Consider the following 226,036-nt stretch of genomic DNA (forward strand, 5'->3'; position numbering starts at 1 on the left):
CGATCAGGCACACCCCCGCCACCTGCCCATGGGCCGGGAGCGGCAGCACGGCCAGCCCCCCGGGGCCGATGCCCGCGAGCCCCGGCTCCAGCTCCGCCCCCGCGGGCCACAGCCGCGGTCGGCCCTCGAGCAGGGCGGCCCGCAGGCTCGGCAGGGCGTGGATGGACACGTCGGGCCACTCGGAGTGCCACTCCGAACGCCACAGCTCCGGCCATGCGTCGGCCCGCGACGGATCGAGCCCCACCACCACCAGCTGGTCCGCCTGTAGCTCGGCGAGTGCCACCCGGTCCGCTCCCAGCGGCTCGCCCAGGGCGGCGATCACCACCCGGCTCACGTCCCGGACCGTCATGGCGTCGTCCAGCGCCGTCGTCAGCCACTGCACCCTGGACACGTCGTCGGCGCGGGAGCGCAGCGCGGCGGCACTGGTGACCACGCCCACGACGCGTTCCGGGCGGCCCGCCGCATCGGTCCCCACCCGGCAGCTCAGCCGGAGCCAGCGCACCTCGCCGGTCGAACGGCGGATCCGGAACTCCAGCTCGCGGTCCCCGGCCACCTGCGCGGTGGGCTCGACGACCGACAGCAGCGCGGGCACATCCTCCGGCACGGTGCACGCGAGCAGCGTGTCCACCCTGCCGTCGAAGTCGTCCGGGGCGATACCGACCAGGTCGAGCAGGGTCGCGTCCGCCTCGATCCGGCCGGTGCCGGGCAGCAGCACGAACGACCCGACGCGCAGACTCCGCAGCGCGGGACCCAGCAGCCTGGACGCTCCGGCGCCGTTCGCCGGGCGGGACGCACCGGCCGACCGGAGCCGGGTGGCGATGGCGTCGGCGTAGCGCAGCAGAAAGCCCCGCTGCTCCGCCTCGAAGCCGTCCGCGGCGCTGCCCACGATGAGCAGACAGCCCACCCGGCTGCCCTCGCCCCCGAGCGGCAGCGCGCCCAGCGAGGCACCCGGCCACCGCCCCGCCGACCCGTCCTGCTGGTACGCGGCCACGCCCTCGGAGTCCAGCCACACGGGGCGGCCGGTGCACAGGGCGTCGGCGGCGGGGGAGCGGTCGGACAGCGCATAGTGTTCCGGCAGCGCATGCGGAGCCGCGGTGGTCCCGGACGCCCTCGCCGTCTCGACCAGCCGCAGGCCGTCGCTCCCCTCGCCCAGCACATAGACGGCCGCCAGCGAGACCCCGGCGAACGCCAGAACCCGCTCCCTCCCGGTGGGTTCCGGCGCCGGGGACATCGGACCGGCACCATGGGGCATGTTCCCGTCTGCCTCCCCTCCGTGCCGCAGGTACGGGCAGGTGGAAGTCCCGGAACACGGGCGGCGGGGGCAGGGGTGCCGCATCCGGCGAGGCCGGACCGCGCCGCCCAGGAGTGGCAGGGCACCCACCCACCAGAATGTCACAGCTCAGGGAAGCCGCAGGGCGGGCCGGGGCCGGGGATGCGTCGACTACAGGTCGACTACAGCATGTCGACGATGCTGGGCGGGGCGAAGAGATGCCGGGCGCGGTGCTCCAGGGCGAGCACGGCCGGAAGGTTCCCGGAGGCGTCCGACACGCACCGCTCGCACTCCTCGTCGGCCTCGGGCAGCTCCGAGACATGACGGGTGGCGATGTGCCGGGCCAGCCGGATCTGGGTCGACACGATGGAGTCATGGGGGTCGCAGTCCACCCCCGGCCCCAGCTCCTCCAGCGCGGCGTCCACCAGCTTGGGGGCCTGCTTCATCGCCCGGTACAGCTCGGTGCACTTGCCGCACCCCCACATCCAGGGCGGAGGCAGCGGCCACTCGTCGGCGGGGTCCACGTTCCTGGCGCTCATGCCGTCACAGTAGCGAACCGGGAAGGCACGCACAGTGACTTGGCGTAAATCCCCTCAAGAGAGGGGCAACGAGACAGGAACGCGGAACCGTCCGCCCGACCATCACCTAGGGCTTACGGGCGACGCCCGCCCAGAAGGACACCTCTTCGTCGGTCACGTCGCCGGTCTCCACCCCCGGGCCCCCGGTGGCCAGGTCGGTGCGCCAGCGGTGCGGCACCACCAGGCCGGGCTCGACCAGCTCCAGGCCGGTGAAGAACCGCTCCACCTCGTCCCGGGTGCGGATTTTCCCCTGGATGCCCCCGCTGTGGTAGATCTGCACGGTCCGCTGGGTGGCCTCGGGATCGAAGTCCGGGGTGATGTGGCTGAGGATGAGATACGAACCGGGCGCGAGCGGTTCGACCAGCTTCCGCACGATTTCGTGCGGCTCCCAGTCGTCGGGCACGAAGTGCAGCAGCGCGCACAGGCTCAGGGCCACGGGCCGGGACAGGTCCAGCACCTCGGTGACGCCGGGGGAGGAGAGGATCGCGTCGGGCTCGGCGACATTCGCGTCGACGTACGCCGTGCGCCCCTCGGGATGGCTGCTGAGCAGCGTCTGCGCGTGGGCCAGCACGATCGGGTCGTTGTCGGCGTAGACGATCCGGCTCTCCGGGGCCACCCCCTGGGCGACCTCGTGCAGGTTGGGCCGGGTGGGAATGCCGGTGCCGATGTCGAGGAACTGGCGGATTCCCCGCTCGGCGGCGAGGAACCGGACCGCGCGCTGCATGAACGCGCGGTTGGTGCGCGCCGCGACCATCACGCCCGGCCACAGCGTGAGCACCTTGGCGGCGGCCTGGCGGTCGGCGACGTAGTTGTCCTTGCCGCCCAGGAAGTAGTCGTACATCCGGGCGCTGTGTGGTCGTCCCTGGTTGAGCGGGGTGTTGGGGGGCTCCGGCCCACTCCCGGTCTGGGGTGCTACCCCTTGCGCGGTCATGGCGTTCTCCTCCGTTTCCGGGCGCGATCCGTGGCGATCGCGGCGCCTCTTTGCAAGGATCGTAGGCCGCCCGGCGCGGCCGGTTACTCGCGGGTCCGGATAACTGGGCGCAAGGGAGCGGTCGTTGACGGCGCGATCGGACACCAGGTCAGTCACCCGCCGGATCCTTCCGGCAGACGGTGTCCCGCGCGGGCAGCTTCCCGGTCCGCAGATAGTCGTTGACCTGCTCGTCCACACAGCGGTTCGGATACGTGCCGTACACCCCGTGCACCCGTGCCTCCAGGGTGATCAGACGGGAGTGCGGCATCCGCCGGTGCAGCCCCTGCCCGTTGGCGTAGCTGGTCCGCGTATCGCCGGTGGCCTGGACGATCAGACCGGGCGCGGCGTTGCCGCTCCGCACCGGCGGCTCGACCGGCGCGTTCGGCCAGAACGCGCACGGGCTGACGCTGTTGAACAGCGGGCCGTACACCGGCGCTTCGGCCCGGCTGCGCTCGACGTTGCGCCGGTACCAGGAGAGCTCGCGCGGCACCGCAGTGTCTCCGCACAACAGGGCCAGCTGGAGCGAGTTCTGCGCCTCCGTCTCGTCGTCCGGCGGGCCGAGCGCCGCGGCCAGCGCCTCGGTCGGCTCCACGGCGCGCCCGGCGGCCGCGTCGGACAGCAGCCGGATGTTCTGCGCCGCCTCGGCGAACTTCCGGTCGTCGACCAGCAGCATGCTCAGCAGCTGCGGCACCTGCTGGCCGTCGGCCGTGTAGCGGCCCACCTCCAGGGGCGTGCGGGCGGCCTGCCGGGCGATCCGCTCGACGGTCGCGCGGACCTCCGCGGTGGTGGCCCCCAGACCGTAGGTGCCGTTCCGGCGGGCCGCCCACGCCGCCCAGGCGTCCAGGAACTCCTCGTTGGCCGCGGTCGCGTCGTGCAACGCCCCCACGATGTAGCGCGCCGGGTCCATCGCGCTGTCCAGCAGCAGCCGGTCGGTGCGGCCCGGGAACATCTTCGCGTACACCGCTCCCAGGTAGGTGCCGTACGAGACGCCGAAGTACGACGTCCTCGGCTCACCCAGCACCGCGCGCAGCACATCCATGTCGCGGGCGGTGTTCCGGGTCGTGAAGTGGCGCAGATACGACACGTCCTTGCCGTACGTCCGCTGACAGCTGCGCACCAGGCCGGCCTCGTACCGGGCCTGCGCCCGGAACCCCGCGGCGTCGTACCCGGCGGAGCGCAGCCAGTGCCCGGAGGTACCGCAGTGCAGCGGGCTGCTGCGGCCGACTCCGCGCGGATCCATGCCGATCAGGTCGTACCGGGCGGCCAGCTCCTTGCCCATGGCGGGCGCGTCGAGCAGCGGCATGTCGAGCGAAGTGCCTCCGGGGCCACCGGAGTTGTGCATCAGCAGACCGATGCGGTGCGCCGTGTCGGTGGCCTTGATACGGGAGAAACCGAGGGTCAGGGTGCGCCCGCCCGGTTTCCGGTAGTCCAGTGGCACCCGGATCGTGGCACAGCGGGCCCCGGCCCGGTCCAGCTCTTGGTGGTCGCATGCCGTCCAGTGCGGACGCTGGGTGGTGAACGGGCGCAGGGGGTCGGCGGATGCGGCCTGCGGGGCGGCGAGTTGCCCGGCGAACGCGACCGCGGCGGCGAGCGAGCCGACGACGGCGGTGCGTACGGTACGTAAGCTCATGGTGAGCAGGCTCCCGCTCACCGCACCCCATCCACCATGGAGTCCGCACCCCGCGAAGACGGGGGAGAGCCGGATGGTGTCAGCGCACGCGCACGCGTCCGCCCGAGAAGTGGCCGAGCGCCTGGTCGATCTCGCTCTCGCTGACCGGCTGGCGCGGGGAGAAGACGGGCACGCGGAGTCGGGATACGCCCTTCCAGTTCCGCCGTGTCCGGCGCCGGACCTCGGGCTGGTCCAGCCCGCTGACCCCGGGGGCGGTGGTGGCGCCGGGGGCGAGCGCCACCAGCAGCGCGCTGATGCGGCCACGGACCTTCACCTGGACGTTCGTGACCGCGGCCCAGGGGAGGAAAACGTCCTCGGGCGCAGCGTCGATGGCACACCACAGACCCTCGTCGGTCACCCGCATCGCGACCGGGGAGATCTCCTTGACCGCCCAGGTCTGCTTGAGCCGCCGTATCACGGTGAACTGGCGCTTGGAGTCATACAGGTAGACCGGCACCGGCCACGCAAAGAGCAGGAACCACAGCTCGGTGCCCCCGAGATCCAGGGCGAAGACCATCGCGGCTATGGCGGCGCCGAGCAACACGGAGATGATGGCCGTGCCCCACGCGGACCACGGCATGGTGCGCAGCAACGAGGCCCGCATCCGGGCCACCGTCCCCGGGTCGGTCTTGACGACGTACTCCTGGCCCGCCCCGTCCATGTGCATGACCACAGTCTCGATCACTCGGACACGGAAAGCCAAGTCCCGACCTGGAAGGATGCATCCGTACGACACGCGGAGGACACTGGTCGTAACGGTCACCGTGACAGGGAGCCCTTTCATGACCACACCGCGGGACCTGATGATCGTCACCATGGACGCGGAGCCCAGCCGCCTGGTGGAGCGGGGCGATCTGTCGCTCGCGCTCGCCGGAGCCGAGCTGATCGACCTCCTGGGCGCCGAGGAAGTCGGGCTGGACGGCGAGCGCATCGTGCCGGGCCCCACGGGCGCGCCCGCCGACCCGCTGCTGCGCCAGGCCACCTCGTCGCTCGTCCGCGAGGAGCCGTACGAGTCCGTCGGCGACTGGCTGTGGCGTCGGGGCCGCGGGCTGTCCGCCGCCTATCTGTCCGCGCTGGAGGCGGACGGGCAGCTCGTCCGGCAGCGCAACCGCCGCTGGAAGGTGTTCTGGACCCGCGAACTGGCCCTGGTCGACACCGAAGCCCGCCACCGGGCGGCGAACCGGCAGCGGTCGGACGAACCCGTCCTGGCCGCCCTGACGGAGGCCATCGGCATCCGCGATCAGGGCGGCGAGGGGGCCGGGGAGCCCCCGAAGGTGTCCGACGACGCGGTGGCGCGCGTGCTCACCACCCTCGACGACGCGCTCGCCGAGCTGGCGGCCGAACGGCAGCGGCGGGACCGGCGCCGCGACGAGGCGGCCGTGGACAACGTCCGCCGCGGCTACTGAGCCACGGCGGCCATGTCCCGGCCAACCGAACCGGTGCGTCGGTCAACCGAACCGGTGCGTCGGCCAATCGAACCGGTGCCCCGGGCTAACCGAATCGGTGCGTCCCCGACCAGCCGGGATCCCCGGTGGTGGCGAAGCGCACCCACGCGCCGTGCATCTCCACGGCGAGCGACGGCGGTAGGTCCGGCCCGAGCAGCCCGTCCGGCGTACGGAGGGCGGGCAGGCCGGTGTTGTCGAACACGAACGGGAGTTCCGCGGTGTGGCAGGCGCCGAACGGGCCGTCCCGCCAGTCGAAGTCGTACGTAAATGCCTTGCCGTGCAGGGACACCAGCCGCTGACTGCCGCCCCGGAACATCGCGTCGATGGCCACATTGAGCTCCGGCCGCTGGTAGAGCCGCGATTCCTGGGTGTTCGTGCCCACCATCAGGTCAACCGGGTGCGCCTCGGGCACGTCGTCCAGCACCACCCCGAACGGGGTCACCCGTGCCCCGGGATCGGGCAGTTCGTCCACCGCGGCCACCAGCTGTTCGTCGGGGATCCCGGCGAACCCCGCCACCGTCGCCGGAACGCCCAGCCGGTCGGCCAGCGCCCGGGTCGTCTCCGCCGCCTGCGCGCCGGTCACGGTGTGCAGTCCGCCGCTCTGGCTGATGGCGCGCCGGAACAGCCCGGCCGCCTCGGGCGTCACCAGCAGCGCGCTGACGATCATCGCGCCCGCCGACTGCCCGAACACCGTGACCCGGTCCGGGTCCCCGCCGAACTCCGCGATGTGCTCGCGCACCCACCGCAGCGCGGCGACCACGTCCAGCAGGCCGCGGTTGCGCGGTGCGTCCGGCAGATCGAGCCAGCCGGGCGCACCGAGCCGGTAGTTGAGCGTGACCAGGACGACGCCGTCGCGGGCGAAGGACGTCCCGTCGAACAGCGGTGCCTGGCCGGTGCCGGACAGGAAGCCGCCGCCGTGCACGAAGACCATCACGGGGGCGTTTCCGCCGCCCCCTTCCTCCGGTTCCTCCGGGGCCCAGACGTTGACCGTCAGATAGTCGTCGCCGCGCACCCAGCCCGGACCCATCACCGGGCTCAGGTCCAGCGGGAACCGCCGTGCCGGGGCGGGCGCGGTCGGCCCCGGCACGGCGACATCGCGCACGCCGTCCACCGGTGTCGGCGCCTCCGCCGGTGCCTCTGCCGGTGTCGGCGCCGCGAACCGCGCGGCACCGGTCGGGGCGGCTGCGTACGGGATGTTACGGAAGACCCTCACCGCCATGCCGCCCACTCCTTCACCGCGAACCGGTCGCCGTCGCGCCGCACTTCGGCCGCGCCCGCACCGGGGAAGTGCGCGGGGAACAGCAGGGCGCCTTCGTCCGCGGCCGACTCCAGCACGCGGCGCCGGGCGATCCGGGCCCGGCCCTCGTCCTCGTCGAAGCAGGGGCTGTCATGCGGCTCGGCGAACTGGAGCGGGCTGTGCAGCAGGTCGCCCGCGAACAGCGCCCGGTCCGTGCCCGAGCGCAGCCGTACGACGGTGGAGCCGGGCGTGTGGCCGGGGGCGGGTTCGAGGCGCAGGTGGGCGTCGATGTCGTAGTGGTCGCCCTCCCACAGCACGGTCTGCCCCGCCCGGTGGACCGGGGCCACGCTGTCCTCGAAGACGTTCGCCATCTTCGGGCCCGAGCGGGTCCGGTGGCCGTTCTCCGGGTTCCAGTAGTCGAAGTCGGCGCGTGAGATCACGTACTGCGCGTTGGGGAAGGTCGGCCGCCACTCGCCGTCGACCAGCGTGGTGTTCCAGCCGACGTGGTCGCCGTGTACATGCGTGCAGATCACCGTGTCGACGTCCTCCGGCCGCACCCCCGCCGCGGCCAGCTCGCCGAGGTAGTCGGTGTCCAGGTGATGGAAGAACGGCATGTGCGGCCGCTCGCGGCCGTTGCCGATGCCGGTGTCGATGAGGATGGTCCGGCCCTCGCTGCGCAGCACCCAGGTCTGGATCATCGTGCGCACCTCGTCGGCGGCCAGGTCCACGAAGTCGGGGGCCAGCCAGCTCTCGTGCGCGCGCCAGTGCTCCATGGGCACATCGGGAAAGATGATGTCGCGGGGGAGGCCCGTCGGGGGCAGCTCGACCACGCGGCTGATGTCGACGTTGCCAAGTGTCATGGTGTCCATGCGTCCAGCCTGCTCGCGGGCCCGGGCCCGGCGGTATCCGTCACATGACTGCACCGGCGGATACAGTCGGGTGATGACCATCGTCGGGAGGGAGCGCGAGAGCGCGGCCGTGCTCGGTGTGACCAGCGGCGTGCTGATCGTGACGGGAGAACCGGGCGCGGGCAAGAGCACCCTGCTTGCGCTGGCGGCGGACCGGCACCAGGGCCGGGTGCTGCGGATGACGGGCAGCGAGAGCGAGGCGAACCTGCCGTTCGCCGGGCTGCACCAGCTGCTGCGGCCGATCCTCGACGACGCCGCCCGGCTGCCCGCCCGCCAGCGGTCGGCCCTGCTCGGCGCGATCGGCGCGGAGGACGACGACGCCACCGGGCCGCCCGACCGGCTGCTGCTCGGCGTCGCGCTGCTCGCCCTGCTGTCCGATCTCGCCCAGCGGTCGCCCCTGCTCGTGCTGGTGGACGATCTGCACTGGATCGACACCGGTTCGCTGGAGGCGCTGGCCTTCGCCGCCCGGCGCATCGACGGCGAACCCCTCGCCGTCCTCGCGGGGACCCGGGACACGACGGGCGCGGCGGCCCCGGCGGCGTTCTCCGGATTTCCCACGCTCGCGCTGGGCCCGCTGGACGCCGCCGCCGCGGTTCAACTGCTGGACCGGCAGCCGTATCCGCCCACCGGCGGCCGCCGGATGCGCGTCCTCGACCAGGCCGCCGGAAATCCGCTGGCCCTGGTCGAACTGGCCCGCGCGTGCGGGACGAACGGCACGGCCCCCGCAGGGCTCACGCACTCCCCGGACCCCACAGGGCTCACGCACCCCACCGACTCCACCGCCGAAGACCTCCTGCCACCCACCGACCGCCTGATGCGGCTCTACGCCGCCGACCTCGACGCCCTGCCCGACGCCACCCGCCGCGCCCTGCTCCTGGTCGCCGCCGACGAACGGGCCGTGGCGGGCCGGATCGAGGCGCTGGCCCCGGCCGAGGCCGCCGGACTGCTCCGCATCACCGGCGGCGGCGACGCCCGGCGGGCCCGCTTCCGGCATCCGCTGATCCGGTCCGCGATCTACCACTCCGTACCGCTCGCCGACCGGCGCCGAGCGCACCGCGACCTCGCCGCGTCGCTCACCGGGGAACCCGACCGCCGCGCCTGGCACCTGGCCGCCGCCGCGGAGGGCCCGGACGAGGCGATCGCCGCCGCACTGGAGGAGTCCGCGGGCCGGGCCCGGACCCGCGGCGGGTACACCGCCGCCGTCACCGCGCTGGAACGCGCCGCCGAGCTGAGCCCCGCACCCCACGACCGCGCCCGCCGCCTGGTGGCGGCCGCCCGCGAGGCCGTCGCCACCGGTCAGCCGCACTGGGTCCGCGAACTCGCCGCGCGGGCCCGCGCGCTCACCGACGACCCGGCGCTGGTGGCCGAGGCGTCGCTGCGGGTCGGGCAGGTGCTCACCCTGAGCGCCGAGCACGACACCGCGCTGACCTTGCTGACGCGGGCGGCGGCGGACCCCCGGCTGCGCCGGACGGCCGTCGGCCTGGCGTCCGTGGCCGGTTTCTACTCCGGCGACGAGGACCACCGGCTCGCCATCCGCGAACGGGCGCAGGGCGACCCCTGGACGCTCACCGTGACCGACCCCACCGAAGCCCGCTCCGAACGGGTGGCGGCGCTCCCGGCGTTGGTGGAGCGGGCCGACGGCGACCCCGCCCTGCTCAACTCGCTCGGCGCGATGGCGTGGCTGCTCGACGAGACGGCCCTCGCGGTACGGATCTTCGACGACGCCCTCGACCGCTGGCGCCTGCGCGGCACCCTGCCCACCGGTCTGGGCTGCACCGCGGGATGGGCGTACCTGGACCACGGACTCTGGGCACAGGCCCGGATCGCCGCCGCGAACACCGCCTCCTCCGTCGCCGGGATGCCCCACCTCGAAGCCGCCGTACGGTCCCTCGAAGCCGCCCCGCTGGCCCTGACCGGACGGACCGCCGAGGCCCGCACCGCCGCGTCGGCGGCCCTGTCCCTGGTCGACCCGCACCGCAGCCGCGCGGTCGCCGTCCGCGCCCGCTGGGCCCTGGGCATGGCCGCCGTCGCCGAGGGCGACCAGACGACCGCGTACGAACAGTTCCGGCTGCTGTTCACCCCCGACGGCGACCCCGTCCACTACGCCTGCTCCCACGCCGGAGTCGCCGAACTCGCCGCCGCGGCCGTACGCACGGGCCACCACGCGGAGGCCGCCGCCATCGTGGAACGCACCGAAAAGCGGCTCGCCGACGACCCCTCACCCCGGATGCGCGCCCTGATCCACCGCGCCCACGCCCTGCTCGACCCGTCCCGGGCGGAACCGCACTTCACCTCGGCCCTCGCCGACCCGGCGGGCCGTCAATGGCCCTTCGAACGCGCCCAGATCCTCCTGGACCACGCCGAATGGCTGCGCCGTGCCCACCGCATCACCGACGCCCGCCCCCTCCTGCACACCGCGCTGGAGACGTTCCGCCGCCTCGGCGCCCACCCCTGGACCGACCGCGCCCAGGCCGAACTCCGCGCCGCCGGCGTCGACCCGGCCCCCACCACCCCCGACGCCCTCACTTCCCTCACGCCCCAGCAGCAGCACATCATCCGCCTCGCCGCGAAGGGCCTGAGCAACCGCGAGATCGGCGAACGCCTCTTCCTCTCCCCCCGAACCGTGGGCTCCCACCTCTACCGCAGCTTCCCCAAACTCGGCGTCACGGCCCGCGCCCAACTCCGCGACGTCCTCGAGGCTTCCGGTCAGTCCTAGACCCCGGCGTGCCTGCGATGGTCAAAACCGATCGCATGCGAAGCTTGAGGCGCACACGCAATCGCTGAACGCATGTGCGTTGGCAGGGGGGATGGGGAACGTGGCCGTCACGGTGCCGGATTGGGCCGACACGCTGCTGGATGTGATCGGCGTCTCGTGGCCGAACATCGATGAGGATGCTTATCGCGATATGGCGGACTCCTTGCGGGAGTTCGCCGACGACTTGGAGGACGACGGGCAGCTCGCCAACGGGCATGTGGAGCGGCTGCTGTCGTCGGGGTACGGCGAGGCGATGGACGCCCTCAACCTGCACTGGGGCAAGGTCAAGGGCACCCACATCAGGGACATCGCCTCCGCCGCGCGCACCATCGCCGGGGCAATGGACACCGCGGCCACCGCGGTCGAGGGGATGAAGGGCGCCGCGCTGGTCCAGCTCGGCTATCTGGCCAGTGAGGCCGGTATCGCACTGTCGCTGATCCCGGTGACCGGTGGGCTGTCGGCGCTACTGGGCGCGGGGGCGATACGGGCGACGCAGGAGGCGGTCCGGCGGCTGATCAAGGAGTGCGCCGAGGAGGCGGTCGGTTACATCGTCGCGGCCCTGACCGAACCGGCCGTCGCCGCCCTGGAGAACCTGGCCGCCGACCTCGTCGTCCAAGTCGGCGCCACTGCCATGGGGTTGCAGGACGGGGTGGATCTGGGCCAGGCGCAGCAGGCGGGCAAGGAGGGGTTCAAGGACGGTGTGCAGGGCGCGAAGGAGGGCATGCACCTGGCCTCCGCGGACGGCCGCGGTGGTGGCGGTGGCGGCAAGTCCAAGGGCCTGCGCATCGACCACAGCGAGCATGACCACGCCTCCACTCAGCTCAGCGGCCTGAGCGTCAACTTCCGTACCAAGACCGCCGGAAAGCTGGGCAAGGCGAAGTCACATCACAGCCGCACCCGTGGGCGGGACAGCATCGCGGAGGCCATTGACCCGGTCGCGGACAAGGCCGTGGGCGCCCTGGAGAAGGCGCTCAAGACCATGGACGACCACGTCACCACCAAACTGCCCAAGGCTGTCAAGCAGATCTCCACCGACAACAAGCACAACGACATCGACATCGGCGCGACCTTCCGCAGGAAAGACCGCAACAACGATGGCTGGAAAGCCCCCAACGGCAGCAAGGGCGGCGCCTCCCACCTCAAGCCGAACTCGATGCGCGACGTCAAGGACGATCCTCGCGGCAAGGGCATCCCGCTGAACAAGCGGCGCTGTGCGACCGACCCGGTCGACATGGCCAGCGGGGAGATGGTGATGTCCCAGACGGACCTCTCCCTCCCCGGCGTACTGCCCCTCATCCTCTGCCGCACGCACATATCCGGCTATCGCTACGGCCATTGCTTCGGCGTGAGCTGGGCCTCGACGCTCGACGAGCGGCTGGAGGTGATCCCCGAGGGCGCCGTGTGGGCCCGCGAGGACGGCTCGCTGCTCCTCTACCCGAGCCTGCCCCGCGACGAGGAGGAACAGGTATGGCCGCTCGAAGGCGACCGTTTACCGCTCATCTACGTCGGCCGGACGGAGCTGGGCGACGTCACCTATGCCGTGAGTGACCCGCGTTCCGGCCTGGTCCGGCGCTTCACCGGCAACGCCTACCATTCGAGCGAGCTGTACTGGCTCCGTGAGATCGAGGACCGCAACGGCAACGCCATTCAGATCAGCCGCGACCAGGACGGCCTGCCCACCACGGTCCTCCACGAGGCCGGATACCGCGTCCTGGTGACCACCGACGCGGAGCTGGGCCGGGTCACCGCACTGGCCCTGCACACCCCGGAGGGGCCCGTCCGGTTCACGTCCTTCGGCTACGACGATCGCCGCAACCTCGACGCGATCACCAACTCCTCCGGCGCGCCCCTGCGGTTCACGTACGACGACGCGCAACGCGTGACCTCCTGGACCGACCGCAACGACTTCACGTACAGGTACGTGTACGACGCGGCGGGCCGCGTTGTGGAGACCATCGGCCCGGACGGCGCGCTCTCCTCCCGCTTCTCCTACGACCCGGCCAACCGCATCACCCGGTTCACCGACTCCACGGGCGCGGTCACGGTGACCCGATTCAACGGTCTCGGCCAGGTCATAGCCGAGACCGATCCGCTGGGCCACACCGTCCACTTCGCATGGGACCGCTGGGACAATCTGCTCTCCCGCACCGACCAGCTCGGCAACACCGCCCACTTCACCTGGGACGACAACGGCAATCTCACCGCGGTCCAGTTCCCCGACGGACGGCAGTCGACGGCCTCCTACAACGCACACCACCTGCCGGAGGCGCTCACCGGCCCCGACGGCACGACCTGGCGGCAGACCTTCGACGAGCGCGGCAACCGGACCGCCATCATCGCGCCCGACGGCACCTCCACCCGCTTCACGCACGACATGACGGGCGCGCTGGCCACCGTGACTTACCCCACCGGTGACACGGAACGGCGCACCAACGACCAGGCCGGTGTCACCCTGTCCGTCACCGACGCTCTCGGTGGCACCTACGCGGTCAAGCGTGACGCGTTCGGCCGGCCGGTCGAGAGCATCGACCCCACGGGAGCGGTCACCCGGCTGGAATGGACACCGGAAGGATGGCTGTCGCGCCGTGTGACACCGGACGGCGCGACCGACTCGTGGACTTGGGACGACGAGGGCAACTGCCTGTCGTACACCAACGCCCTCGGCGCGGTCGCCCGCTTCGAGTACACGCGGTTCGACCGGCTGGCGGCCCGCACCGGCGCCGACGGGGCGCGGTACGAGTTCACCTACGACACCGAACTGCGCCTCACCGAGGTGCGCAATCCGCAAGGGATGTCCTGGACGTACACCTACGGACCGTCCGGCCTGCTGATCTCGGAGACCGACTTCGACGGCCGCACCTCCACCTACGCGTATGACGCGATGGGGCGGCTCACCACCCGCGTCACCCCGCTCGGCCAGCACATCTCCATGACGTTCGACCCCCTGGGCAACGTGCTGGCGAAAGACGCGGACGGTGTCGTCACCCACTACACGTACGACGCCGGAGACCGGCTGACCCAGGCCGTATCGCCCACCTCGGCCGTCGCCCTCGAACGGGATGCGATGGGCCGGCTCGTGTCGGAAACCGTCGACGGCCGCACCATGCGATACGGCTACGACACCGCGGGCCAACTCATCTCGCGCACCACCCCCACCGGGGCGGTCACGGACTTCGCCTACGACGCCGGAGGCAACCGGGTCCGCGTCTCCACAGCCGGCCACACCCTGGACTTCACCCACGATGTGCTGGGCCATGAACTCCTGCGCACCTTCGGGCCCGCCGACGCGCCCATCACTCTCGCATCGGGCTGGGACGAGATCGGCCGCCTGACCTCCCAGTCGGTGTCCAGCGGCACGCGTACGCTGCGCTCACGCACCTACGGCTACCGAACCGACGGTTTCCTCACCTCCAGGACCGACGAACTGACCGGCCGCAGCACGCGCTTCGACCTCGACCCGGTGGGACGCCCGCTGAGTGTCACCGCCGAGAACTGGTCCGAGAGCTACGCGTACGACGCCGCGGGGAACCAGACCCGGGCCGAGTGGCCCGACAGGGCCCGCCGCGCCGAGAGCCGCGGCGAGCGCACCTACGAGGGAACCCGGGTGCTCACGGCGGGCAAGGTGCGGTACGAGTACGACGCCGCGGGGAGGGTCGTCCTGCGGCAGAAGACACGGCTGTCGAGGAAGCCCGACACCTGGCGTTATGAGTGGGACGCCGAGGACCGGCTGGTCTCCTGCACCACCCCGGACGGCGCGATATGGCGGTATACGTACGACCCGCTCGGCCGCCGCACCGGAAAGCACCGAATGGCGGACGACGGCCGCACCGTGCTCGAATCCCTCCACTTCAGCTGGGACGGCAGCACTCTGGCCGAACAGACGGACCCGGCCACCGGCCTCACCCTCACCTGGGACTACGAGGGCTACCAGCCGCTTGCCCAGCTCGAACGCCGACTGGACCCCGAGTCCGCGCAGTCGGAGGTGGACAGCCGCTTCTTCGCCATCGTCACCGACCTCATCGGCGCGCCTACGGAGCTGATCGACGAGTCCGGTGAGATCGCCTGGCGCGGGCGGTCCACCTTGTGGGGCGCCACGTCCTGGAGCCGCGGCGCCGCCGCGTACACCCCGCTGCGGTTCCCGGGCCAGTACGACGACCCGGAAACCGGCCTCCACTACAACTACTTCCGCCACTACGACCCCGAGACGGCGCGCTACACCTCACCCGACCCCCTCGGCCTGGGTCCGTCACCGAATCCGGTGGCGTACGTCACCAACCCGCATACGCGGATGGACCCCGAGGGACTGATCGCCAAGGGGTGTACGGATGACGGTGGCTGGTACTACGGGCTCCAGCCGTCCAATCTGGTGGACAGCAACGGGAACCGCCTCTCGCCCATCGACATGGAGCGCAATCACATCCCGTCCAAGGCGGCTTGGAAGGACATCACCGATCCGGGCTTCTACCGGGCAGGCAAGCACCATAAGAAACAGAAGGTCAATTACGGCCCGGCCATCCGCATGGAGTTGGGGGACCACAAACAACTACGCAGTACCGATTACGACCCGCAAGCACAGGCTTGGCAGATGTGGCAGCGGGAACTGGTCAACCAGGGGAAGATTACCGAGGCCATGAAGATGGACATCGATGACATCAAGCACAAGTTCCCCGGCAAGTACGATCAGCACATCGAAGATATGGTGGCCAGCCTGAAGGACAACAAACCTCTACAGGACATGCTCGCAAAGCGCGGCTGGACGATCGATGAAGCCGCCCTGTTGCAGTGACCCGACAACGAAGGATTAAGGATGGATGTCGAACTTTTGCCGCATGTCGGTGTCGCGTCGTTTCGGATCGGCATGCACTTTGACGAGGCGATGGCGGCAGCCCGGGAGTGGGGTACGGTCGCGAATAGCCCGGATGAGCGACCGCCCGGCAAGTTCGTCGTCTCTCACGAGGAATTCCGGTTCACCTTCGTGCTCATCTTCCGCCAGGACGAGTTTCTGAACTCCATCGAGGTGTCGCGCTTCCGCAATGAGAATGCGGACGTCCGCGTCTTGCTTGAGGGGCTGGATGTCTTCCGCACACCGCATGAGGAGTTGCAGCAGCAGCTTGAGCAGCGGGGCCATCCGGTGGAAGAGAACGATCTCGGCTTCGACGGACTGCCGGACCTCAACATCATCCTTGCCAACACCAGCAGCTACGAATATCCCATGGACGAGGAGGGGGACCCCCTGTACTACGACTACGTCCTGGTCTCGGACCGGATCACGCCCTGAACACCGTCACGCGCGGGGCCGTAGCGCGCGGTCGACCAGGGGGCCCGCGGCGCCGGTGTAGTGGGTCGGGTCGCACAGGGCCGTCAGTTCCGTGGCGTCGAGAGCCACCTCGGGCAGGTCGGTGAGGACCTTGGCGAGTGGCCGGCCGGTTCGTTCGGCCTCGGCCGTGGCCGTGTCGAGCAGTCGTCGGGCCGCCGCCTTGCCCAGGCGGGGGGCGAGGACGGCGGCGATGCGTTCGGAGACGATGCGGGAGCCGGTCAGCTCCAGGTTCTCGGTCATCCGCGCGGGCCGGATGCGGAGGCCCTCGGTCAGTTCGACCGCGGTGTGGGCGGCGCCGCCGGTGAGGCGGAGGCATTCGCGCAGCAGTTGCCACTCGGCGTGCCAGCCGCCCGCCGAGCGTTCGTCCTCGGAGAGCAGGCACTGGGTCAGGCCCGTGGCCAGTGGGGGCACCTGGAGGGCGGCGCTGCGGAGGAGGGTGGCCAGGACCGGGTTGCGTTTGTGGGGCATGGCCGAGGAGCTGCCGCGGCCGGGGGCGGTGGGCTCTTCGACCTCGCCCACCTCGGTGCGGGCCAGCGACTGCACATCGACGGCGATCTTGCCGAGGGCTCCGGCGGTGAACGACAGGGCCGAGGCGAGGTCGGCGATCGGGGTGCGCAGGGTGTGCCACGGCAGCGCCGGGCGGGCGAGGCCGGTTTCGGTGGCGAACGCGGCCACCAGATCGTCGAGGTAGGCGCCGGGCTCGACGGGTCCGGCGTACTCCAGGTAGCCCGCCAGGGTCCCCGCGGCTCCGCCGAGGGACACCGGCAGGCCGGTGTCCGCGACGGTGCCGATCCGGTGGCCCGCCTCCCGCAGCAACTCGCGCCAGCCCGCCGCCTTGAGCCCGAAGGTGGTGGGGACCGCGTGCAGCGCCAGGGTGCGGCCCGCCATCGCGGTGTCGCGGTGTTCGGCCGCGAGCCGGGCCAGGGCGCGGGCGGCGGTGTCCAGGTCGGCCCGGATCAGCCGGAGCGCGGTGCGGGCGACCAGCATGGCGCCGGTGTCGAACACGTCCTGGCTGGTGGACCCGCGGTGGACGTATTCGGCGGCGGCCGCGTCCTCCGCCGCCACCACGTCGGTGAGCGCCCGTACGAGGCCCACCACCGGATTGGCGGTCTCGCGCGCTCCGACGGCGATCGCGCGCAGGTCGAGCCGTTCGGCGCGGGCCGCGCGGGTGATGGTGTCGGCCGCGGACACCGGCAGGGTGCCCAGCCGGGCCTGGGCGCGGGCCAGCGCGGCTTCGGCGTCGAGCATGGCCTGGAGCCAGGCCGTGTCGCACACCGCCGCCTCGGCGGGGGTGCCCGCGCGCACCGGCGAGAGCAGGCCCGCGTCGGTCAGGGGGTCGCTCACACGATCACTCCCGTGAGGTGGGTGCCCCCGCCCGCGGTGAGCCGCGCGGGCGTCCGCGGGGCGGGGGACAGGGACAGGATGGTGCGGGCGATCGCGTCGGCGTCGCCGAGGCTCACCGAGTCCACGCCGGGGCGTATCCCGGCGGCGGTCACCCAGTGCACGGACTCGGTCGGGACGCCGTAGGCGAACCGGCGCGGATGGGCCCGCCCCTGCGCGTCGACGACATGGCACGGCCGCTCGGTGACGGCGAGCCCGCCCGTCTCGTAACTGATGCCGCGTTCCCCCTCGATCCGGTACGGGCGGCACTGCTCGGTGAGCAGCAGATGGCGCAGCAGCGGATCGGCGGCGCGGCGTACGTCGGGCACCGGCAGCCTGGCCTCGATCAGATGCCGCGACCGCACCTGCTCCCCGGGCACCAGGGCGGACTGCGCGACGAAGGCGGGCCGTTCGGTGTCGATGCACACCTGGGTGCCGGGGCCGGTGACCTCCAGGATCCCGGCCTCGATGAGCGCGATCATCTCCTCGATGCGGGAGGCCGGCGGGCCGATGGACAGGAACGCGTTGAGCGGGGTGTACCAGCCGTCCAGCTCGTCCAGATGGGATCCGCCGTCCAGGCCCCCGTGGTCGACGACCAGGCGCACTTCGTTCCGCAGGTCCCTCAGCACGTCCAGCGCCGCCTTGAGCGGGCCGTCGACGTTGCCCGCCTTCGCCTCCGCCACGTCCCGGGCCAGGTGGTCCAGCAGCCAGGCCCGGTACTCCGCCCGGTCGGCGAACTCGCGCCCGGCGCAGGGTTGTTGGAGTCGCTCCCAGTCCCAGCGGTCACCGGGGGCGATGCCGTACGCGTCCAGGAGCGCGGCCCGCTCCTGGTGCGACGCGGTCAGGAAGCGGTCGGTGAACGGCCCGGGGTCGGCGCCGCGGGAGGCCAGCAGCGCGGCGTAGTAGACGCTCTCCACCTCCGCCGCGATCAGCGGCCACACATCGGCGCGGAACCGCACCCGCTGGCCCGCCGCGGCGCGGCGGCGCAGCCCGGTGATGGTCTCGGGGGTGAGCAGCCGCGGAACGTGGCGGCCGGAGGCGCCCTTCTGGTTCTCCCCGCGCGCGTGGTACGGCACCCCGCGGCGCGAGCTGGCGAACATCTTCGGCTCGCGCCCCGAGGGCCGGTACACCAGGCGGTCCCCGACGCGGTCGAACACCCCGCCGCGGCCGCTGGTGAACAGCGCCATGTGGTCGAAGAAGGTGAGGCCGAGCCCGCGCAGCAGCACCGGCTCCCCGGCCCCGATGAAACCGGTGTCCACATCGGCCGGGTTGGCCGGGGTGAGATAGCTGAGGTGGTGGATGCGGGCCAGGCTGGCGGTGCGCTCCTCGCGCGGGGTGAGGTGGGCGGGGAGGTGGCCCAGGGCCAGGACCACGGCGTCCAGCTGGTGGATCCTGGTGCCGTCCGCCAGCCGGATGCCCTGCGGCCCGCCCGGCACCCCGCTGGTGTCGGCCATCGCCACCGCGCGCGAGCGGTGCACCCTGAGGGTGATGTGTTCCGGGGCGCGCGCGGCCACCCGCTGGAAGCTGTCCAGCAGATAGCGGCCGTAGAAGGCGCGGGTGGGGTACGAGTCGGGGCCGAGCGCCCGGGCCTCGGCGAGCGTGGGCGTGTCGTACTCGCCCGGCTCGCCGAACCGGGCGAGGCTCCGCGCCCACTCGTACAGGCTCGGGCCGGGCTCGATCGGGCCCTCGATGCGCACGCTGTCGTCGGTGTACACGGTGATCTGGGACGCCACGGTGTTGGTGAGCAGATGGCGGGACTGGCCGGGGCGCCACACCGCGCCCGCGCCGGGCGCCGCCGGGTCGACGACGTGCACGGTGATGGTCTCGTACGACCGTGTCGCGCGCTCGTTGGCGCACAGCCGCTCCACCACGCACAGCCCCCGGGGCCCGGCGCCGACGACGCACACCTCCAGGTGGCCGCCGCTCATCGCCGCGCTCCCTCGCCGCCGAACGCGACCGGTCCGTGCGCCATGGGGTCGTGCGGTTCCGTGGCGGGCATCGCGGACAACATCTCGATCCTCGCTCTCGCTTCGGCTCCGAGCGGGTGCCTCGGTCGGGTGCTCTCCCGCGCGAGCAGCGTAATCCGGGAGGTGGGTTTCCGGCGTTCCTCTGGAATGTCCCCAGTTGCCCGGCCGCCGCGTCCCGGTGGCCGGTGCGGAGATCGCCGGGCGGCGCGCTGTGCGCAAGGCCCTGGCAGGCGCCCTGCGCGGCGTGGTGGAGCAAGGGGCGCGGCGGCGTGGCCGGGCGGGGGCGCCCGGCGGCGACCCAGTTGCCCACCGGGGCGGCGTGGTGTCCGGGTGTCAGGGGCGGGGCGCCAGCAGTTCGCGGGCCAGGGCCTCGCCCCACCACCGCTCGACGGCGTCGGGCAGCCAGCCGCGTTCGACGGTGAGCGTGGTGTAGACGTCGATAGTGCACAGGGCGGCGTAGACATCGACCGCGGCCGCGATGTCCAGGCCGCTGCGCAGCGTGCCGGCCGGCCAGGACGAGAACACCCGCACCCGGGTCTCGTCACCCCGGCTCCGGCCGTCGCGGTACGCCGTGGCCAACTCGGGCTCGGTGCGCGCCGCTTCCCGCATCAGCGTGATCACGTCGCCCGCGCGCTCGAACAGCCGCCGGTCGTATCCGGCCATCGCGGCGAGCTGCCGGGCGGGCTCCGTCCCCGGGGCCTCCAACTCGGTGAGCATGCGCGACGCGTCGGCGGAGAGGTCGGCCGCGTCCGCCACCGCCCGCATCAGGCCCGTCTTGTTCCCGTACGCCGCGTACACCGTCGGCACCGAGACGCCCGCCTCGCGGGCCACCTCGCGCACGGTCGTCCCGGACCAGCCCTGGGCGACGAAGCAGGTGCGCGCGGCACGGGCGATCTCCGCCCGGGTCTGCTGCGCCTGCGCCGTACGGCGGATCGACTCGTAGGGGCGTCGGCCCGGCTCCGAACTCACGGTCTCCCCTTCGGTGTTGCCATTCGCTTGTCGCTGTCTATAGTGAATATATGTTGCGTAAAGTCAATGAGGCAACCGCCCTGGGCTTCCCCCGGATCTGCGGTTTCGCCGCCCTCGGTTTCGCCGCGATGATCACCCTGAGCAATGCGATCCAGGTGCCCGCCGGGCTGCCGGCCGCCGGTGCGGGGCTGGGCGAGGTCGTCGCGTTCTTCGGCGCCGAGAGCCACGTCGTCGGCATCGGATCGGCCCTGACCCCCGCCGCCTGGGTGCTGGCCACGATGTTCGGCGCGGGGGTGGTGTCCGTGCTGTGGGGGTCCGAACGGCGCAGGGGAGAGGCGTGGTCCCTGATCGGCCTGGCCGGTCTGGTCCTCCAGAACGCCGCGTTCGCGGGTGTCATCGCGATCCGCCTGGCGCTCGCGTCCACGGTCAGGGACCACAGGGGCGCGACCGCCGGGCTCTGGGCGCTGCACGATGCCCTGTTCGCCCTCAACGCGACCTTCCTGGCGCTCGCCCTCGTCGGGCTGTCCGTCGGCGGGCTGCGCGCCGGGCTCATACGGCGCTGGCACGGCCGCCTCGGGCTGGTGTCGGCCGCGCTGCTCTTCGCGTCGGCCACCCTCACCACGTGGTTCTTCGGCCGGAGCGAGGCCTTCGGGCTGCTCGGGCTCGCCGGGTGGCTGCTGTGGGTGGTGTGGATCGTCGTCTACGGCGTCACTCTGATCCGGCTGAACCGGGAGCTGAACCGGGAATGTGCGCCGTAGCGCATTAACGCGAGGAAGGGGAAAAGAAAAAACCCCGGCTGCCTTGAGTCCGGGGAGTTCCGCTGCGTATATTGGGGATTTGTGTGCCTGTACGCACTCCAGGCACATTGAAACTCGATGAAGTCATCATATCCAGCGGGAGTTGAATTGTCAAACGCGGAATGGCGCCAGGAACAGGAATTCATCGACCTGCTCCATGCGCGTCTCGCCGAGCTGCGGGCCGGGGCCGAGGAGGCGGTGAGTGACGCCCTGTCGATGGAGGGGCGGAACTTCCAGGCGCGGCTGGAGCGCGATGTGCTCGTGGCCGAGCGGTCCGGGCTGCTCGCCGCGTTCGACGCGGGGGAGCGGGGGCTGTGCTTCGGGCGGCTCAAGTTCCGTGACGGCCGCGACCACCACATCGGGCGCATCGGCATCCGGCGCGACGACGCGGAACGCACCCCGCTGGTCATCGACTGGCGGGCCGATGTGGCGCGACCGTTCTACCTGGCGACGGGGCACACCCCGATGGGGCTGCGCCGCCGGCGCCACATCACCACCGAGCGCGGGCAGGTCACGGCCCTGCACGACGAGATCCTGGACCTGTCCGACACCGTACGGACCGGGCACGAGAACAGCGACGCGGACGCCGTGCTGCTCGCCGCGCTCGACTCGGCCCGCACCGGCCGGATGCACGACATCGTGCAGACCATCCAGGCCGAGCAGGACCGGATCATCCGCGCCCCGCACCACGGCGTCCTCGTCGTCGAGGGCGGTCCCGGCACCGGGAAGACCGTGGTCGCGCTCCACCGCGCCGCCCATCTGCTGTACGCGCAGCGCGAGCTGCTGGCCCGCCGCGCGGTGCTGGTCCTGGGGCCCAACCCGGCGTTCCTCGGCTACATCGGCGAGGTGCTGCCCGCGCTCGGCGAGACCGGTGTGCTGCTCGCCACGCTCGGCGAGCTGTACCCCGGGGTCACGGCCACCGGCACCGACACCCCGGAGGCCGCCGAGGCCAAGGGCCGCGCCACCATGGCGGACGCCCTGGCCCGCTTCGTACGGGACCGGCAGGCGCTGCCCGACCCGGCGATCGTGATCGACCACGACGACGGTGACCTGGTCCTGGACGCGGACATCGCGAGCGACGCGCGGTGGCGCGCACGCGAGACCCGGCTGCCGCACAACCTGGCCCGCCCGCACTTCGCGTTCAGTGTCATCGACGGGCTGACCGCCCAGCTGACCGACCGGATCGGCGCGGACCCGTACGGCGGCCCGAACCTCCTCGGCCCCGACGACATCGCCCAGCTCGGCAAGGCGATCGCGGCCAGCTCCGAGGTGCACGCCGCCATCGACGAGCTGTGGCCCGAACTCACCCCGGAGCAGCTGGTCGCGGACTTCCTCACCGACCCCGTCCACGTCGCCGACGCCGACGCCGCCGCGATCCGCCGCAGCGGCGGTGCGTGGACCCCGGCGGACGTGCCGCTGCTGGACGAGGCCGCCGAACTGCTCGGCGAGGACGACTCGGCGGCCCGCGCCGCCGCCGAGGGGGCACGGCTGGAGCGCATCGAGTACGCGCAGGGCGTGCTCGACCTCTCCTACGGCTCCCGCACCCAGGAGTTCGAGGACCGTGAGGACGACGACTCGGAGGTGCTGGCCGCCCACGACCTCATCGACGCCGAACGCCTGGCGGACCGGAACGAGGAGGCCGACCACCGCAGCGCCGCCGAACGCGCCGCCGCCGACCGCACCTGGGCCTTCGGCCACATCATCGTGGACGAGGCCCAGGAGCTGTCCCCGATGGCGTGGCGGCTGCTGATGCGCCGCTCCCCGACCCGTTCCATGACGCTCGTCGGCGACCCCGCGCAGACCGCGGAGCCGGGCGGCTGCGGCTCCTGGGCGTCGATCCTCGCCCCGTACGTCGAGGACCGCTGGGAACACACCCGGCTCGGCGTCAACTACCGCACCCCGGCCGAGATCATGGCGGTCGCGGCGGAGGTGGCCCGGACCGCGGACCCCGCCTTCGAACCGCCGCGTTCGGTCCGCGCCACCGGCGTACGCCCCTGGGCGCGGCACACCGACGACCTGCCGGGCGCGGTGGCCGACGCCGTGGCGCGGGAGTCGGGGACGGAGGGCCGCCTCGCGGTGATCGCCCAGCGCGGCCACCACGACGCCCTCGCGGCCGCGCTTCCGGACGCGTCCGCGGGCCGGTCCCCGGACCTGACCAGCCCGGTGGTGCTGCTGGACCCGCGGCAGGCCAAGGGGCTGGAGTTCGACACGGTGATCGTGGCCGAGCCGGCGGAGTTCGGGACGAGCGACCTGTACGTGGCGCTGACCCGGGCGACCCAGCGGCTGGGCGTGGTGCACACCGGGACGCTGCCGGAAGGGCTGGCCGGGCTGGCAGCGCTGTCCGAGCCGCAGGACGCGGCCGCTTCGCCGGAGCGGTGAGCCGGGCCGCGGTGCGGAGGCGTGGAGACACGGCGGCGGGGTGACCCTCGGCGTCGGCGTGCTGAACGGCGGGGGACACGTCCGCGGCGGTCGGACGAACGCCTGATGGGGCCCGTCGCCGATTTGCCCCGGGCCCGGGGCCGTATGCGACAGTGGACCGCCCGCTCGGCCGGGCGCGCCCGCGCGCGCAGCCGCCGACGGGCTCCCCATACCTCAGCAGGACAGTCTCCGGTCGCGCCCGCGCGTGTCCGGGCTGTCGCCGTCCCTCCACTACGTCCTTCCTGAGAGCGATGCTGGCAACGACTCTTCCTCCCCGGACCACGGACCTGTTCGACCAGGGCCTGGAGTTGCGACCCGGTTCCGCGCTGCTGCGTTTCGGCGCCGCTCGGCCGCGCCCGGCCGGCCGGTTCAGCTGGTCGGGCGACGGCGCCGCGGCGTGGCTCGACGACGTCCGCGGCCATGTGTGGACCGTCGGCGGCCCGGAGCCCGCCGCCGGGCTGGTGCTGCGCGCCGCGCAGCGCCGTCCGGAGAAGGTGCGGGAGTTCACCGGGCCGCGTGGCACCGAGGCCCTGGTCGCCCGCCATCTGCCGGTGAACGACGTCGTCGAGTGGGTGTTCCGCTGGACGCTGGAGGAACCACCCGTGCAGCGGGGCGAGGAGCGCGTGGTCGTCCTGGACGAAAGCCACCACGGCGAGCTGCTCGACTTCCTCGGCGAACACAGCCCCGCCTACTCGACCGGCCCCGGCTCCGCGGACGTGAGCCTGTGGTGCGGAATCCGCGGCGACGACGGCCGACTGGTGGCCTGCGGCGCCATGAGCAGCCTGCGGGACAGCGGGGCGCCGCTGATGGCGTCCGTGGCGACGGACGCCGCCCAGCGCGGCCAGGGGCTGGGCGCGGCGCTGACGGCGTGGCTGACCCGGTACGCGGTGCGCCGCCACGGTTTCTGCACCCTGTGGCAGCTCGCCGACAACACTCCCGCCGAGCGGCTCTACACCCGCCTCGGCTACCGCAACGAGGACCCCTGCGTGGCCGCCCGGATCTCCTCGAACTGACGGCTCCCCTCGAACCGATCGTGGCGAACCCATGACAACAGTCACACCGGCCCCCGGAACGAACGGGGCGCAATAGTAGATACCCGCTCGGCGAAATCGGAGACTTTTCGGCCCTTGCCGACATGTCGTATCCGGGTTCGCCGCGGGTCCGGTGTCCCGCTCGGTCACAAGCCCACCAGGCATTCTGACGGCGGGACACCGTCACATCTCCTTCACTGGACCTCCTCAGCACACCCCGGTGTTCCTTCGCAAGCGACGCCCCGCACTACGACCCTCGGTAGTAGCGAACATTTGTTGCATTGCTTTCGGCGCGGCCCTAAGAATGACGGCCCACACAGCGCCTCGGCAGTTCTGGCTTCGCTCCGCCCAGAGTCGGCCGTACACGGGGGAGGGCGTGCCGCGACTACCGAGTGAGGGTCACGCATGAGCAAGCACCGGACCACGAAGACGCACCACCGGAAGATAGCCGTCGCTGCCGTCGCTGCGGCCGCCGTGGGTGTGCCGTCCGTCGCGATGGCGTGTCTGGACGGGCCGGACGACAAGGGCAACCAGGCCCGTGGGGTCGAGGCCCGCGCGACCGCGGAGCAGGAGCAGGGGCAGCGGTGGCACGAGAAGAAGAGCCACCACCGGGACGCGGAGAAGACGGCGCCGACGAAACGGGCGAAGGAAACGGAGCGGGCCTCGCGGTCGGCCTCCGCCGCGCCGAGAACCCGCACGACCTCCGCCCCCGCCACGACCCTGTCCGACACCGCTCCGGCGGCGGCGAAGTCCAAGGCCCCGGCCACCACCGCGCCCGCCACCAAGGCCGCCGCCTCCCCGTCGGCCGCGGCGTCCAGTGCCGAGGCCCAGGTCGTGGAACTCGTCAACGACGAGCGCGCCAAGGTGGGTTGCTCGCCCGTGAAGGTGAACGCGAAGCTCACCGAGGCCGCCGAGGCCCACAGCAAGGACATGGCCGAGCACAGCAACATGTCGCACACCGGGTCCGACGGGTCGCAGCCGGGCGACCGGATCGAGGCGGCGGGCTACACGTGGAGCACCTACGGTGAGAACGTCGCCTACGGCTACGGCTCGGCCAAGAGCGTGATGGAGGGCTGGATGAACAGCTCCGGTCACAAGGCCAACATCCTGAACTGCGACTTCAAGGAGATCGGCGTCGGTCTCTCCGGGTCCGACAACTACTGGACGCAGGACTTCGGCACGGCCCGCTGACCCGCACGCCCGCGCCCACACCTCGCTTTTTGCGGTTCGCGCCGAGTTCGCGTTCCTGAGCACGTTCGCGGAAGCGCACCATTATGGTCGGGTTCCATGCACGTGGCAGGTGTCCTCGACAGGGTGACCCGGGTGGCCGTGGGTCCGGTGGCGCGGGCCGGGGGGTTGCGACGCGGTGGGCCGCGGCCCGGTGAGCCGCGGCGGCCGCGTCGCCGGATGGCCGTGGCCGTCGCTGTCGTCGTGGCCGTGCTGCTCGCGCAGATGGCCGTCGCGATGGTGACCGCGGCCGTGGAGCAGACGCCGACCATCGACGAGCCGGTGTACGTGGGGACGGCGAAGACGTACCTCCAGGAACACAGCCTGCGGTTCAACCCCGAACACCCGCCGCTGGGCAAGCTCCTCATCGCCACCGGACTGCTGTTCGCCCACACCCGCCTCGCCCCCGGCTTCGCCGGGGACCAGGGGGCGCTGGGGCGGCGTCTGCTGTACGAGTCGGGCAACGACCCCTGGCAGGTGATGCTGTGGGCACGGCTGCCGGTGATCGTGCTGACGCTGCTGTTCGGGCTGGTCGTCTTCGCGTTCGCAACGGAGCTGGCCGGTCCCGTGGGCGGAGCGGCGGCGCTCGCCCTGTACGCGTTCTCGCCCGATGTCATCGCACACGGTTCGCTCGCCACGCTCGACGTACCGATGGCCGGTTTCCTGCTGACCTCGGTGTGGCTGCTGTGGCGGGCGCGCCGCCGGCCCCTGGCCCGTCTGCCGCTCGCCGGGGCGGCGCTCGGCGCGGCGGTGGCCACCAAGATGAGCGCGCTGCCCGCCGTTCCGGTGCTGATGCTCCTGGCAGTGCTGTCGTACGCGTACGCCCGCCGGACACCCGGCACCGGTCCGCGCGGGACGGCGCGCACCCTGGCGCTGGGCGCGGCGGGCGCGGTGGGCATGGCGCTGGTCGCGCTGGCCGTGGTGTGGGCCGCGTATCTCGCCGTCGACCCGCGGTTGCGCTGGACCACGCCCGGCCAGGTGCCCGCCGTCCACGGGCTGCGCGGGCTCGCGGTCGACCTGCTGCCGGTCCCCGAGCCGTTCCGCGACGGGATGCGCATCCAGTTCGGGTTCGAGGACCAGCCGTGGCGCGGCTTCCTGTTCGGCCGCCGGTACCACGGCTCGCTCTGGTACTACCTGCCCGCCGCGCTGCTGGTGAAGACGCCACTCGGCATGCTCGCGCTGTGGGCGGCCGGCGCCGTCGCGATGGTGGCGGTGCCCCGGATGCGGCCCGCGGCGCCGTACGTCCTGGTGCCCGCGGCCGTGCTGCTGGCCGTGGCCATGAACGGAGCCCGCGACCTCGGTGTGCGGTACGCGCTCTTCCTGCCCATGTTCCTGGCGGTCGCCGCGGCCGGGGTGGTCACGCTCCGGTGGCGCGGGGCCCGCGGCGTGACGGCCGCACTGGTGGTGTGCGTGGCGGTCAGCTCGCTGCGCGCCTACCCGTACTACCTGCCGTACGCCAATGAGGCGTTCGGCGGTCCGGCCAGGACCCATCTGCACCTGCGCGACTCGAACGTCGACTGGGGCCAGGACCTGGGGCGGCTGGCCGACCGGCTCCGGGAGCGCTACCGGCACGAGCGGGTGTGGCTGGTCTACAAGGGCAGCGGTGTGCCGTCCGCGTACGGCATCCACGCCCCCGACCCGCGACGGGTGCCCCCGGGCCGGGTGCACGGGCTGCTCGTCGTCTCGGACTCCTCGGTCGCCTGGGCGCGGGGGCGGCTGGCGGCCCTGATCGAGCACAGCCGCCCGGTCGACGAGGTCGGCCACTCCCTCACCGTGTACCGCCGGACGTAGGGCTCGGACCTGGGGGAGGTCCCGGGGCCGGTTGCTCCGTGGCCAGCCATGATCTGTAGGGTCACCTCTGCACGTGCGGGGGCGTGTGCCGTAGGAGGTTGGTCTCCTCTGCCGTTCTGCGCCCGCTCATCGGCCGCCGACACCGAGGAGGGGTGCCATGTCGTACCCGAGACCGCCTGAAGGCCCTGGCAGCGCCGGGCCCTACGGATACCCACCCCAGCAGGGCCAGGTGCCCATGCCGCCCCCACCGCCCATGCCACCGTCCCCGCCGCCCGGTGCCCCGCAGGGCTGGCAGGGGACACCGGCGTACGGCGGCCAGGGGTCCCAGGGCGCTCCGTACGGCGGGCAGGGGACGCCGCCGTACGCCGGGCAGGGGCAGCCGTACGGCGGTCAGGGACACCAAGGCGCTCCGTACGGCGCCGGGTCCGCCCCGCAACCGCCGCCGCCCGCGCGGGCGCAGAAGAGCACCGGGCGCAGCTGCCTCGCCGCCTTCCTCGGCATCACCGGCGCCCTCGCGATGCTGGGCGGTGGCGCGCTGACCGCGCACGCCTACTCGAACCACAGCCAGAACATCCCCAACCGCACCGAGTACGGCGCGTCGATGTGGCGCAACGAGCCCGCGGACAAGCTCTTCCCGGACTTCGTCGCGCCCAGGCAGGGCACCGGCCAGGCCCGGACGCCCGACCGCAAGCGCGCCCAGTGGCACCGCATCGGGATATCCGAGAAGACCGGTTGTGACGACGGGCTGAGCGGAGCCACCGCGACCCAGGCGGAGAAGCTCGGCTGCAAGGCCGTCCTGCGCGCCACCTACGTGGACCCGACGGGCAACACCGTCGCGACCGTGGCGCTGATCGTCCTGCCGAAGAGCGACTCCGTGAAGACGGAGATGAGCACGTTCTTCGACGCCGAGAAGGAGAAGGACAACCCGGGACCGGGAGTGAAGGCGTACGCCGTCCCCGGCACCATCGCGGCCAAGTGGAGCGACGCGCGGGCCAACGGCTCGGCGGGGCAGTCGGTCACCGACCTGTACCTCCCGTACGCGCTCATGGCCTCCGCGGGTTCCGTCGACGGCCGCAAGGCGGGCGAGCTGCCGGGCGAGTGGGGCAAGTACAGCATCGACGCCAAGCAGGACCGCGCCCCGTGGCGGGGCGCCGCCGACGGCCTCGTCGACGCCCTGAACGTCCACTACCTCGACCTGCTGACGGAGGGGACCTCATGAGCGTCCGGCGACACACCGGCGCGCGCCTCGGCACGGCCGTGACCGCGGTCGTCCTCAGCTCGGTGCTCGGCGTGGCGGGCGCGCCGCCCGCGGCCGCCGCCAACCCCACGCCCACCAGCTGGGAGGCGAAGGCGCTCGGCCTGGCGTCGGCGCAGCGCACCTCCCAGGGCGAGGGCATCAAGGTCGCGGTCCTGGACAGCGGCGTCATGACCAACCACGTGGCGCTGAACGGCAAGGTGACCACCGGCCCCGACTTCCTCAAGGACGGTCTCCAGCCCGGCGATCCGCGCTGGGGCGGCCACGGCACCGCGATGGCCTCGGACGTCCTCAAGGTGGCCCCGAAGGCGAGCATCCTGTCGGTCCGGGTGATCGACGACAAGGAGGACCACGGCCCCGGGGACATACGCCAGGGAGCCAGCCCGACCAGTCAGGGCATCGACTACGCGGTCGACCACGGCGCCGATGTGATCTCCATGTCGCTCGGTGGCGAGATGTTCGGCGACAGCGTCGACGAGGACGAGGTCGACGCCCTGGCCCGGGCGGCCCAGAAGGGCATTCCGGTCATCGCCTCGGCGGGCAACGAGGGCGACATGTTCAACGACGCCTCGTACCCGGCGGGCTACCCGGGCGTCATCGCGGTGGCCGCCACCCAGCAGGACGGCAGCCGCGCCGAGTTCTCCACGGTACGGACGTACAACTCGGTGGCCGCGCCCGGCGTGGCCATCATGAGCGCGAAGAACACGGGCGGCTACGAGCCGGTCAACGGCACCTCGCCCGCGGCGGCGCTCACCTCGGGCGTGGTGGCCCTGATGTTGTCGCACAACGACAAGCTGACCCCGGCCCAGGTCCGCACCCTGCTGACGAAGACGGCGCACCATCCGGCGGACGGGCGCAACGCGCTGGTCGGGTACGGGCCGATCGACGCCGCGGCCGCCGTCCGGGCCTCCTCGAAGCCGCCCGCTGACGGGACGCTCCCGGTGAAGTACACGGGCAAGGTGCATCTGGCCACCCCGGACGGGACGCCGAAGACCCAGCATCCGCCCCTGGAGACGGACCTGGTGACGATCGGCCTCGGCGCGGCGGGCGTGGGGCTGCTGATGGTCATCGGCGCGGTGCTGATCACCCGCGCGGGCCGCCGCCGCGCGGCGGCCGCGGGCGGTCCGCGGGGCTGAACACCGGCGTGGCGGGTGGCGAGCGCGTCTCGCCACCCGCCACGCGCGTCTCGCCTCCCGCCCCCGGTGCCGGGGGCTCAGCGCCGGGGCGTGAGGAGCGCGGTGAGCATGTCGCGCAGCCAGCTCCGCAGGGCGGTGAGGTCCGGGTCGAGCAGCAGCCGGCCCGCCGCCGCGTCGTGGATCGTGAGGACCGCCGCCGTCAGGGACTCGGGGTCGCGCAGCCCGGGCGGCATGGTGTCGGGGTCGACGTAGGCCGTCACGATCGGCTGGAGCGTGTCGCGCAACGCCTCGCGGTGCCGGATCAGCGCCGCCGCCGTGTCCGGGTTGCGCGCCGCGTACAGCATGAAGTCGGTGCGTACGAGGACCCAGGTGCGGTCGATGAGCAGCGCGCCCACCACCCGGTCCAGCAGGTCGGCCAGCTCCTCGTCGGGAGTGGCGCCGTCCAGCGCGTCCTGCACCTGGGCCGTCACGAGCGCGGCCTGCCGCTCGTAGAGGGCGAAGAACAGCTCGTCGAGGCTGTCGAAGTTGGAGTAGAAGGCGCCGCGCGTGTACCCGGCGGCCTCGCAGATCTCCTCGATTCCCACGCGGCCGAAGCCGCGCTCCGCGAAGACCGTGAGCGCCGCCGCCAGCAGACGTTCCCGGGTCTCGGCCCGGCGCCGGGTGAGGCGCGTGGGTGTGCCGTCCGCGCGTCGTCCGCTGCGCAGCGCCCGGCGGTCGAGTGCGCTGTTACTGGCTTCCGTCATGCGTCACATCCTAGTTCGATACACTCGTGTATCCGATACAGTCATGTATCGAACCCGTCGGTGATTGAGGAAGTGCGGATCAGTGAGTCAGGTGGACACGGACCACGTGGAGACCCCGGCGCGGAGCGTCGAGCCGGACGCCCCGGACCAGCCGAAGGAGGAGGGCGGGCTGTGGGCCCGGCTGCGCGGCGCGGTCCCGCCGCGCATCGCGGCGATGCTCGTCGGCGCGCTGCTGCTGCAACTGGGATTCGTCCTGTCGTACGTCGGGGCCTTCCACCACCCCCAGCCGCACCGCATCCCCATCGCGGTCGCGGCGCCACAGCGGATGGCCCCGGACGCGGTGGAGAAGCTCAACGGGATCCCCGGCCACCCGCTGAAGGCCACCGCCGCCGATGAGGCCACGGCGCGCGAGCGGCTGCGTACGGGGGAGATCAGCGGCGTACTGATCGTGAAGCCCGGATCCCGCACCGACACCCTCCTGACCGCCGGTGCCGGTGGCGCCTCCACGGCGAGCGCCCTGGAGACGGTGATCGAGAAGGCCGAGAAGACCCAGGACCGCACCGCGTCCGTCGTCGACGCCTTTCCCGCGCAGGCGGGTGACGCCCGGGGCTTGAGCAGCTTCTACCTGGTGGTGGGCTGGACGGTGGGCGGCTATCTGTTCGCCGCGCTGCTGGGCGTGTCCCTCGGCGCCCGCCCGGCCACCGCGCGCGGCGCCGGGCGGCGACTGCTGGCGGCCGTGCCGTACGCGGTGCTGTCCGGGCTGGGCGGCGCGGCGATCGTGGGCCCGCTGCTCGGCGCATTGAACGGACACTTCCTCGCCCTGTCGGCGATCGGAGCCCTGGTCGTCTTCGGCGCCGCCGCCATGACGATCGCCTTCCAGGTGCTGTTCGGGGTCCTGGGAATCGGTGTCACGGTGCTGCTGTTCGTGGTCCTCGGCAACCCCAGCGCCGGTGGCGCCTACGGCCCCGAGCTGCTGCCCCCGTTCTGGCGGGCGCTCAGCCCCGCCCTCCCCAACGGCGCCGCCACCCATGCCGTGCGCCACGTCATGTACTTCTCCGGCCACGGCATCGCCGCCAACCTGGCCGTGCTGACCGCCTACGCCCTCGGCGGCGCGCTGGCCGGCGTCCTCGGCGTCAACCTGATCCGGCGGCGGCGCGCAGCCGCGGCCGTGTCCGGCTGAGCCCTACCCGGGCGCGTCGTCCGCGCGCAGCCGCCGCCGCATGGCCAGCCAGCCGCAGCCGAACGCCGGAAGCGCCACCGCCCAGGTCAGCACGGTCGGCGCGGCCCGGCCGGTGGCCGCGTGCACGGCCACCGTGCTGGCCAGCCACCCGGCCGTGGCGCCCACCAGTCCGGCCAGCAGCGAGCCGAGCCGGGCCGGTGCCCGGCTCTCCGGCGGGGTGGCCAGCCACAGCACCAGCGTGGCCAGGAGCAGGGCGAGCGCACCGAGCAGGGCGATGAGGGCGGGCACGGCGGGCGGCGGCAGGAACGGGACCTCGTACGCGAAGCTCTGGATCGCGGCGAGCACCATGAGGACCGCCCCGAGGAACGCGCTCTGGAGCAGATTGACCTTGCTCTGCCGCTGCTGCGCGGCGGCCTCCTGGCGCTGCGTCACCTCCCGGCGCCGCTGGAGGGCGTGTTCCGCCTCGACCGTCAGGGCCGTCAGTGCGTCCCGTGCCCGTTCCCGGTCCGCCTCCAGATAGACCAGGCCGTCGGACAGCCGCTGGACGAACCACGCGGCCAGCGCGAGGTCTTCGGCGAACGGGCCGGGGCCGCCCTCGGGGACGCCCGCGGCATCCCGCTGGGCGCGCATATTGGACTCGGCGATGCGCACGGTGGTGCGCATCTCCCTGAGCCTGGTGATCCACTGGGTGAGCCCCGCGGAGCCCGCGGTGAGCGCCAGCAGTCTGGTGCGCCACCGCGCGAGTTCCGCGCCGCGGTCGTGCGCCTGCCCGTCGTCGGCGGTGTCGTCGTCCGGGGATTGGCCGTCCAGGGCCGCGAGGGCACCGTCCACGACCGCCCCCGCCGGGGACGCGAGATCGCTGTCGTGCGCGGCGTGCACCCGCATCTCGTACCGCAGCTTGGCCGCGTCCGCCAGATAGCGGGCGAACGGCGGCGGCGCGCCACCGCCCTGGCTCCACAGCCAGAGTTCGGTGTCCCGGGGGCCGTCGCCACCGTCGTCCGCCACCGCGACGAAGCGCCGCGACACACGCGTGGCGGAGTCACCGGTGGCCGAGTCGCCCGTGGCCTCCCACAGGGTGACCGCGGGGCGGGCCACCGGGACGCCCGGCCCGAGCGGCAGGGGCAGATCGGCCCGTATCGCCTCCGTCAGCTCCCGCGTGCCCACCGGCGCGGCACCGGCCACCTCGCGATAGGCCACGAACAGCCGCGCCTCGCCGACCACCCACTCCCGCGCCGAGTCCCCGTCCGCCCCGGCGATCCGCGTCCACCGCCGGTCCCAGGCGTCCCAGGACCCTTGTTCACCGGAGGCGGGCGACAGCGCCACCGACAGACACAGCAGATCGTGGTGGCGCCGCAGGACCGCCTGCGCCAGCCCCGCACGGTCGCGCCGCGCCGCCATCGCCCCCGCCGTCGGCAGCTCGCCCAGCTCCTCGGGCAGCGTGTCCGGCAGCCCGGTCGCGGCGACGGAGTGCGTCATGCCGAGATGCAGCCCGCACGCCGCCCACACCTCCCGCAGCCGCCGGTACGACGCGCTCCGGCGCGGCCCGGTCGTGGCCACGAAGAGGTGGACGACGAGCGACTGGTCAGTGAGGGTCACCACCGGCCGACGCGCCCTCCGTGAGGTCGAGGTCGTCGTCATCGGCGCCGCTCCGCAGGGCGTGCACCAAGCGGTTGAGCCGGTCCAGGACTTCGGGCGACGCGGGCTCGCGCCCGTCGCCCTCCTCGCCCGCGCGCAACCGCACCCGCGACGGCCCCACCAGCTCCAACTGCCCCGTGACCGCGCCCAGAGCCCGCTCGTCCCCGGCCCGCACGGCCGTCTCCATCGCCCCCAGCGCGCGCTCCACATGCGCCCAGTCCGCGCGCGGCAGTACGAGCCCGGCGACCCCCGCGAGGGCCGCCACGGCGTCCTCGCGCAACTCCGCCGTGCCCCGGCCCCTCTCCGACACTCCCATGGCCCCAACTTAAGCACATCGGGGCGAAAAGGGATGACGGTGAGTATTTTCCCTGCGTCCGGCAGCCGGGAGGCCGATCGTGCAGCTGATCGATCCGCGGTCGTAGGTTGCCGCGGCTGACCGCCGTGACCGCGGTGGCCGCATGCCCGGTCGGTCATCATCGGAGCGTGAGATCTGAGCTGCTGACGGCGCTGCGAGCCCGGCTGGACCGCTTCGCCGCCACCGCGGACCCGCGGGACGTCCTGGACGCCGACGCCCCGCGCGAGGCCGCCGAACTGATGGCCGCGAGCGACGACCCCGAGCGCGACCTCGAAGTGCGGCGCGCCGTGGGCTGGTTGCACTGGCACCGGTACGGCCTGCTGGGAGACGAGTCGGAGCTGCGGCTGGCGGAGACGCTGCTGCGCCCGGTGTACGAGGCGGACCCGCTGGGCGTGCCGGAGGCCATGCGGTCCGTCTTCGCGCCGGAGCCCGACGACGCCTTCGCACCGGAGCCCGACGACTGGGCCGCGCTCAGCGACACCGAACTCCGCCACTTCCTGGCGCGTCTGGAACCGGGGCGGATCGCACAGGTGCTGAGCGACCTGCGCGACGAGGTCTCCCGGACGCCTCCCCACCACCCCGGCGCCGCGGACACGGTGGTCCTGCTGTGCGTGCTGTTGTCCGCCGTGCTCACCACCGTCGAGGATCCGCACCCGCTGCGGGATTCGGTGGAGGCGGCCCGGCGCGCAGCGGACGCGCTGCCTCCCGGCCACGCCCGGTGGGCGGCCGTACAGTCCCAGCTCGGCGATGTGTTCCGCACCTGGTATCTGCGAACCGGGGAGGTGAGCGCCCTCCACGAGGCGATCGACAGGGGACGCCGGGCGGTCGATGCCGACCCGAGCTCGCCCATGACACTGAGCAACCTCGCCATCGCCCTGCTGGATGCCTACCGGCGCATCGGTGACCTCACGTTCCTCGAAGAGGCCATCGCCACTGGCCGTGGCGCGGTGGACGTGGCAGCAGAGGACGATCCCCAGTTGGTGCTGTATCTGTCCAACCTCGGTGGCGCGCTGCACGAATGGGCCGACCGGACCGGGGATGACGCGGCAGAGGCCGAGGCCCTCCGGACGGCCCGCCGGGCCGTCGCCCTGACCGGGGAGGACCACCCCGCCCGTCCGCTCTACCTGTCGAATCTGGCGTCCTCGCTCAAGACGTCGTATGACCGCACCAAGAACACGGCCCTGCTCGCCGAGGCCGTCGAAGCGGGCCGACGGGCGGTGAGCGCCACCCCGGCCGAGGACCCCAGTCGGCCCCATCGCCTCGGGGTCCTCGGCGGCGCACTCCAGGGGTGGTTCGAGGCCACGGACGAACTGTCCGCGCTCGACGAGGCCGTGGAGGTCTTCCGTGAGGCCCTTCATCGCACCCCCGAAGGCCATCCGCGGAGGGTGCAGCATCTGCACATGCTCAGCTACGCGCTTCTGCTGAGCTACGACCAGTACGGCACCCGGGAGGCCCTGCACGAGGTCATCGCCGTGGGACGCCGGGCGATGACCGAGACCCCGGCCGACCACCCGGACCGGGGGCGACGGGTCGTGCATCTGGTCAACGGGCTGCGCGTCTGGTACGAGCACACGGGCGACCTGGAAACCCTGGACGAGGCGATCACCCTCTGCCGCCACGGACTGGCGACCGGCGGCGACCGGGACCCCGGCCTGCTGTCCGGACTCGTCGTGACGCTGCGCCTGAAGTACGAGAGGACGCGGGACCGGAGCCTCCTCGAGGAGGCGGTCGCCTTCGGCAGGGAGAGCGTGGCCGCCGACCCCCACAGGCGAGGGCTCCTCGTCAATTTCGGCAGCGCGCTGGCCGTATTCGCCGAGCACGAGAACGACGACCTGGCGATCCTGGACGAGGCCATCGACATCGCGCGCAGGGCCGCGGACCTCGCCCCCCATCTGCTGACGGACCTCGTCGGCCCGCTCCTGGTGCGCTACGAGCGCACCGGCGACCCGGCGTCGGCCGAGGAGGCCGTGGCGGTGGCGCGGCGGGCGCTGGCGCTCACCTCACCGGAGCCCGAGCGGGCCAAGAAGCTGTTCATGCTGGGGCAGGCCCTGGCCGCCGTGCACAAGGTGTCGGGTGACCCCGGCACGCTCACCGAAGCCATCGACGCCTACCTGGCGGCGGCCACCGTGCCGAGCGCGGCGGCGACGGTACGCGTCGACGCGGGCTTCAATGCCGGGCGGCTGGCGATGTCGGCGGGGCGTACCGAGCAGGCGCTGAGCGGATACGCCACGGCGGTCGAGCTGCTGCCCCTGCTCGTCACCCAGTTCCTGGACCGCAGCGATGCCGAGCACTGGCTCACCCGCTACAGCGGGCTGGCCGCGAGCGCCGCCGCCTGTGCCCTGGAGGCAGGAGACCCGGAGCGTGCGGTGACCCTGCTGGAACAGGGGCGGGGCGTCCTGCTCGACCGCGCCCTCTCCGCCCGCACCGCCCTGACCGCCCTCCGGGAACGGGCCCCCGAACTCGCCGACCGCTTCCAGTGGCTCAGCGCCGCGCTCGAAACCGAGGACCGGGAGCCGAGCGAGCAGCGGCACGAGCACGCACGCGACCTGGAGGCGGTGGTCGAGAGGATCCGGGCGCTGCCCGACTTCGCCTCGTTCCTGCTGCCTCCGACGCTCCCGCAGCTCATGTCGGAAGTGAGGGACGGCCCGGTCGTCCTCGTCAATGTCAGCCAGTTGCGGTGCGACGCGCTGGCCCTCACCCCGGCGGGGGTGCGGCACATCCCCCTGCCGGATCTCACGCTCCAGGATGTCGTCGAGTGGGTGGACGTCTTCGTGGGCGCGCTGGACGTGGGCCAGAGTGTCGCGAATGAGGTCCTCGAAACGATCCTGGGCCGACTGTGGGACACGATCGCCGAACCGGTGTTGACGACTCTGGAATTCACCCGGTCGCCCGGACGTCATGGCACCTGGCCACGGCTGTGGTGGGCGCCGGTCGGCCCGCTCAGCTACTTGCCGCTGCACGCCGCGGGCCACCATGACACCGAGGGCAGGTCCGTCCTCGACCGGGTCATCTCCCCGTACACCCCCACCCTCCGTGCCCTCACCCACCTCCGCGGCCGCCGCCGCACCGGCGAGCGCGCCGCACGGCACCGCCCGCTCGTCGTGTCGATGCCCCGCACCCCGGGCGCCGCCGACCTGCCCGGCGCCCGCGACGAGGCGGGTCTGCTCGCCGGGCTGCTTCCCGACGCCACCAGCCTGACCGGGCCCGAAGCCACCCGTGACCAGGTCGACGCCGCACTCCGGGAAGCCACCTGGGCCCATTTCGCCTGCCATGCCCAGAGTCGCTTCGACGACCCCTCCAGCAGCCTTCTGCTTCTCCATGACCACCAGGACAAGCCGTTCGACGTCCGCCACCTCTCCGCCCTCCGACTGCCCTTCGCCGAGCTCGCCTACCTCTCCGCATGTGGCACTTCACGGCCGGGTCGCCACATGACCGATGAGGCCGTGCACATCTCGGCCGCGTTCCAGCTCGCCGGATTTCCGCATGTCATCGGCACCCTCTGGACGATCAAAGACCGGGCGGCCCCCAAAATGGCCCGGGCCATCTACACCGACCTGCTGCACCGCCCCCAGCACGACCGTGACATCGCCCAGGTCGTCCACCGGGCCGCCCACCGCATGCGGCAGGCGTATCCCCGGCTCCCTCTGATGTGGGCCGCCCACCTCCACGTCGGCCTGTGACGGACGGCCCGCGGACTCCTCAGCCGCCGTGGGTGACACGGATCTTGGACTGTCCGTGCGGGAGTTCCTCCCAGTCCTCCATGAAGCGGGCCGCCAGACCGTGTTTCCGGGCGAGGTCGATGAGGGTTTCGGTGCGGTAGTAGAAGTCCTCCCTGAGGACTTGGTGCTCCTTGCCCTCTGTGCGGTCGAAGGTGAAGTCGAACCAGCCGCCCGGCGCCAGGACCCGGCCGACGTTGGCCAGGCACTCGTCGATGACCGGCAGCGGGGAGTGGGAGAACACGCTGTGCGCGTGGACGACGTCGAAGTGCGCCTCGGGCAGGAAGCGCAGGGTGAGGTCGCGGACGGGGGTGAGGGTGGGAAGGCGGTCCTGTAGCTCCGTGTGGACCAGGGTGTCCTGCGCGGCGATCAGGATGTCGGGGGAGATGTCGATGCCGTAGTAGTGGCCGGGGTCGAGGTGCCGGATGAAGCGCCAGCCCGCGCGCAGATTGCCGCAGCCGATCTCCAGCATGCGGTGCTCGGGGCGCAGCCCGTGCTTCAGCAGATAGTCGAACTGCATCGCGCCCAGCGCCAGCCACCGCTCCCGGGTACGGCCGCCGACCGCCGCGTCCGGGTTGGCACGGGTGTCGGAACGCATCACGGCGCGGTAGTACGAGACGTGGTCCGGCCAGCGGTAGCGCAGCCAGGCGTCCCGGGTGGCCCGCGCCAGATGGCGCGGTACGCGCTCGGGGTGACGGAGCGCGTAGGAGACGCGGTGACCGAGACTGGCGCGGTTGACGGTGACGTTCTTGGCAGGCATGAATGATCCTTTCGCTGGGGGCGCGGAATGTCTGTCGCGGGCCCTTGACTCAGCATCAGTGCGGGTGACCGCCATCTGCTTCGCCGGACCGGCTAACGGCCGGAGGCGGTTCGGGTGACGGCAGGGTCAGCCGATCGGATGATGCGGAGCGCGGCGCCCCGTAATAGGACTGGCTGGAACGGACGAGGCAGTGAGGGGGACGGCGATGCGGAGAGGCCGGGCGGGGGAGGGCGAGTGGGCCGATCCGGACGCCCGGTGGCTCCGGTCGGTCATGGACGGGGCGTTCCTCCTGCTGCTCGGCTCCTCACTGATCCGCTTCCTGACGCGCGATCACGAAGGGACGCACACCGGATATGCCGTCACCCTGTTCGCCGCCTTCGGGCTGCTGTATGTGCTCGGGCGGCTCCTGGCCCCCGCGCCACGCCCCGGCGCCCGGCCGAGCGCACGGCATCTGGCCTGGTTGGGGGCGGTGTCGGTGGTCTGGGCCGGTCTGCTCGTCCTCGCCCCGAGCGCCACCTGGTGTGCCATGCCGCTGCTGTTCACCGGACTACAGACGCTGCCCGTGCGCACCGCCGTGCCGCTGGCGGCCGTGCTCACCGTGCTGGTCGTCGCCACCGAGCTGCGGCTGTCCCACGAAGGGCTCAACCCGAATGTGGTGGTCGCCCCGCTGGCCATCAGCGCCGTCGCGACCGCCGTCCTGGTCCACCTCCAGCGCCAGGCGGCCCGGCAGCGCGTCCTGATCGAAGACCTGGTCCGCACCCGCCGCGATCTGGCCGCCACCGAGCGGCGGGCGGGCGTCCTCGCGGAACGGCAGCGGCTGGCGAGCGAGATCCACGACACCCTCGCACAGGGCCTGTCCAGCCAGCAGATGCTGCTCCAGGCCGCCGACCGCACCTGGGGGACGGACCCCGACGCGGCCCGCCGCCATATGCGGGACGCGGCCGGGATCGCGTCCCGCAGCCTCGCCGAGGCCCGCCGGTTCGTCCATGATCTGGCCCCCGCCGACCTCGCCGAACGCACCCTCGCCGAGGCGCTGCGCGCACTCGCCGACCGGGAGTGCGGCGACGGGCTGACCGTCGGCTTCCGGCTCGACGGTGTGCCGGGCCCGGTGCCGGAACGGGTCGAGGCCGCGCTGCTGCGCATCGCGCAGGGCGCCCTGGCCAACGTACGGGAACACGCCTGGGCGACCCGGGCCGCACTGACCTTGACGTGGCTGGACGACCAGATCTCGCTGGACATCGCCGACAACGGCCGCGGCTTCGACCCCGAGCGCCCCCGGACCCCGGACACCGGCCCGGAGCGGGGCCACGGGCTGCCCGCCATGCGGGTGCGGGCACGCCAGCTGGGGGGCACGCTCACCGTCGAATCCACCCGGGGGGAGGGCACCGTCGTATCGGCGGCCGTCCCCCTCGCCACCCCCGCCACCTGACCTTCACCGCTACGCGCCCACGCCACCTGCCCACGGAGGACCGACGCACCATGACCGCGACCGACGCCACCCCGCCCATCCGGCTGCTGCTGTGCGACGACCACGCCGTGGTGCGCGCCGGTCTGCTCGCGCTGCTGGCCAGCACCGCGGGCATCGAGGTGGTCGGCGAGGCGGGCAGCGGCGAGGAAGCGCTCGCCATGGCCGCGCGCCTACGGCCCGATGTGGTGCTCATGGATCTCCAGCTCGGGGACGGCATGGACGGCGTGGAAGCCACCCGCCGCCTGGCCTCCGGCACCGGGGCGGCACCGGAGGAACCGGCCCCGCGGGTGCTGGTGCTCACCATGTTCGACACCGACGCGGACATCGCCCGGGCCATCGAGGCGGGCGCCACCGGCTATCTGCTCAAAGCCGAGCGGCCGGAGGAGCTGTTCGCGGCGATACGGAACGCGGCGGCCGGGCGCACCGCGCTGTCGGCGCCGGTCGCCGACCGGCTGATGGCCCAGATGCGCACGCCCCGACCCACCCTCTCCGAGCGGGAGCGGGACATCCTTCAGCAGCTCGCCCGCGGGCTGGGAAACCGGGAGATCGCCCGCGCCCTGTTCATCAGCGAGGCCACGGTGAAGACCCACCTGGGGCGGATCTACGGCAAGCTGGGCGTGGACACCCGGGCGGGCGCGGTCGCCGTCGCCACCGAGCGGCGGCTGCTGGGCTGACCCCTACGACAACACATCGGATGTTCCGCTCACGCCTGGGATGGCTCTCGCCCGGGCCGCCCGGAAGGGGCGCGGCACCCGGCCCCCGGCCCGCCGGAGCGCCCGCGATGGGCGCGAAAAGACATCCCAACTATGGCTGCGAGCCGGGGGGACGATTGTTGGGGAAATAGGGCCGTACGACGCCTTGACACCCCAATACATCGGATGTTCTGATGCCGATGCGTCCTGGTAACAGGGACCGGCCGAAGGAGTCGCCGTGGGTCGGATCAACGCCTTACCCGGCATCTGACGTTCCCCATCTCATCCCGTCACGCCCCGCCCGCCGCCGCGATCGGCGGCTTCTCTCCAGCATCCGCACGTGCGCATTCCGTGCTGCCGGAGTACGTCCATGTGAGCACGACAAATTGAAGTGGGCACTGCTATGAAAAGACGAGTCCTCGTGAGTGCCACCGCGGCCGCCGCCGCACTGGGTCTCACCTTGTCGGGATGCTCCTCCGGCGGTGGCACATCGGGCCAGTCGAAGGACAAGCTCACCTGGTCGATGTGGATATCCGGCTCGGCCGACAAGGCGGCCTGGCAGAAGGTCGCGGACTCGGTGAAGACGGCCGGTGGCGCGAAGGTCACCATCCAGGGCGCTCCGTTCGAGGACTACTTCACCAAGCTCCGCACCCAGCTGAGCACGGGCAGCGCCCCGTGCATCGTCAGCATGCAGAGCCTGCGCGCGGCGAACTACACGGACGTCCTCCTGCCGCTCGACTCCCTCGCGAAGAAACAGGGTGTCGACCTGTCGCAGTTCGACACCACCGCGCTCGACGCCCTGAAGGTCGACGGGAAGATCTACGCCTTGCCCTACGACACCGGCCCCATGCTGCTGTTCTACAACAAGGACCTCTTCAAGCAGGTGGGTGCGAAGGCGCCCGAGCCGGGCTGGACCGTGAAGGAGTTCGAGGCCGCCGCGGCGAAGTTCAAGGCCGCGGGGAAGAAGATGCTCGGCTCGGCGATCGGGGACATGAACATCGAGTCGATGATCCTCGGCTACAACGGGGGCCGCGTCATCAAGGAAGACGGCACGCTCGACCCGTCGGACCCGAAGTTCGCCAAGGGCTTCGACTGGCTCGGATCGCTCGTGAAGAAGGGCTGGGCCACTCAGGCGAGTTCGGACACCTCGACCGCGTCCAACGACTTCGTGGCCAAGAAGGTCGCCATGTACCCCGACGGCCCCTGGTCGCTCCTCGACCGGAAGGGCAAGGCCAAGTTCGACATCGGGATCACGACCATCCCCGTCGGCACGGCAGGTGCCACCCCGTCCACCTACTCGGCGGGCTCCGGCTTCGGTGTCTCCAAGCAGTGCAAGTACCCCGACCAGGCCTTCCAGGCGGTCAAGACGATGACCAGTCAGAAGGTGCTGAAGGGGCTGGCGGAACAGGGACGTGCGTTCCCCGGCCGCACGGCGGCGCAGCAGGCGTGGTATGACAACGCGAACATCGCGGGCGTCGAGACCGTCCTGAAGGCGGCGCAGAAGGCGTCGACCCCGCTGCCCGGGAACAAGCAGAGCGACCAGCTCCAGCAGCTCTTCTTCCAGTACGGGATCCAGGCCGTGAACGGTCAGCAGTCGGGTGCGCAGACGATGAAGTCGATCGCGGGACAGCTCCAGAAGTGAGCCGGTCGACCGGGAGGTGCCGTCCGGTGCGGGTCCCCGCCGCATCGGGAACCGTCGGCACCTCCCGGCCACAGGGAGCGAGAGAGGTCAGGAAATGACGGAATCGGTGTCCCAGCCACCGCCCGCGTCGATGTCCGTTGTTCCTCCCGGGGCGGCGTCGGCGGTGCCGCCGGTGACTGGTACGGGTGCCGCCGACGTGGTGGTCGCGGCACGGGAGGGACCGAAACACAAGAAGGCGGGACGGGCGCCCGGGGAGCGGTCGGGAGGGCGGCAGATCGGGCGGCGCTCGTGGTGGGGCGCCGTGTTCGCCACTCCCCACTCGCTCGGGCTGGCGATCTTCACGGTGATCCCGATCGTCGCCTCCCTCATCGTGAGCTTCATGAACTGGCCGATGCTCGGCGAGCACTCCTGGACCGGCCTCGACAACTACCGCAAGCTCTTCTCGGACCAGACGTTCTGGATCGTGGCGCGGAACACCGTCGAGTACGTGGTCCTCTATGTGCCGCTGAACCTCGTGGTCTCGCTCGGGCTCGCGGCCTGGCTGACGCCGCGGATCCGGCACCGGCACGTGTTCCGGGTGCTGTTCTTCATTCCGACGATCACGCCGCTCGTGGCGAACGTCGTCGTGTGGCGGATGCTCTACCAGCCCGATGGCTTCATCGACGCGACGATGCAGTCGACGATCGGATTGAACGCGCCCAATTTCCTCGCGGACGGCACCTGGGCCATGTTCGCGGTGGTCGCGATGAGCGTCTGGGCGGGTTTCGGCTACAACATGCTGATCTTCTCCGCCGCACTCGACGCGGTGCCGGAGAACCAGCTCGAGGCCGCGCAGATCGACGGCGCGAGCGCGTGGCAGGTCTTCTGGCGCATCAAATTCCCGGCCATTTCCCCGTCGATCTTCTTCGCGACGATGATGACGCTCATCACCTCGTTCCAGGTGTTCACCCAGCCGTTCCTGCTGACCAAGGGCGGCCCGGGGACGGAGACCGAGACGCTCGTGCAGTACATCTACAACACCGGCTTCCAGACCCAGCAGCTCGGGCTCGCCTCGGCGGGCGCCTGGGTGCTCTTTGTGATCATTCTCGGCATCACGGCGGTCCAGTTCCTCGGCCAGAAGCGTTGGGTGCACTATGAGTAGCGACACGCGGCCGATGAAGGCCGCTTCGCGGACACGGCAGGCCATCGGCTACGCGATCCTGTGCCTGATCGCGCTGGCGTTCATGTCGCCGCTCATCTACATGGTGGCCACCAGCCTCAAGCCCGAGGCGGACACCTTCACCACGCCGCCGACGCTCTGGGGCTCGGAGTTCCGCTGGCAGAACTACGCGGACGTCTTCAGCTATCTGCCGTTCCAGCGGTTCATCCTGAACGGTGTGTTCGTCGCCGCCGTCGGCACCGCCATCAACGTCATGGTCGCGGCGTTCAGCGGATACGCCTTCTCCCGCCTTCGCTGGCGCGGCAGGAACGTCGTCTTCATCCTCTTCCTGGCGACGCTGATGATCCCGCAGGACGTTCTCATCATCCCGATGTACGTGATGATGCAGAACTTCGGATGGGTGGACACCTTCCAGGCGCTCATCATCCCGTGGGCGTTCACCGCGCTGGGCGCCTTCCTGCTCCGGCAGTTCTTCCTGACCGTGCCGCAGGAGCTCGACGACGCCGCCCGCGCCGACGGGGCGGGCACGGTGCGGACCTTCATCGCCGTGATGCTGCCGCTGGCCCGCCCGACCCTCGCCGTGCTGGCCGTCTTCACGTTCATCAGCTACTGGAACTCCTTCCTGTGGCCCCTGGTCGTCGTCAATGACGTGAACGCCCGCGCGACCATCCCCCTCGGTCTCCAGGCGTTCTTCGGCCAGCAGGGGACCCAGTGGAGCCTCGTCATGGCGGCATCGGTGATTTCCATGCTGCCGACCGTGATCCTCCTGATACTCCTTCAGAAGCACCTCGTCCGCGGCATCGTCACCAGCGGCCTCGGCGGCCGTTGATCCCCAGTTTTCGGAAAGGAATCCGCTTCGATGTCCATCCCTCCCTGGTTCACCCACGACCGATTCGGCATGTTCATCCACTGGGGGCTCTACGCACTTCCCGCCCGCCACGAGTGGGTGAAGAACCGCGAGCGGATCACGGACGAGGACTACGACCGCTACTTCCGCCACTTCGAACCGGACCTCTACGACCCCCGCGCCTGGGCCCGGGCCGCCAAGCAGGCCGGAATGAAGTACATGGTGCTCACCACCAAGCACCACGACGGCTTCTGCCTGTGGGACTCGAAGCTGACGGACTACACCTCGACGAAGACGCCGATCGGCAAGGACCTCGTCGCCGAGTTCGTCGAGGCCGTACGCGCCGAGGGACTCCGCGTCGGCTTCTACCACTCGCTCATCGACTGGCACCACCCCGACTTCGTCATCGACGGCCTCCACCCGCGCCGCGACGACCCGCCGGAGGAGATCGAGCGGCTCAACGAGGGCCGCGACATCGCCCGCTACCGCGCGTACCTGCACGGCCAGGTGGAGGAGCTGCTGACCCACTACGGCCAGATCGACTACCTGTTCTACGACTTCTCGTACAAGCGGGGCCGGCACAGCGAGGTGTTCAACGCCAAGGGTGCCGACGAGTGGGGCTCCGAGGAACTCCTCGCCCTCACCCGCCGCCTCCAGCCCGAGATCATCGTCAACGACCGGCTCGAAATCCCCGGCGACCTCGTCACGCCGGAGCAGTACCAGCCCGACAAGCCCATGGAGGTCGACGGCGAGCCGGTGGTGTGGGAGGCGTGCCAGACCCTCAACGGCAGCTGGGGCTACGACCGCGACAACCTCAACGTCAAGAGCGTCGAACTCCTGCTCCGGATGCTCATCGACGGCGTCTCGAAGAACGGCAACATGCTGCTGAACGTCGGCCCCACCGGGCGCGGCGAGCTGGACCCGGTCGCCGTCACCACGCTGGAGGGCATCGGGGAGTGGATGTCCCGCCACGCACGCTCGATCTACGGCGCCGGGCCCTCCGCCCACCGCGCCCCGGTCGACGCCCGCTACACCCAGCGCGGGAAACGCCTCTACCTCCACCTCTTCTCCTGGCCCTTCACCCATGTCCACCTCCCCGGCCTGGCGGGCAAGGTCGAGTACGCGCAGTTCCTGCACGACGCGTCCGAGATCCACTACCGCGAGATCGACCCGTCGGCCACGGCCCAGAACACCACGCTCGGCGGTCAGCCCCCGGGGACCCTGACCCTGTCGCTGCCGGTGGTCCGGCCCGATGTCGCGGTGCCGGTCGTGGAACTGTTCTTGCGGGAGGGCGCCTGACGGCTCCTGGGCGAGCCCGTCGCGGGTCCGGCGGCGGGCTCGCCCAAGGGGGCGTGGCCTACAGCACCAGCGCCTACAGCTCCAGCACGGCGTGCACCGGCAGGTGGTCGCTGGGGAACTGGCCGTCCCGGGAGTAGGTGTCGACCGCGGCGTAGCGGGTCCGGACGCCCGGCGAGGTGAGGATCCAGTCGATGCGGTCGCCGTCGGGGACCAGCGGCTTGTAGCCGTGGAAGGTCGCGTACAGCTTGCTGCGCCGGTCGGCGGCGTCCCACGCGTCGGCCAGCGAGCCGCCCTTCAGCAGGGTGTCGTAGACCGGATTGCCGTGGGCGGCCACGTTGAAGTCGCCGGTGACGATGCGGGGGAGGGCCGGGTTCAGCCCGGCGAGCCGGGCGTTGATCAGCCCGGCGGCGCGCTCCCGGGCGTACTGGCTGATGTGGTCGAGATGGGTGTTGAGGGCGTAGAACTGCCGGTCGGTGGCCCGGTCCTGGAAGCGCACCCAGGTGACCATGCGCACCACGGCGCCGCCCCAGGTGTTGGAGCCGATCACAGACGGGGTGTCGGACAGCCAGAAGTGGTCGTACTCCAGCGGCTCCAGCCGTCTGGTGTCGTAGAAGACGGCCATGAACTCGTCGCGGCTGCCCCCCGCCCGCCCGGTGCCGAGCCAGTCGTAGTGCGGGCCGAGATCGGCGGCGATGTCGCGCAGCTGGCCGTACAGCCCCTCCTGGGTGCCCAGCAGATGGGGTTCGGCCCGGCGCAGCAGCTCACGCATGACGGGGCGCCGCTGCGGCCAGGAGTTGGGCGCGATGTCGCTGGCGTAGCGCAGGTTGAAGGTCATGGCGTGCAGCTGTGAGCCGTCCACGGGGACGGCCGAGCCGTCCCCGGTGGTATCGGCGCGGGCCTCCGGCTGGGTGGCGAGCGGGAGCGCGAGGGCCGCGGCGGCCGCGGCGCGCATCCCGTGACGGCGGCTGAACAGAGGTGCGGGCATGGCTCCTCCAAGGGTCCGGCGTTGAGACCAGTATCAGGCCGTCCGGTGGGAATGAAGTGGCCTGCGGGAGCCGCGAGTTGAAACGAACGGAGTCCGTACGCGAAACGGGCGGCTCACACCGGCCCGATGCCGCCGGGAAGTTCCGGCAGCCGGGGGGTGTGGAGCCAGGCGGTGAACAGCGCGTCCAGGGGCTGTGCCGTGTGGCGCTGCGCCAGGGCCGTGAACTCCTCGGTGGTGACGGTGGCGTGGCGGTGGGTGGCCGTCCACTCCCGCAGCACCGCGAAGAAGGCGTCGTCCCCGAGGACCGTACGCAGCGCGTGCAGCGTCAGGGCGCCCCGCTGGTAGACCCGGTCGTCGAACATCCGCGGCATGCCCGGGTCCGCGACCAGCAGATCCTGCGGCTGATCCGCCAGCGCCGCCCTGAACCGAGCGGCGTGGACGGCGGCCGGGGCACCGCCGGAAACCTCCGACCACAGCCACTCGGCGTACTTGGCGAACCCCTCGTTCAGCCAGATGTGCCGCCAGTCGGCGAGGCTCAGGCTGTTGCCGAACCACTGGTGGGCCAGCTCATGGGCCACCAGCCGCTCACAGCCGCGCCGTCCGTCGACATGGTTCGAGCCGAAGACGGACAGCGTCTGCGCCTCGACCGGCACCTCCAGCTCGTCGTCCGTCACCACCACCGCGTACTCGTCGAACGGATACGGGCCGAAGAGGTCCTCGAAGGCGGCCATCATCCGGGGCTGGCGGGCGAAGTCGTGGTCGAAGCGGTCACGCAGCCGCGGCGGCACGGCCGCCCGCTGGGGCACCGCGCTCACCGCGGCGTCGGTCAGCTCGACCCGGTCGTACAGGCCGATCTGGACGGTGGCGAGATACGTGGACATCGGCGCCGGATGTTCGTACACCCAGGTCGTGGTGGAGCCGCCGGAGGTACGCGACTCCAGCGTGCCCGCGGCGACCACCGTGTACGGCGACGGCGCGGTCACCGCGACCCGGTACGACGCCTTCTCGGCCGGGTGGTCGTTGCACGGGAACCAGGACGGCGCGCCGATCGGCTGGCCCGCCACCAGCGCCCCGTCCTCCAGCTGCTCCCAGCCCAGGTCGCCCCAGTGCCGGGTCTTCACCGGCCGCGGCACCCCGACGTACCGCACCTCGACCGTGAACGGCGCCCCGGCGGGCAGCGGGCGCGCCGGGCGGATGCGCAGCTTGTCGGCCCGGTGGGTGTAGCGGGCCGCGCGGGCACCGTCGACCAGCACCGCGTCCACCCGGAACGCGCCGAGGTCCAGGCTGAACCCGGACAGCGGCTCGCCCGCCGAGCCCGCCGCGCCCGGCTCGGCGACCGCGTCCGGCTCGGCGACCGCCGAGATCCGGGCCCGGCCCGAGATCCGCCCCGTGCTCGGACGGCACGTCAGCTCCAGGTCGTAATGGGTCACCCGGTAGCCGCCGTTGCCGTGCCCGGGCAGATACGAGTCCCCGGACCGGTCCGCCCCGACCGAGCCGCCGGGCGCGGCCTGCGCCCGGCCGCCCTTGCCCCTGCCCCTGCTCACTTCGCCGTGTCCTCCGTCTTCCGCATGTCCCGCTCCTTCTCCGGCTGCCACGCCGCGATCGGGTTGCCGAGCCAGCGGGTGCCCGCGGGCAGGGTCTCGCCGCGCATCACCAGCGACGCCGGACCGACCGTGGCACACGCGCCGACCGTGGCGCCCGGCAGCACGATGCCGTGCGGGCCCAGGGTGGCGCCCTCCTCCAGCACCACCTCGTCCATGCGCATGATCCGGTCGTGGAACAGATGGGTCTGCACCACGCACCCCCGGTTCACGCTCGCCCCGGCGCCGATCCGTACCAGATCGGCCTCCGGCAGCCAGTACGTCTCGCACCAGGCCCCGCGCCCGATGCGCGCGCCGAGCCCCCGCAGCCACCAGTTCATCAGCGGCGTCCCGGACACGGCCCCGGCCAGCCACGGTACGGCCAGCACCTCCACGAACGTGTCCGCCAGCTCGGTACGCCACACGAACGAGCTCCACAGCGGCCGTTCGGCCGCCCTGAACCGGCCCACCAGCAGCCACTTGGCCACCACCGCCACGGCGCACGCCACCACACCGCCCGCACCCAGCAGCACCCCGCCGCCCGCGAGGGCCGCCGGGAACCCCCACCGCGCGGCGACCGCCGCGAACGCGGCCAGCACCAGCACCGCGAGCGCCGCACCGCCCATCACCGGCACGATCCGGCACAGTTCGACGGCGCCGCGCGCCCACTTCAGCCGCCGCGCCGGGCGGTACGTACGGCTCTGGTCGCCCTCCTCGGCCGCCCGCGGCAGCCGCATCGGCGGCATCCCCAGCCACGAGCTGCCCGCCTTGGCGCCCTTGGGCGCGGCGGACAGCACACCGACCAGACCGCGCTTGGGGACCGAGCTGCCGCCCGCGGCCATACCGGAGTTGCCGAGGAACGCCATCTTGCCGACCCGTGACTCGGCGATCCGCAGCCGCCCGCCACCCAGTTCGTACGACGCGACCATGGTGTCGTCGGCGAGGAACGCGCCGTCGCCGACGCTCGTCATCGACGGCAGCGCCAGCACGGTGGACGCCTCGACCCCGCGGCCGACCTTCATCCCGAGCGCCCGCAGCCACACCGGGGTGAACAGGCTGGCGTACAGCGGGAACAGATGCACCCGCGCCACGTCCATCAGCCGCTCGGTGGCCCACGCCTGCCAGGCGATCCGCCCGTGCACCGGGTGGTGGCCCGCGCGCAGGCCGGTGCCGAGCGTCCGCACCCCGGCCAGGATGAGCAGCGCGTAGCAGACCATCCCCGCCACGGTCGCCAGCGGCACGGCGGCCAGCGCGTGGAGCAGCGCCGTCCCCGCGTCGCGGGTGCCCCGGACGAACAGCGCGAGGACGGCGAGCGCGGGCAGCAGCGCCAGCGCGGGCAGCAGGGACAGCCCCAGCGAGGTGAGCCCGTACACCACCGCCCAGCGGCGGGTGCGCGGCGGCCGGTCCTCGGGCCGGTGCTGCGCCGCCTTGCCGGACTTGGCGGCCGGTACGCCCGCCCAGCGGCGCCCCGCGGGCACCGCACCCGTCACCCCGGACCCCGGGGCGATCTCGGCGCGCTTGCCGATCCGGGCGCCGGGGAAGAGCGTGCTGCGCGCGCCGACCGTGGCGCCCGCGCCGATCCGGATGCGGCCGATCCGCAGCCGGTCGCCGTCCAGCCAGTGGCCGGACAGATCGACCTCGGGCTCGACCGCGCTGCCCTTGCCGAGCTTGAGCATCCCGGTCACCGGCGGCAGGGCGTGCAGATCGACGTCCGAGCCGACCCGCACGCCCAGCGCCCTGGCGTAGTGGGTGAGCCAGCTGCCCGACAGCCCGGTGGCACCGCTCAGTTCGGCCAGCCGCTCGGCCGTCCACAGCCGCAGATGGACGCCGCCGCCCCGCGGGTACGTCCCCGGCTTCAGACCCCGCAGCAGCAGCCGCGCACCGCCCGCCGCGATCGCGATCCGGCCCGGCGGCGATACGCACAGCAGCCAGCCGAGCGCGATCCACCACCAGGACACGGTGGGCGCCCAGGGCGCGGAACCGACGAGGTGCAGCGCATTGAGGACGGCGGCCGCGGCCACGCCCCAGCGCAGCCCCGCGACCGTCAGCAGCGGCAGCATCAGCAGCGTCTGCGCGAGGCCGGTGCGCCGGGGTACGGGCCGTACGGTGCGCGGGGCCGTCGCCTCGCCGTCCCTCGCGTCCAGCGTCCGGGCGAGCGCGTCCAGCCGCGGGTTCTGGTAGATGTCGCTGACCGACCCGCTGGGGTAGCGGTCCCGGATCCGCGAGACGAGCTGGGCGGCGGCGAGGCTGCCGCCGCCCGCCGCGAAGAAGGAGGCATCCGGACCGCTCGCCGGGGTGCCCAGCACCTCGCCCCACAGCTCGGCAAGCCAGCTCTCGGTTTCGGTCAGCCCGTCCGCCGATCCGGCCGTGCCGACCCCCGGCAGCGGCCAGGGCAGCGCGGCCCGGTCCACCTTGCCGGAGGTACGGGTGGGCAGCGTGCCCACGACCGCGAGCAGCGGCACCAGCGCGGCGGGCAGCACCGCCCGCAGCCGGTCCAGCGCGTCCGCCTGGTCGAAGCCGCCCTCCTCGCCCCCTTCTTCGGGCACGACGTACCCCACCAGCAGCTGGTGGCCCGCCTTCGTCGTGCGCACCGCGGCCGCGGCGCCCGCCACGCCCGGCAGCGCCTGGAGCGCGGCGTCCACCTCGCCCAGCTCGATGCGGCGGCCGCCCAGCTTGACCTGTTCGTCGGCCCGGCCGACGAACAGCAGCCCCTCCTCCTCGGCGCGCACCAGGTCACCGCTGCGGTACGCCCGCTCCCAGCCCAGCGACGGCAGCGGGGCGTACTTCTCTGCGTCCTTCGCCGGGTCGAGATAGCGGGCGAGACCGACCCCGCCGATCACCAGCTCGCCGACCTCGCCCAGGGGCACGACCTCGCCCCGGGAGTCCACGACCGCCAGCTCCCAGCCGTCGAGCGGCAGCCCGATCCGCACCGGGCCCTCGCCCGTCAGCTGCGCGGCGCACGCCACGACGGTGGCCTCGGTCGGACCGTAGGTGTTCCACACCTCACGGTCCTCGACCGCCATCCGCTCGGCCAGCTCCGGCGGGCACGCCTCGCCGCCGAAGATCAGCAGCCGTACGTCGTCCAGCGCCTCCACCGGCCACAGCGCCGCCAGCGTGGGCACCGTGGAGACCACGGTGATCTCCTGCTCGACCAGCCAGGGCCCGAGGTCGACACCGGTGCGCACCAGCGACCGGGGCGCGGGCACCAGACAGGCCCCGCTGCGCCACGCGAGCCACATCTCCTCGCAGGACGCGTCGAAGGCCACCGAGAGACCGGCCAGCACCCGGTCGCCCGGGCCCATCGGCTCGTCGGCCAGGAACAGCCCGGCCTCGGCGTCCACGAACGCGGCCGCGCTGCGATGGGTGACGGCGACGCCCTTGGGCTTGCCGGTCGACCCGGAGGTGAAGATGATCCACGCGTCGTCGCCCGGCCCCGGGCGGCCGGGGGCGCCGTGCGGCTCGGCGCGCAGTGTCATCTCCAGCCCGGTGCCGAGTACGACGCTCACCCCGGCCTCGGAGAAGACCAGTTCGGCCCGCTCGTCCGGGTCCTCCGCGTCCACCGGCACATAGGCCGCGCCGGCGGCCAGCACGGCGAGGATCCCGACGTACAGGTCGGCGGTCCCGGACGGGACGCGGATGCCGACCCGGTCGCCGACGCCGACGCCCGCCCCGGCCAGCCGCCGCCGCACCCGCTCCACCTCGGCCAGCAGCGCCCGGTAGCTCAGCGCGGACCGGCCGTCGTCGACGGCGGGGGCGTTCGGGTGGCGGCGGGCCGTCTCGCCGAGGACGTCCATGAGGGTGCGCTCGGCATGGGTGCCGCGCCCCGGGAAGAGGGCGGGCGGCGCCACGGGCTCCGCGGCGGGTGCGGGCAGCGGGGCGATCAGTGTCTGGGGGTCGTCTACGACAGTCATCCGGCCTCTCCGGAGTCGGTGGACCGAGAGTTCGGCGACACCGTCCGGACCACCGGACCATCGGCCTCCGCCATTCCGGCTCCACACTGAGCCGGGTCCCGAACACCCGCTCGCGGCAGATGACTGCCGCGAGGGCGAACACTCGGCGCGGCTCTCCAGCGGCCGACCCGAATTCGCGGCCGCCGATGGCCGGACGGGCCTGTTCCGCCCCCCAACCGAACCGACGCCGCATAACGCCGAGCAGGCAGTTTACCCAGCGTTAACAGGAGTCCCCGGCCGCACGGGACGCGTGCGGCCCCGGGCGGTGGCCGCGCGCCCCGGCGGCCCGCCGCCCCGTCTGCCCTCGTCCCTCGTACAACATGCCTGGTGGGGGCCTGTTTTCGCGGTGCCGTCCGCGGTTCGCCACAGCGCTTCGGAGGGGCCGGTGATCCTGTGTCCGGACTCACAGCGGCCCCGGCCAGGGCGGATCATCTCCGGCCACCGCGTACCGCGGGTCGTGCTTGGCCGATCGTGCAAACCGGCCCGGGGCATCTTGGCCGATGCGCGCATCCCCGCGCCGCCCCGCTGCCGGATCATCAGGGGCCATGCGGCAGCGGAAGGAGCGGGTCGGTGCACGGTGAGAACAAGCTGACGAGACGCCGGAGCGTGGCGGGGCTGGTCGCCGACGCGAGCGGCGGCCCGCTGCGGCGCACCATGGGGCTGAGCCAGCTCACGCTGCTCAGCGTGGGCGCCACCCTCGGCACCGGGATCTTCGTGGTGCTGGGCGAGGCGGTGCCCGAGGCCGGTCCGGCGGTGGTGGTCTCCTTCGTGCTCGCCGGGGTCACCGCGCTGTTCTCGGCGCTGTCGTACGCCGAGCTGGCGGGCATGATCCCGGGCGCCGGATCCTCGTACAGCTACGCCTACGCCACCCTCGGCGAGCTGGTGGCCTGGGTCTGCGGCTGGTGTCTGATCCTGGAGTACGGCGTGTCGGTGGCCGCGGTCGCGGTCGGCTGGGGCCAGTACGTCAACGAACTGCTCCAGCTCACGATCGGCTGGACGCTGCCCGATACGCTCGCCGCCCCGCCCGGCGACGGCGGGGTGCTCAACGTGCCCGCCGCCGTGATCGTCGTCCTCGCGATGGTGGTGCTGCTGCGCGGGGCACGGGAGAGCGCGGTCGCCAACGCCGTCATGGTGACCGTGAAGGTCGTCGTGCTGGTGATGTTCTGCGCGGTCGCCTTCACCGCCTTCCACGCCGGGAACTTCCGCCCGCTGTTCCCGCTCGGCACCGCCGGGATGACCGCGGGCGCCGCCTCGCTGTTCTTCTCGTACATCGGCTTCGACGCCGCGTCCACGGCCGGGGAGGAGGCGAAGAACCCGCAGCGCGATCTGCCGCGCGCCATCATCCTCTCGCTCGCCCTGGTCACCGCCCTGTACTGCGCGGTCGCGCTGGCGGCGGTCGGAGCGATGCCCTGGCAGCGGTTCGCGGGCACCGAGGCCACGCTGAGCCAGGTGCTGGTGCGCTCGGTCGGCGGCGGCGACCTGTGGCCCGTGCTGCTGTCCATCGGCGCGGTCATCGCCACCACCAGCGTCGTGCTGACCGTGCAGTACGGGCAGATCCGCATCCTCTTCGCGATGTCCCGCGACGGCCTCGTGCCCCCGCTCTTCTCCACCGTCCATCCGCGGACCGGGGTGCCGCGCGCGGGCACCGTCATCGTCACCGCCTTCGTCACGGTCCTCGCCGCGCTCATTCCGCTCGGCGCCCTCGCGGATGCCACCAGCATCGGCACCCTCTTTGCGTTCGCCCTGGTCAACCTGGCGGTGCTGATCCTGCGGCGGCGCAGCCCGGAGGCGCCCCGCGGCTTCCGGGTGCCCTTCGCGCCGGTGACGCCGCTGCTCGGAGTGGCCGCCTGTGTGTACGTCATGTACGGGCTCGGCGCCGACACCTGGATCGCGTTCGGCGCCTGGATGGCGGCGGGGCTCGCGGTCTACGGGCTCTACGGCGTCCGCCACTCCGCGCTGGGCCGGACCCCCACCCCCGAGAAGACCGTTCAGGAGACCGCGAAATGACCACCCCCGCGACCACCTCCGGGGCCACCCCCGCGACCACCCCCGAAACCGCCCTCGATGTGGCCGCCGATGTCGTCGCGCTCACCCGCGCCCTGGTCGACATCCCGTCCGAGAGCGGCGAGGAAGCCGCGCTCGCCGACGCCGTCGAGACCGCGCTGCGCGCCATGCCGCACCTGACGGTCGAGCGGATCGGCGACTCCGTGGTGGCCCGCACCGGGCTGGGCCGCGACCGGCGCGTGATCGTCGCGGGCCATCTGGACACCGTCCCGGCCGCCGGAAACCTGCCCGCCCGCCTCGACCCGGAGCGGCTCCACGGGCTCGGCGCCTGCGACATGAAGGGCGGCGTCGCGGTGGCGCTGCGGCTCGCGGCCACGCTCACCGCCCCGGTCCATGACGTGAGTTACGTCTTCTACGCCTGCGAAGAGGTCTCCGGCGACCGCAACGGCCTCGCCCAGATCGCCACCGAGCACCCCGAACTCCTCCACGCCGACCTCGCGATCCTCATGGAACCCTCCGACGCCGGGGTCGAGGCGGGCTGCCAGGGCATGCTGATGGCCGACATCACCGTGCGCGGCGCCCGCGCGCACACCGCCCGCGCCTGGCAGGGCGTCAACGCCGCCCACCGCGCCGCCGCCGTCCTGAAGCGCCTGGACGACCACACCGCCGAGCGCGTCGTCATCGACGGCCTGGAGTACCGCGAGGGGCTCAGCGCCGTCGCCGTGCGCGCGGGGGTGGCCGAGAACGTCGTCCCCGACAGCTGCGTGATCACGGTCAATCTGCGCTTCGCGCCCAGCCGTTCGCCCGAGCGGGCCGAAGCGTACGTACGGGACCTCTTCCCCGAGTACGAGGTGGAGATCACCGAGGTCACCCCCGGCGCCCTCCCCGGCCTCGACCGCCCCGCCGCCGCCTCGTTCGTCGCCGCGCTGGGCGCGGTGCCCCGCCCCAAGCTGGGCTGGACCGATGTCGCCCGCTTCACCGCGCTCGGCACCCCGGCCCTCAACTACGGCCCGGGCGACCCGTCCCTGGCCCACACCCCGGGCGAGTACGTCCCCCTCGCCCAGCTGCGCGCGTGCGAGACGCGGCTCGCGGACTGGCTCGGCGGCCGCTGACCCTACGTCGCTCCGGCCGACCCTACGTCGCTTTGGCCGACCCTACGTCGCCTCGGCCCCGCGCAGGCCCGCGAGCGTACGCAGCTGAAGCCACAGCACCAGCCGCTCGTCCGGGTCGTCCAGGTCGATGCCCAGCTGGGACCGCACCTGGCGGAGCCGGTAGCGGCAGGTGTTGGGGTGCACGGCGAGCCACTTCGCCGCCCGTGCCATGTCGCAGCCCGCGTCCAGCCAGCACACCAGGGTGCGGGCGTAGTCCGTACCGTGGTCGGCGTCGTACGCGAGGACGTCCCGCCACGCCCCCGCGGCCAGCTCGCGCCGCTCGCCGAGGAGCCCGGCGAGCCGGAACAGGACGGCCCGGGCCCGCACCTCGTACACGGCCGCGACCGGCTCGTCCGGCCCGAGCACCCGCAGCACCAGATCGGCGTCCTCCCGCGAGCCGGGTATCTCCGCCGGGTCCGGCACCACCTCGCCGAGCCCGGCCCGCACCGGCACCCGCAGCGCCTGCCCGGCGCGCCGCACGATGTCCTCCGCGAGCCGCCACTGCCGCTCCCCGGCGGGCCCGCCCCGCTCCCCGGTCACCGGCAGCAGCGCGTACACCACCCCGTCGACCAGGACGCACGCCTGCCGCCCGTAGCGGGCCTCGCACTGGAGCCGTACGAGGTCCAGCAGCCGCAGCGCGGCCTGTTCGCCATCCGGCGCGGACGCCGTCGGATCCAGTGCGAACGCGGCCACCCGCAGCGGGGTGCCCGAGGTGAGGCCCAGGCGCTGGGCGGCGGTGGCGGGTTCCGCGGTGCCGTCCAGCAGCCGTCGCAGCAGATCACCGGTCAGATGCCGGGACAGCTCGGCCGCCGCCCGCGCCCGCAGCAGAAGCAGCGCGGCGGTGGAGGCGCCCTGGGCGAGCTGGGTCTCGGCGTCGGGGGCGAGCGTCCCGTCGTCCACGACCCACAGGGAGCCGAGGGTCTCGCCGCCCGCCCGGACGGCGACGGCCAGCCGCGGCAGCTCGCCCTCGCCGAGGGCGGCGAGCCGGACCGGGCTCGGGGCGGCGAACAGCACCCGGTATTGCTCGGTGTTCTCCGGGCTGTCCGGCACCTGACGGCCGAGGATGCCCTGCCGCCTGGCCTCGTCGACCGGCTGCCCGGGCACGGTGGAGTACGCGAGGACGCTCTGCCGCGGATCCTCGATGACGGTCGCCCCGCCCACCGCCGCGGCCACCGCGCCCGCCAGCGAGAACAGATCCCCGAGCGCGGCCCCGTCGCCCGCCGGGGACGGCCGCGCCCCGATGGCCTGGGCGAGCAGCAGATGGACGTGGTGCCAGGCGGCGTCCTCGTCCACGGTGAGCAGGGCCGTACCGCACTCCTCCGCCTCGGCGACCGGCCCGGCCGCGCCGCGCACCACGACCCCGGCCATACCGGCGGCGGCCGCCTCCCGCACCAGTGGCCCGGCGGCCTCCGCCCGCACCCCGACGGCCAGCAGCAGCGCGCCGGGCGCCCGGGACGGCAGCGGCGCGTGGGCGTCGTACAGGAGCACCTCGGTGACGGGCGCGGTGAGACCGGCCGGGGTGGCGGTGAGGGGGCGCAGGGTGGGTTCGCCGAGAACGGCGAGGAGGTCCCCGAGCGTGCGGGCGTCCATGGGTGCGGTGTCCGGGCCTTCCTGTGGCCATTGGCCGATCGTCACAGGACCCTAGGACGTCTTTGTGCGCCTGGACAAGAGGGGCCGGGGTGTGGCCCGGGAGACTCGGTGCCATGACACCAGCAGTGACGAGGGACGCCGGTGCGCTCGCGTCCGCCGCCGCCCACACCGCCGGGGTCGGCGTCCGCACCGTGGACGATGTGGCCGGTATCCGGGCGGTGGCCGACTTCCTCGCCGACGTGTGGCAGCTGCCGCACACCAATCCGCCCTATCCCAGCGAGGTGCTGCACAGCCTCGTGCACGCGGGCGGCGCGGTGCACGCCGCGTACGGCGCCGGGCCGCGCGGCGAGCGGCTCGCGGGGGCGGCGGTCGCGGTCTTCGGGCCGCCCGCCGACGGATGCGCGTACTCGTTCGTGGCGGCGGCCACCGCATCCGACCGCGGGGTCGGCTTCGCGCTGAAGCAGGCCCAGCGGGTCTGGGCGCTGGAGCGCGGCGCCCGCACCATGCGCTGGACGTTCGACCCGCTGGTGGGCCGCAACGCCCGGTTCAACCTGGTCAAGCTGGGCGCCGTCGGGGCCGAGTACCTGGTCGACCTGTACGGGCCGATGAACGACGGGGTGAACGACGGCGACGAGAGCGACCGCCTCACCGCCGCCTGGACCCTCGACGCCGAGGCGCCGCACAGCGCCGGTGCCGCCGACGAGACCGCAGACGAGACGGCCCGGGCGGCCGCCGCGGAGATCCGCCGCGCCCCGGACGGCGGCCCGCTCGCCGTACGCGACGACCGGCGGCTGTGGTGCCGGATCCCCGAGGACATCGTCGCGCTGCGCGCCGCCGACCCCGCCCGGGCGCTGCGCTGGCGGCACGCCGTACGGGAGGTGTTCACCGACGCGTACGCCGAGGGGCTGCGCGCGACGTCGATGTCCCGCGACGGCTGGTACCTGCTCACCCCGAACCCCCGTGAGGAACCGCGCTCATGAGGCTCCAACGCGTCGAACTGCTCCATGTCGCCCTTCCGCTCGTCACCCCCTTCCGCACCTCCTTCGGAACGATGACCAGCAAGGACACCTTCCTGCTGCGCGTCGTCACGGACGAGGCCGAGGGCTGGTCCGAGTTCGCCGCCGACCCGGAGCCGCTGTACTGCTCCGAATTCGTCGCCGGTGCCGAGAGCGTGATCCGGGACTTCCTGCTGCCCCGCGTCGCCGCCCTCCCCGAGCCGACGACGGCGGCCCTCGCCCCCGCCATGGCCGCCGTCAAGGGGCACGAACTCGCCAAGGCCGCCCTGGAGACGGCCCTGCTGGACGCCGAACTCCGCGCCTACGGCATGCCGATCGCCACCTTCCTCGGCTCGGTCCGCGACCGGGTGCCCGCGGGCGTCTCCGTCGGCATCAAGGACTCCCTCCCCGAGCTTCTCGACGACGTCGGGAAGTACCTGGACGAGGGGTACGTCCGCATCAAGCTCAAGATCGAGCCGGGCTGGGACGTGGAGCCCGTGCGCGCCGTACGCGAACGGTTCGGCGACGCACTGCCCCTCCAGGTCGACGCCAACACCGCGTACACCCTCGCCGACGCGCCCCACCTGCGGAAACTGGATGCCTTCGACCTGCTCCTCATCGAGGAGCCGCTGGCGGAGAACAACCTCCACGCCCACGCCCGGCTCCAGCGGCGGCTCACCACCCCGGTCTGTCTGGACGAGTCCATCCACACCGCGAGCGACGCCGCCTCCGCGATCGCCATGGACGCCTGCCGGGTCATCAACGTCAAACCCGCCCGGGTCGGCGGCTATACGGAGGCCCGCCGCATCCATGACATCGCCACCGCCCACGGCGTCCCGGTGTGGTGCGGCGGCATGCTGGAGACCGGCATCGGCCGCGCCCCCAACCTGGCCCTCGCCGCCCTCCCCGGATTCACCCTGCCCGGCGACACCTCCGCCTCCAAGCGGTACTTCGCCGAGGACATCACCGAGCCGTTCGTCCTGGAGGACGGCCATCTGCCCGTGCCCACGACGCCCGGTATCGGCATCGCCCCGCTGCCGGACGCCCTCGCCCGTTTCACCACGGCCACCCGGGTGCTGTACAGCAGGTGACGAGGCGTCTGCCATGATCGGTGGCATGGACAGCGCAGACGGCGGGGCGGGCAGTCTCGACGAGGATCAGGGCTATCTGCTGGACAACCGGCAGACCGAGGCGGGCATCCGGTTCGGTGCCCTGGCCGAGCTGTTCGACCCGAGCACCTTCCGCCACGTCGACCGGCTCGGCATCGGCCCGGGCATGCGCTGCTGGGAGGTCGGCGCCGGCGGCCCGTCCGTCCCCGAGGGGCTGGCGGAACGGGTCGGGCCCACCGGGCAGGTGATCGCCACCGACATCGACGTGTCCTGGACGCGCACCACGGCCACCGGTCCCGACGGGGTGATCGAGGTGCTGCGTCACGACGTGGCCGTCGACCCGCCGCCGCCCGGCCCCTTCGACCTGGTGCACGCCCGCCTCGTCCTGGTGCACGTCCCCGACCGGGCGGAGGCCCTGCGCCGGATGGTCCAGGCGCTGCGGCCCGGCGGCTGGCTGCTGCTGGAGGACGCCGATCCGGGGCTCCAGCCGCTGCTGTGCCCGGACGAGTCCGGTCCCGAACAGCGCCTCGCCAACCGGCTGCGGTCCGGTTTCCGCGAGCTGATGGCGCAGCGCGGCGCGGACCTCTCGTACGGGCGCACCCTGCCCCGGCTGCTGCGCGAGGCCGGGCTGGACGACGTGTGCGCCGACGCGTACTTCCCCGTGGCCTCCCCGGCCTGCACGGTCCTGGAGGCCGCCACCGTGCGGCAGATCCGCGCCCGGCTGGTGGCCGCGGGCCTGGCCACCGACGAGGAGATCGACCAGCACCTGGGACACGTCGCCACCGGACGCCTCGACCTGGCCACCGCCCCCATGATCTCCGCCTGGGCGCGCCGCCCCTGAGCAGTCACCGAGCAGCCCTCGAGCACCCTCATCTGATCCAGCCGAACGACAGCTCCACCGCCCGCTGCCAGTTCTCGTACTCCGCCTGCCGCCGCCCCGGATCCATCGAGGGCAACCACTGCCCGGCCCGGTGCCAGTTGCGGCGCAGCCCCTCCAGGTCCGGCCAGTAGCCGACGGCCAGCCCCGCGGCGTACGCGGCACCCAGCGACACCGTCTCCGAGACCATGGGCCGCACCACCGGCACGTCGAGCACATCGGCCAGGAACTGCATCAGCAGATTGTTGGCCGTCATCCCGCCGTCGACCTTCAGCGCCTTCAGCGGCTCGGGCGAGTCGGCGTTCATGGCGTCGACGACCTCGCGGGTCTGCCAGCCGGTGGCCTCCAGCACCGCGCGGGCGAGATGGCCCTTGGTGATGTACGAGGTGAGCCCGACGATGACGCCGCGCGCGTCGCTGCGCCAGTGCGGGGCGAACAGGCCCGAGAAGGCGGGCACGATGTAGCAGCCGCCGTTGTCCTCGACGCTGCGGGCCAGGGTCTCGATCTCGGGCGCGCTGTGGATGAGGCCCAGCCGGTCGCGGAACCACTGCACCAGCGAGCCGGTGACGGCGATCGGCCCCTCCAGGGCGTAGACGGGCGGCTCGTCGCCGACCTTGTAGCCCACGGTGGTGAGCAGCCCGTGCCGGGAACGGACGAGGCTGGTGCCGGTGTTGAGCAGCAGGAAGCTGCCGGTGCCATAGGTGCACTTGGCCTCGCCGGGCGCGAAGCACGTCTGCCCGAACAGCGCCGCCTGCTGGTCGCCGAGGGCGGCGCCGATCCGCACGCCCGGCAGCACCGCCCGCGCCACGCCGTAGCCCTCGGCGGAGGGGCGGATGTCGGGCAGCATCGCCCGCGGCACCCCGAAGTACGTCAGCAGCTCGTCGTCCCAGGTGAGGGTGCGGATGTTCATGAGCATGGTGCGGCTGGCGTTGGTGACGTCGGTGATGTGCAGCCCCCCGGACGGCCCGCCGGTGAGGTTCCAGATCAGCCAGCTCTCCATCGTGCCGAACAGCACCTCGCCGCGCTCCGCGCGCTCCCGCAACCCCTCGACGTGGTCGAACAGCCAGCGGATGCGGGGCGCGGAGAAGTAGGTGGCGGGGGAGAGCCCGCAGCGGTCGAGGAAGAAGTCGTCACCGGTGCTGCGCCGCAGCTCCTGGACGAGCGCGTCGGTGCGGGTGTCCTGCCAGATGATCGCGTTGCCCACGGGATGGCCCGTACGGCGGTCCCACACCACCGTGGTCTCGCGCTGATTGGCGATGCCGATCGCCGCGATCTGCTCGGGGCCCGCGCCCGCGTCGCGCAGCGCCCGGGGCACCACGCGCCGCAGATTGGACCAGATCTCGGCGGGGTCGTGCTCCACCCAGCCGGGCTTGGCGTAGTGCTGCCGGTGTTCCCGCTGGGCGACGGACGCCAGCCGCCCCTGGTGGTCGAAGAGGATGCACCGGGTGGACATGGTGCCCTGGTCGATGGACATCACATAGCGTTCAACCATGGCCTTTGCCTGCCTTCGGGCGGGTACGAGCAGGTCAGCGGGTACGGGCGGGACATGGGGTCACCAGCGGGCCGCGCCGAGGTCCCGGGAGATGGCCCGTGCGGCGTCCCGGGTCAGTCCGACCAGTGACGGCTGGGGGCGGCCCTTGCCGTCGCAGATGCGTTCCACGGTGCCGGACACCCCGACGGCGCCCACGACCAGGCCGCCCTGGCCGCGTATCGGTGCCGCGATGTCCGCCTCACCCATGACGGTTTCCTGGACCGCGGACGCCCATCCGGCCTCCCGGATCTCGCCCAGCGCCTGGTTCAGCGCCTGCGGGGAGGCCAGCGTGTGCCGCGTGTAGGTCTCCGGCTCCGCCTCCATGACCGGTTCCACCGGCGTCGCCCCGAACGCCAGCAGGACCTTGCCCAGGGCGCTGGCGTGCAGCGGCAGCAGCGAGCCGACGTCCAGGGTCTGGAAGGTGTCGTCGGGTCGGAAGACATGGTGGACGATGAGCACCTTGCCCTCCAGCGGCACCCCGATGCGGACGGCCTCCCCGCTGCGGGCGGCGAGGGCGTCGGCCCAGTTGAGGGAGCGGGACCGCAGCTCGTTGATGTCGAGGTAGCTGGTCCCCAGGTGCAGCAGCGCCGCGCCGAGCTGGTACTTCCCGGTGGCCCGGTCCTGTTCGACGAAGTCGACGCTCTGGAGGGTGCGCAGAATGCCGTGGGTGGTGCCCTTCGCCAGGCCCAGTGAGGCGGCCACCTCGCCCAGTCCGAGCCGACCGGAGCCCTGGGCGAGCAGCCGCAGAATTGCCGCCGCACGCTCGATGGACTGCACCGGGCCGGCCATGTCGTGATCGTAGCTCTTCGGGCATGTGTTCACCCCCGCACGGGAACGTTCGGTAATGCCGACCAGGATTCGTTGACCCCGTCGGTCGTCGCCCATAGCGTCCGTATCAGGACATGAGGAACACGACCGGCGGACCATCCGGAAGGAGGAGATATGGCGGACCAGCTGACCATCCCGTGGACCGGCGGCACCTACGTCGATCATCACTTTCCGGTGCCGCATCTCCACGAGGCCGTCGCCACCGTGCGGCGGCGGGCGCATGCGCTGCTGGCCGACTGGGGGCTGGCCGCCGACACCCTGGAGGACGCGCTGCTGGTGGTCTCGGAACTGATCACCAACGCGGTTCTGCACGCCCTGCCCCCGGCCGTTCTGCGGCTGCGCTGGAGCGAGACCAAGGGATGCGGCACCCTGCACATCGCGGTCACCGACGGCGGACCGACGCCCCGGGGCCCGGGCTCGGCGGAGGAGACCGAACCCGATGAACACGGGCGCGGGCTCGGCATCGTCACCGCGCTCTCGGCCCGCCACGGCACCCACCCGGGCCACGGGGGAGTCGTCACCCGCTGGGCGGAGATGCCCGTCGGCTGACCGGTGCGCGGCCATGGCCCGGTTCACTGGCGCCCGTGCGGGGAGATGGCGAGGGCGGCGACATCGTCGTTCGGCGGCCCGCTCAGCGTCGTCACCTCGCCCCGCGAGATCAGGACGGGCTCGATGCGCCCGTGGTTGATCACCGTCACCCGGTGCGCGAGCGGGTCGTACTCGATTAGCGCAGCGGTCACGAACAGCTCGTCGTCCGGGATCTCCGCGGCCTCCCGCGCCATCCGGCTCTCCAGCCGGGCACAGACCTGCCCCAGGTCCCCGGGTTCGTACGCGGCCCGGCGGAAGCCGCCGAGCACATCGGCGACGGTACGGACCGCCTGGAGCCCCTTTCCCCGGACGTCGCCGATGATGGCCCGCTCACCGTTGCGGTGCGCGGCCAGCGCGGTGCCGAGGGCGCCGACCAGGGCCGGGCCGAGCGTGAACGCGGCCACCACCGGCAGGGCGATGAGCAGGAAGCTCACCAGCCACTGCACGGGCGTCACCGGCTCGATCGCCAGGATCGCCGCCACGTACAGGACCGGCAGCCAGCGCAGCCAGGCCGGGGGCGCGGGCACACCCCGGAGTGCGTCCCGGGCATCGGCCACCACGCTCCTGGGCGCCTGATAGCGCACGGTGGGGGGTGTCTTGCCGATCATGCCGGGCTCCCGACGCCTAGCCCTCGTCCGGCCCGTCGCACACGAGGCGGATGACGCCGTTCGGGCAGAGCCGCGCGGCCAGCCGGGCCTTCTCGTGCAGCGCGGGCGGAGGGCGGTCGTCCAGGACGATCACCATGCCGTCGTCCTCGGCCTGGTCGAACAGTTCCGGTGCGCGCAGGGTGCACAGACCGGCGCCCCGGCACCGGTCGCGGTCCACCTCGACGCGCATCACGCTCACTCTTCCCAGGTGACGGGGAGCCGGTGGACTCCGTAGACGAGCATGTCGTCGCGCAGCGGCACCTCCTCGCGCGGCACCGCCAGCCGCAGGGTGGGAAACCGCCGGAGCAGCGCCGGGTAGCCGGTCCGCATCTCCATCCGGGCCAGATGCTGGCCCAGGCACTGGTGGATGCCGTGGCCGAAGGCGATGTGCTCGGTGGCGTCGCGGGTGATGTCCAGGTCGTCGGGGGCCGGGAACCGGGCGGGGTCCCGGTTGGCCGCGGCGATCGAAGCGACCACGGTCTCCCCGGCCCGCACCCGCACCCCGGCGATCTCCACGTCCTCCCGGGCGACCCGGACCGTGCCGAACTGGACGATGGTCAGATAGCGCAGCAGCTCCTCGACCGCGTCGTCGGCCCGCTCGGGCCGCTCGCGCACCAGCCGGGCCTGCTCGGGGTGGCACAGCAGGGCGAAGGTGCCCAGGGCCAGCATGTTCGCCGTCGTCTCATGCCCGGCGATGAGCAGCAGCAGCCCCACGCCGGTCAGCTCCGCGTCGGAGAACGCCGCCGCGTCCGTCTCGTCCGCGCCCTTCGTGTCCTGGACCAGCCGCGACAGCAGCGCCTCGTCCGGGCGGCGCCGCTTGGCCGCCACCAGATCCCGCATGTAGTCCCACACCGCGTCCCGGGCCGCGAAGATCGTCTCCTCGTCCTCGTCGATCCGGAACAGGGTGGCCGACCACGCCTGGAAGTCGGCCCGGTCGGCGTACGGCACCCCCAGCAGCTCGCAGATCACCAGGGACGGGATGGGCTGGGCGAACGCCCGCACCAGATCGGCGGGCGGTCCGGCGCGCTCCATCGCGTCCAGATGATCCGCGACGATCCCCTCGATGCGCGGCAGCAGCTCCCGTGTCCGCCGCACCGTGAACCACCGGGAGAGCAGCCGCCGGTACCGGGTGTGCTCGGGAGGGTCCATGCCGATGAACGAGCCAAGACGGCGCGGATCGTCCTCCCGGACCGGAAACGCCCGGACAGGCGACGACGCCCGGATCCGGTCCGCGCTGAACCGGTCGTCCGCGAGCAGCTCGCGCACGTCCTCGTAGCCGGTGAGCAGCCAGCCCGCCTTTCCGTCCGGAAAGGCCAGCCGGGCGGCCTTCCGCCGCTCCCGGAGCGCCCCGTACGCACCGGGCGGGTCGAACGGGCAGCTTCGGTGGCGGGGCAAGGAGACCGGGGACGGCCCGGATGAGGTGACGGGCACGGATGCGCTCCCTTCCACCAGGCGTTCACACAGACATTTACATTCGAGCGTAATCGGTACAAACCGGGCTGACCCGATGTGGCCTGCGGTGCCTGCGGGAGCCGCTACGAGGAGCCGCTACAGGCCGAGGGCGTCCAGGCTCGCCTCGACCGCCAGCACACCGCCGAGGCCGAGTACCGCGAGCACCGTGGTGTACGTGGTGCGCGCCTTGATGGCGTCGATGACGGAGAGGTTGAAGTACTCCTTGAACATCCAGAACCCCGGGTCGTTGACGTGCGAGAAGGCGATGGAGCCGCAGGACACCGCGAGCACCATGAGTTCGGGGTGGACCCCGCTGCCGGCGATCAGCGGCTGCACCACCCCGGCGGCCGTGACGACGGCGACCGTGGCCGAGCCGAGCGCCACCCGGAGGATGACCGCGATGAACCACGCCAGGAAGATCGGGGACACCGGCCAGTCGTCCGTGAGGTTCTTGATGTAGTCGGATATCCCGCCCTCCACCAGGACGCCCTTGAAGGCGCCGCCCGCCCCGATCACCAGCAGGATCATCGCCATCGCCTGGGCCGCCGAGTTGCACGACTTGCTGACCTCCGCGAGCCCCCGCCCGATCCGCGGGCCGAACGCCCACAGGGCCAGCAGCAGGGTGAGCAGCAGGGCGATCGGCGCCGAGCCGATGAAGGTGACGAAGGGCAGGGCCGCGTCGGAGTCGGGCACGGCCATGTCGTACACCGCCGCCCCGGCGATCAGGACCACCGGGAAGAGCGCCACCGACAGCGACCAGCCCATCCCGGGCATCTCCTCCTCGCCGAAGGTGCGCTCGGTGACCAGGCCCTGGGGGATCTCGGGGTTCATCCGCCGGACGAACGGAAGCCGCGGCCACACCAGGGCGATCAGCGCACCGAACGGCACGGCGAAGAAGAGTCCGTAGAACAGGGTCAGTCCGACCGACGCGTCGAACGACGCGGCCACCGCGGTGGGTCCGGGGTGCGGCGGCAGGAAGCTGTGCATGGTCGACAGGGCGATGGACATCGGCAGCCCGACCCACAGCAGGTTCGCCCGGGTGACGCGGACGATGGTGAACGCGATGGGCACGATGATGACGAAGGCCACCTCGTAGAACATCGTCACGCCGATCAGCATCGCGGTCACCACCATGGCCACCTGCACCCAGCGCAGCCCGAAGGTGTCGACCAGCTTGCCCGCGATCCGCTGGGCGGCGCCGCAGTCGCCCATGACCCGGCCGACCATGGCCCCCAGCCCGATGACGATCATCGTGTCGCCGATCTGGTCCCCGATGCCGCCCGCGAGGACGTCCGGGATCTTCTCCAGCGACACCCCCTGCACCAGCGCGACGCCGACCGCCACCAGGAGCAGCGCGATGAAGCCGTTGAGCTTCAGCTTCGTCATGAGGAACAGCAGGCTCAGAACGCTGATCCCGACGATGACAAGAGGCATGCGACCCCCGGCTCCACATATGTGTACTTGGTCTATGTATGGAGATGGAGGCTAGGTTGGCACCGGACGGCGGGTCAATAAGCGTGCGTGACCTTGTTGTTGAGGGCGGCTCAAGGGCCCATCCCACGGACGGATGGACTTTCAGCCGATCTATCGCGCAAGCGGCTTGTATGTGCTCATGCTGGCCCCATGACGGAAGAGGGCGAGAACGTCCCCGCCTATCGGACGGTCCGGGTGGCCGCGCCGGAGGCGCCGGTGGCGGCGGTGGCGGATGTGGAGGCATGGCGGTCGCGGGAGGTGTATCCGGAAATCCTCTCGGCCGGCGGGCCGGTGTTCGGGGTGGTGCGGGAGCGTGAACACGGCGGCTGGGAGCTGGTGTCGCCGTTCTCGGGGCTGGCGCCGCAGGACGCCCGTGAGGGCATGGGCTGTCAGTTCCGCAAGATGGCACAGGAGGCGGAGGCCGCCGGTGACCGGGCGGGCCTCGAGGAGTGCATGGCCGCCGCGGAGCGGATGGACTGGGAGGTCATCGACGAGATGACGGTCCAGGGCAGCCGGTTCCGGGTGGTCCGGGCCGAGCGCTTCCTCCGCTCCGGCCCCCAGGGGCCCGAGCCGCCGCGGATCACCGACCTCGATCCGGCGCCCCCGGGGGAGGCCCACAGGGCGCCCGACCCCACCTCGGGGTTCGTCATCGATCCGGTGACCGCCACCGGTGTGTCCGACGGCATCCTGAAGCTCGAACTGCTGTCGATGCTGCCCAAGCGGGGCAGCGTCCCCCAGGAGGTGCGCGACGACTGCCTGCGGGCGGCGGACACCCACCCGGGAGGCGTGCTGCTGCCGCCGACGTTCATGACGGTCGAGAGGGCCGCCGGGGAGTGGCGGTCCGACTGTACGGGGACGTCGACCACGCCCCAGGGCGCCCGGGACACCCTGGCACTGGAGATGCGCGTCCTCATCCCGTGGAAGCTCGGTCTCGAACCCGCGGAGCGCGTCCCGTACATGGCCGCGGCGGACCGTCTGGACGCCGAGCGGGGCGATGAACTGGAGGTGCAGGGGCGGCTGTTCAGGATCGCGCGCGTCGAGCGCCTGGTGCGGATCGGGCCGGACGGGCCCGAGGGGCCCCGGCCCTCCGACTGGGATCCGCAGCCGCCGGTGAAGCTGCACGACCAGCAGCTCCGCGAACAGGGCCTGCTCATCGACGACGAGGAAGACGACGAGGACGACGAACTCGAACTCGACGCGCACACCCGCAAATTGGCCGAGCTGTTCAACGAGGAGGAGGCCCGGCGCAAGGCGCGCCACGAGGGGCGCTGAGCGCGGCGGTTGTCAGGCGATGAGGACCTAGGCCACCGCGGAGACGGCGCCCACGGCCACCCCGTAACCGGGAATGGCGAGCAGCGGCCAGGGGACGGGCCTGGGCACCAGCACCCGCCAGTGGAACGCGTAGTCCCGGTACTCGGGCAAGCCGTCCGTCCCTGGATCTCGGTGCGGGGCGACGGGGCTGCCGCCGCCTGCCTGTCGCCCCGCGACCGCTGCGGAGGATCAGACCTCCAAGTCGTTCTCGATCCGGCGCAACTGGTGGCGGGCCATCGCCAGGTTGGCCCGGTTCTTGTCCAGCGCCAGATAGAGGAACAGCCCCTGGCTGTTCCGGCCCTTCAGCAGCCGGATCAGGTGGTACTGGCTGCCGAGGGTGATCAGTATGTCCTCGATGGAGTCCTTGATGCCGAGCTGTTCCATGGTGCGCACCTTGGCGCGGACCACATCGGTGTTGCCCGCGGCCGCCACCGTCAGGTCGAGTTCCTTGCCCCCGCCCAGGGTGCCCAGGGCCATGCCGCTGGAGTAGTCGACCAGCGCGACGCCGAGGGTGCCCTCGATGGACGTCATCGCCTCTTTGAGCGCGGTCTGGGTGTTCGCCATGATCTGGCAGTTCCTTTCGATGGATGGTGTGTCCGGGTGGTGTGCCCGGGTGGTGTGCGGCTTCAGCTCTGCTCGGCCTTGCCGAGCGCGTCGCCCACCAGCTCGGCGACGCGGGCGCCCGACCGGCGGGCTTCCATATGGAGACGGCCCACGTTGGTGCGCCCCCCGGCCAGCACGGTCAGGACGGCCGCGGGGCCCGCGGCGTACGTGGCGACATAGCCCTCCTCGCCGCGGACCAGCAGTTCGCGGAAGGCGCCCCGGCCCGTGGCGTCGGCCAGCGACTGCGTCACCCCGAGGGCGGCGGCGGTCAGCGCGGCGACGCCCTCGGGCTCGATGGTGGCCGTGTCGTGGGCCAGTACGAGACCGTCGCTGGTGGCGACCAGGGCGCCGGTCACATGAACGACGCGGGCCCGCAATCGGCGCAACTCGTCCAGGACTTCGGGTTCGGCGGCCAACAGCTCTCTCCTCTCCGCACGCTGTCGCGGGTCGGGCGGGCGCCGCCGCGGATCCATGCGCTGCCGCGGGTCCGTGCGCTGCCGCAGGGCGCGTCTCACGACGGGACGCCCGAGGCGGCGGGGGCGGTCGGGGGAATCACAGGTGTGCCTCCAAGGCGTCACGGAGCCGACGCAGCAGGGGGGCGTCGGGTTCGGCGAAGTCGGCCGCGGCCGGGCCGGGTACCGGGGCCGACGGCAGGGGGGTGCGGGGTGATCGGGGCGTCTCGACGTAACCGGCGGCCGCCAGCCGCCGCACGTCGAGCAGCGTGTGGAAGGCGGGGCGGCCCAGCGCCCGGGCGATCCCGGCGGGGGTGCGCATCCCGTCGGCGTGCGCCAGCACCGCGCGCTGGCGGCGGGTGACCGGCGGGAGGTGTCCGTCCGGGCGGCGCAGCACCACGGGTTCGGTGTCCACCCGCGGATACGGCCACACGCTGTCGAGCAGCTTGCCGCGCCGCCGGATCTCCCGCTCGACGGCGACCGCGCCCACCGGGCGCACCGGGCCGAGCCAGTGCGCCGCGCCCCGCTGGAAGCCGCGCGGTCCGCTGCCCGGCCCGAGCGCGAACCAGGCCGCGTCGAACAGCGCGCCCAGGTGGCAGATCTCCAGCTCCGCGCCGGTCAGCCGCCCGCTGTCCACGAGGAACCGGCCGACCAGCCCGGCGGTGGCGGTGCGGTCGAACGCCTCCCGCCAGCTGTCGGCGGTGAGCCGTCCGCCGGTGGTGAGCAGCACGTCCAGGCCCGGGGACAGCGGGCTCTCCGCGTGCACGACCTGCCCGTCCGCGAGATAGACGGTGCCCGCGTCGCACAGCAGCGCGCCGCTGGCCCGCTCGGCGGCCAGCTCGGTGAGGCGGGGCGCGGGGCCGGGTCTCATCAGAGGGCCAGCCGCTGCGACAGATCGCGCAGCCGCATCCGGGCGAGTGCCAGGTTCCCCTCGCGGCGGTCGAGCCACAGGTAGAAGAAGACACCGCTGTCGAAGGCGGTGTCGACGAAGCGCAGCAAGTGGTAGCAGGTGCGGGTGGTGACGATGACGTCCTCCACCGGAGCCTCCCCGGGGGCCGAGCCGTCGCCTTCCCCGGGGGCCGAGCCGTCGCAGTGGCCGTCACCGCGCGGTTCGAGCGCCGCGAACGCGGACTGCTCGGCGGCCATGCGCGCCAATTCGGCCGTCTCCGCCGCGGTGGCCTCGGGGTCGCCGTCGCGTGTCTCGCCGACCATGCCGAGCGCGAGCCCGCTGGTCCACTCGATCACGGCGGCGCCGCGCGCGCCGTTCACCGTCATGGCGTCGAGCAGGCATTCGTCGATTCCGGGCATGCGGTCTCCCCTCCTGCGTTGCCCGTGGCGCACCCGAGGGCTCGCCAGTGACGGAGAGGTTACGCACGGTTCAGCGGATGGGGGTGAAATCTGTCGATGGGCCGAAACCGCGTACGCCGTGTAGTACGCTCCGCGGCCCTTTGGTACCTCCGTGGCCCCATGGACCCCGGCGGCAACGCGGCGGGGGAGCGGCCGGTGCGGTGCGCGCCGCCGGGCGCACCCATCCGGACCAGCCCGTTCGCGCCGCGGTGCGGTCGTCCGTACGCAAGAGCCCGCGGCCTATGCGGTCGCCGCACCGCCGGTGCCGCGACCGCGCCGGATCATCGCCGCACCGGGACGGACGTAGCGAGAACAGGCTCTTCTGGGTTACCGCGGGGGAGACGCATCATGCGATTGTCCTACGTAGGCATATGACAGATGGATAGGCGCCGGGCGCTTCCCGCCCGCTGAGCTGACCGAATCCCGACGCTCAGCTCTCGTCGCTCGCCACGCCGTGCGCTCCCTGCGGCTGGCGCAGCGGGACGACGCCCACACAGCGCCCGTCCCGGTCCAGCAGCCGTCCCATGTGCTTCACCGTGCGCAGCACCACCGAGCGGTCGTCGATGGTCAGATGGGGCACCTGCCGCGCCACATGCGCCTCGAAGCCGTGCACATCGCTCATCGCGCGCAACCAGACGTCGATCACCACGTTGTGCGGACCGGCCGTGATCGAGCACGACCGCACCTCCCGCATCCCGGCCAGCACCCGGGTGCTCTCCCGCAGATACCGCGCCGGTACGGACGCGAAGTACACCGCGGACAACGGCCAGCCGGACAGCGGCCGGGCCAGATCGCAGCGCACGCTGACCCGGGAGGCCAGCAGGACCCCGAGCCTGCGCCGCACCGTGGTGGTACCCGCGTCGGCGCCCGCCGCCAGGTCCCGTATGGACATCCGGCCGTCGGTGTTCAGCAATTCCAGCAGCCGCGCGTCCAGCGCGTCCCGGCCCGGGGTGCCGCGGGTCGCTTCGGGCGCGGGGCAGGCCGCCGCCTCCAGCCGGGCGCACTGCGCCGCGTCCAGGCTGCGCAGCCGCCACCGGCTGCCCTCGGTCGGCATGGCCGTCGCCACATGGGTGCGGGTCGCCCGCACCCCCGGCCGCCCCCGGAACAGCACCGTGGAGAGGTGCGCCAGCTCGTCGAGGCCCGTGGTCTGCACGGTGGCCACCAGGTCCCGGCTGCCCGCCGTGAGCTTGACGTTCGCCACCGCCGGGTCGGCGGCCAGGGCCTCGGCCACCTCCTCGCCGACCCCGGGCTCGGTGTCGATCTCCACCACGGCGGTCACCACGAGGCGCGCGTCGGACAGCCGCGGATAGGCGGTCACCCAGGCCAGGCCCGCGTCCTCAAGCCGGTGCCAGCGCCGCGCGGCCGTCACCGGGTTCACCCCGAGGACGTCGCCGACCAGCGTCCACGGGGCCCTGGGGTGGATCTGGAGGGCGTGCACCATGGCCCGGTCCAGTTCATCCAGTTCGCCCTGTGGTTGCGCGGCGGAAAACTGCGTGTCCATGGGCGGCTGATTCCTGCGCGTCGTGGCCGATTCTCGATGGAATGCTGCACCGTAGCACGCGGAAAACACGTCGGCCCAACACTGCTGCCTACCTGTTTACCGCACGCGAGGAGTGAATCCGGTCCATGAAGGATCAGCTGGCCCCCGAAACCGTCCGGACCGCGTTGCGCATCGAGAACGCGACCCTCATCGACGGCACCGGGGCGTCCCCCGTGACCGACGCCGTCGTGATCAGCGACGCCGAGGGCACCCTCACCTACGCGGGACCCGCTGCGACTGCACCCCCTGGGCCTCCCGCGTCCGGCGGCGACACGGCCGGGACCCGCGTCATCGACGCCGGTGGCCGCACCGTCCTCCCCGGCTTCTTCGACTGCCACACCCACTTCGCGTACGCCCACGCCTCCCCGCCCGGCCGCCGCGGCGAACTCGACCCGGTGCTGGTCACGTTCGACACCGCCACGCGCATGCGGCAGACCCTGGACGCGGGCATCACCAGCGCCCGCGACCTGGGCGGGCTCTCCGCGGGCTACCGCATCGCGGTGGAGAGCGGACGGATCACCGGTCCCCGGCTGCACACCGCCGTACGGATCATCAGCCACACCGGCGGCCACGCCGACGTCCGCCTCCCCGACGGCACCGACCTCAGCGGCGGCGCGATGTCCGAGATCGCCGACACCGTGGACGAATCCCGCCTCGCCGTGCGCAAGGTGCTCCGCGCGGGCGCCGACCTGGTCAAGATCTGCGCCACCGGCGGCATGGGCAGCCCCTACGACCAGCCGGAGGACGAGGGGCTGCTGGAGGAGGAGATCCGGGCCGTGGTGGACGAGTGCCGTCGCCACGGTGGCAAGCCGGTCGCCGCCCACGCCCAGGGCACCGAGGGCATCCTCAACGCCATCCGCGGCGGCGTCACCAGCATCGAGCACGGCTACGGCCTGAACGACCAGGCCCTGGAGATGGCGGGGGAGCGCGGCACCTTCGTCGTACCGACCCTCTCCACCGTGTACGCGGGCATCGACAAGGACACCATGGCGCCCTTCCACTACGAGAAGAAGACCCGCTGGTCCGGCATCACCAAGGAGAACATCGCCCGCGCCATCGAGCAGGGCGCCCGCATCGCGCTCGGCACGGACGCCGCCGTCTGCCCGCACGGCCAGAACCTGATGGAGCTGAGCTACCTGGTGGACCTCGGCATGGACCCCATGGCCGCCATCGTCGCCGGCACCCGCACCGCCGCCGAACTCCTCGGCGTGGACGACCGGCTCGGCACCCTGACCGCCGACCGCACCGCCGACCTGATCCTGTGCGACGGCGACCCGCTCACCGACATCGGTCTCCTCGGCGACCCCGCCAACATCCTGTGCGTCGTCCAGGACGGCGCGGTCAAGAAGGACCTCCTGCTCCCAGCAGCCTCGAAAGGAGCGCGCCCCTGATGGCATCGCTGACCGGAATCCCCGCCCAGAACGGCAAGTCCCCGGATAACGGCAAGCCCCGCGGGCTCGACCGGGTGCTCTCCCTCATCGAGCGGGCGGGGAACGCCCTGCCCAACCCCGTCGTCCTGTTCGCCGGGCTCTTCGCGCTGCTGGCCGTCGTCTCCACCGCGCTCGCCGCCACGGGCGTCTCGGTGAAGGTCCCCGGCACCGACGACACCAAGAACATCGAGGGACTGCTCACCGGCACCGGGCTGCGCTGGCTGCTGGAGAACCTGATCCCCAACTTCGCCACGTTCCCGCCCATCGGCGCCGTCGTGGTTCTGATCATGGTGGTCGGGCTCGCGGAGAAGACCGGCCTGCTGGAGACGGTGATGCGGGCCACCCTGGCCCGCATGCCGCGCGCCGCCCTCCCGTACGCGGTGGCGCTCATCGCCAGCCAGGCGCACATGATGAGCGACGTCGGAGCCATCGTGCTCCCGCCGCTGGCCGCCATGGTCTTCAGGAGCGCCGGACGCCACCCCGTGGCGGGTCTCATCGGCGGCTTCGCCTGCGTCACCGCGGGCTACGCGGCCGGGTTCACCATCGGCTCCCTCGACGCCCTGTACGTCGGGATCACCCAGCAGGCGGCCGCGGTGCTGCCCGCCGCCGACGGGCTCCACATCCACCTGCTCATCAACTACTTCTTCACCGCCTCCAGCAGCATCGTGCTCGCGCTGCTCGGCGGATTCCTCATTAGCCGCGTCCTGGAGCCGCGCCTCGGCCCGTACGAGGGCACCTACGAGCCGGCCGACGGTGAGTCCGGGCAGGAGGACCTGACCCTCACCCCGGTCCAGCGCCGCGGCCTGGTGGCCACCTGTCTCGTCGTCACCGGGTACCTGGCCGTGGTCCTCGCGCTCTGGCTGCCGCCCGGGGCCCCGCTGCGCGGCAAGGGCGGGGCCTTCGTGCCCTCGCCCGTGCTGGACGGCATCGTCCCGGTGCTCTTCTTCGCGTTCCTGCTCGCCGGGATCACCTACGGGTTCACGGTCAGGAAGCTCAGCGGTGCGGAGGACGTGGTCACGGCCATGACCGACTCGATGAAGAACATGTCCGGCTACCTCGTCATGATGTTCTTCGCCGCCCAGGTCATCGCGCTGTTCACCTGGTCCAATGTGGGGGTGCTGCTGGCGGTGAAGGCCGCCGCGCTGTTCAAGGCCCTGGGGGTGACGGGCTTCTGGGCGATCATCGCGTTCGTCCTGCTGGCCTCGCTCCTCAACCTCTTCATCCTCTCCGGGTCCGCCCTGTGGTCCCTGGTCGCCCCCGTCTTCCTGCCGGCGTTCATGCTGATGGGCATGAGCCCGGCGCTCAGTCAGGCCGCGTTCCGCATCGGCGACTCCGCCACCGGGGTCATCACGCCGATGAACCCGTACCTCTTCCTCATCCTCGCGATGGTCCGCCAGTACGAACCGGAAGCCCGGCTCGGCACCCTCATCTCCCGGCTCGCCATCTTCGTCGTGCCGTTCATGGCGGTGTGGCTGGCGATCCTGGGGATCTTCTACGGATTCGACCTGCCGCTGGGCCCCGGCGCGACCATCGGCCTGAAGTAGCCCAACCCCTGTCGCATGCGAACGGCCCCGGGCGACCGCCCGGGGCCTCGCGCACACTCAGGCGCTGAGCACGTGCGTACCCAGCAGGCCGAACAGCAGGACGCCCACGGCGATGCGGTAGATCACGAAGGCGTTGAAGGAGTGCTTGGCGACGAACTTGAGCAGCCAGGCGATCGACGCGTACGCCACGACGAACGACACGACCGTGCCCACGGCCAGCGGCGCCGCCGCCACACCACCGCCGAGCGCGTCCTTCAGCTCGTACACACCCGCACCCGTGAGGGCGGGCAGGCCGAGGAAGAACGACAGCCGGGTGGCGGCCAGCCGGTCCAGATCCAGGATCAGCCCGGTGGACATCGTCGCCCCGGAGCGGGAGAAGCCGGGGAAGAGCAGCGCGAGGATCTGCGAGCCGCCGACCAGCATCGCGTCCTTGAGGGACGTGTCGTCCTCGCCGCGCTTGTGACGGCCCGTCCGGTCGGCCGCCCACATCAGCCCGCTGCCCACGATCAGCGACCCGGCCACCACCCACAGGGACGCCAGCGGCCCCTCGATCAGGGGCTTGGCGGCGAGGCCGACGGCCACCACGGGGAGGGTGGCGTAGATGACCCACCAGGCGAACTTGTAGTCGTGCCGCTCGCGCAGCTCCCGGTTGACGATGCCGCGGCCCCAGGCGCGGGCGAAGCGGACGATGTCCTTGAAGAAGTAGAGCAGCACCGCGGCGATGGCGCCGACCTGGATGACCGCGGTGAAGGCGACGACGGCCTTGTCGTCCACCGGGATGTCCATCAGCCCCTCGGTGATCTTGAGGTGGCCGGTGGAGGAGACGGGCAGGAACTCGGTCACCCCCTCGACGACGCCGAGGACCACGGCCTGGCCGATGCTGATCGCGCTCAACGGAGCCATCCCTGCGCTGGTGACATGTCCCTCTTTGTAGCACGGCGGCCGTTGTGTCCCGGCCCGTGTGTCCCGGCCCGCCGGTACGCGACCTGAGTGCGCACCGGCGGGCCGGGGGCCGCGCCCACTAGGGTCTGTTGCGAAAGTGGATCTTGTTCGTTGATGATCACTTCCTGTGGGACGTGGGGATCTGACGAACGGCCAGTGGGCCCGGCTTGAGCCTCTGCTGCCGACGGGCATCAAGCCGGGGCGGCCGCAGGTGTGGACGCGGAGGCAGCTGATAGACGGCATACGGTGGCGGACCCGGACCGGTGCTCCCTGGCGGGACGTGCCCGAACGTTATGGGCCGTGGGACCGGGTCTATGACCTGTTCCGGCGCTGGCAGCGGGACGGCACCTGGGCAAGGATCCTCACCCAGCTCCAGGCCGAGGCGGACGCGAAGGGCCTGATCACCTGGGAGGTCAACGTCGACTCCACCGTCTGCCGGGCTCATCAGCACGCCGCGGGAGCGGCGAAAAAGGGGACCTCCAGAAGGAACCGCCCGGCGGGATCTTCGTCGAGCCGGCCGACCACGGCCTCGGACGCTCCCGCGGCGGACTGACCAGCAAAATCCACCTTGCAGTCGAGCAGGGGCAGAAGCCCTTGTCCCTCGTGATCACGGCCGGGCAGCGGGGCGACTCCCCGCAGTTCGAAGCGGTCCTGGAAGCCATCCGGGTTCCGAGGCTGGGGCTCGGCAGGCCGCGCAAGCGCCCGGACCGGGTGCGGGCCGACAAGGCGTACGATTCCCGCGGCAATCGCTCCTACCTGCGCAGACGCGGGATCAAAGCCACCATTGCGGTTCCGGCGGACCGAGTCCGCAACCGCCTCAAGCGTGGATCGCGTGGCGGGCGGCCGCCGAAGTTCGACAAGGACGACTACAAGCAACGGCACGCGGTCGAGTGCGGGATCAACCGGCTCAAGCGGCACCGGGCCGTTGCCACTCGGTACGACAAACTCGCCGTCCGCTACGAAGCGACAGTGCTGGTCGCAGCCATCAACGAGTGGCTGTGACCAGCACTTTCACAACAGGCCCTAGCTGGTCAGGTTGATGATCAGCGGCAGCGAGGCGAACGACAGCACGATGCTGATGATCACCGAGGAGGCGATGCGGTGCTCCTCGCTCTTGACGTGCTGTGACGCGAGCATCATCGGCACCGGGGAGACGGGGAACGCCAGGATCAGGGCCGTCTCCGCGGCGACCTCGTGACCGGTCAGCACCAGGCCGATGGCGTACGTGCTGAGCGGCAGCACGACCACGCTGGTCAGCGCGATGGCGATGGCCCCCGGGCTCAGCTGGGGCATGCCGACGCGGGCGAGGGTGACGCCCACCGACAGCAGTGCCACACCCGAGGCGGCCTGGCCCACCAGCGACAGCGAGCTCTCGATCATCTCGGGCGGACGCACCCCGGCCAGCGCGATGACCAGCCCGAGCAGCGGGGCCCAGGCGAACGGCTTGCGCAGCGGCCGGAGGACCTTCACCCAGGTGGGTACGGGCCTGGCTGCCGCGGCCCCGGTGCCGCCGTCCCGCTCCTCCTCGGCCGCGGCCGGCCCGCCGCCCGTGGACACCAGGACGCGGGAGGGCGCGGACGCCGCCGCGGTGGCTTCCGCGGCGTGCGGGCGGCCGAGGTTGAGCAGGATCAGCACGAGGGGGTCGAGGATGACGTTGACGAGGATGCCCGCGATGGCGATCGGGATCGCGGCCTTGGCCCCGCCGAACAGATTGCCCAGGATCGTGACGCCCATGAAGGCGTACTGCGGCTGGACGGAGGCGAGCGCCAGGATGGACGCCTGCGGCAGCGGCAGCCGCCCGAAGAGGCGCAGGCCCAGCAGGATCAGCCCGAACAGGCCGAGCAGCCCGAGGGCCAGCATCCCCACCAGGGGGCCCTGGCTCAGCAGGATGTGGCGCGGGGTGTTCGCGATGCCCAGGAAGAGGGACGCCGGGAGGGCGAACTCCATGGTGAGCACCCGGAGCGCGTCCGCGCGCTGACCGTCGAACGACGTGCCCCGCCCGGCCCCGTAGCCCAGGGCGATGACGAGGAACACGGGCACGACGATGGTGAAGATGTGTGAAAAAGACATGGTCCAGTCCCCAATTCAGCCGGTGAGTACGCGTCGTCAGACCGGCTGGATCGGGCGGTAGACCGGGCTCCACATGGCCTCGCGGACCGTGCGGTCGAGCTGGTCGTCCGCGATGGGCGTACGGGCCACCCCGTCGTGCGCGGCGGCGCGGGCGACGGCCGCGGCGACCGCGGCGGAGGTCTCGCGCAACTGGTCGACCAGCGGGAGGATCGGGGCGCCGGGGGTGCCGGAGTCGATCATCTCGGCGATCTGCTCGGCGGCGGCGAGCAGCATGCCGTCGGTGATCCGGGTGGCGCGCGCGACGATCGCGCCGAGGCCGAGACCGGGGAACACCAGGGCGTTGTTGGCCTGCCCGATGACATGGGTGACCCCGTCATGGGGCACGGGCGGGAAGGGACTTCCGGTGGCGATCAGGGCCCGTCCGCCGGTCCACCGGACCAGGTCCTCGGGCTTGGCCTCGGCCAGCGGGGTCGGGTTGGACATCGGGAGGATGACGGGCCGCTCGGTGTGGGCGGCCATCTCCCGCACGATCTCCTCGGTGAAGGCGCCGCCCTGGCCCGAGGTGCCGATGAGGATGGTCGGCCGGGCGCGGCGGACCACCTCGGCGAGCGCGATGCCGCCGACCTGCTCGTCCCGGTGCCAGTCGGCGACGTCGGCCGCCCGCCGGGCGTACCGCCGCCGGTGGTGGTCGAGCCCCTCGGCGTCATCGGTGATCAGGCCGTACCGGTCGACGCACCAGAACCGGTCGGACGCCTCCTGCGGGTCGAGCCCGTCGGCGATGAGGGCGTCGCGCAGCTGGTCGGCGATGCCGAGCCCGGCCGAGCCCGCGCCGAAGATGACGATGCGGTGGTCGCGCAGCGGCGTACCGGTGACGCGGGCGCCGGACAGCACGGCGGCCAGGTTGACCGCGCCGGTGCCCTGGATGTCGTCGTTGAAGGTGAGCGCCCGGTCGCCGTAGGTGTCGATGATGCGCCGGGCGTTGCCGGACCCGAAGTCCTCCCAGTGCAGCAGCGCGTCGGGGAAGACGCGGCCGACGGCGGCGATGTACTCGGCGATGAAGGCGTCGTACGTCTCGCGGTCCACCCGCGGATGACGGTTGCCCAGGTAGAGCGGGTCGTCGAGGAGTTCCTGGCGGTTGGTGCCCGCGTCCAGCACGACCGGCAGGGCACGCGCGGGGTCGATTCCGGCGGCGGCGGTGTACACGGCGAGCTTGCCGATGCAGATGTCCATGCCGCCCACGCCCCAGTCGCCGATGCCGAGGATGGCCTCGCCGTCGGTGGCGACGAGCAGGTCCACGTCCTCCGGGCCCAGGCCGCTGGCGCGCAGCGAACGCTCGATGTCCTGCGGGGCGTCCACCGAGAGGTAGACACCGCGGGAGCGGCGGTACTCGTGGCTGTAGCGCTGGATCGCGGTGCCGACGGTGGGGGTGTACACGATCGGCAGCATCTCGCTGAGGTGCTCGCCGAGCAGGTAGTAGAACAGCACCTCGTTGCGGTCCTGGAGGGACCGCAGGTACACGTTCTTGTCCAGGTCGGTGGCCTTGGCCCGGTACTGGGCGTAGGCGCGGGTGGCCTGCTGCTCCAGGGTCATGACCTGGGCCGGGATCAGGCCGGTCAGCCCGAGGGCGTCCCGCTCGGGCTCGGTGAACGCGGTGCCCCGGTTGAGGCGGGGGTCGCTGAGGATGGCGCGCCCCCGCGAGGTGGTCTCCCAGGTGTGATCGGTCGGGTTCCACCGGGTCGCCGCGCCTGCGGAAGAGGCAGGGTCGGACGCCTCCGCTTCGGTGAGATCGCTCTTCATGGGTACTGCTTCCTCACTGGTCGTGCTTCGCGGTGGGTGACACCGCTAAAAACCACGATACCAAGAGGTTGAAAGGCGGACCTTTAGGGGGGTCGCGGTATGTGCGCTGGTCAGGGGCGTTGACCCGGAGGAGGGGCGGGCCCATCGGGTCGAGATGACTGTACACACCATCAATTGGAGCTGGTGGTAGAGCATCAGCGGAAGGATCACCGGACCCGCCGAGTCCCCGAACAGCACCGCGGCCATGGGCAGCCCGGTGGCGAGGCTCTTGTTGGAGCCGCAGAAGACGATGGCGACCCGGTCCTCCCGGCCGAACCCGAGGCGCCGCGCGGCGTACGACGTCGTGACGAGGGCCACCGCCAGCAGCGTCGCGGCCACGCCCAGCAGGGCGAGCAGCCGCACCGGAGTGATCTGCTGCCAGATGCCCTCCGTCATCCCCCGGCTGAACGCCGTGTAGACGACGAGCAGGATCGCCCCGCGGTCCAGCAGGCCGAGCGTCCGCCGGTGACGGACGGTGAACTCCCCGATCCAGCGGCGCAGACACTGCCCGGCAGCGAAGGGCAGCAGCAGCTGGGTGGCGATGCTCAGCAGACCGTCGGCCGAGAAGCCGACCCTGGAACCGATCAGCCAGGCCGCCAGCAGCGGTGTGACGGCCATCCCGGCCAGGCTGGAGTACGTACCGGCGCAGATGGCGGCCGGGACGTTCCCCCGGGCCGTGGAGGTGAGGGTGATGGAGGACTGGACGGTCGAGGGGACGACGCAGAGGAAGAGAACGCCGGTGGAGAGCCGGTCGGTGAGCAGGAACGGGGCCAGGCCGCCCACGGCCAGCCCCAGCAGCGGGAACAGGACGAAGGTGCTCGCCCCCACCAGGAGGTGAAGCTTCCACTGCCGCAGGCCGTGCACCGCCTCCCGGGTGGACAGCCGGGCGCCGTACAGGAAGAAGAGCAGCCCGATGGCGATGTCCGCGGCGCCCTCGACCGCCCCGGCCGCCCGTCCGGAGGCGGGCAGCAGCGCCGCGAGCGCGACCGTGCCGAGGAGGGCGGCGACGTAAGGGTCGACCGCCTTCCTCAACCGGCCCGGCCATGACCACGGCCATGGCCAGGACGGGGACTTCACGTCAATCACCGCTTTCGCTTTCGTGATCGCTGCCTGCCGTGCCCGCGCTGAGGAGCAGGGTGTCGAGGGTGCGGTCGATCTCCAGCCAGGAATCCGCGAAGGAGTTGTCGATGACCGCCAGGCCGACGTGCGGCCCGGTGACCGGCGCGGACTCCTCCGGCTCCTCGTCAGGTGCGCACGGGCACGGACCCGATGCGGCAGGTGCGGCAGGTGCGGCGGGGCGGCAGGTACGGCGGCCCAGGCGGCCTGGCCGCCGCAGAGCACGCCCGCGGTGGCCGCGAGGACGATTCCCCCGGTGGATGCCCGGGTAAAGCCGCTTTCTTTTTCGGCTTTCGATGACGGCCGGTGCCGGACCGGAAAGGCGTCGGCGATACGGAACGGAATCCGCGGGTCATACCGCGGCCGGATGGTGATCGGCGTGATGCCTGCTGATGTTCCCCTCCAGCAGTCCCGTGGCCCCCTTCACGCCGATGCAGCCGGTCTCCCGGGTGTCCGGCAGGCGGCCGTCCGCCATTTTCAGGTCGACCAGCGCACCGTCGATCGCCCCGTGCGCGGCGAAAAGACACGGGGTGCTGTAGATCGCGATATCGACGCCGAGATCCGTCAGCTCGGAAAGCGAAAGCCGGGGCGATTTCCCGCCCGCGATCTGATTGAACAGCAGCGGCTTGTCGCCGACGACCTTACGGATCCGGCGGATCCACTCCACGCTGCGCACCCCGTCGACGAGCACCACGTCCGCGTCGGTCTCCGCCAGCGCGGCGGCCCGCCGCATGATCTCCGCCTCCTCGGTGGCGTCCGTGCGCGCCACCACGAGCAAGTCCTTCCTGCTGCTCAGCACCAGGTTGAGCTTCTCCAGGTACTCCTCGAGCGGCAGCACCAGCTTCCCGTCCGCGTGTCCGCACCGGCGCGGCCGCTTCTGGTCCTCCAGGATCACCCCGGACGCGCCGCCGCGCTCCAGCCGCTGCACCACATGGCAGGCGACCTCGGGGTCCACATAGCCGTCGTCGATGTCCACGAGCAGATGATGCCCGGGGAACGCCAGCCGCAGCCGCTCCACGAAGTTCACCATGTCCGGCCATGCGATGAATCCGATGTCCGGCAGCCCGTAGTACGATGCGGCGAATCCGAAACCGGAGACGAAAAAGCCGTTGTAGTGGCGGGCCGCGATCGACGCCGAGTACATGTCATAGATGCCGATGAGTGGTGTGGTGCGAGGAGAGTCGATATCTTCTCGCAAGGCATGACCGTACCGCATGGTGTTCCCTTCGATCCGGTAACCTTCCACCGATTCCGGTTCAGGTTATGTGGAGGCGTGGGCACATTTACCGAAACCCAAGAAACGGTAAAGTGGCACACCGTGATGGAGTGACTGGATTCCAGGGAAAAAGATGCCGGTGCGGGCTCGTAGGGTGGTCGAGAGCACCTTGAGGTGCAGGCGGTGCGGATGAGGCGTCGCCCGCCGACGCTCCCTACGCCTGGCCCGCCGGGGACAGCAGGGTCCCCAGCGGGCCGAGGTCGAGGTTGAGGTCCTCCATGCGCAGACCGTGCCGGTCGCACATCTCCTCCATGCGCTGCTGGAGGATCATCAGCGTCATCCCGATCCGCTCCTCCTGCTCCTCCGTCAGATCGCCCTTGTCGACACGGTGCAGCGCCTGGCGCTCCATCAGCTGACGCAGCAGCTCGACCACGGTCAGCACGAGCTTGGCCAGATCGCGTTCCACCGAGTCCGGGTCGGTGCGCAGGCGCTGGGCGGGGGTGGGGCGGTCGGGAGTGGCTGACATGCGGCGGGGTTCCTTCCGGTCGGGGCAGTGGCGTCCGTCAGGGCAGCGGGGGAGCCGGGTGCTCGGCGTCGACGGGGGCGATGACCGCGCGCAGGTCGATCCGTACGAGATCGACGTCCGCGATGGACAGCACGAGGTCCCCGGCCAGCACGACCCCGCCCCGGAGCAGCCGGTCGAGGATGTCGATCAACGCGACCTCGCGGCCCGCGAGCGCCCGGGTGTCCTCCTCGTCCAGCGCGGTGCTCACGCGGACTCCCGGTGGGCGGCCGGCTCGGGCGGGAGGGCGAAGGAGTACGGCGCCCACGGGCCGGTCACCTCGACCCGCACCCCCTCCTGGCCTTCGGCTGCGGCCAGGACGCGGGCGCGGAAGTCCTCGGCGCGGTCGGCGGGCACCAGATACGCGTCGTTGGCGATGTTCTCCCCGGCATCCCCGCCTCCCGCCCTGGCCAGCTCGCCGCGCTGCGGCCGGTGGGCGACCCGCTCCACGGCGATCTCCCCGGCCTCGTCGGCGATGCGCGCGGCCGTCCGCACCGCGGCCTGCCAGGCGTCCTCGGCGCCGCGCCGCCGTCTGCGGCGCGCGGCGAGATATGCCCGGCCGGGGCTGAGCCCGGAGCCCCCCGCGTCGTCCTCCGGCGCCGCCGCGGCCGTCTCGCCACCGGCGGCCGTATAGACCTTGACGCCCCATTCGACGCGCCCGGTGAGCCGCTCCAGCAGCGGCAGGAACTCGTCCCGGCGCTCCTGGAGCACCTGCCGCACCCGGTCCTCGTCCCGGTACACGGTGGCCAGCCGCAGCGGCAGCACGGCGCCCAGCGGGGCCAGCGCCGCCACCACCCCGTGGTGGCCCCGGGCCAGCGATTCGAGCCGGGGCAGCTCCTCCAGGCGCGCCTTGAGCGCCGCTTCCCCGAACTCCCGGGCCGGAACCGGTCCCACGGCCGCGGCAAGGTCACCGGTCTCCACGAGCCCCACCTGCTCGTCGGCCACCCCGCGCAGCGCGGCGACCGCCCGCGCCGCCTCGGGGGTGGGGCGCAGCACCGCGTAGGCGTACACCATGTGCTGTGCGATATCGGTCACCCGTTCACGCTCCTGTCGCTCATATCGCCCCTGTCAGTCCTGTCGCCCCTGTCGCCCCTGTCCGGGGGCTGTGCCCGCAGCGCCGCGATCTCGGCGCGCAGCCGTGCGTTCTCCTCGCTGAGGGACCGTTCCGCCCCGTCGCCCCCGCCGTTCTCGCCGCTTTCCACGGCTCGGGGCCGTGCGCGCGAGGACAGCGACGGATCGTGCTCCCACCAGTCGATGCCCATCTCCTTCGCCTTGTCGACGGAGGCGACGAGCAGCCGGAGCTTGATGGTGAGCAGTTCGATGTCGAGCAGGTTGATCCGGATGTCGCCCGCGATCACCACGCCCTTGTCCAGCACCCGTTCCAGGATGTCGGCGAGGGACGGGGCGTCCCGCTGGTCGTACGAGGCGGGCAGGCGCGGCGAACCCAGCCTGCCCGCTACCGGTTCTGTCATCGTCACGGGGCTCGTCTCTGCTCGTGCCGTTCCAGCTCGTCCAGCCGGTCCAGCAACTCGTTCTCGCGGCGGTCGTACTCGTCCTCGTCGATCCGCCCGGCCAGCAGGTCCTGTTCCAGTTCGGTGAGGGCGCGCCGGACCGGCGCCGGGTCGTAGTACTCGCGCTCGGCCGCCACGAGCACCTGCTCGGCGACCCAGACGGTCGTGCGCACCGGCGCGAGCGGAAAGGTGAGGAGCCCGGTCAGCAGTCCCACGGCGCCCCCGTCCTCAGGCCACGAAGCTGTACGGGGGCAACGGCCCGCGCAGCCGGAAGTCGTAGCCGTCCCCGTAGCCCTGCGCCAACTGCCGCGCGGCCCGGGAGAACTCCTCGGCGCGCCCCCGCTCCACCAGGAACGAGGCGTTGAGGAAGTCGTCACCGGCCGGGGAGGACACCACCTTGTGGCGGGCCATCCCGGCCAGCCGTCCGACGACCTGCTCGGCGAGTCTCTGCTGCCGTACCCCCACCTGACGGGCGACCAGTTCGCCGAGCGCCACCCGGTCCTCGTACGAACCCCGGCCGTCGCGGGTGCGCTCGTTGAGGCGCCGCGCGTCGTCGGACTCGGTCAGCACCTCCCGCAGCAGGTCGTCCTGGGAGCGCGCCGCCTTCAGGTTGAACTCCGCGGTGGCATCCAGCTCATCGAGCCCGCGCACGTACTCGGCGCGCTTGGCGTCCAGCGCCGACTTCACCGCGACCTCGTCGGGGGCGAGCAGCCCGAACCGCATCGGCAGCACCGCCCCGTCCGCCATCAGCCGCCCCTGCACCTCCTGATGGGCGGCCAGGTCGCGGCGCTTGGGGCGCAGGGTCTCCGGCGCCGGGCTCACCACGCCCGTCAGCGGGCCGCTGGTCACCGCGCGCGGCACGCCGGACACGCCGCCCACCGCGCGCAGCCCGTCCAGCCGCAGCGGATGGTCGGAGCGGGTGATCGCGTAGAGGTAGAGATGCATGGTCACTTGTCCTCGTCATCGTCGCCGCCGAACACATTGCCGATGGCATCGATGGCGCCGCTCAGCGCGCCCTCGGTCTTGCCCCGGGCGCCGCCCTCGACGATGTTGCCGACGATGTCGCTCAGCTTGTCCGGGGCCTTGCGGCCGGATTCCAGGTCGAGGCGGTTGCACGCCTCCGCGAAGCGCAGATACGTGTCCACGCTGGCGATCACGATCCGTATGTCGATCTTCAGGATCTCGATGCCCACGAGGGACACCCGGATGAAGACATCGATGACGAGGCCGCGGTCCAGAATGAGTTCGAGGATGTCGAAGAGGCTGCCGGTTCCTGAACCGGTCGAGGTGGTGGCTGGTACTCCGCCGGTCTGCGTCATGACGGTCACGTGTGGTCGTCCTCTCGCTCGCTCGGTCTGCCCGTGTGCTTGTACGAGCGGGACCGCACCCGTGTTCACTCTTGATCCGCGGGAAACACGTGTGCCGCACAACGACGAGCGCCCCGCGCCACCGGGACTCGGCGGCGCGGGGCGCGGGGCGCGGGAGGACGGGATCAGCGGGAAAAGGGTGGTCAGCGGCCGCGGTCGAGCTGGCCGCGTGCGTAACGGCGCAGCCTTTCGTAGCCCAGGAGCATGCCCTGCGTGTCGAGGGTCACCCGGTACGAGGCCAGGATGGTCATGGTGTCCGGCACCCGTACCAGCTCCACCACCTCCACATCGGCCAGCCATCCGTCCTGTGTCGGCTGCAACGCGGAGACGGACTCCGGCGCGGTGCCCAGCAACTCGCCGAGCTGCTGGGCCGCGCCACGCATGGCCTGGGCCGCGGGAACCCGGCGCGGCCGGTCGTTCGTCTCCGGGGTGTCCGGATCAATGCTCGTCATGGTCCTACCGTGCCAAGTCGGCGGAGTGCGTGGTGTGCGGATCGCCGAAGCGCGTGACCGGCAGATCCTCCAGCAACGTGGCGAGCGCACCGGTGACCAGGGCGCACACCTCGTCCGGATCGGCCTCGGCGAGCGATTCCTTGCCCACGACCACCCGCATCAGCCCGATGCCCAGCATCCACGAAAGCGCCAGGTCGGCACGGAGTCCGCGGTCCTCGGCACTGCTCAGGGAGGCCAGCACCCGGGCGTAGTCGTCGCCCATGTCGCGCACCGCGGTACCGATTTCGTCGCCGCTGCCCACCGAGCGCAGCAAGGTGGCCAGCGCACGGTCCTCGCGGGTCCGGTCGCCGTGTCCGAGCATGCCGCGCAGCGCGGTCTCGAACAGCTCTCTCGGCGGGGTGGTGTGCAGCTGTTCCTGGCCATCGTGCGCCACCACCTCCCCGAACAGGGCCTTCTTCGAACCGAAGTAGCGGAACAGCAGCGCCTGGTTCACCCCGGCGCGCTCAGCGATGTCGCGTACGGTGGCCCGTTCGTATCCCCGCTCGGCGAACAGCGCCGACGCCGCCTCCAGCAGCATCCGCCGTGTGCCCTGCGCGTCCCGCCGAGGTGCTTCCGGTGTGGTTCCACCCATCATCCACTCCTGTCGTCGGCCGACCGCCCCACCGCTTGCCGCCCGCCGCTCCGTCGGAGCGTCAGAACACCGGCCGAGAGGCGCCGTTGACCGTATCAAGGGGACCGGCCTAGCTTCGTAAGCACGTGCTTACGCCAGGGAGGTCACGATGACCACAGCGGAGACGACACCCATCGCCTATCCCTTCAACGACCCCGAGGGCCTGGATCTTTCCGCGGCCTATGAGGAAGCGCGCCACCGTCCCGGACTGCTCCGGGTGCGCCTGCGGTACGGCGAACCCGCCTGGCTGGCCACGCGGTACGCCGACGCCCGGCTGGTCCTCGGCGACCGGCGTTTCAGCCGCGCGGAGGCCCTGAACCGGGATACGCCGCGGCAGGGCGAGGGGCAGATGGACGGCGGCATCCTGAGCATGGACCCGCCCGACCACACCCGGCTGCGCACCCTCGTGGCCAAGGCGTTCACCGTCCACCAGGTGGAGAAACTCCGGCCGTACGTCAGGGAGTTGACGCAATCGCTGCTGGACGAGCTGGAGGCCGCCGGGCCGCCCGCCGACCTGGTCGATCGCTACGCCCTGCCCATCCCGGTCGCCGTCATCTGCCGGTTGCTCGGGGTGCCGGAGGAGGACCGGCCGAAGTTCCGGGTGTGGAGCGACGCCGCCCTGTCCACCAGCTCCCTGACCGCGGCGGAGTGGGAGCGCAACCGCGAGGAACTGCGCGCGTACATGGCCCGGTTGGTGCAGGAACACCGGGAAACCCCGCGCGACGACATCATGACCTCCCTGATCGAGGCGCGGGACCAGGGCGACCGGCTCTCCGAGCTGGAACTCGTCGACCTGTGCGTCGGCATCCTCGTCGCCGGGCACGAGACCACGGCCACCCAGATCCCCAACTTCGTGATGGTGCTGCTCGACCACCCCGACGAGCTGCGCCGGTTACGTGAGGAGCCCGAGCTGATCAAGGGCTCCGTCGAGGAGCTGATGCGGTTCGTTCCGCTCGGCGTCGGCGCCTCCCAGGCCCGCTACGCCACCGAGGACATCGAGGTGGGCGGCACCCTGGTGCGGTCCGGGGAGCCCGTCCTGGTGGCCGTCGGCTCGGCCAACCGCGACGCGCTGCGCTTCGACGAGCCGGGCAGGCTGAACGTCGCCCGCCCCGCCACCCAGCACCTGGGCTTCGGCCACGGGGTGCACCACTGCCTGGGCGCGCCGCTGGCCCGCCTGGAGTTGCAGGAGGCCCTCGGCGCGCTCATCGGCCGCTTCCCGAACCTGCACCTGGCCGGGGACGTGGTGTGGAAGGACCAGATGCTGGTTCGGGGGCCGCGGGTCATGCCGGTGGGGTGGTGACCCCGATGACCTGGAAGGCCGAGGTCGACGGCGGCCGGTGCATGGCGTCCGGCATGTGCGCCGGGATCGCGCCCGATCTGTTCGTCCTTGACGACGAGCGGGCGCGTCCGCTGAGCGGGGAGGTTCCGGAGGAGGAACGGGTGCTGGACGTGGCGGACTCCTGCCCGGCCCTGGCCATCACCATCGTCGACGGGGGTGCGACGGTGGTCGGGCCGCGTCCCTGAGCGGCGCCACGGAGCAGCGTCACCGGAGACGCGTTACGGGACGGCGGGCGGTGAGGACACGGCGGGCGGCGTGGTGACCCCGCCGGCCCCGCTCGCCGCTCCCACCCCGGCACCGTTCACCACGTTCGGGTCGAGGCTCTGCTCGCCGCCGTTGTCCGCCGTACTGACGCTGTTGGGCGGGGGCGTGGGCTTGGACGTGCCGACGATGAACGTGGGCTCGCCCGGGGCGGGCTTGGGCGGCGTGGTGAACTCCGGGCCCTCGGTCGGGGTGGTGGTGATCTGCGAGACGGCGGAGTCGAAGTTGACCATCCCCGTCTTCTCCATCTGGGTGATGTGGTCGAGCACGGTGTTGTTGGCCTGGACCGCGAGCCTGCGCACCAGCGAGTTCTTGGTGGTCTGCCGGATCTTGGCGATGGAGCTGAAGATCTGGCCGTGGGTGACGCGCAGGATGTTCGCGTAGTACGTGTCGAAGTCCTTGCCCGTCTTCGCGTTCATCGTGTCGATGAAGCCCTGCTGTTGTGGCGTGGGCTTGTTGGGCAGGGTGATGCCGAGTTTGGGCGCGACGTCCCGGCTGATGGCGTCCAGCAGCTGATGACCGTCGAGCAGGTGCTTACCGGCGGTCTTGACCTGCTCCGTCGTCCCCTTCTGGATCCCGATCTTCCCGGCCGGGTACTCCCACAGCCCCGCCAGCCGCACCTTGACCACGAAGTCCTTGTCCGCCCCGCTGAGCGGCCCGAACTGGTTGTCCGACATCTTGCTGAGATTCGTGGCGGATTCCTGCGTCAACCCGGTCATCACGGGGGAGACGATCACGGCGAGGGTGACCACTACCGAGCCGATGAGCAGTGAGGTGCCTGTCACAAAGTACCGTGATCGCATGGAGCCTCCTGGCGGGGACCGCTTGTCGTTGTACGGAGCAGTTGTCGCGTCGCGCTGATGTCAGGCGCCGGCCGACACCAGTGAATACGGACCGTTCACTTCCGTCGCTCAAACATCTTGCCGTTTTTTACCCGCTCTTGGGTGGACGCCCCGTGACCTGTGCGGTCGCTACGATCCCGCCGTGGCCCTCTTCCTGATCGAGCGTCCCTCGCCCCACCCCGTCGACGAGACATGGCGGCGGCTGACCCAGTGGCAGCGGCACGGCAGATACGTGCCGTTGAGCAGCGTGGGCCTGCGGTCCGAGGGGCCGACGCGGGTGGGGTCGGTGGTCGTGGCACGCACCGGGGTGGGCCGGGCCGGGTTCGAGGACCCCATGGAGGTGGTCCGCTGGGAACCGCCGGGCGGCGGACGGCCGGGGCTGTGCCGACTGGAGAAGCGCGGCTCCGTGGTGCTGGGCTGGGCCGAGATCGAGGTATGGGCCAGCGGGGAGCAGTCGCGGGCGGTGTGGCGGGAGGAGGCGCGGGTGGCGCGGCTGCCACGGGTACTGGACGCGCCGACGGCCTGGGCCGGGCGTCTGGTCTTCGGCCGGGTGCTGCGCGGGCTGCTGGAGGACTAGCGGCGAGGGCTAGAGGGGCGAGGACCAGGGGCGAGGGCTCGCGACGAGGACCAGGGGCGAGGGCTAGGCCGCGCCGTCGGCGAAGGCGTCCGCGCGGATGTGGGTCAGCGGGGTGGCGGCCACCCGGTAGCGCCCGTTGGGCACCTCGCTCGACTTGGTGACGTGGACGGTGAGCGGGCCCGCCCACTCGTACCCCTGCTCCTCCGCGTGCCGCATCAGGCTGTCCGTGAGCGTCTGGCCCGCCTGCTTGCCGTGCCGGGACAGCTCCTCGTACACCTCGTCGGACAGCTCGACGTCATAGGCGTTGGGCACGACCACCCGGCTCGAACTGCACACCACCGCCTGACTGTCGCATTCCTCTCGCAGGGCGCCGAGCAGTTCCACCGGCTCGGTGGGGAACACCTTGGCGAGCAGTGCGTCCTCGAAGCGCTCTATGGCTCGTTCGATCCGGGTCAGTGTGTCCATGCTCACGCGGGTGCCCGAAAAGAAGCGGGTGTATGTGCGCGACTACGGTCCGCACATACACCCGCGCCCTGGGTGAGCATGGGGGGAAACGCTCAGCCGGCGCGGCTGAGCAGGGTCTTCACCCCGGTGGCCGTCAGCGTGACCGCTTCCGGGGCACCCGCGTCGATGGTCAGGGAAAGCTCCTCGGAGGGCCAGCCCTGAGCCAGCGCGCCCAGCGGCACCTGGTGGTAACGCTCGATCTGCGGCAGCGCCTGGTGCATGCGCTCCGGAGTGGTGAAGACCGGCACCAGCTGGGCGCCGTCCTCCTGCTGGAACACCGGCAGGGTCACCGCCTGCGGGTCGGTGTTCTCGGCGCTCTCGGCGGCGGGAAGCAGTACCTCACTTCCCGCGAGAGTGTTCAGCGCGGACTCGTCCGCACGGTCGGCAGCCAGCTCGCCGAGGGCGTGCTGAGTGGCGGTAACGGCGTTGTCATCGGGAAGAGCAGTCATGATTCCGTCCAAGATCGGGATATGCGAGTGGCCGTGCCCGGGAGCGGGCGTCCTGGCCACGGCTGGCTCGAATACCCGGTTGTATGGCACTCACACATCCCGTGGCGGAGTGTTTTCGTTTTCTGCTCGGATGTGGCGCGGGTAGCCGCTTGGACGCCGCTCAGGTGCCGCGGTACGCCTTGTAGTTCCGGAAGAGCAGATAGGTGTCGAGAATGTCGGAGGACGCGCTCTCGACCGACCGGTAGATCCCCCACTTGGGCCGCTGGTAGTCGCCCTGGTCCGGCATCTTCACGTTCGACATGCTGCCCTGCACCGCGACCGGGGCGCCGGATCCGGTGCCGTTACGTGCCGTGAACGTGGCCTTTCCGCTGGACCCGACGGTCAGCTTCCACTCGACGGTGATCCACTTGTTGCGCAGGGGCGAGAGGTCGGTCGAGGCGATGTCCGGCGAGCCGGAATTGGCGTACGCCCGGGCCCGCAACGTCTCCTTGCTGCCGCTGCGGCCGAGGTCCAGGGTGATGTACGGGCCGCCGTTGTCGACCGGGGTCTTGGTCTGGAAGATGTGCGTGAAACGGCTGGTGCCGTGCAGCGAGGACGGCATGTACATCTCGTACGAGAGGGTCCAGGTCTCCCCGTCCCGCATCTTCAGCTTCGTACCGCCCTGCACCATGCCCTTGGACTCGGTGCGCTGGCGGTCGCCGCCCCCGGTGGTGTCGCGGTCGTCCTTCCAGATGTTGAAGCGGTAGTGGTCGCCGCCTTCGATCACGACGTAGTCCCGGTCGGGATGCTGATTGCCGCGGTCGGCCTCGATGCCCTCGAATGCCTTGAGTCCGACGCCGGACGGGCTGGGGTTCCAGACCAGTTGCGGCGCCAGGGCGGCCGCTGCGGCCGGGGAGGCGCCCGACGTCAGCTGCCCGAGGAGGGGTACGCCGACGGCCGTGGCGGTCATGGAACCGAGTAACGTCCGACGACTGAAACCGCGTGGAGCAGAGTCTTCTGCCATGGTGGGCCCCTGTGGAGGAGGTCGGAGGAGCGGGAAATGGTCGATCCCACGCGTATGCGCGGGCGTGGCGCGTTCATACGATGGACTGGACCATTGGGGTCGTCAAGGCTCGCGACAGGGTTATTCATCCCATGTCTTGGCAATGACCTCGGCGGCCGCTCCCGGAAGGGGAACGGCCGCCGAGGACGTGAATGCGCTCCGTGGGCGCAGAACTGAGCTTGCGTCAGATCGTGGCGGCGTCGATGACGAAGCGGTAGCGGACGTCGCTGGAGAGCACCCGCTCGAACGCCGTGTTGATCTCCTCGGCGCGGATGGTCTCGATCTCGGCGCCCACCCCGTGCTCCGCACAGAAGTCGAGCATCTCCTGCGTCTCGGCGATGCCGCCGATGAACGAACCGGCGAGGGTCCGGCGGCCCATGACCACCGAGAAGAGGTTGAGCGAGATGGGCTCCTCCGGGAGGCCCACGTTCACCAGCGCGCCGTCCGTCTTCAGCAGCTTCAGGTACGCGCCGAAGTCCAGCGGCGCGGACACCGTCGACAGGATGATGTCGAAGGTGCCGTCCAGCTCCTCGAAGGTCTGCGGGTCGCTGGTCGCGTAGTAGCGGTCGGCACCGAGCCGCAGCCCGTCGTCCTTCTTGCGCAGCGACTGGCTGAGCACGGTGACCTCCGCGCCCATCGCGTGCGCGAGCTTGACGGCCACGTGGCCGAGGCCGCCCATGCCCACGACGGCGACCTTGCTGCCCGGCCCGGCCTTCCAGTGGCGCAGCGGGGAGTACGTGGTGATGCCCGCGCACAGCAGCGGGGCGGCCACGTCCAGCGGCAGCGCGTCCGGGATGCGCACGACGTAGTTCTCGTCGACGACGATGCCGGTGGCGTAGCCGCCGTAGGTGGTCTCGCCGTACTTGTCGGTGGAGGCGTACGTGGCGGTGTGGCCCTCGGTGCAGTACTGCTCCAGGCCCTTGCGGCAGTTCTCGCAACGGCGGCAGGAGTCCACGAAACAGCCGACGCCCACCCGGTCGCCGACGGCGTACTTGGTGACACCCGATCCGACCTCGGTGACGACACCGGCGATCTCATGACCCGGCACCAGCGGGAACGGCACCTCGCTCCAGCCCTCCCGGACCTGGTGGATGTCCGAGTGGCAGATGCCCGAGTACATGATGTCGATCGCCACGTCGAACTCGCTGACCGCGCGGCGCTCGATCGTGGTGCGCTCCAGCGGGGCCTTGGGGGCAGGTGCGGCGTAGGCGGCAACGGTACTCATGAGGCGTTTTCACTCCTTGCGGTGGATCCGTGTTCGGTCTCCTTCGAATCCATGGCCGAACACCGTGGCAAGGGTGCCAAGGTGGGGCCAGAGTGGCCAAAAGTTGAATCAATCTGAGAGGATGGTGACTAGCGGAGGAGAAGCGGGGAAATGCGCCCCGAGCGGGCCGCCGGAGGACGCCGACGACCCGCCCGTCATGGGGAAAGTACCGGTCACACGGGTTGGCGCGGGACCGTGGCGTCGGCCGCGGTGTTCAGATCGCGGTCCAGGGTTTCCGGGGTCAGCCGGGTGGTGATGAGACTCACCGCCGCGACCACCGTCATGTAGACCGCGACCGGTATCCAGGAGCCGGTGAACGCGGTGAGCAGTGCGCTACAGATGAGCGGCGCGACACCGCCGCCGATCACCGAGGAGAACTCCCGGCCCAGGGCGACCCCGGCGTAGCGGTAGCGGTTTCCGAACAGCTCGGGGAAGTAGCTCATGTGCACGCCGACCAGGCCCTGGCAGGCCAGGATGAAGCCGACCGCCATCGCCACCGCGATGGCCACCTTCGAGCCGGAGTTCAGCGCGATGAACGTCGGGGCGGGCAGCAGCACCATGCCGGTGAGGATCAGCGAACACACCGGGCGCCGTCCCAGACGGTCCGAGAGGGCGCCGAACGCGATGGCCGCCACGCCGCCGCAGAGGGAGCCGAGCAGCAGCACCTCGGGCACGAAGCTCTTCTCGACGCCCACGCTGGACACCAGGTAGGAGGCCATGAACACCTGGTAGGTGTACGACTGCGTGCTGACCCCGAAGTTCATGAGGATCACCAGCAGCAGGGGCTTGCGGCCGTGCTTGAAGACCTCCTTGACCGGTGAGGCGGGCCGCTCGTGCTGGGCCTTCAGCTCCTGGAACACCGGGCTCTCGTGCAGCTTGCGGCGCATGATCATGGCGGCCACGGTCACCAGGAGACTGCTGGCGAACACCAGCCGCCAGCCCCAGGACATCAGCGCGTCATCGGGTAGTTGCTGGGCGAGCATCCAGGCCACCGCGCCCAGCGCGGTGCCGAGCGCCGCCCCCGTCATGACCAGGGACGACAACCTGCCGCGCCGCCCTGGGGCGGCCGTCTCGGTGAGCAAGGTGGCGCCTCCGGCCTGCTCGGCGCCCGCGCCGAACCCCTGGGCCATGCGGCAGATCAGCAGCAGGATCGGGGCGAGGATGCCCACCGCCCCGTACGTCGGGAGCAGACCGATGGCGAGGGTGGAGCCGCCCATCAGGAACAGGGTCGCGATCAGCACCCACTTGCGGCCGAGGCGGTCCCCGAAACGGGAGAAGAAGAGCCCGCCCAGCGGCCGGGCGGCGAAGCCGACCGCATAGGTGCTGAAGCTGGCGAGGATGCCCACGGACGCCGAGACATTGGGGAAGAACAGATCGCTGAAGATCAGCGCCGAGGCGGTGCCGTAGATGACGAAGTCGTACTGTTCGAGCGCGGTGCCGACCAGACCGGCCCAGGCCGCGCGGCGTACCGCCTGTGGGTCGGCGGGCGGCTCACCGGTCGGGGTGGTGGCGGGTGGTGGGGGAGTGGCGGTGTTGCTCTCCATGATCCATGCCTCCTTGAACGGATCGGTTCCGGAGCGGAATCGGGCAGGGCGAAGCAGGGGGAGTGGCGGGGACGGAGGGACGAAGGGGGACGGGGCCTTCGGCCGGGCTCTGGACGGGGCCTTACCGGGAGCCGCAGGCGTCGGCCGCCGCCGCGGCGGGGCCGTGCCGGACGATGATGTCGATGAGGTCGGCGATCCGGGCGGTGAAGGCCGGATGGTCCGTCAGGCCGTCGCCGAGCAGCCCGCTCTCCAGCACGGCCTCGACGAACGCGGTACGGGGCCCGGCGGGCGCGGACCGGGCGAGGTCGGCCAGTGGCTCGCGCGCCGGATCGGCCATCGCGGCCGCATGGGGCCCGGGGGAGAAGCCGGACGGCGGTACCACACAGCACAGATACGCGGCCACGGTCAGCGCCAGGTGGTGGGGCATCCGCCCGGCCCGCAGATGGAGCAGGGCGGGTTCCGGCACCCGCTGGCGGAGCTTGACCGAGCCGTCCGAGCCGACCTGCCGGGTGCGGTGGCCCAGCGCGGTGTTGGCCCAGCGGTCGAACAACTGCCCTATGTATTCCTCCAGTTGGATGTCGGCGGGCACGGTGAGGCTCGGCAGATAGTCGTCGTGGAGCACACTGCGCGCGGCCTCGGCGATGAACGGCCGGGCGATGGCGTCCGGGATGGTCTCCCGCCCGTCCAGCGCGCCGAGATAGGCGATGAGCGAATGGGTGCCGTTGAGCAGCCGCAGCTTCAGCAGCTCGTACGGTTCCACATCGTCCGTGAACAGCGCCCCGCCGTGTTCCCAGCGCGGACGGCCTGCGGCGAAACGATCCTCCATGACCCACATGGAGAACGGTTCGGCCGGTACGGGGACGGCGTCGCGCACCCCGAGGCGGTCGGCGACCGCGTCACGGTACACATCGGTGGTGGCGGGCACGATCCGGTCGACCATGGAGCTGGGGAACGTCACCGAACGCGCCAGCCACGGCAGCAGCTCCTCGCGCTCCGCGGCCGGGAGCGCCTCGGTGAACTCGTGCACCAGCCGCCGGGTCTGGGCCCCGTTGCCCACCAGGTTGTCGCAGCTGAGCACCGTCAGCGGCCGGGCGTGGGTGCGTACGCGGCGCTGGAGCCCGCGCACGATCCGCCCGATGGTGGTCCGGGGCGGGCCGTCACCGCGCAGATCGGCCCGCACCGCGGGGGAGTCGAGGTCGAGGCCGTGGGTGCGCGGGGAAAAGGTGTAGCCGTGTTCGGTGACCGTCAGGGTGACGATGGCCGTGCCGGGCGCCGCCAGCGCGTCCTGGACCTCGTCCGGCTGTTCCGCGGCCACCAGCGCCCCGGTGTGCACCGCGGGCACGGTGACCCGGGTGCCGGAGGGGGAGATCTCCACCACCGCGTAGCGCAGTTGCTGCTCGCGCAGCGCCCGGGCCACGGTGGCGGAGCGTCCGGCGACCCCGAGGATGCCCCACGGGCCGTCGGTGTGGTCCAGCGCGGCCGCGGTGTGGACGGCCTGGTGGGCGCGGTGGAAGTTGCCGAGCCCCAGATGCACGATGCCGGTCTCGGTGGGCGGCCGCCGCGGGGTGAGCACGGACGCGGCGACGGTGCTGCGGTCCAGGCGCGGCAGGCGCGCCGGGGTGGCCAGCGTGGTGGGGGGCGTGGTCATGGGGGAGATCCTCACCAATCCGTCATCGAGCCGTCGCGCCGTCGCGCGACCGGCAGGTAGGCGGGTTCGTACGGAAAGCGGGCGGCGAGCGTTTCGTCCACCTCGACTCCGAGGCCGGGCCGGTCGCCGGGGTGCAGATGTCCGTCGGCGTAGGACCAGGCGTGCCCGAACACCTCGTGCACGAGCGGCTCGTAGCCCATGTACTCCTGGATGGCGAAGTTCGGCGTGGCCAGGCCCACGTGCAGCGACGCGGCCAGCGCCACCGGGGACACGTCCGAGGGGCCGTGCGGGCCGAGCCGTATCTGCCAGATCTCGGCGAGGGCCGCGATCCGCCGCAGATGGCTGATCCCGCCCGCGTGGCTCACACAGGTCCGTACGAAGTCGATCAGCTGCTCGGTGATCAGCGACTGGCATTCCCAGACCGTGTTGAACACCTCGCCGATCGCCAGCGGCACGGTGGTGTGCTGCCGTACGTGCCGCAGCACCTGCTGGTTCTCCGCGGGGGTGACGTCCTCCAGCCAGAACAGGTCCACATCCTCCAGCGCGCGGCCGAGCCGCGCCGCCTGACCGGGGGCGAGCCGGTGGTGCGCATCGTGCAGCAGCTTCAGTTCGGGACCGACATGGTCCCGTACGGCGGTGAGCACCTTCGGCGCGTGCCGGAGGTAGGCGTCGGTGTCCCACACCTCCTCCACCGGGGCGGCGCCGCGCCCGGCCGGTTCGTATCCCCGGCCGCTCCGGCTCACCCCGTACACCGTGTCCAGGCCGGGGACACCACTCTGCGCCCGCACCGCGCGGAACCCCTCCTCGCGCCGGGCGTCGACCGACTCCAGCAGCTGCGGGAGGTCCCAGCCGGTGGCATGGGTGTACGTGAGGATCCGGTCGCGGACCGCGCCGCCCAGCAGCTGGTAGACGGGCTGGCCGGTGGTCTTGCCCTTGATGTCCCACAGCGCCATGTCCACCGCGCCGATGGACGTCATCGTCACCGGGCCGCGCCGCCAGTAGACCCCGCGGTAGAGGTACTGCCAGGTGTCCTCGATGCGTGCCGGGTCGCGGCCGATGAGCAGCGGCGCCACATGGTCCCGCAGATACGAGGCGACGGCCAGCTCACGGCCGTTGAGCGTGGCGTCGCCCCAGCCGACGAGGCCCTCGGTGGTGGTGATCTTGAGCGTGACGAAGTTGCGGCCGGGGCTGGTCACCAGGACCTCGGCGGCGGCGATGGTGTCGCTCGTGGGCGTGGTGCTCATCGGGCCACCGCCACCACGTTGTGCAGCGGCTCGCCGCCTGCCAGCCGGCCGATGTTGGCGGTGATGTCGGCGGCGCGGCGGATGAAGGTCTGCCGGGTGAGGCCGGAGGAGTGCGGTGTCATCAGTACGTTGTCCAGCGTCTCGAAGGGATGCCTGCTGGGGGCGCCGGTGTGTCCGCTCGTCGGGTACCGGTACCAGACGTCGAGCGCCGCGGCCCCGATGGTGTGGCTGGTCAGCGCCTCGTACAGCGCGTCCTCGTCCACGACGGGGCCGCGTCCGACGTGGACCAGCACCGCGGACGGGCGCATCCGGGACAGCTCGGCCTCGCCGATGAGCCCGGTGGTCTCCGGTGTGAGCGGCGCCGACACCACGACCACGTCGGAGGTGTCCAGCAGCGCGCCGAGGTCGTCGATGGTCCCGGACCAGGTCAGCCCCTCGGCCGCCGCGTCCACCTCGCCCCGCCGGGTGACCGCCACCCCGCGCGCGCCGAACGCCCGGAACCCCTGCCAGCAGCGGGCGCCGATGTGACCGAAGCCGACGAAGCCGATGGTGGCCGCGGACAGCGAGTCCATCCAGGGGGAGCGCGGATCGTGTGCGGGGGAGTCCCACACCGCGCGGCGCAGCGCGTCGTGCTGGCGCAGAAAGCCGCGCCGCAGCAGGATCGCGGCCGATACGGCGTATTCGGCGATCGCGTCCTCGTGGTGGTAGGTGTTGGCCACCCGGGTCCCGGGCGGCAGCGCGGTCAGGTCGATCTTGTCCGTCCCCGCACCGGCCGTGTGGACCAGTCGCAGCCGGGTGGCGAGGGCGGCCGTCCGGGCGGTGCACTGCCCCGCCACCAGCACGTCCGCGTGCGGCACCGCGGCCTCGACCGCCTCGGTGTCCCGGGGCTCGGGCCAGCTGACGACCGTACCCGCCGGAAGGGCGGCCTCGAACTCGGCACGCAGCGGACGCAGATTGGGGTCGGCGACCACCACGGTCAGGGGCTCCGCGGTCATGGCGTGTCCTTCCCCGCCGCCACCGCGGCCCCTACCGGAGCGGAGTACGCCGGGCCGGTGGACCCGCGCACGATGAGCTGGGTGGGCAGCCGCAGGGTGCGGGGCATCTGCCGCTCGCCGCCGAGGACCTGCCCCAGCAGCTCGTGGCTGAGCGCCCCGGCCCGGGCCATCGGCACCGCGATGCTGGTCAGGGAGGGCTGCGCCACTTCGGCGAAGGGGATGTCGTCGACGCCGATGACGCTCAGCCGCTCGGGAACGCTCAGCCCCAGCGCCCGGGCGCCGGAGATCACGCCCAGGGCCATCAGATCGTTGTGCGCGATGACGGCGGACGCCCCCGAGGCCATCACGCTCGCCGCGGCGGCCGTGCCGCCCGCCACCGTCTCCGACTGCCAGCCCAGCAACTCCAGCTCCAGTCCGGTGCGTTCGGTCTCGGCGCGGATCAGCGCGACCCGGTGCGCGTTGGACCAGGACCGCTGCATGCCCTGGACGTAGGCGATCCGCCGATGGCCGAGCGCGGCCAGGTATTCCACGGCCTGGCGCATCCCGTGGGCGGCGTCGGCGATCACGCAGTCGGCGCCGGCCGTCTCCCGGTTGACCAGCACGGCGGGCGTGCGTCCGCACAGGTCCAGGACCTCGTCCGCCTCCAGGCGGGGCGAGCACACGATCAGCCCGTCCGCCTGCCCGGTCATGTGTGCGATCACCTCGCGCTCCCGGTCCGGGCTCAGATCGGTGTCGGCGAGCACCACGGTCTGCCGACGGCGCCAGCCCTCGCCCTGGGCGGCCTTCACGAAGGCCCCGAACACGGGGTTGGCGATGTCGGGGACGACGACGGCGATCGTGGCGGTCTCCGTGTCGGCGGGAGCCTCGGCGGCACGGGCGGTCACCGGTGGTTCGTATCCCAGCTCTTGGGCAACGGCCAGGATCTTGCGCAAGGTCTGCGGTCCCAGCCGGTCCGGATTGCTGAACGCGCGGGAGGCCGTGGACAGCGCCACATTGGCGCTCTTGGCGACGTCGGTGAGGGTGGGGGCCATGGCGGCCCGCTACCGGTGTGAGGAGAGGTTGCGGGTGAACGACATAGTGCATGGTGTTCACCGTTGCGCAACCTTGTCAACGGTTGCCGAAGGATTGGCAAGGCCCCGGTCCGGTGGTCTGAATCTTCCACCGGACCGGGCCGTGAGGCTGTGCCTCAGCCGAGGTCGACCAGCAGGTCACCGCCCTCCACCTGCTGGATGGTGTTGATGGCCACCCGGGAGACCCGGCCGGCCTTCGGCGCGGCGATGGTGGCCTCCATCTTCATCGCCTCGATGGTGGCCACGGTGGCACCCGCCTCGACCTGGTCGCCCTCGGCGACGGTCAGAGTCACCACCCCGGCGAACGGCGCGGCCACATGGCCCGGGTTGCTCTTGTCGGCCTTCTCGGTGGCCGGGATGTCGGAGGCCGCCGAGGTGTCCCGGACCTGGATCGGGCGCAGCTGGCCGTTCAGGGTGGACATCACCGTCCGCATGCCGCGCTCGTCGGCCTCGCCGATGGCCTCCAGCTCGATGAGCAGCCGCACCCCGGGCTCCAGGTCCACCGTGTACTCCTTCCCGGGGCGGATCCCGTAGAAGAAGTCCTTGCTGTCCAGCACGCTGGTGTCGCCGAACGCCTGCCGGTGGGTCTCGAACTCCTTCGTCGGGCCGGGGAACAGCAGCCGGTTCAGGGTCCGGCGGCGGTCGTCGGCGAGGTGCTGCCGGTCCTCGGCGGACAGCTCCTCCGTCGTGGGCTTGGCCTCCGCGCGGCCCTCCAGCGCCTTGGTGCGGAAGGGCTCCGGCCAGCCGCCGGGCGGGCTGCCCAGCTCGCCGCGCAGGAAGCCGATCACCGAGTCCGGGATGTCGAACTTGTTGGGCTCGGCCTTGAAGTCCTCCGGCGACACCCCGGCGCCCACCAGGTGCAGCGCGAGGTCGCCGACGACCTTCGAGGACGGGGTGACCTTCACCAGGTGGCCGAGCATGCGGTCGGCGGCGGCGTACATCGCCTCGATGTCCTCGAAGCGGTCGCCGAGGCCGAGCGCGATGGCCTGGGTGCGCAGGTTGGACAGCTGGCCGCCGGGGATCTCGTGGTGGTACACCCGCCCGGTCGGCGAGGCGAGGCCCGCCTCGAAGGGTGCGTAGATCTTGCGCACGCTCTCCCAGTACGGCTCCAGCCCGCCGATCGCCTCCAGGTCGAGTCCGGTGGGCCGCTCGGAGTGGTCGGTGGCGGCCACGATCGCCGACAGCGAGGGCTGTGAGGTGGTGCCCGCCATGGACGCCACCGCTCCGTCCACCGCGTCCGCACCGGCCTGGATCGCGGCCAGATAGGTGGCGAGCTGTCCGCCCGCGGTGTCATGGGTGTGGATGTGCACCGGCAGGTCGAACTCCCGGCGCAGCGCGGACACCAGCTTCGCGGCGGCCGGGGCGCGCAGCAGCCCCGCCATGTCCTTGATGGCCAGCACATGCGCGCCCGCGTCCACGATCTGCTCGGCGAGCCGCAGATAGTAGTCCAGGGTGTACAGCTTCTCCGACGGATCGGACAGATCGCTGGTGTAGCACAGCGCCACCTCGGCGACCGCGGTGCCGGTGTTCCGCACCGCCTCGATGGCGGGTCGCATCTGCCCGACGTCGTTGAGCGCGTCGAAGATCCGGAAGATGTCGATGCCGGTGGCGGTGGCCTCGTGGACGAAGGCGTCCGTCACCTCCGTCGGGTACGGGGTGTACCCGACGGTGTTGCGGCCGCGCAGCAGCATCTGGAGGCAGATGTTGGGCACGGCCTCGCGCAGCGCCGCCAGCCGCTCCCAGGGGTCCTCGGCGAGGAACCGCAGCGCCACGTCGTAGGTGGCGCCGCCCCAGCACTCCAGCGACAGCAGCTGCGGCACGGTGTGCGCCACCGCCGGGGCCACGGCGAGGAGGTCCTTGGTGCGCACGCGGGTGGCCAGCAGCGACTGGTGTGCGTCCCGGAACGTGGTGTCGGTGACCCCGATCCGCGGCGACTCGCGCAGCCACCGGGCGAAACCCTCCGGGCCCAGCTCGGTGAGGGTCTGCTTGGACCCGGCGGGCGGTGCCCCGTCCGGCACCCGCGGCAGCTTCCCGGCCGCGTCGATCAGTTGGGGCCGGGGGCCGTGGGGCTTGTTGACCGTGATGTCGGCGAGGTAGGTGAGCAGCTTGGTGCCGCGGTCGGCGGAGTGCCGTGCGGTCAGCAGATGCGGCCGCTCCTCGATGAACGACGTGGTGACGTGCCCGGACCGGAAGTCCGGATCGTCCAGCACGGCCTGGAGGAACGGAACGTTGGTGGACACCCCGCGGATACGGAACTCGGCCACCGCGCGCCGGGCCCGCCCGATGGCATGGTCGAAGTCGCGTCCCCGGCAGGTCAGCTTCACCAGCATCGAGTCGAAGTGCGCGCTGATCTCGGCGCCGGCGTGGGTGGTGCCGCCGTCGAGCCGGATGCCCGAGCCGCCCGGCGAGCGGTAGGCGCTGATCATGCCGATGTCCGGGCGGAAGCCGTTGGCCGGGTCCTCGGTGGTGATCCGGCACTGGAGCGCGGCGCCGCGCAGATAGACGGTGTCCTGCGACAGACCGAGGTCGGGCAGGGTCTCCCCGCTCGCGATCCGCATCTGAGACTGGACGAGGTCGACATCGGTGATCTCCTCGGTCACCGTGTGCTCGACCTGGATCCGCGGGTTCATCTCGATGAAGACGTGGTTGCCTTCGCGGTCCAGCAGGAATTCCACCGTGCCCGCGTTGCGGTAGCCGATCTGCCGGGCGAACTTCACCGCGTCCCCGCAGATCCGCTCGCGCAGCTCCGGGTCGAGGTGGGGCGCGGGCGCCATCTCGATGACCTTCTGGTGGCGGCGCTGCACCGAACAGTCCCGTTCGAACAGGTGCATGACATTACCCTCGGCGTCGGCGAGGATCTGCACCTCGATGTGGCGGGGCTCGACGACCGCCTTCTCCAGGAAGACCGTCGGGTCGCCGAACGCCGACTCGGCCTCGCGGGCCGCAGCCTCGATCGACTCGCGCAGCAGCCGGGGCTCCTCGACCCGCCGCATCCCGCGCCCGCCACCGCCCGCGACCGCCTTGACGAACACCGGGAAGCCCAGCTCCTCCGCCGCCAGTACCAGCTCGTCCACGTCAGAGGAGGGCTCCGAGGAGCCGAGCACCGGCACCCCCGCCGCCCGGGCCGCGGCCACCGCCCGCGCCTTGTTTCCGGTCAGCTCCAGCGTCTCCGCGCTCGGGCCGACGAAGGTGATCCCCGCCTCCTCGCACGCCCGCGCGAGGTCGGGGTTCTCGGACAGGAAGCCGTATCCCGGGTACACCGCGTCGGCCCCGGCCTGCCGCGCCGCGGCGACGATCTCCTCGACGGACAGATAGGCCCGCACCGGATGGCCCGGCTCGCCGATCTCGTACGCCTCATCGGCCTTCAGCCGGTGCAGCGAGTTGCGGTCCTCGTGCGGGAACACCGCGACGGTTCTCGCCCCCAGCTCATAGCCGGCGCGGAACGCCCGAATGGCGATCTCCCCACGGTTGGCGACCAGCACCTTACGGAACATGTGCTTTCCCTTCCTCATGCCCGTCCTACTGCCCGGTACGAACACAGCCTGCTCGCGACACTACTGCTGCCCAGCACGCCGGACGGCACCCTTGTGATCCAGTTCGCACCTCGGGCATGGTGCCCGGGGGACCGCACGGCGTTCCCCGGAAGAGTCCGCAGGCTGCTGCCGAGGAGGACCATCGTGAGTGCCCCGTCGTCCGCGCCCCACCAGGCCCCGCCGTACCCCAGACAGCGCGCCAACTACGTCGACCCCGCGCCCGCACTGATCACCGGCCCCGCCATCAGCCCGCTCCGGTTCGTCGGCGGCAGTACGGGATGGCTGGTCACCGGATACCACGAGGCCCGGGAGGTGCTGCGGGATCCGCGCTTCAGCGCCGAGCGGTGGCGCGGCGACGACACGGTGCGGCCCGTCTCGCAGACCGTCCGGGAGAACCGCGGCAACGGGCCGGGGTCGTTCCTGAGCATGGACGCCCCCGAACACGGCCACTATCGCGGGTTACTCACCCGCTACTTCACCGTACGGCGCATGCGCGCCCTCGAACCCCGCATCGACGGCATCGTCACCGACTGCCTGGACGCCCTCCAGGCCGCGGGGAAACCGGCCGACCTGGTGGAGCACTTCGCGCTGCCGGTCCCCTCGCTGGTGATCTGCGAAATGCTCGGCGTGCCCTACGCGGAGCGCGAGACCTTCCAGCGGGCCAGCGCGCAGGTCCTGGTCCAGGACCAGTCGGGCGGCCAGTTCGACCGGGGGATGCGGACGATCACCGACTTCATCGGCGAGCTGACCGCCGCCAAGCGGCGCGCCCCCCAGGACGATCTGATCTCCTACCTCACCTCCGTTGGTGAGTTGTCCGACGTCGAGATCAACAACATGGCGGCGCTGCTGCTGATCGCCGGCCACGAGACCACCACCAACATGCTCAGCCTCGGCACCTTCGTCCTGCTCCAGAACCCGGAGCAGATGCGGCGGCTGCGCGAGGACGACGCGCTGGTGCCCGGCGCCGTCGAGGAGCTGCTGCGCTACCTGAGCATCGTCAACGCCTTCCCGGTCCGGATCGCGCTGGAGGACGTCGAGATCGGCGGCGTCACCGTCACGGCCGGCCAGAGCGTGGCGGTCTCGGTCCCGGCCGCGAACCGGGACCCCGCACTGGTGGACGAGCCCCACACGCTCGACGTCGGCCGCCCCCGCAGCAGCCACCTCGCGTTCGGGTACGGCATCCACCAGTGCCTCGGCGCGAACCTGGCCCGGATCGAGCTGGCGGCGGGCTACCGCGGACTGCTCGGCCGGTTCCCGGACCTCGCGCTCGCGGTGGCGCCGGAGGAGGTGCGGATGCGCAGCGACATGGTCATCTACGGGGCCCATGAGCTGCCCGTCACCTGGTGATCAGCGGTGATCACGAAAATTTGACAAAACTACTTGCCGCACCGGCAAATGGGGGGATGGCAGACGACGACATTCCCGAGGTGCTGAACGCCGTCGGCCCGCGGCTGCGGGCGTTGCGGCGGGAGCGCGGAGCCACCCTGGCCCAGCTGAGCGAGACCACCGGGATCTCGCTCTCCACCCTCTCGCGGCTGGAGTCGGGGCAGCGCAAGCCCACCCTGGAACTGCTGCTGCCCCTGGCCAAGACCTACGGCGTCCAGCTGGACGAGTTGGTCGGCGCGCCGCCCACCGGCGACCCCCGCATCCATCCGCGCCCCTTCACCCGGCACGGGCAGACGTTCGTGCCGCTGACCCGCTACCTCGGCGGGCTGCACGCCTACAAGCAGATCCTGCCCGGCCGGAAGACGGGTGCCGACGTCCGGCCTTCGCAGGCGGTGCACGAGGGGTACGAGTGGCTGTACATCCTCTCCGGCAGGCTGCACCTCGCCCTCGGCGAGCACGATCTGATCCTCACCTCGGGCGAGGCCGCCGAGTTCGACACCCGTACGCCCCACGGCTTCGCCAGCGCGAGCGCACAGCCCGTCGAGTTCCTCAGCCTCTTCGGCGCCCAGGGCGAGCGCATGCATGTGCGCGCCCGCCCCACCGGTGACTGAGCCGGGTCGCGGTCACCCGGCGTAGACGTCCTCCACGTAGCGGCCCTCGGCCATCAGGGCGTCCAGCCACCGCTGTGCCGCCGCCTCGTCGGCGCCGGGGGTGTGGGCCGCGTACACCGACCGGAAGGCCTCCCGCACCCCGGGGGCCATCCGGGCGCCGTCTCCGCACACGTACACCTCGGCGCCCTCCGCCAGCAGCCGCCAGATCTCCGCGGCGTCGGCGGCGATGCGGTGCTGGACGAAGCGGTGGCCGTCCACCGGGGCCTGGCTGAACGCCGGGCGCATGGACACCGCGCCGACGGCCTCGGCGGCGCGCAGCTCCTCGCTGTGCAGATAGTCGGCGTCGGGCGCGTCGCACCCGAAGTAGCACAGCGCCGGGGCGAGCGGTGTGCCGGACTCCACGAGCGCCCGCCGGTCGGCGACGGTGCCGCGGAAGGGGGCGAGCCCGGTACCGGCGGACACCATGATGACCGGCCGGTCCGGCGCGTGGCCGATGCGGAACGCGTCCCGGCAGGGCTGCACCCGGGCGAGCACGGTGTCCCCGGGCCGCACCGCGTTCAGATGGCCGGAGCCGGTGCCCTGGAAACCGCTCGTCTCGTCGCGCAGCAGCGACACCATCAGATCGACGTGGCGCGGTGAGACGGCGGGGGAGGACGAGATCGAGTAGTGGCGCGGCCGCAGCGGCGGCAGCAGCTCCAGCAGCACCGGCCAGGTCAGCGTCTCGCGCAGCGCCGGGTTGGCCTCGATCAGGTCCAGCAGGGTGCGTTCACCGGGGGTCTGCGCGGCGAGCGCCGCCTTCTCCGGCGGGCAGGGGTTCAGCTCGGCGAGCAGGGCCAGCTGCTCGGCGTTCGGACGGTGATTCAGCTCCACGTGGTGCGTCAGCAACTCCCGTACGGTGACCGGCCGGTCCACCGCCAGACCGCCGCGGCGGGCCGGGCGGGCGGACACGATGCTGAGCACGGTCTCCGGGTCGGCGTGCAGCAGCTTGGTGGCCCGCGTCACCAGCTCCGGGTCGTTCGCCGGGAGCACGGTGAGGTGGTCGGCGGTGCGGTACGCGACCCCCTCGGGCAGGGCCAGCCGCACGAACCGCTTGACGCGCGGATACGACGGATCGCTGAGGCTGCCGGTCTCGGTGACCTCCATCGCCACCATGCCGTGCTGCCGCGCCAGACCGTCCAGCGGCCCGCCGGTGACCTCGGTGACGGTGTACGCCGGGCCGTCGTCCGCGGCGTCGGCGGCCGGGGCAGCGCCCACGGTGGCCGGGTCGCCGTGGCGCTCCAGCAGCGCGGTGCGCAGCCGCTCGGTGAAGTCCCGCACCGTGCCGCTGAGATCGCCCGAGGCGTCGGCCGCGGCCCGGTCGATGAGCCGGGTGGCGCCGAGGGCGGCCAGCCGCTCGTCGATCAGGGTCGGCACGCGCTGGTAGGTGGCGGCCCAGTTGCGGTCGCCGACGCCGAGCACCGCGTACGCGACGCCGTCCGCCGCGCCCGGCTCGGCCGTCTCCAGCCAGGCCAGGAAGGCGGCGGCGTCATCGGTGGGCTGCCCGTTGTAGGAGGCGGCGGTGATGACCACCGGGCGGTCGGTGGGCAGCCCGCCCGCGTAGGCGTCGAGCGGGGCGACCTCGGTGGCGCAGTCCAGGCCGTCCGCGTCGGCGGCCAGATCCTCGGCGAAGGAGCGGCAGGTGCCGAAGTTGGTGCCGTACAGCAGCAGCGCACCGGTGTCCTGGCGCACCCGGCTCGGCAGCGAGGCGTCCCGTGCGGGCGCGCTTGTCGCCACCGCGGCGGCCGCCGCCACCGCCCGCTCCTCCGGGGTGCGGGGGATCAGCCGCAGGGTGAGCCCTTCGGGCTTGAGGGTGAGCGACTCCTTGACGTGGAGCCGGTAGTCCGCGTGGTCGATCAGCCGGTAGCGGTGCACCAGCATCGCGAGCAGCATGGTCGCCTCGTGCAGCGCGAACTGCCGCCCGATACAGGCCCGTTCACCGGTGCCGAACGGCTTGTAAGCGTGCACCGGACGCGCCGCCTCGGCCTCCGGGTCGAAGCGCGACGGGTCGAACAGCTCCGGGTTGTCGCCCCACACCGCGGCGCGGTGCAGCATCGGCGTGAGCACGATGGCGGGCTGCCCGGCCCGCATCGGAACGCGCCCGCCGAGCATCGTGTCCTCGCGCGCCTGCCGGGAGAAGGCGGCCGCGGTCGGCCACAGCCGCAGCGCCTCGTTCAGCACCTGGCGGGTGTAGCGCAACAGCCCCACCTGCTCGAACGTCGGCTCCGGGTCCGCGTCGGCGCCGAACAGCGCGTCCGCCTCCCGCTGCACCCGGCGCAGTTCGCCCGGGTTCTTGGCGAGGTAGTGCAGGGCGAAGGACAGCGCGCCCGAGGTGGTCTCGTGACCCGCGATCAGGAAGGTGATCACCTGGTTCCGGATGTTGGCGTGGTCCAGCGGGGTGCCGTCGGACGGATGCGTGGCGCCGAGCATCAGCCCCAGCAGATCGTCGGTGCCCGACTCGCCCGCGGCGACCCGGGCCTGGATCACCTCGTCGACGACGGACGTGAGATACGCCGTATCGGCGCGGAACGCCTCGTCCTGCTCGCTGTAGTCCACATCCGGGCGGCGCGCCACCTTGCGCATGCTCCACTCCAGGCAGCGCACCATGGCGCTGACGAACGGATGCGGTTCCGCGCGGTCGAACGAGCCGAAGTCGTAGCCGAACCCGGCCAGCCCGATGGTGTCCAGCGTCATCCGCGTCATGTCGTCCGTCACCGCGACCGGCTCGCCGCTCGCCGCGCGGGCGTCCCAGGCGTCGATCACCCGCCGCGCCACCTGGAGCATCACCGGGTGGTACGTGCGCATCGAGCCGAGCGCGAAGGCGGGCATCAGGATGTCGTGCGCCTTCGCCCAGTTCGGCTCGTCGTTGTACGCGGTGAACAGCCCGTCGTGGGTGAACTCCCGGACGTTCTCCAGCGACTGGTTGACGAACTTGGCGAACCGCTGGTCGTCACAGAGTTCCGCCACCAGGTCGGGGTCGCTGACGAACAGCACGTCGGTGCCGTGCAGCCGCCGCCGCAGCACCGGGCCATGGCGTCGCGTCAGCTCCATGGCCTGCTGGATCGGAGTGTTGTTCGTCTGCGCGGAGATGTCGACGAGCGGGACACCGTCGGAGCTGCCGCCCTCGGCGGTCCCGGCCGGAAGGAGGGGGGTTTCGGTCATGACGATGCGATGCCTTCCATGCGAGGGGATGTCTCCAGCCTCGCCCCGCCGACCCGGGCCGCTCGCCGGGCGCACTACATGATTTTGTAGTGCCGAATGGTGCGATCGACTTGCGCACGCGCCGTTCGCGGTGTCAACAGGAGTGCGGTGCCAAGAGGTGTGACGTACGAGAGCGAGGTCCGGCATGGACGAGCCCGAGGTGCCGGAAGAGGCGAGGAAGATCCTCGGCGGTGAGGACTGGGTCGTCTGGCGCAACCGCTCGCTGCTGCTCTTCGACCGGGTCCCGGTGCCGTGCGCGGTGTGCCGCACGGACGGCGAGATCCTGATGGCCAACCCGGCGATGGCGGCCGAGTGGGGCACCGCCCCCGGGCAACTGGCGGGGCGCAACGTCCTGGAGCTGTTCCACCCCAACGCGGCCGCCCAGGTGCACCGCATCGTCGAGGCGGTCCGGCTCGGACGCCGCTCCCGCTATCCGATCGAGGTGCGGTGGCAGTCGCCGGACGGGGCGCGGCGGTACGGCGAACTGACCGCGGACACCGTGAGCGACACCGACAGCCCGATGTGGCTGCTGGTGCTGCTGCGGGTGCTCGGCGAGGAACCTAGGTCGCGGGGCGATGGCACGGCGGACCCGGCCCCCGACGAGACGGAGCGGGCCGCCCCCATCGAGGCCCGGATCCTGGCGCTCGCCGCGGGCGGCCACACCACCGCCCAGATGGCCCGGCAGACCGGACTCACCGGGGACGGGGTCAACTACCACCTCACCCGGCTCTCCCGGCGCTGGGGCGTCGGCAACCGCGCGGAGCTGGTGGCCCGGGCCTATGTGCTCGGCGTGCTGTCCCCGGGGGTCTGGCCGCCGGAACCCTCCTGACACGTCATGCCCTGACGGCGGGTCGGTCGCAAGGCTCAGCCGCGCATGGTCACGCCGTGGTGCGTACGCAGCCGCCGCAGCTCCCACAGCGACAGCGCGGTCACCGACAGCGGGCCGCCGAAGGCGGCGGCCAGCTGGGCGGGCAGCGGCCCGTTGGGCAGCCCGTCCGACAGCAGGTTGAAGCCCGCGATCAACCACACCAGCACCGTGGTGAGCACGGGTGGCAGCGCGGCGTGCACATAGGCGGTGTTGAAGGCGCTGCGCGCGACGTACGCGGAGGACAGGAAGAGGAACACCAGCGCCCACGGCAGACCCACCATCAGCGGCAGGCCGACCGCGAACAGCATCACGCCGTGCAGCCCGTGCAGCAGCGTCGTCTGGCCCACCACATAGATGAAGACGCCGAAGGCCACCAGGATCAGCACATACCAGCCCACCGTCTTGAGCGGGCCGCGCAGCCGGGAGCGCAGCTCCGGGCGCCGGTGCGGGGGCGCGTAGAGGATGAAGCCGAACACGACCAGCGGGCCGGTGAGCAGGAGCAGGAGCGGGGTCGCGAAGAGATTGGCGGCACCGTCCGTCGCCGCACCGCTCCAGCCGCCGTCCGCCCCGTACATGTAGATCAGCGCCAGGCTCGCGACGATACCGAGAACGGAGCGGGTGAGCTGGACCCGGTCGACGAGATGGTCCCGGACCCGCCCGCCGCCCTCCTGGTCGAACAGCCGCTTCGCCACGCGGTTCGCCGAACGGACCAGCGGGATGAGCGGCGAGAGCAGCCACCACCGACGGCGGCGCACCGGGGCCGGCGGATACGGGCCGGGCGGCTGCGGAGGCACACCGTACGGGGCGGGCGGTGGCGGTCCGTAGGGGTTCGGCGGCGGCGGGCCGTAGTACGGGCTCTGCGGCGGCGGCCCGTATGGATCGGGTGTGGGCGACGGACCCCACGGTCCGCCCCCTTGACCAGGATTGTTCGGCGGCTGCCATCCCCCCGTAGCCACGTGCACTCCTCCCTCGCTAGGTGCCGTGGCGGCGAATTCTAGCCATGTGCCGTCGCCGCACCCTGGCCAGGGATAGTGCCATATGACATGCTACCGGCCATGACCGGTACGAGTTCCCGACCCGGCATTCCCCGCCCCCCGGATGTGCTCGTCATCGGGGCGGGCATCATCGGCGCGGCCTGCGCGTATTACTGCACGTCAGCGGGGTTGCGCGTGACTGTTGTGGAGCGTGGCGCGATCGGCGGCGGAACCACCGGCGCGTGCGAGGGCAACATCCTGGTGTCCGACAAGGAGACCGGGCCCGAACTGGACCTGGCGCTGCTGTCCTCCCGGCTGTGGCGGGAAATCCGGGACGACCTCGGGGCCGCCGCCGTGGAGTACCACGCCAAGGGCGGTGTGGTGGTGGCCGGTTCGGACGCCACCGCGGCGGGGCTGCGGCAGCTCACCGAGCGGCAGCGCACGGCCGGGGTCGAGGCGGTGGACGTCCGCCCGGACGAACTGGCCGAGCTGGAGCCCAACCTGACCCACGAGGTGGCCGGCGGTGCCCACTACCCGCAGGACGCGCAGGTCCAGCCCGTGCTGGCGGCCGCACATCTGCTGCGGCACGCCCGCGCCCGGGGCGCGACCGTCCACACCGGGGTGAGCGTGACCGGCTTCCTCCGGGACCGGCGCGGCGCCGTCACCGGGGTGCGCACCGACTCGGCCACCCTGCCCGCCCTGCACGCCCGATGGGTCGTCAACGCCGCGGGTACCTGGGCCGGGCAGCTCGCCGACCTCGCCGGGGCACCGGTGCCGGTGTTACCCCGCAAGGGGTTCATCCTGGTCACCGAGCCGCTGACGCGCGTCGTACGGCACAAGGTGTACACCGCCGAGTACGTGGCCAACGTCGCCAGCGACGACGCCGGTCTGGAGACCTCGGTGGTGGTCGAGGGCACCCGGGCGGGCACCGTCCTGATCGGCGCCAGCCGGGAGCGCGTGGGATTCGACCGCACGGTGGCGCTGCCCGTGCTGCGGAAGCTCGCGGACCAGGCCATCGCTCTCTTCCCGTTCCTCTCCGACGTGGCGCTGCTCCGCAGCTATCTGGGCTTCCGCCCTTACTGCCCCGACCACCTGCCGGTGATCGGGCCCGACCCCCGTGCCCCGGGCCTCGTCCACACCTGCGGCCACGAGGGCGCCGGGATCGGCCTGGCCCCCGCCACCGGCCATCTGATCGCCCAACTGCTCACCGACCGGGCACGGGATCTGTCCCTCACACCGTTTCGACCGGAGCGATTCGCGGAGGCCGCCGCATGAACCGGACCCCGTTCACCTTCCGCTTCGACGGCCGGACCATCGCGGCCGAGCCCGGCCAGAGCATCGCGGCCGCGCTCATCGCCGACGGGCAGCGCTCCTGGCGCCGCACCCGCGAAGGCGGCCGCCCGCGCGGGATGTTCTGCGGCATCGGGGTGTGCTTCGACTGCCTGGTGATCGTCAACGGGCGCCCGAACCGCCGCGCGTGCCTGGTCGAGGCCGCGCCGGGGGACGTGGTGGAGACCCAGGAGGGAGCGGGCCGTGCCCATCTCGCCTGCTGAACCGGCGAACGTCCCGTACGACGTCCCGTACGACGTCCCGTACGACGTCGCGGTACTCGGGGCCGGGCCCGCCGGGCTGTCCGCGGCCACCGCCGCGGCGGCCCACGGCGCCCGGGTCGCGCTGCTGGACGCGGCGCCCCGCGCCGGTGGCCAGTACTGGCGCCACCGCCCCGCCGACGACGGCGCCGCGCACCACGACTGGCCCCTCTTCCAGCGGCTGCGCACGGCCGCGGACACCCATCGCGCCCGGCTCGACCACCTGCCCGGCCACGCCATCTGGCACGTGGAGCGCACTGATGACGGCTTCGCCACCCACGCCCTGAGCGACGGCGACGGCGCGTCCGGCGTAGTCCTCAGCCGTACCGTCGTCGTGGCCACCGGCGCCTACGACCGCCAATTGCCCTTCCCCGGCTGGACCCTGCCCGGCGTCTACACCGCCGGTGGTGTGCAGGCCCTGCTCAAGGGGCACGGCGTCGTCGCGGGCCGGCGCGTCGTCGTCGCCGGGACCGGGCCCTTCCTGCTGCCGGTGGCCGCGGGCCTCGCTGGGGCGGGGGCCACGGTCCTGGGCGTCTTCGAGGCCGGACGGCCCACCGCCTTCGCCCGCCACCCGCTCACCACCCTGCGCGCCGCCGCCAAACTCGGCGAGGCCGCCCACTACCTGCGGACGCTGCGGCGCCACCGGATCCCGTACCGAACCCGTACCACGGTGGTCCGGGCCGAGGGGACGGACACCGTCACCGGGGCGGTGGTGGCGCGGCTGGACGACCGGTGGCGGATCGTGCCCGGCACCCGGCGGCGGCTGGAGTGCGACACGGTGGCCGTGGGGTACGGCTTCACCCCGCAGACCGAGATTCCGCTCCAGCTCGGCTGCGCGATGCACCGGGACGCCGACGGCAGCCTGACCGCCCGCGTGGACACCCGGCAGCGCTCCACCGTGCCCGGCGTCTATGTGGCGGGCGAGGCATGCGGGGTCGGCGGAGCCCAACTCGCCTGTACCGAGGGGGAGCTGGCGGGGCTGCACGCGGCGTACGCCACCACCGGCACCCGCCCCGACCCGCGCAGGATCGCCCGGCTGCTGCGGCTCCGGGCCGCCCGGCGCGGCTTCGCCGCAGCGCTGCACGCGGCGTATCCGGTGCGGCCCGGGTGGCGGGAGTGGCTGACCGAGGACACCGTCGTGTGCCGCTGCGAGGAGGTGACCGCCGGTGCCATCCGCCAGGTGGCGGAGGAGCTGGGGGCCACCGATCCCCGGGCGGTGAAGCTGTGTGCGCGCCCCGGAATGGGCCTGTGCCAGGGCCGGGTGTGCGGCTATGCCACCGCCGCCCTGACCGCCGCCCACGCCGGACGCGACGTCACCGAGGACGACCTGCGCGGTCTGGCGAGCCGACCCGTCGCCCAGCCGGTACCGCTCGGACTGCTGAGGAACCCGGGTACGGAATCCATGCCACACCACGACGAGGAGGGCGCATGAACGCACAGGCCAAGCCATGGCACGGGGTGCTCGTCGCGACGGCGTTGCCGCTGCGCGAGGACCCGGCCGGCAGGCTCGCGGTCGACTTCGACGGGTACGCCGAACACCTCACCTGGCTCGCGGCGAACGGCTGTCACGGTGTCGTCCCCAACGGCTCCCTCGGCGAGTACCAGACCCTGACCGCCGAGGAACGGGCCCGCGTGGTCACCACCGCCGTCGAGGCCGCCCCCGAGGGCTTCACCGTGATGCCCGGCGTGGCGGCCTACGGCGCCGACGAGGCCCGGCGCTGGGCCGAGCAGGCGGCCGAGGCGGGCGCCCCGGCCGTGATGCTGCTGCCGCCCAACGCCTACCGTGCCGACGAACGCGCGGTGCTGGCCCACTACCGGGAAGTGGCCAGGGCCGGGCTGCCCGTCGTGGCGTACAACAACCCCATCGACACCAAGGTCGACCTGGTGCCCGAGCTGCTGGCGGAGCTGTACCACGAGGGGCTGATCGGGGCGGTGAAGGAGTTCACCGGCGATGTCCGCCGCGGCTACCGGATCCATGAACTGGCCCCGGGGCTCGACGTGTTGTGCGGCAGCGACGACGTGGCGCTGGAACTGGCCGTGGCCGGGTCGCCCGGCTGGATCGCCGGCTACCCCAACGCCTTCCCGCGCGCCTGCGCCGAGCTGTGGCGGGCCGCCACCGCGGGCGATCTCACCACCGCGCTGCCGCTCTACCGCACCCTGCACCCGCTGCTGCGCTGGGACGCCAGGACCGAGTTCGTCCAGGCGATCAAGTTCAGCATGGACATCGCCGGGCGCTACGGCGGACCCTGCCGCCACCCGCGCGTACCGCTCACCGCCGAACACGCCGACACGGTGCGCAAGGCCACCGAGAAGGCCCTCGCGGAAGGGCTCGTCTGAACCCATGCGCAGCGACCGGGTCTTCCACGCCGTCGACTCGCACACCGAAGGGATGCCGACCCGCGTCATCACCGGCGGCGCCGGGGTGATTCCCGGCGCCACCATGTTCGACCGGCGACGGTACTTCATGGCACACCTCGACCACATCCGCCGGTTCCTCATGAACGAGCCACGCGGCCACTCGGCGATGAGCGGGGCCATCCTCCAGCCGCCGACCCGCCCCGACGCCGACTGGGGCGTGCTCTTCATCGAGACCTCCGGCTGCCTGCCGATGTGCGGACACGGCACCATCGGCGTCGCCACCGTCCTGGTCGAAACCGGCATGGTGGCGGTCGAGGAGCCCGTCACCACCATCCGGCTGGACACCCCCGCCGGGCTGGTCGTGGTGGACGTGGCCGTCGAGCGGGGCGCGGCCCGCGGGGTGACACTGCGCAACGTGCCCTCGTTCGCGCTCGCCCTGGACCGCACCGTGAAGACCGCGGCCTTCGGCGACATCGGCTACGACATGGCCTTCGGCGGAAACTTCTACGCCATCGTCGACCTGGACCACCTCGGGATCCCCTTCGACAGGGCCCACAAGAACCGCATCATGGACGCCGGACTCGCCATCATGGCCGCCATCAACGAGCAGGCCCGCCCGGTCCACCCCGACAACCCCGAGATCAGCGGCTGCCACCACGTGTATCTGGCCGCCCCCGGATCGGACGCCCGGCACTCCCGGCACGCCATGGCCATCCACCCGGGCATGTTCGACCGCTCGCCCTGCGGCACCGGCACCAGCGCTCGCATGGCCCAGCTGCACACCCGCGGACTGCTGCCGCTGCACACCGACTTCCGCAACGAATCGTTCATCGGCACCCACTTCACCGGCCGACTGGTCGAGGAGACCACGGTCGCCGGACTGCCCGCGGTGGTGCCCACCGTCACCGGGCGCGCCTGGATCACCGGCACCGCCCAGTATCTGCGCGACCCCGACGACCCGTTCCCCGAAGGCTTCGAGCTGTGAAGAGCCGACCATGAAGATCATCGACGCGGCCTCGGTCGCCGCCGCCCTGCCCATGCGCGCCGCGATCCGGGCCCTCCAGCAGGCGCTACGGGACGGGCTCGACCCCGAGGCCGACCCGCCCCGCGCCGTGGTGCCGGTGGACCACGGCCAGCTGCTGCTGATGCCCGCCGAGGGCCGTAGCCCCCGAGGACGCGCCTACGCGGGCGTCAAGATGGCCACCGTCGCACCGGACAACCCGGCGCGCGGACTTCCCCGCATCCAGGGGCAGTATCTGCTGCTGGACGCCGAAACCCTCACCCCGCTCGCCCTGCTGGACGGGGTCGCGCTCACCAACCTCCGCACCGCAGCGGTGTCCGCCGCGGCCGCCGACCTGCTCGCCCCGCCCGACGCGTCCCGGCTGGTGCTCTTCGGCGGCGGCCCGCAGGCCCACAGCCATCTGGCCGCGCTGCGCGCGATCCGCCCCCTCACCGAGGTCACCGTCGTCGGCCGTACCCCGGAGCGGGCACGCCAACTGGTCGAGGGCTTCCCGGAAACCGCCGGGGTCCGCGTTGTGGCCGGGGAGCCGGACGCGGTCGCGGACGCCGATCTGATCGCCTGCTGCACCACGGCCCGCACCCCGCTGTTCGACGGAACCCTGCTGCCCCCGCACGCCACCGTGCTGGCCGTGGGATCGCACGAACCCGGTGCCAGGGAGGTCGACGACCACACCGTCCGCCACGCCACCGTGGTGGTCGAGTCCCGCGCCGCCGCCACCCGGGAGGCGGGCGACCTCATCCAGGTCATCGACCGCGGCCTGCTCGACCCCGCCCAACTGCTGCCCCTCGCCGACCTGATACGCACCACTCCGGGCGGCCCGGCGGCGGCCTCCGGGCGCCCCCGGCTGTTCAAGAGCGTGGGAATGGCGTGGGAAGATCTCGTGATCGCCGGTACCGTCCATGAGGCCCATGAGGCCGGCCTGTCCGGTGAATCCGGCGAGGGCGACAGATGAAGGAGACCGACCGCATGACCGTGGACGACGGGGCCACCGCGCGCCTGCCCTCGCTCCGCGGCCGCCGCAGCCTCCGCGAGGAGATCGCCGAAACCCTCCGCGGCGCGGTGATCTCGGGCGAACTGAAGCCCGGCGTCGTGTACTCCGCCCCGAGCCTGGCCGAACACTTCGGAGTGTCCGCGACCCCGGTGCGCGAGGCCATGCTCGACCTCTCCAAGGAGGGGCTGGTCGAGATCGCCCGCAACAAGGGCTTCCGGGTCACCCACCTCTCCGCGGCCGAACTGGACGACATCACCCACCTGCGCGCGCTCATCGAGATCCCGGTGATCCGGCAGATCACCGAGGCGGGCGTCGCCCCCGAGGTCATCGCGCGGCTGCGGCCGCTGGCGGCGGGCATCGAGGAGGCCGCGAACCGCCGCGACTTCATCGCCCACGTCACCATCGACATGGAATTCCACCTCACCCTGCTGGAACAGGCCGGGAACAGCAGGCTGGTGGAGACCGTGCGCTCGCTGCGCACCAGTTCCCGGCTCTACGGACTGCGCACGCTGACCGAAGGCAGCGCCCTGTTCGACTCCTCCCACGAACACGCCGAACTCCTCGACCTCATCGAGGCGGGCGACGCGGACGGCGCCGAGGCCCTGATGCGCCGCCACCTCGGCCACGTCCGCGGCATCTGGGCCGAGGAGAACGCCCCCGACCCCGACCCCGCCCCCCAAGGCCGCCGAGGCGGCCGGAGCCGCCCGACCGGGGAGCCGCCCCGGTGAGCACGGTGCACGAGGCCGAGGAGACCTACCGGCGGATCGCGGCCCATGCGTGGCGCGCCCCCACCGACGCCGTGCTGGCCGACCGGGTGGGGTGAGTCAGCCGGTGGCGAGGCCGTGGACGATGTCCGCGGTCGCCGGGTACAGCTCGCGGTAGCGCGCGTACAGCTCGTCGTAGCGCGCCGTGGTGGCCGGGTCGGGGCGCACCTGGACGGCGGGCGGATTCCACCGCGCGATGGAGGCATCCCCGACGGCCGACGCGGCGAGGAACGCCGAACCGAGGCTCGCGCCGATGGTGTGCGTGGGGACGTCCTGGGTCAGCCCGGTGATGTCGGAGACGATCTGCGTCCACAGATGCCCCTGGGCGCCACCGCCCACGGCCACCACCCGGTCGATGCGGCCACCGGCGGCGCGGATCGCCTCCACGTTGTGGCGGACGCCGAACCCGGTGGCCTCCAGCGCGGCGCGGTAGAGATCGCCGCGGGTGTGCGCGAGGGTGAGGCCCGCGAGGACACCGCGGGCCGCGGGGTCGGCGACGGGAGTGCGCTCCCCGTCGAAGTACGGCAGCATCAGCAGCCCGCGCGCCCCCGGGCCCGAGATCTCCGCCTCGGCCAGCAGTTCGGGCACGGACGGGTCCCCGAACAGCGAGCGCAGCCAGTCGGTGATGGCGCCCGAGGACGCCATGCCACCGGCCAGGTTGCGGGTGCCGGGGAGCGCCCCGACGGTGCCCCACAGGGCGGGGAAGGTGACGCGCTCCTCAACCGTGTTGATCAGGAACATGGTCGAGCCGTACATCAGCATCAGATCGCCGGCGTTGTGCGCGTCGCCGCTGACCGCCTCCGCCCAGGCGTCGATGGTGCCGACCGTCACCGGGGTGCCCGCCGTCAGCCCCGTCGCCTCCGCCGCCCGCGGCGACACCCGGCCCGCCACGTCCCCGGACCAGGCGAGCCGGGGCAGTTCGATCCGCCCCGCCAGCCCGTCCGACCAGGGGCGGTACCAGTCGAGGGCGCCGGTGTCGTAGAGCGGGGTGCACTGGCTGGCCGAGTGGTGGTCCAGTACGTACTCCCCGGTGAGCCGGTGCACCAGCCAGGAGCTGGGCATGAACAGCCGCCGGGCGCGGGCGAAGACGCCGGGCTCGTGCCGTGCGAGCCAGGCGAGCTTGGGGCCGACGGCCTGGGTGGAGAGCACCGAACCGCAGCGGCGCAGGATCTCCTCGCGGCCCAGCGCGGCCTCCAGCTCGCCGATCTGCTCGGTGGCGCGGGTGTCGATCCCGTACAGCAGGGCCGGGCGCAGCGGCACACCGGCGTCGTCCGTGACCGCGACACACGGCCCCATCCCGCTGACGCCGACCGCCTCCACGGTCACCTCGGCGGACCCGAGCAGATCCCTCACCAGGGTGGTGAACTCCCGCCACCACACCTCCGGGTCCATCTCCACCCAGCCCGGGTGCGGCCGGTCGACGGAGTGCCGTACGACGGACTGGGCGAGGACCGTGCCGTCCGGCGACACCAGCACGCCCTTGGAGCTGGAGGTCCCGATGTCCACGCCCACCACGGCGCGCCGCGGGGCGCTGTGCGACGTCATCGCGTTCGGCGACGCCATCACCCGGCCTCGATCGCCACGTCGCCGCACAGGTGCACGGACACCCCCAGCCGTTCGAAGGCCGCCGCCTTGACGGCCAGCGCGCGGTCGGCCGTGGCGGCGTCGGGCGCGTACACCACCTGGATGTGGTTGGCCTTGTGGCGGGCCATGAACTGGTCGCGGCTCACCCCGTCGAGGACCGCGTGCATGACCGGCCACTCCGGGTTGGTGGCCTGGCGGCGCCGCCGCGTCTCCTCCTCGGGCAGCTCCACCGCCCGGCCCCGGCCGATGTCCAGATGCAGCGCCCCGTCCGCGATGTACAGCCGGGACCAGACGATCTCGCCGGGCCGGGACACCCCGGACAGGGTGCCGCCACCGGCCGGGAAGTACACCGGGTTCTGCCGCAGGGAGACGGCCTCGGCGTAGCCCCCGGCGAGGTGGGACGCCGGGATGGAGCCGGAGATCTCGAAGACCCAGACGAACCGGCCGTCGTACTCCTCGCCCCAGCGGACGTCGTGCAGGGTGGTGGCCGGGTCGAGGCCCATCGCCGTCCAGATGCGGTTGCTGAGCAGCGCGTCCACCGCCACGCCCTCGTCCACCTCGTTGAAGTGGGGGAGGGGCCGGTCCTCCCACAGCACCCGGGAGCCGTCGCGGCTGCGCACGGGGGGCCGCTCGGCGTTGTTCAGCAGCCCCTCGGCGAGGTCGGAGGCGGCCACCAGGTCCTTCAGGCCCTGCTGGTACTGGATGCCGACCGCGTCCAGCCCGAAGTCGTCGCTGATCCGCAGCGCGGCGATGTACATCGCGAACTGCTGGCGCAGCTGTTCGTCGGTCAGCTCGGTGGCCTCGTCCGTACCGGTCTCGAAGCGCATGCCGCGCTCGGTGAGCCACGTGCGCACCGCGGTGGTCTCCGCCTCCGGCACCGTGGACATCTCGGCGAACAGCGCGCTCTGCGACAGGCGCTCCTTGTAGATGCCGAGGGGGTTGAGGAGTTCGTCGTCGATGATGGCGTTGTACATGCCCATGCAGCCCTCGTCGAAGACCCCGATGATGGCCTTGTCCGCCATCAGCTGGTCGGCGACGGCATGTCCCAGCTCGCGTTCGGGCGTGGCCGGGAGCGGCGGCAACGGCCGTACGTGCGAGGTGTCCTGGGGAACGGTGCCGGTGTCCACCCAGCTCCGCAGCCCCTCCAGGAACCAGTCGTCGGTGAAGTCCACGCTCCACAGCGTGGAGTACTCCTTGCCCATCTTGGTCAGGCCCGCGTTCACCCCGAGCAGCCCCACCAGGCCCGGCCAGGTGCCGTCGAAGTTGGCCACGGTCAGGATGGGGCCACGGTGGGTGCGCAGCCCGGCCAGCACATGGTGGCTGTACTGCCACACGGCCTCGGCGACCACCAGGGGCGCGTCGGAGGGGATCGAGCGGAAGACGGTCAGCCCCATGCGCTGGCTGTCGATGAAGCCATGGCCCTTGGCCGGATCCACCTCGTGTGCCCGGCGCACCGTCCAGCCGAGCTTCCCGAAGGCATCGCCCAGCGCGGCTTCCATCGCCTCCTGGACCGGCCACCCCGCGGCATTGGCGGAGGGGCGCAGATCGCCGCTGGCCACCAGCCAGACCGTAGCGGGCTCCACGGTCGGCCTCGGTGTGCTGACCGGCACGGTGTACGGCATGGCGCCACCCCATTCCCTGCGTTGTCGACGGGCACCCGTGACGGCCGCCGCGGGTGCCCGCAGGCTCTCAGAAATCGATTTCTCGGGCAAGGGTCGGGGCGCGGAGCCAGGGCAGGGGCCCGGTGAGGTTCCGGCTCCGGTGGTGATGCCGCGGCGGGAGGTGGCTACCGTGGGTGAGGTGACACCAACGCCGACGATCAAAACCGTTGCCGAGGCGGCGGGGGTTTCCCCGGCCTCCGTATCCCGGGCGCTCAACGGCAATCCGACCATCGCGCCGGAGATCGTCGAGCGGGTGATGCGGGCCGCCGACGCGGTGGGGTACCGGCCGAACGGGATCGCCAGGAGCCTGCGCACCCGCACCACCAAGGTCATCGCGCTGCTCATCCCCGACATCGGCAACCCGTTCTTCACCGCGGTCGCGCGCGGCGTCACGGACGCCGCCGAGGCGGAGGGCTATACGGTCCTGCTCTGCAACACCGACGAGGATCCCGAGAAGGAGCGTCGCCACCTCGCCGTGGCCGAGCAGGCCCGGGTGGCCGGGGTCGTGCTGTCCCCGCAGGGCAGGGACACCGACATCTCACGGCTGCGGCAGAGCCGGATCCCGGTCGTGGTGATCGACCGCCCGCTGCGCGAGAAGACCGACGCCATCGTGGTGCCCTCCTTCGCGGGCGCCCGGGCCGCCACGCGCCATCTCATCGAGCAGGGCTGGTCGCGCCCGGCCTGTATCACCGGCCCGGCGTCCGCCGACACCGCCCGGGCCCGGCTGCGCGGCTACCGCGCGGCCATCCGGGAGCACGACGGCATGCCGGAGATCGTCGCGCACGCCGACTTCCGGCAGGACGGTGCGATGCTCGCCGCCCGTGAGCTGCTGGCCCGGGCCGACCCGCCCGACGCGTTCTTCGTCGCCAACGCCCCGATGGCGCTCGGCACGCTGGCCGCGCTCGCCGAACGGGGCTTGCGCGTCGGCTCCGACGTCGGCTTCGTCTCCTTCGACGACGCCCCCTGGGCGCCGTACATGACGCCGCCCATCTCGGTCGTCGCCCAGCCCGCCCATCCGCTGGGGGAGCGCTCGGCGCGGCTGCTGCTGGAGTCGCTCCGCACCCCCGTGGAGCGGCGCCCGCGCCGCATCACGCTCTCACCCACCCTCGTCGTGCGCGCCAGCTCGCTGCGGCCGCCGCGGGGGTGAGCCGCGGGGGTGAGCCGCGGGCTCAGGGCGTGCACCAGAAGTACTAGGGAATTTCGCAGTTTTGGTACGGACCAAAGCGAGCAGGCGCGCCGGGTACGGGCCGAGAAGGGCCCATCACATCAAGGAGGTGTCCGTATGGCATTACGGACGACACCCAGCCGGCTCGCCGGGGCAACTGTCGCCGCCGTCACGGGGCTGCTGTGCAGCCCGTGGGCGCAGACCGCCTCGGCCGCCGCACCCGACGCGTCCTCCGCCGCGCGCCACTGCGTGGTCGACGCGCGCACCGGGCAGCAGAGCTGCTTCGGTACGTTCACCGAGGCGGTCGGGAACGCCACCGGCGGCCGGATCACCGACGCCCCCGCCACCCCGCGGGCGGCCGCCGCCTCGAAGTCCTTCCGGACCGAGGCGGCGGAGGCCGACGTGGGCGCGCAGGGGGACGTCATCCAGGGGACGTTCTTCGACGAAAAGGGCTTCACCGGCGCCTCGCTCACCATCACCGGACCCGAGCTGTGCGAGAAGGACGGCTGGGTCAACTGGCAGTTCGACCTCGGTGACGACTGGAAGAACCGCATCTCCTCGGTACAGCCGTGGGGCAACTGCGCCATCTGGCTCTACCCGGAGCCGAACCTCGGCGGCGACCGTGACGGTCCGTTCGACGAGAACACCGACGACGTGGGTCAGGCGATGAACGACCGCACCCAGTCGATCGGCTTCAGCTGATCCCCTTCCGCCGCGGTCCGCACGGACCGTGGCATTCCCCCCACAGAAAGCACCCGACATGAGTCGTATCCGCACGTCCCGGACCCGTAGCGCCGTCTTACTGGCGGCGCTGGCCACCGTGGGCGGCATGGTCCTCGCCGCCCCCGCGCAGGCCGAGGAGACCCCCACCAACCGCGAACTGCTCGACAAGTGTGACAACGGCACCGACTCCTGCGTCTTCCACCCCGAGGGCGCGCCCACGGACACCGTGGGGGAGTCGCACCAGGTCGGCGACAGCGCCTACAACTGCACCCAGGACCTCCAGCGCTCCAGCATCGCCTGGGCCGACACGACCGGGGAGACCAACAGCCTCGGTGTCTCGCTCAGCGCCGAGTACGGCTTCTCGGAGGTCTTCAAGGTGAGCGTCGAGACGTCGTACGGGCACACCTGGGAGAGCTCCCACACCGAGACCGACACCACCAACGTGGACGTCCGCCCCGGTGAGGTGGGCTGGGTCACCCGCGCGCCCCAGATGCAGCGCGTGAAGGGCACGTACGAACTGCACTTCGAGGACAAGTTCTACGGCCACTACATCTGGTACGTGCCGTTCGACGCGACCGGCCCCAAGCCGGACGCGCCCAGCACCAAGACCCAGCACACCCGTCCCATGACGGACCAGGAGAAGGCCGAGCACTGCGGCTAGGTGGTGCTCCCCGGGCCCGTGGCCACCCCCGGGCCCGGGGTCAGGTCCGCCTCGCCGGTGCGCTGGGCGGGCAGCGGCACCTGACCCGGCTGGTGGAGGACGACGGTACGCATCGGCAGCGGGATCTCGATGCCCTCGGCCTGGTAGCGCCGGTGCAGCCGCTTCATGAACTCGTGCTTGATCAGGTACTGGTCGCTGAACTCCAGGGCCCCCAGGAAGACCGAGAAGTCGATGCCGGACTCGCCGAAGGTGTGAAAGCGGATACTCGGCTCGAAATCGACCACGCCGCCCGAGACATCGGCCATCACCTTCGCGCCCACCTCGGTCGTCACCCGCTCGACATGTTCGAGATCACTCCGGTAGCCGACCCGCACCTGCACCATCACCGACATCTCCTGCCCCGGCTGGTGGTAGTTGGTGGTGATGGTGCCGGCCAGCTTGGCATTGGGGATGATGACGAGGTTGTCGGACAGCTGGCGGATCGTGGTGTTACGCCAGTTGATGTCCACGACGTACCCCTCCTCCCCGCTGCTGAGCCGGATGTAGTGACCGGGCTGCACCGTCTTGGACGCCAGGATGTGCACGCCCGCGAACAGGTTGGCCAGGGTGTCCTGAAGGGCCAGCGCGACCGCCAGACCGCCCACGCCCAGCGCGGTGAGCAGCGGCGCGATCGAGATGCCGAGCGTCTGGAGCAGGATCAGCACGCCCATCATCAGCACCGCGATACGCGTGATGTTGACGAAGATGGTGGCCGTGCCCGCGACCCCGGACCGGGACAGCGCCAGCGTCTGCACCAGGCCGGCGACGACGCGCGCCGCCGTGACCGTGGTGGCCAGGATCAGCGCCGCGATCACCAGCTGGTTGACGGTGTGACCGACGGTACGGGTCAGCGGCAGCGCCGCGGCCGCGGAGGACACGCCGATGGACATGGCCGCCCAAGGGGCCAGGGTGCGCAGGGTGGCGACGATGATGTCGTCCCCGCTCCACCGGGTCCGGCGCGCCCGCTCGCCCAGCCAGCGCAGCGCCATCCGCGCCAGCAGTCCGGCCGCCGCGGCGGCGAGCAGCGCGGCGCCCACGACGATGACGTCGTGCAGCGTCAGTGCCCGGTTCACCGCTCACCTCCCGAAGTGGTGCCCGCCGCCCTCGGGGCGGCGGCCCGCGTCGTCGCCGGACCGAAGTCCTGTCTGCTGCTCACCTGGTCACCTGTTCGTGGGGAGGATGTGCCGATATCGTCGCGGCGCATACACATGGCCTCGACGTGACCTGCCATCTTGCCGCATCCCGTCAACCTCCTGATGACCGCCCGGCCATGACCGTGAAGCCGCGATTGGCCCATCGTCACAGCTCGGAACACATGCAACACATGGACAACACGACCGGTGTGGGGACCATGGATGACATGGATCTCACTCCGCACCGCCCGGCCGACGACGACCCCAACCCGCTGAACCGGCTCACCCTCGACCAACTGCGGCTCCGGACCAGCATGAAGTGGCGCACCTACCCGGACGACGTGCTGCCGCTGTGGGTGGCCGAGATGGACGTACCCCTCGCCGAGCCGGTGGTGCGGGCGGTCACGGACGCGATCGCCCTCGGCGACACCGGCTATCCGGCCGGTACGGCGTACGCCGAGGCGCTGGCGGGCTTCGCCCGGGAGCGCTGGGGCTGGGACGGGCTCGCCGTGGAACGCACCGCGATCGTGCCCGATGTGATGCTGGGCGTCGTCGAGATGCTCAAGCTGGTCAGCGGCCCGGGGGACGCGGTGGTGGTCAACTGTCCGGTCTATCCGCCCTTCTACCCGTTCGTGGAGCACATGGACCGCCGCGTCGTGGAGGCACCGCTCGGCGCGGACCTGCGGCTCGACCTCGACGCGCTGGAGGACGCCTTCCGGCGTGCCGTCGCGGGCGGCCGGCGGGCCGCCTATCTGCTGTGCAGCCCGCACAATCCGACCGGAACCGTGCACACTGCCGACGAACTGGCCGCCGTCGCCGCGCTCGCCGACCGCCATGGCGTACGGGTCGTGGCCGACGAGATCCACGCTCCCCTGGTCGCCCCCGGGACCGTCTTCACCCCGTATCTCGGCGTGCCCGGCGCGGAGAGCGGGCTGTCGCTGATGTCGGCCTCCAAGGGGTGGAACCTCGCGGGGCTCAAGGCCGCGCTGGCCATCGCCGGTCCCGCGGCCGCCGACGACCTGGCGCGCCTCCCCGAAGAGGTCGGCCACGGCCCCAGCCACATCGGCGTCATCGCCCACACCGCCGCGCTGCGCGACGGCGGGGACTGGCTGGACGCCCTGCTGGGCGGGCTCGACGACAACCGCGCGCTGCTCGCCGGGCTGCTGGCCCGGGAGCTGCCCGGGGTCGGCTACCGGCCGGGTCCGGCGACCTTCCTCGCCTGGCTCGACTGCCGCGCCCTGGGCCTGGGGGACGACCCCGCCGCCGTCTTCCTCGACCGCGGCCGGGTGGCCCTCAACTCCGGACTGCCCTTCGGTACGGGCGGGGCGGGCCATGTCCGGCTCAACCTGGGTACCTCGCCGGAGGTGATCGCCGAGGCGGTACGGCGGATGGCGGCCGCCCTCGCCTGACGGCTGCCCTCTCCGACGGGCACCCTCATCCGACGGGTGGCCGCCCCCTTCTGACGGGCGGCCGCCCGGACCGCGCCGCGCGTCAGCCGGTCAGATCGGTGATCCACCAGGCCGCGGCGCTGCCCGGCAGCGTCCCGGGCGGGCAGGAGGTGCTGGCCAGAATGGGCGCACCGGTGACCGGGGCCGGGACCGGGTGGTCGCTGAAGTTGATCGCGCACACCAGCCCGTCGCCGCGGATGAACGCCAGCACCTCGGGCGGCGACTCCATCCACACCAGCGGCCCCTCGCCCATCTGCGGGAGGCTGCGCCGCAGATGCAGCCCCTCCCGGTACAGATGCCAGAACGAGTCGGTGTTGGCCAGCGCCCGGTCGGTGGCGTGGTCGGCGAACCACTCGGGCTGCGGCAGCCACGGCTGGGCCACCGCCTCGCCGGTGGTGAAGCCGAACGGCGAGGCATGCCCCGACCACGGCAGCGGCACCCGGCAGCCGTCGCGGATGTGCTGACGGCTGCCGGTGCGGTGGAAGATGGGGTCGGTCAGCACCTCGTCCGGCAGGTCGACCACCTCGGGCAGGCCCAGCTCCTCGCCCTGGTAGACGTACGCGGCGCCGGGCAGGGCCAGCATCAGCAGGGCGGCGGCGCGGGCCCGGGCCGGGCCGAGGCACGACACCTCGCCGGTGGCCGGCTCGCCCGCGTACCGGGTCACGGTGCGGACCTGGTCGTGGTTGTTGAGGACCCAGGTGACGGTGGAGCCGGTGTCGGCGATGTCCCGCATCGCCTCGCTGATCACCTTGCGGAAGACGTCCGGGTTCCAGGGCGCGGTCAGCAGGTGGAAGAAGAAGGCCTGGTGGAGTTCGTCGGAACGCACGTACTTGGCCTGCTCCAGCGGCGTCGGCACGGAGACCTCGCCGACCAGCAGCCGGTCGTTCCCGTCGCGGGCCGCGTACTCGTCGCAGATGGCGCGCCAGCGGCGCCACTCCTCGTGGATCTCCGGCTGGTTCCAGGCCAAGGGGTTGACGGAGTCGCGGGTGCGTTCGTCGATGGTGGGGTCGTCGGAGTCGGGCAGCTCGGGGTGCTTGAACAGACCCGCCGCCACATCGATGCGGAACCCGTCGACACCCCGGTCGAGCCAGAACCGCAGCACCTCGTGGAAGTGCTCGCCGACCGACGGCTCGCGCCAGTTGAGGTCGGGCTGTTCGGGGGTGAACAGGTGCAGGTACCACTGGCCGGGGGTGCCGTCGGGCTCGGTGACCCGGCTCCAGGCGGGGCCGCCGAACATGGCGTGCCAGTTGTTGGGCGGCAGTTCGCCGTCCGCGCCCCGGCCGTCGGCGAAGTGGAAGCGGGCCCGGGCCGGTCCGCCGGGTCCCTCGGCAAGGGCCGCCTTGAACCAGGCGTGTTCGCTGGAGCAGTGGTTGGGGACGATGTCCATGAGGACCTTCAGCCCCAGCCGGTGGGCGTCGTGCACCAGCCGGTCGAACTCCTCCAGGTCGCCGAAGATCGGGTCGACGTCGAGGTAGTCGGCGACGTCGTACCCGTGGTCGTGCTGCGGCGACGGGTAGAACGGGCTGAGCCAGATCCCGTCCACGCCCAGCTTCTTGAGGTACGGCAGCCCCAGCCGGGCCCCGGCGAGGTCGCCGATGCCGTCCCCGGTGCTGTCGAGGAAGCTGCGCAGGTAGATCTGGTAGATCACCGCGTCGCGCCACCAGGCGTGCGGTGAGCCCTCCGTGCGGTGCGTGGAGGGGCGGGGCGCCGTGGTGGCCGTGGCGAGGCCCGTTGCCTCGCCACTCGCCGGTATCGAGGTCATCCGGCGCTCATCCGGGGCTGTCATGCGTCCATCCCAGTGCTGGTTCGTGCTGGCTTGCTGATGTGATTGCTGGCTCGGGAGTCGGCCGGGCAGGGGTGGTCCGGCGCCATGCGGCAGGTTGTCGCGGGTCGGCGCGTTCGCCGGTGAAGGGCGGTGCGGACGGCGCTCGTGAGGCCCCCGGGCCGTGTTGTGCGTTCTCAGATGCCGCGCGGGGCGGGGGCCTTACGGTGGAAGGCCGGGCCGCCGAGGGGCGTACGGCTGAGGCGCGTACGGCCGGGGGTCCCATGGCTCAGGGCCGGGCAGCCGGGGGTCGCGGCCGGGCGCGGTGCGTCGGCGGCGGGGGCGGCGTACGGTTCCCCGGCGAGCATGCGATGCCTCTGACTGCTCACGGACAGGCCCTCTCGTGCGGCACATCACCGTTGATGTATCGATAAAGCACAGTGGCATAAGATGGGGGTGAGCGGCAAGCGATCACGAGAAGCCGGAGCAAACCGGGGAGAGCGGATGGCGACGCTGAAGGATGTGGCCCGCACGGCGGGGGTCTCGGTGATGAGCGTCTCCAACGTCCTCAACGACACCGGCCGTTTCTCCGCCACGATGCGCGAACGCGTGCTCCAGGCCGCCGAGGAGGTCGGTTACGCGGGCCCTGACCCGGCCGCCGCCTCGCTCCGGCGCGGCCGCACCGGCACCGTCGGGGTGGTGCTGCCCCTCCCGCTGGAGACGGCCTTCGCCGACCCGGCGGCCACCGCCTTCCTGGAGGGCGTGGCCCGTGAGTTCCAGCGGCGCCGCACCACCATGACGCTGCTCGCCCTGCCGCCCGCCGTCGGGCCGCTCGCCCGGCACGCCACCGCCCCCGTCCAGCAGGTGGCCGACGCGCCGCTCGCGGCGCTGGAGAAGGCGGTGATCGACGCGGCCCTCCTGTACAGCGTGGAGGAGGACCACCCCGGTCTTGACATCCTGGTCAAGCGCGAACTGCCGGTGCTGGCCGTGGACTCGCCCGGCCATGACACCGGGCGGGACCGCTTCGGCGACGCCTGGGCGGGCTTCGTCACCGTCGACGACTTCGGCGGCGCCCGGCGCGCCGCCCGCCATCTGATCGGCCTCGGCCACCGGCGGGCCGTGATCCTGGTGGACAAGCTCGCCGTTCAGCCCCGGCTGGGCCCGGCCACCTGGCCCCAGGCGCTCGCCACCACCAGCGCGATCCTGCGCCGCCGGCTGCTGGGCTACCGCGACGCGTGGGCCGAGGCGGGGCTGCCGTTCACGGACCTGACCGTCATCGAATGCGGCAGGAACGACTTTGCGGCGATCCGCACGGCCGTGCACCCCCTGCTCACCGCGCCGGGCCCGCGCCCCACCGCGCTGCTCGCCGTCTCCGACACCCTCGCGCTCGGCGCGTGCGCGGCCGTCCGGGACCACGGCCTCGCCGTGCCCGGTGACCTGGCCGTCATCGGATACGACGACATTCCCGCGGCCGCCACCGCCGTCGTCCCCCTCACCACGGTCCATCAGCCCACCGTGGAGAAGGGCGAATCGGCGGCGCGGCTGCTCCTCGATCACACCGACCACCACCTCGAGCACCGCTCCGACCACGGCGCGTCCACCGCCCCGCCCGCCCCGGTGGCCGGGGCGGCGCCGCCGGAACTCCCCACCCGTCTGGTCATCCGCGCCAGCACACCGGCCTGACGCTTCGTACGTAGTCGCCGAGGGACCACCGGGGGACCCACCCCCGCTCCCGGGCCCGGGTGGTGTCGAGGACGACGGTGTGCGCGAGCTGGTCCACCGCGTAGCGGGTCAGCACCGGCCGGGCCGCCGTCCGGTGGCGCGCGGCGGCCTCCAGCGCCCGGGCCGCCGCCAGGGCGAGGGGGCGCGGCAGATGGCCGATGCGCGCACGTCGGCCGTGGGCGCGCAGCACCTCACGGATCGCCCGGTCGCGGCGGTACGGCGCGGCGTCGGCGATGTTGTACGCGCCCGGCGGCCAGCCCGCGGCGGCGGACACACAGGCGTCAGCGAGGTTCTCGACGGCGGTGAGGCTGAGCGTCACATCGGGCCCCGGCAGCAGCAGGAGCCCGCCGCGGATCCGGTCCAGCAGCCGGGGCACCAGATACGGGTCGCCCGCCCCGTACACGGCCCGCGGCCGCAGCACCACCGCACCGGCCTCCAGCGCCAGCCATTCGCCCGCCGCCTTCGTCCGGCCGTACGCGTTCAGCTGGCCGGAGACGGGATGGTCCTCGCGCACGAGCCCCCGGCCGGGCCGCGGGTCGTACACACTGGCGCTGCTCACCCACACCACCGGCCGCCCGCCCGCCGCCCGCAACAGCCGGGCCGCGCCCCCGACGTTGACGGCGCGCATCTCCGCCTCGGCCGCCGACCCCGCCACCGGGTCCCCGACGGCCGCGGCGCAGTGCACCACCAGGTCGGCCCCGGTGAGATCGGGCACGTCCCGCGCGGCGTCCCACCGCACATGCCGCCCCACCGGCCCGCCGCGCCGCCCCACGCACAGCACCTCGGCGCCCGCGGCGGCGGCCGCCCGCGCGATGTACCCACCGCAGAAGCCGCTCGCCCCGGTGACGGCGACCCGCGCTCCGGTGAGACGGCCGGTCATGGGCTCTCCCGCGCGCGGACGGTCAGCGCCCGCCAGCCGGGGAGCGCGGCGTGGCGGTCCGCCCGGGCGCGGACGACGGCGGGACGGTACGGGGCCAGCGCGGCGAGCGTGTCCTGGAGCTGGGCCCGGGCCAGTGGCGCGCCCGGGCAGGCGTGCGGGCCCGCGCCGAAGACGAGCCGGGAGACGGCCGGTTCGACCGGGCAGCGCGCGTCCGGCCCCGTGCGGTGGGCCCGTACGGCGTGGCGTGCGACCAGCACGATCCGGTCGCCGCGCCGGATCGTGACCCCCGCCACGGTGGCATCGGCGGCGGCGACTCGCGGCAGTACGGGCGACGGGGCCACCACGCGCAGGAGTTCGGTCACCAGCGCCGGGCGCAGCGCGTCGGCCGCGGCGTCCTGCCACAGCCCGGCGTCGGCGCACCAGGCCACCGCGCGGGGGAGGGCCGCGACGGTGGTGGCGACGGCGGCGGTGGCCAGCATCGCGCGCAGCGCACCGTCGTCCCGCCCCTCGGCGACCAGCAGGGCCTGAAGGCGCCGCGCCGCCCCCGTCGCGCCGTCACCGGAGCGGCGCGGACCCGGCAGATGGTCCCGTACGGCCGCCGCGGCGGCGCCTGCCGCGGCCGACGCCACCGCCCGCGGATCGGCGTCGACGTCCAGCAGCGCGCATACCGTGGCCCCCGCCACCTCGTGCGCCACCTCCACCAGGTCCACCGTGCCGCCGGGCTCGGCGAGCGGGCCCAGCCGCCGGTCGAGAACGGCCCGCCACACCGGTCGCAGCCGGTCCACCCCGGCCGCGCCGAGGCCGTCGGCGAGCCCCCGCCGGGTCTCCCGGTGGCCGCCGCCCTCCTGGTCGAACAGCAACCCCCGTGCCCCCGGCCCGGACAGCGCGGCCCGCGCCGCGCCGCCGGTCGAGCCCTCGGCCGTACGGTCCAGCGGGACACGGGTGAGCACCTGGCGGCAGGCGTCGGCGTCGTGCACCAGGACCGTGGAGCCGAGGCGCACGGCCGGGCGGGCGCGGGTGGCGGCGAGCAGGGCGAGGAGCACCGGGTGCGCCGCCCGGTAGACGCGGCGGTCCCGGCGGCGGGCCCGCCGGTACGCCCGGTTCGGCGGCGTCATGACGGGGTGTCCGCCCGGCGGCCGGGCCGGAGGCGGCGTACGGAAGCGTGCGCGGAACGGCCGTCCAGCTGGGCCGCCGCCCGCCGGGCCGCCTCCGCGCGGTCCGGTTTGCGGGACCGCCCGGTGAGCGGGATGTCGGTGAGGAGCACCGCGTCGGGGCGGGCGGAGCCCATCCGCTCCAGCGGCCCGGCCAGCAGGGCACGCACCCGGCGCGGGTCGGCACCGGGGCCCGGCTGGACGAGCGCGACGAGCCGTTCGTCCCCGTCTCCGGCCGGGACGCCGACGAGGAGGGCCAGTTCGACCCCCGCGACGTGCAGCGACGGCTCGTACAGCCCCGGGTAGATGTTCTCGGCACCGCGCAGCACCATGTTCTTCAGCCGCCCCTCCAGCACGATCCGGCCGCCCTCCCACCGGGCCCGGTCGCCGGTCCGCACCCAGGGGTCGGGGTCCTCGCCCAGGTAGCGGTGGCGGGCCGCGGGCCCGGCCAGCAGCAGTTCGCCCTTCCCCGGGGCCATGCCGTCCACCCGGGCCCGGACCCCCGGCAGCGGTGCCCCGGCCAGATCGCCGGTCCCGCCGAAGGCCGCCTTCTCGGCCGCTTCGACGGCGGCGGCCGGGAACAGTTCGGTGAGCGCGTACACCCCCCACGCCTCGTCCGCTCCCGCCCGCTTGACCCGGGCCAGCAGCTCGGCGCCCGCCGGTGCCGAGCCGGTCCAGACCCGGCCGGTGAAGGGGGCCGAGGCGGCGAGCGCGGCGCGCAGCTGCGGTGGCGTCAGATAGGTGGCCTGCGGGGCGAGCCGGGCGAGCTGCCGGGCGAGGACGCGCGGCGTACGGGCGGGCAGCGCGACCGGGGCGCCCCGCGCCAGCGAGGGCAGCAGCACGAAGAACGTGCCGCCGAGCACGGGCGCGTCCGGCCGGGGCCGGACCAGTTCGGCCACCGACCGCATCCCGGCGGCGAGCCCGGCCCGGGAGTGCACCACGGCGCGCGGCCGGGACGTCGTACCGGAGGTGAACACGATGACCGCGTCCGCCGCGGCGTCGTCGCCCGCCTCGGGCAGCGCCACCCGCGACGCGGACAGGTCCAGCGCCGGGGCGCACCCCGGCAGCCGCCGCCCCAGCGTGGCCACCGGCCCGAGCGTGGCGAGGTCGGGCAGCGCGAGCCGAGCCCGCCGGGCCAGTGGGCGGGCCCACCCCGCCACGGCCTGCGCCGCGGCATCGGCGAGGACGAGGGCGGGCCGGGCCAGCGCCAGCCGGGCGCTGAGCACATCGGGGCCCACGGACGGGTCCAGCACGGCGGCCCGCAGCCCCAGCCGGTGTGCGGCGAGCATCACTGCGAGCGCGCGCGGCCCGGGCCGTATCGCGACGCCGACGGTGTCCCCGGCGGCCAGGCCACGGGCCCGCAGCCCGGCCGCGTAGGCCTCGGCGAGGTCGGCCACGTCCCCGCGGGTGGCGTGCACCCGGGGTGCGCCCGCGCGGGTGCAGCCCAGGACGGCCGGGCGGTGCGGATGGGCCCGCAGCGTGTGCGCGAGACGGTCCAGCATCAGCGCGGATCCTCCCCGTGGCGCCCGCTGCCCTTGCCGAGGTACCAGCGGGCGGTTCCGACGACACCGTAGGCGCGCAGCCGTCGCGTGGAGTTCTCCACGATCATCCCTTCGCAGCGGGCGATGGCGGTGGTGTGGCGGCGCACCCGGTTGAGGAACGCCCGGTCGGTGGGGGAGGGGCGCCGTGGCATGCCACCGGCGGCGAGGTACAGAGCGGCGGTGATGGCCATGTTGTTGCCCGCGTGCATCCGGTACGGCGCGAGATACCCGTGCCCCCTGCGGTGCGCGGGCCGCAGCCGTCCGAAGAGGGCCGCGAGGAACACCAGAAGGCGGAAGGCGGCCCGGCCCAGCGGCCCGTGCTCGTCGCGGCGCGCGGTGAGCAGTCCGCAGGCCATGCCCCGGTCGGTGGCGCCCAGCGCGGCCCGCGCGGCGGCCGTCCAGCCGGGCCGGGGCAGACAGTCGGCGTCGGTACGGGCGACGATCTCGGCGCCGTGTTCGATCGCGTACCGGAACCCGGTGTCCACGGCGCAGCCCACGCCCTTCTCCGGCTCCGTCAGCAGCAGGACGGGGAAGGCGGCGCGCCGGGCGAAGCGGCGGACGATGTCCGGGGTGGCGTCGGTGGAGGCGTTGTCGACGACCAGCAGGGTGAAGTCGCGGTCGTGCTGTGCGGCGAGCGCGTCGAGCGTGGCGCCGATCCGGGTGGCCTCCTGATGGGCCGGAACCACGACCCACATCCGGCTCATGACGCCTCCCACACGAGGGTCATGATGCTGACGCCGCCCCCGAGGCCGACGAACAGCACCCGGTCGCCCGGCGTCAGCCGCCCGTGTACCCGGTCCAGCTGCACCCCGAGCGACGCGCTGGCCACATTGCCCAACTCGCCCACCGTGACGACGAGTTTGTCCCGTGGCACACCGGTCGTCTCGATGAACCGCTCCAGATACGGCACCGTCACCTGGTGGACGAGCACCCGCGCGAAGTCCCGCCACTCCAGACCGGTCCGGTGCCGCATGCCGTCCAGCACCGACACCCCCACCTTCTCGAAGACGGTGCGCAGTCGTGTGCCGTCACCGCGGAAGTACGTCTGCTCCTCGTCGCGCGGATGCCGGGATCCACCGCCGAAGATGCCACCGGCGGCCCAGTGTTCGGAGTGGGTCCGGGTGTCGACGTCGAGGATGCCGCCGCGGTCCACCGGCTCGACCACCACCGCCGCGCCCGCGTCGCCGAAGGTGTATCCCGCGAAGGCGTCGCGGAACGCCGCGCGGCTCCCGGGGGCGCGGCGCATGGCGCGGCTCGGGGTCTCGCCGGTGACCACCAGCGCCCGGCCGGCGCGCCCGGCGAGGATCATCGCCCGTGCCATGTCGATGCCGTTGACGAAGCTGTTGCAGGCGTTGGTGACATCCAGCGCGTGGGCCCGGGAACCGAGTTCGGCCTGCACCACGTGCGCGGTGGCGGGTTCGGTCATGTCGCGGGTCGCGGAGGCGAAGAGCAACAGGTCGATGTCGAGCGGGTCGAGCCCGGCGGCGTCCAGGGCCCGCCGGGCGGCGCCGATCGCGAGCGTCGAGGCGTACTCCCCGTCCGCCGCGATCCGCCGCGAGCCGATCCCCGTCGCCCGTTCGAACACCCCGTGCGGCAGCGGGAGTCCGCAGCCGCGTGCCACCTCGCCGCGCAGCTCCTCGGACGTGAGCCGCCGCCGTGGCAGCCAGGAGCCGACGGAGGTGATCCCCACCCGAGGGGGACGCACGGGCACGGCCGGTGAACTGGGCATGGGGTCAGCATCATCGGGGTGATCGGCCGCGACATGAGTACGCGTACTCAAAAGCCACCGGGAGCGGGGCGTTCGCCGAGCGACGGAAGATCCGTGTTGATCCCTGTTGATCCCCGCAGATTCCCGTACAACCATCCTGGGCCTCCACATGTCACCTAGACGACGCAAAAAGCGTCCTAGGGTTACAAGGGGGAAATATGAAGATTTCGCGCTATGTTGCCGCGACCGCGGTCCTGGCGTCCGCCGTCGCGGGCTCCGTGGTCCTGGCGCCGTCCGCCTCGGCGGCGGCCAGGGCCGCGTACAACGGGGCCTGCGGCAGCGGTTACAAGGTGGTGAACTCGGCGCCGATCGGCACCCAGGGCACCGTCTTCCTGACGTACAACTCGGCCAAGGGCAAGAACTGTGTCGTCACCGTCCGCAACTCGACCGGGGCGGCGAAGAACATGTTCGCGTACCTCTACGTGAACGGCTCGGAAGACTCGCAGCTGGACGAGGGCCTGTACACGTCCTACGCCGGCCCGATCTACGACTACGGGCGCGGGAAGTGCGTCGACTGGGCCGGGGGCATCGACAACCAGTCGACCTTCACCTACGGGTCGAACTGCGCGTCCCTCAAGGAGCACCGGGTGACCAAGGGCTGGTAATCCGCACGGCCCCGCTCACCGCATCACCTGACGCACCACCACCCCACGGGTCGCCGCCGCTGTCCCTCAGCGGCGGCGACGCCGTGTCACGAACACCCCGGCGGCCGTCAGGACCGCGGCGGCCGAACCGCCCGCGACCAGCGGCATCGTGGTGCCACCGCCCTCGGTCTCATCGGCACGGCCGGCCGCGTCGGCTGTGTTGTCGGTGTCCGCTGCGTCGTCTGTGTTGCCGGTGTTGCCGGTGTTGTCGGCGGGCGCCCGCGCGTCGCTGTCCTTCGCCCCGGCGGACAGCACGATGTCCGAGCACGAGTAATACGTGTCCGGCGTACTGGAGTTGCGCCAGATCGTGTACAGGAGCTGACGGCCGGTGCGGTCCGACGGCAGCTTCGCCTTGAGGTGGTACGCACCGTCGGTCAGCTCCGGGTCCTTGACCTTCGCGAACGGCTTCGCGTCGAGATCGGACCACTTCAGCGGCCGGGTCGGATCGTAGCCCGGCTTGGTGAGATACAGCTCGAAGGTCCCGGTGTGCGGAATCGACGAGCTGTAGTCGAGCGTGAGCTCGGCCCCGGGGGCGAGACGCGTCGAGGGCCAGTCCGCACGCGGCAGATCCAGCCCCCGGTAACCGTCGATGCCCGCGCTGCACAGCTTTCCGTCCGGGATCCGCTGCCGGTCCTTGCCGTTCACATCGGCGATGCGCAGGTTGTCCCCGGTAACCGTCGATGCCCGCGCTGCACAGCTTTCCGTCCGGGATCCGCTGCCGGTCCTTGCCGTTCACATCGGCGATGCGCAGGTTGTCCCACTCATCGAACGCCGCGCCCCCGGCCGCCTTCGCCGCCTCGCAGGCCGCCGACCGCGCCTCCCGCCCGCCCTCCGGCGAGCACGCCACCGTCCGGCTGATCGGATCCACCGGCGCCCCGTGGGCCAGGGCGGGTCCGGTGCCCACCGCGGTGAGCAGCAGCGAGACGGTTCCGGCGAAGGCGGCCGAGGCGGCGATGCGATGCACGGTCATGCCGGGGAGTACGAGGGGGAGGACCGGTGTGTTCAACCGGTGTTCAACCGGCCGCCGGTGGACGTGTCACTTCCCCAGCGTGCGCTCGAAGAGCGCCAGCAGCTCCCGCCAGTGCCGGTCTTCCGCCGAGGCGTCGTACATGGCGGTGTCGACCTGGGTGAACCCGTGGTGGGCGCCCTCGTACACCTCGCTGCGGTAGCGCACCCCGGCCGCGTCCAGCGCCTGCTCCAGGACGGCGATCTGATCCGCCGGAATCGACGGATCCTGGTCGGCGTGGCCGAAGTACAGCTCCGCCGACACCCGGTCGACGAGCCGGTGCGGGCTGTCCGGGGCGTCCGTGACCAGATGGCCGCCGTGGAAGCTGGCCGCCGCGGCGACCCGCTCGGGATGGGCCGCCGCGGTGCGCACCGCCAGCACGCCGCCCATGCAGTAACCGACGCTGCCCACGGGGCCGTTCGTGACCAGGGGAGAGGCGGCCAGCCAGGCCAGGTACGCACCGGCGTCCCGCGTCGCCAGCTCGGGCGTGTGAGCCTTCATCAGCGGGCCGAGCTGGTCGAAGAGGTCCGAGCGCTGCGAGGGGTCGATGAACTCCGGCAGATCCACCACGGGCGCCCGCCCGGCGCGGTAGAGGACGTTGGGCACCAGCACGGTGTAGCCGTGTCCGGCGAGGCGCTTCGCCGCCTCCTCGACCGAGGCGCGCGGCCCGAAGGCGTCCGGGTACAGCAGGACGCCGGGATGCGGATTCCCGTCGTCGGGGTGAGCCAGGTAGGCGTCGGCGACCCCGTCGGGGGTGGGGACGTCCAGGGAGGTGCCGTGCGCGGAAGCCATTGCCGCACCCTTCTCTCGCGTCGTCGTGGGGGCGGCCCCACCGTATCGCTGGGCGCCCCGCGTCCCGTGGACCGGCTCCGGCGAACCGGCGGCGTCGGGAAGGGCAAACGGCGGAGGGCGACGGAGGTGTACGACGGCGACGGGAGGTGTGGGGAGTCGAAGGGAATTGTCCGAAGACGCCGACCAGGCGGTATGCCGATGATGCAATGGCGGGAGAGGTCTGGCCCCCGAGCGGACCGGGCCTCATGATGCCGCGTTGAGCGGCACATCGCACGTCAGAGGTGGAGGAACGTCATGCACCCAGTCACCGGCTCCCGCGCCGTCGGCCCCGCCGCCGCGCGCTCCGCCAGCCGACTGTCTGCCGACAGGGCCCGGGCGCTGCCCCGAATGCCCGCCGCCCGCCCGCCCATACGCTCGCGGGCCGACCCCGAGGCCATCGCGCTGCTGCACCGGACTGCCCGCGTCCTCATCGACGAACTGCCCCGGCTGACCGATGAGGTGGTCGCCCTGATGCGGGAGCGAGAACCCGTCTACAACTCGGCCTCCATCGATCCGCAGGAGCTGTGGCGGGATGTCAACGACTCGCTGTCCAACAACGTCCGCTCCCTGCTGTACCCCAAGGAGACCCGGGAGCCCGCCCGCTCCGTCTCCTGGCGGATCGGCGCCGACCGCGCGGCCCAGGGCCTCCCGCTGGACGCGCTGCTGCACGGCTTCCGCATCGGGTGCACCGTCGTCTGGGACGAACTGGTCGAGACGGCCTCGCGCGAGGACCCGGTCGGCGCCCGGGGGCTGGTGCACGTGGCGGCCGACATCTGGAACTTCGTCGACGAGCACTGCACGCTCGTCTCCGAGGCGTACCACGAGGTCGGACGGCAGCTCGCCTGGCACCGCGAGAACCGGTTCCGGATCATCATCGAGGCGCTGCTGGACGGCACCGCCCGGGTGAGCGACTTCCCCGAGGCGGAGGAGGTGCTGGGCCTGCCCGAGCAGGGCCGTTACGCGGTCGTCGCGCTGGATCACACGGGCTCCGGCCCCGGCGCGCCGCGCCCGCCGGAGATCCACGGCGGCGGCCGTACGGTGTGGCACACGGGGGAGTCCACCGCCCACGCGATCGTCCTCCTCGGGGACGTCCACCCCCGGGAGGTGGCCCGGGCCCTCACCGTCCCGCCCGGCGCCCGGGCCGGGGTCAGCCCCGCCGTCACCGGACTGGCCTCGGTGAACGCTGCCCGGCTGCTCGCCGATACGGCGCTGCGCTCATGCCCCGCCACCGGCGAGGCGGCGCTGCTGGAGGAGCACTACCCGGAGGCCCTGGTGGTGTCCTCCCCGGACCTGGCCACCGCGCTCGCCGACCGCATGCTCGGTCCCGTCCTGGCGCTCGAACCCGCCGACCGGGACGTCCTGCTGACGACCCTGACGGCCTGGCTGGACGCCGACGGATCGGCGCGCGAGGCGGGGCGGGCGCTGTTCTGCCACCGCAACACGGTGCTCAACCGGCTGCGCCGCTACGAGCAGCTGACCGGGCGTACGCTGCACCGCCCGCGCGACGTCGTCGAGTTGTCGCTCGCCCTCGCGGCGCACGGGCTGCTGTCACCCTGACCGGGGCCGTGAAGGATCCGGTATGGACCTTTGCGGCGCCGGAAGCCGGTGACGGACCTTGACGGCCAGGAAGAGTGTGGGCGTGCACAACGGCCGCCAGTGGATCATGTGCCTCTGCCACGCGGTCCCCCGACGGGCTGTACGGCGGTCCCGGTGAGCTGCTGTCGTGGCGGTCCCGTCCCACCCGTACTGGACGGATCCGCCACGAGGAGCACGACATGTCCGAACACGCATGGGCGCAGACCACACATCCGCGCCCGGTGCGCACCGCCGAGGTCATGCCACCGCGGCCGCCGGAGGCGATGGGCCCGCGCCCCGGCCCGAGCCCCGACTCCCGTCCGGACCACCGCGGGGAGCGCCGGACGCGGCGCTCGTCGCCGTGGCGGCGGCCGTGGCCGTGGACGGCGCGGGCCGCGTGCGCCGCGCTGGCCTGCCACTTGGCCGCCGTAGTGGTCAACTGCACCGCCGGCGGAGGGATCGACCTCGGAGCGGGGGGCGGGTTCACGGTGGGCGCCCTGCTGGTGGGCGCCGACGCGGCGGTCCTGGTCACCGTCCTCGTCAGAGCCGAGCGGCGCGCCCCCGCCGAGGACACGTCGGAGAGAGATCGATGAGCGACTTCGAGCCGAGAACCCTGGCGTTCGTGCTGTTCGCCTGCTTCGTCGCCGTATCGTTCCTGCTCTGCATCCTCGCCGCCACCGACAGCGACGACCCCTCCGAGTTCTACATCGGCACCGGTGCGCTCGGCCCGATGCAGAACGGCCTGGCCATCGCGGGCGACTACATCTCGGCCGCCACCGTCCTCAGCACCACCGGCACCATCGCCATCGCCGGATTCGACGGTGTCCTCATCACCATGTCCACCGTGGTCTCGATCCTGCTGTTCATGCTGGTGATGGCCAAACCCCTGTGCGGACGCGGCCGCTACACCCTGGGCGACGTGCTGTCCGAGCGGCTGAGCGAGCGCCCGGCCCGGATCGGCACCGCCGTCCTGGTGCTGGTGGTCACCATGCCGCTGCTCACCGTCCAGCTCAACGGCGCGGGCGACATGATGTCCCTGCTGATCGGCATCCCCGGCAGCGCGTCGGTCACCGGCTGCACCATCTTCATCGGCTCCCTCATGGTCTGCTACGCCGCCCTCGGCGGGATGAAGGGCACCGGCTTCATCCAGATCCTCAAGACCGTCATCCTGCTCGGCGCGTTCATCCTGCTCGCCGTGCTGGTCATCAAGCGCTTCGACTGGAACCCGGCGAGCCTGTTCGGCGCGGCGGCCGACAAGAGCGGCTACGGGGACGCCTTCTGGGAGTCCGGCCGCCAATTCGGCGAATCGGCCACCGGCAAGCTGGAGGTCATCAGCATCCAGCTCACCCTGGCCGTGGGCGCGGCCTGTCTGCCGCACATCACCATGCGGCTCCACCCGATCCGCGGCGCGCGGGCCGCCCGCGCCGCCACGACCTGGGCCGTCGGCGCGGTCGCCGCGCTGGGCGGGCTGATCGTGATCGTCGGCGCGGGCGCCACGGCCATCGTCGGCGCCCCGGCGCTGCGCGCCGCCGACCCCACCGGCACCAACTCCCTGCTGCTGCTCACCCGCGCGCTCGACCCGGAGGCCGAGGCGGCCCACCGCAGCCTGCTGTTCACCCTCGTCGCCTGCGCGGTCGTCGTCACCACGCTCGCGGCCGTCGCGGGGCTCACCCTCGCCGCCGCGGCCTCCCTCGCCCACGATGTGCTGGCCAAGGTCGTGCTCCCGGAACGGCTCACCCCGGCCCGTGAACTCGGCGCGGCCCGCGCGGCGATCGTGTGCGTCGGCGTGGTGGCCGTCAGCCTCGCCATGGTGACCCAGCACTGGAACCGCCAGATCCTGATCTCCTTCACCTTCACGGCCGCCGCCTCCGCGCTGCTGCCGGTGCTGCTGTACGGGACGATGTGGCGCGGATTCACGGTGACCGGAATGCGCTGGGCGATGTACGGCGGCCTCGGCCTCACCCTCCTCACGATCGTCTTCTCCCCGGCCGTCTCGGGCGGCGCCCTCGCCGTCTTCCCCGACCGCGACTTCCACTGGTTCCCGCTGCGCAACCCGGGCCTGATCACCATCCCGGTGGGCTTCCTGCTGGGCTGGGCGGGCTCCCGCCTCGGAGGGCGACCCCACTCCGAGGACCCCTCGCCACCTGGGGCGCAGGGCGAGGATGCGAAGATTTCGCGCCATGGACGAACTGATAGATCTGCTACCGGTCGGGTGCGTACGGCTCGACGCGAGGGCGGCGGACTGGCGTGAGGCGATCGCGGTCGCCGGCGGACTCATGGTGGACGCGGGCTTCACCACCGCCGAGTACACCGCCGAGATGATCGCGGGCGTCGAGGAGAACGGGCCGTACATCGTCGTCGCCCCCGGTGTGGCGTTCGCCCACGCCCGGCCCTCTCCCGCCGTCCGCGCGACCGGCATGTCCTGGGTGCGCCTGGCCGAGCCCGTCGCGTTCGGCCACGAGACCAACGACCCGGTCACCCTGGTCGTGGCCCTCGCCGCCCGGGACTCCGGCGCGCACACCTCCGCGATGGCGAGCCTGGCCCGTCTGCTCGGCGACCCGGGCGCCGCGGCGGCCCTCGCCGCGGCGCCCACCCCCGAGGCGCTGCGCGCCGTGCTGAGCGGCGACGGCGAACAGCCGGGCCCCGCCGCCGCGAAGCCGCGGGCCGCCGGGCCCTCCCTGCACAAGATCCTCACCGTGTGCGGCAACGGCGTGGGCACGAGCCTCTTCCTCAAGAACACCCTGGAGCAGGTCCTCGACCGCTGGGGGTGGTCGGCGTACGTCACCGTGGAAGCCACCGACACCATCTCCGCGAAGGGCAAGGCGTCCGAGGCCGTCGCCCTGCTCACCTCCCGTGAGATCGCCAGGACCCTGGGCGATGTGGGACGGCCGGTGAAGGTGGTTCAGGACTTCACGAGCACCGCCGAGATCGACGCGGTACTCCGGGACACGTACGACGTCTGACGACGGGAACAGAAGTACATCATGGGCTGGCTGGTAACTCCCGCGAAGTTTCTCGTGAACGAGATCCTGAGCGAACCCGCGTATCTGATCGGCATCATCACCGCCATCGGACTCATCGCGATGAAGAAGACCGCCGGGCAGATCATCGGCGGTGCCATCAAGGCGACCCTCGGCTTTCTGCTCATCGGAGCGGGCGCGGGGTTGGTCACCAACTCCCTCGCCCCGCTGGGCACGATGATCCAGGGCGTCACGGGAGCGCACGGCGTCATCCCGACGAACGAGGCCATCGTCGGCATCGCCCAGGCGCAGTTCGGGTCGCGCGTCGCCTGGCTGATGATCCTGGGCTTCGTGGTCAGCCTGCTGCTGGCCCGGTTCACCCCGCTGCGCTATGTGTTCCTGACCGGACACCACATGCTGTTCATGGCCACGCTGCTGACCGTGGTGCTGGCGGGCGCCGGTCAGTCCACCGTCGTCGTGGTGGCGGTCGGCGGTGTGCTGCTCGGCATCATGCTGGTGGCCATGCCTGCGTTCGCCCACCCCTGGACCAAGCGGGTCACGGGGAACGACACCGTCGCCATCGGCCACTTCGGCACGGCAGGTTACGTGGTGGCGGGCGCGGCCGGGAAGGTGGTCGGCAAGCGCAGCCGCAGCACCGAGGAGATGAAGCTCCCCGAAGGGCTGCGCTTCCTGCGCGACTCCATGGTGGCCACGGCCCTGTCCATGCTGGTCATCTATGTGGTGATGGCGGTGCTCTTCCTCCTCAAGGCGGGCGAGCGGACCGCCTTCAAGGCGTTCGCCACCGGCACCGGGGCCACCACCGCGGCCACCGACACCGGCAACTATGTGATGCAGTCGGTGATGCAGGGCCTCCAGTTCGGCATCGCCGTCGCGGTCATCCTCTTCGGCGTGCGGACGATCCTCGGCGAACTCGTCCCCGCCTTCCAGGGCATCGCGAGCAAGGTCGTGCCGGGCGCGCTGCCCGCGCTGGACGCGCCGATCGTCTTCCCCTACGCGCAGAACGCCGTGCTCATCGGCTTCCTCTCCAGCTTCACCGGCGGCCTGGTCAGCCTCGCCCTGCTCACCTGGGTGTTCAACCCGGCGTTCGGTCTCGCCCTGGTCCTGCCGGGCCTGGTGCCGCACTTCTTCACCGGTGGCGCGGCGGGCGTCTACGGCAACGCCACCGGCGGCCGGCGCGGCGCCGCCGTGGGCGCGTTCCTCAACGGTGTGCTCATCACCTTCCTGCCCGCCCTGCTGCTCAAGGTGCTCGGCGCGTTCGGGAAGCAGAACACCACCTTCGGCGACGCCGACTTCGGCTGGTTCGGCGCGCTCGTCGGCAACGCGGGCAAGGCCGGTGGCGGGGTGGGCGTCGCCCTCATCCTGCTCATCGGCCTGGCCGTCCTGGGCGCCGCCGTCCTGGTGCAGAAGCGCGTGGTCGACACGGGCTGGGACCCCGGCGCCGCCCGCGACGCCCTGACGCCCAGGGACGACGCGGCAGCCACGGAAGCGGGTGCCGCGGAGGCGGCGGGGCCGGACGCCCCGGGCCGGGCCGCGTCGTACCCGAAGATCGCCCCGCCCGCGGGCGCCCCCGCACCCCCGCCACCGCCCCGGTGACACGCGCTACCCGCCGACGTACTCCCGCAGATGCGTGGCCGTCAGCGACGTACCGGAGGCCACGAGGTCGGCGGGCGTCCCGGTGAACACCACCCGGCCGCCGTCGTGGCCCGCCCCCGGGCCCATGTCGACGATCCAGTCCGCGTGAGCCATCACCGCCTGGTGGTGCTCGATGACGACGACCGTGTTGCCGTCGTCCACCAGCCGGTCGAGCAGCGCGAGCAGCTGGTCCACATCGGCCAGATGCAGCCCGGTCGTCGGCTCGTCCAGCACGTACGTGGTGCCGTTCTTCGCCATGTGGATGGCGAGCTTGAGCCGCTGCCGCTCACCGCCCGAGAGGGTGGTGAGCGGCTGGCCGAGCCCCAGATAGCCGAGGCCCACCGCCATCAGCCGGTCGAGGATCACCCGTGGCTGTCCGGTGGTGAAGAACTCCCGGGCCTCGGCCACCGGCATGGCGAGCACCTCGCCGATGCTGCGCCCGCGCAGCCGGTACGCCAGCACCTCCGCCTTGAACCGCCTGCCCTCGCACTCCTCGCACACCGACGCCACCTCGGCCATCATCGCGAGATCGGTGTAGGTCAGCCCGATGCCCTTGCAACGGGGGCACGCGCCCTCCGAGTTGGCGCTGAACAGCCCCGGCTTCACCCCGTTGGCCTTCGCGAAGGCGGACCGGATCGGGTCCAGCAGCCCCGTATAGGTGGCCGGGTTGCTGCGGCGCGAGCCACGGATCGCCGACTGATCGGCGACGATCACCCCGTCCCGTCCGCCGAGCGAACCATGGATCAGGGAACTCTTGCCGGACCCGGCGACCCCGGTGACGACGGTGAGCACCCCGAGGGGGATGTCCACACTGACGTCCCGCAGATTGTGCAGCCGGGCGCCGGTGATCGGCAGGTGGCCGCGGGGCTCACGCACCTTGTCGCGCAGGCTCACCCGGTGGCCGAGATAGTCGCCGGTCAGGGTGCCGGAGGCCCGCAGCCCGGCCAGATCGCCCGCGTAGGCGATCCGCCCGCCCGCCGCCCCGGCGCCGGGGCCCAGGTCCACCACATGGTCCGCGATCCCGATCGTCTCCGGCTTGTGTTCCACCACCAGCACCGTGTTGCCCTTGTCGCGCAGCTGGAGCAGCAGGGTGTTCATGCGCCGGATGTCATGCGGATGCAAGCCCACCGTGGGCTCGTCGAAGACGTACGTCACATCCGACAGACTCGAACCCAGGTGGCGGACCATCCGCACGCGCTGCGCCTCGCCACCGGAGAGCGTGCCGGACTCCCGGTCCAGGCTCAGATACCCGAGACCGATCTCCACCAGCGAATCCAGCGTGTCGCGGAGGGTTTCCAGGACCGGCCCGACCGTGTCGTCCCGGATGCCCCGGACGAACGCGGCCAGGTCGCTGATCTGCATCGCCGAGCACTCCGCGAGGGTGCGGCCGTCGACCGTGCAGGACCGGGCGGCCTCGTTCAGCCGGGAGCCGTCACAGTCGGGGCAGCGGGCGAGCGCGACCGCCCGGTCCGCGAACGCGCGCACCTGGGGCTGCATCGCCTCCCGGTCCTTGGCCAGGTACAGCCGCCGGACCTTGGTGACCAGCCCCTCGTAGGTCAGGTTGTTCTTGCCCACCTTGATCTTGGTCGCGGGCTTGTGCAGGAAGTCCTCCCACTGCTGGGGGGTGTAGTCCCTCAGCCGGGCATCGGGGTCGAAAAGGCCGGAGTGCGCAAAGAGCTGCCAGTACCACGTGTCCACCCCGAATCCGGGGACGTTGATCGCCCCCTCGTTCAACGACCGCTCCGGGTCGACCAGTTGGCCGACGTCGATCTCCGGCACCCGGCCCAGTCCCTCACACCGAGGGCACATGCCCTCGGCCGTGTTGAAGCTGAAGGCGAGCGGCGGACCCACATACGGGGTGCCGATCCGGCTGAACAGGATCCGCAGCATGGTGTGGGCGTCGGTGGCGGTGCCCACCGTGGAACGGGAGTTGGCGCCCATCCGCTCCTGGTCGACGATGATCGCCGCGCTGAGGTTGCGCAGCGCGTCGACATCCGGGCGGCCGAGCGTCGGCATGAAGTTCTGGACGAACGCCGTGTAGGTCTCGTTGATCAGCCGCTGTGACTCCGCGGCGACCGTGTCGAACACGAGCGAGGACTTGCCGGATCCGGAGACCCCGGTGAAGACCGTGAGCCGCCGCTTGGGTATGTCGAGAGAAACCTCCCGCAGATTGTTCTCCCTGGCCCCGCGGACCTGAATCACATCGTGGCCGTCCGCGGCATGGTGGTGTCGTACGTCGTCCCTGTCACTGACATCCATGCCTTCAAGTGTTTCATTGAAGTATCGCGTAGAGACTTTTCGCCATCGCGGCCCAGCTCGGCGGGAAGTAGGGGCGGAAAACCCTCAACTCGCCGTGAACACCATCCAGATAGGGTCTCCCCATGAGCCGCCCCACGAGCAGCCCCGAGACACCGCTGCGCCCCATCGACCTGGCACGCTCGGCCGGAATCTCGACCCAGCAGATCCGCAACTACGTCGACGCGGGCATCCTGCCCCCGGCGTCCCGCACACCGGCCGGCTACCGCAGGCTCGACACCCGCCACCGCCGGGCGCTGGTCACGTACGACGCGCTCGTCCCGGGGTACGGGCAGCACACGGCCCGGGCGGTCATGCAGGCCGTGCACGCCGGGGACGTACCGCTGGCGCTCAGCCTCGTGGACGCCGCCCACGCGGCCCTCCACGAACAGCGGCTGTCCCTGCGGGCCGCGGGCGAGGCCCTCGAAGCGGTCGCCGGGCAGGCCCCCGAGGCCCTGGACGTGCCGCGGGGGGCCTTGCGCATCGGCGAGGTGGCCGCGTACCTCGGCGTCCGCACCTCCGCGCTCAGGGTGTGGGAGTCGGCCGGTCTGCTGGTCCCGAAGCGGGAGCGCGGCACCAGGTACCGCACCTTCGGCCCGGCCGACGTCCGGGACGCCCGGATGATCCACATGCTGCGGCAGGACCGCTACCCGCTGGACCGGATCCGGCCCGTCCTGGAGGGACTGCGCCGCACGGGCAGCAGCGCCGCGCTGCGCGAGGTCATCGCCGAGCGCCGGGAGGGGCTGACCCGGCGCACCACGGCCATGCTCGAAGGCGCCGGGCAGCTGCACGGATATCTCACCGGGCATACGTGTGCCGAGGAGCGATGAGTTTGCCGCGCGGCGCCGGTCGGTAAAGGTAAACACTCCCACCCGTAGGAGGCACCGATGGCCAGTGACGGATTCACCACGTGCCTGTGGTTCGACGGCCAGGCCGAAGAGGCGGCGCAGCACTACGTATCGATCTTCAAGGACGGCAAGCTCGGCCGGACCGTCCGCTACACCGAGGCCGGTCCCGGCACCCCCGGCTCGGTGCTGACCGTGGACTTCGAGATCAACGGCCAGAAGTTCGTCGGGCTCAACGGCGGGCCGGAGTTCACGTTCAACGAGGCCATCTCGTTCCAGATCCACTGCGCGGACCAGGAGGAGGTCGACTACTACTGGAACCGGCTCCTGGAGGGCGGTGGCCAGGAGATCCAGTGCGGTTGGCTCAAGGACAAGTTCGGGGTGTCCTGGCAGGTCGTCCCCGAGGTTCTCACGGAGATGATCGCCGACTCCGACCCGGCGAAGGCGAAGCGCGCCATGGACGCCATGATGCCGATGGTCAAGCTCGACATCGCCGCACTTCAGAAGGCGTACGCGGGGGAGTGACGGCCGCCGGTCCCACCCGCCCCTTCCCGCGCCCGGGGGAGGGGCGGGCCGGGCGGGCGTCGCGGGCCCGGCGGGACTTTGCGGACAACCCCCTACGGACGCGTCAGGTCTCCCGGGTCGGTGTTGGCCCCGCACAGCAGCACCGCCACCTTCTCGCCCGGCCGGGTCTCGTACGCCCCCGACCGCACCGCCGCGAGCGCCGTCGCCGCCGCGTGCTCCACCGCGATCCGGCGGTCGTCCCACAGGGCCTGCCGCGCCGAGACGATCTCCCGGTCGGACACGAGCACCGACCGCACCCCGTCCTTGCGCGCCCACTCCAGCGCCATCGGCGCCGCACGCCGCGCCCCCAGCGAGTCCGCCGCCACCGAATCCACGGGCACGTCGACCACCGCCCCGGCCTCCAGTGCCGCGTTCAGCGCGCGCGATCCGTGCGGCTCCACGGCCACCACCCGGACGCCGTGCTCCAGCGCGGAGACCGCGACCCCGGTGAACAGCCCGCCGCCCCCGACCGACACCACCACCGTGTCCAGGTCCGGGCGGCACCGCAGGATCTCCTCCATCACGGTGCCGGCACCGGCCGCGATCAGCGGATGGTCGTAGGCGTGCGACTCCAGCGCACCGGTCTCGGCGGCGTGCTTGCGCGAGGCGTCCAGCGCGTCGGCGTACTCCCGGCCGACCTGGCGCACGTCCGCCCCGAGCGCCCGCAGCCTGCCGACCTTGACCGCGGGCGCCGTCTCGGGCACGAACACCGTGGCGGTCACGGAGTGCCGGGCCGCCGCCCAGGCGCAGGCCAGCCCGGCGTTGCCGCCGGAGGCGATGACGACACCCGCGTCCGGAACGGTGCCCGCCTCGACATGGCTGCCGATGAAGTTGAACGCCCCGCGCGCCTTGAAGGAGCCGGTGTGCTGGAGGAATTCCAGCGCCAGCCATCCCTCGGCCCCGCCGAAGGCTCCCTCGTCCACCGGGGCGAGTACGACGGGCCGGATATGCCCCGCGGAGCGCTGCGCCGCGGCCTGTACGTCTTGATGAATAACCACGCGATACACTGTAACAACCACTGTTACGCCCTGGCCCGTGAGAAGGAAGTGCCCGTGCGGAAGAAGCGGACCGCGGCCGAACCGCCCGCCCTGGACACCATCGCGGTGGCGGCACTGTCGGTCATCGACGAGGAGGGCCCCGAGGCCCTGAGCTTCCGGGCGGTGGCGCAGCGGCTCGACGTCTCGCACGCCACGGTCTTCCGCCGCTGCGGCGACTTCGACGGCCTGCTGAACGTCTGCGCCGACCACCTGGCCACGCTGCTGCCCCGCGTACCGCAGGACACCGACTGGGCCGCCGCCACCGAGACCCGCTTCACCGCGCTGTACGAGGCGCTCACCCGGCACCCGGGGCTGGCGGCGCTGCGCGCGGGCCGCTCCTGGTTCGGCCCGGAACTGCTGAGCCGCCTGGTGGAGCCACAGCTGGCCCAGAGCATCGCCGCCGGGATGACACCGGCGGCGGCCATCCACGTCTACCGCAGGCTGTATCTGCTCACCCTCGGCGCCGTCGCCTTCGTCGACCACCGCGACGAGAAGCGGGCCCTGGCCTCGGCGCGCACGTCGCTCGCCGCGCTGGACCCGGAGGAGTTCCCGGTGCTGACGGCGCAGCGGGACGTGGTGCTGTCAGCCATGACCGATCACGGCGTCTACTACGACGCGCTGCGCCAGCTGATCCGCGCCGCGGCGGCTGAACACCTCGGCTGAAACGCCCTTGGGGGAGGCGCTTCAGCCGAGCGCCCGCAGCCATGCGATCAGCAGCCGGTTGACCTCCTCGGGACGCTCCTGCTGCACCCAGTGGCCACAGCCGTCGAGGAGGTGCGAGGACACCAGGCCGGGGAGGGTGGTGGGATACGCCGCGACGGCGTCGGCCAGCCAGCCGAGCGAGGCGTCGCGCTCCCCGGCCAGGAACAGCGAGGGCTGGGTGAGCGGCGCCCCGTCCCACGCCGCGAGATCCTCCCAGTCGCGGTCGGCGTTGCGGTAGCGGTTCAGCGCCCCGGTCAGCCCGGTCCGCTCGAACTCCGCGGCGCACGCGTCGAGATCTGCCTCGGTGAGCCAGGACGGCAGCGGGCCGTCCGGGAAGCGGTCGCGCATCCGCCCGCCGCGGGGGACGAAGAACGGGCTGCCGCCGTCGGGGGAGGGCGCCGCGTCGCCCGAGAGCGCGGCGTAGAACCCCGCGAGCCAGCCGCGCACATCGGGCTCGATCTCCGCCTCGGCCCGGCCGGGCCGCTGGAAATAGCCGACGTAGAACTCCTCGTCCCCGCCGATCCGCGCGAAGACCTCGCTGGGCCGCGGGCCGCCCCGGGGCGCGTACGGCACGCCGAGCAGGCCCACGGCGGTGAAGACATCGGGCCGGAGCAGCGCGGAGTTCGCGGCGATGGGGGAGCCCCAGTCGTGGCCCACGACCACCGCGGTCTCCTCACCGAGGGCGCGGACCACGCCGACGTTGTCGGCGACATGGGCGAGCATGCGGTACGCCGCCACGTCGCGGGGCTTGGAGGAGCGGCCGTAGCCGCGGACGTCGATGGCCACCGCGCGGTATCCGGCCGCGGCGAGCGCGGGGAGCTGATGGCGCCAGGAGTGCCAGGTCTCGGGGAAGCCGTGGATCAGGAGGACCAGCGGGCCGGAGCCCTCCTCCACCACATGGATACGGGCATCCGGAACGTCGACCAGCTGGTGGTGCATGGATCCTCCCTGAGTCGCCGGGGCCGCGCGGTCCACAACGCCGCGCGGCCAACAACGACACGATCATGCGGTGGCGGCCCGGGGGAGGGGGAGGGAAGTTGCCGGTTCGGCAAAAGCCCCCGGGCGGGCCATGGCACGGGCCCGCCCGGGGGCGCGGATCACAGCGTCTGCTCCAGGCGGCCCGCCATCAGCTTGATGAAGCGCGACGGGTCGCTCAGCTCCCCGCCCTCGGCGAGCAGGGCCATCCCATAGAGGAGTTCGGCCGTCTCCGCGAGGCCCGGGTCCTCCGCGCGCTCACCATGGGCCGTGCGCAACCCGCTGACCAGCGGATGCGTGGGGTTCAGCTCCAGGATGCGCTTGATCTGGGGCACGTTCTGCCCCATCGCGCGGTAGATGTTCTCCAGGGCCGGGGTGACATCGTGGGTGTCGCCGACGATGCAGGCCGGGGAGGTGGTGAGGCGGGAGGACAGCCGCACCTCCTTGACCTGCTCGCTCAGCGTCGTCGTCATCCAGGACAGCAGATCGGCGAAGTCCTTCTTCTGCTGCTCGCGCTCGGGCCCGTCCTCGCTCGACTCGTCCTCGTCGTCGAGGTCGACCTGCCCCTTGGCGACCGACCGCAGCTGCTTGCCCTCGAACTCGGGGACGGCGTCGACCCACAGCTCGTCGATGGGGTCGGTGAGGACCAGCACCTCGTACCCCTTGGCCTGGAAGGCCTCCATGTGGGGCGAGTTCTCCACGATCGAGCGCGACTCGCCCGTCATGTAGTAGATGTGCTCCTGCCCCTCCTTCATGCGCTCCACGTACTGCCGGAGCGTGGTCGGCTGCTCCGCGTCGTGCGTCGAGCCGAACGAGGAGACCTCCAGGATCGCGTCCCGGTTCTCGAAGTCGCCCAGCAGCCCTTCCTTGAGGACGCGGCCGAACTCCTTCCAGAACGTCGCGTACCGCTCGGAGTTGTCGGACATCATGTCCTTGACCGTCGACAGCACCTTCTTGACCAGCCGACGGCGCATCAGCTGGATCTGACGGTCCTGCTGAAGGGCCTCGCGCGAGACGTTCAGCGAAAGGTCCGCGGCGTCCACGACACCCTTGACGAAGCGCAGGTACTCCGGCATGAGCGCTTCGCAGTCGTCCATGATGAAGACGCGCTTGACGTAGAGCTGCACACCCCGCTTGCGGTCCTGCATATACAGGTCCTGCGGTGCGCGGGACGGAATGAACAGCAGCGACTGGTATTCGAACGTGCCCTCCGCCTGCATGCGGATGGTCTCGAGCGGGTCGGTCCAGTCGTGGCTGATGTGCTTGTAGAACTCGTTGTATTCCTCGTCGGTGACCTCGCCCCGGGGGCGGGCCCACAACGCCTTCATCGAGTTGATGGTCTCGAGTTCGGGTGTGCCGCCGTCTTCCGGAGTGCTGTCGTCATCCGAAGAGCTGTTGGCGCTTTCCCCGGCCATCCGGATCGGCCAGGTGATGAAGTCCGAGTACCGCTTGACGATTTCCCGGATCTTCCACGGGGAGCTGTAGTCGAAGAGATGGTCCTCGGCGTCCTCGGGCTTGAGCCGCAGCGTGACCGCGGTGCCCTGGGGCGCGTCCTCGACCTGCTCGATGGTGTAGGTGCCCTCGCCGCTGGACACCCAGCGGGTGCCCTGGCTCTCGCCCGCGCGCCGTGTCAGCAGCGTCACCTCGTCGGCGACCATGAAGCTGGAGTAGAAACCGACCCCGAACTGCCCGATGAGGTCCTGTGAGGCCGCCGCGTCCTGCGACTCCTTCAGCTCCTTGAGGAATTTCGCGGTGCCGGAGTTCGCGATCGTCCCGATGAGCTGCACCACGTCATCGTGCGACATCCCGATGCCGTTGTCGCGCACGGTCAGCGTGCGCTGCTCCTTGTCGACCTCCAACGCGATATGGAGATCCGAGGTGTCCGCCTCCAGATCCCCGTCCCGGAGGGTTTCCAGCCGCAGCTTGTCCAGGGCGTCGGAGGAGTTGGAGATGAGCTCCCGCAGAAAGACATCCTTGTTCGAGTAGATCGAATGGATCATCAGCTGCAAGAGCTGGCGCGCCTCGACCTGAAACTCGAATGTCTCTACCCCTGTAGTCACCTGATTCCCCTCATGCGATAAGTGTTCGACGCCATCAAGTCCGGTGCGTCGCCCGGATCTTATCGAAAAGGGAGGTCGCTGCGCGTGGTGGTCCGGTGCCTTCGCGCGGTGTGCGTGGCCCGACGGCCGGAGCCCCGGGCCGCGCTTGTTGTCGCTGTCGTATCCGGAGAACCCGCTGAGGGTGAGCGGTACGGACCCCGCGTCACTCGCCCTGCTGGTTGGGGTGGGAGCCCTGGGCGGGACGGATCCGGCTCCAGTCGAGGGCCTCGGCGGCCTCCCGCTGGATCTCTTCGGCCGCTTCCCGCGCCTCGGCGGGAACGTCGCCCTGTTCCGCTATGAGACTGTCGTAGATCGGGGACAGGTCGCCCTTGTTCGCGGTGGTCATGCTGAGGTACTTCCTTCGTGCCGTGGTGCAGGTGTGCCACCCGAGCCTAACCCTCGGTATCCCTTGTCGCGAGGACACATATCACCATGATCCCGCGGGGTCCGGTTCCGTGAAGGTTGTGTGAGCTCCGAGTGGAGGCCATCGCACGGTGAGCGGACGGCCCGGCGGCCGGGCCGCCCGCTCACCGCGTTTAGGGGGTCAGTGCGGCGCGGCCGCGGGCTCCAGGACGAAGACGGGGATCTCGCGCGTGGTCTTCTCCTGGTAGTCGGCGTAGTCCGGGTACGCCTCGACCGCGCGCCGCCACCACTGCGCCTTCTCCTCGCCGGTGACCTCGCGCGCGTTCATGTCCCGCAGTTCCGTCCCGTCGCGCAGCTCGACGCGGGGGTCGGCCAGCACGTTGAAGTACCAGACGGGGTGCTTGGGGGCGCCGCCGAGCGAGGCCACCGCCGCGTACCTGCCCTCGTGCTCCACCCGCATCAGCGGAGTCTTGCGGATCTTCCCGCTCTTCGCCCCGCGCGTGGTCAGCAGGATGACGGGCATGCCCCGCAGCGTCGTGCCCTTGGTGCCACCGGAACTCTCGATCAGCTCGACCTGATTGCGCACCCACTGGGTCGGGCTCGGTTCGTACTCGCCCTGAAGAGGCATGTCATCGTCCCCATCGTCGTCGACAACGCTTACCGCACCGCATAACGCGCCGGGCCCGCCCGATCATCCCGGGGGGATCAGGCGGGCGGCAGGACGGCGATCAGGAGACCGTGTGCAGCCGGTGGAGGGCGTGGTGACGGGCCCTCGGCAGGGCCACGGCCGGAAGCGGCGGCGCGCCGAGCGCGGCCAGCCGGTCCAGCAGGACCCCCTCGCGCAGCGCCCAGGGGCAGATGGTGACCCGCCGCACGTCCAGCAGCTCCATGGCGGCCTCCGCCACGATCGCCCCGGCGAGCGACTGATGGGCCCGGGACGCGGAGATGCCGGGCAGCCGGGCGCGCTCGGCATCGGACCTGGCCGCCAGCCGGGGAATCCACTTCCGCAGATCGGAGCGGGCGAGGGTGCTGCGGCCGGGCGCCCCGGCCGTCGGCTTGGGGGCACCGGCGAGCCGTGCCAGCTGGGTGAAGGTCTTCGACGTGGCGACCGCGGACACGGGGACCGGCTGGTCGCGCAGCTCGGCCGTGGCCTCCGAGAGGACGGAACGCACGTACTGGCGCAGCCGCGCCACGTCCCGCTTGTGCACCGGCGCCTCGTCGGGCAGGTGGTGGCGGGTGAGCCGGCCGGCCCCGAGGGGCAGCGAGAGCGCGACCGCGGGCTCCGTACGGCTGCCGCAGGCCAGCTCCATCGAGCCGCCGCCGATGTCGAGCAGCAGCATCTGCCCGGCCGACCAGCCGTGCCAGCTGCGCGCGGCCAGGAAGGTCAGGCGCGCCTCTTCCTCGCCGCTGAAGAAGCGCACGCGGATGCCGGTGGCGTCCTTGATCGCGGCGAGGACGGCCTCCCGGTTGGCGGCGTCGCGCACCGCGGAGGTCGCCAGGGGCACCAGGTCGTCGACCTGGTGGGCGGCCGCGACGGCTTCGCTCTCGGTCACGGCACCGACCAGGCGTCGGATGGCGTCCTGGCTGATCACGCCTTGGCGATCGGTCGCCTCGGCCAGATGGACCGACTGCTTGAGCGTGGCCACCGGCTCGGGCGGTCCGCCCGGAACGAGGTCGGCAATCTTCAGGTGAACAGCACGTGAACCTATGTCGAGCACTGCGAGACGCATGCCTGCTCAGTGCCCGAGTTGCCGGGCTTTACGCCGCGAGAGGCCGCTGCTGGGGGGTGGAGGAGGGTGCGGGGGATTCCTTTTCGCCGTTCCGCTCCGCCGGGCCCGGGGACTTCTCGGTGCGACGTCCGCTGGGGAACGTCAGATCCGGTACGTCGACCACGGGCGGCAGATCGGGCGTGAGCAAGGTTTGCTCGTTTGTGTCCATGAGTGGATGGGTACCCTCGCGCATCGCACTCATCCGTGGCAGGACGGATTCTTCCCTGCGATACCGGTCACACTTGGACGATATCGGGCTAGGGGCGATCGAAATCGGTCGAAAAAGTGTGCCAAGCAGTCCCGGTCACAACGGCTGAATCACGTCGGTGCCGCGCCCAAAGCTGTTAAGGGGTGTCCGTGTGATCGGCAGGACACCCCTGAGCGGGTGATTGATGCCGGTATGCGGCTAATCTGCCGGGGACGTTTCCCTGGCCGTCCGGCTGCCGGTGGCCACGACCGTCGAGTGCGCCGGGCGCGGACGGCGGCGGGAGACCGCGACCCCGGCCAGGCACAGGGCGCCGCCCACGAGCGTCAGCGCGCCCGGCACCTCGTCCAGCGCCAGCCAGGACATCAGCACCACCAGGGCCGGTACCACGTAGGTGGTGGCTCCCATCCGGCCCGCGGTGGTGCGGGCCAGGGCGAAGGCCCAGGTGGTGAAGGCGAGCGCGGTCGGGAACAGACCCAGGTAGACCATGTTGAGCGTCGCGGACAGCGGGGCGTGCGCGGCCTCCGACACCAGCGTCCCGGCGAAGGGCAGGCAGGTCACCGTCCCGATCAGACAGCCGAACGTGGTCACCTGGAGCGCTCCGCCGTGCCGCAGCGCCGGCTTCTGGGAGACGACACCGCTCGCGTACGTCACCGCGGCCACCACGCACAGCAGCACACCGAGCACGGAGGAGCGGCCCGAGCCGGACATCGAGAGCCCCACGACCACCGCGCCGCCGAAGGACACCGCCATCCCCCACAGCAGCGGACGCGGCAGCCCCTCGCCCAGCAGCCTGCTGCTCAGCAGCGCGATGAGGATCGGGCCGATGTTGACGACCATCGCGGCCGTGCCCGCGTCGACCTGCTGCTCACCCCAGTTGAGCGCCACCATGTAGACGCCGAACCACAGAAAACCCGAGCAGGCGATTCCCGGCCAGGCGGCGCGGGGTGGCCATCCCACCCGCCGTATCAGGCTGATCGCGCCCAGCGCCACCGTCCCGGCGAGCAGCCGCCCGAGCGCCAGGGCGCCGGGTGAATAGGCCGAGCCCGCACTGCGGATGGAGACGAAGGCCGAGGCCCACAGCACGACGGTGACGGCTGCCGCCGCCAGGGCGGGCCATTCTTTTTGGTAACCGGTGTCCGGCGCTTTGATCATGACACCGACACTATGCCGCGCTCATTTCGGTGCTCAACGAAATTTCGGCGCGCGGTCAGCCACTGGCCGCGGGCTGTCCGAACCGCGAGACATAGCGGCGCTGCCAGGGCGTTTCCACGGCGCGCGCCGCGTAGTGCTCGCGTACGTACCGCACCGCGTCCCCGGGCGGTACGCCGTCCAGCACCGCGACGCAGGCCAGTGCCGTGCCCGTGCGGCCCCGGCCACCGCCGCAGGCGACCTCGACCCGTTCGCCCGCGGCCCGCTCCCACGCCTCGCGCAGCGCGGCGGCGGCCTCCGTGCGATCGGACGGCAGCCGGAAGTCGGGCCAGCGCAGCCAGCGGGCCTCCCACTCGACCGAGGGCGGCTCATGGCCCAGCAGATACAGCGCGAAGGCGGGCGCGGGCCCTTCCGGAAGGGGATGGCGCAGTCCCCGGCCGCGGATGAGCCGTCCCGACGGCAGTGTCATCACTCCTGGCGCGGAAGGGTCCCAAGTGGCGTCCATGGAGCGAGAGTAGCGGCGCGGTCGGCATGCGCGGCAGGGAACGGGCCGGTGTACCTCGGCATCATGATCACTGCCTAGGGTGATCCCATGGAAATAGGAGTCAACGTCCCGAACTTCGGCCCGGGCACCCGGCCGGATGTGCTGCGCCAGTGGGCACGGACCGTTGAGGGGCTGGGGTACGACCTGCTGATGGTCTCGGACCACGTCGCGGTCACCCCCGATGTGGCGGAGCAGTACCCCGCCCCGTTCTACGAGCCCTTCACCACGCTGTCCTGGCTGGCCGGGATCACCGACCGGGTGCGGTTGGGCACCACCGTGCTGGTCGTCCCGTACCGCCATCCGCTCCTCATCGCCCGCATGGCCGCCAACCTCAACCAGCTCAGCGGGGGACGCCTGGTCCTCGGCGTCGGCGTGGGATGGGCGAAGCAGGAGTACGAGGCGCTCGGCGTGGAGTTCGGGCGGCGCGGGAAGCTGGCCGACGAACACCTCCAGGCGATCCGCACGGCGTGGGAGGACGACGCGGACTACCGCAGCGGAGACATACCGGTCTGGGTGGGCGGCATGAGCGACGCCGCGCTGCGCCGGGCGGTACGGCACGGCCAGGCGTGGCATCCCATCTGGTTCACCCTCGACTGGCTGCGGGAGGCGCTGGACCGGATGAAGGGCATCGCGGAGGAGCTGGGCCGACCGGTGCCCGGGCTCGCCCCGCGGGTGGTGCTGAAGCTCACCGACGAGCCGGTCACCGGCCCCGAACGCCCGGCCGGTGAGGGCACGATCGACCAGGTCATGGACGACATCGAGGAACTGCGCCGACTGGGCGCGGAGTCCGTGGTGCTCGATCCGTTCAACGGCGACCCGGAGGAGACCCGCCACCCGGAGGCGGCCTGGCAGGCGCTCGCGGCCGTGGCCGCCCGCCGGGGCAAGGCCACCGACCAGGCGGTTTGACCGGTCGCCGGGGGCCGGTGGCTTCGTTTCCCGGCCCCCGGTGCGTCGTCCGCTCAGCCCACGCGCTCGATGCGAGCGTTGCGGATCAGGTTCTTGCCGGGCTCCCGGACCTGTTCGAAGGCGGCGTTGTTGAGCAGGGCGCAGCTGCCCGAGGTCGAGGTGACGGAGACGGTCGTGGACTTGTCGTTGTCCAGGTTGGTCACCTTGAGCTTGGTGCCGGCCGGGAACTGGTTGCTGGACGCGGCCGGTGCCCCGTCCTCGCCGGACAGGGTGACCGTCGAGCCCGCGCAGACGACTTCGCCGCCGGCGGCGTCCCCGGAGGCCGCCGTGTCCTCGGCCGCCGCCGTGTCCTCGGCCGCCCCTCCGCCCTCCGGGGAGGCCGCGGCGGGGGACGCGGTGTCCGCGGAGTCCACCGCGCAACCGGACGCCTGCTGCTTCCGCTTGATCTCCTCGATGACCGCCTCCCGGTTCGCTATCCGGGCGTCCGACTGGGCATCCGGATTCGCTCGCTGGTCAGCGATGAACTTCTCGTTGTTGGCCAGTGCCTGAGCCAGCCCGTCGCATGCGGTGGACTCCGCCTTGACCGTGTTCGGGGAGCTGGTGGTGCCCGCGTTACTGCTGGTCGCCATCACTCCGGCCCCGGTACCGGCCAGCGCCACCGCGCCGACCAGCAGCATCAGCTTCTTCGGACCGCCGAGGGCTCTTCTGCGCGCCATGTGTGACTCCTTCGCTGGGTTCATGAACCCATACGCGCCGGAGCCCCGCCCGTCTCATGGATTCTCACACCGCGTGGCGCGCAGCTCGTGGCCGTCGGCCGTCAGGCAGCGCCCCGTGGTCAGGTCGTAGCGCCAGCCGTGCAGCGTGCACGTGAGCACATCGCCCTCGATCTTCCCGAACCGGCCCAGGTCGGCGCGGAGATGGGGGCAGCGGCGCTGGATCCGCCAGCCGTCGAGTTCGATGTCCTGGCCGTCGTCCTCGCCGGAGGCGTAGTAGTTCTCGACGTACTCGATGCGCTCCATGGACAGGCACTTGAGGAACACGTACAGGAACTCGTTGTACGGCCCGATGCGGCTCGCGGTGAACCGCATCGACAGCAGCAGGCTGTTGGACCAGTCGACCTCGCGCTTGGCGATGTTGGTGGCCACCAGGTCGCCCGTGGTGGACAGCGTGTAGCGGCAGCGCTCGCCGTTCCACTCCCGCACCTCCCGCGCCGGGAAGTCGATCACGATCGGGATCTCGCCCACATCCAGCCGGGCGGGGCCGCCGACGCCCGCGCAGATGTGGTCCGCGCGCGCCAACAGCGGTTCCCACCACCGCTTCAGCTCGCTCAGCAGCCGGTGTCGCGGCAGCGCGGGGGTGCGCGAGGCGCGTTCGGCGGCGAGGGCAGGGCGCTGGCGGCGGGCGAAGTCGCGCAGATAGGCGCGCTTGTCGCCGAAGATGTGGTCGATCTCCTTGTCGGTGTGGCGGTGGGTGAGCTTGCACGCGGTGTCCTCCGGCTCCGCGACCGTGCCCGGCAGCAGCAGATGCGCCGAGACGCCCGGCCGCGCCTGTGCGAGCTGGGCCAGGAACTCCCGCTGGTCGGTGAAGATGGACTCGCCGTCGCGACCGGTGCCGTTGAACTCGAAGAGCGCGTCGTCGAGGAAGCACGGCGGTCCCGCGTTGGGGAAGACGTGCGCCGCTTCGACCGCGTCGATGTAGCGCAGGGCGCGGTCGAACTGGCCCTGCCGCTTGCGGGAGGCGAACTCCCGCTTCGCTGAGTCCGGCAGCTGGTAGACCATCGGGTACCAGATCGCCCCGGAGAACTGCACGAAGTACGCGTCGACCTCGCCGAACGCACGGATCGCCGGGATGTCCAGCGGATGCGCGTCGTTCTGGTTGAGCAGCACGGTCCTGCCGTCGTCCAGGGAGAGCGCCGAGTCGCCGATGGGGCCGTCGCCGGGGCCGGTGAGGGCGGTGATCATGATGCGCAGACCGTCCCGCTCGACCGGCTTTCCGCTCTCGGTGCGCAGGAACCGGGTGAATCCGAGCGCCCGCAGCTCGCGCTCCAGCTCATCGGTGGCGAAGGCGGGCAGCAGTACCGTGATGTCCTTGCGCACGTTGCGGCGCAGATTCTGCGCGTCGAAGTGGTCGCGGTGCAGATGGGAGACGTACAGATAGTCGGCGGACCGTCCGTAGTGCGCCCAGTCCAGGTCCGTGTTGTCCGGGAACGGAAACCACGAGCCGAAGAAGGCGGGGTTCACCCAGGGGTCGCACAGGACCGATCCCGCCTCGGTTTCGATGAAGAGCCCCGCATGTCCAAGTCCGGTGATACGCATACCGCAGCACCCCAACCAGCTTGTCAGGTATGTCGGACACCTCCGACTCTCCCGGTGGTACGGAGGGGCTGCATCCGCAGGTGCGCTTGGCGGGTGATTCTGCGGCTTCCGGTCACCTGGTGAGGAAGCGGATGTGCGGGCGCCCGTCGGGGCCGTCCGGGGTGACGGCCGTGCGCACCCCGTAGACGTCGGCGATCAGCTCCTCGGTGAGGACGTCCCCCGGCGCGCCCGCCGCGGCCACCCGTCCCTCCCGCAGCACCAGCAGCGCGTCGCAGTACATCGCCGCCAGGTTCAGATCGTGCAGCGCGATCACGGTGGTGACCGGCAGGTCCGCGACGAGTGCCAGCAGATCGAGCTGGTGCTGGATGTCGAGGTGGTTGGTCGGCTCGTCCAGCAGCAGCTCCCGGGGCGCCTGCGCGAGGGCGCGGGCGATCTGGGCGCGCTGGCGCTCACCGCCGGAGAGGGTGTGCCACGACTGCCCGGCCCGGTCCGCGAGCCCGGTCCGCTCCAGGGCGTGGCGTACCGCCTCCTCGTCCGCCGCCGAGGTTCCCGACCAGGGGCGGCGGTGCGGGATGCGGCCCAGGCCCACCACCTCGCGCACGGTCAGCTCGGACTGGGTGGCGGCATCCTGCTCGACCACCGCGATCCGGCGGGCGACCGCCCTGCGGTGCAGCTCCGCCAGCGGGCGGCCGTCGAGCGTGACCACGCCCGAGGCGGGGGCCAGCACCCCGGCCAGCAGCCGCAGCAGCGTCGACTTCCCCGAGCCGTTCGGCCCGAGCAGCCCGACGCACGACCCCGGCTCCGGGGCGAGGCTCACCCCGTCCACGATCAGCCGCCCGCCCGCGGCGCGCGCCACGCGCTCAGCGCGCAGCCCGACCCCCGTGTCCCTGTCGGTCATGCCGCGCCCGCCTTCCGGGTGCGGTAGAGGACCAGGACGAAGGCCGGTACGCCGATCAGCGAGGTGACCACGCCCACCGGCACCTCCTGCGGGTCGAGCACGGTACGGGCCAGCGTGTCGACCCACACCAGGAACACCGCCCCGGTCAGCGCCGTCACCGGCAGCAGCCGGGCGTGCCCGGAGCCCACCAGCGCGCGGGCGGCGTGCGGGAGCACCAGCCCGACGAAGCCGATCGCCCCCGCCGAGCTGACCAGCGTCGCGGTCAGCAGCGCGGTGACGGTCAGCAGGACGATCCGGGTGCGGGCCACCCGTACGCCCAGGGTGGCCGCCGCGTCCTGCCCGAACGCGAACGCGTCCAGGGCGTGGGCGTGCAACCCGCACACCAGCAGCGTCACGGCCAGCACCGCGAGCCCGGCCCACACCTCGGCCCAGCCGACGTTCGCGAGCGAGCCGAGCAGCCAGAACAGCACGCCGCGGGTCTGCTCCGCGTCCGCCGCCGTCATCACGACGAACGAGGTCAGCGCCGAGAACAGCTGCATCGCGGCCACCCCGGACAGCACCACCCGGTCCGTCGTGGCGCCCAGCACCTGGCTGAGGACCAGCACCAGCGCGAACGACACCACAGCCCCCGCGAAGGCGCCGGCCGAGACGGACACCGCCCCGCCACCGGCTCCCAGCACCACCACCGCGACCGCGCCGGTGGACGCGCCGGAGGAGACACCCAGGACGAACGGGTCGGCGAGCGGGTTGCGCAGCAGCGACTGCATCACCGCCCCGCACACCGCGAGCCCGGCCCCGCACACGGCGGCGAGCAGGGTCCGCGGCAGCCGCAGATCCCACACGATGCCGTCGCGGATCGGTGTCAGCCCGGTACTGCCCCAGCCCAGGTGGGAGGCGACCGAGGCCCACACATCGCCGACCCGGATGTCGGCCGGGCCGATCGTGATGGCGAAGGCGATCGACAGCGGCAGCGCCACCACCGCGACCGCCCACAGCGCCGGGTACCGCAGCCGTCGTCCGCGGACCGAGGCCGTACCGGTCACATCGCTTGCATCGGTCACCTCAGCCGCATCAGTCGCATCGGTCATCGGTCGAGACCGAAGCGGCGCAGCGCGGCGGCCACCTTCTCGATGCCGTCGACCGTACGGATCGACGGATTCATGGCCTGCCCGCTGAGCAGGACGTACCGCTTGTGGCGCACGGCGTCCATCGACCGGGTGACCGGGTTGGACTCCAGGAACGCGATCTTCTTCGCGGCGGTCTCGGCCGACTCCTGCTTCCGGGTGAGATCGCCGATCACCAGGACGTCCGGGTTGCGTTCGGCCACCGTCTCCCAGTTGATCTGCGGCCATTCCTCATGGGCGTCGTCGAAGACGTTCTTCGCGCCCACCGCGTGGGTGATGGCGCCGGGGGCGCCGCAACAGCCCGCCATGTAGGGGGATTCGGAGTTGGCGAACCAGTAGAGCACCGAGGCGCCGGACGCGTCGACGCCCTTGGTGGCCTTCGTGACCCGGGACTTGAGCTTGCCGACGAGCGCGTCGCCGCGCTTCTCCACGCCGAAGACCTGGGCCAGGTCGCGGATCTCGCCGTAGACGTCGTCCATGGTCAGCGGGGTGGTGCGGCTGCCGTCGCCGTCCCCGCTGTTGTCCTTCGTGCAGTCGGCGGGGGAGACGTACGTGGGCACGCCGAGCTTCTCGAACTGCTCACGGGTGGCCACCCCGCCCTTGCCCAGCGTGGATTCGAAGGACGCGGACACGAAGTCCGGCTCCTGGTCGAGCACCTTCTCGAAGGAGGGCGCGTTGTCGGCGAGCCGGGGCACGGTGGCGTTCGCCTTGCGCAGCCCGGGCAGGACGGGGTCGGTCCAGGTGGCGGTGGCCGACATCCGGTCGGCGAGCCCCAGTGAGAGCAGGATCTCCGTCGACCCCTGGTTGAGCGACACCGCCTGCCGGGGCGGTGCGGTGATGCGGACCTTCTGGCCGCAGTTGCTCACGGTGCGCGGATACCCGGGGGCGTCCTCGGAGGATCCGGAGGACGCTACCGGGCCGCCGCCGCATCCGGTCAGCAACAGGGCGCCGGTCAGGGCGCCGGTCAGCCACAGGGTGGCGCATCGGGCAGGACGTGCTATCGGCACGGGTGGTGTTTCCTCTGGCGACAGGTGCGGATCGGGCGGGCGGGACGGTCAGTGGGCGACGCCCGCCTTCGCCGGGGCGCTCGGCGCCACGGCCGGGCGCGGGGCGAGCAGCCGCTCGGCCAGATACCCGAAGAACAGCCCGAAGGATCCCCACAGGGTCGCCTGGACGGCCAGCGCCGACAGCCGGAACTGCCACAGCAGGGTGGCCGGGAAGCCGTGGGGCACCTCGTTGAACGAGGGCAGGAACGCGTACGCCGGCCCGACCGCCGCGAGGAAGGCGACCGAAGCGGCCACGGTGGCGTTCCAGTTGCCCAGCCGCGGCGCCAGCCGCTTGCCGAGGATCACCGCGGCGACCGTCAGCAGCACGCTGAGCACCACCATCAGGAAGTACAGCGTGGTGCGCTGGTCGAGGGTCGACGGATCGCCCACGGCCGGAGGGTTGGCCGGGTACTTCAGGAACGGCACCACATAGACGGACACCAGCGCGCCGAGCGACACCAGCGCGGCAGTGGCCCGCGGGCCGAACCGGCCGACGCGCCCGAGGGCGTAAGCGATGACGAGGGCGGCGATGCCACCGAGGGCGACGCCGTAGATCAGCACCCCGGTGGCCAGACCGGCGGTGGACTGCATGGTGCGGCTGACGAGTTCGACGCCGCCGTGTTCATGGCTGTGCGCTTCCTCGTACCCGATGGCCGCGTCCACGCGCGGCTCGCCCAGCAGATACGCCACGACGAGCGCGAGCAGCCCGGCGGCGAGACCCGCGAGCATGCCCCGGACGAGCAGCGCCCGGACGGATATGGAGTTCATGGTGTGTCGATTCCCCTGATGTGCAGCTGAAGCCGAGGCGGTGAGTGCAGTCAGTGTCAGTGGCAGGGGAAGCCGAGCAGATGGCGCCCGTCGTGCACCCACTCGTGCACGTTCTCACCGGAGACGACCGCGGTGGCGCCCTGCTCGGCGCCGACGAAGTACAGGAGGATCAGCATGAGGACGCCGAAGAACAGCGCCCACGGGGCGATCGCCTTCAGCGAGATGGGGGTGATCTCCGGCACCGGCTGCGAGCTGGGTGCGGGAACGGCGGACTGAGCCATGGCGACCTCCTGGGAACACGCGTCCCGTTTGTTGGTACTCGTACGACGGCGCCGGGTCTGACTCGTCCGCCGGGCGGCCCGCTTTCACGGGACGTATCCGCCGGACACACAGTGGCGCGACCGTGCCGGGTTCTCACCGGACTTCCGTCACGCCGTCGTTTTCCATGAGACCGTAGCGCGCGACACCCGGCCCCCGCTACGGCGCGGTCGCCGGAATCGGGGCCCCCACGGGGGCGGATGCCATGGAATAGGGGGACAAGGCGGTGCGTATCACCCTGCTGGCGCCCGCGGTCAACGCGGCCCTGCGGCAGGTGCGTTTCGATGACGCCCCGCCGGACGCGGCCGCCGCGCGGCGGGCCCGGGACGCCGCGGGCGCCCTGCCGCACCACGATGTGACGTTCACCTCACCGTCCGCGCGCTGCCGCGGCACCGCGGAGGCCCTCGGCCTGGACGCGGCGGTGGCGCCCGAGCTGCGCGACCTCGACGTGGGCCGCTGGCGCGGCCGGTCGCTGGACGAGGTGGGGCGGGAGGCGCCCGACGACGTCGCCGCCTGGCTGGCCGATCCGGCGGCGGCGCCGCACGGCGGTGAGTCGCTGCGGGAGCTGATCGAACGGACCGGCGCCTGGCTGGAGTCGAGGGCCGGGCAGGAGGCACGGGTGCTGGCCGTCGCCGACCCGGCCGTGATCCGCGCGGCCCTGGTCCACGCCCTCGACCTGCCCCCGCGGACCTTCTGGCGGCTGGACGTCGCCCCGCTCACGGCGACCGAGCTGAGCGGCCGGTCCGGCCGGTGGAACCTGCGCTGCGGACTGCCCCTGACGGCCCCAAAGTAGGGGGTGTCTTGCCGATCATGCCGGGCTCCCGACGCCTGGCACGGCACCTCGCGGCGCCGCGCTCGTCGCACGCAGCGCCGCTGCGCTCTCCTCACGCGACGTGCGAGCTACCGCACCAGACGCCGCTCGCTGATCCGGCCTGATCGACAAGACACCCCCTAGCCGCGCCGAACGCCGATTCCCCACCGCGTCACAACAGCCGCGCTCCGCGGTGAGCGCGACGCCGATCCCGCCCGTATGAAGAGGGAGGGCCCTTGCCGGCCGAGCCCTGGCTCTGGTTGTCGGCGACGCGCTGGATCGACGTAAGGAGACGTGGTGGTGAAGCACACGCGGCGAGGCGTGCGCCATGCAGTACGGTACGCGGCCGTCGGTGCCATGGTCTGTGGCGGACTGCTGGTCGCCCAGTCCTCACCGGGCGGATCGGCGCACGGGGCGGAGAGCGGTGGCTCCTCGCAGGTACTGGACGGGAAGAACGCCCAAGGCGGCGCGAGAACGGACCTCGGGAGCCGTCTGGTGAACGAGCTGGGGGCGTCCCGTACGGCCGGGAACTGGACGGCCGCGGACGGGAAGCCGGTGGTCGCGGTGACCGACGCGGAGGCGGCCGACGCGGTCAGCCGGGCCGGGGCGCGGGTCAAGCGGGTGCGGTTCAGCATGGAGCAGCTGCAATCCGCCATCGAGACGCTGCGCTCGGCGCCCCGGGTGGCCGGCACCGCCTGGATGGTCGACCCGAAGTCCAACAAGGTGATGGTGCTGGGCGACAGCTCCGTCTCCACCTCGGACTGGTCGAAGATGAAGGACATGGCCGAGCCGATGGGCGACGAGGTGAGCATGCAGCGCACCACGGGGACGTTCACCACCAAGACCAACGGCGCCGCCCCGATCTTCACCAACGGCAGCCGCTGCTCGGCCGGTTTCAACGTCACCAACGGCCAGACCGGCTTCATCCTGACGGCCGGGCACTGCGGCCCGCCCGGAACACCCTGGTTCCAGGACACCGCGGGCAAGACGAGCATCGGCACCACCGTGCAGACCAACTTCCCCGGCAACGACTTCTCCCTGGTGCGCTACGACAACACCAAACTGTCCCGGAACAGCGTCCTGGACGTGGGCAGCAGCCAGCAGGTGAAGATCACGAACGCCGCCGACCCGACCGTGGGCCAGGAGGTCTTCCGCAGTGGTGCCACGTCCGGACTGCGCTCCGGCAAGGTGACGGGGCTGAACGCGACCGTGAACTACCCCGAGGGCAGCGTCAGCGGGCTGATCCAGACCACCGTGTGCGCCGAGCCCGGGGACAGCGGCGGTCCGCTCTTCGTCGGGAACACGGCGCTCGGCGTGACCTCGGGCGGCAGCGGCGACTGCACCAAGGGCGGGGTGACCTTCTTCCAGCCCGTGACCAAGGCGATGACGGCGCTCGGCGTGACCATCCCGGGCACCAGGATCGGTGACGCGGGCGGCTCGGCCGACAACTCCGCCATCGCCTCGGGCGCGCAGGCCCCTCAGGACGACGCGACATCGCTCGACGGCATCATGGAGCGGGCGCGGGCGTTCGGCCCCGGCCTGTGGATCATCGCCGGTGGCGTCGTCGGCTTCGCCATCAGCCTGCGCCCGCGCCGTCGCCGGTACAACAGCTACTACTCCCCGGGCTGGTGAGCCGGACCCCCGGGGAGCCGGGTCACGCCTCGGGGACGTCCAGCAGGACGATCCGCTGGGCGCCCTTGGCCTCCCCGGGGTACCGGCTGACCAGGTCCAGACGGAGGCGGGAGGTCCGCACCGGGTCGAAGGTGACGACGGTCGGCTTGCCGGACGCGTCGGCCCAGGTGACGTCCGCCCCGCGGACCGGGGTGAAGCGGCGTCCGTCCCAGGCGGAGACCGTGATCGTGGCGGGCAGGGTGTGCGTCGCGTCGAGGGTGAAGGACACCTCGATGCGGCGCACTCGGCGTTTCCGGGCCCAGGTGACCGAGACCCAGTCGGTCTTCCTGGCCCCGTTGAAGGCGGGCAGCAGTGCGGTGGCGGGCTTGGTGAAGGCGTTGGACCAGCCGGTGGCCGGGTCGCCGTCCAGCATGGCCGCGGGCAGTGTCTGGGGCGATCCGGAGTAGCTGGCGTCGGCCAGCGGGTAGGTGGGCGCGGCCGGGCCGGGGTCGGGTGTGAAGGGTGGGGTGGGGGTGACCCGGTTGGTGGTGCCGCCGGTGGCGCGGACGGTGGTGGTGGCTTTGCGCAGGCCAGCCGAGCGGGCGGTGATGGTGAGGGGGCCGGGCTTGGTTCCGGTGCGGATGATGGCCAGGGCTTTGCCGTGGTAGGCGGTGCGGGTGCTGGCCTGGTAGCGCTCGGCGCTTTCCTGGCGGCCGTTGTCGACGCCCGCGAGGGAGCCTCCGGAGACGTCAAAGGAGATCAGGTGGTCGGCGTCGGGGACCAGCACGCCGTGGGCGTCGATGATTTCGGCGGTGATGAAGCACAGTGACCGGCCGTCGGCGTCGAGGGTTTTACGGTCGGGGGTGAGGCGGATGGTGTGGGGGCGTCCGGCGGTGCGGAGCACGTCGGTGGCGACGATGCGGCCGTTGCGGCGGGCTACGGCTTTCAGCTCGCCGGGGGCAAAGGGGACGTTCCAGGTGAGGTGGAGTTTGCCCGCGCTGCCGTTGGGGCTGGTGTAGCTGCCGGGGTAGGGGCCGGTGGTGACGGTTTTGTCGTCGCCGGTGGCCTCGGTGGTTTCCAGGTAGGTGCGGCCGTCGGTGGTCTTCTTGGTGTCGAAGCGGCGTGTGCCGAGCGAGTCGCCGTTGAGGAAGAGTTCGACGGTGTCCACGTTGGCGTAGGCCCAGACCTCGACGGTCTCGCCCGGCCGGTGGCCGGTCCAGTCCATGGGCAGCAGATGGACCATCGGCTCGTCGGTCCACTGGCTCTTGAACAGGTGGTACATGTCCTTGGGGAATCCGGCCGTGTCCACCGCGCCGAAGAAGGACGCCTTCACCGGGAACACGTCGTACGGGGTGGGCTCGCCGATGTAATCGATGCCCGACCACAGGAACTGCCCGGTGAAGAACTTCCGGTCGCGGTCCTTCTTCAGCCCGTATTCGCCGCTCATCGTCCACGAGGCGAGGTTGTTGTCGTAAGAGGAGGGCTCGCGCTTGCCGGGGGTGTGGTTCTCCCCGGTGTTGAGGCGTTCGGGCTCCTGGTAGGCCCCGCGGGAGGACGTTTCGGAGGAGGACTCGGACTCGAAGAGGAACAGATGCGGGTAGCGGGCGTGCAGGGCGTCCACCGAGGCGGCGGTGTTGTAGTTGAGGCCCAGCCCATCCAGCTTGGCCAGCATCAGATCGGCGGCGGATCCGGGGGAGGGGAGGGAGCGGTACTTGTCGGAGCCGATCACCACCAGCCGGGTGTCATCGGCCTTCTTGACGGCGTCGATGAGCCGTTCCGCCATGCCGAGCCCGGCGGTGCTGGTGGAGTCCGGGATCTCGTTGCCGATGGACCACATGATGACCGCGGGGGAGTTACGGGCGGCCCGCACCATCTCGGTGATGTCCGCCTCGCTGTGCTCGTCGAAGAAGCGCCCGTAGTCGTACGGGTTCTTGCCGGTGCGCCAGCAGTCGAACGCCTCCACCAGCATGACGATGCCGAGCCGCTCGCAGATCTCGATCAGCTCCGGGGCGGGCGGATTGTGCGAGGTGCGCAGGGCGTTGACGCCCATGCTCTTCATGATGGTCATTTGACGCAGCGCGGCATCGGCGTTGAACGCGGCACCGAGCGCTCCGAGGTCATGGTGGAGGTCGACGCCCCGGAGCTTGGTGTACTCGCCGTTGAGCGTCAGCCCCTGGTCGGGGTCGATCGTGAAGTGGCGGATGCCGAAGGGGGTGCGGTAGCGGTCGGCGGTCTTGTCCCCGACCCGCAGCTCGGTCTCCAGGGTGTACAGCCGGGGCGTGTCGAAGGACCACAGCCGTGGCTTCTGGACCGTCATCTCCTGGGTGGCGTCGCGGGTGGTGTCCGCGCCGGCGGTGACGGTGGAGCGGGCGTGGGCGACCGTACGGCCGTCGGGGTCCTTGAGGGTGGAGACGATGGTGACGGACTGGTCGTCGCCGGTTGAGTTGACGACGCTGGTGCGGGCCCGCACGGTGGCGTGGTCTTTGCTCAGGGTGGGTGTGGTGACGTAGGTGCCCCAGCGGGCCACGTGGACGGGGTCGGTGATGACGAGCCGGGCGTGGCGGTAGATGCCGCTGCCGGAGTACCAGCGGCTGCTGGGCAGTTGGTTGCGGACCTTGACGGCGAGGACGTTGGGGGTGGTGCCGTCGGTGTGGGCCACGTCGGTGAGGTCGAGGGCGAACGCGGTGTAGCCGTAGGGGTGGTTGCCGATGAGCTTGCCGTTGCAGTACACGTACGCGTCCATGTACACCCCGTCGAACTCGACGGAGATCCGCTTGCCCGCGAGCGCGGACGGCAGCGTGAAGGACTTGCGGTACCAGCCGATGCCACCGGGGAGGAAGCCGGTCCCGCCCGTGGTGCCGTGCTCGGTGGTCGGGGTCAGCTCGATGCTCCAGTCGTGCGGCACCGCGACCGTACGCCACGCCGCGTCGTCGTAGCCGGGCTTCGGCGCGTCCTCGAAGTCCTCGTCCGGCTCGGCGTTCCCGTCCGGGGTGACGAGCTTGAACCGCCAGCCGTCGTCGAGCGGGATGCTCCGCCCGCCGGTGGCCCGGGACGCGGCGGCAGCCGGTGCGGCCGCCTGTGCGGGGATGCCGGTGGCGAGCGTCCCCGCCATGGGCGCGGCGCTGCCGGCGATCAGCAACGATCTACGAGTGACCGCCATGGCGATCCCCTTCTCTTCGATTATGTTGCTTCTTGGGACCGTTGAAAGGCTTCAACTCCCCTTGGGGGAACAGATTCTGACAGTTTCGAACAGGTCGATGTCAAGAGTCCTGCTTCAGCCGCACGTCATCCGCCGATGCCGTGCTGCCCCAGCAGATACTCCAGCGGTGTCTGGTAGAAGATCGAGTGCCGGGCCTTGACGACGAAGAGGGAGTCGTCGTCGGGCCTGATGGGCTCCACCAGATCGGCGTGCGGCGACCGCAGCGCGGTGTCCAGGAGTTCATCGTGATGGGAGCGCCAACGGCCGAAGTTGTCATTGACGTAGATGACCTCGATCCCCGCTTCCCGGGCCCTGGTCACCAGCCGCCGCACCGCGGGCAGCGCCTCGTGGACGGAGAACTCGGCGTCGTCGTGGTCATACGTGTTGATCATGTCGATGACGATGAGGGCGGTGTGGTGCATACCGGCGTCCCAGTGGTGCGTGGTCATCGTCGCCTTCCCGGGCCGGGAAGGGAAGGTGGCCCCCACCCGTGGCGGGGGCCACCTCGTGTGGCGGGGGGTGTTCCGGCCTCAGATCTGGACCTGGCCTCAGATCTCGTAGTGGTGCCGGTGGTGGTGCGGGTCGGGGTCCTCGACCACAGGCGTCGCGGCGGTCGGCGGGACCACCCGCCGGCGCTTGTAGACACTGACGTACGCGGCCATGCCGATGAAGCCGACAGCCATGAGGATCAGGCCCACCAATTGCACATTGAATCCACTGCTGTTCCAGTCCGTCGCGAAGGTGAGGATGCCTCCGATCGCGACCATGAGGATGCAACCGCCCAAGCCCATGAGTATTGCCTCCGAACATCAATTAGCTCTCTTCCGGGCCGGTCCGATCCCGAGTACCCATCAAGGGCACCTCCAATCTCACGTGCTGCCGCCCCCGGCGTCGGTGCCCGCGGCGGCGGCCACCGCCCGGTCGAGCGCCCGCAGGTCCTGGCGGGCGCGGGCGCGGTCCTTGGCGGACGCGTCCGTGACGTCCAGGAAGATCTGGTCGGCGTGCGGCCAGACCTCCGTCATCTTGGCCTTGACCCGCATCAGGACCTCCTCGACCTCTTCGCTGTCGAGCCCGGCGACGAGGTCGATCCGGGCCGCGACCAGCGTGGACTCGGTGCCCAGACGCATCGTCAGCAGCGTGGTCACCGTGTCGATCTCCGGCTGCTCGTCGAGGAAGCGCCGTATCTCCCTCCGCTGCGCCGGATCGATCGCCTCACCGATCAGCCGCCCCCGCGACTCCTTGGCCAGCCGGTACGCCACGTAGACGAGCAGCGCCCCGATCAGGAACGACGCCACCGCCTCGTACACCCCGTCGCCGGTGAGCATGTGGAGCCACATGCCGAGGACGGCGAACACCACGCCGAGGCAGGCGGTGGAGTCCTCGGCCAGCACGGTGCGCAGCGTGGGGTCGTCCCCGGCGCGGACCTCGGCGAGCATGCCGTGGCCCGCCTTCCGGGCCCTGCCCCGGACCTGGACCAGGGCGCGGACCAGCGAGGAGCCCTCCGCGACGAGAGCCACCCCCAGGACCGCGAGGCCGACCAGATAGCCGGTGTGGTCCTCGGAGCTGCCCCCGTGCAGCGCCTCGGCGCCCTGGAAGAAGGAGAAGCAGCCGCCCATGACGAAGATGCCGACGGCTGCCAGCAGCGCCCAGAAGTAGCGCTCCTTGCCGTAGCCGAAGGGGTGCTGGGCGTCCGGGGCGCGTTTGCTGCGTTTGAGGGAGGCGAGCAGGAACACCTCGTTGAGGCTGTCGGCCACCGAGTGGGCGGCCTCGGAGAGCAGCGCGGGGGAGCCCGTGAAGACCCCGCCGATCGCCTTGGCGAGGGCGATGACGAGGTTGGCGCCGAGCGCGACGAGCACGGTGACCGCGGTTCTGGTGTCCTCGCCGGGCCGAGGACCGGGGGCGCGTGCCGCGGATTCGCTCATCGCGGGACTCCGATCGTGGGACTCCGTACGTCGACTCCTCCGTGTCCCCTCTGGTGTCCCGATGCGGCGGTCTTAAGCGTCACGCCCGCCCTTACGCCCGGCCTCACGCCTGCCCTCACGTCCGCCCGGAACGCGGCACGCCCCGGGGAGAATCACTCCCGCGGGGCGTGCCGGGTTGTCGTCGGTCGGTCGACGCGGATCAGCCGGTGGGCGCGCCACCGGGGCTGGCCGGGACCTTGGGCATCGGGGTGAACACGTCCAGCCCCATCACGGCCGCGATCAGCAGGCCGATGACGCCGAGCGCCACCGCGCCCCAGGCCACGGCCGAGACCCAGGTGGCGCCCGAGGCCGACACGGCGGTGCGCTGCCGCAGCAGCACCACGGCGGCGATCACCACGGCCGCGAGGCCGAACAGACCGTTGAAGAAGGCCGTGGTGTGCCACGGCGTGCCGTAGACCGCCTCGATCTGGTTGGCGGCGGCTCCGGACTGGGCCTTGATCTGCCCGGTCAGCTGCTCACGCTCCTGGAGCATGGTGCCCAGCCAGGTGCCGGTGAGCGATGCGAGCCCCAGGCCCGCGGCGGCCACCGCGGCCGCGCCGGAGAACACCCCGGAGGAGGCCGCCGGGGCGGCGGCCGGAGCGGTCGCGGGCTCGTCGAGGCGGTCCGTCACGGGCTCCGTGGCGGACTCCTTGGCGGGAGCCTCGGTGTGCGATTCCTTGTCGGAAACAGCGTTCGGGACACCCTCCGCCGTTGCTTCTTCGGCTTCTGCGGGCTGCGCTGTGCGGTCGGTCGGTTGGTCCGTCTTGGTGGTGTCCATGGGGCGGACCGTAGGTGCCGAAAATGAGAGTCCGCTGAGAATGAGCCCCGGACTCCGGCCGGGTGCCGCCGACCGGTGCGCGCGGGCCGCTGCGCATACGCTGGCCAGGCAGTCTCACGATGGCTGAAACTCTTCGCCGCACCGAGCCGCACCGACAGGAGCACACATCGTGACCGGCTCTCCTCACCGCCGTTCCGCCCCGCAGGGCGGACCGCGGCACCGGCTGCGCGCATGGCTGCTGGAGGGCCTGACCGACATCGCCAAGCGGCAGCCCGGGCCGCACGCCGAACCGGAGAGCGCACACCACGGCCGCCCGTGGTGGCGGGTCATGTGCCTGACCGGCCTCGACTACTTCTCCACCCTCGGCTATCAGCCCGGAATCGCCGCCCTGGCCGCCGGGCTGCTCTCCCCGCTGGCCACGGTCGTGCTGGTGGTGGTGACCCTCGTGGGCGCGCTTCCGGTCTACCGGCGAGTGGCCAAGGAGAGCCCGCACGGGCAGGGCTCGGTCGCGATGCTGGAGCGGCTGCTGACCTTCTGGAAGGGCAAGCTCTTCGTCCTCACCCTGCTCGGCTTCGCCGCGACCGACTTCCTGATCACCATCACCCTCTCGGCCGCCGACGCCACCGCCCACCTGGTGGAGAACCCGCACTTCACCGACCTGCTGCACGGCCATGAGGTGGCCATCACCCTCGTCCTCATCGGGCTCCTCGGCGCGGTCTTCCTCAAGGGCTTCACCGAGGCCATCGGGCTGGCCGTCGTCCTCGTCGGCGCCTATCTGCTGCTCAACGCCGTCGTGGTGGCGGTGGGGCTGTGGCACGTCTTCACCGCACCACAGGTGATCACCGACTGGACGGCCGCGCTCACCGCCCAGCGCGGCAACCCCCTGGTCATGGTCGCCGTATCCCTGGTGATCTTCCCCAAGCTGGCGCTCGGGCTGTCCGGATTCGAGACCGGTGTCGCCGTCATGCCGCACATCGAGGGCAGGCCCGGCGACACCGAGGAGCGCCCCACCGGCCGTATCCAGGGCGCCCGGAAGCTGCTCACCACCGCCGCGGTGATCATGAGCGTGTTCCTGATCACCTCCAGCCTGATCACGACCCTGCTGATCCCGCAGCACGCGTTCCAGCCGGGCGGCGCGGCCAACGGGCGCGCCCTGGCCTACCTCGCCCACGCGTACCTGGGCTCCGCCTTCGGCAGCGTCTACGACGCCGCCACCATCGCCATCCTGTGGTTCGCGGGCGCCTCCGCCATGGCCGGACTGCTCAACCTCATGCCCCGCTACCTCCCGCGCTACGGCATGGCACCCCACTGGGCGCGCGCGGTGCGCCCGATGGTGCTCGTCTTCACCCTGGTGGCGTTCCTGGTGACCTGGCTGTTCAAGGCCGATGTGGACGCCCAGGGCGGGGCGTACGCCACCGGTGTCCTCGTCCTCATCACCTCCGCCGCCATCGCCGTCACCATCGCCGCGCGGCGCGCCCGGCAGCGCGGCTGGACCATCGGCTTCGGGGCCATCGCGGTCGTCTTCCTCTACACCACGGGCGCCAACGTCATCGAGCGGCCCGACGGCGTCAAGATCGGCGCCTGCTTCATCGGCGGCATCATGGCCGTGTCCCTGCTGTCCCGGGTGGCCCGCGCCTTCGAGCTGCGGGTGACCAGCGTCACCTTCGACGACATGGCCCAGCGCTTCATCCGCGACACCGCCCACCGCAAGATCCGCTTCATCGCCAACAAGCCGCAGGCCTGTGACCTGGCCGAATACCGCGACAAGCAGCACCAGATCCGGGCCGACAACGACATCCCGCCCGAGGACGACATCATCTTCGTCGAGGTCACCGTCGCCGACCCGTCCGAGTTCGAGAGCGAGCTGCGGGTGTGCGGAAAGGTGATGCACGGCCGCTACCGGGTGCTCACCATGGAGAGCGCCACCGTCGCCAACGCGCTCGCCGCCATGCTGCTGGCGGTGCGCGACGAGGCCGGTCAGCGGCCGCACATCCACTTCGAGTGGACCGAGGGCAACCCCCTGGCCCACTTCCTCCGCTTCTTCCTCTTCGGCCAGGGCGAGGTGGCCCCCGTCACCCGCGAGGTCCTCCGCGAGGCCGAACCCGACCGCGACCGCCGCCCCCACATCCACGTCGGCTGAACAGCCGGCTGAGCACCACGCCGTGCGGGCCCCTCACGGCCCGCTGTACGGCATCACCGCCCGCCACCGGACCTCGCCGTCCTGCCGGTGGCCGGTGGGCGCGAGCCCGGCGGCGCGGGCAACGGCCGCCGAGGCCCGGTGGCCGGGGTGGATGTGCGCGATGACCTGGGTGACGGAACGGGTCGTGAGCCACGCCACCAGAGCCCGGGTCGCCTCCGTGGCGTACCCCCGGCCCTGCCACGGCGTGCCCACCACCCAGGCGACCTCGGCGGTGCGGCCGGTCGCGGGGCCGCCGACCGTGGCCTGGACCGTGCCCACCAGGCACCGCTCGGCGCGGGCGTGGAGCACCCAGTTGCACCAGGTCACCTCCGGGTCGGGCGAGCCCGCGACCAGGCGTGCGTAACGGGCGTGCAGGGCCGTGGCGTCCAGCGGGGCGCCACCGGTGAAGGTGTGCAGGCCGGGGTCGGACAGCACCCCGGCCATCTCCGCGGCGTGCTCGATCCGCAGGGGCCGTAGCTCCAGCCGCGCGGTGGGGATGACCGCCGCGCGGTCGGGGTGGGTCACTCCGACGCCGCGGCCACGGGCTCGTCGGCCGACAGGCTGTCCATGAACGAGCTGACCGAGAACACGGCCCGCCCGGGTCCGGCCGGGCCGTAGCCCGGGGGCGAGGTCAGGCCGTACTCCTCCAGCGTCGCCCGGTAGGTCTCCAGCAGCCGGATGTGGTACTCCAGCGGCGCGCCCTGCGGATTGGCCTTGCCCAGCGGTGTGGTCGGCTCCGGGCACCAGGTGGTGAAGCGGGGGACGACGCCGTTGGACATGAAGAACCGCAGCCCCTCGGTGGTCGAGTTGATGGCCTCGTCCACGCTGGTGAAGCCGAACGGCTCGGCCATCTCCACGCCCGCCACGAAGTTGGGGATCACATTGCGCGCGCCGAACACCTCGGTCGAGTCCAGGATCCGCCGGTGCCACTCGTCCCGGCCGACGTAGCGCTCCTTGCCCGGGCAGTACAGCTCGAACAGCCGCCGGTCCCACACCTCGAAGTTGGGGTGGTAGATGCTGATGCCGTAGTCGTGGAACCGCTGGACGTCGTCGCGCGGCAGCGCCTGCGCCACCACCTTGCCGATCCAGCGGCCCGGGAAGCGCTCCTCGATGGCCTTCGCGTAGTGGCCGTAGAAGTCGGCCTCGTCACGGCCGCCGACCTGCGAGGTGATCGAGCCGCCGGTGAGGGTGTACGCCTTCGAGGCGCCGGCGGTGTCATGACGGTCGATGATCTCCAGCGCCTCCAGCACCTCCTCGACCGGCTTGACCCCGGTGTACGGGCGGCCCGCCGCCTTGTGCTGGCGCCAGTTGTGGTTGATGTCGCAGTACTGGCACTCCTCCTTGGCGCCGAAGTACTGGCACACCCGGAACACCGTCAGATAGACCAGATAGCCCCACTGGATGGTCGGGGCGACCTCCATCACCGACTTGCCGTTCGCCAGCGTGTGCCGGTAGTAGTCCGGCATCGGCGGCAGCCCCACGTCCGCGATCCGGGTCCCGTCCAGATACAGCCCCAGCGCCCCGTCCTCCCCGGCCCGGACCACATACGGCGAGTCCGGGTTGACGCGCACCGACACCACGGTGCGCCGCAGCCCGTACGGCCCGCCGGTGAGCACGATCTCCTCCGGCGGCCGGTTGAGCGCGGCCGCGCCCAGCTCGGGAAGGGTGCGGTGGTCGAAGGAGAAGATGAAGTACGACTTCGGCTTGACGTCCCCGTCGTCGCCGCCGCTGAGCGCGGAGTCGTCGAAGGCCATGCCGCCGCGCAGCAGGTCCTCCTTGATCACCGCCTCCGGCGGCACCTGCGGAAAGCGCCCCATCAGCTCCTCGACCAGCGCGGTACGGTTCGGGCTCGTCATCTGCTGCACCATCCCTGACTCGATGAGACTCGTCGGCTCCCCCGCAGCTCCGTCGTCCCCGCCACCCTAGGGGGTGTCTCGCCGATCATGCCGGGCTCCCGACGCCTGGCACGGCATCTCGCGGCGCCGCGCTCGTCGCACGCAGCGCCGCTGCGCTCTCCTCACGCGACGTGCGAGCTACCGCACCAGACGCCGCTCGCTGATCCGGCCTGATCGACAAGACACCCCCTAGATCAGCCGCGCCGTCCGCCCGCCTGCGGGCGGCCGCGGGGCGCTCTACGGTGGGGAGGAGGATGCCTGTCAACCGGCTCGGTCTGGTCGTCCACCAGGCCCGCCCCGCCGCCGTCGCGGCGGCCCGCGCCGCGCATGCCTGGGCCGCCGCGCGGGGCATCGCCTGCACCGAGATCGACGTATGGCGCGAGGGCCATCCGCGGCGCAGCGCGCAGGAGGAGTCCGCGGCGGCCGGGCATCCCGATCTGATCGTCACCTTCGGCGGTGACGGCACGTTCCTGCGCGGGGCCCGGATCGCAGCCCAGGACGGCGCCGCGGCACTGGGGGTGAACGTGGGCCGGGTCGGCTTCCTCACCGAGATCACCCCCGACGACCTGCGGGCCGCCCTGGACGCCGTGCAGGCGGGCCGTACCACCGTCGAGGAGCGCATGATGCTCACGCTGCGGGCGTCGCGGCCGCTGGACATGCCCGCCGGGATGGACGCGCTGCTGCGGTACGGACGCGGGCCGGTGCTGCCCGCGCCGAAGATCCGGCCCGGCAGCCCCGAAGAGGTCGGCTGGGGCGTCGCGCTGGACGTCACCGCCCTCAACGACGTCGTGTTCGAGAAGCTGGCCCGCGACCGCCAGGCCGGGCTGGCGGTCTACGTGGCCGGGCAGTTGCTCGCCTCGTACTCGGCCGACGCCATCATCGTGGCCACCCCCACCGGCTCCACTGCCTACAGCTTCGCCGCGGGCGGCCCGGTCGTCTCCCCGCACATGGACGCGGTGGTCTTCACCCCCGTCGCCCCGCACATCGCCTTCGACCGCACCGTGGTGGCCGCGGTGGACGAGGCCGTTGCGATCCGGGTGCTGCCGCGCTCCGGGCGGGTGGCCGTCTCCATCGACGGGCAGCTGCGAGGGGTGCTGGAGCCGGGCGACTGGGTGGCGGCGTACCGGGCCCCGGCCCGGCTGCGGCTGGTACGGCTGCGGCCCACCGAGTTCTACCACCGGCTGCGCGACCGCTTCCGGCTCGCCGACTCGCCCGCCGCCGACCAGGCCCCGCCGTTCTACCGGCCCCGCAGCCCGGTCCCCGACGACCTCGCCCATCTGCGGCTGCCCCCGCCGCAGGGCGCGCCCTGAAGGCGCGTACTGAAGATGCGGGGGTCTGAAGATGCGGGGGCCTGAAGATGCGGGGCCCTGAACCCGGTGCCATGGTGAGGGTTGTGACAGCTCAGAGGTTTCACACCGATCTCACGCTGCGTGTCAACGGCGCCGACCGGCCCCTCACCCTCGACAACCGGGTCACCCTGCTGGACGCCCTGCGCGAACACCTCGCGCTGACCGGCACCAAGAAGGGCTGCGACCACGGCCAGTGCGGCGCCTGCACCGTCCTGATCGACGGCGAACGGGTGAACAGCTGCCTGGTGTTCGCCGTGACCGCGGCCGGGCACGACATCACCACCATCGAGGGCGTCGCGGACCTCGCCGCCACCGGCGATCTGCACCCGCTCCAGTGGGCGTTCCTGGAACACGACGGCTTCCAGTGCGGCTACTGCACCCCGGGCCAGATCTGCTCCGCCATCGGCGCGCTCACCGAGGCGGCCCGCGGCTGGCCCAGCCACGCCACCGCGGACGTGGCCGCCGGTGTCCGTGCGCCCGACGCCCTCGACGACGACGAGATCCGGGAGCGGATGAGCGGCAACCTGTGCCGCTGCGCCGCGTACCGGGGCATCGTGGACGCCATCCGGGAGGCCGCCGGGGCGAAGGGCCAGGGCGTGCCGGGCGTGCCGGCCCGGGGCGGTGTGCGATGAAGCCCTTCGCCTTTGAGCGCGCCACCCGGCCCGAGGCCGCCGCCTCCCTCGTCGCGGACTCCACCGAGGCGGTGTACCTGGCCGGGGGAACCAATCTGGTCGACCTGATGAAGCTCGGCGTCATCGAGCCCGCCATGGTCGTCGACATCACCGGACTGCCGTACGACCGCGTCGAGCACCGCGCGGACGGCGGGGTGCTCATCGGGGCACTGGTGCCGGGCAGCGAACTCTCCGGCGACCGCGGCATCCGCGAGCGCTTCCCGGCCCTCGCGCAGGCGCTGCTGGCCGGGGCCTCCGGGCAGCTCCGGAACCGCGCGACCACCGGCGGCAATCTGCTCCAGCGCACCCGCTGCGTGTACTTCCAGGACGTCACCAAGCCCTGCAACAAGCGGTCCCCGGGCACGGGTTGCTCGGCCATCCAGGGCAGCCACCGCGACCTCGCCGTCATCGGCACCTCCGACTCCTGCGTGGCCACCAACCCCTCCGACATGGCGGTGGCCCTGGCCGCGCTCGACGCCGTCGTCCATCTGCGGCGCGTCGACGGCAGCCCCCGCACCGTGCCGCTCGCCGACTTCTACCTGCTGCCCGGCGACACCCCGCACCGGGAGACGGTGCTCCAGCCCGGCGACCTCATCACCGGCGTCGAACTGCCCCCGCCCCCGCCCGGTGCCATGCACTACCGCAAGGTGCGCGACCGCTGGTCCTACGCGTTCGCCGTGGTGTCCCTCGCCGCCGTGGCCGCCACCGACGGCGGGGGAACGCTGCGGGAGATCCGGCTCGCGCTCGGCGGAGTGGCGCCCAAGCCGTGGCGCGCGCACAAGGCCGAGCAGCTGCTGACCGGTCAGCAGCCGACCGAGGACACGCTGCGGACCGCGGCCCTGGCCGAATTCGCCTCGGCGCGCCCGCTGCCGCACAACGCCTTCAAGATCGGCCTTGCCGTGGACCTCATCACGGCCACCGTGCGCGACCTCGTGGCAGGGGAGGGGCGATGACCACACTGGAACGCACCGTGGGCGCCGAGGTGACCCGGATCGAGGGGCACGACAAGGTCACCGGTACCGCGCTCTACGCGTACGAGTACCCCGTACCGGACGCCCTGTACGGGGTGGCCGTGCAATCCACCATCGCCCGCGGCCGGGTGCGTTCCGTCGACGCCGGTGCCGCCCTCGCCCTCCCCGGGGTCGTCGCCGTCCTGGACAGCGGCAGCGGCAGCGTGCCGCGGCTGCACCCGACCGACGACCCGGAGCTGTCCGTCCTCCAGTCCGCCGAAGTCGCCTACCGCGGACAGATCGTGGCGGCCGTGGTCGCGGACACCTACGAGACGGCGTGTCAGGCCGCGGCCGCGCTGCGCGTCACCTACGAGGAGGAGGCGTACGAGGTCGGACTGCACGACGGCGATCCGCACATCTTCGTCCCCGACACGGTCAACGCCGGCTACCCGGGCCGGACGGAGACCGGCGACGTGGACACCGCCCTGGCCACGGCGCCGGTCACCATCGACGCCACGTACACCACACCGCCCGAGCACACCAGCGCGATGGAGCCGCACGCCACCATCGCCGTGTGGGACGGCGACACGCTGACCCTCTACAACGGCGACCAGGGGCCCTGGATGACGGCGAACACGCTCGCCGCCCTGTTCGGGCTCCCCGAGGGCGCGGTGCGGATCGTGGCGGACCATGTGGGCGGCGGCTTCGGCTCCAAGGCGGTGCCCCGGCCGCCCACGGTGCTCGCCGCGCTGGCCGCGCGCGCCGTCGGCCGTCCGGTGAAGGTGGCGGTGACCCGGCAGCAGATGTTCACCATGGTCTCGTACCGGACCCCCACCGTGCAGCGTGTCCGGCTGGGGGCCGAACGCGACGGCCGGCTCACCGCGATCTCGCACAACGCGCTCCAGCAGAGCTCCCGGCTCACCCCGTACTGCGAGCAGACGGTCGCCGCCACCCGCATCATGTACGCGGCGCCCCACCGCCGCACCATCCACCGCCTGGCGCAGCTCGACGTGCCCACGCCGTCGTGGATGCGGGCGCCCGGCGAGGCACCGGGGATGTTCGCGCTGGAGAGCGCGATGGACGAGCTGGCGTACGCGCTGGACATGGACCCCATCGAGCTGAGGGTGGTCAACGAACCGTCCGCGGACCCCGAGTCGGGGAACGCGTTCAGCAGCCGCAATCTTGTCGCGTGCCTGCGCGAGGGCGCGGCCCGGTTCGGCTGGGCGGGGCGCGACCCCCGGCCCGGACGCCGCCGCGAGGGGCGGTGGATGGTGGGCACCGGCGTGGCGGCGGCCGACTACCCCGCCACCACCTGGCCCGCCTCCGCGACCGCCCGCGCGGAGCCCGACGGGAGCTTCACGGTACGGATCGCCGCCGTCGACATCGGCACCGGCGCCCGTACCGCACTGACCCAGGTGGCCGCGGACGAACTCGGCGTGGCGCTGGACCGGGTCACCCTGGAGATCGGCCGCAGCGTCTACGGCTCGGCCCCCTTCGCCGGTGGCTCCATGGGCACCAGCTCCTGGGGGTGGGCGGTGAGCAAGGGGTGCCGGGCGCTGGCCAAGCGGCTCGACGAGGTGGCGGGCCAGGTGCCGCCCGGCGGACTGGAGGCACACGCGGACACCACCGAGGACGTCCGGGCGCGGAAGAACCTCGCGCGCCACGCCTTCGGCGCCCAGTTCGCGGAGGTGCGGGTGGACGCGGACACCGGGGAGGTACGGGTCGACCGGATGCTGGGGATGTTCGCCGCCGGGCGCATCATCAACGCCCGTACGGCCCGCTCGCAGCTGCGCGGCGGCATGTGCATGGGGCTGTCGACGGCGCTGTACGAAAACCTCGAACTCGACCCCAACTTCGGCGACTTCGCCAACCACGACCTGGCCAGCTACCACGTGGCGGCACACGCCGACGTGCGCGATGTCGAGGCGCACTGGATCGAGGAGGAGGACGACCAGCTCAGCCCGATCGGCGCCAAGGGGGTCGGGGAGCTGGGCATCGTCGGGGCGGCGGCGGCCATCGCCAACGCCGTCCATCATGCGACGGGGGTACGGGTGCGCGACCTGCCGATCACCCTGGAGCGGGTGCGCACGGGCCTGAAGCGCTGACCTGCGACACTGGGCGGGGGCCTGAAAAGGCCCCGCCCGGGTGTCCCGCGGTAACGGCGCGGGACACCCGGAGCGTGAGGGTCAACCGCTCGACGGTGTGGCCTTACTGGGCCGCGCCGCCACCGGCTCCGCCGTCGCCGATCGTGGCGCCGACCGCCTCCAGCGCGGTGGTCACCGGCTGGAAGAACGTCTCACCGCCCGAGGTGCAGTCGCCACTGCCGCCGGAGGTCAGGCCGATGGCCTGGCCGCCCTCGGTGAAGAGGGCGCCGCCGCTGTCGCCGGGCTCGGCGCAGACGTCGGTCTGGATGAGCCCGCTGACCGAGCCCTCCGCGTAGTTGACGGTCGCGTTCAGACCGGTCACCGAGCCGCCGTTCAGCCCGGTGGTGCTGCCCATGCGCTGCACCTCCTGGCCCACCGACGCCTCGGCCGCCTCGGTGATGTTCACCTTGTTGCCGTCGCCGGTGTTGACCGTGCTCGGGGCCTCGGTGGCGGCGTCGTCGTACGTGGCGAGCGCGAAGTCGCCGGTGCCCGGGAAGGTGGCGTCCTGGATCGTGGCGACCGGGGCGCCGTCCTGGGTCTCGGACCACTGCTCGGCCGCGACACCGCAGTGGCCGGCGGTCAGGAAGCCGGGGTCGCCGCTCTCGGTGGTGACGTTGAAGCCGAGGGAGCAGCGCGAACCGCCGCCGAAGATGGCGTCACCGCCCTCGGCGAAGGTCTTGAACGTGCCCGCGGAACGCTTGACGTCGGCCATGTCCGCGCCCAGCGACTTCACCGTGGACTCGAGGGTGTCCCACTTCGCGCCCTTGACGGTGCTGTCCGCCGTGACCTGGAGCTTGTTGGTCTTGGGGTTGATGGCCCAGGCGGTGCCCGCCATGGTGGCCTTCTTCTTGAGCGTCGCCTCGGCGGCCTTCAGCGACTTCATGCTGTTCTTGGCGGCCTTGGGGACGGCCCCGGCGCTCTTGACCGCGGCGACCTCGACGTTGTTGTTGTCGCCGATGACGTTGACGATGACCTGCTGCTGTTCCTTGTCATACCAGGCACCGCCGAACGCCTCGCCCAGGCTCGACGCCAGCTGCGCGATCGCGTCCGAGGCGGAATCGGAGTTGAACGCCTTGGGCTTGGCGTCGATGGCCTCGGACTTCTTGTCCTGCGAGGCATTGGCGTTGGGCAGCACAATGGCGGCACCCACGACGGCGGCAGCCGCGGCAGCCCCAATGATGATCTTTGTCTTGGGGGCGCGCTTGTGACTCCGGCTCAACTTGTGACCTCCTGTGGGGCGCACGGGGTCGTACGCAGGGGACGGGTTCGCTACGGCAGTGGATACGCATGGGCCGCCGGTTGTGTTCACACCAATTTCACGGCCGTGCGGTGACGGGCCTCACACCTGGGACGAGGAGCGACAACGTCTGCATTGGTGTCCGTGTGCGGGGTACCGGCCGTTCTGTGTCCCTTTCCGCCCACGGGACCCGCCTACGAGAGAGGAGCGCATCGTGAGTGAGGACAAGCTGCCGGAAGCCCCCGGGGAGAACGGCCCCGCCATCCCCAGGGACCTGCCCGACCAGCAGGCGCAGGGCGGCCCGGACCCCCTGGACATCAACGGCGGCACACCGCAGACCGCTCCGCCCCACCGCCCGGAGGACGTCCCCGACCTGGACGAACCCGGCACCCGTCGACGCGGAAAGCCGCACAGCGGAGGTGTGCACCCCGAGCAGCCGGTGCCGGATGAGCCCTCCGGATGACGATTGACCCGGCACGGCCGGGTACCCGGGCCGGTAAACCGATGATTCCGATGCCCCCGATGACCCCGTGATGAGGACGACGAGGACGGTGTTCACGATGGCCAGTCTGGAACGGTCCGCCGCGCAGGTCGTGGTGGCCCTCAGCGGACACTCCAAGGAGGACGCCGACACCGTGTTCGGCGTGCTGCACGCCTGCTACCCCTCCGGCCCGGCCTCCGACGCCCCGCCGCGGGAGGAGGCCGAGGGACACCCCACGGTGTGGAGTGCGACGTTCGAGGTGTCCGGTGCGCGTCAGGAGCCCGCCCCCGCCGCCCTGGGAGCGCCCCTCACCGCCGATCTACAGGGCGGCCCCCGCCAGGTGGAACAGCTGCGCGACGTCCTGGCCACCGCCTTCGCCGTACGGGACGAGGGCCGGGCGGCCGGTGACCAGGAGCGTGAACTCCACCTGCGGCTGGAGAGCCGCTAGGGTTCGTTACTTCTTGTTCCCGGTTACTTCTTGTTCCCGGCGAGCCGGAACGCCCACTCCATGCGCGGCTCCACCACCCCGCGGAGGACCCGCCGCACCGGAGCCGTGCACAGCACCGTGATCATGGCGACGGCCGCGGCGGTCACCGCCAGCTCGCCGAGCGGGGTGTGCAGCCACGGGTAGTCGTACCACTGGCCGAAGCGGGACGCCTTGATGATGAAGCCGTGCAGCAGATAGCCGTACATCGTCCCCGCGCCGAGCACCGTGAACCAGGTGCGCCGCCCCGGCACCCAGGCCAGGAAACAGGCCGTGAGCACCAGCGCCCCCACGAAGAGGACGGGCGTGGAGAGCAGCCCGGCCCACTCCGGTACGCCGTCCAGGGCCGCGACGCTCTTGCGGTGGTAGAACCACTCCGAGTTGAACCACGGCGCCACCGCGTACGCGGTGACCAGCGCCACGAGTCCGACCGGCAGCGCGATCCACCGCGCCCGCCAGGTGCGCAGCCGGGCGAAGTGCTCCTGGCGGAGGGTGAGGCCGAGCACGAAGAACGGCAGGAACGCCAGGGTCCGCTGGAGCGAGAGATCGCCGCCGGTCTCCGGCGAGAGCGAGCCGAGCGCGGCCACGGCCAGCGCGACCGGCACCGGATGGCGCAGCGCCAGCCACAGCGGGGTGGTGATGCGCCAGATGAACAGCGCGACCAGGAACCACATCACGTACCACGGGTCGAGCAGGCTGAACGGCTCGTCCGGGTTGTCCTGCGCCCAGCGGGAGAAGAGGGTGTACGCGATCTCGAAGACGACGTACGGCACGACCACCCCGGTGACCAGCCGCTGGAGCCGCTTGGGCGCCATGTCGAAGGTGCGCGAGAAGTAGCCCGATATCAGCGCGAAGGCGGGCATGTGGAACGCGTACACCAGGAGGTAGACCGCCATGGAGGCCCGGCTGCCGTACGTCAGTGGTTCCCATGCGTGGCCACAGGCCACCAACACGATGGTGAGGTACTTCGCGTTGTCGAAGTAAGCGTCGCGGGCCTTGCCTTGGGCCGCGCCCTCACCCCGTGCCGGTCGTTCCGCGGGGATGTGCGGGGGTGTCGCACGGGTGGGGGTGTCCTGGTGCACTGCTTCTCCCGGTCACCTTCGATCGAGCCAGCGAGGTTTCCTGTTCGCCTGCCCGACGTGGCCCCGCTTCATGACCATTCACGGTAGTGGCGAATGACACCTCACATTCGCGGAACCACCCGAATTCCATGAAGATCCCTAAAGCCTCAGTATTCGGCGCCCCGATGTTCCGGAAGTCTGCTAACGGTGGTCAGTTCACCATCGGCGGAGGCGAACAGCAACGCCACCGCCAGGGCACCCGGGTCGGGGACGCCGACCGCGTGGTCCCCGGTGTAGCTGGCCCGTCCGCGCCGGGCGCGCAGATAGGCGGTGGCCCGGGCGCCGCGGTGGGCGGCCACCGCCGCGAGCCGCAGCGAGCGGGACGGGTCGGCGGTCGGCGGGCAGTCCGCGAGCGCCTTCGCGGCCGGGAGGAGGGCGTCGATCATGGTCTTGTCGCCGACCTCGGCCTCGCCGACCCGCTGGATCGCGGCCGTCCCGGCGGCGATCCCGGCGGCCAGTTCGCCGGTGCCGGGCGGGGTGGGGGCGGCCGCGGCGACCGCGTCGGCCAGCTCCTGGAAGAGCAGGCCGAACAGCGGGCCGCTGGTGCCGCCGACCTCGTCGAGGAAGACCCCGGCGGCCGCGGCGAGCGGCGTCGCCGCGGTGTCCTCGCCGACCGCCGGGGTGGCGGACAGGCTCTCCAGGGCGCGGCGCACCCCGTCCATCCCGGTGGCGAGGTTGGCGCCGAAGTCACCGTCGCCCGCCTGCTGGTCGAGGGCGGTCAGCTCGGGCTCGACGGACCGTACGGTGGCGCCGAAGCGCATCAGCCAGGCGGTGACGGTGGCGCGGGTGAGGGAGCGCGGGGCGTGGTTCACGGACATGGCTGCGGAGGCTCCTTTGGGCTCAAAGGGGTGACCGGCGGGCGGGGTCACAGGGGCCAGGCCGGGGTGCATGCGGGGGCGTCCCACAGCCGCAGGGCCTCGTCGTCGGTGGCGAGCAGGGTCAGCGAGAAGCCACGCATGTCGAGGGCGCTGACGAAGGTGCCGGTCAGGGACCGGTCGAGGACGGTGTCCCGGGCGTCGAGGGCCTTGGCGAGGATGTGGTGGATTCCGTACAGCTCCAGCGAGGTGACCGACCCCAGACCGTTGACCAGCGCGAGCACCCGGGGGCGCGGGCCATGGGGGAGGGCGGCCAGCAGCCGGTCCGTCATGGTCTCGACCAGCTTGCTGAGCGGCGCGTGCGGCACCGTCTTGTCGGCGCGCTCACCATGGATGCCGACGCCGAACTCCAGCACGTCCTCGGGCAGGTCGAACGCCGGGGTCCCGGAGGCGGGGGTGGTGTGCGCGGCGGAGGCGACGGCGAGGCTGCGGGAGCGGCGGGTCATATCGACGCCGAGCGCCACCAGCTCGTCCAGGCCGCGTCCCTCGTCGGCGGCGGCGCCGAGGATCTTCTCCACGATCAGGGTGGCGCCGGTGCCGCGGCGGCCGACGGCGATCTCGTCGGAGTCGGTGGCGAGGTCGTCGTCGATCAGCACCCGCTCGCAGCGGATGCCCTCGTGGTGGAGGCGTTCGGCGGCGATGCCGAAGTTGATGCGGTCGCCGGTGTAGTTCTTGACCAGATGGAGCACGCCGTCGTCCCCGGCGACGGCGCGGCTGGCCTCGAAGATCTGCCGATTGTGCGGCGAGGCGAAGATCCGGCCGGGGCAGGCGGCGTCCAGCATCCCTGCGCCGACGAATCCGGCGTGCAGCGGTTCATGGCCGGATCCTCCGCCCGAGACCAGCCCGACCCGGCGGGCGGGCGAGGTGACACGGGAGCGGAAGTACCCGTGGCCGGGATGGTGCTCCACGAGGGCGGCGTGGGCGGTGGCGAAACCGGCGTGCGCGTCCGGAACCAGTGATTCGGACGAGTCGGCGAAGTACAGCGGCATGGTTGCGGCTTCCCTGGAGGAGTGGGACGGACAGGGACACTGGCTTCGATGGTCCGCCGCGATCCGTGGACCGGGCGCGCCGACCGACCCCAAACGGCCTACACGCATAGGCCGGTCGTGCGACGGGGTAGGGCTGCACACTGACCACGGCGAACACGCCACGGCGCACCAGCCCCACCGGCCCCAAGGAGCCCGTCATGCCCCTCGACGACTTCGCCCGCCACCCCCTGCTCTTCGGCCCCAGCCCCGTTCACCCCCTCGACCGGCTCAGCGACCACCTGGGCGGACCCCGCATCTGGGCCAAGCGCGAGGACTGCAACAGCGGGCTGGCCTACGGAGGCAACAAGACCCGGAAGCTCGAATACCTGGTTCCCGACGCGCTGCGGCAGGGCGCCGACACGCTGGTGAGCATCGGCGGGGTGCAGTCCAACCACACCCGCCAGGTCGCCGCCGTGGCGGCCCGGCTGGGGCTGAAGGCCGTCCTGGTGCAGGAGAGCTGGGTGGACTGGCCCGACGCGGTCAACGACAAGGTCGGCAACATCCTGCTGTCCCGCATCATGGGGGCCGACGTCCAGCTGGTCGACGCCGGATTCGGCATCGGCTTCAAGGACAGCTGGACCCGCGCCCTGGACCAGGTGCGCGCCGCGGGCGGCACGCCGTACCCCATCCCGGCCGGTGCCTCCGACCATCCGCTGGGCGGGCTGGGCTTCGCCAACTGGGCGTACGAGGTCGAGCGGCAGGAGCGCGAGCTGGGCGTCTTCTTCGACACCATCGTGGTGTGCAGCGTCACGGGCTCCACCCAGGCCGGGATGATCGCGGGCTTCGCGGGCCAGGACCGCCCCCGCCGGGTGCTGGGCATCGACGGCTCCGCGAAACCGGCCGAGACCCACGCCCAGGTGGCGAAGATCGCGCGGAACACCGCCGAGCTGATCGGCCTCGGCCGCGAGCTGCGCGACGAGGAGATCACCCTGCTGGAGGGCTGGGCGGGGGACGCCTACGGCGTCCCGGTGGCCTCCACCCTCGACGCCATCCGGCTCACCGGCGGCCTGGAGGGCGTGATCCTCGACCCGGTCTACGAGGGCAAGTCCATGGCCGGGCTCATCGACCTCGTACGCAACGGCGACATACCCAAGGACTCCACGGTGCTGTACGCACACCTCGGCGGCCAGCCCGCGCTCAACGCGTACAGCGGCGCCTTCTAGCGCCCGCCCAAGGGGGTACGGGAGCGGCGGGCGGGCGATCAAGGAGCTGGCCTCCGAGAGCCCGGTGCGCCCCACGGCCCGGGAACACTGACGGATCGGTGTTCCCGGGCCGGTGTTCCCGGGGCTACTTCCCCAGGGCCTTCTTCAGCTGGGACTTGTTCATCTGGGACCGGCCCTCGATGTTCCGGCGCTTGGCCTCGGCGTAGAGCTGGTCCCGCGTGGGGCCCTGCGCCCCGCTGTGCGACCGCTTGCCGCCGCGCCGCGAGGGCGACATGTCCTCGGTGGAGATACGGCTCGCCTTCCGGGCCTCCCCGGAGCGGGCGCGCTCCTTGTTCACCGTCCGGGCGGCCATCTCCTTGGCCCGGCGCTCGCTCGCGCCGCGCTCCTTCGCACTGTCCTTGATGTGTTCGTACTGTCTCTCCCGCTTCGGGCTCGATCCCCTGGGCATGGTGTGCACCTTCTCTCCGGAGACACGCACAACAGAGACAAGCACCACCATTTTCGCTCCGGACACCCGGCCCGCAACAGCGCTGCGGCCGCCGTGCGCGCGCGATTGGGCTCATCAGGTGAGATGTGCTCCGGGGGCGGTCGGACCGCCCTGCTGGTGCTCGACCTGCCCCGCCTCGGATGACAGCGTGGGCCGACATGGAGCACAGCCCTGGACCGCAAAACGTGCGCGCGAGGCTGCTGCTGGCCAGCGCCACCATGCTCTTCGTCGAGCTGGCGCTGATCCGGTGGACCGGCGCCAATATCGTCCATCTGAGCTATTTCTCGAACTTCATCCTCCTGGGCTCGTTCCTCGGAATCGGCCTCGGATTCCTCCTTCCCGCCGGCCGCGGGCAGTGGCTCACCCGCTGGGCGCCCATCCCGCTGGCCGTCCTCGTCGTCCTGGTCCGGGAGTTTCCCGTCCAGGTGCGGCAGAGCAGCGGCGAGGTCATCTACTTCACCGCCGTGAAGACCACCGGCATGCCCCAGTGGGTCACCCTGCCCGTGCTGTTCGGGCTGACCGCGCTCATCATGATGGCGATCGGCAAGATGACGGCCGACCAGTTCCGGCGGCTGCCGTCACTGGAGGCGTACCGCTTCGACCTGCTCGGCTCCCTCACCGGCTCGGTGTCCTTCGCGCTGCTGTCCTGGCTGCGTGCGCCGTCGGTGGTGTGGGGTGTGCTCGCGGCGCTGGCGATGCTGGTGCTGGTCGGGCGGCGCAACATCATCCGGTCCGCGATTCCGCTGGCCGTGATGGTGGCGGTGCTGGCGCTGGAGTCGGCGGCCACCGGCATCTCCTGGTCGCCGTACTACAAGATCGAGGTCAAGAAGTCGGCCTCGGCGTCCCGCGACTACAACATCGCCGCCAATGGTGTTCCGCACCAGTCCATCGCCCCGCTGAAGGCGCTGACGAAGCCCGGTTCACCGTACGACCAGCCCTACCGCGAGACGCCGCGCAACTCCCACCGCCGGGTGCTGGTCATCGGCGCGGGCAACGGCAACGACGTCGCCCTCGCCCTCGCCCACGGGGCCCGGCGGGTGGACGCCGTGGAGATCGATCCGAGGCTTCAGGAGGTCGGCGCGTCCCTGCACCCGGCCCGGCCGTACGACGACCCCCGGGTGCACGTCCACATCAACGACGGGCGGGCCTTCCTGGAGCAGACCGACGCCCGCTACGACCTGATCGTGCTCGCGCTGCCGGACTCCCTGACCCTGGTGTCCGGGGCCAGCAACCTGCGTCTGGAGAGCTACCTGTTCACCCGGCAGGCGTTCGAGGCGGCCCATCGCCACCTGGCCCCCGGCGGCGCCTTCGCCATGTACAACTACTACCGGCAGAACTGGCTCATCGACCGCTTCGCCGGCACCCTCACCTCCGTCTTCGGGCACGCGCCCTGCATCACCCACTACGGCAACAAGAGGGCCGCGATCCTCGTCGCGGGCACCACCCCCGCCGCCCAGTCCTGCGATGCCACGTGGAAGGCGTCCGGGCCGGTGCCGAAGGCCGCGAGCGACGACCACCCGTTCCCGTACCTGCTGCACCGCACCATCCCCACCTTCTACCTCGGGGTGCTGGGCGCGATCCTGCTGGTGACCCTGGCGTCGGTGCGGCTGACCGGCGTACGGCTCCGGCGGACCGTCCGGTACGCGGACATGTTCCTGCTCGGCGCCGCGTTCATGCTGCTCGAAACCAAGAACGTGATCGGCTTCGCGCTGTACTTCGGCACCACCTGGCTGGTCAACGCCATGGTCTTCGCCGGTGTGCTGCTGGCCGTCCTGTCCGCGGTCGAGGTACGGCGGCGGATCCGCAAGCTCAACCAGCTGGCGCTTCAGCTCCTGCTGTTCGCGACCCTGGCCGTCTCCTGGCTCATCCCGGCCCATCTGGTACTCGGACTGCCCTTCGCGGGGCGTCTCGCCGCCGCGATCGCGCTGGCCTTCGCCCCCATCTTCTGCGCCAACCTCATCTTCTCCGACCGGCTGGCCGTGGCCTCCGACCCCACCGCGGCCTTCGGCGCCAACCTGCTCGGCTCGCTGGTCGGCGGCACCCTCGAATACCTCGCGCTGGTCACCGGCTACCAGGCCCTGCTGCTCGTGGTGGCGGTGCTGTACGCGGGCGCCTGCGTCCTGATGCGCTTCACCCGGCCCGGTGCGGGCGAGCGCGCCGAACACGAGCCGGTCACCGTGGCCACCGCGCCACGCACCTGACCGGTGTCGCCGTCAGGCGTCATGAGGCCGTCCCCGGTCCCGTGGTACCGGGGGCGGCCTCATGCCTGTCACTCGAACATGACGTACTCCGGGCGCGGCCGCAGGGCCAGCACCTCCTTCGGGGTCATCAGCCGACCGGTCTCGGCGTCCTCCTCGTAGAAGAGCTTGAAGCCGGTGCGCAGGCCCTCCGGCTGGTCCTTGACCAGCTGCCGCCAGGTGTCCCGCTTCATGCCCGGCGAGCCGATGCCGTCCGCGCTCTTGATCATGACGACGCCCGGCTGCTGGCGCAGCGCGGACTGGTCGCGGACCACGGACACCGCCACCTGGTGGAAGACGAGCGGCTTCTCCGGCAGATCGTGTGCCTCCACGATCCCGGACAGATAGCGGGCCACGTCGGTCAGCTCCTGTCCGCTGGTGTGGCCGTAGGTGTCGCCCGGCACCTCTCCCGGGCCCATGTCCCACTCGGGGTCCAGCGCTATGCCCACATCGGGCTTGACGAGCCACTTGCGGAGCGCCTTGACCTCGTCCAGCGCCGACGCCCGGCCCGGCTGGATGTTGAGCAGCAGCAGCGCGTCATGGCGCCGGGCCGCGTCGTGGAAACGGCGGATCGTGTCGTCCGGGACACGGGTGCGATAGGTGCCGTCCGATCCCGCGGAGCTGTTGGTGACGGTCGCGAGCAGTTCGAGGACCGGCAGTGGCTCCCGGTCGGCGGCGTAGTCGCGCGCGGTCTTCTCGATCTCCTTGACCCGCTGGTTCAGGTCACCGGTACCGAGCCGGCCGAGTGCGGCGGCGCCGGGCAGTCCGCAGTACCCCACCAGGCGGTACCGGGACAGGTCGCGGCCGCCGCGGGGGAGTTCGGGTCGTCGCTTCGTCGGCCGCGGCGACGGGGAGCGGCCGGCCTTGTTGTCGGAGCCCGCGGCGGAGGTCCTGCGGCCCTTGGAGGGCGTGGGGCTCCTGGACGGCTTGGCCCAGTCGGTGTTCTGCTCGCCGCATCCGGCGAGCAGACCGAGACCGGCCGCCGCCGTCACCGAGAGCAAGCCCCGCCGGGTCGGCGGGGCGCCCTGCCCTCCGGTGTTCTCCCGGATCCGCTCGGCGCCTGTGCCCTGACCTGGTGTGGTGTGCGCCACGTTCCCCTCCGTCTGCGGGCCGATGGGTTTTCCCCCGCCCCCTGCGGCTTTCCGGTCGGAGCGAAGGTGAAACGGAGCGGTGGCCACCACTTACCTGACGTAACCCAGCTCCTTGTCGACCACATTGCGCAACGGACGGCCCGCGGCCCGGCGGAGCAGGTTGTCCAGGAACAGCTCGGCCAAATCGTGGCGCCAGTGGGCCACTTCACCCGCGGTGTGCGGGGACACGATGACGCCCGGAAGTTCCCACAGCGGGGAGGCGGCGGGCAGCGGCTCCTGGGCGAACACGTCCAGCGCGGCACCGGCCAGCCTGCCGCCGGACAGGGCGTCGACCAGGGCCGGTTCGTCCACCAGCTGGCCGCGCCCCACGTTGACCAGCCGGGCGCCGGGCTTCATGGCCGCCAGCACCGAGGCGTCCACCATGCCGCGGGTGGCCGGGGTGAGCGGGGCGGCCAGCACCACGTAGTCGGCCTCGCCCAGCCCGGTGCGCAGGGTCGCCGGGCCGTGCACGGTGCCGAAGTCGGGGTCCTCGGCGCGCGGGGTGCGGCCCGCGCCGCTCACCCGCATGCCGACCGCGCGCAGCAGCCGGGCCACGGCCCGGCCGATGGATCCGGTGCCCCAGACCAGCACGGTCCGGCCGCCGACCCGCTCGCTGTCGCGCGGCCGCCACTGACGGCCCCGCTGGTGGTCCCACATGCCGGGGAAGTCCTTGGCGAGGGACAGGACCAGCCCGAGGACGTATTCGGCGATGGGCTGGTCGTACACACCGCGCGAGTTGGTGAGCACCACATCCGGGTCGCCGGTCAGCGCGGGGAACAGATACGGGTCCACCCCCGCGGCGGCCACATGCACCCAGCGGGGCGCCTTCGCGGGGTCGTCGGGCCACGAGGCGGCCACGGCCGGGCTCAGCGGCCACCACGCGAGCAGGGTGTCCGCACCGGGGAGCAGCGCGGGCAGTTCCTCCTCGGTCGCGTACACGGTCCGCGCCAGGGACTCGATCCGCTCGCGGTTGTACGGCAGGTGGTCGTTGTACAGGACGACGAGCCGGTCACCCACGGCCGCCTCCCGACGGCTCGCTCACGCCGCCCGGAGGCTCACACCGGAGTGTCATGACGGTTCTCCCGAGGTCAGGAAGGGTGCGCAACGGATGCCCACACCCTGACCGCACCCGCGCACCGGGGCAACGGGCACAGTGTCCGCTCCGGCGGTCCGTTGTGGACGCTGTGTCCCCGCCGACGCCACCGGCCCGGGACCAAAGTCCTGCGCACTCCCGGTGCGGAAGTGGCGTACACAGTGTCCACCACGGGCCCGGCGATGGAACAGGATGGCCGTTGACGCTACCGGACCGCTGAACCATGGTGATGGCCATCCGTCATCCCGTCACCTGCCCGTTCCCGGCAGCACACCCCGCGGTCCCCGCCGCGCCCCGCACGAATGCTTGACGCCCGATGCCGCACCGATGTGTCGCGTCGCCCAGCGCCTCAGCGCCTCCTCCTCGTCCCCAGGAGTCTCAAGCATGTCCTTGTCCCGACCGTCACACCCCGCACCGGAATCCACCGCCAGAGTCCACAGCCTCGACGAAGCCCCCGTCACCGGCTTTCACCGCAGGATGGTCGCCGTCGCCATGGGCGGCCCGTTCTGCGACGGCTATCTGCTGGGCATCATGGGCGTCGCCCTCAGCCTGATCACCCCGGCCCTCAGCCTGAACACCATGTGGGAGGGGCTGATCGCCGCCTCCGTCCTCGTCGGCGTCTTCATCGGAGGCGCGGTCTTCGGTCCGATCACGGACCGCGTCGGCCGCCATCTGATGTATGTGCTCAACCTGATCACCTTCGTGGTCTTCTCGGCCCTCCAGTTCTTCGTCACCGAGGCGTGGCAGCTGCTGGTGCTGAGGCTGCTGATCGGCATCGCGATCGGCGCCGACTACCCGATCGCGTCCGCCCTGACCACCGAGCTGGTGCCGCGCAAGATTCGCGGCCCCGCCCTGTCCGGCCTGGTCCTCGCCTGGTGGGTCGGCTACGGCGTCAGCTACTGGGCCGGCTGGCTGCTGCTGGGCACCGGCGACGACGCCTGGCGCTGGATGCTGGCCTCCGGCGCGGTGCCCGCCGTGATCTTCATCTTCTTCCGGGCCGGAGTGCCCGAGTCGCCCCGCTGGCTCGCCTCCCGCGGCCGGGTGGAGGAGGCCAAGGAGGTCGTACGCCGCCACCTCCACCAGGAGGTCAGCACGGAAGAACTCGTCGCCGAGAGCGGAGCGAAGCGCGGCGGCTCGGGCCTGGGCAACCTGGCGGAGATCTTCCGCCGCGGCTACGCGATCCCCGCCCTGTTCTGTTCGGTGTTCTGGATCTGTCAGGTGGCGCCCGCCTTCGCCGTACGGTCCTTCCAGCCGCAGATGCTGGAGTCGTTCGGGGTGACCGGCACCTTCGGCGCCAGCGCGCTCATCACCACGATCGCGGTGGCGGGCACGGCGGTCGGGCTGCTCGTGGTCAACCGGATCGGCCGGCGGCCCCTGCTCGTCGGCAGCTTCGCCTGTATCAACGTCTGCCTCATCGCCCTGATCGTGCTGCCGCTGCACTACGCGTTCCTGGTGGTCGCCCTCTTCGCCGGGTTCCAGTTCTTCGAGGCCGCGGGCAGCGGGCTCCAGTTCGTGTATCCGAGCGAGCTGTTCCCCACCGACCTGCGCGCCACCGGCGTCGGTGTGGCCACCGCCATGAGCCGGGTCGGCTCCGCCTCCAGCACCTTCCTGCTGCCCATGCTCACCGCCGACTTCGGCGTGCGCGGCACCCTCGCGATGGGCGTGGGCATCACCGTCATCGGCCTCGTGGTCTCCATCGTCCTCGCCCCCGAAACCAAGGACCTGGGCCTGGCGGAAGCCAGCCGCGCCTGACCGCGCCGTTTCCGTCCCGCTCCGCCCCTCCGACCGAAAGGACCGCTCCATGCGCAAGCTCGTCTCGTTCGACTGCTACCGCACCCTCATCAACTTCGACACCCAGGGCGCCACCCACGAGATCGTCAAGGACCGTCTCGCCGAGTACGGCGTCGACCCCAAGCAGTTCCACCACGACGCCTACGTGATGCGCTTCCAGGGCGTCGTGGACGAGTACCGCCCCTACCGCGAGACCGTCCGCCGCACCCTGCGCAACGTGATGCTGCTGCACGGCCTGCCGTACCGCGACGAGGACGGCGAGGCGCTCATCGAGGCCATCAAGCGGTTCAAGCCGTTCCGCGAGGTCCCCGACGCGCTGCGCCGCCTCAAGGGCGAGTACGACATCGCCATCCTCAGCAACAGCGAGGACGACCTGATCTCCTATGCCGTCGACGAGCTGGGCGTGGAGTGGGACTACGTCCTCACCGCCGAGCAGGCGGGGGCGTTCAAGCCGCTGCCGCAGGCCTTCGAGTACCTGATGAAGGCCACCGGCCGCGGCCCGGAGGACATCATCCACACCGCCCAGGGCTGGGAGTACGACATCATGCCGACCAAGCGGTACGAGGGCATGCGGCGGATCTGGGTCAACCGGTACGGCTTCCCCGGTTCGGCCGCGTACCAGCCGTACGAGGAGATCAAGGACCTGTCCGAGCTGCCCGGTCTGCTCGGCGTCTGACCCGGCTCCCGGCCGTCCCCCACACCGCGAGAGGACCCCATGTCCGCCACCACGGCACCGGTCAACGGGCGCGTCGCCCACTGGTTCGCCGAACTGCCCGCCCCACGCCCGGCGCTGCCCGGCGACCGCGACGCCGATGTGTGCGTCGTGGGCGCCGGAATGACCGGGCTGTGGACCGCCTACTACCTCAAGAAGGCCGACCCGTCCCTGCGGGTCACGGTCCTGGAAGCCGAATTCGCGGGCTTCGGAGCCTCCGGCCGCAACGGCGGCTGGGCCTCCGGACTGATCCCCGGCGCCCGCGACCGGCTGGCCCGCACGTGCGGCCGCGACGCCGTCCTCGACTGGCAGCAGGCCATGAACGAGGCCGTGGACGAGGTCATCGCCGTCGCCGCGCGCGAGGGCATCGACGCCGACATCGTCAAGGGCGGCACCCTGCGGGTCGCCCGCACCCCCGCCCAGGCCACCCGGCTGCGGCACAAGATCGAGCAGGACCACGAGTGGGGCGTGCCGGAGTCCGTCCTGCTCACCCCCGCGGAGTCCGCGCGGCACATCGCCATCGACGGCGTCACCGCCGGCGCGTACACCCCGCACTGCGCCCGGCTCCAGCCCGCCGCCCTGGTCCGGGGCCTCGCCGAGACGGTGGAGCGGCTCGGCGTCACGATCTACGAGAAGTCGCCCGTCACCGCCATCGAACCGGGCCGCGCGCTCACCGCACACGGCACGGTCCGCGCCCCCGTGGTGCTCCGCGCGACCGAGGGCTTCACCTCCTCCCTCAAGGGGCTGCGGCGGGCCTGGCTCCCGATGAACAGCTCGATGATCGTCACCGAGCCGCTCCCCGAGGAGATCTGGAAGGAAATCGGCTGGGAGGGCCGGGAAACCCTCGGCGACACCGCACACGGACACATGTACGCCCAGCGCACCCCGGACGACCGGATCGCGATCGGCGGACGCGGTGTGCCGTACCGCTTCGGCTCCCGCACCGACGACTCGGGCCGGGTCAGCGACCGTACGATCGACCAGCTCACCCAGACCCTCCAGCGCATGCTGCCCCAGACCACCGGCGTCCGCGTCGACCACGCCTGGTGCGGGGTCCTCGCCGTGCCCCGCGACTGGTCGGCCACCGTCGGCCTCGACCGGGCCACCGGCGTCGGCTGGGCCGGCGGCTACGTCGGCCACGGGGTCACCTCCACCAACCTGGCCGCCCGCACCCTCACCGACCTGGTGCTGAAGCGGGACACCCGGCTGACCCGGCTGCCGTGGACCGGACACCGCCCGGGCACATGGGAGCCGGAGCCGTTCCGCTGGCTCGGGGTGCGCGGACTGTACGTCGCCTACCGGCTGGCCGACCGGCACGAGGCGGGCGGGCGCACCCGTACCTCGCCCATCGCCACCGTCGCCGACCTCATCGCGCGCCGACCCTGAGATCCTGGAGTCCCGGCGCCCCGCCTCCCCGGGGCCGCCGGGACTTTCCGGAGATCCGCCCGCCACGGCGGACACAGTGCAGGGAGGGAGCGGGCCGGATGGCATTGCTCACCGTCGCCGACGTTCTGCGGCTGCCCGTGATCGCCGCGGGACTGCCCCGGGTCATGGCCGGCGAGGACCGGCTGAACCGCCCCGTCCGGTGGGTCCACGTCACCGAACTGCTGGACCCGGCGTCGTTCCTGGAGGGAGGCGAGCTGGTGCTCACCACCGGCATGCCCCAGCCCAACGACCCCACCCGGCTGCGCGGCTACGCCGACCAGCTCGCCGACGTCGGCGCGGCCGGGCTGGTCGTGGAGCTGGGCCGCCGGTACCAGCAGGTGCCCCCGGACCTGGTGGCCGCCTGCCGGGCCCGGGACCTCCCGCTGATCGTGCTCTCCCACGGCATCCGCTTCATCGAGGTCACCCAGACCGTCCACGCGCTGATCCTGGACGCACAGGGCGAACTGCTGCGCCGCTCCCACCAGGTCCACGAACTCTTCACCGACCTGACGCTGCGCGGCGCCCGGCCGGAGGAGCTGGTGCAGGTCGCGGCCGACCTGATGGGACGGTCGGTGGTACTGGAGAACCTGGTGCACCACGCCATGATCGTCTGTACGGCGGGCCGCCCCGGCGGTCCGATCCTGGAGGCGTGGCAGCGCCGCTCCCGCGCCACCCCGACCCCCGACCACGCGGCGCCCAGCGGGCCGGAGGGCTGGCTGGTGGCCCCCGTCGAACACGACGGGCAGCGCTGGGGACGCCTCGTCGCGCTGCCCGACCAGACCGGCCCGGCCTCCGGGCCCGAACACACCCTGATCCTCCGGCGCGCCGCGACCGCCCTCACCCTGGCCCGGATGACCGGCCACACCCAGTGGGACCGGGAGGCCCGCGCGTCGGCCCTGCTGGAGCTGCGGCACGGAAGCCACCTGAGCCGCACCGAGTCCCGCATCCGGGTCGAGGCCCTCGGCCTGCCGACCGTCGGCCAGCTCTTCATCGCCGTGGCCATCGGCCACCGGCCCGACGCCGCCGACCGCGCCGACCTGGACAGCCGGGTCGGCGACGACCTGCGCGGCGCCGGGATCCACGCCCTGGTCGGCAGGCTCTCCCCGGACCGCACTGGCGTCCTGCTCACCCTGCCGCTCGCCGCCGCGTGGCAGGCCGTCGTGGAGCGCATCGGCCGGGTCACCGAGGAGACGCTCGGCGAGGAAGCCGTCCTCGCGGTCGGCCCCGGCGTGACCGCGCTCGACCAGGTGGCGCGGTCGTTCCGGCAGGCCGAGGAGGTCGCGGACGCCATCGGCCCCGCCACCCCGCCGCGCCCGTTCCACCTGCCCGCCGACCTCGGGCTGCCGGAACTGCTGTACACGCTGCGCGACGACGTCCGCGTCCAGAACTACGTGGAACGGCAACTCGGCCGGCTGATGCAGCACGACGAACGGCACGGCGGCGACCTGCTGGCCATCCTGCGCCAGTACCTCGACGCCGCGGGCAACAAGTCGGTCGCCGCCAAACAGGCCGGACTGTCACGGCAGGCCTTCTACCAGCGCCTGCACACCATCGAGCGACTGGTCGGCGGCAGCCTGGAGTCCGGCGCCCAGCGGTCCCGGCTCCATGTCGCCGTCATGGCCCTGGACACCCTGAGCGGCGACCCCCACTGAGCGGTGACCCCTACCCGGCGGTGAGGACACGGACCGGCTCGCCCGCGAGATAGGCGCGGATGTCCTCCACCGCGTCGCGGTAGTAGCCCTCGTAGTTGCGCCGGGTCACATAGCCCAGGTGCGGGGTGCCGAGCAGATTCGGCAGCGTACGGAACGGGTGCTCCGGACCCAGCGGCTCCTCCTCGAACACATCGACCCCCGCGCCCGCGATCCAGCCGCCCCGCAGGGCGTCCGCGAGCGCCGCCTGATCCACGATGGCCGCGCGGGAGGTGTTCACCAGGTACGCCGTGGGGCGCATCCGCCGCAGCTCCGGCGCGCCGAGCAGCCCCCGGGTACGGTCGCTGAGCACCAGATGCACCGAGACCACATCGCTGGTCTCCAGCAACTCCTCCTTGGAGGAGACGAATCCGACGCCCTCCGCCGCCGCCCGCTCGGCCGTCAGATGCCGGCTCCAGGCGGCCACGTCCATGCCGAACGCCTGGCCGACCCGCGCCACCTTGGTGCCGATCTTGCCAAGACCCAGCAGGCCGAGCCGACGGCCGTGGAGATCCATGCCGACCGTGCTCTGCCACGGCCCGCCGTCCCGCAGCGCCGTGCTCTCCGGCACCAGGTGGCGGGCCAGGCCGAGGATCAGCGCCCAGGTCAGCTCGACGGGCGGCTCGGAGGAGCTGGCCGTGCCGCACACGGTGACCCCGTGCCGGGCGGCCGCCTCCAGATCGACGGACGCGTTGCGCATCCCGGTGGTGATGAGCAGCCTCAGCCGGGGCAGCCGGGCGAACAGCTCGGCGGGGAACGGGGTGCGCTCCCGCATGATGACCACGATCTCGCAGTCCCCGATCGCCTCGACCAGCGCGTCCCGGTCGGGGAAGTGGTGCCGGTGGGACACCACGTCCACCGCGTCGCGGACCCCCGACCAGTCGGCCGAGGACAGGGCCACGTCCTGGTAGTCGTCGAGCACGGCACAGCGCAGTTTCATGGTTCCACCTCGGGCTCTTCCAACAGGTCCGTGCAGGTACGTTGTTTCTACCACCCACGGGGAAAGGGTCCTGGTGCGATACATCATCATCGGAGCGGGCGCGGTCGGCGGCACGATCGGCGCCCGGCTCCATCTCGCCGGCCATGACGTCATCCTGGTGGCGCGCGGCGCGCACTACGAGGCGCTGCGCGACCGCGGACTGCGCTTCACGGCACCCGAGTCCGCCCATGAGGTCCCGGTGTCCGCCGTCACGGGACCCGAGGACGTCGAACTCGGCCCCGACGACGTGCTCGTCCTCGCCGTGAAGACCCAGGACGGCGCGGCGGCGCTGGACGCGTGGGCGCCGCGCCCGGTCACCGGCGGCGGCACCGCGGGGGAGCGGCTGCCGCTGCTCTGCGCCCAGAACGGCGTGGAGAACGAGCGGTTGGCGCTGCGGCGCTTCCGCCGGGTGTACGGCGTCTGCGTCTGGCTGCCCTCGACCCACCTGGAGCCGGGGGCGGTCGCCGCGCCGTGCGCCCCGTACACCGGGATCCTCAGCCTGGGCCGCTATCCGTCGGGCGCGGACGACACCATCCGGCGGGTGGCCGCCGACTTGGAGGAGTCCGTGTTCCTCGCGCCGGTCGTACCGGACGTGATGCGCTGGAAGTACGCCAAGCTCATCAACAACCTCGTCAACGCCGTCGAGGCGATCTGCGGGCCGCTCACCGGAGACGAGGCCCAGGCCCTCGGCGCACGGGCGAAGGCGGAGGGGGTCGCGGTCCTCGACGCCGCGGGCATCGCCCACGCCGACGCCGCCGAACAGGCCGCACTCCGCTCCGGAAAGGTGGAGATACGGCCGCCCGACGGCGTGGAGCGCGGCGGCGGCTCCTCGTGGCAGAGCCTGACCCGGGGGACCGGCACGATCGAGACGGACTATCTCAACGGGGAGATCGTGCTGCTCGGACGCGAACACGGCATCCCGACACCGGTCAACGAGACGCTGGGACGGATCGCGGGCGCCTGCGCCCGGGAACGCCGCGCACCGGGCAGCATGACCCCCGGCCGGCTCACTGCCCTCATCGACGCGGCAGAATCCCCCTCAACACCTCGGTGAACTCCGCCGGGTGCTCACTGAGCCCCGTGTGACCGCCGGGGAAGTCCACGACCTCGGTGCCCATCCGCTCGGCGAGCGCCACCGCCGGGCGGTGCAGCAGCAGCCCGTGCGAGTCCCGGCCGCCCGCCGGGACCAGTCGCTCCGATACGGCCGCCAGCGCCTCCAGATCCGGGACATGGCCGGTGAACGGGCACAGGACGTGCTCCAGGAAGAACGGGAAGTTGGCCATCATCCGGTCGATCACCTCGGCCGGACGCGGCGGGGGCTCGGCCCCGCCAGCCTTCTCCTCGGCGTCCTTCTCCGCGGTACCCTCCGCCGGGCCGGTGCCCGCGGACATCACCGCCACCGCCGCCCCGATCCCCTCGCGGCGGTACGCCGCGCGCACCTCGGCGAAGAACGCCCGCTGTTTCTCGGCGTCGGGCAGCAGTTCCACCAGGGGCGGTTCGTGCGCGATGGCCAGCCGCACCCGCTCCGGGTGACGCGCCAGCAGGTCCACCGCGACGATGGCGCCCGCGCTACAGCCGAACACGTATGCCGGTTCGCCGTCCGGTGCCACCGCGTCGAGCAGCAGGAACGCGTCCTCGCTGTGCACCTCGACCCGCTGGTCGCCGGGCGGGCCGTCGAGCGGACTGCGCGACAGGCCGCGCGGATCGTAGGACACCACCGTGTACCGGTCGGCGAGGGCCGGCGCCGCGTGGTCGTAGGCGGCGGCGTCACCGGCCCCGCCCGGGATCAGCAGCAGCACCGGGCCGGTGCCGCGCACCTCGTAATGCAGCGTCGCGCCGGGCACCTTCAGGGTGCCGGACTTCGGTTCGTTCATGGTGTGCACGGTATCCAGGTGGCATGGGGCGCGCGCGGTGTTTTTCGCGCCTGATACGTCGTCATCACGACGCGCGCCACCACTCCTGCGGATGACACGGCCGGTCTGACAAGGGGGTTCGTGCCACCTGACTTCACGGAAAGTTGGCTGCTCCGTAGCCGTCAAGGCGGTCCGAGTTGTTTTGCGTGGTGGCACACAGGGCACCGCACACACCTAACAGCAGGCATAATCGCAGCAACGATGGGCGCAGACGCCCAGAAAGGGGACGAAGTGATGGTGAACGCGCTGAGTGCCGACAACAGTGTGGGCTCGACGATCGAGGCACTGAAGGCAGAGCTTCCGCAACTGGAGAAGCAACAGGAGGCCCTCAAGGGTGATTTGGACGCCGTCACCCAGCGGCTGGAGGTGGTCAGCACCGCTCTGAGCAGCCTTCAGGCCCTCTCGGGAGCCACCCTCCCGCAGGCCGGAAACGGTGACGTCGCGGAGGCGAAGGCCGCCGGGAACACCGCCACGGAGGCCGAGCCGAAGCTGGCCGCCGAGGCCGCCCCGGCGACCCGGACGCCCGCCGCCACGCGCAAGGCCGCCATCGGCCGGCAGCGCAGCAAGGCCAAGTCCACCACCGGCGGCCGGGCCACGAAGACCGCCACCAAGGCCGCGGGCAAGAAGACCGCCGCGAAGAAGCCCGCCAAGAAGGCGGCGGCCAAGGACACCACCAAGACCACCGCCAAGGCCACCACGAAGGCCACCACCAAGGCGGCCAAGACCACCGAGAAGAGCGCCCAGACGAGCGAGAAGGCCACCGCCAAGGCCACCGAGAAGACGGCCAAGGCGGCGGGCACCTCCTCCGAGCGCTCCACCGGGCTCGCCGAGTCGGTGCTCGGCGCCCTGAAGAAGGCGGGCCGTCCGATGCGCGCGTCCGAGGTCAACGAGGCCCTGGGCCGCGACGAGACGCGCACCAACGTGAACTCGGTGCGCAACACGCTGGAGCGGTTGCGGACGACGGACCGGGCCAAGCGCTCCGGGCGTGGCCTGTACGAGGCCGCGGCCACCAGCTGACCGCCGCTCTCCCGTCCAAGCGCCGCCACCTCAGCGGTAGCGGGGACGGAAGTGGCGTTTGGGGAGGGTGGACCCGGATGTGTCGGCGGCTGTGCACGCGCCGAAGCTGCGGTCCACCCACTCCGTTACGAGAAGGGCGTCATGACGCCCGCACCGCCGTCGGCCACCATCTCGGCCAGCCGGGCGGCGACATCGGCGGGGCCGGTGGCGAACAGCCGTCGGCCCGCGGCGATACGGCGTTCCCGCAGCGCCGAGGGCGCGGTGAGCGCGTCGAGCAGGCGCAGCAGCTCCGATGAGTCCGCCGCGTGGTCCGTCAGGCCGAGGGCGGCCATCCGGCGGACCCCCTCGCGGCCATGGCCCGGGATGGGGCGGTAGCCCACCACCGGGACTCCGGTGGCCAGTGCCTCCAGTGCGGTCTGTCCGGCCGCGTTGTCCACCAGCGCCCGTGTGGCGGCCAGCAGTCCGGGCAGATCCGGTTCCCAGCCGAGGGCCGCCACCTGCGGCCACCGGGACAGCCGGTGGCGCAGCCGTTCGTCCCGGCCGCACAGCGCCACCGGCAGATAGCCCGCGGCGGACAGCAGCCGTGCGGTGGCCGCCAGCCGCGTACCGGCGCCCCAGGCCCCGGCGGACAGGACCACCGGCGGTCGGCCGGGGGCGCGCCGGTCGAAGCGGCGCCGCCAGTCCGCCGCCCCGGGCGCCGGGCCGAGGAAGCGCTCCGCCACCAGCGGGCCGGTGGCCACGGCGGGCCGCCCGAGGGCCTGCCGCACCTCTTCGGCGGCCTCCTCGGTGACACACAGGTGCAGATCGTTGCCCGGGTGCAGCCACTGGCGGTGCACCGCGAAATCGGTGACCACCACCGCGCTCGGCACCGTCAGCGCCCCGCGCGCCCGCAAACGGCCGGTGAGCTGCGCGGCGAGGTGGAAGACGGGCACCACCGCGGTCGGCCGCAGCCGCTCGGCCAGCGCCAGCAGCCGATCCTCGGCGAGCGCCGCCAGCGGGGCGGTGCCGGGCCGTGGCCCCGGGGCGGGGCCGGACCGGAAGAACGCCCGGTAGATGCCCGCGTAGACCACCGGGGCCCGGCGGACCGCCGTCCGGTAGAAGGCGCGCAGCCCCGGGCCGATCCCGGCGGGCAGCAGCTCCAGCACATCCACCCGGTCCGCCCGGCACCCCGCGCGCTCCAGTCTGCGCACCAGCTCCCCGGCCACCGCGTCATGACCGGCCCCCATGCTGGCGCTCACCACGAGAAAACGCTGTGACGGCTGGCGCATGCTCACCTCCGATGGTGCGAGGCGCGGCCGCTCATGGCTCACTGGAGGTATCCGCTCCGCGTGCCGTCAAACCGCGCGCTCGGCGGCCGGTGGCGCACAGACGCCGCCGGTCGGCAGCGAGACAGGAAGGTGCCATGGCCCGCCCTCTGCCGGACGCACAGCCTCAAGCCGGCGCCGCGCACGCGACGGCCGGTCCCGCCGCCACCGGGGCCGCCCCCACCGAAACCGGGGTGGCGCTGGTGACCGGCGCGTCCTCGGGTATCGGCGCCGCCGTCGCGCGCCGGTTCGCGGCGGGCGACGGATGGCGGCTGTTGGTCAGCGGCCGCCACCGGGAACGTCTCGACCAGGTGGCCGCGCGCACCTCGGCCATCGCCCTGCCGGCCGATCTGGCCACTCCCGAGGGCGGCCGTGGCCTGGTCGAGGATGCCTTCCGTACCGCCGGGCGGGTGGATCTGCTCGTCGCGGGGGCGGGCATCGGCTGGGCGGGACCGTTCAGCGCGATGCCGCCCGCCGCCATCGACCGTGTCGTGGGCGTCGACCTGCTCGCCACCATGCGGCTGGTACGGCTGGTCCTGCCGCACATGCTGGCCGAGCGGCGCGGCCACATCGTGCTCATCGGATCGTTCGCGGGGAGCGTCGGAGTGCGGGGCGAGGCGGTGTACTCCGCGGCCAAGGCGGCGCTCGGCATCTTCGCCGACGCCCTGCGCCACGAGCTGCGCCGCGGCGGCGTACGCGTCACCCATGTGGTCCCCGGCGTGGTGGACACCCCGTTCTTCGCCCGCCGCGGCGTCCCGTACACCCGCCGGGTGCCGCGCCCGATGCCGCCCGAGCGGGTCGCCGACGCCGTGTGGGACGCCGTCGCCCGCGGCCGGGACGAGGTCTACGTACCGGCCTGGCTGCGGCTGCCCGCGCTGGTGCGCGGCGCGGCCCCGGGGCTGTACCACCGGCTGGCCGCCCGCTTCGGGTGAGGGTGGGGGTGACATGGGCGCCCTGACCGTCCTCCTCGCGCTGCTGTCCGCCCTGGGCAACGGCGCCGCGTCCGTGCTCCAGCGGCGTGCCGCGATGGACCAGGAGCGGGAGCTACCGGAGGCCGGTCGCGGCGGGGTGGTACAGGCGCTGCGACATCTGCTGCGGCTGCTGCGGCGCCCGTACTGGCTGGCCGGGGGCGCGGCGATGGTGGTCTCGGCGGTGGCCCAGGTGGGGGCGCTGGCGGTCGGGCGGCTCTCCGTCGTGCAGCCGCTGCTGGTCAGCGAGCTGCTGTTCACCCTGGTGGTGGGGAGTCTGGTGTTCCACCGGCGGCCCGGCGGCCGGACCTGGCTTGCGTTCGTGATGCTCGCCGCCGGGCTCGCGCTCTTCCTCGTCGCGGCCGATCCCTCGCACGGCCGCGCCACGGCCCGGGACGGGCTCTGGCTGCCCGCCGGTGTGGTGCTGGTGCTCGTCATGGGGGCCCTGGTGCTGGTGGCGCGGGCGCTGCGGGGCGCGGCGCGGGCCGCGACGCTCGGCTGCGCGACCGCCGTCGGCTTCGCGTGCACGGCGGCCCTCATCAAGGAGTTCACCGGGCGCTTCGGCGGGGGAGTGGCCGCGGTGTTCACCGGCTGGCCGCTGTACGCGGTGTGCCTCGTGGGGCTGTTCAGCTTCCTGCTGCTCCAGAGCACCCTGCGCGCGGGCACCCTGGCCGCCTCCCAGCCCGCGCTGACCCTCGGGGACGCGCTCGTGAGCATCGCGCTGGGCTGGGTGCTGTTCGGCGAACGCGTCGAACTGGGGCTGCGCCTGCTGCCCGAGGCGGTCGGCATCGCCCTGATGGCGGCCGGGATCGTCGGCCTCGCCCGGTCGCCCGCCATGGCCGAGGGCTGGGACGCGGACGCCACCGGCGCGGCGGCACCGCCCGCGGCACGACGGGTCCCGGGCGGCGGGAGCCCGCCATGAGCCTCGGACGCCGGACCGGTGTGCTGGCCCGGAACGCGGCGGTGCTGGCCGCGGCCGCGCACCTGGTCCCGGCCGGCACCTGGCTGCCGGGGCCCCGCCGCTTCTTCTTCCCCGCCCTGGCCGGACAGGGCCGGTCCGACCACATCGCCCTCACCTTCGACGACGGCCCCGACCCCCACTCCACCCCGCGCTTCCTGGACGCCCTGGACGAGCTGGCGGTGACCGCCACGTTCTTCGTCCTGGGCGAGAGCGTGATGCGCTACCCCCGCACGACCCGCGAGATCGCCTTCCGCGGCCATGAACTCGCCGTCCACGGCTGGACGCACACCCGCCCCTGGCTGCCCAGGCCGGTGCGGGACGTCTCCGAGGTCGCGTACGCCGCCCGGGCGGTGCGGCTGGCCACCGGTGCCGTACCGCTGTGGTACCGGCCCCCGTACGGCGTCCTGACCGGCGGCCGCTGGCTCGCGGCCGTACGCGCCGGGCTGCGGCCGGTCCTGTGGTCCGCCTGGGGGCGCGACTGGTCCCCGAACGCCACCCCGGCCTCGGTGCTCGCCACCCTCCGCGGCGGCCTCCGGGGCGGCGCCACGGTCCTGCTGCACGACTCCGACCGGGCGTCGTCCCCCGGCTGCTGGCGCGTCACCCTGGCCGCGCTGCCGCACCTGGTGACCGCGTGCCGCACCGCGGGGCTGGAGGTGGGCCCGCTGTACGACCACGGGGTGCCCCGGCTCCCGGCCTCGCCGGGGTGAACCGGGGGAACAAGCGTGAAGCCTGGGCGGCCCCGCCGATTACAGCCCGCTGCGCAGCCTGATCAGCGTGCCGTCCGCGTCCGCCTGCATCTGGACGACGTCGCACAGCATCCGGACGCCCCACAGCCCGAACCCGGCATCCGACCCCTCCGGCGGGGTGAAGCCCCACAGGGCGTCCGGGTACCAGTGGCCGGGCCCGGCGATCTCGCAGACCAGATCGCCGTCCTGGGTCCACACCAGCAGCTCCGCCGGGGCGCTGCCATGGCGGATGGCGGTGTTCGCCACCTCGGCGACGGCGGCGACCATGTTGCGGAAGGGCTCCTGGCCCATTCCGAGCCGCCCTGCCCGCTCGGCGATGAAGACGCGCACGGCGTCCAGATCGGCCCCCTCGACCGGCAGCCGCTCGGCCGTCGCCGGAGCGGGCGTCAGCGCCCGGCGGTCGCAGGTGGCGCTGAACGGGCCGGGGGCGGTGTACTCCAGGCTCTGCTCCGGCCCCTGACCGTCGATGATCTCGGGGTGGGTCCGGCGCGCGTACGTGATGATCTCGGGGTGCAGCACGCGGCGGTCGTAACAGCAGATGGCGCGGGCGCCGGAGTGGGCGAACGCGGCGTTCACGATCGACTCGTAGCGCGCCCACTCCACCACCTCCAGCGGAGTGCGGCCCTGCCACACCGGCTCGGCTATCACCCGGACCCGGCGCGGCGACTCGGCCTTCACGAAGGAGTCGTACGCGGCGATGGTCTTCACCGGGTGCTGGTACCAGCTGAGCGCGTCCTCGAACTGCACCGCCGGGGCGTCCTGCCCGAGGGCGTCCCGCAGCGCCGCGATGTTCGACTTGGCCGCCACCACGGCCACCGCGTCGTCGGCCTCGAGGCCCTCGCGCAGGAAGGGCACGCAGACGTCGACCACTTCCCCCTCGTCCCGGTAGAGGAACCCGCGGTGCACCATGGCCTCGTGGTGGTCCGCGACGGAGCTGGTCGGGCTGGTCATGGGGGCCTCCCTCGGCCGGGCTGGTGCGCGTGACAGCGCGCAGTCTGCCACCCTCGCGGCCACCGCGCAGCCGGATCATCGGTCGGTGAGGGAATCCCCCGATTCGGTGCGTGGACGTGTTCCTGACGGTGAATTAGCATCGCTGAGCGTGACACAGGTCAAGAGCATCACCGCAAATGGAATCGAGTTCGGCTATCTCGAAGCGGGCCCGGCGGACGCCCCGCTGGCGCTCTGCCTGCATGGCTTCCCCGACACCGCACACTCCTGGCGCCATCTGCTGCCCGCCCTCGCGGACGCGGGCTACCACGCCGTCGCCCCCTTCATGCGGGGCTACGCACCCACCGGCATACCCGCCGACGGCGCCTACCAGGCGGGGGCGATAGCCTCCGACGCCAACGCCCTGCACGAGGCCTTCGGCGCCGACGGCGACGCCGTGCTCATCGGCCACGACTGGGGCGCCATCGCCGCCTACGGCGCCACCGCCCACGCCCCCGAGCGCTGGCGGCGTGCCGTGACGATGTCGGTGCCCCCGCTGGGCGGCGTGCTGGCCGACTTCTTCAACTACGACTACGGCCAGTTCAAGCGCTCGTTCTACATCTTCCTGTTCCAGACCCCGCTGGCCGAAGCGGGCGCCGCGGCCCATGACATGGCGCTCATCGACGGACTGTGGCGCGACTGGTCGCCCGGCTACCACGACTCCGCGCAGGACATCGCGCACGTCAAGGAGAGCCTGAAGGACCCGGCCCACCTCGCCGCCGCGATCGGCTACTACAAGGCCCTGTTCGACCCGACCCGCCAGGTTCCGGCGTACGCGGCGGAGCAGGAGGCGATCACCTCCACCGGCGAGCGGCCGATCCTCTTCCTGCACGGCACCGACGACGGCTGCATCGGCGCCGACGTGGTCCACAGCGCCAAGGACCACCTCCCGGCGGGCTCCAAGGTGGAACTGGTCGACGGCGCGGGCCACTTCCTGCACCTGGAACAGCCCGAGCGGATCAACCGCGAGGTGCTGACCTGGCTCGCGGCCGAGTGACCCCTTCCCGTACGCCCCGCAACTCCCCGTAGGTCCCGCACGTGCCGGCCGGTATAGCGCCGTGGCATACCGCTTTACCGCCGCTATACCGCCGGTAATCCGCCCTCTCCGATGCTGGACGCATCGCCAAGCCCCGCCGGTGGAGATGCGTCTGGAGAGGGCCCGTGAACGTCGATCAGCAGCAGCAGCAACCGCAACCGCACACCGAGGACGAACCCCTCTACGCCTGGAGCACCTATCAGGTCTCCGGCGGGGTGGAGGGCTCCGGTCCGAGCGGCACCTGCCGGGCGGAACGGACCGCGCGCGCCTGCCTCGAAGCGGCGCTCCAGGCCGCGGTCGTCCACTCCCACGCGTATTCCTGGGGGCAGCTCAGCCGGGTGTCCGCGGACGTCGACCTGCCGTTCCACCTCTGGTCACGGGCCCCGGTCGCCTGGGCGGAACCGGGGCCCAGTGACACGGTCACCTGGCGCCCTGGCCCGGCACCGCATCCGCGGTGACGGATCCGGCGAGCGGCAGGGCGAGGCAGGACCAAGGGCAGGGGAATCTCGGATGAACAGCAGCGGGCCCGGCATCGGGCTCACCACGGTGGAGTGGCAGCCGGTCGACCACGGTCGCCATCCCGGCCATCAGGCGAACCCGGCGCGGGTCTACAACTATCTCGTCGGCGGCAAGGACAACTACCTCGCCGACTACGAGCAGGCCCAGCGCTTCCTGCGGATCGCGCCGGAGATCCGTGACACCGCCCTGGCCAACCGCCGGTTCCTCCAGCGGGCGATGGCGGAGCTGGCCGACGAGGGCATCAGCCAGTTCCTGGACATCGGCTCGGGACTGCCCACGGCCCCGAACGTGCACGAGATCGCCCAGGCGGTGAACCCCCGGGCCCGGGTGGTCTACGCCGACAACGATCCCATCGTGGCCAGCCACGGACAGGCCCGGCTGGCGGTCCCCGGGACCACGATGATCAGTGGCGATCTGCGCGAGCCCGACAAGATCCTGGCCCATGACGAGGTGCGCCGGCTGCTCGACCCCGGGCAGCCGGTGGGGATCGTGCTCACCTTCATCCTCGACTACCTCGACGACAAGGACGATCCGTACGGCGTCGTCGCCCGGCTCATGGAGTGGGCCGCGCCCGGCAGCTGTCTGGTCCTCTCCCATGTCACCGGCGACTTCACCGACGAGACCCCCGAGGACCGGGACTGGGCGCCGCTCAGCCTCAGCCCGGTGACCGCGGCCCCGCGCGACCACGCCGGAATCATGGGCTTCTTCCACGGCCTCGATCTGCTCGACCCGGGCCTGGTGCAACTGGCCGCCTGGCGCCCGGGTATCGGCGCCGAACACGACCCGAGCCGGGTGTGGGCGTACGGCGGGGTGGCCCGCAAGCCGTAACCACCGGGCCCCGGACGTCACCACCGGGCCCCGGACGCAACAACCGGGCCCGGGTATGCGCCCCCGGCGCCGCCTCAGTGCGGGCCGGGGCCGATCTGGAGCGTCATACAGGCGGGGAACAGCCCGCTCCAGGTGTGGCCGCGCCAGCTCTCGTACGTACCCGGCCGCTGCCACACCGGCAGCGCCTCGTCCAGGTGCGCCCGGCCCTCGGGGAACTTCCCCTGCTCCATGTACGTGATGCCGATCTCGTACATCGCGAAGCCCTGATGGTGGACGTCGCCGGTCCGCCGGGCGTGCTCCAGGCTCTCCTTGAAGCACGTCAGCGCCTCCTCGGAGCGGCCCAGACCGCGGTGGGCGCGGCCCAGGTTGCCCAGGCCGATCACCTCGGCCGCCAGGTCCCCGGTGTCCCGGGCCAGGGCGAGCTGACGCCGCTGCACCCCGATGGCCTCCTCGAACAGCCCCAGTTCGGACAGCGCGTCCGCCAGGTTGCACAGCGACCGCTGCTCGCCCCGCTGATGGCCGATGGCGCGCCAGATCTCCAGCGCCGACTCCAGGGTGGCCCGCATCTCCTCGTAACTGTGCTGGAGCCAGTGCGCGCCCGCGAGATGGTCCAGCGCCCACGCCTGGCTCTCCAGGTCGCCCAGCCGCCGGGCGGCCCCGATCGCCAGCTCGTTGACCGTCTGGAGATCCTGGGCGTGCGCCCGCGGATACAGGAACCACTGGAGGGCCTGGGCCAGCCGGATCCCGAGCCGGGCGAGCGCGTCGGACTGGGTGACGGCGTGGGCGACGGCGGCCAGCAGATTGCCCGCCTCGGCCTTCAGCCACACCTCCGCCTCCGCGTGGTCCCGCAGCGGGACCACGGGGCCCTCGACCGGATGCCGGGGCCAGGGCCGCTGCGGGTCGAGCAGGGTGACCGCCCGCTGGGTGGTGGCCACGTAAGCCGACATCGCCCGCTCCAGCGCCGCCGCGGGCGCGGACTCGGGCTCCTCCTGCTCGGCCCGCTCCGAGGCGAACAGCCGGAGCAGATCGTGCATGTGGTACCGGTCCGAGTCCGGGCTCTCCAGCAGCTGCGCGTCGACCAGCCGCTCCAGCGCGTTCTCGGTGCGGTCGGCCGGATGGTCCAGCAGCGCGGCCGCCACCGGCAGGCTCACGTCCTGCCCGGGCACCGTGCTGAGCAGCCGGAAGGCGCGTACCGCGTCCGCGTCGTCGGAGCGCCCGCCGAGCCGGAACGCGTCGTAGCTCACCTCGAAGCTGGTACGCACGGCCAGGTCGCCGAAGCGCAGTTCGTCCAGCCGGCCGCGGGCGTCGGTCAGCTTGGACACCAGGGTGCGCAGCGGCCAGGCCGGGCGGGCGGCCAGCCGGGCGCCCGCGATCCGCAGCGCCAGCGGCAGACGGCCGCACAGCCGGGTGATCTCCTCGGCCTCCGCGCGCTCGGCCCGCACCCGCTCCACCCCGACGATCCGCTCCAGCAGCGCCACGGCCTGGTCGTGGGGGAGGACGTCCAGATGCAGATGGGTGGCGCCCTCCAGGGTGGTCAGCATCTCGCGGCTGGTCACCAGCGCGGCGCAGTCGGGCCCGGCGGGCAGCAGCGGACGGACCTGGTCCACGGAGGCGGCGTTGTCGAGGATGACCAGCAGCCGACGGCCCGCCACCAGCGAGCGGAACTGGGCCGACGCCTCGTCGGTGTCGCCCGGCACGCTCGACCCGTCCACGCCGAGGGCGCGCAGGAACCGCCCGAGCACTTCGGCCGGTTCGAGGGCCGAGAGCCCGGCGGTGGTGCCGTGCAGATCGACGTAGAGCTGGCCGTCCGGGAACCGCTCGGCGAGCTGGTGCGCGGCGTGGATGGCCAGGGTGGACTTGCCGACGCCTCCGGTGCCGTCGATGGCCGCGATCACCACGGGGCGCCCGGACCCGCCGTCGTCGCCCCGCTCGCCCGTTGCATCCCTCTCATCGCCCTGGTCGCCCTGGTCGACTTGGTCAAGGAGCGCCTGGATCACCGCCACTTCGCCATGGCGTCCGGTGAACGCCTGGCTGGCGGGCGGCAGTTGGCGAGGGCCCCGGGCGGCCGGGCGCGCGGCCGGGGCGGTGGGCCGCTCCTCCTCCTTGCGCGGGGCCGGTGGCTCCAGCAGGGAGGCGTCCGCGGTGAGGATCCGCTGCTGGAGCCGCTGGAGCGGCGGAATCGGCTCGACCCCGAGATCCTCGGCCAGCAGCCGGTGCAGATCGCGGTAGGCGGCCAGGGCGTCGGCCTGCCGCCCGGAGCGGTAGAGGGCCAGCATCAGGCGGCCGCGCAGCCCCTCGCGGTACGGATGCTCGGCGGTCAGCGCCTCCAGCTCGCCCAGGACGTCGGCGTGCCGACCGCACCGCAGATCGGCGTCGATACGGGCGTCCACGGCCTGGAGCCGGAGTTCGCCGAGCCGGGTGGTCTCCGCCTCCACGGACGGGGTCGGGGGCACGTCCGCGAACGGCGTGCCGCGCCACATCACCAGCGCCTCGCGCAGCCGCTCGGCGGCGTCCTCGGGGGACTCGGCCTCCCGCTCCAGCCCCCGCCGCCCCTCCTCGACCAGCTGCTCGAACCGGTGCGCGTCGAAGTCGGCCGCCTCCACCACCAGCCGGTAGCCGTGCGCCTTGTAGCCCTGCTTGTCGGTGATCAGGGCTCCGCCGGACGCGTCACCCAGGCTCTGCCGGAGACGGGAGACATACGTCTGGAGCAACTTGGCCGCGCTCTGCGGCGCCTGGCCCTCGCCCCACAGCTCGTCCAGGAGCCGTTCGGCCGGGACGGTCCGGTTGGCGTGGCAGAGCAGCACCGCGAGCAGCATCCGCCACTTCGCCGGGCCGAGGGACGTCCATTGGTCACCGTCCCACAGCTCGAGCGCACCAAGGACCCGGTATCGCACCCGTAACCTCCGAGGCCCCCTGCCACAGCCCGGCCTCTGTCTCGTGGTCCGCAAGGACCGTCAACCCATTGCCCCGGTAACGGTATACCTCAGCTTTGGCCATGGCCGCGCCGATATCCCCGCATCCTGATCGGTCCCGAGCAGCGGGGCATCAGACCCGGGCGACGGGGCACACGGGCCGGGAGCCCCGCCGCCGCGAACGGTCCGGACCGACCGCGTCAGAACGGGCGGTCCCCCTCGATGGCCACCCGCTCGGCCACCCGCGGGTGCGGCGCGTAGTCGTTCACCGCGTAGTGCTGGGTGGCGCGGTTGTCCCAGAACGCCACATCGCCCGGCTGCCACCGGAAGCGCACCTGGTACTCCGGGACCTGCGCCTGACGGCACAGATAGCTCAGCAGCCGGTCGCTCTCCTCCCGGTCCATGCCGGTGATCCGGGTGGTGAAGGAGGTGTTCACGAAGAGCAACCGCCGCCCGGTCTCCGGGTGGACGCGCACCACCGGGTGCTCGACGGGCGGGAACACGTCCTGGAACGGGGCGAGCCGCTCGGGACCGTAGAAGCGGGAGAAGCCGGGGATGAAGTCGTGCACGGCCGTGGCGCCGTCGATGCGGTCCCGCACCTCCTGGGGCAGGTTGTCGTACGCGGCGGCCATGTCCGCCCACATGGTGTCCCCGCCGACGGGCGGGACCTCGCGCAGCTGGAGCACGGCGCCGAGCGCGGGCCGCTCCCGGAACGTGACATCGGCGTGCCACACGTTCTCGAAGGTGGGGGTCGCGCCCTCACTCTTGTCGAAGCGGACCACGTCCTGGCTCGATCCGCTGGCGAGCAGGGGGTTGGTCTCCAGCTCTCCCCAGTTCCGGGCGAAGTCGCCCTGCTGCGCGGAAGTGAGGTGGGCGCCGCGGAAGAAGAGCACCTTCCACTCCAGCAGGGCGCGGTTCAGCTCCTCGCGCAGCCCCGGCTCCAGCGGCCGCGAGAGGTCCGCCCCGCGGATCTCGGCCCCGATGGTGCGCCCCAGGGGCGCCAGCTCGAAGCGCTCGTACGGGCGCTCCTGCCACCCCTCGGGCAACCGGCGCAGCGTACGCGCCCCCTCGTACAGGCCGCCCGCGGGCACGCGGGCGTCGCGCAGCACCGGCGGGTTCGGCGGGGTGTCGATGACGGTCATGGCGTTCTCCTCAATGCGTGACGCGGCGGCGGACGAGCCGCTGGAACGGATGGCAGAAATGCCCTCGCGCCGCGCACGGGGAGACCAGGCGGGATGCGGTGCGGATCATCGCGGACGTGCGCTCGGTGTGGTCAGCGGCGTCCGGAGGCGTCCGAAACGTCAGTTCGGAGCGTCAGGAGGCGGGCCGGTCAGGGGCCGGGCGGCACGGGGCGGTTGTCGCGAGGGCCGGGAGGGGCGCTAGAGGCCCGAGCGCTCACAGCCGGTCCGATCCGGGGCGCGAAGGTGTCCCGTCGTGTCGAACCGGTTCCTGATCATGGCGCCATTCTGGGATCCGCCGTTCACCTCTGTCAATGACCGTCTCACGCCGGGAGACGCCCTTGAAAGGGTAAGGTGTGTCCTGCCATAGAGCCTATTACGCAGTGGGGGGGATCCATGGGCGCGGAAAAGGTGGACCGGGAGCTGGTGCGTGCCTGGGTCGACGGCTGGATCGTCTCCCGTCAGGCGTCGCCGCCGGTCGAGGAGGAGTGGGGATTCAGCTTCGACGTCGCGCTGCCCAAGCACGTCACCCGGCATGTACTGCCCGAGGCCGACGAGGCGTTGACCGTCAAGCTGATGGCGGCGTTCCCGGCGCCGGGCACCCAGCTCAAGGTGCTGCTGCCACCGGAGACCGTGCGGCCCTGGCTGCTCCCGGGGTGGACCCTGGACGACCCCGGGTTCCTGATGACGGCCCCGCTGAAGCCGGTCCCCGCGCCAGTGCCCGACGGCTTCCGGCTGCGTACCTGGGCCCGGGGCGGTCTCGTCCGCGCGCTCGTCGTCGACAGCCGGGGGAGCTTCGCCGCCCGCGGGCAGATCGCGATCCCGCCGGGCGCCGACACCGCCGTCGTGGACCAGGTCGAGACCGCGGCCGACCAGCGCCGCAAGGGTCTGGGCGGCCTGGTCATGCGGACGTTGGCGAACGCGGCCGCCGAGGCGGGCGCGTCCACCACGGTGCTCGGCGCCTCGACCGACGGCCGGGCGCTGTACACCTCGCTGGGCTGGCGCACCGCATCCCCGCTGACCGGCATCGTCCACCGGCCGGACGCCGCCCCCGTGGTGTGACCGGCAGGACACTCCCTACGGGGACGTGGCCAGAGCGCCCAGGGTGCGGCGGGTGCGCTCGATCAGGGCGGGGCAGGCGCGGGCGACCAGGGCGCGGCCGGCCGGTCCGCTGGGCCCGCCCGCGCGCCAGGCGAACACCAGCCGTCCGCGCATCGCCGGCCGGGTGATCCGGACCGTCCGCAGCCGGTCCGCCCGCGCCTCGGCGAACGAACCGGGCAGGATCGCCGCGCCCAGTCCCCGTTCGGCGAGCTGGGCCAGCACTTCCGGATCGCTCGCCTCGAAGGCGATGTGCGGCGCGAACCCGGCGGCCGCGCACGCCTCGTCGAGCCGGGTGCGCAGCCCCGTACCGGGCGGAAGGCTGATCAGGGCCCGCCCGCGCAGGGTGTCCAGGGAGACGGAGGAGTGGACGGCCAGCTCGTGGCCGTGGCCGACCGCCGCGACGATCGGCTGGTCGGTGAGCACCTGCATCTCGACCCCGGGCGGCGTCTCCCGGCCGACGCTGACGATCGCGGCGTCGAGCCGCCCCGTCCGCAACCCCTCCAGGAGCTGGTCCGAGGTGGCCTCCGACAAGGTGATCTCCACCGCCGGATGGGCGTCGTGGAACTCCGCCAGCAGGTCCGGCAGATCGGCGGTGTGCGAGGTCACCGTCCCCACGGCCACCTGCCCCCGGAGCAACCCGGTCAGCTCGTCCACGGCCTGCCGCGCGCCCTCCACCGCGGCGAGCGCCGCCCGCGCGTACGGCAGGACGGCCTCGCCCGCCTCGGTCAGCCGCACCGAGCGGCCCGAGCGGTCCAGCAGCTCCTGGCCCAGCTCCCGCTCCAGCCGCCGGATCTGGGCGCTCACCCCGGGCTGGGCCACGTGCTCCCGCTCCGCGGCCCGGGTGAAGTTCCGCTCCTCGGCCACCGCCACGAAGTAGGCGAGCTGTCGCAGTTCCATAAGCATTCATTCTAGCAACCAGACTGACCATCTCTTGGACTTCTGACCCCGGCGGCCGGAGAGTGGAGGCAGGACACAAAAGAGCAGGACACGGCAGAGCAGGACACGGAAGGACACAGGAGGGCCCGACATGACAGGGACGACGCGCGAACGCGCCACCACCCCCGAGGACCTGACCCGGCTGTTCGTCGAGCGCGCCAACGCGGGCGACGCCGAGGGCATGGCCGAGCTGTACGCACCCGACGCGGTGCTCGCGTACCCGCCGGGATCCGCGACCGTCGGCCGGGAGGCCATCCGCGCCGTGTGCCAGGCCCTGCTCGACCACACGACGGAGCCCTTCCGGCAGGAGGAGCCGCTGCCCACCGTCTGCTACGGCGACCTCGCCCTCACCTCGACCCCGTCCTCCGACAACACCGGCGGCCGGGTGCAGGTGGTCCGCCGGGAGCCGGACGGCACCTGGCTGCGCGTCATCGACCGTCCCGAGGTCCGCTCCGCATCATGAGCGTCTTCATCGCCGGTGCGGGCATCGGCGGGCTGACCGCCGCACTCGGCCTGCACGCCGCGGGCATCGAGGCCACCGTCGTCGAGAGCGCCCGGGAGATCCGCCCGCTCGGCGTCGGCATCAACCTGCTGCCGCACGCCGTACGCGAGCTGACCGAACTCGGCCTCGGCGACGGCCTCGCCGACCTCGGTGTGGCCACCGCCGAGAACGTCTACGCCGACCGGTACGGCCGCCGGATCTTCAGCGAGCCGCGCGGCATGGCGCAGGGCTACCGCTGGCCGCAGTACTCGATCCACCGCGGGGAGCTGCAACTGCTGCTCCTCGCGGCGGTCCGGGAACGGCTGGGCCCCGGCGCGGTCCGCACCGGAGCCCGCGTGACGGGCTTCGCGCACGGCCCCGAGGACGCGGACGGCGTCCGGGTGCGGGTGCTCGACCGCGCCACCGGCACGGTCGAGGAGCAGGACGCCGAGGCGCTCATCGGCGCCGACGGGCTGCACTCGGCGGTACGCGCCGAACTCCACCCGGACGACGGGCCGTTGCTGTGGTCGGGCATCCGGATGTGGCGCGGTACGGCCAGGGCCGCGCCGTTCCTCACCGGCCGCTCGGCGGCCATCGTGAGCGACGGGGACGCCGAGCTGATCGCGTACCCGATCGGCCGCGACCGCATCAACTGGGTGTGTCTGGTGCGGGTGGCGGAGCCGGGCCCGCTCACCGGGGACGCGGGCTGGAACCGCGCCGGGCGGGTGGCCGATGTGCTGCCGTACTACCGGGACTGGGCGCTCGGCTGGCTCGATGTGCCCGCCCTGCTGGCCGACAGCGGGGAGATCCTGGAGTACCCGATGGTCGACCGGGACCCGCTGCCGTCGTGGGGGAGGGGCCGCGTCACCCTGCTCGGCGACGCCGCCCACCCGATGTATCCGGTGGGTGCCAACGGCGCGTCCCAGGCCATCGTCGACGCCCGGGTCCTGGCGTACGAGCTGTCCGCGCCGGACGGGCTGCGGAGCGGACCGGCCCGCTACGAGGCCGCGCGCCGCGACGCGACGGCGGCCGTCGTCCGGGCGAACCGGGCCATGCACCGGGACGGCGGGCGCGGCCCGCGGGAGCTGGCCCGGATCACCGACACCTATCGGCGCGCCACCGGAAGCGAGGTGGAGACGCTGAACACCCGCCCGTCCCTGACCCGCCACTAGTGGTCCTTCAGGCGCGCAGATAGGCGAGCACCGCCAGGACCCGCCGGTGGTCGTCGGGGGCGTCGGGCGGCAGGTCGAGCTTCAGCAGGATGCCCGCGATGTGCTTGGCGACGGCCGCCTCGGTGACGACGAGACGGCGGGCGATCGCCGCGTTGGAGCGGCCCTCCGCCATCAGGGCCAGCACCTCGCGCTCCCGCGGGGTCAGCCGGGCCAGCGGATCGCGGCGGCGGGCGAGGAGCTGGCGCACGACCTCGGGGTCGACGACGGTGGCGCCCGCCGCGACCCGGGCGACGGCTTCGGCGAACTCCTCGACGTCACCGATGCGTTCCTTGAGGAGATAGCCCATGCCCGCGCCGGCGCGGCGGTCCTCCAGCAGCTCCTCGGCGAAGGTCTGCTCGACGTACTGGCTGAGCACGAGGACCGCCAGGTCCGGTTGCCCGGCCTGGAGTTGGCGGGCCGCCCGCAGCCCCTCGTCCGTGAAGCCGGGCGGCATCCGCACGTCGGCGATGACCAGGTCCGGCCGGTGCTCCCGGGCGGCCGCCAGCAGTCCCGGGCCGTCGCCGACGGCGGCCGGGACCCGGTGGCCGAAACGGCCCAGCAGATGGACCAGGCCCTCGCGCAGCAGGACGGCGTCCTCGGCGATCACGATACGGAGGGGCTGTTGCACGGACGGCACGGGATCTCCGCTCTCAGGAGGGTGGGCCCGCCGGGTGGGCTGGACAGCAGCATTCTGCCGTCCGCAGCGGCGATACGGTCGGCGAGCCCGACGAGTCCCGTACCGGGGCCGGGGGCGGCGCCGCCGACCCCGTCGTCCTCGATGTCGACGCGCAGCACACCATCGTGGACCCGGGCGGCGATCCGGCCACGGCCGGCACCGCTGTGCTTGGCCATGTTGCTCAAGCCCTCGGCGGCCACGAAATACGCGGTGGATTCCACGGCGGGCGGCAGCCGCCCCGGAAGGTCGACGTCCAGGTCGACGGGGATGGGGGAGCGGCCCGCGATGTCCCGTACGGCGGCGGGCAGTCCGCGTTCGGTGAGGACCTGCGGATGGACCCCGCGGATCAGCTCCCGCAACTCGGCCAGCGCCTCCTTGGCCAGGTCGTGAGCCTCCCCGACCTCCTTCGCCGCCTCGCTGCCGGGCGGCAGGGCGAGCGTGGCCAGGCCCAGTTTCATGGTGAGTGCCACCAGCCGCACTTGAGCCCCGTCGTGCAGATCGCGCTCGATGCGGCGGCGTTCGGTCTCGAAGGCGTCGACCAGCCGGGCCCGGGAGCGCACCACCTCGCGCAGTTCGTGGTCCCGGGGAGCCAGCACGGCTTGGGCGACGGTGGCGCGCGCCGTGGCCCACGCGCCGATGGGCCAGGCGGCCACGGGCAGCAGCAGGGCGCCCGCGACCGGGCCCGCGACCGTCTGCCAGGGCGCGGCGGCCGGCTGGAAGGGGGTGAGGAGCAGCGCACCGGGGATGCCCAGGGAGACCAGGACGACGGCGAGGTCGGCCCAGCCGACCGCCAGCACGGAGACCGCGCCGTAGCCGACCGTCCGCCACGTGTCCGGTGGGCGCGGCAGACCGGGTACGACGAGGGTGAGCCGGCGGTGTTCGAACGGACCCGCGAGCGCGACCGCGAAGGCCACGATCAGCAGTCCGCAGACCACCCGGGCCACCAGCCCGATGGGCGCCGCGAGAAGTCCGCCCAGCCCGACGTAGACGATGGCCGCGAACAGCCCGCCGGACAGCAGATAACCCACCGCCCGCCAGGGGCGGCCGGTGCGCAGCGGCCCGCGCGGGCCGCGGGTGAGGACCGTGGGAACGGTACGGGGGATCACGGGGTCCGACGGTAGCGGGGCCGTTGGCCTGCCGGCGGTAGTGCCAGGTGGAGTATGCGTACTCGCCCTGGCGCCCATGTGCCGCGTCCCCGGGCCGGGTTGGCTGGATCCATGACCACGACACCCACCGTCCGGGCCACCGTCCCGGTCGAACTGCGCTCGGTGACCAGGCGCCATGGCACCGGCGAACACGCCGTCACCGCCCTCGACGCGGTGACGATCGGCTTCGCGAGGGGCACCATGACCGCCGTCATGGGCCCCTCCGGCTCCGGCAAGTCCACCCTGCTGCACTGCGGGGCGGGCATCGAACGGCCCACGTCCGGGGAGGTGCTGATCGACGGCACGGAGCTGGGCGGGCTCGACGAGAACGCGTTGACGCTGCTGCGCCGGGACCGGGTCGGCTTCGTCTTCCAGTCCTTCAACCTCGTCCCGGCGCTGACCGCGGCGCAGAACGCCGAACTGCCGCTGCGTCTGGCCGGGCGCCGCCCCGCCGCGGACGAGGTGGCCGCGGCGCTGGCCCGGGTCGGCCTCGCGGACCGGGCCGGGCACCGGCCGGGCGAACTGTCGGGCGGACAGCGGCAGCGGGTCGCCATCGCCCGGGCGCTGATCACGCGGCCCGCCGTCCTCTTCGCCGACGAGCCGACCGGGGCGCTCGACACCCGGGCCTCCCGGACGGTGCTGCGGATGCTGCGCGAACTGGTCGACACCCAGGGCCAGACGGTGGTGATGGTCACCCACGATCCGGTGGCGGCCGCCTATGCGGACCGGGTGGTGCTGCTCGCGGACGGGCGGCTCGCAGGCGAACTGCCGGGTGCGGCCGGCGCGGAGGCGATCGCGGCACGGACCGCGGCCCTGGAGGTGTGGTGATGATCCCGATGGCGACGGTGCGTGAGCGCTGGGCCTCCTTCCTGGGCGCCTTCGTGACCACGGCGATGGGCGTCGCAGTGATCACACTGAGCGCGCTGATCCTGCTGTCCGGCGGCCCCGGGGTGCCCGAGCGGCTGGCGGGGGCGCCGGTGCTGGTACGCAGCCCCGAAGGGGCCCGAACCGGCGGGGTGTTCGCGCAGAACCCGCCGTGGTCCCCGGAGCGGGCCGAGCGGCTGCGGCGCGCCCTGGTGGATCTCCCCGGCGTCGCGGCGGCGGTCGCCGACCGGTCCTTCTACGCGCAGGCGGCGGGCACCCGGCAGCGGGCGGGGGAGCGGCAGGGCCACAGCTGGCCGAGTGCGGCGCTCGCCTCGTACGGGCTCAGCGCGGGCGGCCCACCGGTGGCCGACGACGACATCGTCGTGGACCGCGCCCTCGGGCACTCGCCCGGCGACCGGATCACGGTGCTCACCGCGCACGGACCGCGGCGCTTCACCGTGTCCGGGACGATGGAGGGCCCCGGCTACTGGACCACCGGCCACCGGGCCGCCGAACTCGCGGGCGGGGTCAGGGCCATCGGACTGGTCCTCGAGCCCGGCACCGACGCCGGTGCGGTCGCGGCCGCCGCGCGCGGGGTCGTCGGCGGCGCCGGTGAGGTGCTGCGCGGCGCCGCCCGCGACGAACTGGCCCCTCCGCAGGACGAGATGACCCGCTGGATCGGCGCCCAGGTCCTCACCGCCATGACCGCGCTCTCCGCGTTCGTCACCGTCCTCGTCGTGTCCTCGGGCTTCGCGTTCACCGTCGCCCAGCGCCGGCGCGACCTCGGCCTGTTGCGCACCATCGGCGCCACCCCGCGGCAGTTGCGGCGCCTGCTGTACGGGGAGGCGCTCACGGTGGGTGTCATCGGCGGCGCGGCGGGCGCGCCGCTGGGCGCTCTGCTCGCCCCCGCACTGGCCGGGGTGTTCGTCGACGCGGGGTTCCAGCCGGCCGGGTTCGAGGTCCGGATGCGGCCCTGGGTCCTCGCCGCGGCCTTCGTGCTGGGCCTGCTGGTGGCGCTGGCCGGGGTCTGGTCGGCGTCGCGGCGGGCGGCGGGGATCGCACCACTGGAGGCGATGCGCGAGGCGGAGGTGGACAGCCGCGCGATGACCCGGCGCCGGTGGGTCACCGGGACGGTGGCCGCGGCGCTGGGCCTGGCGTGCGCGGTCGGCACCGCCTTCGCGGGGCCCGACGCCATGGTGCTGCTGTGTCTGGGCGCCGCGATGGGGCTGACCACCGGCCTCACCCTGCTCATCCCGGCGCTGGTCGGCCCGGTGGCCGGGGTGCTGACCCGGCCGCTGGCCCGCCGCCCGGGGGCCGTCGCCCTGCTGGTCCGCGCGAACATGGTCACCGCCGTCCGCCGTACCTCCGCCACCGTCGCCCCCGTGCTGGCCACCGTCGCCTTCGCCACGCTGATCACCAGCGCCGTGCAGACCACCGCGGCCGCCGATGCCGCCGGGCGGGCCGCGGCGGTGCGGGCCGAGGCGGCGGTCGTACCGCGCGGCACACCGGGCCTGTCGGACGCGGCGGCCGCCGGGGTCCGGGGAACGGCGCTGCTGTCGACCACGGTCTACGGCGGCCAGGGTGCCTCGGCGCTGTCGGCGGCCGGGGTGTCGCCCGGCTTCGGCCGCGTCTACGGCGCGCCCGCGCCGCGGGCCCGGACGGTCGTCGTCACCCGGGCCGTGGCCGCGGCCCACGGCTGGCGCCCGGGGCGGACCGCCGCGCTGACCTTCGAGGACGGCCGTACGGTACGGCTGCCCGTTCTCGCGGTGGCGGACGACTCCCTGCCGTACCAGCTCTTCCTCCCGCGTGAACTGGTGCGCGCCCACGACCCGTCGGCGCTGGCCGACGTCGTCTACCGCACCGGCGGCCCACCGGCCCGGCCCGCGCCCGTACTGGGCGCGCACGAGGTGCCGGTGGCGGAGTACGCGGCCGCGGCCGACGCCGAGGACGACCGGCTGGTCCGGATCTTCACCCTGATCCTGACCGCCATGACCTCGGGGTACACCGCGATCGCCGTCGCCGCCACGCTGCTCGCCGCCACCGTGGACCGGGCTCGCGACCTGCACACCCTGCGCCTGTCCGGCGCGACCCGCCGACAGGTGCTGCTGGCCGTCGCGGGCGAGACGGTCTGCGTCGTGGCCCTCGGCGCCGCCCTGGGGGTGGCGGTGGCCACGCCCGTGCTGCTCGGCATGGTCCACGGGCTGGGCACCGCCCTCGGTGTCCCGGTCGCGCTGGAGGTGGCCTGGCCGTGGGTGGCGGCCGCGGCCGGCGGATGTCTGCTGCTGGGGGTGGCGGCGGCGGTGCTCCCGGCCCGGGCGGGCTTGCGCGGACGTGCGCTGGCGGGCCGGTGAACTCGCGCTTAGCGTGGGAAAGGCAGCGAATTCCACGGACGGTAGCGAATTCTGCGGACGGTTCGGTGCGGCGGCGCGCGGAACCCCGGCGCGGGAGGTCCGGATGGGGTCCGTATCCTTCCTGCTCGTCGTAGTGATCATCACGGCGCTGGCCTTCGACTTCACCAACGGCTTCCACGACACGGCCAACTCCATGGCCACCTCCATCGCCACCGGGGCGCTGTCCCCGCGGGTCGCCGTCACCGTCGCCGGAGTGCTGAACCTGGCCGGTGCGTTCCTGTCCACCGAAGTGGCCAAGACGATCTCCAACGGCATCGTGGACGACGGCCGGGTCTCCTTGCCGATGATCTTCGCGGGGCTGGTCGGGGCGATCCTGTGGAATCTGGTCACCTGGCTCGTCGGGCTGCCCTCCAGCTCGTCGCACGCCCTGTTCGGCGGGCTGATCGGGGCGGTGTGGGTGGGGGCCGGGGGATCCGCGGTGCGGTTCGCCGAGATCTTCGAGAAGATCGTGATTCCGGCGGTCGCCTCCCCGCTGGTGGCCTGCGTGGTGGCCACGTTCGCCACGTATCTGGCATACGTGATCACCCGCCGCGTGGCGGGCGGGGCGGTCCGCAAGGGGTTCCGCGCGGGCCAGGTCGGCTCGGCCTCCCTCGTGGCGCTGGCCCACGGCACCAATGACGCGCAGAAGACGATGGGCGTCATCACCCTCTCCCTCATCTCCGCCGGGGTGCTCGGCCACGGCACCGGGCCGCCGTGGTGGGTGGTGCTGAGCGCGGGGCTGGTGATCGCCCTGGGGACGTACGCCGGGGGGTGGCGGATCATCCGGACCATGGGCCGCGGGCTGACCGACATCCAGGCCCCGCAGGGGTTCGCGGCCGAGACCAGCGCCACCGCGGTCATCCTGGCCTCGTCCCACATGGGCTTCGCGCTGTCCACCACGCAGGTCTGCACGGGCAGCATCCTGGGCGCCGGGCTCGGCCGCAAGCTGGCCCAGGTGCGCTGGGGGATCGCCGGGCGCATCGCGGTGTCCTGGCTGCTCACCCTGCCCGCGGCGGCGGCCGTCGGAGGCGTCGCGGCCTGGGTCGCCGACCGGGGCGACGCGGGCGTGGCCCTGGTGGCGAGCATCGCCGTGGCGGCGGCCGCGGGCCTCTACGCGCTGTCCCGGCGCCGCCCGGTGAACTCGGGCAACGTCAACGAGCTGCCCGTCGCCGAGCGCCCGGAGCGCACCGTGCGCCCGGTGGCGTGACCCCGGCCCCGGACCGTGGGCGGAGTGGGCGGAGCGGGCGGAGGAGGCGGACGCGATGGACATCGAGTGGGGCACCCTCGGAGGGGTCGTCGGAGTCAGCCTGGGGATCACCGTCGTGGTGGTCGTGATGTTCTCGCTGGGCATCGCCGCCTGGGCCCGCGCCGCGGGTGAGCCGTACCGGGGACGGACCCTGCCGAGGCGGGGCCGGGAGAAGTGGGCCGTGGCCGTCGCGGCGGTGTGCTTCGCCGCCTGCCTGGCGGTCGCCGGGTACGGCATCGACTTGATCATCCCGGGATGACGGTCCCGCGGCCGCCCTGGGACCATGGGACCTCGCAGGAGCACCGCCGGGACCAGGGCGGTGCGCGTCCCCCGGGGAGAACACAACGATGTCAGCCGGATCCGAGGCCCCCATATCCGAGGCCCGTCCCGATCTGCGGGCCGACTGTGGCAGCTGTTTCGGGCTGTGCTGCGTCGCCCTGCCCTTCGCGGCCTCGGCCGACTTCGCCGTCGACAAGCCCGCCGGGCGGCCCTGTCACAACCTGGACGCCGACTTCCGCTGCGGCATCCACTCCCGGCTGCGCGAGAAGGGCTTCGCGGGCTGCACCGTCTTCGACTGCTTCGGCGCCGGACAGCAGGTCTCCCAAGCCACCTTCGAGGGCCGCGACTGGCGGACGCATCCACGGACCGCGGCCGGCATGTTCGCCGTCTTCCCCGTGATGCGGCAGCTCCATGAACTCCTCTGGTACCTCACCGAGGCCCTCACCCTCCCCGCGGCCCGCCCCGTCCACGACGAGCTGCGCGAGGCGCTCCGTACCACCGAGGGGCTGACCCGGGGCAGCGCCGAAGAACTCCTCGCGCTGGACGTGGCCGCCCACCGGGACGGCGTCAACGCGCTGTTGCTGCGCACGAGCGAACTGGCGCGGGCCGGGATCCGGCCCAGGGGCCGGGGCAAGAAGAAGAACCACCGGGGAGCCGATCTCATCGGGGCCCGCCTCCGGGGCGCCGATCTGCGCGGCGCCAGCCTCCGCGGGGCGTGCCTCATCGCGGCCGACCTCACCGGCGCCGACCTGAGCGGCGCCGATCTGATCGGGGCCGACCTCCGCGACGCCTTGCTCGGCGGCGCCGATCTGACCGGTGCCCTCTTCCTCACCCAGGCCCAGCTGAACGCCGCCCGGGGCGACGCCGCCACCCGGCTGCCGTCCGCCCTCGCGCGCCCCGCGCACTGGTGAACCCGCACGTCCCCGGCCGCGGTGTGAAACGCTGGCTGCCATGTCCGAACCCGCCGACGCGCCCGTGATCCTCTGCGATGAGCCCGGATCGTTCGCCCGGAGTGTGCTGACCGAGCGGCATCCGGCGCTCATCGAGAAGGTACGGGACGCCTTCCCGTACGAGCCCGAACAGCACCGCGCGCTCGACGCCCTGCGCCACGACCACGCCGAGGGCGTCGTCACCCCGCTCGACCCGGGGGCGCACGACCACGACCGATGGCAGTCCTGGGGGCAGGAGTACTTCGGCCGCTCGTGGTTCGAGGTGCCCTTCCTCTGGATCGAAAGCTACTTCTACCGCCGCCTCCTGGGGGCCGTCGGCTACTTCGCCCCCGGCCCCTGGCAGGGCATCGACCCGTTCCGGCCCTTCAAACAGGCCGAGTTGGACACCCCCGAGGCAGCCCGGGAACTGACCGCGCTCGACCACCTCCTGGACCGGCCCGCCGACGAGGCCGCGGACGCGCTGCTGCACGGCTCGCTCTGGGGCAACCGCGCGGACCTCGGCTTCCGCATCTCCTCCGGCGGCGCCGCGTCGTCGGCCGGGGCACCGCTGGTGGCCGACGACGCGGACGTCCTGTGGCGGCTGCTGCCCGCCGGGGCACCGGCCACGCTGTGCCTGGTCGCCGACAACGCGGGCCGCGAACTCCTCCCCGACCTCGTCCTCATCGACCATCTGCTCCGCCACCGGCGCGCCGAGCGGGTCGTCCTTCAGGTGAAGCCGTATCCGTACTACGTGTCCGACGCCACCACCTCCGACGTCGTCGACTGTCTGCGCCACCTGGCGCGCGCCGAGGGCGCCGCGGGCGAGGCCGGGACGCGGCTGTGGGCGGCGATGGCGGAGGGGCGGCTCACCGTCCGGGCGCACGACTTCTTCTGCGCGCCGCTGCCGTACGCCGAGATGCCGGACGATCTGCGGCGGGAGTTCGCGGACGCCACCCTCACCGTGCTGAAGGGTGACCTGAACTACCGTCGCCTCGTCGGCGACCGGCTGTGGTCCCCGACCACGCCCTTCGCCGACCGCACCGCGTACTTCCCCGGGCCGGTGGCCGCGCTGCGCACCCTGAAGTCGGACGTCATCACCGGCCTCGACGCGGACACCGAGGCCGCGCTGGACGCGGAGGAGCGCCACTGGCGCACCAGTGGCACCCATGCGCTGATCCAGGTGCGGCGCTGACTCCACCCGCTGACTCCACCCGCCGACTCCACCCGGGGGTTCTCAGCTGCGCCCGGAGCCCCGGTACAGCTCCAGCTCGCCGTCGAGTTCCACGGCGAGCACGGTCGCGTGGCCGTCCAGATCGGTGGCCGAGGGCGGGTCGATCCACAGCACACCCGGCACCTCGTGGAGGCCGCCGATGACCCGGTGGCCCAGCCGGGCGCCGGTGCCGAGGACCCGGACCCCGCGGACCGGGGTGCGCAGGCCCCGTACGCCGATGGGCCCGCGAGGGATGTCGAAGACCGTCAGATAGAGGGTGCGGCGGTCGGCCGCGAGGGTGCTGGGACCGTAGTGGTGTCCGGCGGGCAGGCCCGCCACCGTGCCGTACACGGCCTCCGCGTGGCGGCCGATCCAGTCGCCCATGCCCTCCAGCCGCTCGATCTGCTCGGCCGGGATCGTGCCGTCCTCCTTCGGGCCCACCGACAGCAGCAGATTGCCACCCGCGCCGATGGTCTCGGTGAAGTAGCGGATCAGCTGCCCGGTCGACTTGTAGTTCTGGTCATGGTGCCGGAAACCCCAGGAGTCGTTGAGGGTCAGACACAGCTCCCAGGGCCCGGACGGCGGCTCGATCGGCACACCCTGCTCCGGCGTCGCGTAGTCGCCCTCGCTGAGCATGCGCGCGTTCAGCACACAGTCCGGCACCTCCGCGCGGATCTGTGCGGCCAGCTCCCGGATCCGCCACTGTTCCTCGGTGCGCTCCCACTCCCCGTCGAACCAGAGCAGATCGGGGCGGAAGCGGGTGGTCAGCTCGTGCACCTGGGCGTCGCGGTAGGCGAGATAGCGCGCCCAGGCCGCCAGGTCCGCTTCTTCCTCGGGGACCTCGGCGTACGGATTGTTCTCCTGCTCCGGTGGCCTGCCTCTGTAGCGGGTGGTGGCGTAGTCGGGGTGGTTCCAGTCGTTGTGCGCGTAGTACAGCCCGACCTTCAGCCCCTCCGCGCGCAGCGCGGCCACGTACGGGGCGACCAGGTCGCGGCCCGCCGGGGTGTGCGCCGCGACGTTCAGCTCGCCCTGGGCGGTGTCCCACAGGGCGACGCCGTCGTGGTGGCGGCTGGTGAGCACCGCGTAGCGGGCCCCGGCGCGGGTGAACAGCCGTGCCCACGCGGCGGGGTCGTAAGCCGAGGCGGTGAACCCGTCGAGCTGCGCCATGTACTGGTCGTGCGGGACGTCGCCCTCGAAGAACGACCACGACTCCTGCACACCGTCGACGGCGTAGATGCCCCAGTGGATGAAGATCCCGAACTTGGCGTCGGGGAACCAGGGTTGCATGGCCACGCCGCTCAGCTCCTGGTGAACCGGAGGGTGAGGATCTGGAAGGGGCGCAAGGACACGGTGACGCCGCCGTCCTCGTGCACGGTGACCGGCTGGGCGTCTTCGGCCGGTCGCTCCAGGAGGTCCACGACCGTGGCCCCGG

Annotated in this window: 199 protein-coding genes, 2 pseudogenes and 1 riboswitch (2 of these 202 cut by a window edge); of the genes and pseudogenes, 89 read left to right on the top strand and 112 right to left on the bottom strand. The window is 72.3% G+C overall.

What is annotated here, in order from left to right; all coding sequences use genetic code 11:
* The 5 genes from HYQ63_RS39375 to HYQ63_RS39395 form a co-directional block, all read right to left on the bottom strand.
* A protein-coding gene (locus tag HYQ63_RS39375) for a SpoIIE family protein phosphatase (RefSeq protein WP_179938561.1) crosses the window boundary here: on the bottom strand, window positions 1-1,252 show its 5' portion. It extends 1,250 nt beyond the left edge of the window; only the first 1,252 of its 2,502 coding nucleotides appear in the window; it begins with the start codon at window positions 1,250-1,252; the stop codon falls past the left edge of the window.
* Between the two features lie 200 nt (window positions 1,253-1,452).
* On the bottom strand, window positions 1,453-1,809 hold the full coding sequence (locus tag HYQ63_RS39380; protein WP_257232450.1) for a hypothetical protein: 357 nt from the start codon (window positions 1,807-1,809) through the stop codon (window positions 1,453-1,455).
* Between the two features lie 106 nt (window positions 1,810-1,915).
* The gene (locus HYQ63_RS39385) at window positions 1,916-2,779 is read right to left on the bottom strand and encodes an SAM-dependent methyltransferase (RefSeq protein WP_179938565.1); all 864 of its coding nucleotides are present in this window, start codon (window positions 2,777-2,779) and stop codon (window positions 1,916-1,918) included.
* A 148-nt stretch (window positions 2,780-2,927) separates the two neighbouring features.
* Window positions 2,928-4,448, bottom strand: a complete 1,521-nt coding sequence (locus HYQ63_RS39390; protein WP_179938567.1) for an alpha/beta hydrolase — start codon at window positions 4,446-4,448, stop codon at window positions 2,928-2,930.
* Window positions 4,449-4,527: 79 nt separating this feature from the next.
* Window positions 4,528-5,172 carry a hypothetical protein gene (locus HYQ63_RS39395; protein ID WP_179938569.1) on the bottom strand — a complete coding sequence of 215 codons (645 nt, stop codon included), beginning with the start codon at window positions 5,170-5,172 and terminating at the stop codon, window positions 4,528-4,530.
* A gap of 97 nt (window positions 5,173-5,269) precedes the next feature.
* Here HYQ63_RS39395 and HYQ63_RS39400 point away from each other — a divergent pair, with 97 nt between their 5' ends.
* On the top strand, window positions 5,270-5,893 hold the full coding sequence (locus HYQ63_RS39400; RefSeq protein WP_179938571.1) for a GPP34 family phosphoprotein: 624 nt from the start codon (window positions 5,270-5,272) through the stop codon (window positions 5,891-5,893).
* 85 nt (window positions 5,894-5,978) lie between these two features.
* On the opposite strand, the gene HYQ63_RS39405 is transcribed toward HYQ63_RS39400, so the two are convergent.
* Complete coding sequence (locus HYQ63_RS39405) at window positions 5,979-7,151, bottom strand: carboxylesterase family protein (protein WP_179938573.1); 1,173 nt, start codon at window positions 7,149-7,151, stop codon at window positions 5,979-5,981.
* Window positions 7,142-8,038: an MBL fold metallo-hydrolase gene (locus HYQ63_RS39410; RefSeq protein WP_179938575.1), complete on the bottom strand. Its 897-nt coding sequence runs from the start codon at window positions 8,036-8,038 to the stop codon at window positions 7,142-7,144. The genes HYQ63_RS39405 and HYQ63_RS39410 overlap by 10 nt, the downstream gene beginning before the upstream one ends.
* Before the next feature lie 73 nt (window positions 8,039-8,111).
* Here HYQ63_RS39410 and HYQ63_RS39415 point away from each other — a divergent pair, with 73 nt between their 5' ends.
* The 3 genes from HYQ63_RS39415 (at window position 8,112) to HYQ63_RS39425 (ending at window position 16,110) form a co-directional block, all read left to right on the top strand.
* Window positions 8,112-10,793: an AAA family ATPase gene (locus tag HYQ63_RS39415; protein ID WP_257232451.1), complete on the top strand. Its 2,682-nt coding sequence runs from the start codon at window positions 8,112-8,114 to the stop codon at window positions 10,791-10,793.
* 100 nt (window positions 10,794-10,893) lie between these two features.
* Window positions 10,894-15,618, top strand: coding sequence for a DUF6531 domain-containing protein (locus tag HYQ63_RS39420; protein ID WP_179938579.1), 4,725 nt, complete (start codon window positions 10,894-10,896; stop codon window positions 15,616-15,618).
* Between the two features lie 21 nt (window positions 15,619-15,639).
* Complete coding sequence (locus HYQ63_RS39425; RefSeq protein WP_179938581.1) at window positions 15,640-16,110, top strand: hypothetical protein; 471 nt, start codon at window positions 15,640-15,642, stop codon at window positions 16,108-16,110.
* 6 nt (window positions 16,111-16,116) lie between these two features.
* Here HYQ63_RS39425 and pcaB read toward each other — a convergent pair whose 3' ends face one another.
* The 3 genes from pcaB to HYQ63_RS39440 all read right to left on the bottom strand — a co-directional run bounded on the left by pcaB (window position 16,117) and on the right by HYQ63_RS39440 (window position 20,465).
* On the bottom strand, window positions 16,117-17,493 hold the full coding sequence (pcaB, locus tag HYQ63_RS39430) for a 3-carboxy-cis,cis-muconate cycloisomerase (RefSeq protein WP_179938586.1): 1,377 nt from the start codon (window positions 17,491-17,493) through the stop codon (window positions 16,117-16,119).
* Complete coding sequence (locus tag HYQ63_RS39435) at window positions 17,490-19,457, bottom strand: FAD/NAD(P)-binding domain-containing protein (protein ID WP_179938588.1); 1,968 nt, start codon at window positions 19,455-19,457, stop codon at window positions 17,490-17,492. Before HYQ63_RS39435 ends, pcaB begins: the two co-directional genes overlap by 4 nt.
* 372 nt (window positions 19,458-19,829) lie before the next feature.
* Window positions 19,830-20,465 (bottom strand): TetR/AcrR family transcriptional regulator, encoded by a 636-nt coding sequence (locus tag HYQ63_RS39440; protein WP_179938590.1) that lies wholly within the window; start codon window positions 20,463-20,465, stop codon window positions 19,830-19,832.
* Between the two features lie 50 nt (window positions 20,466-20,515).
* Between HYQ63_RS39440 and HYQ63_RS39445 the strand changes: the two genes are divergently transcribed.
* The 7 genes from HYQ63_RS39445 (at window position 20,516) to HYQ63_RS39475 (ending at window position 30,120) form a co-directional block, all read left to right on the top strand.
* Window positions 20,516-21,223, top strand: coding sequence for a 2-oxoglutarate/malate transporter (locus HYQ63_RS39445; RefSeq protein ID WP_257232452.1), 708 nt, complete (start codon window positions 20,516-20,518; stop codon window positions 21,221-21,223).
* Window positions 21,224-21,340: 117 nt separating this feature from the next.
* Window positions 21,341-23,641 carry an ATP-binding domain-containing protein gene (locus tag HYQ63_RS39450; RefSeq protein ID WP_179938592.1) on the top strand — a complete coding sequence of 767 codons (2,301 nt, stop codon included), beginning with the start codon at window positions 21,341-21,343 and terminating at the stop codon, window positions 23,639-23,641.
* A gap of 290 nt (window positions 23,642-23,931) precedes the next feature.
* Window positions 23,932-24,693 carry a GNAT family N-acetyltransferase gene (locus HYQ63_RS39455; protein WP_179938594.1) on the top strand — a complete coding sequence of 254 codons (762 nt, stop codon included), beginning with the start codon at window positions 23,932-23,934 and terminating at the stop codon, window positions 24,691-24,693.
* Between the two features lie 423 nt (window positions 24,694-25,116).
* Window positions 25,117-25,902, top strand: a complete 786-nt coding sequence (locus HYQ63_RS39460) for a CAP domain-containing protein (RefSeq protein WP_179938596.1) — start codon at window positions 25,117-25,119, stop codon at window positions 25,900-25,902.
* A 96-nt stretch (window positions 25,903-25,998) separates the two neighbouring features.
* Window positions 25,999-27,729, top strand: a complete 1,731-nt coding sequence (locus tag HYQ63_RS39465; protein ID WP_179938600.1) for a phospholipid carrier-dependent glycosyltransferase — start codon at window positions 25,999-26,001, stop codon at window positions 27,727-27,729.
* 157 nt (window positions 27,730-27,886) lie between these two features.
* Complete coding sequence (locus HYQ63_RS39470; RefSeq protein WP_257232453.1) at window positions 27,887-28,948, top strand: hypothetical protein; 1,062 nt, start codon at window positions 27,887-27,889, stop codon at window positions 28,946-28,948.
* A complete protein-coding gene (locus HYQ63_RS39475) occupies window positions 28,945-30,120 on the top strand; it encodes a S8 family serine peptidase (protein ID WP_179938602.1) in 1,176 nt (391 codons plus the stop codon). Before HYQ63_RS39470 ends, HYQ63_RS39475 begins: the two co-directional genes overlap by 4 nt.
* A gap of 77 nt (window positions 30,121-30,197) precedes the next feature.
* Here the strand turns inward: HYQ63_RS39475 and HYQ63_RS39480 are convergent, their stop codons facing one another.
* Window positions 30,198-30,863 carry a TetR/AcrR family transcriptional regulator gene (locus tag HYQ63_RS39480; RefSeq protein WP_179938604.1) on the bottom strand — a complete coding sequence of 222 codons (666 nt, stop codon included), beginning with the start codon at window positions 30,861-30,863 and terminating at the stop codon, window positions 30,198-30,200.
* Window positions 30,864-30,945: 82 nt separating this feature from the next.
* Between HYQ63_RS39480 and HYQ63_RS39485 the strand changes: the two genes are divergently transcribed.
* Window positions 30,946-32,043 (top strand): DUF3533 domain-containing protein, encoded by a 1,098-nt coding sequence (locus HYQ63_RS39485; RefSeq protein WP_257232454.1) that lies wholly within the window; start codon window positions 30,946-30,948, stop codon window positions 32,041-32,043.
* 3 nt (window positions 32,044-32,046) lie between these two features.
* On the opposite strand, the gene HYQ63_RS39490 is transcribed toward HYQ63_RS39485, so the two are convergent.
* Both HYQ63_RS39490 and HYQ63_RS39495 read right to left on the bottom strand, forming a co-directional pair.
* Window positions 32,047-33,681 (bottom strand): CATRA conflict system CASPASE/TPR repeat-associated protein, encoded by a 1,635-nt coding sequence (locus HYQ63_RS39490; protein ID WP_179938606.1) that lies wholly within the window; start codon window positions 33,679-33,681, stop codon window positions 32,047-32,049.
* Window positions 33,626-33,994, bottom strand: a complete 369-nt coding sequence (locus HYQ63_RS39495; RefSeq protein ID WP_179938608.1) for a CATRA system-associated protein — start codon at window positions 33,992-33,994, stop codon at window positions 33,626-33,628. Before HYQ63_RS39495 ends, HYQ63_RS39490 begins: the two co-directional genes overlap by 56 nt.
* A 167-nt stretch (window positions 33,995-34,161) precedes the next feature.
* Between HYQ63_RS39495 and HYQ63_RS39500 the strand changes: the two genes are divergently transcribed.
* Window positions 34,162-37,713 (top strand): CHAT domain-containing protein, encoded by a 3,552-nt coding sequence (locus HYQ63_RS39500; RefSeq protein ID WP_179938610.1) that lies wholly within the window; start codon window positions 34,162-34,164, stop codon window positions 37,711-37,713.
* Window positions 37,714-37,732: 19 nt separating this feature from the next.
* On the opposite strand, the gene HYQ63_RS39505 is transcribed toward HYQ63_RS39500, so the two are convergent.
* Window positions 37,733-38,509 carry a class I SAM-dependent methyltransferase gene (locus tag HYQ63_RS39505; RefSeq protein WP_179938612.1) on the bottom strand — a complete coding sequence of 259 codons (777 nt, stop codon included), beginning with the start codon at window positions 38,507-38,509 and terminating at the stop codon, window positions 37,733-37,735.
* 205 nt (window positions 38,510-38,714) lie between these two features.
* Between HYQ63_RS39505 and HYQ63_RS39510 the strand changes: the two genes are divergently transcribed.
* The 6 genes from HYQ63_RS39510 to HYQ63_RS39535 all read left to right on the top strand — a co-directional run bounded on the left by HYQ63_RS39510 (window position 38,715) and on the right by HYQ63_RS39535 (window position 45,616).
* Window positions 38,715-39,938: a sensor histidine kinase gene (locus tag HYQ63_RS39510; RefSeq protein WP_179938614.1), complete on the top strand. Its 1,224-nt coding sequence runs from the start codon at window positions 38,715-38,717 to the stop codon at window positions 39,936-39,938.
* A gap of 50 nt (window positions 39,939-39,988) precedes the next feature.
* Window positions 39,989-40,651, top strand: coding sequence for a response regulator transcription factor (locus HYQ63_RS39515; protein ID WP_179938616.1), 663 nt, complete (start codon window positions 39,989-39,991; stop codon window positions 40,649-40,651).
* Between the two features lie 439 nt (window positions 40,652-41,090).
* Window positions 41,091-42,311, top strand: a complete 1,221-nt coding sequence (locus HYQ63_RS39520) for a sugar ABC transporter substrate-binding protein (RefSeq protein WP_218929618.1) — start codon at window positions 41,091-41,093, stop codon at window positions 42,309-42,311.
* A gap of 172 nt (window positions 42,312-42,483) precedes the next feature.
* Window positions 42,484-43,452, top strand: a complete 969-nt coding sequence (locus HYQ63_RS39525; RefSeq protein WP_257232455.1) for a carbohydrate ABC transporter permease — start codon at window positions 42,484-42,486, stop codon at window positions 43,450-43,452.
* Between the two features lie 13 nt (window positions 43,453-43,465).
* Entirely contained in the window at window positions 43,466-44,299 is an 834-nt protein-coding gene (locus HYQ63_RS39530) for a carbohydrate ABC transporter permease (RefSeq protein ID WP_179938622.1), read from the top strand.
* Window positions 44,300-44,329: 30 nt separating this feature from the next.
* On the top strand, window positions 44,330-45,616 hold the full coding sequence (locus tag HYQ63_RS39535) for an alpha-L-fucosidase (RefSeq protein ID WP_179938624.1): 1,287 nt from the start codon (window positions 44,330-44,332) through the stop codon (window positions 45,614-45,616).
* Between the two features lie 73 nt (window positions 45,617-45,689).
* Here the strand turns inward: HYQ63_RS39535 and HYQ63_RS39540 are convergent, their stop codons facing one another.
* The 3 genes from HYQ63_RS39540 to HYQ63_RS39550 all read right to left on the bottom strand — a co-directional run bounded on the left by HYQ63_RS39540 (window position 45,690) and on the right by HYQ63_RS39550 (window position 52,092).
* Window positions 45,690-46,601 (bottom strand): endonuclease/exonuclease/phosphatase family protein, encoded by a 912-nt coding sequence (locus HYQ63_RS39540; protein ID WP_179938626.1) that lies wholly within the window; start codon window positions 46,599-46,601, stop codon window positions 45,690-45,692.
* Between the two features lie 113 nt (window positions 46,602-46,714).
* Window positions 46,715-48,145, bottom strand: a complete 1,431-nt coding sequence (locus HYQ63_RS39545; protein WP_179938628.1) for a M1 family metallopeptidase — start codon at window positions 48,143-48,145, stop codon at window positions 46,715-46,717.
* A complete protein-coding gene (locus HYQ63_RS39550) occupies window positions 48,142-52,092 on the bottom strand; it encodes a Pls/PosA family non-ribosomal peptide synthetase (protein ID WP_179938630.1) in 3,951 nt (1,316 codons plus the stop codon). The genes HYQ63_RS39545 and HYQ63_RS39550 overlap by 4 nt, the downstream gene beginning before the upstream one ends.
* Before the next feature lie 564 nt (window positions 52,093-52,656).
* Here HYQ63_RS39550 and HYQ63_RS39555 point away from each other — a divergent pair.
* Both HYQ63_RS39555 and dapE read left to right on the top strand, forming a co-directional pair.
* Entirely contained in the window at window positions 52,657-54,138 is a 1,482-nt protein-coding gene (locus tag HYQ63_RS39555; protein WP_218929684.1) for an amino acid permease, read from the top strand.
* A complete protein-coding gene (gene dapE / locus HYQ63_RS39560; RefSeq protein ID WP_179938634.1) occupies window positions 54,135-55,247 on the top strand; it encodes a succinyl-diaminopimelate desuccinylase in 1,113 nt (370 codons plus the stop codon). Before HYQ63_RS39555 ends, dapE begins: the two co-directional genes overlap by 4 nt.
* A 42-nt stretch (window positions 55,248-55,289) precedes the next feature.
* Here the strand turns inward: dapE and HYQ63_RS39565 are convergent, their stop codons facing one another.
* A complete protein-coding gene (locus tag HYQ63_RS39565) occupies window positions 55,290-56,876 on the bottom strand; it encodes a CdaR family transcriptional regulator (RefSeq protein WP_179938636.1) in 1,587 nt (528 codons plus the stop codon).
* A gap of 113 nt (window positions 56,877-56,989) precedes the next feature.
* Here HYQ63_RS39565 and HYQ63_RS39570 point away from each other — a divergent pair, with 113 nt between their 5' ends.
* The 3 genes from HYQ63_RS39570 to HYQ63_RS39580 are packed head-to-tail and all read left to right on the top strand — an operon-like array spanning window position 56,990 to window position 59,821.
* The gene (locus HYQ63_RS39570) at window positions 56,990-57,856 is read left to right on the top strand and encodes a chorismate synthase (RefSeq protein WP_257232456.1); all 867 of its coding nucleotides are present in this window, start codon (window positions 56,990-56,992) and stop codon (window positions 57,854-57,856) included.
* Window positions 57,853-58,962: an o-succinylbenzoate synthase gene (gene menC, locus HYQ63_RS39575; RefSeq protein WP_179938640.1), complete on the top strand. Its 1,110-nt coding sequence runs from the start codon at window positions 57,853-57,855 to the stop codon at window positions 58,960-58,962. The genes HYQ63_RS39570 and menC overlap by 4 nt, the downstream gene beginning before the upstream one ends.
* A 25-nt stretch (window positions 58,963-58,987) precedes the next feature.
* Window positions 58,988-59,821 (top strand): class I SAM-dependent methyltransferase, encoded by an 834-nt coding sequence (locus tag HYQ63_RS39580; protein ID WP_179938642.1) that lies wholly within the window; start codon window positions 58,988-58,990, stop codon window positions 59,819-59,821.
* 28 nt (window positions 59,822-59,849) lie between these two features.
* Here the strand turns inward: HYQ63_RS39580 and glpK are convergent, their stop codons facing one another.
* Together glpK and HYQ63_RS39590 are read right to left on the bottom strand one after the other, a co-directional pair.
* Window positions 59,850-61,349, bottom strand: coding sequence for a glycerol kinase GlpK (gene glpK, locus HYQ63_RS39585; RefSeq protein WP_179938644.1), 1,500 nt, complete (start codon window positions 61,347-61,349; stop codon window positions 59,850-59,852).
* Between the two features lie 60 nt (window positions 61,350-61,409).
* Window positions 61,410-62,177, bottom strand: coding sequence for an IclR family transcriptional regulator (locus HYQ63_RS39590; RefSeq protein WP_179938646.1), 768 nt, complete (start codon window positions 62,175-62,177; stop codon window positions 61,410-61,412).
* 153 nt (window positions 62,178-62,330) lie between these two features.
* On the opposite strand from HYQ63_RS39590, the gene HYQ63_RS39595 reads away from it, so the two are divergent.
* Window positions 62,331-62,765: an ATP-binding protein gene (locus HYQ63_RS39595; protein WP_179938648.1), complete on the top strand. Its 435-nt coding sequence runs from the start codon at window positions 62,331-62,333 to the stop codon at window positions 62,763-62,765.
* A gap of 23 nt (window positions 62,766-62,788) precedes the next feature.
* On the opposite strand, the gene HYQ63_RS39600 is transcribed toward HYQ63_RS39595, so the two are convergent.
* The 4 genes from HYQ63_RS39600 to HYQ63_RS39615 form a co-directional block, all read right to left on the bottom strand.
* Window positions 62,789-63,412 (bottom strand): SpoIIE family protein phosphatase, encoded by a 624-nt coding sequence (locus tag HYQ63_RS39600; protein WP_179938650.1) that lies wholly within the window; start codon window positions 63,410-63,412, stop codon window positions 62,789-62,791.
* Between the two features lie 16 nt (window positions 63,413-63,428).
* Window positions 63,429-63,641: a ferredoxin gene (locus tag HYQ63_RS39605; RefSeq protein ID WP_179938652.1), complete on the bottom strand. Its 213-nt coding sequence runs from the start codon at window positions 63,639-63,641 to the stop codon at window positions 63,429-63,431.
* Between the two features lie 5 nt (window positions 63,642-63,646).
* Window positions 63,647-64,882, bottom strand: coding sequence for a cytochrome P450 (locus HYQ63_RS39610; RefSeq protein ID WP_179938654.1), 1,236 nt, complete (start codon window positions 64,880-64,882; stop codon window positions 63,647-63,649).
* A gap of 117 nt (window positions 64,883-64,999) precedes the next feature.
* Window positions 65,000-66,337 (bottom strand): gluconate:H+ symporter, encoded by a 1,338-nt coding sequence (locus tag HYQ63_RS39615; protein ID WP_179938656.1) that lies wholly within the window; start codon window positions 66,335-66,337, stop codon window positions 65,000-65,002.
* 189 nt (window positions 66,338-66,526) lie between these two features.
* On the opposite strand from HYQ63_RS39615, the gene HYQ63_RS39620 reads away from it, so the two are divergent.
* A complete protein-coding gene (locus HYQ63_RS39620; RefSeq protein WP_179938658.1) occupies window positions 66,527-67,648 on the top strand; it encodes a DUF5954 family protein in 1,122 nt (373 codons plus the stop codon).
* 27 nt (window positions 67,649-67,675) lie between these two features.
* Here the strand turns inward: HYQ63_RS39620 and HYQ63_RS45330 are convergent, their stop codons facing one another.
* The 6 genes from HYQ63_RS45330 to HYQ63_RS39645 all read right to left on the bottom strand — a co-directional run bounded on the left by HYQ63_RS45330 (window position 67,676) and on the right by HYQ63_RS39645 (window position 71,590).
* Complete coding sequence (locus tag HYQ63_RS45330) at window positions 67,676-67,798, bottom strand: hypothetical protein (RefSeq protein ID WP_257232457.1); 123 nt, start codon at window positions 67,796-67,798, stop codon at window positions 67,676-67,678.
* 78 nt (window positions 67,799-67,876) lie between these two features.
* A complete protein-coding gene (locus HYQ63_RS39625; RefSeq protein ID WP_179938660.1) occupies window positions 67,877-68,251 on the bottom strand; it encodes a hypothetical protein in 375 nt (124 codons plus the stop codon).
* A 62-nt stretch (window positions 68,252-68,313) separates the two neighbouring features.
* Window positions 68,314-68,763, bottom strand: a complete 450-nt coding sequence (locus HYQ63_RS39630) for a roadblock/LC7 domain-containing protein (protein WP_179941004.1) — start codon at window positions 68,761-68,763, stop codon at window positions 68,314-68,316.
* A 79-nt stretch (window positions 68,764-68,842) separates the two neighbouring features.
* Window positions 68,843-69,613, bottom strand: a complete 771-nt coding sequence (locus HYQ63_RS39635) for a transcriptional regulator (RefSeq protein WP_179938662.1) — start codon at window positions 69,611-69,613, stop codon at window positions 68,843-68,845.
* Window positions 69,613-70,050 carry a hypothetical protein gene (locus tag HYQ63_RS39640; protein ID WP_179938664.1) on the bottom strand — a complete coding sequence of 146 codons (438 nt, stop codon included), beginning with the start codon at window positions 70,048-70,050 and terminating at the stop codon, window positions 69,613-69,615. The genes HYQ63_RS39635 and HYQ63_RS39640 overlap by 1 nt, the downstream gene beginning before the upstream one ends.
* Window positions 70,051-70,519: 469 nt before the next feature.
* Complete coding sequence (locus tag HYQ63_RS39645) at window positions 70,520-71,590, bottom strand: Lrp/AsnC family transcriptional regulator (RefSeq protein WP_257232458.1); 1,071 nt, start codon at window positions 71,588-71,590, stop codon at window positions 70,520-70,522.
* Between the two features lie 125 nt (window positions 71,591-71,715).
* On the opposite strand from HYQ63_RS39645, the gene HYQ63_RS39650 reads away from it, so the two are divergent.
* Both HYQ63_RS39650 and HYQ63_RS39655 read left to right on the top strand, forming a co-directional pair.
* Window positions 71,716-73,020: an amidohydrolase family protein gene (locus HYQ63_RS39650; RefSeq protein WP_179938668.1), complete on the top strand. Its 1,305-nt coding sequence runs from the start codon at window positions 71,716-71,718 to the stop codon at window positions 73,018-73,020.
* Entirely contained in the window at window positions 73,020-74,603 is a 1,584-nt protein-coding gene (locus HYQ63_RS39655) for an AbgT family transporter (protein WP_179938670.1), read from the top strand. The genes HYQ63_RS39650 and HYQ63_RS39655 overlap by 1 nt, the downstream gene beginning before the upstream one ends.
* Before the next feature lie 57 nt (window positions 74,604-74,660).
* Here HYQ63_RS39655 and HYQ63_RS39660 read toward each other — a convergent pair whose 3' ends face one another.
* The gene (locus HYQ63_RS39660; protein ID WP_179938671.1) at window positions 74,661-75,497 is read right to left on the bottom strand and encodes an undecaprenyl-diphosphate phosphatase; all 837 of its coding nucleotides are present in this window, start codon (window positions 75,495-75,497) and stop codon (window positions 74,661-74,663) included.
* A gap of 175 nt (window positions 75,498-75,672) precedes the next feature.
* Between HYQ63_RS39660 and HYQ63_RS39665 the strand changes: the two genes are divergently transcribed.
* A protein-coding gene (locus HYQ63_RS39665; protein ID WP_373689008.1) for an IS5 family transposase occupies window positions 75,673-76,547 on the top strand; the annotation gives its coding sequence in 2 pieces (ribosomal slippage) (window positions 75,673-76,066 and window positions 76,066-76,547; 876 coding nt in all).
* Window positions 76,548-76,568: 21 nt separating this feature from the next.
* Here HYQ63_RS39665 and HYQ63_RS39670 read toward each other — a convergent pair.
* The 13 genes from HYQ63_RS39670 to HYQ63_RS39730 all read right to left on the bottom strand — a co-directional run bounded on the left by HYQ63_RS39670 (window position 76,569) and on the right by HYQ63_RS39730 (window position 86,306).
* Entirely contained in the window at window positions 76,569-77,615 is a 1,047-nt protein-coding gene (locus tag HYQ63_RS39670) for an AEC family transporter (protein ID WP_179938672.1), read from the bottom strand.
* A gap of 36 nt (window positions 77,616-77,651) precedes the next feature.
* Window positions 77,652-79,412 (bottom strand): NAD-dependent malic enzyme, encoded by a 1,761-nt coding sequence (locus HYQ63_RS39675; RefSeq protein ID WP_179938673.1) that lies wholly within the window; start codon window positions 79,410-79,412, stop codon window positions 77,652-77,654.
* 45 nt (window positions 79,413-79,457) lie between these two features.
* Window positions 79,458-80,528 (bottom strand): bile acid:sodium symporter family protein, encoded by a 1,071-nt coding sequence (locus tag HYQ63_RS39680; RefSeq protein WP_257232459.1) that lies wholly within the window; start codon window positions 80,526-80,528, stop codon window positions 79,458-79,460.
* Window positions 80,529-80,919: 391 nt separating this feature from the next.
* Complete coding sequence (locus tag HYQ63_RS39685) at window positions 80,920-81,783, bottom strand: oxaloacetate decarboxylase (protein WP_179938677.1); 864 nt, start codon at window positions 81,781-81,783, stop codon at window positions 80,920-80,922.
* 214 nt (window positions 81,784-81,997) lie between these two features.
* Window positions 81,998-82,309, bottom strand: coding sequence for a gas vesicle protein K (locus HYQ63_RS39690; RefSeq protein WP_179938680.1), 312 nt, complete (start codon window positions 82,307-82,309; stop codon window positions 81,998-82,000).
* Between the two features lie 37 nt (window positions 82,310-82,346).
* Entirely contained in the window at window positions 82,347-82,556 is a 210-nt protein-coding gene (locus HYQ63_RS39695; RefSeq protein WP_179938683.1) for a gas vesicle protein, read from the bottom strand.
* On the bottom strand, window positions 82,553-83,380 hold the full coding sequence (locus tag HYQ63_RS39700) for a GvpL/GvpF family gas vesicle protein (RefSeq protein ID WP_257232460.1): 828 nt from the start codon (window positions 83,378-83,380) through the stop codon (window positions 82,553-82,555). The genes HYQ63_RS39695 and HYQ63_RS39700 overlap by 4 nt, the downstream gene beginning before the upstream one ends.
* Window positions 83,377-83,817, bottom strand: a complete 441-nt coding sequence (gene gvpJ / locus HYQ63_RS39705) for a gas vesicle protein GvpJ (RefSeq protein ID WP_179938686.1) — start codon at window positions 83,815-83,817, stop codon at window positions 83,377-83,379. The genes HYQ63_RS39700 and gvpJ (HYQ63_RS39705) overlap by 4 nt, the downstream gene beginning before the upstream one ends.
* A 2-nt stretch (window positions 83,818-83,819) precedes the next feature.
* Complete coding sequence (locus HYQ63_RS39710; protein WP_179938689.1) at window positions 83,820-84,071, bottom strand: gas vesicle protein GvpG; 252 nt, start codon at window positions 84,069-84,071, stop codon at window positions 83,820-83,822.
* Window positions 84,072-84,084: 13 nt separating this feature from the next.
* Window positions 84,085-84,801 carry a GvpL/GvpF family gas vesicle protein gene (locus HYQ63_RS39715; protein ID WP_179938691.1) on the bottom strand — a complete coding sequence of 239 codons (717 nt, stop codon included), beginning with the start codon at window positions 84,799-84,801 and terminating at the stop codon, window positions 84,085-84,087.
* A gap of 2 nt (window positions 84,802-84,803) precedes the next feature.
* Window positions 84,804-85,184, bottom strand: coding sequence for a gas vesicle protein GvpJ (gene gvpJ, locus HYQ63_RS39720; protein ID WP_123108207.1), 381 nt, complete (start codon window positions 85,182-85,184; stop codon window positions 84,804-84,806).
* A gap of 182 nt (window positions 85,185-85,366) precedes the next feature.
* The gene (locus HYQ63_RS39725) at window positions 85,367-85,675 is read right to left on the bottom strand and encodes a gas vesicle protein (protein WP_179938694.1); all 309 of its coding nucleotides are present in this window, start codon (window positions 85,673-85,675) and stop codon (window positions 85,367-85,369) included.
* Window positions 85,676-85,679: 4 nt separating this feature from the next.
* Window positions 85,680-86,306 (bottom strand): TetR/AcrR family transcriptional regulator, encoded by a 627-nt coding sequence (locus HYQ63_RS39730; protein WP_179938696.1) that lies wholly within the window; start codon window positions 86,304-86,306, stop codon window positions 85,680-85,682.
* Between the two features lie 148 nt (window positions 86,307-86,454).
* On the opposite strand from HYQ63_RS39730, the gene HYQ63_RS39735 reads away from it, so the two are divergent.
* The gene (locus HYQ63_RS39735; RefSeq protein ID WP_179938698.1) at window positions 86,455-87,645 is read left to right on the top strand and encodes a cytochrome P450; all 1,191 of its coding nucleotides are present in this window, start codon (window positions 86,455-86,457) and stop codon (window positions 87,643-87,645) included.
* A gap of 5 nt (window positions 87,646-87,650) precedes the next feature.
* Window positions 87,651-87,869 (top strand): ferredoxin, encoded by a 219-nt coding sequence (locus HYQ63_RS39740; RefSeq protein WP_179938700.1) that lies wholly within the window; start codon window positions 87,651-87,653, stop codon window positions 87,867-87,869.
* 33 nt (window positions 87,870-87,902) lie between these two features.
* Here HYQ63_RS39740 and HYQ63_RS39745 read toward each other — a convergent pair whose 3' ends face one another.
* Entirely contained in the window at window positions 87,903-88,748 is an 846-nt protein-coding gene (locus HYQ63_RS39745) for a DUF4142 domain-containing protein (RefSeq protein ID WP_179938702.1), read from the bottom strand.
* 181 nt (window positions 88,749-88,929) lie between these two features.
* On the opposite strand from HYQ63_RS39745, the gene HYQ63_RS39750 reads away from it, so the two are divergent.
* Window positions 88,930-89,364, top strand: a complete 435-nt coding sequence (locus HYQ63_RS39750) for an SRPBCC family protein (RefSeq protein WP_179938705.1) — start codon at window positions 88,930-88,932, stop codon at window positions 89,362-89,364.
* 63 nt (window positions 89,365-89,427) lie between these two features.
* On the opposite strand, the gene HYQ63_RS39755 is transcribed toward HYQ63_RS39750, so the two are convergent.
* The 10 genes from HYQ63_RS39755 to HYQ63_RS39800 form a co-directional block, all read right to left on the bottom strand.
* Window positions 89,428-89,829, bottom strand: coding sequence for a DUF3662 domain-containing protein (locus HYQ63_RS39755; RefSeq protein ID WP_179938707.1), 402 nt, complete (start codon window positions 89,827-89,829; stop codon window positions 89,428-89,430).
* Window positions 89,830-89,921: 92 nt separating this feature from the next.
* Entirely contained in the window at window positions 89,922-90,317 is a 396-nt protein-coding gene (locus HYQ63_RS39760; RefSeq protein ID WP_123108215.1) for an SseB family protein, read from the bottom strand.
* Between the two features lie 160 nt (window positions 90,318-90,477).
* Window positions 90,478-91,266, bottom strand: a complete 789-nt coding sequence (locus HYQ63_RS39765; RefSeq protein ID WP_257232461.1) for a hypothetical protein — start codon at window positions 91,264-91,266, stop codon at window positions 90,478-90,480.
* Window positions 91,267-91,543: 277 nt separating this feature from the next.
* A complete protein-coding gene (locus HYQ63_RS39770) occupies window positions 91,544-92,584 on the bottom strand; it encodes an NAD(P)-dependent alcohol dehydrogenase (RefSeq protein WP_179938713.1) in 1,041 nt (346 codons plus the stop codon).
* A gap of 212 nt (window positions 92,585-92,796) precedes the next feature.
* The gene (locus HYQ63_RS39775) at window positions 92,797-94,167 is read right to left on the bottom strand and encodes an MFS transporter (protein ID WP_179938715.1); all 1,371 of its coding nucleotides are present in this window, start codon (window positions 94,165-94,167) and stop codon (window positions 92,797-92,799) included.
* Between the two features lie 121 nt (window positions 94,168-94,288).
* The gene (locus HYQ63_RS39780) at window positions 94,289-95,815 is read right to left on the bottom strand and encodes a mannitol dehydrogenase family protein (protein ID WP_218929620.1); all 1,527 of its coding nucleotides are present in this window, start codon (window positions 95,813-95,815) and stop codon (window positions 94,289-94,291) included.
* Between the two features lie 11 nt (window positions 95,816-95,826).
* On the bottom strand, window positions 95,827-97,059 hold the full coding sequence (manD, locus tag HYQ63_RS39785) for a D-mannonate dehydratase ManD (protein ID WP_179938717.1): 1,233 nt from the start codon (window positions 97,057-97,059) through the stop codon (window positions 95,827-95,829).
* Window positions 97,056-98,054 (bottom strand): 2-hydroxyacid dehydrogenase, encoded by a 999-nt coding sequence (locus HYQ63_RS39790; RefSeq protein WP_218929621.1) that lies wholly within the window; start codon window positions 98,052-98,054, stop codon window positions 97,056-97,058. The genes manD and HYQ63_RS39790 overlap by 4 nt, the downstream gene beginning before the upstream one ends.
* Window positions 98,051-99,085, bottom strand: coding sequence for a LacI family DNA-binding transcriptional regulator (locus tag HYQ63_RS39795; RefSeq protein ID WP_179938719.1), 1,035 nt, complete (start codon window positions 99,083-99,085; stop codon window positions 98,051-98,053). The genes HYQ63_RS39790 and HYQ63_RS39795 overlap by 4 nt, the downstream gene beginning before the upstream one ends.
* Window positions 99,086-99,240: 155 nt before the next feature.
* Window positions 99,241-102,618: a pyruvate carboxylase gene (locus HYQ63_RS39800; RefSeq protein ID WP_179938721.1), complete on the bottom strand. Its 3,378-nt coding sequence runs from the start codon at window positions 102,616-102,618 to the stop codon at window positions 99,241-99,243.
* Between the two features lie 183 nt (window positions 102,619-102,801).
* On the opposite strand from HYQ63_RS39800, the gene HYQ63_RS39805 reads away from it, so the two are divergent.
* Both HYQ63_RS39805 and HYQ63_RS39810 read left to right on the top strand, forming a co-directional pair.
* The gene (locus HYQ63_RS39805; RefSeq protein ID WP_179938723.1) at window positions 102,802-104,004 is read left to right on the top strand and encodes a cytochrome P450; all 1,203 of its coding nucleotides are present in this window, start codon (window positions 102,802-102,804) and stop codon (window positions 104,002-104,004) included.
* A 56-nt stretch (window positions 104,005-104,060) separates the two neighbouring features.
* Complete coding sequence (locus HYQ63_RS39810) at window positions 104,061-104,654, top strand: helix-turn-helix transcriptional regulator (RefSeq protein WP_179938725.1); 594 nt, start codon at window positions 104,061-104,063, stop codon at window positions 104,652-104,654.
* Between the two features lie 12 nt (window positions 104,655-104,666).
* On the opposite strand, the gene HYQ63_RS39815 is transcribed toward HYQ63_RS39810, so the two are convergent.
* The gene (locus HYQ63_RS39815) at window positions 104,667-107,852 is read right to left on the bottom strand and encodes a cytochrome P450 (RefSeq protein WP_179938729.1); all 3,186 of its coding nucleotides are present in this window, start codon (window positions 107,850-107,852) and stop codon (window positions 104,667-104,669) included.
* 184 nt (window positions 107,853-108,036) lie between these two features.
* Between HYQ63_RS39815 and HYQ63_RS39820 the strand changes: the two genes are divergently transcribed.
* Window positions 108,037-108,720, top strand: a complete 684-nt coding sequence (locus HYQ63_RS39820; protein WP_179938731.1) for a PAS domain S-box protein — start codon at window positions 108,037-108,039, stop codon at window positions 108,718-108,720.
* Window positions 108,721-108,755: 35 nt separating this feature from the next.
* On the opposite strand, the gene HYQ63_RS39825 is transcribed toward HYQ63_RS39820, so the two are convergent.
* Complete coding sequence (locus HYQ63_RS39825) at window positions 108,756-109,514, bottom strand: hypothetical protein (RefSeq protein WP_257232462.1); 759 nt, start codon at window positions 109,512-109,514, stop codon at window positions 108,756-108,758.
* A gap of 300 nt (window positions 109,515-109,814) precedes the next feature.
* On the opposite strand from HYQ63_RS39825, the gene HYQ63_RS39830 reads away from it, so the two are divergent.
* Genes HYQ63_RS39830 through HYQ63_RS39860 form a run of 7 tightly spaced genes read left to right on the top strand, consistent with a single transcriptional unit; the run spans window position 109,815 to window position 116,420 of the window.
* Window positions 109,815-111,008, top strand: coding sequence for an FAD-binding oxidoreductase (locus HYQ63_RS39830; RefSeq protein ID WP_257232463.1), 1,194 nt, complete (start codon window positions 109,815-109,817; stop codon window positions 111,006-111,008).
* Window positions 111,005-111,286, top strand: a complete 282-nt coding sequence (locus HYQ63_RS39835) for a (2Fe-2S)-binding protein (RefSeq protein WP_179938737.1) — start codon at window positions 111,005-111,007, stop codon at window positions 111,284-111,286. Before HYQ63_RS39830 ends, HYQ63_RS39835 begins: the two co-directional genes overlap by 4 nt.
* On the top strand, window positions 111,267-112,754 hold the full coding sequence (locus HYQ63_RS39840) for an NAD(P)/FAD-dependent oxidoreductase (RefSeq protein WP_179938739.1): 1,488 nt from the start codon (window positions 111,267-111,269) through the stop codon (window positions 112,752-112,754). Before HYQ63_RS39835 ends, HYQ63_RS39840 begins: the two co-directional genes overlap by 20 nt.
* Complete coding sequence (locus HYQ63_RS39845; RefSeq protein WP_179938741.1) at window positions 112,751-113,659, top strand: dihydrodipicolinate synthase family protein; 909 nt, start codon at window positions 112,751-112,753, stop codon at window positions 113,657-113,659. The genes HYQ63_RS39840 and HYQ63_RS39845 overlap by 4 nt, the downstream gene beginning before the upstream one ends.
* A gap of 4 nt (window positions 113,660-113,663) precedes the next feature.
* Entirely contained in the window at window positions 113,664-114,665 is a 1,002-nt protein-coding gene (locus HYQ63_RS39850; RefSeq protein ID WP_179938743.1) for a proline racemase family protein, read from the top strand.
* A 10-nt stretch (window positions 114,666-114,675) separates the two neighbouring features.
* Window positions 114,676-115,653, top strand: a complete 978-nt coding sequence (locus tag HYQ63_RS39855; RefSeq protein WP_179938745.1) for an ornithine cyclodeaminase family protein — start codon at window positions 114,676-114,678, stop codon at window positions 115,651-115,653.
* Window positions 115,654-115,667: 14 nt separating this feature from the next.
* A complete protein-coding gene (locus HYQ63_RS39860) occupies window positions 115,668-116,420 on the top strand; it encodes a GntR family transcriptional regulator (protein ID WP_257232464.1) in 753 nt (250 codons plus the stop codon).
* 96 nt (window positions 116,421-116,516) lie between these two features.
* Here the strand turns inward: HYQ63_RS39860 and HYQ63_RS39865 are convergent, their stop codons facing one another.
* Together HYQ63_RS39865 and HYQ63_RS39870 are read right to left on the bottom strand one after the other, a co-directional pair.
* The gene (locus HYQ63_RS39865) at window positions 116,517-118,019 is read right to left on the bottom strand and encodes an FGGY-family carbohydrate kinase (protein WP_257232465.1); all 1,503 of its coding nucleotides are present in this window, start codon (window positions 118,017-118,019) and stop codon (window positions 116,517-116,519) included.
* Window positions 118,019-119,662: a fucose isomerase gene (locus HYQ63_RS39870; protein WP_179938747.1), complete on the bottom strand. Its 1,644-nt coding sequence runs from the start codon at window positions 119,660-119,662 to the stop codon at window positions 118,019-118,021. Before HYQ63_RS39870 ends, HYQ63_RS39865 begins: the two co-directional genes overlap by 1 nt.
* Before the next feature lie 178 nt (window positions 119,663-119,840).
* On the opposite strand from HYQ63_RS39870, the gene HYQ63_RS39875 reads away from it, so the two are divergent.
* The 3 genes from HYQ63_RS39875 (at window position 119,841) to HYQ63_RS39885 (ending at window position 122,250) form a co-directional block, all read left to right on the top strand.
* Complete coding sequence (locus tag HYQ63_RS39875; RefSeq protein ID WP_257232466.1) at window positions 119,841-120,848, top strand: LacI family DNA-binding transcriptional regulator; 1,008 nt, start codon at window positions 119,841-119,843, stop codon at window positions 120,846-120,848.
* A 135-nt stretch (window positions 120,849-120,983) separates the two neighbouring features.
* A complete protein-coding gene (locus HYQ63_RS39880) occupies window positions 120,984-121,568 on the top strand; it encodes a hypothetical protein (RefSeq protein WP_179938749.1) in 585 nt (194 codons plus the stop codon).
* Window positions 121,569-121,626: 58 nt separating this feature from the next.
* Window positions 121,627-122,250, top strand: a complete 624-nt coding sequence (locus HYQ63_RS39885; RefSeq protein ID WP_179938751.1) for a hypothetical protein — start codon at window positions 121,627-121,629, stop codon at window positions 122,248-122,250.
* Here the strand turns inward: HYQ63_RS39885 and HYQ63_RS39890 are convergent.
* On the bottom strand, window positions 122,247-123,362 hold the full coding sequence (locus HYQ63_RS39890; protein ID WP_179938753.1) for a mechanosensitive ion channel family protein: 1,116 nt from the start codon (window positions 123,360-123,362) through the stop codon (window positions 122,247-122,249). The genes HYQ63_RS39885 and HYQ63_RS39890 overlap by 4 nt on opposite strands.
* 287 nt (window positions 123,363-123,649) lie before the next feature.
* On the opposite strand from HYQ63_RS39890, the gene HYQ63_RS39895 reads away from it, so the two are divergent.
* Window positions 123,650-124,831, top strand: coding sequence for a MalY/PatB family protein (locus HYQ63_RS39895; protein WP_179938755.1), 1,182 nt, complete (start codon window positions 123,650-123,652; stop codon window positions 124,829-124,831).
* Window positions 124,832-124,913: 82 nt separating this feature from the next.
* Here HYQ63_RS39895 and HYQ63_RS39900 read toward each other — a convergent pair whose 3' ends face one another.
* Both HYQ63_RS39900 and HYQ63_RS39905 read right to left on the bottom strand, forming a co-directional pair.
* A complete protein-coding gene (locus HYQ63_RS39900) occupies window positions 124,914-126,632 on the bottom strand; it encodes a glycoside hydrolase family 13 protein (protein ID WP_179941016.1) in 1,719 nt (572 codons plus the stop codon).
* A 197-nt stretch (window positions 126,633-126,829) separates the two neighbouring features.
* Window positions 126,830-127,021 (bottom strand): hypothetical protein, encoded by a 192-nt coding sequence (locus HYQ63_RS39905; RefSeq protein ID WP_179938757.1) that lies wholly within the window; start codon window positions 127,019-127,021, stop codon window positions 126,830-126,832.
* 115 nt (window positions 127,022-127,136) lie between these two features.
* On the opposite strand from HYQ63_RS39905, the gene HYQ63_RS39910 reads away from it, so the two are divergent.
* Entirely contained in the window at window positions 127,137-128,315 is a 1,179-nt protein-coding gene (locus HYQ63_RS39910) for a LacI family DNA-binding transcriptional regulator (RefSeq protein ID WP_179938759.1), read from the top strand.
* Here HYQ63_RS39910 and HYQ63_RS39915 read toward each other — a convergent pair.
* The 5 genes from HYQ63_RS39915 to HYQ63_RS39935 are packed head-to-tail and all read right to left on the bottom strand — an operon-like array spanning window position 128,290 to window position 133,655.
* Window positions 128,290-129,234, bottom strand: a complete 945-nt coding sequence (locus tag HYQ63_RS39915; protein ID WP_179938761.1) for an NAD(P)-dependent oxidoreductase — start codon at window positions 129,232-129,234, stop codon at window positions 128,290-128,292. The two genes, HYQ63_RS39910 and HYQ63_RS39915, sit on opposite strands and share 26 nt — an antisense overlap.
* The gene (locus HYQ63_RS39920; RefSeq protein WP_179938763.1) at window positions 129,231-130,349 is read right to left on the bottom strand and encodes a cytochrome P450; all 1,119 of its coding nucleotides are present in this window, start codon (window positions 130,347-130,349) and stop codon (window positions 129,231-129,233) included. Before HYQ63_RS39920 ends, HYQ63_RS39915 begins: the two co-directional genes overlap by 4 nt.
* Window positions 130,346-131,887, bottom strand: coding sequence for a class I adenylate-forming enzyme family protein (locus HYQ63_RS39925; protein WP_179938765.1), 1,542 nt, complete (start codon window positions 131,885-131,887; stop codon window positions 130,346-130,348). Before HYQ63_RS39925 ends, HYQ63_RS39920 begins: the two co-directional genes overlap by 4 nt.
* Window positions 131,887-132,630 (bottom strand): glycosyltransferase, encoded by a 744-nt coding sequence (locus tag HYQ63_RS39930; RefSeq protein WP_257232468.1) that lies wholly within the window; start codon window positions 132,628-132,630, stop codon window positions 131,887-131,889. The genes HYQ63_RS39925 and HYQ63_RS39930 overlap by 1 nt, the downstream gene beginning before the upstream one ends.
* Window positions 132,627-133,655, bottom strand: a complete 1,029-nt coding sequence (locus HYQ63_RS39935; protein ID WP_179938767.1) for a 3-oxoacyl-ACP synthase III family protein — start codon at window positions 133,653-133,655, stop codon at window positions 132,627-132,629. Before HYQ63_RS39935 ends, HYQ63_RS39930 begins: the two co-directional genes overlap by 4 nt.
* A gap of 197 nt (window positions 133,656-133,852) precedes the next feature.
* On the opposite strand from HYQ63_RS39935, the gene HYQ63_RS39940 reads away from it, so the two are divergent.
* A complete protein-coding gene (locus tag HYQ63_RS39940) occupies window positions 133,853-134,299 on the top strand; it encodes a spore-associated protein A (protein WP_179938769.1) in 447 nt (148 codons plus the stop codon).
* Window positions 134,300-134,365: 66 nt separating this feature from the next.
* On the opposite strand, the gene HYQ63_RS39945 is transcribed toward HYQ63_RS39940, so the two are convergent.
* The 3 genes and pseudogenes from HYQ63_RS39945 to HYQ63_RS39950 all read right to left on the bottom strand — a co-directional run bounded on the left by HYQ63_RS39945 (window position 134,366) and on the right by HYQ63_RS39950 (window position 136,136).
* Complete coding sequence (locus HYQ63_RS39945; RefSeq protein WP_306664870.1) at window positions 134,366-134,983, bottom strand: lytic polysaccharide monooxygenase; 618 nt, start codon at window positions 134,981-134,983, stop codon at window positions 134,366-134,368.
* A 79-nt stretch (window positions 134,984-135,062) separates the two neighbouring features.
* Window positions 135,063-135,308 (bottom strand): annotated as a pseudogene (locus tag HYQ63_RS45755) (lytic polysaccharide monooxygenase); the annotation flags it as partial.
* 66 nt (window positions 135,309-135,374) lie between these two features.
* Complete coding sequence (locus HYQ63_RS39950; protein WP_179938771.1) at window positions 135,375-136,136, bottom strand: dienelactone hydrolase family protein; 762 nt, start codon at window positions 136,134-136,136, stop codon at window positions 135,375-135,377.
* Window positions 136,137-136,430: 294 nt separating this feature from the next.
* Here HYQ63_RS39950 and HYQ63_RS39955 point away from each other — a divergent pair, with 294 nt between their 5' ends.
* The 5 genes from HYQ63_RS39955 (at window position 136,431) to HYQ63_RS39975 (ending at window position 142,324) form a co-directional block, all read left to right on the top strand.
* Entirely contained in the window at window positions 136,431-137,732 is a 1,302-nt protein-coding gene (locus HYQ63_RS39955; protein WP_179938773.1) for a CdaR family transcriptional regulator, read from the top strand.
* Between the two features lie 218 nt (window positions 137,733-137,950).
* The gene (locus HYQ63_RS39960; RefSeq protein WP_179938775.1) at window positions 137,951-138,343 is read left to right on the top strand and encodes a hypothetical protein; all 393 of its coding nucleotides are present in this window, start codon (window positions 137,951-137,953) and stop codon (window positions 138,341-138,343) included.
* Complete coding sequence (locus tag HYQ63_RS39965) at window positions 138,340-140,001, top strand: cation acetate symporter (RefSeq protein ID WP_179938777.1); 1,662 nt, start codon at window positions 138,340-138,342, stop codon at window positions 139,999-140,001. The genes HYQ63_RS39960 and HYQ63_RS39965 overlap by 4 nt, the downstream gene beginning before the upstream one ends.
* A complete protein-coding gene (locus HYQ63_RS39970) occupies window positions 139,931-140,713 on the top strand; it encodes a PTS sugar transporter subunit IIA (protein ID WP_179938779.1) in 783 nt (260 codons plus the stop codon). Before HYQ63_RS39965 ends, HYQ63_RS39970 begins: the two co-directional genes overlap by 71 nt.
* Before the next feature lie 21 nt (window positions 140,714-140,734).
* Window positions 140,735-142,324 carry a PTS ascorbate transporter subunit IIC gene (locus tag HYQ63_RS39975; protein WP_179938781.1) on the top strand — a complete coding sequence of 530 codons (1,590 nt, stop codon included), beginning with the start codon at window positions 140,735-140,737 and terminating at the stop codon, window positions 142,322-142,324.
* 6 nt (window positions 142,325-142,330) lie between these two features.
* On the opposite strand, the gene HYQ63_RS39980 is transcribed toward HYQ63_RS39975, so the two are convergent.
* Entirely contained in the window at window positions 142,331-144,622 is a 2,292-nt protein-coding gene (locus HYQ63_RS39980) for an excinuclease ABC subunit UvrA (protein WP_179938783.1), read from the bottom strand.
* 122 nt (window positions 144,623-144,744) lie between these two features.
* Here HYQ63_RS39980 and HYQ63_RS39985 point away from each other — a divergent pair, with 122 nt between their 5' ends.
* Window positions 144,745-145,488: a MerR family transcriptional regulator gene (locus HYQ63_RS39985; protein WP_179938784.1), complete on the top strand. Its 744-nt coding sequence runs from the start codon at window positions 144,745-144,747 to the stop codon at window positions 145,486-145,488.
* A 57-nt stretch (window positions 145,489-145,545) separates the two neighbouring features.
* Window positions 145,546-146,028 (top strand): VOC family protein, encoded by a 483-nt coding sequence (locus HYQ63_RS39990; protein ID WP_179938786.1) that lies wholly within the window; start codon window positions 145,546-145,548, stop codon window positions 146,026-146,028.
* Between the two features lie 92 nt (window positions 146,029-146,120).
* Here the strand turns inward: HYQ63_RS39990 and HYQ63_RS39995 are convergent, their stop codons facing one another.
* The gene (locus HYQ63_RS39995; RefSeq protein WP_179938787.1) at window positions 146,121-147,065 is read right to left on the bottom strand and encodes a serine/threonine dehydratase; all 945 of its coding nucleotides are present in this window, start codon (window positions 147,063-147,065) and stop codon (window positions 146,121-146,123) included.
* Between the two features lie 54 nt (window positions 147,066-147,119).
* On the opposite strand from HYQ63_RS39995, the gene HYQ63_RS40000 reads away from it, so the two are divergent.
* Window positions 147,120-147,767: a TetR/AcrR family transcriptional regulator gene (locus tag HYQ63_RS40000; RefSeq protein ID WP_257232469.1), complete on the top strand. Its 648-nt coding sequence runs from the start codon at window positions 147,120-147,122 to the stop codon at window positions 147,765-147,767.
* 21 nt (window positions 147,768-147,788) lie between these two features.
* On the opposite strand, the gene HYQ63_RS40005 is transcribed toward HYQ63_RS40000, so the two are convergent.
* From HYQ63_RS40005 to HYQ63_RS40040, 8 genes are all read right to left on the bottom strand, one after another.
* Window positions 147,789-148,745: an alpha/beta fold hydrolase gene (locus HYQ63_RS40005; protein WP_179938790.1), complete on the bottom strand. Its 957-nt coding sequence runs from the start codon at window positions 148,743-148,745 to the stop codon at window positions 147,789-147,791.
* Between the two features lie 158 nt (window positions 148,746-148,903).
* Window positions 148,904-150,841 carry a molecular chaperone HtpG gene (gene htpG, locus HYQ63_RS40010; protein ID WP_179938791.1) on the bottom strand — a complete coding sequence of 646 codons (1,938 nt, stop codon included), beginning with the start codon at window positions 150,839-150,841 and terminating at the stop codon, window positions 148,904-148,906.
* Window positions 150,842-151,043: 202 nt separating this feature from the next.
* Entirely contained in the window at window positions 151,044-151,226 is a 183-nt protein-coding gene (locus HYQ63_RS40015; RefSeq protein ID WP_179938792.1) for a hypothetical protein, read from the bottom strand.
* A 198-nt stretch (window positions 151,227-151,424) separates the two neighbouring features.
* Complete coding sequence (locus tag HYQ63_RS40020; RefSeq protein WP_179938793.1) at window positions 151,425-151,871, bottom strand: nitroreductase family deazaflavin-dependent oxidoreductase; 447 nt, start codon at window positions 151,869-151,871, stop codon at window positions 151,425-151,427.
* A 100-nt stretch (window positions 151,872-151,971) separates the two neighbouring features.
* Entirely contained in the window at window positions 151,972-152,973 is a 1,002-nt protein-coding gene (locus tag HYQ63_RS40025) for a Ppx/GppA phosphatase family protein (RefSeq protein ID WP_179938795.1), read from the bottom strand.
* 28 nt (window positions 152,974-153,001) lie between these two features.
* Complete coding sequence (locus HYQ63_RS40030) at window positions 153,002-153,181, bottom strand: hypothetical protein (RefSeq protein WP_179938796.1); 180 nt, start codon at window positions 153,179-153,181, stop codon at window positions 153,002-153,004.
* Between the two features lie 237 nt (window positions 153,182-153,418).
* A complete protein-coding gene (locus HYQ63_RS40035; RefSeq protein ID WP_179938797.1) occupies window positions 153,419-154,372 on the bottom strand; it encodes a DMT family transporter in 954 nt (317 codons plus the stop codon).
* Between the two features lie 55 nt (window positions 154,373-154,427).
* Window positions 154,428-154,874 carry a protein phosphatase gene (locus HYQ63_RS40040; RefSeq protein ID WP_179938798.1) on the bottom strand — a complete coding sequence of 149 codons (447 nt, stop codon included), beginning with the start codon at window positions 154,872-154,874 and terminating at the stop codon, window positions 154,428-154,430.
* 87 nt (window positions 154,875-154,961) lie between these two features.
* Here HYQ63_RS40040 and HYQ63_RS40045 point away from each other — a divergent pair, with 87 nt between their 5' ends.
* Window positions 154,962-155,819, top strand: coding sequence for an LLM class flavin-dependent oxidoreductase (locus HYQ63_RS40045; RefSeq protein WP_179938800.1), 858 nt, complete (start codon window positions 154,962-154,964; stop codon window positions 155,817-155,819).
* 53 nt (window positions 155,820-155,872) lie between these two features.
* On the opposite strand, the gene HYQ63_RS40050 is transcribed toward HYQ63_RS40045, so the two are convergent.
* The 7 genes from HYQ63_RS40050 to HYQ63_RS40080 all read right to left on the bottom strand — a co-directional run bounded on the left by HYQ63_RS40050 (window position 155,873) and on the right by HYQ63_RS40080 (window position 162,251).
* Window positions 155,873-156,535 (bottom strand): hypothetical protein, encoded by a 663-nt coding sequence (locus HYQ63_RS40050; RefSeq protein ID WP_179938802.1) that lies wholly within the window; start codon window positions 156,533-156,535, stop codon window positions 155,873-155,875.
* A 54-nt stretch (window positions 156,536-156,589) separates the two neighbouring features.
* The gene (locus HYQ63_RS40055; protein ID WP_179938804.1) at window positions 156,590-158,134 is read right to left on the bottom strand and encodes a Rieske 2Fe-2S domain-containing protein; all 1,545 of its coding nucleotides are present in this window, start codon (window positions 158,132-158,134) and stop codon (window positions 156,590-156,592) included.
* A gap of 112 nt (window positions 158,135-158,246) precedes the next feature.
* Window positions 158,247-159,032, bottom strand: a complete 786-nt coding sequence (locus HYQ63_RS40060) for an ABC transporter ATP-binding protein (RefSeq protein ID WP_179938806.1) — start codon at window positions 159,030-159,032, stop codon at window positions 158,247-158,249.
* Window positions 159,029-160,120, bottom strand: coding sequence for an iron ABC transporter permease (locus tag HYQ63_RS40065; RefSeq protein ID WP_257232470.1), 1,092 nt, complete (start codon window positions 160,118-160,120; stop codon window positions 159,029-159,031). The genes HYQ63_RS40060 and HYQ63_RS40065 overlap by 4 nt, the downstream gene beginning before the upstream one ends.
* On the bottom strand, window positions 160,117-161,163 hold the full coding sequence (locus tag HYQ63_RS40070; RefSeq protein WP_179938808.1) for an ABC transporter substrate-binding protein: 1,047 nt from the start codon (window positions 161,161-161,163) through the stop codon (window positions 160,117-160,119). The genes HYQ63_RS40065 and HYQ63_RS40070 overlap by 4 nt, the downstream gene beginning before the upstream one ends.
* Window positions 161,164-161,211: 48 nt before the next feature.
* The gene (locus HYQ63_RS40075; protein ID WP_179938810.1) at window positions 161,212-161,970 is read right to left on the bottom strand and encodes a CbtA family protein; all 759 of its coding nucleotides are present in this window, start codon (window positions 161,968-161,970) and stop codon (window positions 161,212-161,214) included.
* A 56-nt stretch (window positions 161,971-162,026) separates the two neighbouring features.
* A complete protein-coding gene (locus HYQ63_RS40080; protein ID WP_009720365.1) occupies window positions 162,027-162,251 on the bottom strand; it encodes a CbtB-domain containing protein in 225 nt (74 codons plus the stop codon).
* 55 nt (window positions 162,252-162,306) lie between these two features.
* Window positions 162,307-162,397: riboswitch (cobalamin riboswitch) on the bottom strand.
* 117 nt (window positions 162,398-162,514) lie between these two features.
* Here HYQ63_RS40080 and HYQ63_RS40085 point away from each other — a divergent pair.
* Together HYQ63_RS40085 and HYQ63_RS40090 are read left to right on the top strand one after the other, a co-directional pair.
* On the top strand, window positions 162,515-163,081 hold the full coding sequence (locus HYQ63_RS40085; RefSeq protein WP_179938812.1) for a histidine phosphatase family protein: 567 nt from the start codon (window positions 162,515-162,517) through the stop codon (window positions 163,079-163,081).
* 375 nt (window positions 163,082-163,456) lie between these two features.
* Window positions 163,457-164,731, top strand: coding sequence for a S1 family peptidase (locus HYQ63_RS40090; protein ID WP_179941024.1), 1,275 nt, complete (start codon window positions 163,457-163,459; stop codon window positions 164,729-164,731).
* A 22-nt stretch (window positions 164,732-164,753) separates the two neighbouring features.
* Here HYQ63_RS40090 and HYQ63_RS40095 read toward each other — a convergent pair whose 3' ends face one another.
* The 5 genes and pseudogenes from HYQ63_RS40095 to HYQ63_RS40115 all read right to left on the bottom strand — a co-directional run bounded on the left by HYQ63_RS40095 (window position 164,754) and on the right by HYQ63_RS40115 (window position 170,648).
* On the bottom strand, window positions 164,754-167,870 hold the full coding sequence (locus HYQ63_RS40095; protein WP_179938813.1) for a glycoside hydrolase family 2 TIM barrel-domain containing protein: 3,117 nt from the start codon (window positions 167,868-167,870) through the stop codon (window positions 164,754-164,756).
* A 134-nt stretch (window positions 167,871-168,004) separates the two neighbouring features.
* Window positions 168,005-168,331, bottom strand: a pseudogene (locus tag HYQ63_RS40100) (isochorismatase family cysteine hydrolase); the annotation flags it as partial.
* Between the two features lie 126 nt (window positions 168,332-168,457).
* Window positions 168,458-168,700, bottom strand: coding sequence for a hypothetical protein (locus tag HYQ63_RS40105; RefSeq protein ID WP_179938814.1), 243 nt, complete (start codon window positions 168,698-168,700; stop codon window positions 168,458-168,460).
* A gap of 78 nt (window positions 168,701-168,778) precedes the next feature.
* On the bottom strand, window positions 168,779-169,831 hold the full coding sequence (locus HYQ63_RS40110) for a cation diffusion facilitator family transporter (protein ID WP_179938815.1): 1,053 nt from the start codon (window positions 169,829-169,831) through the stop codon (window positions 168,779-168,781).
* A 199-nt stretch (window positions 169,832-170,030) separates the two neighbouring features.
* Window positions 170,031-170,648 (bottom strand): hypothetical protein, encoded by a 618-nt coding sequence (locus tag HYQ63_RS40115; RefSeq protein WP_179938817.1) that lies wholly within the window; start codon window positions 170,646-170,648, stop codon window positions 170,031-170,033.
* A 169-nt stretch (window positions 170,649-170,817) separates the two neighbouring features.
* Here HYQ63_RS40115 and HYQ63_RS40120 point away from each other — a divergent pair, with 169 nt between their 5' ends.
* Window positions 170,818-172,788, top strand: a complete 1,971-nt coding sequence (locus HYQ63_RS40120; RefSeq protein WP_179938818.1) for an APC family permease — start codon at window positions 170,818-170,820, stop codon at window positions 172,786-172,788.
* A gap of 33 nt (window positions 172,789-172,821) precedes the next feature.
* Here the strand turns inward: HYQ63_RS40120 and HYQ63_RS40125 are convergent, their stop codons facing one another.
* Window positions 172,822-173,352, bottom strand: a complete 531-nt coding sequence (locus HYQ63_RS40125; RefSeq protein WP_179938820.1) for a GNAT family N-acetyltransferase — start codon at window positions 173,350-173,352, stop codon at window positions 172,822-172,824.
* Window positions 173,349-174,683 (bottom strand): radical SAM protein, encoded by a 1,335-nt coding sequence (locus HYQ63_RS40130; protein ID WP_179938822.1) that lies wholly within the window; start codon window positions 174,681-174,683, stop codon window positions 173,349-173,351. The genes HYQ63_RS40125 and HYQ63_RS40130 overlap by 4 nt, the downstream gene beginning before the upstream one ends.
* A 293-nt stretch (window positions 174,684-174,976) precedes the next feature.
* Between HYQ63_RS40130 and HYQ63_RS40135 the strand changes: the two genes are divergently transcribed.
* From HYQ63_RS40135 to HYQ63_RS40150, 4 genes are read left to right on the top strand one after another with little or no spacing between them, the layout of a single operon-like run.
* Entirely contained in the window at window positions 174,977-176,032 is a 1,056-nt protein-coding gene (locus HYQ63_RS40135; RefSeq protein WP_179938824.1) for an NAD(+)/NADH kinase, read from the top strand.
* 47 nt (window positions 176,033-176,079) lie between these two features.
* Window positions 176,080-176,703, top strand: a complete 624-nt coding sequence (locus HYQ63_RS40140) for a 2Fe-2S iron-sulfur cluster-binding protein (protein WP_257232471.1) — start codon at window positions 176,080-176,082, stop codon at window positions 176,701-176,703.
* A complete protein-coding gene (locus HYQ63_RS40145; RefSeq protein ID WP_179938825.1) occupies window positions 176,700-177,695 on the top strand; it encodes a xanthine dehydrogenase family protein subunit M in 996 nt (331 codons plus the stop codon). Before HYQ63_RS40140 ends, HYQ63_RS40145 begins: the two co-directional genes overlap by 4 nt.
* A complete protein-coding gene (locus HYQ63_RS40150; protein ID WP_179938827.1) occupies window positions 177,692-179,797 on the top strand; it encodes a xanthine dehydrogenase family protein molybdopterin-binding subunit in 2,106 nt (701 codons plus the stop codon). The genes HYQ63_RS40145 and HYQ63_RS40150 overlap by 4 nt, the downstream gene beginning before the upstream one ends.
* A gap of 103 nt (window positions 179,798-179,900) precedes the next feature.
* On the opposite strand, the gene HYQ63_RS40155 is transcribed toward HYQ63_RS40150, so the two are convergent.
* Window positions 179,901-181,055: a S1 family peptidase gene (locus HYQ63_RS40155; protein ID WP_306664872.1), complete on the bottom strand. Its 1,155-nt coding sequence runs from the start codon at window positions 181,053-181,055 to the stop codon at window positions 179,901-179,903.
* Between the two features lie 232 nt (window positions 181,056-181,287).
* Here HYQ63_RS40155 and HYQ63_RS40160 point away from each other — a divergent pair, with 232 nt between their 5' ends.
* Both HYQ63_RS40160 and HYQ63_RS40165 read left to right on the top strand, forming a co-directional pair.
* A complete protein-coding gene (locus HYQ63_RS40160) occupies window positions 181,288-181,536 on the top strand; it encodes a hypothetical protein (RefSeq protein ID WP_257232472.1) in 249 nt (82 codons plus the stop codon).
* A 97-nt stretch (window positions 181,537-181,633) separates the two neighbouring features.
* Complete coding sequence (locus tag HYQ63_RS40165) at window positions 181,634-182,002, top strand: hypothetical protein (protein ID WP_179938830.1); 369 nt, start codon at window positions 181,634-181,636, stop codon at window positions 182,000-182,002.
* Between the two features lie 23 nt (window positions 182,003-182,025).
* Here HYQ63_RS40165 and HYQ63_RS40170 read toward each other — a convergent pair whose 3' ends face one another.
* From HYQ63_RS40170 to HYQ63_RS40180, 3 genes are all read right to left on the bottom strand, one after another.
* Entirely contained in the window at window positions 182,026-183,120 is a 1,095-nt protein-coding gene (locus tag HYQ63_RS40170; RefSeq protein WP_373689182.1) for an acyltransferase family protein, read from the bottom strand.
* Window positions 183,121-183,266: 146 nt separating this feature from the next.
* On the bottom strand, window positions 183,267-183,977 hold the full coding sequence (dhaL, locus tag HYQ63_RS40175; RefSeq protein ID WP_179938832.1) for a dihydroxyacetone kinase subunit DhaL: 711 nt from the start codon (window positions 183,975-183,977) through the stop codon (window positions 183,267-183,269).
* A 47-nt stretch (window positions 183,978-184,024) separates the two neighbouring features.
* Window positions 184,025-185,023 (bottom strand): dihydroxyacetone kinase subunit DhaK, encoded by a 999-nt coding sequence (locus HYQ63_RS40180; protein WP_179938834.1) that lies wholly within the window; start codon window positions 185,021-185,023, stop codon window positions 184,025-184,027.
* Window positions 185,024-185,220: 197 nt separating this feature from the next.
* On the opposite strand from HYQ63_RS40180, the gene HYQ63_RS40185 reads away from it, so the two are divergent.
* A complete protein-coding gene (locus HYQ63_RS40185) occupies window positions 185,221-186,225 on the top strand; it encodes a 1-aminocyclopropane-1-carboxylate deaminase (protein ID WP_179938836.1) in 1,005 nt (334 codons plus the stop codon).
* A 124-nt stretch (window positions 186,226-186,349) separates the two neighbouring features.
* On the opposite strand, the gene HYQ63_RS40190 is transcribed toward HYQ63_RS40185, so the two are convergent.
* Entirely contained in the window at window positions 186,350-186,673 is a 324-nt protein-coding gene (locus HYQ63_RS40190; protein ID WP_179938838.1) for a plasmid stabilization protein, read from the bottom strand.
* A gap of 224 nt (window positions 186,674-186,897) precedes the next feature.
* Between HYQ63_RS40190 and HYQ63_RS40195 the strand changes: the two genes are divergently transcribed.
* Window positions 186,898-188,913, top strand: a complete 2,016-nt coding sequence (locus HYQ63_RS40195) for a spermidine synthase (RefSeq protein ID WP_257232473.1) — start codon at window positions 186,898-186,900, stop codon at window positions 188,911-188,913.
* Between the two features lie 68 nt (window positions 188,914-188,981).
* Here the strand turns inward: HYQ63_RS40195 and HYQ63_RS40200 are convergent, their stop codons facing one another.
* Window positions 188,982-190,040, bottom strand: coding sequence for a hypothetical protein (locus tag HYQ63_RS40200; RefSeq protein WP_257232474.1), 1,059 nt, complete (start codon window positions 190,038-190,040; stop codon window positions 188,982-188,984).
* A gap of 90 nt (window positions 190,041-190,130) precedes the next feature.
* On the bottom strand, window positions 190,131-191,096 hold the full coding sequence (locus HYQ63_RS40205; protein WP_179938842.1) for a D-2-hydroxyacid dehydrogenase: 966 nt from the start codon (window positions 191,094-191,096) through the stop codon (window positions 190,131-190,133).
* Window positions 191,097-191,556: 460 nt separating this feature from the next.
* Between HYQ63_RS40205 and HYQ63_RS40210 the strand changes: the two genes are divergently transcribed.
* From HYQ63_RS40210 to HYQ63_RS40225, 4 genes are all read left to right on the top strand, one after another.
* Window positions 191,557-192,924, top strand: a complete 1,368-nt coding sequence (locus tag HYQ63_RS40210; RefSeq protein ID WP_179938844.1) for an MFS transporter — start codon at window positions 191,557-191,559, stop codon at window positions 192,922-192,924.
* A 49-nt stretch (window positions 192,925-192,973) separates the two neighbouring features.
* Window positions 192,974-193,639 carry an HAD-IA family hydrolase gene (locus tag HYQ63_RS40215; RefSeq protein ID WP_179938846.1) on the top strand — a complete coding sequence of 222 codons (666 nt, stop codon included), beginning with the start codon at window positions 192,974-192,976 and terminating at the stop codon, window positions 193,637-193,639.
* Between the two features lie 39 nt (window positions 193,640-193,678).
* Window positions 193,679-195,061: an FAD-binding oxidoreductase gene (locus HYQ63_RS40220; protein WP_179938848.1), complete on the top strand. Its 1,383-nt coding sequence runs from the start codon at window positions 193,679-193,681 to the stop codon at window positions 195,059-195,061.
* 98 nt (window positions 195,062-195,159) lie between these two features.
* The gene (locus HYQ63_RS40225) at window positions 195,160-196,752 is read left to right on the top strand and encodes a PucR family transcriptional regulator ligand-binding domain-containing protein (RefSeq protein WP_179938850.1); all 1,593 of its coding nucleotides are present in this window, start codon (window positions 195,160-195,162) and stop codon (window positions 196,750-196,752) included.
* Between the two features lie 10 nt (window positions 196,753-196,762).
* Here HYQ63_RS40225 and HYQ63_RS40230 read toward each other — a convergent pair whose 3' ends face one another.
* Window positions 196,763-197,728: a D-2-hydroxyacid dehydrogenase family protein gene (locus HYQ63_RS40230; protein WP_179938852.1), complete on the bottom strand. Its 966-nt coding sequence runs from the start codon at window positions 197,726-197,728 to the stop codon at window positions 196,763-196,765.
* A 73-nt stretch (window positions 197,729-197,801) separates the two neighbouring features.
* Here HYQ63_RS40230 and HYQ63_RS40235 point away from each other — a divergent pair, with 73 nt between their 5' ends.
* Entirely contained in the window at window positions 197,802-198,821 is a 1,020-nt protein-coding gene (locus HYQ63_RS40235) for a ketopantoate reductase family protein (protein ID WP_179938854.1), read from the top strand.
* On the opposite strand, the gene HYQ63_RS40240 is transcribed toward HYQ63_RS40235, so the two are convergent.
* Window positions 198,784-199,641, bottom strand: a complete 858-nt coding sequence (locus HYQ63_RS40240; RefSeq protein WP_179938856.1) for an alpha/beta fold hydrolase — start codon at window positions 199,639-199,641, stop codon at window positions 198,784-198,786. The genes HYQ63_RS40235 and HYQ63_RS40240 overlap by 38 nt on opposite strands.
* A 273-nt stretch (window positions 199,642-199,914) precedes the next feature.
* On the opposite strand from HYQ63_RS40240, the gene HYQ63_RS40245 reads away from it, so the two are divergent.
* Window positions 199,915-200,697, top strand: a complete 783-nt coding sequence (locus HYQ63_RS40245; protein WP_257232475.1) for a prephenate dehydrogenase — start codon at window positions 199,915-199,917, stop codon at window positions 200,695-200,697.
* Between the two features lie 125 nt (window positions 200,698-200,822).
* On the opposite strand, the gene HYQ63_RS40250 is transcribed toward HYQ63_RS40245, so the two are convergent.
* Window positions 200,823-201,965, bottom strand: coding sequence for a galactosyldiacylglycerol synthase (locus HYQ63_RS40250; protein ID WP_179938858.1), 1,143 nt, complete (start codon window positions 201,963-201,965; stop codon window positions 200,823-200,825).
* Between the two features lie 134 nt (window positions 201,966-202,099).
* Between HYQ63_RS40250 and HYQ63_RS40255 the strand changes: the two genes are divergently transcribed.
* From HYQ63_RS40255 to HYQ63_RS40265, 3 genes are read left to right on the top strand one after another with little or no spacing between them, the layout of a single operon-like run.
* Complete coding sequence (locus tag HYQ63_RS40255) at window positions 202,100-202,933, top strand: SDR family oxidoreductase (protein WP_179938860.1); 834 nt, start codon at window positions 202,100-202,102, stop codon at window positions 202,931-202,933.
* Between the two features lie 13 nt (window positions 202,934-202,946).
* A complete protein-coding gene (locus tag HYQ63_RS40260) occupies window positions 202,947-203,891 on the top strand; it encodes a DMT family transporter (protein ID WP_179938862.1) in 945 nt (314 codons plus the stop codon).
* Window positions 203,888-204,637, top strand: a complete 750-nt coding sequence (locus HYQ63_RS40265) for a polysaccharide deacetylase family protein (protein ID WP_179938864.1) — start codon at window positions 203,888-203,890, stop codon at window positions 204,635-204,637. Before HYQ63_RS40260 ends, HYQ63_RS40265 begins: the two co-directional genes overlap by 4 nt.
* Before the next feature lie 39 nt (window positions 204,638-204,676).
* Here the strand turns inward: HYQ63_RS40265 and HYQ63_RS40270 are convergent, their stop codons facing one another.
* Window positions 204,677-205,627, bottom strand: a complete 951-nt coding sequence (locus HYQ63_RS40270) for a sensor histidine kinase (RefSeq protein ID WP_179938866.1) — start codon at window positions 205,625-205,627, stop codon at window positions 204,677-204,679.
* Between the two features lie 148 nt (window positions 205,628-205,775).
* Between HYQ63_RS40270 and HYQ63_RS40275 the strand changes: the two genes are divergently transcribed.
* From HYQ63_RS40275 to HYQ63_RS40285, 3 genes are all read left to right on the top strand, one after another.
* Window positions 205,776-206,660 carry an alpha/beta fold hydrolase gene (locus HYQ63_RS40275; RefSeq protein ID WP_179938867.1) on the top strand — a complete coding sequence of 295 codons (885 nt, stop codon included), beginning with the start codon at window positions 205,776-205,778 and terminating at the stop codon, window positions 206,658-206,660.
* A 164-nt stretch (window positions 206,661-206,824) separates the two neighbouring features.
* Window positions 206,825-207,157 (top strand): hypothetical protein, encoded by a 333-nt coding sequence (locus tag HYQ63_RS40280; RefSeq protein WP_179938868.1) that lies wholly within the window; start codon window positions 206,825-206,827, stop codon window positions 207,155-207,157.
* Between the two features lie 52 nt (window positions 207,158-207,209).
* Complete coding sequence (locus HYQ63_RS40285; protein ID WP_179938869.1) at window positions 207,210-208,046, top strand: SAM-dependent methyltransferase; 837 nt, start codon at window positions 207,210-207,212, stop codon at window positions 208,044-208,046.
* A gap of 74 nt (window positions 208,047-208,120) precedes the next feature.
* Here HYQ63_RS40285 and HYQ63_RS40290 read toward each other — a convergent pair whose 3' ends face one another.
* Both HYQ63_RS40290 and HYQ63_RS40295 read right to left on the bottom strand, forming a co-directional pair.
* A complete protein-coding gene (locus tag HYQ63_RS40290) occupies window positions 208,121-210,940 on the bottom strand; it encodes an AfsR/SARP family transcriptional regulator (protein ID WP_179938870.1) in 2,820 nt (939 codons plus the stop codon).
* Window positions 210,941-211,158: 218 nt separating this feature from the next.
* The gene (locus HYQ63_RS40295) at window positions 211,159-212,100 is read right to left on the bottom strand and encodes a TauD/TfdA family dioxygenase (protein WP_179938877.1); all 942 of its coding nucleotides are present in this window, start codon (window positions 212,098-212,100) and stop codon (window positions 211,159-211,161) included.
* Window positions 212,101-212,532: 432 nt separating this feature from the next.
* Between HYQ63_RS40295 and HYQ63_RS40300 the strand changes: the two genes are divergently transcribed.
* A complete protein-coding gene (locus tag HYQ63_RS40300) occupies window positions 212,533-213,198 on the top strand; it encodes a GNAT family N-acetyltransferase (RefSeq protein ID WP_179938879.1) in 666 nt (221 codons plus the stop codon).
* Window positions 213,199-213,213: 15 nt separating this feature from the next.
* Here the strand turns inward: HYQ63_RS40300 and HYQ63_RS40305 are convergent, their stop codons facing one another.
* On the bottom strand, window positions 213,214-214,134 hold the full coding sequence (locus HYQ63_RS40305; protein WP_179938881.1) for a LysR family transcriptional regulator: 921 nt from the start codon (window positions 214,132-214,134) through the stop codon (window positions 213,214-213,216).
* 130 nt (window positions 214,135-214,264) lie between these two features.
* On the opposite strand from HYQ63_RS40305, the gene HYQ63_RS40310 reads away from it, so the two are divergent.
* Window positions 214,265-214,636, top strand: a complete 372-nt coding sequence (locus HYQ63_RS40310) for an SgcJ/EcaC family oxidoreductase (protein WP_179938885.1) — start codon at window positions 214,265-214,267, stop codon at window positions 214,634-214,636.
* On the top strand, window positions 214,633-215,826 hold the full coding sequence (locus tag HYQ63_RS40315) for a flavin-dependent oxidoreductase (protein WP_179938887.1): 1,194 nt from the start codon (window positions 214,633-214,635) through the stop codon (window positions 215,824-215,826). Before HYQ63_RS40310 ends, HYQ63_RS40315 begins: the two co-directional genes overlap by 4 nt.
* 7 nt (window positions 215,827-215,833) lie before the next feature.
* Here the strand turns inward: HYQ63_RS40315 and HYQ63_RS40320 are convergent, their stop codons facing one another.
* Complete coding sequence (locus HYQ63_RS40320; RefSeq protein WP_179938889.1) at window positions 215,834-216,493, bottom strand: response regulator transcription factor; 660 nt, start codon at window positions 216,491-216,493, stop codon at window positions 215,834-215,836.
* Window positions 216,469-217,647, bottom strand: coding sequence for a sensor histidine kinase (locus HYQ63_RS40325; RefSeq protein WP_257232476.1), 1,179 nt, complete (start codon window positions 217,645-217,647; stop codon window positions 216,469-216,471). Before HYQ63_RS40325 ends, HYQ63_RS40320 begins: the two co-directional genes overlap by 25 nt.
* A 111-nt stretch (window positions 217,648-217,758) precedes the next feature.
* Between HYQ63_RS40325 and HYQ63_RS40330 the strand changes: the two genes are divergently transcribed.
* From HYQ63_RS40330 to HYQ63_RS40355, 6 genes are all read left to right on the top strand, one after another.
* A complete protein-coding gene (locus HYQ63_RS40330; protein ID WP_179938893.1) occupies window positions 217,759-218,514 on the top strand; it encodes an ABC transporter ATP-binding protein in 756 nt (251 codons plus the stop codon).
* A complete protein-coding gene (locus HYQ63_RS40335) occupies window positions 218,514-220,901 on the top strand; it encodes an ABC transporter permease (protein WP_179938895.1) in 2,388 nt (795 codons plus the stop codon). Before HYQ63_RS40330 ends, HYQ63_RS40335 begins: the two co-directional genes overlap by 1 nt.
* A 103-nt stretch (window positions 220,902-221,004) precedes the next feature.
* Window positions 221,005-222,147 carry an inorganic phosphate transporter gene (locus tag HYQ63_RS40340; RefSeq protein ID WP_179938897.1) on the top strand — a complete coding sequence of 381 codons (1,143 nt, stop codon included), beginning with the start codon at window positions 221,005-221,007 and terminating at the stop codon, window positions 222,145-222,147.
* 55 nt (window positions 222,148-222,202) lie between these two features.
* Entirely contained in the window at window positions 222,203-222,445 is a 243-nt protein-coding gene (locus HYQ63_RS40345; protein ID WP_179938899.1) for a hypothetical protein, read from the top strand.
* Between the two features lie 88 nt (window positions 222,446-222,533).
* A complete protein-coding gene (locus HYQ63_RS40350; protein ID WP_179938901.1) occupies window positions 222,534-223,376 on the top strand; it encodes a pentapeptide repeat-containing protein in 843 nt (280 codons plus the stop codon).
* A 40-nt stretch (window positions 223,377-223,416) separates the two neighbouring features.
* Entirely contained in the window at window positions 223,417-224,586 is a 1,170-nt protein-coding gene (locus HYQ63_RS40355) for a damage-control phosphatase ARMT1 family protein (RefSeq protein WP_179938906.1), read from the top strand.
* 42 nt (window positions 224,587-224,628) lie between these two features.
* Here HYQ63_RS40355 and HYQ63_RS40360 read toward each other — a convergent pair whose 3' ends face one another.
* Both HYQ63_RS40360 and HYQ63_RS40365 read right to left on the bottom strand, forming a co-directional pair.
* Window positions 224,629-225,897 (bottom strand): alpha-L-fucosidase, encoded by a 1,269-nt coding sequence (locus HYQ63_RS40360; protein ID WP_179938908.1) that lies wholly within the window; start codon window positions 225,895-225,897, stop codon window positions 224,629-224,631.
* 5 nt (window positions 225,898-225,902) lie between these two features.
* On the bottom strand, window positions 225,903-226,036 hold the final stretch of the coding sequence (locus tag HYQ63_RS40365; RefSeq protein ID WP_179938910.1) for a glycoside hydrolase family 38 C-terminal domain-containing protein. 3,013 nt of this gene lie beyond the right edge of the window; the window shows 134 of its 3,147 coding nt (coding positions 3,014-3,147); its start codon lies beyond the right edge, outside the window; the stop codon is at window positions 225,903-225,905.

The organism is Streptomyces sp. Rer75, assembly GCF_013414305.1.
Lineage (GTDB): Bacteria > Actinomycetota > Actinomycetes > Streptomycetales > Streptomycetaceae > Streptomyces > Streptomyces himastatinicus.

What these genes read in the sequence shown, in the direction of transcription:
- HYQ63_RS39380 (WP_257232450.1), bottom strand. Translation starts at nt 1,809, where the DNA reads ATGAGCGCCAGGAACGTGGACCCCGCCGACGAGTGGCCGCTGCCTCCG.
- HYQ63_RS39385 (WP_179938565.1), bottom strand. Translation starts at nt 2,779, where the DNA reads ATGACCGCGCAAGGGGTAGCACCCCAGACCGGGAGTGGGCCGGAGCCC.
- HYQ63_RS39390 (WP_179938567.1), bottom strand. Translation starts at nt 4,448, where the DNA reads ATGAGCTTACGTACCGTACGCACCGCCGTCGTCGGCTCGCTCGCCGCC.
- HYQ63_RS39400 (WP_179938571.1), top strand. Translation starts at nt 5,270, where the DNA reads ATGACCACACCGCGGGACCTGATGATCGTCACCATGGACGCGGAGCCC.
- HYQ63_RS39405 (WP_179938573.1), bottom strand. Translation starts at nt 7,151, where the DNA reads ATGGCGGTGAGGGTCTTCCGTAACATCCCGTACGCAGCCGCCCCGACC.
- HYQ63_RS39410 (WP_179938575.1), bottom strand. Translation starts at nt 8,038, where the DNA reads ATGGACACCATGACACTTGGCAACGTCGACATCAGCCGCGTGGTCGAG.
- HYQ63_RS39415 (WP_257232451.1), top strand. Translation starts at nt 8,112, where the DNA reads ATGACCATCGTCGGGAGGGAGCGCGAGAGCGCGGCCGTGCTCGGTGTG.
- HYQ63_RS39425 (WP_179938581.1), top strand. Translation starts at nt 15,640, where the DNA reads ATGGATGTCGAACTTTTGCCGCATGTCGGTGTCGCGTCGTTTCGGATC.
- HYQ63_RS39435 (WP_179938588.1), bottom strand. Translation starts at nt 19,457, where the DNA reads ATGAGCGGCGGCCACCTGGAGGTGTGCGTCGTCGGCGCCGGGCCCCGG.
- HYQ63_RS39445 (WP_257232452.1), top strand. Translation starts at nt 20,516, where the DNA reads ATGTTGCGTAAAGTCAATGAGGCAACCGCCCTGGGCTTCCCCCGGATC.
- HYQ63_RS39450 (WP_179938592.1), top strand. Translation starts at nt 21,341, where the DNA reads ATGAAGTCATCATATCCAGCGGGAGTTGAATTGTCAAACGCGGAATGG.
- HYQ63_RS39455 (WP_179938594.1), top strand. Translation starts at nt 23,932, where the DNA reads ATGCTGGCAACGACTCTTCCTCCCCGGACCACGGACCTGTTCGACCAG.
- HYQ63_RS39460 (WP_179938596.1), top strand. Translation starts at nt 25,117, where the DNA reads ATGAGCAAGCACCGGACCACGAAGACGCACCACCGGAAGATAGCCGTC.
- HYQ63_RS39465 (WP_179938600.1), top strand. Translation starts at nt 25,999, where the DNA reads ATGCACGTGGCAGGTGTCCTCGACAGGGTGACCCGGGTGGCCGTGGGT.
- HYQ63_RS39470 (WP_257232453.1), top strand. Translation starts at nt 27,887, where the DNA reads ATGTCGTACCCGAGACCGCCTGAAGGCCCTGGCAGCGCCGGGCCCTAC.
- HYQ63_RS39475 (WP_179938602.1), top strand. Translation starts at nt 28,945, where the DNA reads ATGAGCGTCCGGCGACACACCGGCGCGCGCCTCGGCACGGCCGTGACC.
- HYQ63_RS39480 (WP_179938604.1), bottom strand. Translation starts at nt 30,863, where the DNA reads ATGACGGAAGCCAGTAACAGCGCACTCGACCGCCGGGCGCTGCGCAGC.
- HYQ63_RS39490 (WP_179938606.1), bottom strand. Translation starts at nt 33,681, where the DNA reads ATGACGACGACCTCGACCTCACGGAGGGCGCGTCGGCCGGTGGTGACC.
- HYQ63_RS39495 (WP_179938608.1), bottom strand. Translation starts at nt 33,994, where the DNA reads ATGGGAGTGTCGGAGAGGGGCCGGGGCACGGCGGAGTTGCGCGAGGAC.
- HYQ63_RS39505 (WP_179938612.1), bottom strand. Translation starts at nt 38,509, where the DNA reads ATGCCTGCCAAGAACGTCACCGTCAACCGCGCCAGTCTCGGTCACCGC.
- HYQ63_RS39510 (WP_179938614.1), top strand. Translation starts at nt 38,715, where the DNA reads ATGCGGAGAGGCCGGGCGGGGGAGGGCGAGTGGGCCGATCCGGACGCC.
- HYQ63_RS39515 (WP_179938616.1), top strand. Translation starts at nt 39,989, where the DNA reads ATGACCGCGACCGACGCCACCCCGCCCATCCGGCTGCTGCTGTGCGAC.
- HYQ63_RS39530 (WP_179938622.1), top strand. Translation starts at nt 43,466, where the DNA reads ATGAAGGCCGCTTCGCGGACACGGCAGGCCATCGGCTACGCGATCCTG.
- HYQ63_RS39535 (WP_179938624.1), top strand. Translation starts at nt 44,330, where the DNA reads ATGTCCATCCCTCCCTGGTTCACCCACGACCGATTCGGCATGTTCATC.
- HYQ63_RS39540 (WP_179938626.1), bottom strand. Translation starts at nt 46,601, where the DNA reads ATGCCCGCACCTCTGTTCAGCCGCCGTCACGGGATGCGCGCCGCGGCC.
- HYQ63_RS39550 (WP_179938630.1), bottom strand. Translation starts at nt 52,092, where the DNA reads ATGACTGTCGTAGACGACCCCCAGACACTGATCGCCCCGCTGCCCGCA.
- dapE (WP_179938634.1), top strand. Translation starts at nt 54,135, where the DNA reads ATGACCACCCCCGCGACCACCTCCGGGGCCACCCCCGCGACCACCCCC.
- HYQ63_RS39565 (WP_179938636.1), bottom strand. Translation starts at nt 56,876, where the DNA reads ATGGACGCCCGCACGCTCGGGGACCTCCTCGCCGTTCTCGGCGAACCC.
- HYQ63_RS39570 (WP_257232456.1), top strand. Translation starts at nt 56,990, where the DNA reads ATGACACCAGCAGTGACGAGGGACGCCGGTGCGCTCGCGTCCGCCGCC.
- menC (WP_179938640.1), top strand. Translation starts at nt 57,853, where the DNA reads ATGAGGCTCCAACGCGTCGAACTGCTCCATGTCGCCCTTCCGCTCGTC.
- HYQ63_RS39580 (WP_179938642.1), top strand. Translation starts at nt 58,988, where the DNA reads ATGGACAGCGCAGACGGCGGGGCGGGCAGTCTCGACGAGGATCAGGGC.
- glpK (WP_179938644.1), bottom strand. Translation starts at nt 61,349, where the DNA reads ATGGTTGAACGCTATGTGATGTCCATCGACCAGGGCACCATGTCCACC.
- HYQ63_RS39590 (WP_179938646.1), bottom strand. Translation starts at nt 62,177, where the DNA reads ATGGCCGGCCCGGTGCAGTCCATCGAGCGTGCGGCGGCAATTCTGCGG.
- HYQ63_RS39595 (WP_179938648.1), top strand. Translation starts at nt 62,331, where the DNA reads ATGGCGGACCAGCTGACCATCCCGTGGACCGGCGGCACCTACGTCGAT.
- HYQ63_RS39600 (WP_179938650.1), bottom strand. Translation starts at nt 63,412, where the DNA reads ATGATCGGCAAGACACCCCCCACCGTGCGCTATCAGGCGCCCAGGAGC.
- HYQ63_RS39605 (WP_179938652.1), bottom strand. Translation starts at nt 63,641, where the DNA reads ATGCGCGTCGAGGTGGACCGCGACCGGTGCCGGGGCGCCGGTCTGTGC.
- HYQ63_RS39615 (WP_179938656.1), bottom strand. Translation starts at nt 66,337, where the DNA reads ATGCCTCTTGTCATCGTCGGGATCAGCGTTCTGAGCCTGCTGTTCCTC.
- HYQ63_RS39620 (WP_179938658.1), top strand. Translation starts at nt 66,527, where the DNA reads ATGACGGAAGAGGGCGAGAACGTCCCCGCCTATCGGACGGTCCGGGTG.
- HYQ63_RS39625 (WP_179938660.1), bottom strand. Translation starts at nt 68,251, where the DNA reads ATGGCGAACACCCAGACCGCGCTCAAAGAGGCGATGACGTCCATCGAG.
- HYQ63_RS39630 (WP_179941004.1), bottom strand. Translation starts at nt 68,763, where the DNA reads ATGGATCCGCGGCGGCGCCCGCCCGACCCGCGACAGCGTGCGGAGAGG.
- HYQ63_RS39635 (WP_179938662.1), bottom strand. Translation starts at nt 69,613, where the DNA reads ATGAGACCCGGCCCCGCGCCCCGCCTCACCGAGCTGGCCGCCGAGCGG.
- HYQ63_RS39640 (WP_179938664.1), bottom strand. Translation starts at nt 70,050, where the DNA reads ATGCCCGGAATCGACGAATGCCTGCTCGACGCCATGACGGTGAACGGC.
- HYQ63_RS39645 (WP_257232458.1), bottom strand. Translation starts at nt 71,590, where the DNA reads ATGGACACGCAGTTTTCCGCCGCGCAACCACAGGGCGAACTGGATGAA.
- HYQ63_RS39650 (WP_179938668.1), top strand. Translation starts at nt 71,716, where the DNA reads ATGAAGGATCAGCTGGCCCCCGAAACCGTCCGGACCGCGTTGCGCATC.
- HYQ63_RS39655 (WP_179938670.1), top strand. Translation starts at nt 73,020, where the DNA reads ATGGCATCGCTGACCGGAATCCCCGCCCAGAACGGCAAGTCCCCGGAT.
- HYQ63_RS39670 (WP_179938672.1), bottom strand. Translation starts at nt 77,615, where the DNA reads ATGTCTTTTTCACACATCTTCACCATCGTCGTGCCCGTGTTCCTCGTC.
- HYQ63_RS39675 (WP_179938673.1), bottom strand. Translation starts at nt 79,412, where the DNA reads ATGAAGAGCGATCTCACCGAAGCGGAGGCGTCCGACCCTGCCTCTTCC.
- HYQ63_RS39685 (WP_179938677.1), bottom strand. Translation starts at nt 81,783, where the DNA reads ATGCGGTACGGTCATGCCTTGCGAGAAGATATCGACTCTCCTCGCACC.
- HYQ63_RS39690 (WP_179938680.1), bottom strand. Translation starts at nt 82,309, where the DNA reads ATGTCAGCCACTCCCGACCGCCCCACCCCCGCCCAGCGCCTGCGCACC.
- gvpJ (WP_179938686.1), bottom strand. Translation starts at nt 83,817, where the DNA reads ATGACAGAACCGGTAGCGGGCAGGCTGGGTTCGCCGCGCCTGCCCGCC.
- HYQ63_RS39715 (WP_179938691.1), bottom strand. Translation starts at nt 84,801, where the DNA reads ATGCATCTCTACCTCTACGCGATCACCCGCTCCGACCATCCGCTGCGG.
- HYQ63_RS39725 (WP_179938694.1), bottom strand. Translation starts at nt 85,675, where the DNA reads ATGACGAGCATTGATCCGGACACCCCGGAGACGAACGACCGGCCGCGC.
- HYQ63_RS39730 (WP_179938696.1), bottom strand. Translation starts at nt 86,306, where the DNA reads ATGGGTGGAACCACACCGGAAGCACCTCGGCGGGACGCGCAGGGCACA.
- HYQ63_RS39735 (WP_179938698.1), top strand. Translation starts at nt 86,455, where the DNA reads ATGACCACAGCGGAGACGACACCCATCGCCTATCCCTTCAACGACCCC.
- HYQ63_RS39740 (WP_179938700.1), top strand. Translation starts at nt 87,651, where the DNA reads ATGACCTGGAAGGCCGAGGTCGACGGCGGCCGGTGCATGGCGTCCGGC.
- HYQ63_RS39745 (WP_179938702.1), bottom strand. Translation starts at nt 88,748, where the DNA reads ATGCGATCACGGTACTTTGTGACAGGCACCTCACTGCTCATCGGCTCG.
- HYQ63_RS39755 (WP_179938707.1), bottom strand. Translation starts at nt 89,829, where the DNA reads ATGGACACACTGACCCGGATCGAACGAGCCATAGAGCGCTTCGAGGAC.
- HYQ63_RS39760 (WP_123108215.1), bottom strand. Translation starts at nt 90,317, where the DNA reads ATGACTGCTCTTCCCGATGACAACGCCGTTACCGCCACTCAGCACGCC.
- HYQ63_RS39765 (WP_257232461.1), bottom strand. Translation starts at nt 91,266, where the DNA reads ATGACCGCCACGGCCGTCGGCGTACCCCTCCTCGGGCAGCTGACGTCG.
- HYQ63_RS39770 (WP_179938713.1), bottom strand. Translation starts at nt 92,584, where the DNA reads ATGAGTACCGTTGCCGCCTACGCCGCACCTGCCCCCAAGGCCCCGCTG.
- HYQ63_RS39775 (WP_179938715.1), bottom strand. Translation starts at nt 94,167, where the DNA reads ATGGAGAGCAACACCGCCACTCCCCCACCACCCGCCACCACCCCGACC.
- HYQ63_RS39780 (WP_218929620.1), bottom strand. Translation starts at nt 95,815, where the DNA reads ATGACCACGCCCCCCACCACGCTGGCCACCCCGGCGCGCCTGCCGCGC.
- manD (WP_179938717.1), bottom strand. Translation starts at nt 97,059, where the DNA reads ATGAGCACCACGCCCACGAGCGACACCATCGCCGCCGCCGAGGTCCTG.
- HYQ63_RS39790 (WP_218929621.1), bottom strand. Translation starts at nt 98,054, where the DNA reads ATGACCGCGGAGCCCCTGACCGTGGTGGTCGCCGACCCCAATCTGCGT.
- HYQ63_RS39795 (WP_179938719.1), bottom strand. Translation starts at nt 99,085, where the DNA reads ATGGCCCCCACCCTCACCGACGTCGCCAAGAGCGCCAATGTGGCGCTG.
- HYQ63_RS39800 (WP_179938721.1), bottom strand. Translation starts at nt 102,618, where the DNA reads ATGTTCCGTAAGGTGCTGGTCGCCAACCGTGGGGAGATCGCCATTCGG.
- HYQ63_RS39810 (WP_179938725.1), top strand. Translation starts at nt 104,061, where the DNA reads ATGGCAGACGACGACATTCCCGAGGTGCTGAACGCCGTCGGCCCGCGG.
- HYQ63_RS39815 (WP_179938729.1), bottom strand. Translation starts at nt 107,852, where the DNA reads ATGACCGAAACCCCCCTCCTTCCGGCCGGGACCGCCGAGGGCGGCAGC.
- HYQ63_RS39820 (WP_179938731.1), top strand. Translation starts at nt 108,037, where the DNA reads ATGGACGAGCCCGAGGTGCCGGAAGAGGCGAGGAAGATCCTCGGCGGT.
- HYQ63_RS39830 (WP_257232463.1), top strand. Translation starts at nt 109,815, where the DNA reads ATGACCGGTACGAGTTCCCGACCCGGCATTCCCCGCCCCCCGGATGTG.
- HYQ63_RS39835 (WP_179938737.1), top strand. Translation starts at nt 111,005, where the DNA reads ATGAACCGGACCCCGTTCACCTTCCGCTTCGACGGCCGGACCATCGCG.
- HYQ63_RS39845 (WP_179938741.1), top strand. Translation starts at nt 112,751, where the DNA reads ATGAACGCACAGGCCAAGCCATGGCACGGGGTGCTCGTCGCGACGGCG.
- HYQ63_RS39850 (WP_179938743.1), top strand. Translation starts at nt 113,664, where the DNA reads ATGCGCAGCGACCGGGTCTTCCACGCCGTCGACTCGCACACCGAAGGG.
- HYQ63_RS39855 (WP_179938745.1), top strand. Translation starts at nt 114,676, where the DNA reads ATGAAGATCATCGACGCGGCCTCGGTCGCCGCCGCCCTGCCCATGCGC.
- HYQ63_RS39860 (WP_257232464.1), top strand. Translation starts at nt 115,668, where the DNA reads ATGACCGTGGACGACGGGGCCACCGCGCGCCTGCCCTCGCTCCGCGGC.
- HYQ63_RS39865 (WP_257232465.1), bottom strand. Translation starts at nt 118,019, where the DNA reads ATGGCGTCGCCGAACGCGATGACGTCGCACAGCGCCCCGCGGCGCGCC.
- HYQ63_RS39870 (WP_179938747.1), bottom strand. Translation starts at nt 119,662, where the DNA reads ATGCCGTACACCGTGCCGGTCAGCACACCGAGGCCGACCGTGGAGCCC.
- HYQ63_RS39880 (WP_179938749.1), top strand. Translation starts at nt 120,984, where the DNA reads ATGGCATTACGGACGACACCCAGCCGGCTCGCCGGGGCAACTGTCGCC.
- HYQ63_RS39885 (WP_179938751.1), top strand. Translation starts at nt 121,627, where the DNA reads ATGAGTCGTATCCGCACGTCCCGGACCCGTAGCGCCGTCTTACTGGCG.
- HYQ63_RS39895 (WP_179938755.1), top strand. Translation starts at nt 123,650, where the DNA reads ATGGATCTCACTCCGCACCGCCCGGCCGACGACGACCCCAACCCGCTG.
- HYQ63_RS39900 (WP_179941016.1), bottom strand. Translation starts at nt 126,632, where the DNA reads ATGACCTCGATACCGGCGAGTGGCGAGGCAACGGGCCTCGCCACGGCC.
- HYQ63_RS39910 (WP_179938759.1), top strand. Translation starts at nt 127,137, where the DNA reads ATGGCGACGCTGAAGGATGTGGCCCGCACGGCGGGGGTCTCGGTGATG.
- HYQ63_RS39915 (WP_179938761.1), bottom strand. Translation starts at nt 129,234, where the DNA reads ATGACCGGCCGTCTCACCGGAGCGCGGGTCGCCGTCACCGGGGCGAGC.
- HYQ63_RS39920 (WP_179938763.1), bottom strand. Translation starts at nt 130,349, where the DNA reads ATGACGCCGCCGAACCGGGCGTACCGGCGGGCCCGCCGCCGGGACCGC.
- HYQ63_RS39925 (WP_179938765.1), bottom strand. Translation starts at nt 131,887, where the DNA reads ATGCTGGACCGTCTCGCGCACACGCTGCGGGCCCATCCGCACCGCCCG.
- HYQ63_RS39930 (WP_257232468.1), bottom strand. Translation starts at nt 132,630, where the DNA reads ATGAGCCGGATGTGGGTCGTGGTTCCGGCCCATCAGGAGGCCACCCGG.
- HYQ63_RS39935 (WP_179938767.1), bottom strand. Translation starts at nt 133,655, where the DNA reads ATGCCCAGTTCACCGGCCGTGCCCGTGCGTCCCCCTCGGGTGGGGATC.
- HYQ63_RS39940 (WP_179938769.1), top strand. Translation starts at nt 133,853, where the DNA reads ATGAAGATTTCGCGCTATGTTGCCGCGACCGCGGTCCTGGCGTCCGCC.
- HYQ63_RS39950 (WP_179938771.1), bottom strand. Translation starts at nt 136,136, where the DNA reads ATGGCTTCCGCGCACGGCACCTCCCTGGACGTCCCCACCCCCGACGGG.
- HYQ63_RS39955 (WP_179938773.1), top strand. Translation starts at nt 136,431, where the DNA reads ATGCACCCAGTCACCGGCTCCCGCGCCGTCGGCCCCGCCGCCGCGCGC.
- HYQ63_RS39960 (WP_179938775.1), top strand. Translation starts at nt 137,951, where the DNA reads ATGTCCGAACACGCATGGGCGCAGACCACACATCCGCGCCCGGTGCGC.
- HYQ63_RS39965 (WP_179938777.1), top strand. Translation starts at nt 138,340, where the DNA reads ATGAGCGACTTCGAGCCGAGAACCCTGGCGTTCGTGCTGTTCGCCTGC.
- HYQ63_RS39970 (WP_179938779.1), top strand. Translation starts at nt 139,931, where the DNA reads ATGGACGAACTGATAGATCTGCTACCGGTCGGGTGCGTACGGCTCGAC.
- HYQ63_RS39975 (WP_179938781.1), top strand. Translation starts at nt 140,735, where the DNA reads ATGGGCTGGCTGGTAACTCCCGCGAAGTTTCTCGTGAACGAGATCCTG.
- HYQ63_RS39980 (WP_179938783.1), bottom strand. Translation starts at nt 144,622, where the DNA reads ATGGATGTCAGTGACAGGGACGACGTACGACACCACCATGCCGCGGAC.
- HYQ63_RS39985 (WP_179938784.1), top strand. Translation starts at nt 144,745, where the DNA reads ATGAGCCGCCCCACGAGCAGCCCCGAGACACCGCTGCGCCCCATCGAC.
- HYQ63_RS39990 (WP_179938786.1), top strand. Translation starts at nt 145,546, where the DNA reads ATGGCCAGTGACGGATTCACCACGTGCCTGTGGTTCGACGGCCAGGCC.
- HYQ63_RS40005 (WP_179938790.1), bottom strand. Translation starts at nt 148,745, where the DNA reads ATGCACCACCAGCTGGTCGACGTTCCGGATGCCCGTATCCATGTGGTG.
- HYQ63_RS40015 (WP_179938792.1), bottom strand. Translation starts at nt 151,226, where the DNA reads ATGACCACCGCGAACAAGGGCGACCTGTCCCCGATCTACGACAGTCTC.
- HYQ63_RS40020 (WP_179938793.1), bottom strand. Translation starts at nt 151,871, where the DNA reads ATGCCTCTTCAGGGCGAGTACGAACCGAGCCCGACCCAGTGGGTGCGC.
- HYQ63_RS40025 (WP_179938795.1), bottom strand. Translation starts at nt 152,973, where the DNA reads ATGCGTCTCGCAGTGCTCGACATAGGTTCACGTGCTGTTCACCTGAAG.
- HYQ63_RS40030 (WP_179938796.1), bottom strand. Translation starts at nt 153,181, where the DNA reads ATGGACACAAACGAGCAAACCTTGCTCACGCCCGATCTGCCGCCCGTG.
- HYQ63_RS40035 (WP_179938797.1), bottom strand. Translation starts at nt 154,372, where the DNA reads ATGATCAAAGCGCCGGACACCGGTTACCAAAAAGAATGGCCCGCCCTG.
- HYQ63_RS40040 (WP_179938798.1), bottom strand. Translation starts at nt 154,874, where the DNA reads ATGGACGCCACTTGGGACCCTTCCGCGCCAGGAGTGATGACACTGCCG.
- HYQ63_RS40045 (WP_179938800.1), top strand. Translation starts at nt 154,962, where the DNA reads ATGGAAATAGGAGTCAACGTCCCGAACTTCGGCCCGGGCACCCGGCCG.
- HYQ63_RS40050 (WP_179938802.1), bottom strand. Translation starts at nt 156,535, where the DNA reads ATGGCGCGCAGAAGAGCCCTCGGCGGTCCGAAGAAGCTGATGCTGCTG.
- HYQ63_RS40055 (WP_179938804.1), bottom strand. Translation starts at nt 158,134, where the DNA reads ATGCGTATCACCGGACTTGGACATGCGGGGCTCTTCATCGAAACCGAG.
- HYQ63_RS40060 (WP_179938806.1), bottom strand. Translation starts at nt 159,032, where the DNA reads ATGACCGACAGGGACACGGGGGTCGGGCTGCGCGCTGAGCGCGTGGCG.
- HYQ63_RS40065 (WP_257232470.1), bottom strand. Translation starts at nt 160,120, where the DNA reads ATGACCGATGCGACTGATGCGGCTGAGGTGACCGATGCAAGCGATGTG.
- HYQ63_RS40075 (WP_179938810.1), bottom strand. Translation starts at nt 161,970, where the DNA reads ATGAACTCCATATCCGTCCGGGCGCTGCTCGTCCGGGGCATGCTCGCG.
- HYQ63_RS40080 (WP_009720365.1), bottom strand. Translation starts at nt 162,251, where the DNA reads ATGGCTCAGTCCGCCGTTCCCGCACCCAGCTCGCAGCCGGTGCCGGAG.
- HYQ63_RS40090 (WP_179941024.1), top strand. Translation starts at nt 163,457, where the DNA reads ATGGTCTGTGGCGGACTGCTGGTCGCCCAGTCCTCACCGGGCGGATCG.
- HYQ63_RS40095 (WP_179938813.1), bottom strand. Translation starts at nt 167,870, where the DNA reads ATGGCGGTCACTCGTAGATCGTTGCTGATCGCCGGCAGCGCCGCGCCC.
- HYQ63_RS40105 (WP_179938814.1), bottom strand. Translation starts at nt 168,700, where the DNA reads ATGGGCTTGGGCGGTTGCATCCTCATGGTCGCGATCGGAGGCATCCTC.
- HYQ63_RS40110 (WP_179938815.1), bottom strand. Translation starts at nt 169,831, where the DNA reads ATGAGCGAATCCGCGGCACGCGCCCCCGGTCCTCGGCCCGGCGAGGAC.
- HYQ63_RS40115 (WP_179938817.1), bottom strand. Translation starts at nt 170,648, where the DNA reads ATGGACACCACCAAGACGGACCAACCGACCGACCGCACAGCGCAGCCC.
- HYQ63_RS40130 (WP_179938822.1), bottom strand. Translation starts at nt 174,683, where the DNA reads ATGACGAGCCCGAACCGTACCGCGCTGGTCGAGGAGCTGATGGGGCGC.
- HYQ63_RS40135 (WP_179938824.1), top strand. Translation starts at nt 174,977, where the DNA reads ATGCCTGTCAACCGGCTCGGTCTGGTCGTCCACCAGGCCCGCCCCGCC.
- HYQ63_RS40140 (WP_257232471.1), top strand. Translation starts at nt 176,080, where the DNA reads ATGCGGGGCCCTGAACCCGGTGCCATGGTGAGGGTTGTGACAGCTCAG.
- HYQ63_RS40145 (WP_179938825.1), top strand. Translation starts at nt 176,700, where the DNA reads ATGAAGCCCTTCGCCTTTGAGCGCGCCACCCGGCCCGAGGCCGCCGCC.
- HYQ63_RS40150 (WP_179938827.1), top strand. Translation starts at nt 177,692, where the DNA reads ATGACCACACTGGAACGCACCGTGGGCGCCGAGGTGACCCGGATCGAG.
- HYQ63_RS40165 (WP_179938830.1), top strand. Translation starts at nt 181,634, where the DNA reads ATGGCCAGTCTGGAACGGTCCGCCGCGCAGGTCGTGGTGGCCCTCAGC.
- dhaL (WP_179938832.1), bottom strand. Translation starts at nt 183,977, where the DNA reads ATGTCCGTGAACCACGCCCCGCGCTCCCTCACCCGCGCCACCGTCACC.
- HYQ63_RS40180 (WP_179938834.1), bottom strand. Translation starts at nt 185,023, where the DNA reads ATGCCGCTGTACTTCGCCGACTCGTCCGAATCACTGGTTCCGGACGCG.
- HYQ63_RS40185 (WP_179938836.1), top strand. Translation starts at nt 185,221, where the DNA reads ATGCCCCTCGACGACTTCGCCCGCCACCCCCTGCTCTTCGGCCCCAGC.
- HYQ63_RS40190 (WP_179938838.1), bottom strand. Translation starts at nt 186,673, where the DNA reads ATGCCCAGGGGATCGAGCCCGAAGCGGGAGAGACAGTACGAACACATC.
- HYQ63_RS40210 (WP_179938844.1), top strand. Translation starts at nt 191,557, where the DNA reads ATGTCCTTGTCCCGACCGTCACACCCCGCACCGGAATCCACCGCCAGA.
- HYQ63_RS40215 (WP_179938846.1), top strand. Translation starts at nt 192,974, where the DNA reads ATGCGCAAGCTCGTCTCGTTCGACTGCTACCGCACCCTCATCAACTTC.
- HYQ63_RS40220 (WP_179938848.1), top strand. Translation starts at nt 193,679, where the DNA reads ATGTCCGCCACCACGGCACCGGTCAACGGGCGCGTCGCCCACTGGTTC.
- HYQ63_RS40225 (WP_179938850.1), top strand. Translation starts at nt 195,160, where the DNA reads ATGGCATTGCTCACCGTCGCCGACGTTCTGCGGCTGCCCGTGATCGCC.
- HYQ63_RS40230 (WP_179938852.1), bottom strand. Translation starts at nt 197,728, where the DNA reads ATGAAACTGCGCTGTGCCGTGCTCGACGACTACCAGGACGTGGCCCTG.
- HYQ63_RS40240 (WP_179938856.1), bottom strand. Translation starts at nt 199,641, where the DNA reads ATGAACGAACCGAAGTCCGGCACCCTGAAGGTGCCCGGCGCGACGCTG.
- HYQ63_RS40245 (WP_257232475.1), top strand. Translation starts at nt 199,915, where the DNA reads ATGGTGAACGCGCTGAGTGCCGACAACAGTGTGGGCTCGACGATCGAG.
- HYQ63_RS40250 (WP_179938858.1), bottom strand. Translation starts at nt 201,965, where the DNA reads ATGCGCCAGCCGTCACAGCGTTTTCTCGTGGTGAGCGCCAGCATGGGG.
- HYQ63_RS40255 (WP_179938860.1), top strand. Translation starts at nt 202,100, where the DNA reads ATGGCCCGCCCTCTGCCGGACGCACAGCCTCAAGCCGGCGCCGCGCAC.
- HYQ63_RS40260 (WP_179938862.1), top strand. Translation starts at nt 202,947, where the DNA reads ATGGGCGCCCTGACCGTCCTCCTCGCGCTGCTGTCCGCCCTGGGCAAC.
- HYQ63_RS40265 (WP_179938864.1), top strand. Translation starts at nt 203,888, where the DNA reads ATGAGCCTCGGACGCCGGACCGGTGTGCTGGCCCGGAACGCGGCGGTG.
- HYQ63_RS40270 (WP_179938866.1), bottom strand. Translation starts at nt 205,627, where the DNA reads ATGACCAGCCCGACCAGCTCCGTCGCGGACCACCACGAGGCCATGGTG.
- HYQ63_RS40285 (WP_179938869.1), top strand. Translation starts at nt 207,210, where the DNA reads ATGAACAGCAGCGGGCCCGGCATCGGGCTCACCACGGTGGAGTGGCAG.
- HYQ63_RS40295 (WP_179938877.1), bottom strand. Translation starts at nt 212,100, where the DNA reads ATGACCGTCATCGACACCCCGCCGAACCCGCCGGTGCTGCGCGACGCC.
- HYQ63_RS40300 (WP_179938879.1), top strand. Translation starts at nt 212,533, where the DNA reads ATGGGCGCGGAAAAGGTGGACCGGGAGCTGGTGCGTGCCTGGGTCGAC.
- HYQ63_RS40305 (WP_179938881.1), bottom strand. Translation starts at nt 214,134, where the DNA reads ATGGAACTGCGACAGCTCGCCTACTTCGTGGCGGTGGCCGAGGAGCGG.
- HYQ63_RS40310 (WP_179938885.1), top strand. Translation starts at nt 214,265, where the DNA reads ATGACAGGGACGACGCGCGAACGCGCCACCACCCCCGAGGACCTGACC.
- HYQ63_RS40315 (WP_179938887.1), top strand. Translation starts at nt 214,633, where the DNA reads ATGAGCGTCTTCATCGCCGGTGCGGGCATCGGCGGGCTGACCGCCGCA.
- HYQ63_RS40330 (WP_179938893.1), top strand. Translation starts at nt 217,759, where the DNA reads ATGACCACGACACCCACCGTCCGGGCCACCGTCCCGGTCGAACTGCGC.
- HYQ63_RS40335 (WP_179938895.1), top strand. Translation starts at nt 218,514, where the DNA reads ATGATCCCGATGGCGACGGTGCGTGAGCGCTGGGCCTCCTTCCTGGGC.
- HYQ63_RS40340 (WP_179938897.1), top strand. Translation starts at nt 221,005, where the DNA reads ATGGGGTCCGTATCCTTCCTGCTCGTCGTAGTGATCATCACGGCGCTG.
- HYQ63_RS40345 (WP_179938899.1), top strand. Translation starts at nt 222,203, where the DNA reads ATGGACATCGAGTGGGGCACCCTCGGAGGGGTCGTCGGAGTCAGCCTG.
- HYQ63_RS40350 (WP_179938901.1), top strand. Translation starts at nt 222,534, where the DNA reads ATGTCAGCCGGATCCGAGGCCCCCATATCCGAGGCCCGTCCCGATCTG.
- HYQ63_RS40355 (WP_179938906.1), top strand. Translation starts at nt 223,417, where the DNA reads ATGTCCGAACCCGCCGACGCGCCCGTGATCCTCTGCGATGAGCCCGGA.